The organism is Bradyrhizobium sp. AZCC 2289 (assembly GCF_036924615.1).
Taxonomy (GTDB): domain Bacteria; phylum Pseudomonadota; class Alphaproteobacteria; order Rhizobiales; family Xanthobacteraceae; genus Bradyrhizobium.
This window is the reverse complement of sequence record NZ_JAZHRY010000001.1, coordinates 8791919-9022604: the sequence shown is the minus strand read 5'-3', so window position 1 is coordinate 9022604 and position 230686 is coordinate 8791919. Positions and strand designations below refer to the sequence as shown.

At 61.6% G+C, this 230686-nt stretch carries 195 protein-coding genes, 1 tRNA gene and 11 pseudogenes (1 of these 207 only partly in view); 86 read left to right on the top strand and 121 right to left on the bottom strand.

Annotation, left to right across the window (positions count from 1 at the left end):
* On the top strand, nucleotides 1-1001 hold the 3' portion of the coding sequence (locus V1289_RS42195) for a hypothetical protein (protein ID WP_334405313.1). The gene continues 160 nt to the left of window position 1, outside the view; 1001 of the gene's 1161 nt are visible here — the last part of the coding sequence; the start codon falls outside the window, past its left edge; it ends in the stop codon at nucleotides 999-1001.
* Between the two features lie 34 nt (nucleotides 1002-1035).
* Here the strand turns inward: V1289_RS42195 and V1289_RS42190 are convergent, their stop codons facing one another.
* Entirely contained in the window at nucleotides 1036-3378 is a 2343-nt protein-coding gene (locus V1289_RS42190) for a Tex family protein (RefSeq protein WP_334405310.1), read from the bottom strand.
* A gap of 239 nt (nucleotides 3379-3617) precedes the next feature.
* On the opposite strand from V1289_RS42190, the gene V1289_RS42185 reads away from it, so the two are divergent.
* Nucleotides 3618-4874, top strand: coding sequence for an Hsp70 family protein (locus V1289_RS42185; RefSeq protein ID WP_334405308.1), 1257 nt, complete (start codon nucleotides 3618-3620; stop codon nucleotides 4872-4874).
* Between the two features lie 36 nt (nucleotides 4875-4910).
* On the opposite strand, the gene V1289_RS42180 is transcribed toward V1289_RS42185, so the two are convergent.
* The 14 genes from V1289_RS42180 to V1289_RS42115 form a co-directional block, all read right to left on the bottom strand.
* Nucleotides 4911-5438: a carboxymuconolactone decarboxylase family protein gene (locus V1289_RS42180; protein WP_309184296.1), complete on the bottom strand. Its 528-nt coding sequence runs from the start codon at nucleotides 5436-5438 to the stop codon at nucleotides 4911-4913.
* Between the two features lie 479 nt (nucleotides 5439-5917).
* On the bottom strand, nucleotides 5918-6277 hold the full coding sequence (locus tag V1289_RS42175) for a Zn-ribbon domain-containing OB-fold protein (RefSeq protein WP_334405306.1): 360 nt from the start codon (nucleotides 6275-6277) through the stop codon (nucleotides 5918-5920).
* Complete coding sequence (locus tag V1289_RS42170) at nucleotides 6274-7410, bottom strand: thiolase family protein (RefSeq protein ID WP_334405304.1); 1137 nt, start codon at nucleotides 7408-7410, stop codon at nucleotides 6274-6276. The genes V1289_RS42175 and V1289_RS42170 overlap by 4 nt, the downstream gene beginning before the upstream one ends.
* Before the next feature lie 117 nt (nucleotides 7411-7527).
* Nucleotides 7528-8694 carry an acyl-CoA dehydrogenase family protein gene (locus V1289_RS42165; protein ID WP_334405302.1) on the bottom strand — a complete coding sequence of 389 codons (1167 nt, stop codon included), beginning with the start codon at nucleotides 8692-8694 and terminating at the stop codon, nucleotides 7528-7530.
* Nucleotides 8695-8719: 25 nt separating this feature from the next.
* Nucleotides 8720-9922, bottom strand: a complete 1203-nt coding sequence (locus V1289_RS42160) for a CaiB/BaiF CoA transferase family protein (protein ID WP_334405300.1) — start codon at nucleotides 9920-9922, stop codon at nucleotides 8720-8722.
* Between the two features lie 172 nt (nucleotides 9923-10094).
* A complete protein-coding gene (locus tag V1289_RS42155) occupies nucleotides 10095-10295 on the bottom strand; it encodes a hypothetical protein (RefSeq protein ID WP_334405298.1) in 201 nt (66 codons plus the stop codon).
* Between the two features lie 42 nt (nucleotides 10296-10337).
* Nucleotides 10338-11507, bottom strand: coding sequence for an acetyl-CoA acetyltransferase (locus V1289_RS42150; RefSeq protein WP_334405296.1), 1170 nt, complete (start codon nucleotides 11505-11507; stop codon nucleotides 10338-10340).
* Between the two features lie 38 nt (nucleotides 11508-11545).
* A complete protein-coding gene (gene eda, locus V1289_RS42145; RefSeq protein ID WP_334405294.1) occupies nucleotides 11546-12202 on the bottom strand; it encodes a bifunctional 4-hydroxy-2-oxoglutarate aldolase/2-dehydro-3-deoxy-phosphogluconate aldolase in 657 nt (218 codons plus the stop codon).
* Nucleotides 12199-13143, bottom strand: a complete 945-nt coding sequence (locus V1289_RS42140; RefSeq protein WP_334405292.1) for a sugar kinase — start codon at nucleotides 13141-13143, stop codon at nucleotides 12199-12201. The genes eda and V1289_RS42140 overlap by 4 nt, the downstream gene beginning before the upstream one ends.
* A gap of 34 nt (nucleotides 13144-13177) precedes the next feature.
* A complete protein-coding gene (gene denD / locus V1289_RS42135; RefSeq protein WP_334405290.1) occupies nucleotides 13178-14164 on the bottom strand; it encodes a D-erythronate dehydrogenase in 987 nt (328 codons plus the stop codon).
* Between the two features lie 47 nt (nucleotides 14165-14211).
* A complete protein-coding gene (locus V1289_RS42130; RefSeq protein WP_309184289.1) occupies nucleotides 14212-15147 on the bottom strand; it encodes a carbohydrate ABC transporter permease in 936 nt (311 codons plus the stop codon).
* A complete protein-coding gene (locus V1289_RS42125; protein WP_334405287.1) occupies nucleotides 15140-16099 on the bottom strand; it encodes a carbohydrate ABC transporter permease in 960 nt (319 codons plus the stop codon). Before V1289_RS42125 ends, V1289_RS42130 begins: the two co-directional genes overlap by 8 nt.
* 123 nt (nucleotides 16100-16222) lie before the next feature.
* Entirely contained in the window at nucleotides 16223-17542 is a 1320-nt protein-coding gene (locus V1289_RS42120) for an ABC transporter substrate-binding protein (RefSeq protein WP_334405285.1), read from the bottom strand.
* Nucleotides 17543-17577: 35 nt separating this feature from the next.
* Nucleotides 17578-18645, bottom strand: a complete 1068-nt coding sequence (locus tag V1289_RS42115) for an ABC transporter ATP-binding protein (RefSeq protein WP_309184286.1) — start codon at nucleotides 18643-18645, stop codon at nucleotides 17578-17580.
* Between the two features lie 209 nt (nucleotides 18646-18854).
* Between V1289_RS42115 and V1289_RS42110 the strand changes: the two genes are divergently transcribed.
* From V1289_RS42110 to V1289_RS42045, 14 genes and pseudogenes are all read left to right on the top strand, one after another.
* Complete coding sequence (locus V1289_RS42110; RefSeq protein ID WP_334405282.1) at nucleotides 18855-19883, top strand: LacI family DNA-binding transcriptional regulator; 1029 nt, start codon at nucleotides 18855-18857, stop codon at nucleotides 19881-19883.
* Between the two features lie 196 nt (nucleotides 19884-20079).
* Nucleotides 20080-21909, top strand: coding sequence for an IlvD/Edd family dehydratase (locus V1289_RS42105; protein ID WP_334405280.1), 1830 nt, complete (start codon nucleotides 20080-20082; stop codon nucleotides 21907-21909).
* A gap of 152 nt (nucleotides 21910-22061) precedes the next feature.
* Nucleotides 22062-22796 (top strand): SDR family oxidoreductase, encoded by a 735-nt coding sequence (locus tag V1289_RS42100; protein ID WP_309184283.1) that lies wholly within the window; start codon nucleotides 22062-22064, stop codon nucleotides 22794-22796.
* 127 nt (nucleotides 22797-22923) lie between these two features.
* The gene (locus tag V1289_RS42095; protein ID WP_334405276.1) at nucleotides 22924-23670 is read left to right on the top strand and encodes an SDR family NAD(P)-dependent oxidoreductase; all 747 of its coding nucleotides are present in this window, start codon (nucleotides 22924-22926) and stop codon (nucleotides 23668-23670) included.
* Between the two features lie 159 nt (nucleotides 23671-23829).
* Entirely contained in the window at nucleotides 23830-24222 is a 393-nt protein-coding gene (locus V1289_RS42090) for a GFA family protein (RefSeq protein WP_334405274.1), read from the top strand.
* A gap of 49 nt (nucleotides 24223-24271) precedes the next feature.
* The gene (locus V1289_RS42085; protein WP_334405273.1) at nucleotides 24272-24952 is read left to right on the top strand and encodes a site-2 protease family protein; all 681 of its coding nucleotides are present in this window, start codon (nucleotides 24272-24274) and stop codon (nucleotides 24950-24952) included.
* Nucleotides 24953-25003: 51 nt separating this feature from the next.
* On the top strand, nucleotides 25004-25441 hold the full coding sequence (locus V1289_RS42080) for a hypothetical protein (RefSeq protein WP_334405271.1): 438 nt from the start codon (nucleotides 25004-25006) through the stop codon (nucleotides 25439-25441).
* A 211-nt stretch (nucleotides 25442-25652) separates the two neighbouring features.
* The gene (locus tag V1289_RS42075; RefSeq protein ID WP_334405269.1) at nucleotides 25653-26873 is read left to right on the top strand and encodes an ABC transporter substrate-binding protein; all 1221 of its coding nucleotides are present in this window, start codon (nucleotides 25653-25655) and stop codon (nucleotides 26871-26873) included.
* Nucleotides 26874-27229: 356 nt separating this feature from the next.
* Nucleotides 27230-28698: pseudogene (locus tag V1289_RS42070) on the top strand (catalase).
* Nucleotides 28699-28712: 14 nt separating this feature from the next.
* A complete protein-coding gene (locus V1289_RS42065) occupies nucleotides 28713-29558 on the top strand; it encodes an MIP/aquaporin family protein (RefSeq protein WP_334405268.1) in 846 nt (281 codons plus the stop codon).
* Nucleotides 29559-29732: 174 nt separating this feature from the next.
* Nucleotides 29733-30692, top strand: a complete 960-nt coding sequence (locus V1289_RS42060; protein ID WP_334405267.1) for an AraC family transcriptional regulator — start codon at nucleotides 29733-29735, stop codon at nucleotides 30690-30692.
* A gap of 12 nt (nucleotides 30693-30704) precedes the next feature.
* Nucleotides 30705-31193 (top strand): GlcG/HbpS family heme-binding protein, encoded by a 489-nt coding sequence (locus V1289_RS42055; RefSeq protein WP_334405265.1) that lies wholly within the window; start codon nucleotides 30705-30707, stop codon nucleotides 31191-31193.
* Nucleotides 31194-31218: 25 nt separating this feature from the next.
* Nucleotides 31219-32202: a rhodanese-like domain-containing protein gene (locus V1289_RS42050; protein ID WP_334405263.1), complete on the top strand. Its 984-nt coding sequence runs from the start codon at nucleotides 31219-31221 to the stop codon at nucleotides 32200-32202.
* Between the two features lie 97 nt (nucleotides 32203-32299).
* Nucleotides 32300-32464 (top strand): annotated as a pseudogene (locus tag V1289_RS42045) (cupin domain-containing protein); the annotation flags it as partial.
* A gap of 82 nt (nucleotides 32465-32546) precedes the next feature.
* Here V1289_RS42045 and V1289_RS42040 read toward each other — a convergent pair.
* On the bottom strand, nucleotides 32547-34247 hold the full coding sequence (locus tag V1289_RS42040; protein WP_334407889.1) for an adenylate/guanylate cyclase domain-containing protein: 1701 nt from the start codon (nucleotides 34245-34247) through the stop codon (nucleotides 32547-32549).
* Between the two features lie 547 nt (nucleotides 34248-34794).
* Here V1289_RS42040 and V1289_RS42035 point away from each other — a divergent pair.
* The gene (locus V1289_RS42035; RefSeq protein ID WP_334405261.1) at nucleotides 34795-35229 is read left to right on the top strand and encodes a hypothetical protein; all 435 of its coding nucleotides are present in this window, start codon (nucleotides 34795-34797) and stop codon (nucleotides 35227-35229) included.
* 54 nt (nucleotides 35230-35283) lie between these two features.
* Here the strand turns inward: V1289_RS42035 and V1289_RS42030 are convergent, their stop codons facing one another.
* From V1289_RS42030 to V1289_RS41985, 10 genes are all read right to left on the bottom strand, one after another.
* Complete coding sequence (locus V1289_RS42030) at nucleotides 35284-36264, bottom strand: ABC transporter substrate-binding protein (protein WP_334405260.1); 981 nt, start codon at nucleotides 36262-36264, stop codon at nucleotides 35284-35286.
* Nucleotides 36265-36379: 115 nt separating this feature from the next.
* Nucleotides 36380-36811 carry a hypothetical protein gene (locus V1289_RS42025; RefSeq protein ID WP_334405259.1) on the bottom strand — a complete coding sequence of 144 codons (432 nt, stop codon included), beginning with the start codon at nucleotides 36809-36811 and terminating at the stop codon, nucleotides 36380-36382.
* Nucleotides 36812-37264: 453 nt separating this feature from the next.
* Nucleotides 37265-38059 (bottom strand): TonB family protein, encoded by a 795-nt coding sequence (locus V1289_RS42020; RefSeq protein ID WP_334405257.1) that lies wholly within the window; start codon nucleotides 38057-38059, stop codon nucleotides 37265-37267.
* A 17-nt stretch (nucleotides 38060-38076) separates the two neighbouring features.
* Nucleotides 38077-38553 (bottom strand): TonB system transport protein ExbD, encoded by a 477-nt coding sequence (gene exbD, locus V1289_RS42015; RefSeq protein WP_334405255.1) that lies wholly within the window; start codon nucleotides 38551-38553, stop codon nucleotides 38077-38079.
* A 3-nt stretch (nucleotides 38554-38556) separates the two neighbouring features.
* On the bottom strand, nucleotides 38557-39528 hold the full coding sequence (gene exbB, locus V1289_RS42010) for a tonB-system energizer ExbB (RefSeq protein WP_334405253.1): 972 nt from the start codon (nucleotides 39526-39528) through the stop codon (nucleotides 38557-38559).
* A 125-nt stretch (nucleotides 39529-39653) separates the two neighbouring features.
* Nucleotides 39654-40166, bottom strand: a complete 513-nt coding sequence (locus V1289_RS42005) for a DUF2946 family protein (protein ID WP_334405252.1) — start codon at nucleotides 40164-40166, stop codon at nucleotides 39654-39656.
* On the bottom strand, nucleotides 40163-40852 hold the full coding sequence (locus V1289_RS42000; protein WP_334405250.1) for a Fe2+-dependent dioxygenase: 690 nt from the start codon (nucleotides 40850-40852) through the stop codon (nucleotides 40163-40165). Before V1289_RS42000 ends, V1289_RS42005 begins: the two co-directional genes overlap by 4 nt.
* Nucleotides 40853-40874: 22 nt before the next feature.
* Entirely contained in the window at nucleotides 40875-43424 is a 2550-nt protein-coding gene (locus V1289_RS41995; protein WP_334405248.1) for a TonB-dependent receptor, read from the bottom strand.
* A 256-nt stretch (nucleotides 43425-43680) separates the two neighbouring features.
* On the bottom strand, nucleotides 43681-43920 hold the full coding sequence (locus tag V1289_RS41990; protein WP_334405246.1) for a hypothetical protein: 240 nt from the start codon (nucleotides 43918-43920) through the stop codon (nucleotides 43681-43683).
* Between the two features lie 129 nt (nucleotides 43921-44049).
* On the bottom strand, nucleotides 44050-44508 hold the full coding sequence (locus V1289_RS41985) for a MarR family winged helix-turn-helix transcriptional regulator (RefSeq protein WP_334405244.1): 459 nt from the start codon (nucleotides 44506-44508) through the stop codon (nucleotides 44050-44052).
* Between the two features lie 261 nt (nucleotides 44509-44769).
* Here V1289_RS41985 and V1289_RS41980 point away from each other — a divergent pair, with 261 nt between their 5' ends.
* The 3 genes from V1289_RS41980 to V1289_RS41970 are packed head-to-tail and all read left to right on the top strand — an operon-like array spanning nucleotide 44770 to nucleotide 49724.
* Complete coding sequence (locus V1289_RS41980) at nucleotides 44770-45942, top strand: efflux RND transporter periplasmic adaptor subunit (RefSeq protein WP_334405242.1); 1173 nt, start codon at nucleotides 44770-44772, stop codon at nucleotides 45940-45942.
* Nucleotides 45939-49085: a multidrug efflux RND transporter permease subunit gene (locus V1289_RS41975; RefSeq protein ID WP_334405240.1), complete on the top strand. Its 3147-nt coding sequence runs from the start codon at nucleotides 45939-45941 to the stop codon at nucleotides 49083-49085. Before V1289_RS41980 ends, V1289_RS41975 begins: the two co-directional genes overlap by 4 nt.
* A gap of 57 nt (nucleotides 49086-49142) precedes the next feature.
* Nucleotides 49143-49724, top strand: coding sequence for an invasion associated locus B family protein (locus V1289_RS41970; protein WP_334405238.1), 582 nt, complete (start codon nucleotides 49143-49145; stop codon nucleotides 49722-49724).
* Between the two features lie 101 nt (nucleotides 49725-49825).
* Here the strand turns inward: V1289_RS41970 and V1289_RS41965 are convergent, their stop codons facing one another.
* Nucleotides 49826-52114, bottom strand: a complete 2289-nt coding sequence (locus V1289_RS41965; RefSeq protein WP_334405236.1) for an arylsulfatase — start codon at nucleotides 52112-52114, stop codon at nucleotides 49826-49828.
* Between the two features lie 119 nt (nucleotides 52115-52233).
* On the opposite strand from V1289_RS41965, the gene V1289_RS41960 reads away from it, so the two are divergent.
* Nucleotides 52234-52899, top strand: coding sequence for a TetR/AcrR family transcriptional regulator (locus V1289_RS41960; protein ID WP_334405234.1), 666 nt, complete (start codon nucleotides 52234-52236; stop codon nucleotides 52897-52899).
* Between the two features lie 248 nt (nucleotides 52900-53147).
* On the top strand, nucleotides 53148-53585 hold the full coding sequence (locus V1289_RS41955; RefSeq protein ID WP_309184255.1) for a VOC family protein: 438 nt from the start codon (nucleotides 53148-53150) through the stop codon (nucleotides 53583-53585).
* Between the two features lie 74 nt (nucleotides 53586-53659).
* Here the strand turns inward: V1289_RS41955 and V1289_RS41950 are convergent, their stop codons facing one another.
* Together V1289_RS41950 and V1289_RS41945 are read right to left on the bottom strand one after the other, a co-directional pair.
* A complete protein-coding gene (locus V1289_RS41950; RefSeq protein WP_334405232.1) occupies nucleotides 53660-54424 on the bottom strand; it encodes a spermidine synthase in 765 nt (254 codons plus the stop codon).
* On the bottom strand, nucleotides 54421-54567 hold the full coding sequence (locus tag V1289_RS41945; RefSeq protein ID WP_334405230.1) for a hypothetical protein: 147 nt from the start codon (nucleotides 54565-54567) through the stop codon (nucleotides 54421-54423). Before V1289_RS41945 ends, V1289_RS41950 begins: the two co-directional genes overlap by 4 nt.
* A gap of 63 nt (nucleotides 54568-54630) precedes the next feature.
* On the opposite strand from V1289_RS41945, the gene V1289_RS41940 reads away from it, so the two are divergent.
* The 3 genes from V1289_RS41940 (at nucleotide 54631) to V1289_RS41930 (ending at nucleotide 55865) form a co-directional block, all read left to right on the top strand.
* A tRNA-Gln gene (locus V1289_RS41940) sits at nucleotides 54631-54704 on the top strand.
* Between the two features lie 692 nt (nucleotides 54705-55396).
* Entirely contained in the window at nucleotides 55397-55552 is a 156-nt protein-coding gene (locus V1289_RS41935; protein WP_334405228.1) for a hypothetical protein, read from the top strand.
* Nucleotides 55530-55865, top strand: coding sequence for a helix-turn-helix domain-containing protein (locus V1289_RS41930; protein ID WP_334405226.1), 336 nt, complete (start codon nucleotides 55530-55532; stop codon nucleotides 55863-55865). Before V1289_RS41935 ends, V1289_RS41930 begins: the two co-directional genes overlap by 23 nt.
* Nucleotides 55866-56200: 335 nt before the next feature.
* Here V1289_RS41930 and V1289_RS41925 read toward each other — a convergent pair whose 3' ends face one another.
* Nucleotides 56201-56569: a VOC family protein gene (locus tag V1289_RS41925; protein ID WP_334405224.1), complete on the bottom strand. Its 369-nt coding sequence runs from the start codon at nucleotides 56567-56569 to the stop codon at nucleotides 56201-56203.
* Nucleotides 56570-56833: 264 nt separating this feature from the next.
* Here V1289_RS41925 and bfr point away from each other — a divergent pair, with 264 nt between their 5' ends.
* Entirely contained in the window at nucleotides 56834-57316 is a 483-nt protein-coding gene (bfr, locus tag V1289_RS41920; RefSeq protein WP_334405222.1) for a bacterioferritin, read from the top strand.
* Between the two features lie 183 nt (nucleotides 57317-57499).
* Here the strand turns inward: bfr and V1289_RS41915 are convergent, their stop codons facing one another.
* From V1289_RS41915 to V1289_RS41900, 4 genes are all read right to left on the bottom strand, one after another.
* Nucleotides 57500-58450 carry an oxygenase MpaB family protein gene (locus V1289_RS41915; protein ID WP_334405220.1) on the bottom strand — a complete coding sequence of 317 codons (951 nt, stop codon included), beginning with the start codon at nucleotides 58448-58450 and terminating at the stop codon, nucleotides 57500-57502.
* A 142-nt stretch (nucleotides 58451-58592) separates the two neighbouring features.
* The gene (locus V1289_RS41910) at nucleotides 58593-59420 is read right to left on the bottom strand and encodes an aldo/keto reductase (protein WP_334405218.1); all 828 of its coding nucleotides are present in this window, start codon (nucleotides 59418-59420) and stop codon (nucleotides 58593-58595) included.
* 94 nt (nucleotides 59421-59514) lie between these two features.
* Nucleotides 59515-60396: an NmrA family NAD(P)-binding protein gene (locus tag V1289_RS41905; protein ID WP_334405216.1), complete on the bottom strand. Its 882-nt coding sequence runs from the start codon at nucleotides 60394-60396 to the stop codon at nucleotides 59515-59517.
* A 38-nt stretch (nucleotides 60397-60434) separates the two neighbouring features.
* The gene (locus V1289_RS41900; RefSeq protein WP_334405214.1) at nucleotides 60435-61715 is read right to left on the bottom strand and encodes a serine hydrolase domain-containing protein; all 1281 of its coding nucleotides are present in this window, start codon (nucleotides 61713-61715) and stop codon (nucleotides 60435-60437) included.
* A 199-nt stretch (nucleotides 61716-61914) separates the two neighbouring features.
* Here V1289_RS41900 and V1289_RS41895 point away from each other — a divergent pair, with 199 nt between their 5' ends.
* Entirely contained in the window at nucleotides 61915-62817 is a 903-nt protein-coding gene (locus V1289_RS41895) for a LysR family transcriptional regulator (protein ID WP_334405212.1), read from the top strand.
* Nucleotides 62818-63089: 272 nt separating this feature from the next.
* Here the strand turns inward: V1289_RS41895 and V1289_RS41890 are convergent, their stop codons facing one another.
* Nucleotides 63090-64571, bottom strand: coding sequence for an FAD-dependent monooxygenase (locus V1289_RS41890; RefSeq protein WP_334405210.1), 1482 nt, complete (start codon nucleotides 64569-64571; stop codon nucleotides 63090-63092).
* 63 nt (nucleotides 64572-64634) lie between these two features.
* On the opposite strand from V1289_RS41890, the gene V1289_RS41885 reads away from it, so the two are divergent.
* On the top strand, nucleotides 64635-65288 hold the full coding sequence (locus V1289_RS41885; RefSeq protein WP_334405208.1) for a TetR/AcrR family transcriptional regulator C-terminal domain-containing protein: 654 nt from the start codon (nucleotides 64635-64637) through the stop codon (nucleotides 65286-65288).
* A 226-nt stretch (nucleotides 65289-65514) separates the two neighbouring features.
* On the opposite strand, the gene V1289_RS41880 is transcribed toward V1289_RS41885, so the two are convergent.
* Nucleotides 65515-65688 (bottom strand): hypothetical protein, encoded by a 174-nt coding sequence (locus V1289_RS41880; protein WP_334405206.1) that lies wholly within the window; start codon nucleotides 65686-65688, stop codon nucleotides 65515-65517.
* 58 nt (nucleotides 65689-65746) lie between these two features.
* On the opposite strand from V1289_RS41880, the gene V1289_RS41875 reads away from it, so the two are divergent.
* Nucleotides 65747-67045 carry an acyltransferase family protein gene (locus V1289_RS41875; protein ID WP_334405204.1) on the top strand — a complete coding sequence of 433 codons (1299 nt, stop codon included), beginning with the start codon at nucleotides 65747-65749 and terminating at the stop codon, nucleotides 67043-67045.
* 36 nt (nucleotides 67046-67081) lie between these two features.
* Here the strand turns inward: V1289_RS41875 and V1289_RS41870 are convergent, their stop codons facing one another.
* From V1289_RS41870 to V1289_RS41810, 13 genes and pseudogenes are all read right to left on the bottom strand, one after another.
* Nucleotides 67082-68572, bottom strand: a complete 1491-nt coding sequence (locus tag V1289_RS41870; RefSeq protein ID WP_334405202.1) for an amino acid permease — start codon at nucleotides 68570-68572, stop codon at nucleotides 67082-67084.
* A gap of 101 nt (nucleotides 68573-68673) precedes the next feature.
* A complete protein-coding gene (locus V1289_RS41865) occupies nucleotides 68674-70332 on the bottom strand; it encodes a tyrosinase family protein (protein WP_334405200.1) in 1659 nt (552 codons plus the stop codon).
* 194 nt (nucleotides 70333-70526) lie between these two features.
* Nucleotides 70527-70625 (bottom strand): annotated as a pseudogene (locus V1289_RS41860) (catechol 2,3-dioxygenase); the annotation flags it as partial.
* 742 nt (nucleotides 70626-71367) lie between these two features.
* Entirely contained in the window at nucleotides 71368-72351 is a 984-nt protein-coding gene (locus V1289_RS41855; protein WP_334405199.1) for a S1 family peptidase, read from the bottom strand.
* A gap of 646 nt (nucleotides 72352-72997) precedes the next feature.
* Nucleotides 72998-74215 (bottom strand): IS256 family transposase, encoded by a 1218-nt coding sequence (locus tag V1289_RS41850; RefSeq protein WP_334407198.1) that lies wholly within the window; start codon nucleotides 74213-74215, stop codon nucleotides 72998-73000.
* A 285-nt stretch (nucleotides 74216-74500) separates the two neighbouring features.
* Nucleotides 74501-75235, bottom strand: coding sequence for a hypothetical protein (locus V1289_RS41845; RefSeq protein WP_334405197.1), 735 nt, complete (start codon nucleotides 75233-75235; stop codon nucleotides 74501-74503).
* Nucleotides 75236-75293: 58 nt separating this feature from the next.
* The gene (locus V1289_RS41840) at nucleotides 75294-76025 is read right to left on the bottom strand and encodes a metallophosphoesterase family protein (protein ID WP_334405196.1); all 732 of its coding nucleotides are present in this window, start codon (nucleotides 76023-76025) and stop codon (nucleotides 75294-75296) included.
* A gap of 216 nt (nucleotides 76026-76241) precedes the next feature.
* The gene (locus tag V1289_RS41835) at nucleotides 76242-77192 is read right to left on the bottom strand and encodes a catechol 2,3-dioxygenase (RefSeq protein ID WP_334405195.1); all 951 of its coding nucleotides are present in this window, start codon (nucleotides 77190-77192) and stop codon (nucleotides 76242-76244) included.
* 12 nt (nucleotides 77193-77204) lie between these two features.
* The gene (locus tag V1289_RS41830; protein ID WP_334407888.1) at nucleotides 77205-78050 is read right to left on the bottom strand and encodes an ABC transporter substrate-binding protein; all 846 of its coding nucleotides are present in this window, start codon (nucleotides 78048-78050) and stop codon (nucleotides 77205-77207) included.
* Between the two features lie 7 nt (nucleotides 78051-78057).
* Nucleotides 78058-78750 carry a 4-carboxy-4-hydroxy-2-oxoadipate aldolase/oxaloacetate decarboxylase gene (locus V1289_RS41825; RefSeq protein WP_334405194.1) on the bottom strand — a complete coding sequence of 231 codons (693 nt, stop codon included), beginning with the start codon at nucleotides 78748-78750 and terminating at the stop codon, nucleotides 78058-78060.
* Nucleotides 78747-79461: pseudogene (locus V1289_RS41820) on the bottom strand (PIG-L deacetylase family protein). The gene V1289_RS41825 and the pseudogene V1289_RS41820 overlap by 4 nt, the downstream one beginning before the upstream one ends.
* A 77-nt stretch (nucleotides 79462-79538) precedes the next feature.
* Nucleotides 79539-80414, bottom strand: coding sequence for an amidohydrolase family protein (locus V1289_RS41815; RefSeq protein ID WP_334405193.1), 876 nt, complete (start codon nucleotides 80412-80414; stop codon nucleotides 79539-79541).
* Nucleotides 80415-80450: 36 nt separating this feature from the next.
* Nucleotides 80451-81176, bottom strand: a complete 726-nt coding sequence (locus V1289_RS41810) for a TetR/AcrR family transcriptional regulator (protein ID WP_334407886.1) — start codon at nucleotides 81174-81176, stop codon at nucleotides 80451-80453.
* Nucleotides 81177-81332: 156 nt separating this feature from the next.
* On the opposite strand from V1289_RS41810, the gene V1289_RS41805 reads away from it, so the two are divergent.
* Together V1289_RS41805 and V1289_RS41800 are read left to right on the top strand one after the other, a co-directional pair.
* Nucleotides 81333-82307 carry a tripartite tricarboxylate transporter substrate binding protein gene (locus tag V1289_RS41805; RefSeq protein ID WP_334405191.1) on the top strand — a complete coding sequence of 325 codons (975 nt, stop codon included), beginning with the start codon at nucleotides 81333-81335 and terminating at the stop codon, nucleotides 82305-82307.
* 28 nt (nucleotides 82308-82335) lie between these two features.
* Entirely contained in the window at nucleotides 82336-83178 is an 843-nt protein-coding gene (locus V1289_RS41800; RefSeq protein WP_334405189.1) for a transporter substrate-binding domain-containing protein, read from the top strand.
* A 25-nt stretch (nucleotides 83179-83203) separates the two neighbouring features.
* On the opposite strand, the gene V1289_RS41795 is transcribed toward V1289_RS41800, so the two are convergent.
* Nucleotides 83204-84568 carry an MFS transporter gene (locus V1289_RS41795; protein WP_334405187.1) on the bottom strand — a complete coding sequence of 455 codons (1365 nt, stop codon included), beginning with the start codon at nucleotides 84566-84568 and terminating at the stop codon, nucleotides 83204-83206.
* 37 nt (nucleotides 84569-84605) lie between these two features.
* Entirely contained in the window at nucleotides 84606-85367 is a 762-nt protein-coding gene (locus V1289_RS41790; protein ID WP_334405185.1) for a GntR family transcriptional regulator, read from the bottom strand.
* 197 nt (nucleotides 85368-85564) lie between these two features.
* Here V1289_RS41790 and V1289_RS41785 point away from each other — a divergent pair, with 197 nt between their 5' ends.
* From V1289_RS41785 to V1289_RS41775, 3 genes are read left to right on the top strand one after another with little or no spacing between them, the layout of a single operon-like run.
* A complete protein-coding gene (locus tag V1289_RS41785) occupies nucleotides 85565-86764 on the top strand; it encodes a mandelate racemase/muconate lactonizing enzyme family protein (protein ID WP_334405183.1) in 1200 nt (399 codons plus the stop codon).
* A gap of 9 nt (nucleotides 86765-86773) precedes the next feature.
* Nucleotides 86774-87541, top strand: a complete 768-nt coding sequence (locus tag V1289_RS41780) for an SDR family oxidoreductase (protein ID WP_334405181.1) — start codon at nucleotides 86774-86776, stop codon at nucleotides 87539-87541.
* Between the two features lie 35 nt (nucleotides 87542-87576).
* On the top strand, nucleotides 87577-88608 hold the full coding sequence (locus tag V1289_RS41775; protein WP_334405180.1) for an L-idonate 5-dehydrogenase: 1032 nt from the start codon (nucleotides 87577-87579) through the stop codon (nucleotides 88606-88608).
* Nucleotides 88609-88637: 29 nt separating this feature from the next.
* Here the strand turns inward: V1289_RS41775 and V1289_RS41770 are convergent, their stop codons facing one another.
* A complete protein-coding gene (locus tag V1289_RS41770) occupies nucleotides 88638-88889 on the bottom strand; it encodes a hypothetical protein (protein WP_334405178.1) in 252 nt (83 codons plus the stop codon).
* Nucleotides 88890-89138: 249 nt separating this feature from the next.
* Here V1289_RS41770 and V1289_RS41765 point away from each other — a divergent pair, with 249 nt between their 5' ends.
* Nucleotides 89139-89387, top strand: a complete 249-nt coding sequence (locus tag V1289_RS41765) for a PilZ domain-containing protein (protein ID WP_334405176.1) — start codon at nucleotides 89139-89141, stop codon at nucleotides 89385-89387.
* Between the two features lie 27 nt (nucleotides 89388-89414).
* Here the strand turns inward: V1289_RS41765 and V1289_RS41760 are convergent.
* Nucleotides 89415-91166 (bottom strand): annotated as a pseudogene (locus tag V1289_RS41760) (putative bifunctional diguanylate cyclase/phosphodiesterase); the annotation flags it as partial.
* 556 nt (nucleotides 91167-91722) lie between these two features.
* Between V1289_RS41760 and V1289_RS41755 the strand changes: the two are divergent.
* Together V1289_RS41755 and V1289_RS41750 are read left to right on the top strand one after the other, a co-directional pair.
* Complete coding sequence (locus V1289_RS41755) at nucleotides 91723-93462, top strand: ATP-binding protein (RefSeq protein WP_334405175.1); 1740 nt, start codon at nucleotides 91723-91725, stop codon at nucleotides 93460-93462.
* A 97-nt stretch (nucleotides 93463-93559) separates the two neighbouring features.
* Nucleotides 93560-94138, top strand: coding sequence for a peroxidase-related enzyme (locus V1289_RS41750; protein WP_334405173.1), 579 nt, complete (start codon nucleotides 93560-93562; stop codon nucleotides 94136-94138).
* Nucleotides 94139-94156: 18 nt separating this feature from the next.
* Here the strand turns inward: V1289_RS41750 and V1289_RS41745 are convergent, their stop codons facing one another.
* Complete coding sequence (locus V1289_RS41745; protein WP_334405171.1) at nucleotides 94157-94783, bottom strand: ParB-like protein; 627 nt, start codon at nucleotides 94781-94783, stop codon at nucleotides 94157-94159.
* A 116-nt stretch (nucleotides 94784-94899) separates the two neighbouring features.
* On the opposite strand from V1289_RS41745, the gene V1289_RS41740 reads away from it, so the two are divergent.
* The 7 genes from V1289_RS41740 to V1289_RS41710 all read left to right on the top strand — a co-directional run bounded on the left by V1289_RS41740 (nucleotide 94900) and on the right by V1289_RS41710 (nucleotide 100717).
* Nucleotides 94900-95784: an ion channel gene (locus V1289_RS41740; RefSeq protein WP_334405170.1), complete on the top strand. Its 885-nt coding sequence runs from the start codon at nucleotides 94900-94902 to the stop codon at nucleotides 95782-95784.
* A gap of 85 nt (nucleotides 95785-95869) precedes the next feature.
* Nucleotides 95870-96211: a hypothetical protein gene (locus V1289_RS41735; protein WP_309184222.1), complete on the top strand. Its 342-nt coding sequence runs from the start codon at nucleotides 95870-95872 to the stop codon at nucleotides 96209-96211.
* 192 nt (nucleotides 96212-96403) lie between these two features.
* Complete coding sequence (locus V1289_RS41730) at nucleotides 96404-96697, top strand: acyl carrier protein (protein ID WP_334407884.1); 294 nt, start codon at nucleotides 96404-96406, stop codon at nucleotides 96695-96697.
* A 9-nt stretch (nucleotides 96698-96706) separates the two neighbouring features.
* A complete protein-coding gene (locus tag V1289_RS41725; protein WP_334405169.1) occupies nucleotides 96707-97180 on the top strand; it encodes a 3-hydroxyacyl-ACP dehydratase FabZ family protein in 474 nt (157 codons plus the stop codon).
* Complete coding sequence (locus V1289_RS41720; RefSeq protein WP_334405167.1) at nucleotides 97173-98375, top strand: beta-ketoacyl-ACP synthase; 1203 nt, start codon at nucleotides 97173-97175, stop codon at nucleotides 98373-98375. The genes V1289_RS41725 and V1289_RS41720 overlap by 8 nt, the downstream gene beginning before the upstream one ends.
* A gap of 108 nt (nucleotides 98376-98483) precedes the next feature.
* Entirely contained in the window at nucleotides 98484-99761 is a 1278-nt protein-coding gene (locus V1289_RS41715; RefSeq protein WP_334405165.1) for a beta-ketoacyl-ACP synthase, read from the top strand.
* A gap of 20 nt (nucleotides 99762-99781) precedes the next feature.
* Nucleotides 99782-100717: a lipid A biosynthesis lauroyl acyltransferase gene (locus tag V1289_RS41710; RefSeq protein WP_334405164.1), complete on the top strand. Its 936-nt coding sequence runs from the start codon at nucleotides 99782-99784 to the stop codon at nucleotides 100715-100717.
* Nucleotides 100718-100864: 147 nt separating this feature from the next.
* Here V1289_RS41710 and V1289_RS41705 read toward each other — a convergent pair whose 3' ends face one another.
* From V1289_RS41705 to V1289_RS41640, 14 genes are all read right to left on the bottom strand, one after another.
* A complete protein-coding gene (locus V1289_RS41705) occupies nucleotides 100865-101974 on the bottom strand; it encodes a polyamine ABC transporter substrate-binding protein (RefSeq protein WP_334405163.1) in 1110 nt (369 codons plus the stop codon).
* A gap of 6 nt (nucleotides 101975-101980) precedes the next feature.
* Complete coding sequence (locus V1289_RS41700) at nucleotides 101981-103150, bottom strand: aminotransferase (protein ID WP_334405162.1); 1170 nt, start codon at nucleotides 103148-103150, stop codon at nucleotides 101981-101983.
* Nucleotides 103151-103158: 8 nt separating this feature from the next.
* Nucleotides 103159-103437, bottom strand: coding sequence for a rhodanese-like domain-containing protein (locus tag V1289_RS41695; protein ID WP_309184973.1), 279 nt, complete (start codon nucleotides 103435-103437; stop codon nucleotides 103159-103161).
* Between the two features lie 163 nt (nucleotides 103438-103600).
* A complete protein-coding gene (locus tag V1289_RS41690; protein ID WP_334405159.1) occupies nucleotides 103601-105526 on the bottom strand; it encodes a potassium transporter Kup in 1926 nt (641 codons plus the stop codon).
* 146 nt (nucleotides 105527-105672) lie between these two features.
* Nucleotides 105673-107571 (bottom strand): potassium transporter Kup, encoded by a 1899-nt coding sequence (locus V1289_RS41685; protein WP_334405157.1) that lies wholly within the window; start codon nucleotides 107569-107571, stop codon nucleotides 105673-105675.
* 158 nt (nucleotides 107572-107729) lie between these two features.
* Nucleotides 107730-108554 carry an OmpA/MotB family protein gene (locus V1289_RS41680; protein ID WP_334405155.1) on the bottom strand — a complete coding sequence of 275 codons (825 nt, stop codon included), beginning with the start codon at nucleotides 108552-108554 and terminating at the stop codon, nucleotides 107730-107732.
* Between the two features lie 32 nt (nucleotides 108555-108586).
* A complete protein-coding gene (locus tag V1289_RS41675; protein ID WP_074281133.1) occupies nucleotides 108587-109360 on the bottom strand; it encodes a motility protein A in 774 nt (257 codons plus the stop codon).
* A gap of 214 nt (nucleotides 109361-109574) precedes the next feature.
* Nucleotides 109575-110468 carry a CbbX protein gene (cbbX, locus tag V1289_RS41670; protein ID WP_334405152.1) on the bottom strand — a complete coding sequence of 298 codons (894 nt, stop codon included), beginning with the start codon at nucleotides 110466-110468 and terminating at the stop codon, nucleotides 109575-109577.
* 158 nt (nucleotides 110469-110626) lie between these two features.
* Nucleotides 110627-111046: a ribulose bisphosphate carboxylase small subunit gene (locus V1289_RS41665; protein WP_334405150.1), complete on the bottom strand. Its 420-nt coding sequence runs from the start codon at nucleotides 111044-111046 to the stop codon at nucleotides 110627-110629.
* Between the two features lie 11 nt (nucleotides 111047-111057).
* Nucleotides 111058-112518 (bottom strand): form I ribulose bisphosphate carboxylase large subunit, encoded by a 1461-nt coding sequence (locus V1289_RS41660; RefSeq protein ID WP_334405148.1) that lies wholly within the window; start codon nucleotides 112516-112518, stop codon nucleotides 111058-111060.
* A gap of 50 nt (nucleotides 112519-112568) precedes the next feature.
* On the bottom strand, nucleotides 112569-113654 hold the full coding sequence (gene fba, locus V1289_RS41655; RefSeq protein WP_334405146.1) for a class II fructose-bisphosphate aldolase: 1086 nt from the start codon (nucleotides 113652-113654) through the stop codon (nucleotides 112569-112571).
* A gap of 34 nt (nucleotides 113655-113688) precedes the next feature.
* Complete coding sequence (tkt, locus tag V1289_RS41650; protein ID WP_334405144.1) at nucleotides 113689-115722, bottom strand: transketolase; 2034 nt, start codon at nucleotides 115720-115722, stop codon at nucleotides 113689-113691.
* Entirely contained in the window at nucleotides 115719-116594 is an 876-nt protein-coding gene (locus V1289_RS41645; protein WP_334405142.1) for a phosphoribulokinase, read from the bottom strand. The genes tkt and V1289_RS41645 overlap by 4 nt, the downstream gene beginning before the upstream one ends.
* Nucleotides 116595-116609: 15 nt before the next feature.
* The gene (locus tag V1289_RS41640; RefSeq protein ID WP_334405140.1) at nucleotides 116610-117644 is read right to left on the bottom strand and encodes a class 1 fructose-bisphosphatase; all 1035 of its coding nucleotides are present in this window, start codon (nucleotides 117642-117644) and stop codon (nucleotides 116610-116612) included.
* Between the two features lie 151 nt (nucleotides 117645-117795).
* Between V1289_RS41640 and V1289_RS41635 the strand changes: the two genes are divergently transcribed.
* Both V1289_RS41635 and hemC read left to right on the top strand, forming a co-directional pair.
* Nucleotides 117796-118767, top strand: a complete 972-nt coding sequence (locus tag V1289_RS41635) for a LysR family transcriptional regulator (protein ID WP_334405138.1) — start codon at nucleotides 117796-117798, stop codon at nucleotides 118765-118767.
* A gap of 98 nt (nucleotides 118768-118865) precedes the next feature.
* Nucleotides 118866-119840 (top strand): hydroxymethylbilane synthase, encoded by a 975-nt coding sequence (hemC, locus tag V1289_RS41630; protein ID WP_442896228.1) that lies wholly within the window; start codon nucleotides 118866-118868, stop codon nucleotides 119838-119840.
* 9 nt (nucleotides 119841-119849) lie between these two features.
* Here the strand turns inward: hemC and hemE are convergent, their stop codons facing one another.
* From hemE to V1289_RS41600, 6 genes and pseudogenes are all read right to left on the bottom strand, one after another.
* Complete coding sequence (hemE, locus tag V1289_RS41625; RefSeq protein ID WP_334405134.1) at nucleotides 119850-120896, bottom strand: uroporphyrinogen decarboxylase; 1047 nt, start codon at nucleotides 120894-120896, stop codon at nucleotides 119850-119852.
* A gap of 133 nt (nucleotides 120897-121029) precedes the next feature.
* Entirely contained in the window at nucleotides 121030-121857 is an 828-nt protein-coding gene (locus V1289_RS41620; protein ID WP_334405132.1) for an SDR family NAD(P)-dependent oxidoreductase, read from the bottom strand.
* Nucleotides 121858-121866: 9 nt separating this feature from the next.
* A complete protein-coding gene (locus V1289_RS41615) occupies nucleotides 121867-122538 on the bottom strand; it encodes an RraA family protein (RefSeq protein WP_442896227.1) in 672 nt (223 codons plus the stop codon).
* A gap of 192 nt (nucleotides 122539-122730) precedes the next feature.
* Nucleotides 122731-123619 (bottom strand): annotated as a pseudogene (gene pssA / locus V1289_RS41610) (CDP-diacylglycerol--serine O-phosphatidyltransferase).
* A gap of 142 nt (nucleotides 123620-123761) precedes the next feature.
* Entirely contained in the window at nucleotides 123762-124460 is a 699-nt protein-coding gene (locus tag V1289_RS41605; RefSeq protein WP_334405129.1) for a phosphatidylserine decarboxylase, read from the bottom strand.
* A gap of 55 nt (nucleotides 124461-124515) precedes the next feature.
* Nucleotides 124516-126516: an ABCB family ABC transporter ATP-binding protein/permease gene (locus tag V1289_RS41600; protein WP_334405127.1), complete on the bottom strand. Its 2001-nt coding sequence runs from the start codon at nucleotides 126514-126516 to the stop codon at nucleotides 124516-124518.
* Nucleotides 126517-126728: 212 nt separating this feature from the next.
* Here V1289_RS41600 and V1289_RS41595 point away from each other — a divergent pair, with 212 nt between their 5' ends.
* Nucleotides 126729-127334 carry a TIGR00730 family Rossman fold protein gene (locus V1289_RS41595; RefSeq protein WP_309184200.1) on the top strand — a complete coding sequence of 202 codons (606 nt, stop codon included), beginning with the start codon at nucleotides 126729-126731 and terminating at the stop codon, nucleotides 127332-127334.
* Nucleotides 127335-127347: 13 nt separating this feature from the next.
* Here the strand turns inward: V1289_RS41595 and V1289_RS41590 are convergent, their stop codons facing one another.
* From V1289_RS41590 to cysS, 4 genes are all read right to left on the bottom strand, one after another.
* Nucleotides 127348-127725 carry a VOC family protein gene (locus tag V1289_RS41590; RefSeq protein WP_334405123.1) on the bottom strand — a complete coding sequence of 126 codons (378 nt, stop codon included), beginning with the start codon at nucleotides 127723-127725 and terminating at the stop codon, nucleotides 127348-127350.
* 113 nt (nucleotides 127726-127838) lie between these two features.
* Nucleotides 127839-129437: a citramalate synthase gene (cimA, locus tag V1289_RS41585; RefSeq protein WP_334405121.1), complete on the bottom strand. Its 1599-nt coding sequence runs from the start codon at nucleotides 129435-129437 to the stop codon at nucleotides 127839-127841.
* The gene (locus tag V1289_RS41580) at nucleotides 129434-129946 is read right to left on the bottom strand and encodes a GNAT family N-acetyltransferase (protein ID WP_334405119.1); all 513 of its coding nucleotides are present in this window, start codon (nucleotides 129944-129946) and stop codon (nucleotides 129434-129436) included. The genes cimA and V1289_RS41580 overlap by 4 nt, the downstream gene beginning before the upstream one ends.
* 114 nt (nucleotides 129947-130060) lie before the next feature.
* A complete protein-coding gene (cysS, locus tag V1289_RS41575) occupies nucleotides 130061-131455 on the bottom strand; it encodes a cysteine--tRNA ligase (protein WP_334405117.1) in 1395 nt (464 codons plus the stop codon).
* A 287-nt stretch (nucleotides 131456-131742) separates the two neighbouring features.
* Here cysS and V1289_RS41570 point away from each other — a divergent pair, with 287 nt between their 5' ends.
* Together V1289_RS41570 and V1289_RS41565 are read left to right on the top strand one after the other, a co-directional pair.
* A complete protein-coding gene (locus V1289_RS41570; RefSeq protein ID WP_334405115.1) occupies nucleotides 131743-132051 on the top strand; it encodes a hypothetical protein in 309 nt (102 codons plus the stop codon).
* A gap of 190 nt (nucleotides 132052-132241) precedes the next feature.
* Nucleotides 132242-133414, top strand: a complete 1173-nt coding sequence (locus tag V1289_RS41565) for a DUF2865 domain-containing protein (RefSeq protein ID WP_334405113.1) — start codon at nucleotides 132242-132244, stop codon at nucleotides 133412-133414.
* A gap of 2 nt (nucleotides 133415-133416) precedes the next feature.
* Here the strand turns inward: V1289_RS41565 and V1289_RS41560 are convergent, their stop codons facing one another.
* From V1289_RS41560 to V1289_RS41550, 3 genes are read right to left on the bottom strand one after another with little or no spacing between them, the layout of a single operon-like run.
* A complete protein-coding gene (locus V1289_RS41560) occupies nucleotides 133417-135168 on the bottom strand; it encodes an NAD+ synthase (protein ID WP_334407882.1) in 1752 nt (583 codons plus the stop codon).
* 45 nt (nucleotides 135169-135213) lie between these two features.
* Nucleotides 135214-135567: a diacylglycerol kinase gene (locus tag V1289_RS41555; RefSeq protein WP_074281115.1), complete on the bottom strand. Its 354-nt coding sequence runs from the start codon at nucleotides 135565-135567 to the stop codon at nucleotides 135214-135216.
* Between the two features lies 1 nt (nucleotide 135568).
* Nucleotides 135569-136957, bottom strand: a complete 1389-nt coding sequence (locus V1289_RS41550) for a class II 3-deoxy-7-phosphoheptulonate synthase (RefSeq protein ID WP_334405110.1) — start codon at nucleotides 136955-136957, stop codon at nucleotides 135569-135571.
* Nucleotides 136958-137129: 172 nt separating this feature from the next.
* On the opposite strand from V1289_RS41550, the pseudogene V1289_RS41545 reads away from it, so the two are divergent.
* Nucleotides 137130-138039: pseudogene (locus V1289_RS41545) on the top strand (alpha/beta hydrolase family protein).
* 1073 nt (nucleotides 138040-139112) lie between these two features.
* Here V1289_RS41545 and V1289_RS41540 read toward each other — a convergent pair.
* Entirely contained in the window at nucleotides 139113-139388 is a 276-nt protein-coding gene (locus V1289_RS41540) for a PilZ domain-containing protein (RefSeq protein ID WP_334405108.1), read from the bottom strand.
* A gap of 236 nt (nucleotides 139389-139624) precedes the next feature.
* Here V1289_RS41540 and V1289_RS41535 point away from each other — a divergent pair, with 236 nt between their 5' ends.
* Complete coding sequence (locus V1289_RS41535) at nucleotides 139625-139939, top strand: hypothetical protein (RefSeq protein ID WP_334405107.1); 315 nt, start codon at nucleotides 139625-139627, stop codon at nucleotides 139937-139939.
* A gap of 1002 nt (nucleotides 139940-140941) precedes the next feature.
* Here V1289_RS41535 and V1289_RS41530 read toward each other — a convergent pair.
* Nucleotides 140942-141886, bottom strand: coding sequence for a nucleotidyl transferase AbiEii/AbiGii toxin family protein (locus tag V1289_RS41530; protein WP_334405106.1), 945 nt, complete (start codon nucleotides 141884-141886; stop codon nucleotides 140942-140944).
* Nucleotides 141876-142472, bottom strand: coding sequence for a hypothetical protein (locus tag V1289_RS41525; RefSeq protein ID WP_334405105.1), 597 nt, complete (start codon nucleotides 142470-142472; stop codon nucleotides 141876-141878). The genes V1289_RS41530 and V1289_RS41525 overlap by 11 nt, the downstream gene beginning before the upstream one ends.
* A gap of 242 nt (nucleotides 142473-142714) precedes the next feature.
* Between V1289_RS41525 and V1289_RS41520 the strand changes: the two genes are divergently transcribed.
* Entirely contained in the window at nucleotides 142715-144475 is a 1761-nt protein-coding gene (locus tag V1289_RS41520) for an IS1634 family transposase (RefSeq protein WP_334395305.1), read from the top strand.
* Between the two features lie 174 nt (nucleotides 144476-144649).
* Here V1289_RS41520 and V1289_RS41515 read toward each other — a convergent pair whose 3' ends face one another.
* Nucleotides 144650-145312 carry an SOS response-associated peptidase gene (locus tag V1289_RS41515; protein ID WP_334405104.1) on the bottom strand — a complete coding sequence of 221 codons (663 nt, stop codon included), beginning with the start codon at nucleotides 145310-145312 and terminating at the stop codon, nucleotides 144650-144652.
* A 176-nt stretch (nucleotides 145313-145488) separates the two neighbouring features.
* Between V1289_RS41515 and V1289_RS41510 the strand changes: the two genes are divergently transcribed.
* A complete protein-coding gene (locus V1289_RS41510) occupies nucleotides 145489-145914 on the top strand; it encodes a hypothetical protein (RefSeq protein ID WP_334405102.1) in 426 nt (141 codons plus the stop codon).
* 180 nt (nucleotides 145915-146094) lie between these two features.
* Here V1289_RS41510 and V1289_RS41505 read toward each other — a convergent pair.
* Nucleotides 146095-147272 (bottom strand): IS3 family transposase gene (locus V1289_RS41505; RefSeq protein WP_442896133.1). Its coding sequence is split into 2 segments (ribosomal slippage): nucleotides 146095-146981 and nucleotides 146981-147272, totalling 1179 coding nucleotides; the frame shifts between segments, so codons are not numbered across the junction.
* 178 nt (nucleotides 147273-147450) lie between these two features.
* On the opposite strand from V1289_RS41505, the gene V1289_RS41500 reads away from it, so the two are divergent.
* The 3 genes from V1289_RS41500 to V1289_RS41490 all read left to right on the top strand — a co-directional run bounded on the left by V1289_RS41500 (nucleotide 147451) and on the right by V1289_RS41490 (nucleotide 151081).
* Nucleotides 147451-148527: a hypothetical protein gene (locus tag V1289_RS41500; protein ID WP_334405098.1), complete on the top strand. Its 1077-nt coding sequence runs from the start codon at nucleotides 147451-147453 to the stop codon at nucleotides 148525-148527.
* A 109-nt stretch (nucleotides 148528-148636) separates the two neighbouring features.
* Nucleotides 148637-149701 (top strand): IS630 family transposase, encoded by a 1065-nt coding sequence (locus V1289_RS41495; protein ID WP_334397520.1) that lies wholly within the window; start codon nucleotides 148637-148639, stop codon nucleotides 149699-149701.
* A 202-nt stretch (nucleotides 149702-149903) separates the two neighbouring features.
* A protein-coding gene (locus V1289_RS41490) for an IS3 family transposase (protein WP_442896122.1) occupies nucleotides 149904-151081 on the top strand; the annotation gives its coding sequence in 2 pieces (ribosomal slippage) (nucleotides 149904-150195 and nucleotides 150195-151081; 1179 coding nt in all).
* A 25-nt stretch (nucleotides 151082-151106) separates the two neighbouring features.
* On the opposite strand, the gene V1289_RS41485 is transcribed toward V1289_RS41490, so the two are convergent.
* Both V1289_RS41485 and V1289_RS41480 read right to left on the bottom strand, forming a co-directional pair.
* Nucleotides 151107-152363 (bottom strand): hypothetical protein, encoded by a 1257-nt coding sequence (locus V1289_RS41485; protein ID WP_334405096.1) that lies wholly within the window; start codon nucleotides 152361-152363, stop codon nucleotides 151107-151109.
* A gap of 193 nt (nucleotides 152364-152556) precedes the next feature.
* Nucleotides 152557-152914, bottom strand: a pseudogene (locus V1289_RS41480) (glutathione-disulfide reductase); the annotation flags it as partial.
* Nucleotides 152915-153046: 132 nt separating this feature from the next.
* Between V1289_RS41480 and V1289_RS41475 the strand changes: the two are divergent.
* Nucleotides 153047-153286 carry a PilZ domain-containing protein gene (locus V1289_RS41475; protein WP_334405094.1) on the top strand — a complete coding sequence of 80 codons (240 nt, stop codon included), beginning with the start codon at nucleotides 153047-153049 and terminating at the stop codon, nucleotides 153284-153286.
* Nucleotides 153287-153295: 9 nt separating this feature from the next.
* Here V1289_RS41475 and gor read toward each other — a convergent pair whose 3' ends face one another.
* From gor to V1289_RS41455, 4 genes are all read right to left on the bottom strand, one after another.
* Nucleotides 153296-154684, bottom strand: coding sequence for a glutathione-disulfide reductase (gene gor, locus V1289_RS41470; protein ID WP_334405092.1), 1389 nt, complete (start codon nucleotides 154682-154684; stop codon nucleotides 153296-153298).
* Nucleotides 154685-154718: 34 nt separating this feature from the next.
* Nucleotides 154719-155261 (bottom strand): DUF2059 domain-containing protein, encoded by a 543-nt coding sequence (locus V1289_RS41465; RefSeq protein WP_334405090.1) that lies wholly within the window; start codon nucleotides 155259-155261, stop codon nucleotides 154719-154721.
* Between the two features lie 24 nt (nucleotides 155262-155285).
* On the bottom strand, nucleotides 155286-155984 hold the full coding sequence (gene rpiA, locus V1289_RS41460; RefSeq protein WP_334407880.1) for a ribose-5-phosphate isomerase RpiA: 699 nt from the start codon (nucleotides 155982-155984) through the stop codon (nucleotides 155286-155288).
* A 101-nt stretch (nucleotides 155985-156085) separates the two neighbouring features.
* The gene (locus V1289_RS41455) at nucleotides 156086-156922 is read right to left on the bottom strand and encodes an SDR family NAD(P)-dependent oxidoreductase (RefSeq protein ID WP_334405088.1); all 837 of its coding nucleotides are present in this window, start codon (nucleotides 156920-156922) and stop codon (nucleotides 156086-156088) included.
* A gap of 81 nt (nucleotides 156923-157003) precedes the next feature.
* On the opposite strand from V1289_RS41455, the gene V1289_RS41450 reads away from it, so the two are divergent.
* The 5 genes from V1289_RS41450 to V1289_RS41430 all read left to right on the top strand — a co-directional run bounded on the left by V1289_RS41450 (nucleotide 157004) and on the right by V1289_RS41430 (nucleotide 161930).
* Entirely contained in the window at nucleotides 157004-157690 is a 687-nt protein-coding gene (locus tag V1289_RS41450; protein ID WP_334407878.1) for an HAD-IA family hydrolase, read from the top strand.
* 150 nt (nucleotides 157691-157840) lie between these two features.
* Nucleotides 157841-158323, top strand: coding sequence for a hypothetical protein (locus tag V1289_RS41445; RefSeq protein WP_334405087.1), 483 nt, complete (start codon nucleotides 157841-157843; stop codon nucleotides 158321-158323).
* Nucleotides 158324-158440: 117 nt separating this feature from the next.
* Nucleotides 158441-159472 (top strand): GTP 3',8-cyclase MoaA, encoded by a 1032-nt coding sequence (gene moaA, locus V1289_RS41440; protein WP_334405085.1) that lies wholly within the window; start codon nucleotides 158441-158443, stop codon nucleotides 159470-159472.
* Nucleotides 159473-159789: 317 nt separating this feature from the next.
* Entirely contained in the window at nucleotides 159790-160329 is a 540-nt protein-coding gene (locus V1289_RS41435) for a TRAP transporter small permease subunit (RefSeq protein ID WP_074281513.1), read from the top strand.
* Nucleotides 160326-161930: a TRAP transporter large permease gene (locus V1289_RS41430; protein ID WP_334405080.1), complete on the top strand. Its 1605-nt coding sequence runs from the start codon at nucleotides 160326-160328 to the stop codon at nucleotides 161928-161930. The genes V1289_RS41435 and V1289_RS41430 overlap by 4 nt, the downstream gene beginning before the upstream one ends.
* 9 nt (nucleotides 161931-161939) lie before the next feature.
* Here V1289_RS41430 and V1289_RS41425 read toward each other — a convergent pair whose 3' ends face one another.
* Nucleotides 161940-162872: a LysR family transcriptional regulator gene (locus V1289_RS41425; RefSeq protein WP_334405078.1), complete on the bottom strand. Its 933-nt coding sequence runs from the start codon at nucleotides 162870-162872 to the stop codon at nucleotides 161940-161942.
* A gap of 84 nt (nucleotides 162873-162956) precedes the next feature.
* Between V1289_RS41425 and V1289_RS41420 the strand changes: the two genes are divergently transcribed.
* Complete coding sequence (locus tag V1289_RS41420) at nucleotides 162957-163760, top strand: NAD(P)H-dependent oxidoreductase (protein ID WP_334405076.1); 804 nt, start codon at nucleotides 162957-162959, stop codon at nucleotides 163758-163760.
* Nucleotides 163761-163882: 122 nt separating this feature from the next.
* Here V1289_RS41420 and V1289_RS41415 read toward each other — a convergent pair whose 3' ends face one another.
* From V1289_RS41415 to V1289_RS41400, 4 genes are all read right to left on the bottom strand, one after another.
* Nucleotides 163883-164971 carry a TRAP transporter substrate-binding protein gene (locus V1289_RS41415; RefSeq protein WP_334405074.1) on the bottom strand — a complete coding sequence of 363 codons (1089 nt, stop codon included), beginning with the start codon at nucleotides 164969-164971 and terminating at the stop codon, nucleotides 163883-163885.
* 165 nt (nucleotides 164972-165136) lie between these two features.
* Nucleotides 165137-166225, bottom strand: coding sequence for a TRAP transporter substrate-binding protein (locus tag V1289_RS41410; RefSeq protein WP_334405072.1), 1089 nt, complete (start codon nucleotides 166223-166225; stop codon nucleotides 165137-165139).
* A 183-nt stretch (nucleotides 166226-166408) separates the two neighbouring features.
* Nucleotides 166409-167542, bottom strand: a complete 1134-nt coding sequence (locus tag V1289_RS41405) for an Mrp/NBP35 family ATP-binding protein (protein WP_334405070.1) — start codon at nucleotides 167540-167542, stop codon at nucleotides 166409-166411.
* 56 nt (nucleotides 167543-167598) lie between these two features.
* Nucleotides 167599-168036, bottom strand: a complete 438-nt coding sequence (locus tag V1289_RS41400; RefSeq protein WP_309184163.1) for a VOC family protein — start codon at nucleotides 168034-168036, stop codon at nucleotides 167599-167601.
* Between the two features lie 208 nt (nucleotides 168037-168244).
* On the opposite strand from V1289_RS41400, the gene V1289_RS41395 reads away from it, so the two are divergent.
* The 4 genes from V1289_RS41395 (at nucleotide 168245) to V1289_RS41380 (ending at nucleotide 171812) form a co-directional block, all read left to right on the top strand.
* Nucleotides 168245-169114, top strand: a complete 870-nt coding sequence (locus V1289_RS41395; protein ID WP_334405065.1) for an NAD(P)-dependent oxidoreductase — start codon at nucleotides 168245-168247, stop codon at nucleotides 169112-169114.
* A gap of 264 nt (nucleotides 169115-169378) precedes the next feature.
* On the top strand, nucleotides 169379-170980 hold the full coding sequence (locus tag V1289_RS41390; RefSeq protein ID WP_334405063.1) for a sensor histidine kinase: 1602 nt from the start codon (nucleotides 169379-169381) through the stop codon (nucleotides 170978-170980).
* 45 nt (nucleotides 170981-171025) lie between these two features.
* A complete protein-coding gene (locus V1289_RS41385) occupies nucleotides 171026-171229 on the top strand; it encodes a DUF1289 domain-containing protein (protein ID WP_334405061.1) in 204 nt (67 codons plus the stop codon).
* A gap of 28 nt (nucleotides 171230-171257) precedes the next feature.
* Nucleotides 171258-171812, top strand: coding sequence for a TIGR02281 family clan AA aspartic protease (locus V1289_RS41380; protein ID WP_334405059.1), 555 nt, complete (start codon nucleotides 171258-171260; stop codon nucleotides 171810-171812).
* Here V1289_RS41380 and dusA read toward each other — a convergent pair.
* Both dusA and V1289_RS41370 read right to left on the bottom strand, forming a co-directional pair.
* Nucleotides 171774-172733, bottom strand: coding sequence for a tRNA dihydrouridine(20/20a) synthase DusA (gene dusA, locus V1289_RS41375; protein WP_334407876.1), 960 nt, complete (start codon nucleotides 172731-172733; stop codon nucleotides 171774-171776). The two genes, V1289_RS41380 and dusA, sit on opposite strands and share 39 nt — an antisense overlap.
* Before the next feature lie 328 nt (nucleotides 172734-173061).
* Complete coding sequence (locus V1289_RS41370; RefSeq protein ID WP_334405057.1) at nucleotides 173062-175170, bottom strand: TOTE conflict system archaeo-eukaryotic primase domain-containing protein; 2109 nt, start codon at nucleotides 175168-175170, stop codon at nucleotides 173062-173064.
* A 124-nt stretch (nucleotides 175171-175294) separates the two neighbouring features.
* On the opposite strand from V1289_RS41370, the pseudogene V1289_RS41365 reads away from it, so the two are divergent.
* From V1289_RS41365 to V1289_RS41355, 3 genes and pseudogenes are all read left to right on the top strand, one after another.
* A pseudogene (locus V1289_RS41365) lies at nucleotides 175295-175623 on the top strand (type II toxin-antitoxin system RelE/ParE family toxin).
* Nucleotides 175620-175901 (top strand): helix-turn-helix domain-containing protein, encoded by a 282-nt coding sequence (locus V1289_RS41360; protein WP_334405055.1) that lies wholly within the window; start codon nucleotides 175620-175622, stop codon nucleotides 175899-175901. Before V1289_RS41365 ends, V1289_RS41360 begins: the two are co-directional and overlap by 4 nt.
* Nucleotides 175902-176147: 246 nt before the next feature.
* Complete coding sequence (locus tag V1289_RS41355) at nucleotides 176148-176435, top strand: hypothetical protein (protein ID WP_334405053.1); 288 nt, start codon at nucleotides 176148-176150, stop codon at nucleotides 176433-176435.
* A 14-nt stretch (nucleotides 176436-176449) separates the two neighbouring features.
* On the opposite strand, the gene V1289_RS41350 is transcribed toward V1289_RS41355, so the two are convergent.
* Nucleotides 176450-176623, bottom strand: a complete 174-nt coding sequence (locus V1289_RS41350) for a hypothetical protein (RefSeq protein WP_334405052.1) — start codon at nucleotides 176621-176623, stop codon at nucleotides 176450-176452.
* Between the two features lie 111 nt (nucleotides 176624-176734).
* Between V1289_RS41350 and V1289_RS41345 the strand changes: the two genes are divergently transcribed.
* Nucleotides 176735-176926: a hypothetical protein gene (locus tag V1289_RS41345; RefSeq protein ID WP_334405051.1), complete on the top strand. Its 192-nt coding sequence runs from the start codon at nucleotides 176735-176737 to the stop codon at nucleotides 176924-176926.
* A gap of 359 nt (nucleotides 176927-177285) precedes the next feature.
* Here V1289_RS41345 and V1289_RS41340 read toward each other — a convergent pair whose 3' ends face one another.
* Nucleotides 177286-177465 (bottom strand): hypothetical protein, encoded by a 180-nt coding sequence (locus V1289_RS41340; protein ID WP_334405049.1) that lies wholly within the window; start codon nucleotides 177463-177465, stop codon nucleotides 177286-177288.
* Between the two features lie 328 nt (nucleotides 177466-177793).
* Entirely contained in the window at nucleotides 177794-178117 is a 324-nt protein-coding gene (locus V1289_RS41335) for a helix-turn-helix domain-containing protein (protein WP_334405047.1), read from the bottom strand.
* A gap of 452 nt (nucleotides 178118-178569) precedes the next feature.
* Between V1289_RS41335 and V1289_RS41330 the strand changes: the two genes are divergently transcribed.
* Together V1289_RS41330 and V1289_RS41325 are read left to right on the top strand one after the other, a co-directional pair.
* Nucleotides 178570-178764: a hypothetical protein gene (locus V1289_RS41330; RefSeq protein ID WP_334405045.1), complete on the top strand. Its 195-nt coding sequence runs from the start codon at nucleotides 178570-178572 to the stop codon at nucleotides 178762-178764.
* A 521-nt stretch (nucleotides 178765-179285) separates the two neighbouring features.
* Nucleotides 179286-180365, top strand: coding sequence for an IS630 family transposase (locus V1289_RS41325; RefSeq protein ID WP_074278633.1), 1080 nt, complete (start codon nucleotides 179286-179288; stop codon nucleotides 180363-180365).
* A 1165-nt stretch (nucleotides 180366-181530) separates the two neighbouring features.
* On the opposite strand, the gene V1289_RS41320 is transcribed toward V1289_RS41325, so the two are convergent.
* On the bottom strand, nucleotides 181531-181686 hold the full coding sequence (locus V1289_RS41320) for a hypothetical protein (RefSeq protein WP_334405041.1): 156 nt from the start codon (nucleotides 181684-181686) through the stop codon (nucleotides 181531-181533).
* 120 nt (nucleotides 181687-181806) lie between these two features.
* Here V1289_RS41320 and V1289_RS41315 point away from each other — a divergent pair, with 120 nt between their 5' ends.
* Complete coding sequence (locus V1289_RS41315; RefSeq protein ID WP_334405039.1) at nucleotides 181807-181935, top strand: hypothetical protein; 129 nt, start codon at nucleotides 181807-181809, stop codon at nucleotides 181933-181935.
* A gap of 877 nt (nucleotides 181936-182812) precedes the next feature.
* On the opposite strand, the gene V1289_RS41310 is transcribed toward V1289_RS41315, so the two are convergent.
* From V1289_RS41310 to V1289_RS41300, 3 genes are all read right to left on the bottom strand, one after another.
* Nucleotides 182813-183178 carry a hypothetical protein gene (locus V1289_RS41310; protein WP_334405037.1) on the bottom strand — a complete coding sequence of 122 codons (366 nt, stop codon included), beginning with the start codon at nucleotides 183176-183178 and terminating at the stop codon, nucleotides 182813-182815.
* Nucleotides 183179-183320: 142 nt separating this feature from the next.
* The gene (locus tag V1289_RS41305) at nucleotides 183321-183554 is read right to left on the bottom strand and encodes a hypothetical protein (protein WP_334405035.1); all 234 of its coding nucleotides are present in this window, start codon (nucleotides 183552-183554) and stop codon (nucleotides 183321-183323) included.
* A 128-nt stretch (nucleotides 183555-183682) separates the two neighbouring features.
* Complete coding sequence (locus V1289_RS41300) at nucleotides 183683-183925, bottom strand: helix-turn-helix domain-containing protein (protein WP_334405033.1); 243 nt, start codon at nucleotides 183923-183925, stop codon at nucleotides 183683-183685.
* Between the two features lie 221 nt (nucleotides 183926-184146).
* Here V1289_RS41300 and V1289_RS41295 point away from each other — a divergent pair, with 221 nt between their 5' ends.
* A complete protein-coding gene (locus V1289_RS41295; RefSeq protein WP_334405031.1) occupies nucleotides 184147-184293 on the top strand; it encodes a hypothetical protein in 147 nt (48 codons plus the stop codon).
* A 485-nt stretch (nucleotides 184294-184778) separates the two neighbouring features.
* Nucleotides 184779-185045 carry a hypothetical protein gene (locus tag V1289_RS41290; protein ID WP_334405029.1) on the top strand — a complete coding sequence of 89 codons (267 nt, stop codon included), beginning with the start codon at nucleotides 184779-184781 and terminating at the stop codon, nucleotides 185043-185045.
* A 976-nt stretch (nucleotides 185046-186021) separates the two neighbouring features.
* On the opposite strand, the gene V1289_RS41285 is transcribed toward V1289_RS41290, so the two are convergent.
* Nucleotides 186022-187119: a hypothetical protein gene (locus V1289_RS41285; RefSeq protein WP_334405027.1), complete on the bottom strand. Its 1098-nt coding sequence runs from the start codon at nucleotides 187117-187119 to the stop codon at nucleotides 186022-186024.
* Between the two features lie 153 nt (nucleotides 187120-187272).
* Between V1289_RS41285 and V1289_RS41280 the strand changes: the two genes are divergently transcribed.
* The 5 genes from V1289_RS41280 to V1289_RS41260 all read left to right on the top strand — a co-directional run bounded on the left by V1289_RS41280 (nucleotide 187273) and on the right by V1289_RS41260 (nucleotide 194781).
* Nucleotides 187273-187602 carry a DNA-binding protein gene (locus V1289_RS41280; RefSeq protein ID WP_334405025.1) on the top strand — a complete coding sequence of 110 codons (330 nt, stop codon included), beginning with the start codon at nucleotides 187273-187275 and terminating at the stop codon, nucleotides 187600-187602.
* 482 nt (nucleotides 187603-188084) lie between these two features.
* On the top strand, nucleotides 188085-189797 hold the full coding sequence (locus tag V1289_RS41275) for a TolC family outer membrane protein (RefSeq protein ID WP_334405023.1): 1713 nt from the start codon (nucleotides 188085-188087) through the stop codon (nucleotides 189795-189797).
* 250 nt (nucleotides 189798-190047) lie between these two features.
* Nucleotides 190048-192258 carry a type I secretion system permease/ATPase gene (locus V1289_RS41270; protein ID WP_334405021.1) on the top strand — a complete coding sequence of 737 codons (2211 nt, stop codon included), beginning with the start codon at nucleotides 190048-190050 and terminating at the stop codon, nucleotides 192256-192258.
* A gap of 25 nt (nucleotides 192259-192283) precedes the next feature.
* On the top strand, nucleotides 192284-193531 hold the full coding sequence (locus tag V1289_RS41265) for an HlyD family type I secretion periplasmic adaptor subunit (protein WP_334405020.1): 1248 nt from the start codon (nucleotides 192284-192286) through the stop codon (nucleotides 193529-193531).
* A 221-nt stretch (nucleotides 193532-193752) separates the two neighbouring features.
* Nucleotides 193753-194781, top strand: coding sequence for a transglutaminase-like cysteine peptidase (locus V1289_RS41260; protein WP_334405019.1), 1029 nt, complete (start codon nucleotides 193753-193755; stop codon nucleotides 194779-194781).
* Nucleotides 194782-194944: 163 nt separating this feature from the next.
* On the opposite strand, the gene V1289_RS41255 is transcribed toward V1289_RS41260, so the two are convergent.
* Nucleotides 194945-206014, bottom strand: a complete 11070-nt coding sequence (locus V1289_RS41255) for a DUF5801 repeats-in-toxin domain-containing protein (protein ID WP_334405018.1) — start codon at nucleotides 206012-206014, stop codon at nucleotides 194945-194947.
* A 280-nt stretch (nucleotides 206015-206294) separates the two neighbouring features.
* On the opposite strand from V1289_RS41255, the gene V1289_RS41250 reads away from it, so the two are divergent.
* Nucleotides 206295-206717: a hypothetical protein gene (locus V1289_RS41250; protein WP_334405017.1), complete on the top strand. Its 423-nt coding sequence runs from the start codon at nucleotides 206295-206297 to the stop codon at nucleotides 206715-206717.
* Between the two features lie 78 nt (nucleotides 206718-206795).
* Here V1289_RS41250 and V1289_RS41245 read toward each other — a convergent pair whose 3' ends face one another.
* From V1289_RS41245 to V1289_RS41235, 3 genes are all read right to left on the bottom strand, one after another.
* Nucleotides 206796-207374 carry a DUF3617 domain-containing protein gene (locus V1289_RS41245; protein ID WP_334405015.1) on the bottom strand — a complete coding sequence of 193 codons (579 nt, stop codon included), beginning with the start codon at nucleotides 207372-207374 and terminating at the stop codon, nucleotides 206796-206798.
* Between the two features lie 250 nt (nucleotides 207375-207624).
* On the bottom strand, nucleotides 207625-208140 hold the full coding sequence (locus tag V1289_RS41240) for a DUF3617 domain-containing protein (RefSeq protein WP_334405013.1): 516 nt from the start codon (nucleotides 208138-208140) through the stop codon (nucleotides 207625-207627).
* A 350-nt stretch (nucleotides 208141-208490) separates the two neighbouring features.
* Nucleotides 208491-218234 (bottom strand): hypothetical protein, encoded by a 9744-nt coding sequence (locus V1289_RS41235; protein WP_334405011.1) that lies wholly within the window; start codon nucleotides 218232-218234, stop codon nucleotides 208491-208493.
* Nucleotides 218235-219012: 778 nt separating this feature from the next.
* Here V1289_RS41235 and V1289_RS41230 point away from each other — a divergent pair.
* Nucleotides 219013-219438, top strand: coding sequence for a hypothetical protein (locus tag V1289_RS41230; protein ID WP_334405009.1), 426 nt, complete (start codon nucleotides 219013-219015; stop codon nucleotides 219436-219438).
* Nucleotides 219439-219509: 71 nt separating this feature from the next.
* Here the strand turns inward: V1289_RS41230 and V1289_RS41225 are convergent, their stop codons facing one another.
* A complete protein-coding gene (locus V1289_RS41225; RefSeq protein WP_334405007.1) occupies nucleotides 219510-219767 on the bottom strand; it encodes a hypothetical protein in 258 nt (85 codons plus the stop codon).
* A 198-nt stretch (nucleotides 219768-219965) separates the two neighbouring features.
* Here V1289_RS41225 and V1289_RS41220 point away from each other — a divergent pair, with 198 nt between their 5' ends.
* Nucleotides 219966-221204, top strand: a complete 1239-nt coding sequence (locus V1289_RS41220) for a hypothetical protein (protein ID WP_334405005.1) — start codon at nucleotides 219966-219968, stop codon at nucleotides 221202-221204.
* Here the strand turns inward: V1289_RS41220 and V1289_RS41215 are convergent.
* From V1289_RS41215 to V1289_RS41185, 7 genes and pseudogenes are all read right to left on the bottom strand, one after another.
* Entirely contained in the window at nucleotides 221158-221595 is a 438-nt protein-coding gene (locus V1289_RS41215; protein ID WP_334405003.1) for a hypothetical protein, read from the bottom strand. The two genes, V1289_RS41220 and V1289_RS41215, sit on opposite strands and share 47 nt — an antisense overlap.
* 567 nt (nucleotides 221596-222162) lie before the next feature.
* The gene (locus tag V1289_RS41210; protein ID WP_334405001.1) at nucleotides 222163-222555 is read right to left on the bottom strand and encodes a TadE/TadG family type IV pilus assembly protein; all 393 of its coding nucleotides are present in this window, start codon (nucleotides 222553-222555) and stop codon (nucleotides 222163-222165) included.
* The gene (locus tag V1289_RS41205) at nucleotides 222552-223055 is read right to left on the bottom strand and encodes a TadE/TadG family type IV pilus assembly protein (protein ID WP_334404999.1); all 504 of its coding nucleotides are present in this window, start codon (nucleotides 223053-223055) and stop codon (nucleotides 222552-222554) included. Before V1289_RS41205 ends, V1289_RS41210 begins: the two co-directional genes overlap by 4 nt.
* Before the next feature lie 15 nt (nucleotides 223056-223070).
* On the bottom strand, nucleotides 223071-224327 hold the full coding sequence (locus V1289_RS41200; protein ID WP_334404997.1) for a TadE/TadG family type IV pilus assembly protein: 1257 nt from the start codon (nucleotides 224325-224327) through the stop codon (nucleotides 223071-223073).
* Between the two features lie 256 nt (nucleotides 224328-224583).
* The gene (locus V1289_RS41195; RefSeq protein ID WP_334404995.1) at nucleotides 224584-225228 is read right to left on the bottom strand and encodes a site-2 protease family protein; all 645 of its coding nucleotides are present in this window, start codon (nucleotides 225226-225228) and stop codon (nucleotides 224584-224586) included.
* A 651-nt stretch (nucleotides 225229-225879) separates the two neighbouring features.
* A pseudogene (locus V1289_RS41190) lies at nucleotides 225880-226477 on the bottom strand (IS5 family transposase); the annotation flags it as partial.
* A 291-nt stretch (nucleotides 226478-226768) separates the two neighbouring features.
* Nucleotides 226769-226933 (bottom strand): Flp family type IVb pilin, encoded by a 165-nt coding sequence (locus V1289_RS41185; protein WP_334404993.1) that lies wholly within the window; start codon nucleotides 226931-226933, stop codon nucleotides 226769-226771.
* Nucleotides 226934-227513: 580 nt separating this feature from the next.
* On the opposite strand from V1289_RS41185, the pseudogene V1289_RS41180 reads away from it, so the two are divergent.
* Nucleotides 227514-228281, top strand: a pseudogene (locus V1289_RS41180) (IS256 family transposase); the annotation flags it as partial.
* A 424-nt stretch (nucleotides 228282-228705) separates the two neighbouring features.
* Here the strand turns inward: V1289_RS41180 and V1289_RS41175 are convergent.
* Complete coding sequence (locus V1289_RS41175) at nucleotides 228706-228858, bottom strand: hypothetical protein (RefSeq protein WP_334404991.1); 153 nt, start codon at nucleotides 228856-228858, stop codon at nucleotides 228706-228708.
* A 197-nt stretch (nucleotides 228859-229055) separates the two neighbouring features.
* Between V1289_RS41175 and V1289_RS41170 the strand changes: the two genes are divergently transcribed.
* Nucleotides 229056-229256, top strand: a complete 201-nt coding sequence (locus V1289_RS41170; protein WP_334404990.1) for a hypothetical protein — start codon at nucleotides 229056-229058, stop codon at nucleotides 229254-229256.
* Between the two features lie 630 nt (nucleotides 229257-229886).
* Here V1289_RS41170 and V1289_RS41165 read toward each other — a convergent pair.
* The gene (locus V1289_RS41165) at nucleotides 229887-230546 is read right to left on the bottom strand and encodes a hypothetical protein (RefSeq protein ID WP_334404989.1); all 660 of its coding nucleotides are present in this window, start codon (nucleotides 230544-230546) and stop codon (nucleotides 229887-229889) included.
* Nucleotides 230547-230686 lie beyond the last annotated feature (140 nt).

The following is a 230686-nucleotide window of genomic DNA, read 5'->3' as shown; positions in this document are numbered from 1 at the left end:
GATCGACAGAAGGTAGCGCCAGTCCGTCCAGTTACTTTTTCGCGCCATTGGGGCCCCTGCTCGTCGACGGCGCGCCCGAGCATGACAATTCGGGGAGAATTGCGCGCGGCTCGCTGGCCTCGATCTGGGAATGGATCGGCCGCGACCTGCTGCCGATCATGGCGCGCGACTACAATGATAAAATGAAAGGCTTGATCGCTTCCGATAAACATAAGGAAGCGCAGCTGGCCGCCGTGACTTTCCAGACCAAGGTGACAAAAGCGGTTGAGGGATTCCTGAAGACGCCCGAGGGCTGCGAGCGGGCGCGCGCCAAACTCGCGGCTTACACGGCATCGCGTTCGGCCTTTGGCGACCTGATCAAGATCATGGCCGTGCTGCGCGCGCGCGAGGCGATTGCAAAGTTCAACGAAACATTGCCGGCAAGGATTTCGAAATTCGACGACGCGCAGGTCAACAAGATAATCGCGCAGCTCGCGGCGTTCCGGAAGACCGATGCCGACGCGCTGCCCTTTGCGCTGGCGCTGGTCGCAACACGCCTCAAGACGCCCTGGCAGTTGATCCGCCTCGCCACCAAAGCTTCGCGCAGCAAGAGCGTCGCCGATGTCGCTGCCACGCCCAACGCGATCGCTGTGTCGATGGTGCTGGACCAGATGGACGACAAACGTCAGGCGTTGCGTATGGCGCTGAAAAACAACCGCGTCATCGTCGCGCGCGATATTCTGGTCGATGTCTACAACACCGAATATGCACTGCGGGTTCGTATCCGCGAACTCGAGGAATCGGAATGGGGCAAGCGGCTACGCCAGATCATGGACGAGATCGCCGCCCTGGTGGATGCCGAGGCAAGCCGGTTTCCCGACGAGGTCGGCCATGTCCTGACGTCGCGCAGCTTGCGAAGGCATGATCTGTTCGCCGGCCGCCTGACCCATCTGGCCTGGAAAGCTCGCGATGCGGTTGGCGACAGCGCGGCCTTTTGCAAAAAGCTGATCGGCCAGACCTGAAAATGGCCCGTAAACCCGCGCGGCTGACGCTGGGCTAGGCGCCGTTCTTGCCGCGCCCTGACTTCTCGCTGGCGCGGCGCAGAGCTTCGGCGAGCGCGCCGCCACCCGAGGCTTCCTGCGGCTTGCGCGGCGCCTGCGACGTCATCTGCGCCCGGGAAATATCGCGCGGCTTGCCTTCCGTCAGCTTGGGGCCCTTGGCGCCCACCTCGTCATCGAGACGCAAGGTCAGCGCGATGCGCTTGCGGGCGACCTCGACCTCCAGCACCTTCACCTTGACGATGTCGCCGGACTTCACCACCTCGCGCGGATCCTTGATGAAGGTCTTCGACATCGCCGAGATGTGCACCAGTCCGTCCTGGTGCACGCCGATATCGACGAAGGCGCCGAACGCGGCGACATTGGTAACCGTGCCTTCGAGAATCATGCCGCGCTTGAGGTGCTTGATCTCCTCGACGCCCTCCTTGAACACCGCGGCCTTGAAGGCCGGACGCGGATCGCGCCCGGGCTTTTCCAGTTCGCGCAAAATGTCGGTCACCGTGGGCAGACCAAAAGTGTCGTCGACGAAAGCCTGCGGCTTCAACTGGCGCACGATCTCGGCATTGCCGATCAGCGCCTTGATGTCGCTCTTGGTGGCGCCGAGAATCCGCCTGATCACCGGATAGGCTTCCGGATGCACGCCGGAAGCATCGAGCGGATCCTCGCCGTCATTGATGCGCAGGAACCCGGCGCATTGCTCGAACGCTTTCGGCCCGAGCCGCGGCACTTCCTTCAGCGCCTTGCGCGATTTGAACGGACCGTTGGCGTCGCGGTGCTGCACGATGCTTTGCGCCAGCCCGGAGCCGATGCCCGAGACCCGCGCCAGCAGCGGCGCGGAAGCGGTGTTGGCATCGACGCCGACCGCGTTGACGCAGTCTTCGACCACGGCATCGAGCGAACGCGCGAGCTTGGTCTCGCCAAGGTCATGCTGATACTGGCCGACACCGATCGCCTTCGGATCGATCTTGACCAGTTCGGCCAAGGGATCCTGCAGCCGCCGCGCAATCGACACCGCGCCGCGCAAGGTGACGTCGAGTTCGGGCAACTCCTCGGAGGCAAAGGCCGAGGCCGAATAGACCGACGCGCCGGCCTCGGAGACCACGATCTTCGACATTTTCAGGTCCGGCAGCAGCTTGACGAGATCCATCGCCAGTCTGTCGGTCTCGCGCGACGCCGTGCCATTGCCGATCGCGATCAGGTCGACGCGGTGCGCCACCGCCAGCTTTCCGAGCGTCGCCAGCGCCGCATCCCATTGCCGCTGCGGCTCATGCGGATAGACCGCCGTGGTCGCCACCACCTTGCCGGTGGCGTCGACGATGGCGACCTTGACGCCGGAGCGGAAACCGGGATCGAGGCCCATGGTAACGCGCGCGCCGGCCGGTGCTGCCAGCAGCAGGTCGCGCAAATTGGATGCGAACACGCGCACGGCTTCGGTTTCGGCCAGCGTCCACAGCCGCATCCGCAGGTCGATGTTGAGATGCACCTGGATCTTGGTGCGCCACGCCCACCGCACCGTCTCCACCAGCCAGCGGTCGCCCGGGCGGCCCTGGTCGGAAATCGCAAAACGCCGCATGATCTTCAGCTCATACGAACTGGGCATCGTCGTGGCCGGCGGCTGCGCATCCGGAAGGATCTGCAATTCGAGAATCTCTTCCTTCTCGCCGCGGAACATCGCCAGGATGCGGTGCGACGGCAGCTTGTTCAGCGATTGACTGAAGTCGAAATAGTCCTTGAATTTTTCGCCCTCGGTTTTCTTGCCTTTGCGCACCGTGGAGGCCATCAGGCCGCTTGACCACATTTGCTCGCGCAAGCTTCCGATCAAATCGGCGTCCTCGGCGAACCGCTCCACCAGGATCGCGCGCGCGCCGTCGAGCGCCGCAGCCACATCGGCCACCTGCTTGTCGGCATCGACGAAACCTGCGGCGACCACCTGTGGATCGTTTTGCGGCTGCGTCAGCAACAATTCCGAGAGCGGCTCGAGACCCGCCTCCTTGGCGATCTCGGCCTTGGTCCGGCGCTTCGGCTTGAACGGCAGATAGATGTCCTCCAGCCGTCCCTTGCTGTCGGCGGCGAGGATCGCCGCTTCCAGCGCGGCATCGAGCTTGCCCTGTTCGCGGACCGAATTGAGGATGGCGGTGCGGCGCTCTTCAAGTTCGCGCAGATAATTCAGGCGCTCCTCCAGCGTACGCAATTGCGTATCGTCGAGCCCGCCGGTGATTTCCTTGCGGTACCTTGCGACAAAGGGGACGGTGGCACCGCCGTCGAGCAGGGTCACGGTCGCCTCGACCTGCTGCTCGCGGACACCGAGTTCCTGCGCAATCTGCCGATGAATGTTTGCCACGAAGGTTCTTTCCAAACAGGTCGCGGCGGCCGGGTCGCTTGCCGCGGGGACGCCGCTTATGGACCATGACAGATCGATTTATCAACCCGGCGCAAGAAAGAAATTGATCTGTGGATCAAGGCCATTCGGTGGCCGGGGTCGTCCAGCCTGTCCAAAGCTGCGCGTTGTTGTTGCACAGCAAGATAAGGGTGGATCGATCGCACCGTAGTGTGTAGACGGACGCTTCCTCTGGAGCGCCCATGTCAATCTGCGGACTCGATTTCGGAACGTCGAATACGACGCTCGGCACCATCGAAGGCCATGCGCCGGTTTTGGCGGCAATGGAGGCCGAATACACCACGATTCCCAGCGCGATCTTCTACGAGGTGGACGGCGCCGTGCTGATCGGCCGCAGGGCGGTCGAGGCCTATGTCGACGGCGCCCCCGGCCGGCTGATGCGCAGCCTCAAATCGGTGCTCGGCACCTCGCTTATCGACGAGACCACAAGGCTCGGACGCGAGCGGACCAGCTTTCGCGACGTGATCGCCTATTATCTCGGCGCGGTGAAACGGCGCGCCGAACAGGCCATCGATCGCGAGTTGCGCGACGTCGTGCACGGCCGCCCCGTGCATTTCGTCGACAACGCGCCGGACGCCGATCGCAAGGCGGAGCAGACGCTGCGGCAGATCGCGCGCGAGATCGGATTCGACGACATCACCTTCCAGTTCGAGCCGATCGCCGCGGCGCTCGAATATGAACGCCAGATCACGTCCGAGGAAGTCGCCTTGATCGCCGATATCGGCGGCGGCACCTCGGATTTCTCGATCGTGCGGCTTGGGCCCGAGCGTCACGGCAAGGCCGACCGCTCGGCCGATATCCTCGCCAATGACGGCGTGCGCATCGGCGGCACCGATTTCGACCGCCAGCTCAGCCTCGGCGTCGTGATGCCGCTGTTCGGCTTCGGCAGCGCGATGAAGCGCGCCGGGCTCGATGTGCCCTCGAGCTATTTCCACGACCTCGCCACCTGGTCGAGCATCAACCGCATGTATGAGCCGCGGGTGATCGCGGATATCCGTCAGGTGCGGCAGGAAGCCAGCGAGCCGGCCCTGATCGACCGGCTGGTGCGCGTGGTCGACGAACAGCGCGGCCATACGCTGGCGATGGAGGTCGAGGACGCCAAGATCGCGCTGTCCGACCAGCGCCGCGCCGACATCCCGCTGGAATGGGTCGCGCCCGGCCTCAGCGCCGCGATCGGCCGCCCCGATCTCGTCAGCCACACCCGGCAATTGGCCGAGCGCATCGCGGCCCGCATCAAGAACTGCCTCACCCAGGCGCGACTGACCGCCGATGATATCGACGCCGTGTTCCTGACCGGAGGCTCGGTGCGGCTCGCCCATGTCCGCAACGCAATCAAAAAGGCGGTGCCGTTGGCCCGCATCGTCGATGGCGATAGCTTTGGCGCCGTCGGCAAGGGACTGACGCTGGAGGCGCTGCGGCGATACGGTCCGCGGGACTGATCGACACAGCGGCGCGGCTCTAGCACTGCCGCCAGGTCAGCTCACCACATCCGTCACCGGCTGCATGTCGATCGCAAAGGTTTCCAGAAACTTCGACGTCATGATGTAGAAGCCGACCGAGAGCTGCAGTTCGACCAGTGCGGCCGGCGTCAGCTTGGACGCGATGGCGTTGAAGGTCGCATCCGTCGGCTTGTGCAGCTTGACGATTTCATCGGCGAAGGCGAGCGCGGCGCGCTGCACCTCGTTGAAGCATTTGGCCGACTGCCAGTTCTCCAGCGCCTCGTTCTGCTCATCGGTGACGCCGACGTTCTTGCCGATGCGCTTGTGAGCGACGATCTCATACGGCGCCTCGCACAGGATTCCGGTGCGGGTGATGGCGAGTTCGCGCACCACCGGATCGAGTTCACCCTTGTGCCGGATCGCGCCACCCAGCCGGCAATATTGTTCGAAATAGCTCGGCGAATGCGCCATCATCCGGAAAATATTTGCATTGCGGTTCTTGCCGAGGATTTCGCGGGTGCGGTCGCTGGCTTTCGCGGGATCGCTGTAGTCGATACGGGCCATTTCTCACCTGGGTTTCGATTATCGTTGTCGGACGGTTTCCAAAACCCTATCCGGCGTTTGACGCGAGAGCAACACGGCTGAGTCAAAATGCCGCCGCATTGCTGTTCGACCTTGGCACGGTCGATATTCGCTGAGTGGGGACTCATCAAAGCGAATACTCGTCGCGGGGTGTTCCGAGTAAAAATGATGACCGTCGAAAGCGCTTCGCGCAACGATGAGTCACGCCCAAGTCTAGGGAGACAGGTATGAAGGAAGCCACCAAGAGGGCGGCCTCGGAGGCGCTTGCGCAAATGCTGGCGGTGACGGCGATGCTCGTCATCGCCGGTATTATCTTCTACTGGCGGTGAAAGCCGCCACTGTGTTTGTACGCGTAGTATCGGCGTCAGTGGGAAGAGCGTAAGCGACGAAGCAATCCGGATTGACAGTATCGCGTAGGTCTGGATTGCTTCGTGAGGCTTCGTTGCAACGACGCCGCAAGTTCACTTCGCTTTCGCAAGGTATGGAACCAGCCGCCCAGCGAACTGCTGATAGCGCGCGATGACCTTGTCGCCGATCGCGAGATCGTTGTCGCCATGGGCCATCATCCGAAAACCTTCCGCGGTATCGACCAGAACGATGTTGTAGGGAACATGCGCGCGGGTCTCCGGCGTCGCGGCGCGGCACACCAGCGACGTGGCGTAGACCGTCCCTGCCCCGCCGGCGCATTTCTCCACCGGGTCCGGCGCCCCACAGGCCGTGCAAAACCCGCGGCGGAAATATTGCACTTTTCCGCAAGCGCCGCAGGATTGATAGACGATCGCCGCCTCGCCCTTGGTCCAATCCCTGAGTCTTTCACTCATCGCACCCGCTCCAGGAACATGCTGACATGCGACGACAGCACGCCGCCGTCACCATGCAGCAGCGCGATCGAGGCGTCGCGGACCTGCCGGTTGCCGGCACGTCCCGTCATCTGCAAATGAGCCTCGACCAGATGCGCCATCGCGCCACCGACGCCGCAATGCCCGTAGCTGAGCAGCCCGCCATGGGTATTGAGCGGCATGTCGCCGTCGCGGCCGAAATGACCGGCTCGCACCCGCGCCGCCGCCTCGCCGCGCTTGGCCAGGCCCAGATCTTCCAGCAGCATCGCCAGCGTGATCGTAAAGCTGTCGTAGACCGCGGCGTATCGCACGTCCGATATCGCAACGCCCGACGCGGCCTTGGCCTTGGCGATCGCAATCTCGGCGCCGAGTTCGCTCAGAGCCGGTGCTGCCGTCACGTGCTGGTGGGTATGCGCCTGCGCGCAGCCGCGGATGCGCACGCCGGCCTCGGAGGTAGCCTCGCGGCTGACCACGAACGCCGCGCCGCCGTCGGACACCGGACAGCAATCCAGCAGCTTTAGCGGCATCGCCACCGGTTTTGAGGCCATCACATCAGCGACCGTGATCGGATCGTGGAACTGGGCGCCGGGATGAGTCAGCGCATGCTTGCGCATCAGCACCGCGAACTCCGCAAGGTCCTCCTCCGTCACGCCATATTCGTGCATGTAGCGCGACGCGACCAGGCCGTAGTAAGCGGGAATGGTCGGCCCGAGCGGCACTTCGTAATCGGGGTGACCGACCTGGGCCAGCGCCTGGATCGAGGCGTCGCGGCTCTGCCCGGTGAGACGGTTTTCGCCGCCGACCACCAGCACATGCTTGGCGACGGCGGCATCGACCAGATGATGCGCCAGCATGGTCATCGCGAGCCCGGTGGCGCCGCCGACCTGCACCGCGTGGGCATAGGAAGGTCGGATGCCGAAATGCTCGGCGAACACGGTCGCGAGCATGATGTGCGGCGAGACCGTCGAGTAGCCGCAGACAATGCCGTCGATGTCGGCTCGTTTCAGCCCGGCGTCGGCAAGCGCAAGCCCGGCCGCCTTGCTCATGAGGTCGAGCGAGGACGAGCCTTCGTGCTTGCCGTAGGACGTGAGGCCGACGCCGGTGATGAAGCTCATGGCGATGAATACTCCGTCGTTCCGGGGCGATGCGAAGCATCGAACCCGCAACCTCGAGATTCCGGGTTCGCGCCTTCGACGCGCCCCGGAATGATGGTCTGAGAGTGTACCCTCATCTTAATACGACTTCGGCAGCCCCAGCACCTTCTCGGCAATAAAACTGAGAATGAGCTGCGGGCTGATCGGGGCGATGCGCGGGATCAGCGATTCCCGCAAATAGCGCTCGACGTGATATTCCTTGGCATAGCCAAAGCCGCCGTGGGTCATCACCGCCTGCTCGCAGGCGTGGAAGCCGGCTTCGGCCGCGAGATATTTCGCGGCGTTGGCCGCCGGTCCGCACGGCATGCCCTGGTCGTATTGCCAGCCGGCGGAGAGCACCATCAGCCAAGCGGCTTCCAGCTCCATCCAGTTCTTCGCCAGCGGATGCTGGATGCCCTGGTTCATGCCGATCGGACGATTGAACACGATGCGGCCTTTGGCATAGGCCGAAGCGCGCGACAGCGCGATCTGGCCGAGCCCGACCGCTTCGGCTGCGATCAGGATACGCTCGGGATTCATGCCGTGCAGGATGTATTCGAAGCCGCGGCCCTCCTCGCCGAGGCGATCCTCGACCGGGATTTCGAAATTCTCGAAGAACAATTCGTTGGAATCGACGGGCTTGCGGCCCATCTTCTCGATCTCGTGCACGGCCACGCGCTTCTTGTCGAAATCGGTGTAGAACAGGCTCAAGCCCTGCGTCGGCGTCTTCACTTCCTCCAGCGGCGTGGTGCGCGCCAGCAGCAGGACCTTGTTGGCGACCTGGGCCGTCGAAATCCAGACTTTCTGGCCGTTGACGATATATCTGTCGCCCTTGCGCACGGCGCGGGTCTTCAACTGGGTGGTGTTGAGCCCGGTATTGGGTTCGGTCACCGCAAAGCAGGATTTGTCGCGGCCATCGATGATCGGCGGCAGCATGCGCGTGCACTGCTCCTTGGTGCCGAACACGACGACCGGATTGAGCCCGAAAACGTTCATGTGCACGGCGGAGGCACCGGACATGCCGGCGCCGGATTCCGAGATCGTCCGCATCATGATCGCGGCGTCGGTGATGCCCAGGCCCGAACCGCCATACTCCTCGGGGATGCAGATACCGAGCCAGCCGGCATCCGCCAGCGCGCGGTGGAAGTCGGCGGGATAGCCGCCCTCCTTGTCCTTTTTCAGCCAATAGTGCTCGTCGAAATGCGAACAGATTTTTGCCACGGCATCGCGGATCGACTCCTGGTTGGCTGACAGCGCGAAATCCATGATCTAATCCTGTAAGTTCCCGGTCCTATGTGTTGGGCGCGGCCTTGGTGACGCTGTCGCGTAGCATGGCGGCGATCTCGTCCGCGGAGAAGCCTGCTTCGTGCAAAATATCCGCAGAGTGCTCGCCAAGGCGCGGCGCCAGCCGCGTCGTCTCGACCGGCGTCTCCGACCATCGCGCCGAGACCTTCATGTTGCGAATGCGTCCCTCGGTCGGGTGATCAATGACGGGGAAGAAATCGGTCGCGACGATGTGCGGGTCCGTCAGCAGGCTCTCGAGGTCGTGCATCGGCATCACCGGCACGTCGGCCTTCTCCAGGATATCGCTCCACTCGGCGGTGCTTTTGGTTCCGAGAATGCGCGCCAGTTCCGCGTAGACCGTATCGATGTTGACGGCGCGGCCGGCGAAGGTTGCGAATTTCGGATTGCTGCGGAGATCGTCGCGGCCGGTCGCTTTGAAGAAATTCTCCCACTGCTTGTCGTTGTATACGATCACGCAGATATAGCCGTCGGAGGTCTTGTAGGGCCGCCGGTCCGGCGACAGATGCCGGGCATAGCCGCCCTTGTCGAGCGGCGGCTCGTAAGTCAGACCACCCATGTGGTCGCCCATGACAAAACCGGCCATGGTCTCGAACATCGGGATATCGACGCGCTGGCCGCGCCCGGTGCGGTCGCGATCGACCAGGCTGGCGCAGATCGCACCGACCGCGGTGAGGCCCACGATGCGGTCGACCAGCGCATTGGGCACGTAACGGGGAACACCGTCAGAGGTCTGCGCCATCAGCGCCGGCAGCGCGGTCGCGCCCTGGATCAGATCGTCATAGGCAGGCTTTGCGGCGTAAGGTCCGTCCTGGCCGAAACCGAATACGCCGGCATAGATCAGACGCGGATTGACGGCCGAGACGACGTCGTAACCGAGCAGCAGCCGCGCCATCGCCTGCGGGCGTACATTGTAGACCAGCACGTCGGCGGATTTGATCAGCCGCAGCACCGCGTCGCGCCCGGCCGGCTTTTTCAAATCGAGACAGATCGAACGCTTGCTGCGATTGGTGTTGAGAAAGACCGGCCCCATCCCGGGATGGCGCGTCGGCCCGATCTGCCGCGTCACGTCGCCATCGAGCGATTCCACCTTGATGATATCGGCGCCGTAATCGCCGAGCATCTGGGTGGCATAGGGCCCCATCAGCACGGTCGTCATGTCCACGACCTTGATGCCTTGCAATGGTCCCATGGTTGCTCCCAGACAAGCGGACAATTTCGGCCGCGTTATTGCTTCTGGGCCTAGTAACGGCAGCGCTTCGCCAAGAGCAAGGGCGCCAGGCGTATGGGCGTATGCGCCAAGCCACCCGCGGGGCGGCGACTACGCGGCTGGCGTCGACAAATGCGGCGCCGGCGTGCGGCGGCTACTTCTTCGAGCGGGCGTCCCGTTCCCTGGTCAGTTTTTCGAGCTCTTCATTCTGCTGATGGATGCGGTTCGCGATGCGCTCTTCGTTCTGTTCACCCGAAGCGCCGGCCGCCTGTTCGACCAACTGCCGGATGTTAGCCTGAAGGATCGCGATCCGATCGTTGAGTTCGGATAGTGATAACGAGCTCTCGTTGCTCATGACGCCCCCTTTGGCGGTAACGGATCGTGGACTTTACAACTTCTACTTCACGGGCTCCAGCAGCGAGACGTAATTCGCCACCGCCGCTCCACCCATGTTGAAGATGCCGGCGAGTTTTGCGTTCTTGAGCTGCATGCCCTCGGGCGCCTGGCCCACGAGCTGCATCGCGCTCATCACATGCATGGAGACGCCGGTGGCGCCGATCGGATGGCCCTTGGCCTTCAGGCCGCCGGACGGATTGATCGGCAGCTTGCCGTCCTTCTGCGTCCAGCCCTCCTTGATGGCGCGGGCGCCCTGCCCGCGCGGCGTCAGGCCCATCGCTTCATATTCGATCAGTTCGGCGACGGTGAAACAGTCATGGGTTTCGACAAAGGAGAGATCGGACAAGGTCACGCCGCCCTTCTCCAGTGCGCGCTGCCAGGCAACGGTGCAACCTTCGAACTGCAAAATGTCGCGCTTGGACATCGGCAGGAAATCCTGCGCGTGCGCGGTGGCACGGAAATTCACCGCCTTGCCCATGGTCTTGGCGGTCTCCGAATCCGTCAGCACCAACGCGGCCGCACCGTCCGACACCAGCGAGCAGTCGGTGCGCTTCAGGGGGCCTGCGACATACGGATTCTTCTCGCTCTCGGAGCGGCAGAATTCGAAGCCAAAATCCTTGCGCATCTGCGCGTAGGGATTGGCGACCCCGTTCTTGTGGTTCTTGGCGGCGATCATCGCCAGCGCATCGGACTGGTCGCCATATTTCTGGAAATAGCCCTGCGCGATCTTGCCGAACACGCCGGCGAAACCGCCGACCGTGTCGCCGTCTTCCGGCAGATAGGATGCCTTCAACAAATTGCGGCCGATTTCCGGGCCCGGCGTCCGCGTCATCTGTTCGACGCCGACCACCAGCACGATCTTCGCAGCACCGGCCTCGATCGCCCGGATGCCCTGATGCACCGCCGCTGACCCGGTCGCGCAGGCGTTCTCGACCCGTGTCGCCGGCTTGAAGCGCAATTCCGGATCGGCCTGCAGCACCAGCGAGGCGGTAAAATCCTGCGCCGAGAAGCCGCCGTTGAAATGCCCGAGCACGATTTCGTCGACATCGGCGGCCGAGATACCGGCGTCCGCCATCGCGTCGGTTGCGACCTTGACCACGAGGCTTTCAACCGTCTCGGCGTCGAACTTGCCGAAAGGCGTATGCGCCCATCCGACGATGCTGGCTGTCATGGTCGTTCTCCCTGTTCCTGTTCGGCCCGTTATGTAACCTATCTTGACGCCGGTTTCAGCGATTTCATCGCCCGCTCGCACATGGCGGTTATGCCGGCCCAGTTGCCGTTCCTGATGTCGGCGGCCGGGCAAAGCCAGGAACCGCCCACCGCCAGCACATTCGGCTCCGCCAGCCAGGACGCCGCATTGGCCTCGCCGATGCCGCCGGTCGGGCATATCAGTATGTTCGGAAACGGCCCTGCCAACGCGCGCAGTGCCTTGATACCACCGGACTGCTCGGCCGGGAAGAATTTGACGAGATCGAAGCCGTGCGCCAGCGCCTGCATCAGTTCGGATGCGGTGGCGATGCCGGGCGCGAACGGCAAGCGGCTTGCGGCGGCGGCCTTCAGGAGTTCCGGCGTCGCGCCCGGGCTGATGCCGAATTTGGCGCCGAGCGCCTCCGTGCGGGCCAGATCGTTCGCGTTGAGGATGGTGCCGATGCCGACGATGGCGTCCGGCACCTCTGATATCATCGCCTTAGCGGCCTCGATCGCAACCGGCGTGCGCAGCGTGACTTCCAAAGTGCGCACACCGCCGGCGACGAGGGCTTTTGCGAGCGGGACTGCGTCTTCCAGCCGTTCGATGGTGAGAACGGGAATCACGGTCGCCTGCCTGAACAGATCAGCGAGTTGTTCCTGTTTCGATGTCGCGTTCATTGAGATGCCTTGCGGGAGGGAGCGGGTCTGGGTGATTTCCTGGGCGGCATCGCGTAGCGCGGGATGATCGCGCCGGGATAACCAACCACGACGCCAGCAAGGCGATGGCCGGCGCGCGCGGCTTTGATCGGGTCGGCGCCGCCAAGCCGTGCAGCGATATAGGCCGCCGCGAAACTGTCGCCGGCCGCCGTGGTATCGACCACGGGTTTTGTCAGCGGCTCGGCCTTCACCTCGTGCGAGCCTCCCGCGAAACGCAAGACACAATTGGGCTCCGCGAGCTTCAACACCAATTCCGGACTGGAAATGCGCGCCATCAGCGCCGTATTGCTTTCTCCGGGATAGAGCGGCAACAGATCCTCCGTCGAGGCCAGCACGATATCGGCGGCCTCAAAGGCCTCGCCGAAAACCCGGCGCGCGATGTCGAGATCGGGCCAGCCGCGGGCCCGAAAATTGGTGTCGAAGGCAAAGCGGGTTCCGAGCAGCCGCGACCGCTTCAGCGCCGCCATCAGGCGCCCGCGTCCGTCCTCGCCCAGAATCGACAGCGTGATCGCGGACAGATAAACGACATCGTAGCTCGCGAACGAATTCAGGATGTCGTCCGTCTCCGGCAAATCCATCAGGCTGCGTGCGGCTGCGCTTTCGCGCCAGTGAAAGAACCGCCTTTCGCCCCTGTCGTCGGTCTGGATAACATAGAGGCCCGGCAATTTACCCGCCAACCGGGCGACACGCTTGGTGCCGATGCCCTCGGCCGTCCAGGCTGTAACCATCTCATCGCTGAGGGGATCGTCCCCCAGCGCCGTGACGTAATCGACGTCGACACCCAGACGGGCGAGATAGACGGCGGTGTTCAGCGTATCGCCGCCATAGCCACGCGAATACAGGCCGCCCTGAGCCTGTTTCAACTCGATCATGCATTCGCCGATTGACGCTACTCGAGTCATGACCGCACCCCGCGCGGGTTGGCCTGAAGTCATCTCAGGCTGCGAACTTGCCGCCGAGTTCATCCTCGATGTGAATCCGGATGATATCGTCAAACGTCTTTTCCGCCGTGGTAAAACCGAGCTTGAGCGCGCGGTCGGTGACGAAATCGCGCGGCCAGCCGCTGACGATGCCGATGATGGTGGGATCGGCCGCCCGCTTGATGCGCGCGGTGACGTTCTTGCCGGCCACGCGGTCCAATGCTGCGATCTGCTCACCGACGGTCGCCGACAGTCCGGGCATGCTGAGATTGCGCCGCGCGCCCATCGCCGAGAGGTCCATGGTGCCGGCGTGGACCAGAAAACCCACGGCCGATTTCGGCGAGGCGTGCCAGTGCCGCACGTCTTCGGAAACCGGCAATACGGCCTCCTCGCCCGCCAGCGGCTCGCGGATGATATTGGAGAAGAAGCCGGAGGCGGCCTTGTTCGGCTTGCCCGGCCGCACGCAGATCGTCGGCAGGCGGATGCTGATGCCGTCGAGCAGGCCTTTGCGGGTATAGTCGTTGATCAGGAGTTCGCAGATCGACTTCTGCGTACCGTAGCTGGTCAGCGGCGTGTGGAAGAATTCGTCGCCGATCTTGTCCGGGAACGGCGCGCCGAACACCGCGATCGAGGACGTGAACACCAGCCGCGGTCTGTAGCCACCGCCGATGGCGCGGATGGCATCGATCAAATGCCGCGTGCCGTCGAGATTGATGCGATAACCCTTGTCAAATTCGGCCTCCGCCTCGCCCGATACGATCGCGGCGAGATGGAAGATGACCTCGGGCTGGTGCGCCACCAGCGGCGCGGCGGTATTGGGATCGGCAAAATCGCTGGTGACGATGCTGATCGGAATAGTCGCGTTGGCGGGCTTTGTCGGCGCGACCACGTCCTGCAGCGTCATGCGCGTGATCTCGCGCTGGCCCAGATGTCCGTCGCGCTGCAGCCGCTCGGTCAGTTTGCGGCCGACCATGCCGGCGGCGCCCAGAATCAGAATGTGCAAGACCCGTCTCCTTGTTGTTCTTGAATATCAGGCCCGGGCCTGCGCGCTCACTCTTTCACAGCTCCCGTCATGGCCGACACATAATGCTCGACGAAGAAGGCGTAAAGGATAACCAGCGGCAACGAACCCGCCAGCGCGCCCGCCATCAGCGATCCCCAGCGATAGACGTCGCCATCGACGAACTCGTTGACGATCGCGACCGGCACCGTCTTGTTCTGGGTCGATTGCAGGAAGGTCAGCGCGTAGATGAACTCGTTCCAGCACAGCGTAAAGCAGAAGATGAAGGCCGAGATCAGGCCGGGGATCGCCAGCGGCAGCACGATCTTGATCAGTATCTGCCACCGGCTCGCGCCGTCGATCAGCGCACATTCCTCCAGCTCGAACGGGATGGTCTTGAAGTAGCCCATCAACAGCCAGGTCGAGAACGGGATCAGGATGGTCGGATAGGTCAGGATCAGCGCCAGCGGCGAGTCGAACAGGCCGTACTGGAACACGACGGTGGCGAGCGGAATGAACAGGATCGAGGGCGGCACCAGATAGGACAGGAAGATCAGGCCGCCGACCCAATGCGCGCCCTTGTAGCGCAGCCGCACGATGGCGTAGGCGGCCAGCACGCTGGCGAAAATCGACAGGATGGTGGCGCAGACCGCGACATACATCGTGTTCCACAGCCAGTGCGGATAGTAGCTCTCGAACAGCAGCTTGTGAATGTGCTTGAAGGTCGGATTCCAGGTCCAGAACGGATTGAACTTGTCGAGGTCGATCAGTTGCTCGTCCGGTTTGATCGCCGTCAAGCCCATCCAGTAGAACGGAAACAACAGGATGAAGACGATGATCGACAGCGGCAGATAAAGCGTCACCAGCCGGCGCGGCAGCGACTGCAGATAGCTCATGCCTTCGCTGTGGTCGTCCTTCGCGACCGTCGGCGAAGAGCCCGACAGCACCGCTTTGAGATCAATGGACCTGGTGGGTAGATCAGTCATTGCTCTCTCCCTGCTGCCACTTGCGCCGCTGCAGTCCGAACCACGACACCATGATCGCGGCGAGCAGGAACGGGATCATTGCGCTCGATATTGCAGCGCCCTCACCGAGCTGACCCGCAATGATCGCCCGCTGGTACGACAAGGTCGCCATCAGATGTGTGGCATTGACGGGACCACCCCGCGTCATCGCCCAGATCAACTGGAAATCGGTAAAGGTGAACAGCACCGAGAACGTCATCACGACCGCAATGATCGGGGTGAGCAAGGGATAGGTGATAAAACGGAACATCTCCCACTTGCTTGCGCCATCGAGCGTCGCTGCTTCGTAGAGCGACGGTTGAACGGTCTGCAAACCGGCGAGCAGCGTGATCGCGACAAAGGGAACACCGCGCCAGATATTGGCGAAGATCACGCATATCCGCGCCCAGGTCGAATCACCGAGGAAGTTGATATTCTGGGTGATCAGCCCAAGGTGCTTGAGCGACCATGAGATGATCGAGAATTGCGCATCGAAGATCCACCAGAACGCCAGCGCCGACAACACGGTCGGCACGATGAAGGGAATTAGCACCAGCGCCCGCAGCATTGCTTTGAACGGCATATTCTCGTTCAACAGCAGCGCCAGATAGAGGCCGACTGCAAACTTGATCGCACTCGCGATGAAAGTGTAGAGCAGCGTATTGAAGACCGAGAGCCAGAAGATCGAATCATCCCGTAGCCATTCGTAATTCTCGATTCCGATAAATGCGCCGGGACGGCCGATCTTGGCGTCCGTGAACGAAATCCAGATGCCCAGGCCGAGCGGATAGGCCAGGAAGAAGATCAGGAACCCCATCGCAGGCATCATAAACCAGAAACCGAGCCAGTTCTTGTTCGTCCTGATCAGATCCCACGTCGTGGCCTCGCGTATCTGCGGCTTGGCCACCCGAGGTTGCAGCGCGATGTCAGCCATTGGCGATGTTCCGATGTCGATTTCGTTTGAGCATGATCTTTTCAAAAACCGGTAGCCGCTTTTCCGGATCCCGCTCGGGGGTGTTGGAGCGGGCGGCGGTCGCCGCCGCCCGCTCCAGTTCGATCAGCGATAGATTCGCTTCAACTGCCGTTCGGCTTCTGCCATGGCGGTCTTGGTATCCTTCGCGCCGGTGCAATAGTTGGCGAACATGTCGACCACGATGAAGTCGGCGATCGCACTCGCCGCCTTTTCACCGGGCGTGCCAATGCCCGATGCCGGGAGCGCGCGCTTGCTGGCCTGGCTGAACACCTGGTTCTTCGGATCGGCGGTCCACACCGGAGCCGAGTCGTAGGCGTTGAGCGTGTGGGTGAGATATCCGCGCGCACCCGAAAGCCACTTCTCGAAATTCTCCTTCTCCAGCATGAAGGCGATGAACGCCTTCGCCGCATTCGGATACTTGGTGAAGTTGAACGCCAGGATCGGAACCGCGAGTTGCAGTTCGGTCGGCTTGCCGATCGGACCGACCGGCCAAAGCGCGTGATAGGTGTCTTCAGCAAGATCCTTCATCTTTGGATCGTCTTTTTCGGCAACGTAGATCGAGATGCCGTTGGCGGTGCAGTATAGTTCGCCCGACAGGAAGGCCTTGTTGTTCGATCCATCGTTCCAGGACGCAACGCCGGGAATGAATGTGTCGGAAAGCGCCTTGCAATATTCCAGCGCTTTCGCGGTCTCCGGCGAATTGATGATGACCTTGTCATCCTTATCGACGGTCCAGGCGTTGTGGCCCCACAGCAACCAGTGCAGCCAACCGTTGGCGTCGCCGGTGGCATGGCCAAGCGCGAAACCCGCCGGCGTATTGTTCGCCTTCATCGCCTTGCACATTTCAAGGAAGCCCGGAAAATCCTTGGGGAAGTCCTTGAAGCCGGCCTTGTCGGTCGCCGACTTGCGGTAGGTCATGTAGCCGCCGATGGTGGCGACGGGGATGCCGAGCCAGTCGTTGCCCTGCTTGCAGGTCTTCGCGGCGGCATCGGTCCAGCCGCCGTACTTCTTGCCGAGATAGTCGGCGACGTCGTTCATCTTCAGGACTTTGGTCGGGAACAACTGCGGCAACGTATGCAGGCCCCAGGCGAGATCGAGGCCCGAGCCGGTGTTGGCGGCAACCGACGCCTTCGGCTGCACGTCCTCGAAGGATTCAGAGAACACATTCATGTCGGTGCCGGTCGCGGTCTTGAAGGCCGCAACCATGGCGTTGAACGCATCGTCTTCCGCCGGCACAAAGCGCTTCCAGCGCATCACGGTCAGCTTGGCGCCAGGCTCCGCCTTCCACGGCGCCGTTTGCGCCCAGGCCTTGGCGAAATCGAACAAAGCAGGCCCTGTCAGCGCGCCGGCCGCGGCCAGTGCGGTACCGCCCTGAAGAAGAGAGCGGCGAGTAAAGTCGTACATAGTCCATCCTCCCTTGATTATTTTCTGGTTATTGCTCAGCCATTCAGTCGCTTGCCAGTCGTCTCGTCGAATAGATGCACGAGCGACGGATCCGGCTTGAGCCGGATCTTGTCGCCCGGACTGAATTCATGGCGCTCGCGGAACACGGCGACGACCTGCTCGCCGCCGATCTTGGCAAACACCTGGGTTTCCGAACCGGTCGGCTCGACCACGATGATCTCGGCCTCGGCGCCGTCGTCGGCGATGGTGAAATGCTCGGGCCGCACGCCATAGACGGCCGGCTGGCCTTCGGAATTGGCGGGCGCCGATTGCAGCGGCAGTTTGACGCCGTTCGGTCCTTCGAAGCTGGCGCTGCCGTTCGACTTCACCTTGCCTTTGAGGAAATTCATCGCCGGCGAACCGATGAAGCCCGCGACGAACTGGTTGGCCGGACGGTCGTAGAGTTCGAGCGGCGTACCCATCTGCTCGACGATGCCGTCATGCATGACGACGATCTTGTCGGCCATGGTCATGGCTTCGATCTGGTCGTGGGTGACGTAGACCGTCGTGGTCCGCAACCGCTGATGCAGTTCCTTGATCTCGGTGCGCATCGCAACCCGCAGCTTGGCGTCGAGGTTGGAGAGCGGTTCGTCGAACAGGAACACCTGGGGATCGCGCACGATGGCACGGCCCATCGCCACGCGCTGGCGCTGTCCGCCGGACAATTGCCGGGGATAACGGTCGAGCAGCGGGGTCAACGCGAGAATTTCCGCGGCGCGGTTGACGCCGCTCGAGATTTCCTCCGCCTTCGCGCCGCGCAGCTTGAGCGAGAAGCCCATATTGTCGGCGACCGTCATGTGCGGATAGAGCGCATAGTTCTGGAACACCATCGCAATGTCGCGCTCTTTCGGCTGGACATTGTTGACGACTTTGTCGCCGATCGAAATCGTGCCGGAGGTGATGTTTTCCAACCCCGCGAGCATCCGCAGCAACGTCGACTTGCCGCAGCCGGAGGGGCCGACCAGAACGACGAACTCGCCATCCTCGATCGGGATCGACACGCCGTGCAGAACTTCGAAATTACCGAACGACTTTCGCACGTCGCGAATCTGTACGGACGACATCCACTTCCCTCCCGTGTATTTCCGGCGGCGTACGACCGAACGCCGCCACCGCACTGTTATTTTTGTTCCGACTTCATGTTGGTACGAAGTCTGGTCGGACCGATATTGTCCGCAGTTTATACGGTTTTGGCAATTGTTCGATTAGCAATCAGTTGGTAGCGCTGTCAATATGAGTTTGTTTGACGCAGTGCCTGTGATATGAGCGCCGGATGGGACGAAAGCGCACGAAGCCCGACAAGATCCGGCTGACCGAAGTCGCCAAGCTTGCCGGCGTGAGCCCAATTACCGCATCGCGCTTCTTCAGGAATCCGGCCGCACTATCCGTCGGCAAACGCGTGCGGGTCGAGAGCGCGGCGAAAGAACTCGGATATGTGCCGAACCTTGCCGCGCGTGCGCTCGCCTCGCAGCGGACCGAAGTTGTCGGTGTTCTGATCCCGTCATTGACCAACAACGTATTCTCGGACGTTTTGCGCGGCATCTACGATACCCTCGACGGCAGCCGCTACAGCATCCAGCTGGCCAATACGCGTTACAGTATCTTCCAGGAGGAAAAACTGCTGCGCCTGTTCCTGGCGCAAAAGCCGGCCGGCCTGATCGTGACCGGAATTAATCAGACCGCCGAATCCCGCGCGATCCTGGAATCGGTGGATTGCCCGATCGTCCAGATCATGGAAATCGGCCCTGCTCCGGTCGACATGATGATCGGCTTCTCGCATTTTGACGCCGCCCGCGCGGGCATTTCCCATCTTCTCGAGCAGGGATACCGGCGGATCGGTTTCCTCGGCGCGCGCATGGATCCGCGGGTGCAGCGGCGGTTCGAAGGTTATCAGGCCGCCATGAATGACGCCGCGCTGTTCGACCCGCGACGTGTTGTCACAACGTCGACACCAACCTCGGTCACGCTGGGCGGTACGCTGTTTGCCGATCTCGTTGCCAAGGCGCCGGATATCGAGGCGGTGTTCTGCGTCAATGACGACCTCGCATTGGGCGCGCTGTTCGAATGCCAGCGCCGGCACATTTCGGTTCCCGAGCAGATGGCGATCATGGGATTCAATGATCTCGAATTCATGGCATCCGCGGTCCCTACGCTAACCAGCGTGCGCACCAACCGGTACGAAATGGGCAGGGACGCTGCCACGATGGTGATCGAGGCCATCGAGGGCCGGCGGCCGGCGCAACCGGTTGTTGATCTCGGATTCAGTGTCATGAAACGGCAAAGCTCGGCGCCGCGGAACTGACGCGGTGCCCGCGCGCGCAACGGGTCAGTCCGGAGAAAGACAAAATGATAGCGCAACCAAAGTTCTTGAACTAAGGTCGCATTCCCAAGGTGACGATGCGCAGCGGCCACCGGGTTTGTAATGCGTGCAATTTTGCGCATGGTAGAAGTCAAAGCCCCGAACGGGCCCCAAAAATTTGCACTGCGGGAGAAAACCAATGAAAAAAAACCTCACCAACGGGCACGATGCCGCCGGCAATGGCAAAGGTCGCAAACTCCGATCGCTGGAGTGGTTCAACAACCCGCATAATCCGGGGATGACCGCGCTCTATCTCGAGCGCTACCTGAATTACGGCCTGACCCGGCATGAGCTGCAGTCCGGCAAGCCGATCATCGGCATCGCCCAGACCGGCAACGACCTGTCGCCGTGCAACCGGCATCATCTCGAATTGGCACACCGGGTCCGCGAGGGCATCCGCGCCGCCGGCGGCATCGCGATGGAATTTCCGATGCATCCGATCCAGGAGACCGGAAAGCGCCCGACCGCGGCGCTGGACCGCAACCTCGCCTATCTCGGCCTGGTCGAAATCCTGTTCGGCTATCCCCTTGACGGCGTGGTCCTCACCACCGGCTGCGACAAGACCACGCCGGCCTGCCTGATGGCGGCGGCGACCGTCAATCTGCCGGCCATCGTGCTGTCGGGCGGCCCGATGCTGAACGGCTGGCACCAGGGCCAGCGCACGGGCTCGGGAACGGTGGTCTGGAAAGCGCGCGAGCAACTGGCCGCGGGCGACATCGACTACGAGGAATTTATGAACATCGTGGCCTCCTCGGCCCCCTCGGTCGGCCACTGCAACACCATGGGCACCGCCTCCACCATGAATTCGCTCGCGGAAGCGCTCGGCATGTCGCTGCCGGGGTGTGCGGCGATCCCCGCGCCCTATCGCGAGCGCGGCCAGATCGCCTATGAGACCGGGCTGCGCATCGTCGATATGGTCTGGGAGGACTTAAAACCCTCCGACATCCTCACCCGCAAGGCGTTCGAGAATTGCATCGTGGTGAATTCGGCGATCGGCGGCTCGACCAATGCGCCGATCCATATCAACGCGCTGGCCCGCCATATCGGCGTGGATCTGTCGATCGACGATTGGCAGAAGCTCGGCCACGACGTCCCACTGCTGGTCAACATGCAGCCGGCCGGCTTCTATCTCGGCGAGGAATTTCACCGCGCCGGCGGCGTGCCCGCAGTGGTGCGCGAACTGATGGCGCACAAGCGCATCCATGAAGACGCCATCACCGTCAACGGCCGCACCATGGGCGACAATTGCCGCGAGGCGCCAAAACCCGACGCCGACGTGATCTGGAGCTACGACAAGCCGCTGGTGAAGGACGCGGGCTTCCTGGTGCTGCGCGGCAATCTCTTCGATTCCGCGATCATGAAGACCAGCGTGATTTCGAAGGAATTCCGCGACCGCTATCTGAGCAATCCGAAAGACCTCAATGCATTCGAAGGCCGCGCCATCGTGTTCGAAGGCCCGGAGGACTATCACCACCGGATCGACGATCCGTCGTTGAACATCGACGAGCACTGCGTGCTGTTCGTGCGCGGCACCGGGCCGATTGGTTATCCCGGCGGCGCCGAGGTCGTGAACATGCAGCCGCCGACCGCGCTGATCAAACGCGGCATCCTGTCGCTGCCCTGCATCGGCGATGGCCGGCAATCCGGCACCTCGGGCTCGCCGTCGATCCTCAACGCCACGCCGGAAGCCGCCGCCAACGGCGGGCTGGCGATCCTTCAGACCGGTGACAAGGTTCGCATCGACCTCAACAAGGGCAGCGCGAACATTCTGATCCCGGACGAGGAGCTCAAGAAGCGGCACGCCAAACTCAAAGCCGATGGCGGCTTCAAATATCCGGCCAACCAGACACCGTGGCAGGAATTGTATCGCTCGACCGTCGGCCAGCAGGCCACCGGCGCCTGTATGGAGCTCGCCACGCGCTATCACGACATCGCCGGCACGGTCGGCGTCGCGCGGGATAATCATTAGCACCCCCCCGTCATTGCGAGCCACCGGGTCGCGCGTATGCGCGCCCGATGATAAACTCCGCGAAGCAATCCATCTATCCCTCTGCGGAAACATGGATTGCTTCGTCGCTCCGCTCCTCGCAATGACGAAAGAAAAATGAACAGGAGACAATCATGTCAGACCGCCTGAAAGGCAAACGTGCATTCGTGACCGCGGCTGCGGTGGGTATCGGCCGCGCCTGTGCGGTGGCCTTTGCGCGCGAGGGCGCCACCGTGTTCGCGACCGATATCGACGAGAGCAAGCTTGCGGACCTCAAGAAAGAGGGCATCGCGGAAATCGCAAAACTCGACGCACGCGATAGTGCGGCCGTCGCCGCCATGGCCAAGCGCGCCGGCAAGACCGACATCCTGCTCAACGCCGCGGGCTTCGTGCATCACGGCACGGTGCTCGATTGCTCCGATGAGGACTGGGATTTCTCGTTCGACCTCAACGTCAAGTCGATGCACCGCACGATCCGCTCGTTCCTGCCGGGCATGCTGGAAGCCGGCGGCGGCTCGATCGTGAACATCTCGTCGGCGGCCGGCGTGTTCAAGGCCGCACCCAATCGCTACGTCTATGGCGCGACCAAGGCTGCGGTCGCAGCACTGACCCGCGCCGTCGCCGCCGACTTCATCACCAAAGGCGTACGCTGCAATTGCATTTGCCCCGGCACCATCGAGACGCCCTCGATGCTGGAGCGCGCTGCCGCCGCAGGCCCCAACGGGCGCGAGATGTTCGTGTCTCGGCAACCGATGGGCCGGCTCGGCACGGCGGAAGAAATCGCACTGCTTGCGGTCTACCTCGCGAGCAACGAAAGCGCATTCACAACCGGCGTCGCCCACATCATCGACGGCGGCTGGACGCTGTAGACGAAACCCTCATCCTGAGGAGCCGCGCTTTGCGCGGCGTCTCGAAGGATGGGCCACGGGCCCTATGGTTCGAGACGCGCAAGGGCGCTCCTCACCATGAGGAACATCAAGTGAAAGGAATTCCCCTATGAACAAGATCGATCTGAACGGCCGCTGCGCCGTCGTCACCGGCGGCGCGCAGGGCTTTGGGCGCGCGATTACCGAGCGCTTCGTTGCGTCCGGCGCAAAAGTCGCGATCTGGGATCACGACCTGCCCTTTGCCGAAAAGACCGCCAAGGAAATCGGCCCAGCCGTCAGCGCCTTCAAGGTCGACGTTTCCGATCTCGCCGCAGTCGAAAAGACGCGCGACGATACGCTGAAAGCGTTCGGCAAGATCGACATCCTCGTCAACAATGCCGGGATTGCCGGGGTCAACAAGACGGTGTGGGAAACCGACCTCGACGAATGGCGCAAGGTGTTGCGCATCAATCTCGATGGTCCCTTCATCTGCTGCAAGGCGATCGCGCCGGCGATGATCAGCCAAGGCTACGGCCGCATCGTCAACATCGCCTCGATCGCCGGCAAGGAAGGCAATCCGAACGCCGCACATTACTCGGCCTCCAAGGCCGGCCTGATCGCGCTGACGAAGTCGCTCGGCAAGGAACTGGCGCAGCACGACATCCTCGTCAACGCCGTCACTCCGGCGGCTGCGAAAACCGCGATCTTCGACCAGCTGACGCAGCAGCACATCGACTTCATGCTGTCGAAAATTCCGAAGGGGCGGTTCGTGCTGGTCGAAGAACTCGCCGCGATGGTGGCGTGGCTGGCCTCGGAGGACTGCGCCTTCTCCACTGGCGCCGTGTTCGATATTTCCGGCGGCCGGGCAACTTACTGAGAACGATCTGGTTGGGTCCGCATGGTGAGGAGGCGCTCTTGCGCCGTCTCGAACCATTAGGCGACGATGGGGCTTCATCCTTCGAGACGCGGCGAAGACGCCGCTCCTCCAGCGATAACGGCGAAGCCGTTACGCGGGGATGAGGACAACGAGGATGCCATGATACGCGAAGGCGGATGCCTGTGCGGCGCGGTCAGGTTCAAGGCCGAGGGCGAGCCGCTGAACGTCCGGATCTGCCATTGCCGCACCTGCCAGAAGGCGATGGGATCGCCGTTCTTCGCCCGCGCGCTGTTCGACCACCGTGCTTTGACGGTGGAAGGCGAAACCGCGCGCTATCCCTCGTCGGACGCGCTCGACCGGGTGTTCTGCAAGACCTGCGGTACCCGGCTGTTTTCCCGCCGCACGAATGGCACGGTGGTCGGCATCGCGCTGGCCGCCTTCGACGATCGCAACGCCTTTGCCCCGACCGAGCACATCTGGGTCTCCGAGAAGATGGACTGGGTGCGGCTCGACGACGGCCTGCCGCAATATCAGGGGACGGTTCCCCGGTGACGCGGGCGTGCTAGGCTGTCGCATCAGCACGCCAACCGGGGCACATCGATTGAACATCTCACTGTACGACATCTCCGTCTGGGTGCTGCCGCTCATCATCGCCATCACCTTCCATGAGGCCGCGCACGGCTTTGTCGCGCACCGGCTTGGCGACAACACCGCTTGGCAGCTCGGCCGGGTCAGTTTCAACCCCCTGAAGCATATCGACCCGCTCGGTACCCTGATCCTGCCGGGGATATTGCTGCTGTCGCATTCGCCGTTCCTGTTCGGCTACGCCAAGCCGGTGCCGGTGAACTTTCGCAATTTGAACCACCCCCGGCTCGACATGGTCTGGGTGGCGCTGGCAGGCCCCGCCACCAACATCATCCTGGCGCTGGCGGCCGCATTCGCCTTCCATGCCCTGCCCTGGGCACCCGCAAACGCTGCACAATGGATCGCGGACAACCTTAAAAACGCATTCCTGATCAATATCGTACTGGCGGTCTTCAACATGCTGCCGATCCCGCCGCTGGACGGCGGCCGGGTCGCAGTGGGATTGCTGCCGAAGGGGCTGGCCATGCCGCTCGCCCGGCTGGAACCTTATGGCATGCTGATCCTGATCAGCCTTTTGATCCTGCTGCCGGTGCTGGGCGCGCAGCTCGGCCTAAATCTTGATGTTATTTCGGTGATACTGCGGACACTGACCGGCTATGTGATCCGCGCGCTTCTCTTCGTCACCGGCAACGCTTAAGCCTAGACTGAGGAAGGACGAACGGGACAGGGAAGAAATCGGCTAGGGGCCATGGCAATCAAAGCTGCCGACATGTTGATCGCTCGACGCGCCGACACCCGCGCGCGGGCCGACTTTGCGACCTGGAAAATGCTGGCCAAGCTCAACGGCGCCTCCGCACTGCCCGCCGAGGCCCAGAACTTCCTCGTCGCCTACCGGAAGCTGCTCGAGAAGATGACGGAGGCTGACGCCTCCGAGGCCACCATCCAGCTGATGTACAAAAGCTATTATGCCGAGATGGGCGGCGCCGGGACGCCGCCTGAGGTGCCTGCGCGCGCCAGCGAGCCCGTGACCGACACCGGCAACGTCACCGCCTTCCGCCGGCCTCCTCCCGCCAAGGCGAAGAAGCCCGCGGTGTCCGGGCCGAACGCAAAACCGCGGCTTCCGGTGGCGCTGATCTTTGCCTGTCTTGTCGTTGTCTATGTCGGCATCCGTTATTACTGGCGGTAGCTGACTTTACCGATTCCGCTTCATCGAGTTGCACATCGTAACGGCCCTCGATCCAAGGCGCCGGCTTAAGGCATGCGCGCGCCCGGTAAATTCCCCGCAAGATGGAATATTCGACCTTCGGACCAACCGTCGCCACGGCTAGGCGGCCGGTCGAATGCCGGGCATAATAACTGCTTAATTTATCCAAAAATTCAAAATCCTTGGAGGGGAAATGAAACGAATTATTGCAGCGTTGGCGATCACCACGAGCCTGGTATTTGCCGGCAGCGCGTTGGCGCAAACGCTCGACAAGGTCGTCAAGGTCGGAAGCCTCGGCGACCAGTCGGGGCTCTATGCCGATATCGGCGGTCCCGGCTCCAGCGTCGCCGCGCAGATGGCGATCGAGGATTCCGGGCTCTTGGCCAAGGGCTGGAAGATCGACCTGATCTCGGCCGATCACCAGAACAAGCCCGACGTCGGCGTCAACATCGGCAAGCAGTGGATCGACGTCGAAAAGGTCGACGTGTTCGTCGACCTCGCCAGTTCCGGCGTCGGGCTCGCGATCGCCAACCTCGCCAAGGAAAAGAACGTCGTCAACCTGAACTCCGGCTCGGCGTCGTCCGATCTCACCGGCGCGCAATGCTCGCCCAACACCGTGCATTGGGTCTACGACACCTGGATGCTCGCCAACGGCACCGGCAAGGCGCTGGTCAAATCCGGCGGCGACACCTGGTTCTTCCTGACCGCGGACTACGCGTTCGGTCAGGCGCTGGAGCGCGACACCGCAGCGGTGGTCACCGTCAACGGCGGCAAGGTGCTCGGCGGCGTCAAGCACCCGCTGAACAATGCCGACTTCTCCTCCTTCCTGCTGCAGGCGCAAAGCTCGAAGGCGAAGATCATCGGATTGGCCAATGCCGGCGGCGACACCACCAACGCGATCAAGCAGGCGGCCGAATTCGGCATCGTGTCCGGCGGGCAGAAGCTCGCGGGCATGCTGCTGTTCATCACCGACGTGCATTCGCTCGGGCTCAAGGTCGCGCAAGGCCTGAACTTCACCGAGACGTTCTACTGGGACATGAACGACCAGACCCGCGCCTTCACCAAGCGCTTCAACGAGAGGTTCAAGAAGCAGCCTCCGACCATGGTCCAGGCTGGCGTTTATTCGTCGCTGATCCATTACTTCAAGGCGCTGGAAGCGCTGGGCGGCAATCCGCATGACGGCCGCGCGGTGGTCGCCAAGATGAAGGAAATGCCGACCGACGATCCCTTGTTCGGCAAGGGCTCGATCCGCGCCGACGGCCGCAAGATCCACCCGGCCTATCTGTTCGAGGTGAAGAACCCGTCGGAATCGAAATATCCGTGGGATTATTACAAGGTGATCGCCACCATTCCGGCGGATGAAGCCTTCATCCCGCTGGAAAAGAGCGTTTGCTCGCTGGTGAAGAAGAGCTGAGGCAGGCACATCGTCTAGCAGGAAATGCCGGCGAGCGAATCGCCGGCATTTTTGTTGGTGCGGAGATATTCTGATTCAATTTTCAAAGAGCTAAGACGTCATTGCGAGCCAATGGGTCGCGCGAAGGCGCGCCCGATGACAGGCTCCGCGAAGCAATCCATCTGCGTGGTGAACCTCCTCACACCTTTTGAAGCAAGAATTAAAAACTGACAGCAACCCCACCAAAGTGATCTGCCAGCCGGAAGCATACATCAGCGTTCTCGTCCCGGACTTTGCGTCCGCCATCGAGAGGACGTACCTGTTCCATGTGCGGTCGCATGGTCGGGAGCTCTTTACTCATGCACTGGAAAGACCTTATGGCAAAATCTCCCAAACTTACGACGAATAGCGGCGCGCCGGTCGCCGACAACCAGAACTCGCTGACCGCGGGACCGTTCGGCCCGGTGCTGATCCAGGACTTCCATTTGTTGGAAACGCTAGCGCATCAGAACCGCGAACGGATTCCGGAGCGCACCGTGCACGCCAAGGGTTCGGGCGCCTACGGGACGCTGACCGTCACCAACGACATCACGAAGTATACGCGTGCCGCTGCGCTCTCGAAGGTAGGCAAGAAGACGGAAGCTTTCCTGCGCTTCTCCACCGTCGCCGGCGAGCGTGGAGCGGCGGATGCCGAGCGCGATGTGCGCGGTTTTGCGCTGCGCTTCTACACCGAGGAAGGCAACTGGGACGTCGTCGGCAACAACACCCCGGTGTTCTTCGTGCGCGATCCCCTGAAATTCCCGGACTTCATCCATACCCAGAAGCGTCATCCGAAGACCAACCTGCGCTCGCCGACCGCGATGTGGGATTTCTGGTCGCTGTCGCCGGAAAGCCTGCACCAGGTCACCATCCTGATGTCCGATCGCGGGCTGCCGCAGAGCTATCGCAACGTCGACGGTTTTGGCTCGCACACCTATTCCTTCATCAACGCGAGCGGCGAACGGCACTGGGTGAAGTTTCACTTCAAGACCATGCAGGGCATCAAGAACTGGACCAATGCAGAGGCCGGCGGGAAGATCGCAGGTGACCGCGAGACGCATCAGCGCGACCTCTATGACGCGATCGCCCGCGGCGAGTTTCCGAAATGGAAATTCTGCGTGCAGGTGATGCCGGAAAGCGACGTCGGCAAGCACTGGTACAACCCGTTCGACCTGACAAAAATCTGGCCGCACAAGGACTATCCGCTGATCGAGGTCGGCATCAACTCAACCGCAACCCGGACAATTACTTTGCCGAGGTCGAGCAGGCCGCCCTGACGCCGGCCAATGTCGTGCCGGGTGTCGGTCACTCGCCGGACAAAATGCTGCAGGCGCGCATCTTCTCCTATGCGGATGCGCAACGCTATCGCGTCGGCGTCAATGCCGAACAGCTGTCGGTCAACAAGCCGCGCTGCCCGGTGCGCACCTATCACGCCGACGGCACAATGCGGCTCGCCGGCAACCCCAACCCGGACGCCTATTACGAGCCGAATTCCTTTGGCGGGCCGGCGCAGGACAACAGCGTGAAGGAGCCGCCGCTGAAGATTTCCGGCAATGCCGATCGCTACAATCACCGCGACGGCAATGACGATTACCGCCAGGCCGGCGACCTGTTTCGCCTGATGGGCGCGAGCCAGAAGGAACAGCTGTTCGACAACATCAAGGCCGCGATGGACGGCGTACCGATGGAGATCGTCAAGCGCCAGGTCGCGCATTTCTATCGCGCCGACCGGGACTATGGCATCGGCGTCGCGACCCGCATGGGTATCTCAGCGAAGGATCTGGCCGCGGCGCAGGCCGCGGAATAGGCGCGCTCGCTTCCATGGCCGGCGATGCTCTGGCGTGCCACCGGCTGTCTCTCAACCAACGTGGTTTCACTTGGCGCAACCCTGAGCGCGCCGAGCGATCAATCCCATACCTGGAGTCAACAATGTCCAACCAGACTGCGACGAAGCTCATGGCTGAATTCATAGGCACGTTCTCATTCGTGTTCATCGGCGCCGGCACCGCGGCCGTGATTGGCGATGGTGTCGGCCTGCCCGGCATAGCTGCGATTGCTCTGGCCCATGGCCTGGCCATCATGGCCTTCGCGTTTGCATACGGTTCTGTGTCGGGCGGGCACATGAACCCGGCGGTCACAGTCGGCGTGCTCACCGCTGGCGCCATGGATCCGATCGACGCCATTGGCTATATTGCAAGCCAGCTCGCTGGAGGCATCGCTGCTGCGCTCTTGCTGCGAACCTTGCTCGGCGGCGTCGCCACCGGCCTCGGCACACCAACGCTCGCACACGACCTCGCTCTTGGCGGCGTGTCGCTCACAATCACGCCGGTTGCCGGCTTCATCATTGAGGCCGTGCTCGCGTTCTTCCTGGTCACGGTCGTACTCAGCACAGCCGTTGCCGGGCGAGCGGGCAATCTCGCGCCGCTCGCGATCGGAATGACGCTGACCTTCAACATTCTGATGGGAGGTGCGCTCACGGGCGCAGCTTTTAACCCGGCGCGTGCACTTGGCCCGATGGTTGCGACTGGCAAATTCGACGATGCCTGGCTGTACATGGCAGCTCCAATCGTCGGCGCCATCATCGCGGCTCTCCTGCACACGGGCCTTCGTTGGCTCTCCCAGGAGGGAATGGCGCCGGGAAGGATGGCCGAGACGCCCGCCGAATGACCGTACCGGAACCCCACGCGATGTGAGTCACAGGCCTGGCTGCGATAAGCCAGGCCTGTGTTTCAAGACATCGTGACCTTCGCGCTTCAACTCAGCGTGAGAGCAGCAAGTGCACCGTCTTGACCGCGGTCGTGACAGGTCTACTTCATCTCTCGGTGGGCCAAAGATCGTGCCTTGATAGCTGAGCGCACGATCATCGTGGCCAATTCCGTTGAACGAAGGGTACAGATGCTTTCATCGCGAGCTGACGCGCAAGCTGAGACGGGCTCGGTCATTGCTTATTCGCCAACCGAGATCGTCAGACGCCATTTCGAGACGTGGCCTGGCCTCAAAGTCGAGACGGTCCAGGTGAAGCGGCGCACGTCTTTCGAATATCGCTTCAGAGCTCCCTGCCATCTCCTCATTGCGGCAGAGCTTTCGGAGCGAGAGCACGGAGAAACTCTGCTCGAGGGGCTGCCCCGGTCGAACCAACGCATCCTTACACATAAACTCACCTTCGTCCCCGCAGGACATGACTTTTACGGATCGCAGAAACCGCGTACGTTGGCCCGTACAATAAACATTTACATCGATCCGCAGGGCCCTCTTACCGATCCAGAGCTGCGGTTCGGCGAGATTGAATTCAAGCCACGGCTGTTCTTCTATGACCGGAATCTGTGGGAGACGGCTCTCAACCTCAAGGTCCAGGTGGAAAATCGCAACTTGATGCATCGGCAGTATGGGGAGGCATTGGGAGTTTTGTTGGCGCACGATCTCGTTCGCATCAATGGCAATGCCGATCCACTGAGCACATCGGCGGATCGAGGCGGTTTGGCAGGCTGGCAGCAAAGGCGACTAGCCGAATACATTGAGGAACACGTTTCTGATGACATTCCGCTCGCGGCCCTTGCGCAGTTGGTGCAGCTGAGCCCGTACCATCTCTGCAGATCTTTCAAGCGGTCCTTCGGCATGCCGCCGCGCAAATATCATGCAACGCGCCGCATCGAACGAGCGAAGCAACTGTTGGCAGAGCGCGAACTGCCGATCACCACGATAGCGCTCGCGGTCGGATTCGGAGAAACCAGTTCATTTACGGCAGCCTTTCATCGGCTGACGGGACAAGCGCCGAGCCGATACCGCCGTGACCTCGATTGAAGCCAGGTTGCCATGATCAAATTTGCCAGGAACATTGCACTGTTGGCCGCTGTGTTCTCATTCTCAGCGAGCGCACAGACTGTCCAGGTCAGGACCCTCGACCAGGCCGGAGCCGAGAGCGTCCTGCAAGCCGCGAAGGAGAACGCGCGAAAGCGCAATGCGCCTTCGGCGATTGCAGTCGTCGATTTCGCCGGAGACTTGCTGGCTTTCGAGCGTATGGACGGTGTGCGGTCCGCGAGCGCGGAGCTCGCAATCGAGAAGGGACGAACGGCTGCGCGGCTGCAGCGCCCGACGCAGGAGGTCGAGGACAGCATCAATCACGGCCGGACGGCCTTCGTCACCGCAGGCATCATGTCGCTACGCGGCGGCGTGCCGATCTTTGTCAACGGAAAGGTGGTGGGCGCCGTCGGTGTCGCAGGCAGGAACAAGGAGACCGACGCCGGCATCGCGAAAGAAGCGGCGGACGTCGTTAGCTCTGCAGCGGTAGCCAACGAACCGTAATTTTTCGCAGGCCGGCGTACCAGAGATGAGCGAATTGCGGGTCCTGATCGAACAATATGGACTGCTCGTCGTATTTGCGGCGGCCTTTCTGAGCCGCATGGGATTGCCGGTCCCGGCGTTTCCCGTCCTGCTCACCGCCGCGGCGATGACCGCGGGCAGTGCCCGTGCGGTGGGTGGTCTGGCGCTGGCCGGAGTCGCGGGCGGGCTTATCGCGGATATCGGATGGTTTGCCGCAAGCCGGCGATACGGCCGCTCCTTGTTGAGATTTCTGTGCAAGATTTCCGTTTCGCCGGATTCCTGCGTCCGCCAGACCGAGAGCGTATATGCGAGACTTGGCGGCCTATCGCTCGTCGTGGGCAAGATCATGCCGGGCATCGGACTCATATCGACCGCGCTCGCCGGCATTGCAGACATGTCGATCGTCAGATTCGTCGCGCTGAACTGCATCGGCGAGTCTCTCTTCATCGGCCTGACCGTTCTCCTGGGCGTTCTGTTCAACTCGGCGATCCTCACGTTCATTGAGACGCTTGCCCATCTCGGCGCCATGGGCATCGCCTTGATCCTCGGCGCGCTTGCGATATACGTGGTCGGACGTTGGTGGAAGCGCCGGCTCTTCATCCGTGAGCTCCGGATGGCCAGGATCACGGCCACTGAGCTTGCGGAGATGATCGACCGGGGTGAAACGCCTGTTATCATCGACGTCAGGCCGGTCGATCTCCGCCGAGAAGATGGCGTGATCCCCGGGGCCGTGTTCGCTCATCCCGCGGACGGGACGACATCGCTTGCGGGCTTTTCGGGCGACCTGGAAGTGATCGTCTACTGCGATTGTCCGAAGGAAGCCTCGGCAGTCGCTGCGGTTCGGCATCTGCGTCAGGCGGGTTTCCACAGGATCAGGCCGCTTCTCGGCGGTATGGATGCCTGGATCGCGGCGGGGCGAGCGATCGCCCGGCCGGAGATACTGCCCAAATCCGCAGGAGAGGCAGTGCTGCGCGAACGCCGTGCGTCGTGACGGATTGTTGAAGCGGTCAATCGCCCCTTGAATCCCGTACTTTTTGCATAAGGGACAAAGCCGAAGAGACCCATGAGCGACCGGATCGATTTGTCAGAGAAATCGAACGGGACGCTGGGGCCGGGGCAAAATGTACATCGTGCCGAAGGGCGTCGAGCATCGCCCCGTCGCGAAAGATGAGGTGCACTTGTTGCTGATCGAGCCAACCGGGACACCCAACACCGGCAATGTCGAAACCGCTGCGCCGCGCAAGACGGCGTGAGCGACGATGCCCGGAAATCTGCTAAACGAACAGGCGGGTTTGCTTCGCCGATCGGGCGGCGGCGACGGACTTCAACGCGGCCTCAATCCTTCCAGCCGGCCTTGCGCAAACCCTCGACGAGATGAGCGTGGTCCTCCGGACGAAACCACGGAGCTCTCTTGCGGACATACATGTCGAATGCCCCCGGTGCGCGCGAGACGGCCTTCTCCAACGCATCCATCGCTTCCGTTGTGCGCCCAAGTTGGCCCAGCGCCGCCGCGGGCCAGCGGTAGATCATCGGAAAATCGGGAAACGACCGGATCAGGCGTTTTGCGGCTTCGACAGAAGCCTCGTATTCGCTGCAGAAATATAGTCCGCACGCAACGTGCAACAAACGTACGGCCAGATACGGATCGCGGGGATCGAGCCTGATACATGTTTCGAGAGCCATGAGCCCTTCCCTTGGCCGTCCCGCGAAGATCAGCGTCGCGCCTCTGTGGCCATGCGCGATGGCCAGATTTGGACTCATCGAGAGAGCTCGCTCGATCTCCGCCAACGCACCGTCGGCGTCGCCGCGCGCTTGCAAGGCCCAGCCGAGGCACGACCGGGATTCTGCATCGGCGCCATCGAGTGCGACCGCCCGGCGGGCCAAGGCTTCCGCCGAGCGTTGCGCGCTTGGCAGATCCAGCTTCTGATAGAGCGCGGCCGCTTGCAGCTGAAACAAGGCGAGCCCGCTGTAGCCGCCGGCAAAGGTCGGGTCGAGATCGATTGCCTGCTTGAAAAACTGCTCTGCCGTCGCGTCGTCGTCTGGGGTAGCTTTGCTCAGATGCCACAGACCGCGCTGATAGGCCGCCCAGGCATCAAGGCTCTCCGGCGGCTTGCGCATAGCGCGTCGAAGCTCGGCGTCGGCAATGGCGGGGGCCAGGGCGGTCGTCAGCGCTTCGGTAAGCTCGTCCTGCACAGCGAAAATATCGGCGAGATCGCGGTCGTAGCGCTCGGCCCACACATGGTTGCTGGTTACCGCCTCTATCAACTGTGCAGTGACGCGAATGCGATTGCCGGCCTTGCGCACGCTACCTTCAAGCACATAGCGCACGCCGAGCTCCCGCCCGACCTGCTTCACGTCGACCGCCCGGCCCTTGTAAGTGAAGCTCGAATTACGTGCGATGACGAACAGCGAGGGATAGTGCGATAGCGCCGTGATCACATCCTCGGCGATCCCGTCGGAGACGAACTCTTGCTCGGGGTCGCCGCTCATATTGGTGAATGGCAGCACGGCGACGGACGGTTTGTCGGGCAACGCGAGCGCCGGAACCTCAGGTTTGGGTGTCGCAGACCGCTGGATGGGATCGATGATGATACGGTAGACGTGGACAGGCCGGGCGATATTCTTCAGAGTTTGCTCGCCCGCGTCCTCGACGTCGAAAGGCACCTTATCGCGCGCGTGATTGAAGACCGTACGAGAGATACATATGCCGCTGGGTTCGGCGAACGCCTCCAGTCGCGCCGCGATGTTCACGCCGTCGCCATAGAGGTCGCGGCCCTCGATCATCACGTCCCCAAGGTTGACCCCGACGCGAAACTCAATTCGCTTCTCCTGCGGCACGTCGGCATTGCGTTCGACCATGCTCCGTTGAACCTCGATCGCGCAGCGGACTGCATCCACGACGCTTGGAAACTCGATTAGAATTCCGTCACCGGTCGTTTTCACGATGCGACCGTGATGTTGCTTGTTCTTTGGATCGATCAGTTCGCTGCGAAGCAGCTTGAGGCGTGCGAGCGTGCCCTCCTCGTCCGCGCCCATCAACCGGCTATAGCCGGCGATATCGGCGGCAAGAATAGCGGCGAGCTTGCGTTTGGTCTGATCTGAGGCCATTGGGGTCCGCTCCCCCGGTTCCCTGTCTCCATACTATCACCGGAATGCCCTTGAGGTAATTCACACGGATGGCGCGCTGACGTTCGACCGAGCTGCTCCAACGCCGGAGCCTTGGCACGCCGAAGCATTAAGGGATGGGGGCCGGGCTCAGCGATCGGGCGCTTCCAGGCATGCACCGCAAGACGGCGTGAGCGACGATGCCCGGAAATCTCGCCAAACGAACAGGCTCGATTGCTTCGTCGCGGAGTTTATCATCTGTCCCGCGGCTTGAAATATCCGTGGGACTACTACTATCCCGTCGCCACGATTCCGACGGACGAAGCCTTCCTTCCGCTGCAATCCGCGCTCCTCTCTGGTCGAACGGGACGAGGTACCTCTTATTTGCCCTCGCCTGGGCCAGCCCTTCGGCGGGAACACCTTTCGCGCCGTGGAAGACTGGCCTAGCGTGATGTCAGCAATCCGTGGGGCGACCACGATGCGGTCCAGCGTCAGAAAATTTGCCCACGTTCTGGAACGCTTCGGGCTTGCAATGGCGGGAGCTGCAAGCGGCTTGTTTGTCGCCGCGCATGTGGGGTCGATCATCTCGGCGCTGACGTCTCAGGCTTTCATTCTGATCATGATGATTAGTGGCGCGGTCGGCTTTTACCAGGGAATCGATACGCCTCCGCTGGCTTTTCATGGACCCGACCATCAGCCTTCAGGAGACGGCTCGATCGCGAAGATCGACTCCGCGGAATTTCTCAGTGCCGTGGGCACGTTTCTCGCCGCGTTGGCAGCTTTCGTGTCGGTTGGCGTGATTGTGCTTCGGGAAGACCTGCATATCTTTTGGACGACAGCGATCTTGCTGGCATGGCTGGTTGGCGTGACCATGCAAATCATCGCGGGTGCGATTGCACGCGCCCGGAGTTGAGGCGTGATCGGTCCGGCTTCGAAGCCTGCGTCTGCGGAATTACGGTGACGGTGCTCATTCGATCACCTCGTCCGCGCGGCCGAGCAGAGACAGCGGGAACGTGAGGCCGAGCGCCTTGGCGGTCTTCAGGTTGACGACCAGTTCGACCTTCACCGACTGCTGGACTGGGAGATCGGCCGGCTTTTCGCCCTTGAGAATCCGGCTCGCGTAGACGCCCACTTCGCGATAGGCATCCGACAAACTGGTTCCGTAGCTCATAAGGCCGCCCGCGGCAGCGTAATCGCGGAATGCATAGGCCGTAGGGATCGAATGGTGCGCAGCTAACGCAACGAGTTGCTCGCGTCGGCCATTGAAGAACGTATCGCCCTGTACGCAAAGTCCGTCAGCCCGAATTTGGACCAGGGTTGCGAAAGCCGGCTCGAAGTCGTGTTCGCTGCTGGCGTGCAGGATATGGACTCGGTGCCCAATCGTGCGCTCCGCCACCCGAACTTGTCGGGAAAGTGAGTCCGAAGTCGCATTTTTCGGATTTACGAGGTAGCCGATGATGGCGGCTTTCGGAGCGACCTCATGGAGCAACTCCAGTAGCTTCGGCCCCAGGTCGTCGTTTAATGGGGTTACGCCCGTGACGCTGCCGCCCGGCCGGCTCAGACTGGCGACGAGGCCCAGGGCGATTGGGTCGCCACCTACGAGGAAGACGATGGGGATGGTCGTAGTCGTCGCCTTGGCAACGAGTGCGGCAGCGGTGCCGAACGCAGCAATGACACTCACCCGACGGTCGACCAGGTCGGCTGCGAGTGCTGGTAACCGATCGTATCTGCCCTCAGCCCAGCGGTATTCGACCGCTACGTCCCGGCCCTCAACGTAGCTGCTCTCGCTCAGGCCGCGATGAAATGCGGCAACTTCAGCGCGCCGTGCTTCAGGCGATGTGCCATGGAGGAACCCGATCACCGGCATCGCTTCCTGCTGGGAGCGCGCGGCGAGTGGCCAGGTAACCGTCGCACCGACAAGAAGACTGATGAAATTGCGACGTCTCATGCGGCCCTCCAGGGAGGCCCCGGGTCTGGGCTAAATCTCCAGTCTAAATCCAGGCCGAAGCAGCAGCGGATAGACGTTGGCATGCAGCGCACTGAAACGCTCCTCATTGACCCGGCTATTCCGCTCCGCGGGCGAATGCGTCTCCAGTGCAGACTGCGTCCTGCGCGTTCGGCTCAATATTGACCGAATATACGTTACCGTCTCGACATCTGATGCTCCAGTTATCGACCCCGGATTCAGTGCCGCCTTGATACGTGGTCCGAACAACGGCATCACAAGCCAGCTTTTTATTTTTCAGAACCAGGTTCCAGAAAGCGAGATGCTTCGCCCGATCCATTGCAAGTATCCTCGTCGTCTCTTGATTGGGGGCGCGGACCGTTTTGAAAGGTTCGGAAGCTGCGGCCGTGGATGGCACGGTGGTTGACGAAGCCGTGGCATACGCCTTGTTCAAATGCAGATCAGCATCCAGAACAAGCCAGACAGCTGATGCGACGACGAAGCTAGCGATAATCGCCAAAAAAACCATAAGTGACCGCTTCTTCAACATGTCTCCCTCCCCGGGATAGAGACACAGGCGGCTCTTGCGGCGTCGCGAGGCCGCAGAGACCTGAAAAATCAATGTCCTTCGCAAACAGCACCGACAGCTGCAGTCGCTGCGGGCTGGGCCGGAACTTCGATCAGTAGCCGATCGAGATGTCGCACCGGCGGTAAGCGGATTCGGGCAGCGGCGCTGACGTGTCGCGAAAAAAATATCAAGATGGGGCTGACAATACCCTTTGGAACCGTGCCAGCTCGGCTCAGACCGTTGCGTGCCGTCGCGGCGAGTAGCCGTAGCGCGGAGTTGTTAAACCTGACATCCGCCAACAGAATCTCACGTTCGGTCACACGCAACCTGATCGAAGTGCGGCACGATGATACGACCAGCGGCAAATTCAACTCACAAATTATGAACGCGTGGAGGTTTAACACAACCGCCGCGGCTCAACTAGTCAACGCGCCGCTATTTCCCTTCGGCGTTGAATGCGACGGGCACGAAGCGCTTCAATCCGAGGTCGGCGACCAACGGCGGCGGTGCGGGTACGGGATCGGATCGTCGGACCATCTTGAGAGCGGCTTCGTCGAAAGCCGGTTGGCCGGACCCCTCGGCAATGCTTGCTGAAACAACGTGGCCGATGCGGTCAAACTCGACATCCAGTATGACCCGGACCTTTGCGTCCTTGGCCTTCACCCCCTGCGGATAAATCAGGTGCTTCTTGAAGTGGGCCATCAGCTTCTTTTCCCACGACACTTTTGCGAGCTGAGTACTGTTTCCGATTCCCTGTTTTGGAGCGGTCGATTTGTCGTCGAGACGGCCGTCAAGCCTCGGCGTTGCCGTTGCTTCCTGCGCCGCGGACTCCGTTGAAGCCTGTGTCTGCACCGCCGCGACCTTTGGATCGTCTTCCCTGGGCTTTTTTGACTCGTTCTGCGTCACCGCCCGGTCCGGATCCTCGGCGTCGGTTGGCGTGTCCTTTGGCAGGTCGGCTTCCTTGACCTCCGCCTTCTGATCGGCAAGCTGTGGCGAAGCAACGGACGCGTCGACATCCGGCCCCGGCGGCAGATCGATCGGCTCGGCACGCGTCGATGTCAATTCAAGTCCGACTTCGATCGCAGGCGCGCCAAGCGAATCCTCGTCGTCTCCGGTCTGCAGATGCGCGATCGCCAGCGCGCCGAATCCCAGATGAAGCGCAAGCGCGCCCGCCGCTGCCAGAATCCACAGCCGCCGCGATGGCTTTTGTTCGGTCTCGAAGTCGGGCATCTCGACGCCGTCCCGGCTCAGGGTTTTGCACGATCGGCGGCGGCAGGTGGCACCGCGCCGCTATCCGGCACTCCCTCCAGCGCCACCAGCTTGATCTTGGAATAACCGCCGGCGTGCAGGATTTCCAGCACGTCCATCAATTCGCCATAGGGAACCGCGCGGTCGGCCCGCAGGAAGATCGGGTGATCCTTGCTGACGTCCGCCATAGCGTCGAGCGAGCGGACCAGATCGATCCGCCTTACCGGATTTTCGCCGATCGCGACCGCAAGGTCCGGCTTGATGCTGACATAGGTCGGCTTGTCCGGCTTCTTCTGCGGGGTCGCGGATGACGTCGGCAGATCGACCGGCAGGTCGACGGTCGACAGCGGCGCCGCCACCATGAAGATGATCAGGAGAACGAGAATGACGTCGATGAACGGCGTGACGTTGATCTCATGCGATTCCGCGAAATCGCTGTCGTCGTCGACGTCACTCTCTGCGAGAGAAATAGCCATCGCCTACTCCGCCGCCGCGCGCGAATGTGTACCAACATGGGTACGATCGAGATCGCGTGACAATAGCCGTCCCGCGGCACCCGAGGCCCGGCTGACCAGTTCGAGGTAGCCTTTGGTCACGCGCGTGAAGTGATTGTAGATGATGACGGCCGGGATCGCAGCGACGAGGCCGATCGCGGTCGCGAGCAGCGCTTCGGCGATGCCGGGCGCGACCACGGCGAGATTGGTGGTCTGCGATTTCGAAATGCCGATGAAGCTGTTCATGATGCCCCAGACCGTGCCGAACAATCCGACGAAGGGCGACGTCGCGCCGATGGTCGCGAGCAGCCCCATGCCTAATCTGATCCGGCGCGCCTCGGCGCGCACGATCTCGGCAAAGCTCGAGGCCGCGCGCTCCTTGATGCCGCTGTCGCTGGAAATGCCCGCCGACAACCGCGCCTCGCGCATTGCCGCCGCGAGCAAGGACGACAACACGCTGGCTTTTGCGCCCAGCGCGAATTGCGCATCTGCCAGCGACCTGGCGTCGCCGATCCTGGCGAGCGCCGCGCGCAGTTTGCGCTGAATGACCGAGAGTTCGATCATCTTGGCGATGAAGACCGTCCATGTCACCAACGACGCGAAGGCGAGACCGACCATCACTGCTTTCACGATGATGTCCGCCGACATGAACATCGACCACGGCGACAGCTCACGCAACGCGACCGTGGTCGATTTCAACGACCTGCTGCCGTTATCGGCGGGAGTTGCAGTCGCATCGGACGCCAGGGCTGCTGGAGCGGATGGAACGACCGCTGACGGCACTGGAGCCTGCACCGTCGGCGCGGCTTGTGCCGGGATCGCCGGTGGTTGCGGTTGCGCCAGCGCGGGGGCCTGCTGCGGCGCAGGAGCCGCTTGCTGTTGCGCCGATGAGGGCGCCGCCAGCGACAACATCGCCAGTGCGAATATCAAGGTCGCTCGAAAAGGTGACATATTCATGCTTCGGCCCGGTCGTTGATCGTTCGAATTGTGAGGCCTGCATCCGGTCAGTTGCAGCTATTGCAAACTACCGAGATAAAAGCCGCGAGGCGGCCGATCGGGCGCGAACGCGTCGATGGCCGATCTCAGGAGACGGGCGGTGCGCGAGGCTGAAAGGCGGTGCCAGCAGAATTCAGATCGACCCGCGCGGCGTTGGCGATTAAATGCGAGAACAAAACAGCTTGGGGTGCCGGCAGGCACGGCGGCGTCACGACCATCATGGCGCCGGCCAGCGCCAGCACGGCGCAGATGGCGCAGTCATCGGTCAGCCGGCCATCGGGGGTATCATCGGAGGAGGTCTTCAAGGGAGCTGCGCGAGATGCGTCGGCGCGCAAAGTCCAGTTCGCTGCATGCGTCGCCGCACCGCTAGCGGCGGCGTGCAGCACCAATTGGCTCGCGAGTGCCGACGCCGCCTGCGCGCTGCTGGCGTGGAAATGTCCGAACGACAGCAGAAACTGGACCGCGAGCGCAAAAAGCGCGAGCCGCGAGCCTCGTCTGATGTTTGATCGGAACCATTTCATGTCGGCATGCGCCTCGGCCGGAGACCACTCGATGTAATAGTATAACATCTCGGAGACCGCGCCTAGTGAAGTATTCATACTTCGGCCCAGGTGCGGATCAGGTTGTGATAGATACCGGTCAATTTGACCGTTTCGGGGTCATCTCGCCCAAGCCGCTCGACCAAGGCCTGGATCGCGGTATCGAGATCGAAGATCAGGCTGCGGGCGTGGGCATCCCGCACCATGCTCTGCAGCCAGAAAAATGACGCAACCCGCGTACCGCGGGTGACCGGCGTCACCAGATGCAGACTGGACGCAGGATAAAGCACGAGGTCACCGGCCGACAGCTTGATTTCATGGGAGCCATAGAGGTCCTCGACCACCAGTTCGCCGCCATCATATTCCTCCGGCTCCGACAGGAACAGCGTGACCGACAAATCGGTGCGGATCCGCAGGCCGGTGAGAGGGTCTCCCCTCACCGCATTGTCGACATGGATGCCGAAATGGTGATCGTCGGCGGCGGCATAGCGGTTGAACAGTGGCGGAAATATCTGCAGCGGGATCGCGGCCGAGATGAACCGGGGACTGGCTGATAGCGCGGACAGCACGCGATGGCCGAGCTTGCGCGCGACCTCGCTATCCGCAGACAATTGCTCGTTGCGCTTCCCCAGCGCCGACTGCGCGCCGGCAGTGGAACGGCCGTCTTCCCACGCGCAGCCGTCCATGACGCGGCGGAAATCCGCCACGTCGGCCTTGCTTAGGACTTCGGGAACACAGATCAGCATGACGTCGACATCACTCCCTCGGTCAGAATCTGGCCGAGAGGACCATCGACACGGTGCGGCCGGGCGCCTCCAGCACGAACGGCGCAGCACTCTGATACAGCGCGTCGTAATAGAGCTTGCTGAAGATGTTGTTGACGAACAGCTTTGCGGTCCAGTTGGCGTTGACCTTGGCTTCCGCGAAGGCATCGAAGCGCCAGTAGCTCGGCAGCTGCGTGCCCTGGTTGGCGGCGAGGAAGGTGCCGCCAAAGATCTTCGAGCGGTAGACCGCCTGCCCGCCGAGTTCCCAGACATCCGTGAGCTGGTATTTGGTCAATAGGCTGAACGACCGGTGCGCGACGTTGGACAGCGGCAGGCCGACATTGGTCGTGTACAGCGTCGTATTGGCGGGCGGCACCAGCGACTTCGTCACCTCCGACTGCATCAGCACGAGGCCGCCGATGACGCTCCATTTATCGGTGATCTTGCCGCCGGCGCTGAGATCGATGCCGCGGATGCGGTAGGCCGCGCCGGCCGAGATGCAGGAAACCGTGCCTGATGTCGCCGCATAGGGGCAACTCGGCGTCGCGGTCGCCGCGGTGATGTTGCGCGATTCCCGCGCGTTGTCCTTTTCGGTCTGGAACAAGGCCGCGGTCAGCAATAGATGCCGGTCGAACAACTCCCATTTGGTGCCAACTTCGATCGCCCTGTTCTTTTCGGGCCCCAGGATCTGGTTGGGATTGCCGTTGAGCGAGGGAGCCAATCCGCCATATTGGGCGCTGGTGCCGTCGAATTCGGCGCCGACGGGATTCGACGACGTCGCATAGGCTGCATACACACTCGCGATCGGCAACGGCTTGATCACAGCGCCGACGTTGAAGTTCGGCATGTCGTATTGCTGCGCCTGTGAGCCGAAAACGTTCGCGACACTGTTCACGGTGCCGTAGCCGCTCGCCTTGATATTGTAGTCGTCGAGGCGGACGCCGCCGTTCAGGATGACGAAGTCGTTATAATTGGCGCTGTCGAGCAGGTAGACGCTCTTGGTGTCGATGCCGACCTTGGTGGCGAGACCGCTGAGCGTCGGCGTGCCCGGGAACACCGCATAGGTCTGGCTCGGATTGAATACGCTGATCCCGCTCACCGAACCGGAGCCCGCGCTCCCGCCGGGCAAGGCTTCCGAACTCAAGCCGACATATTTGTCGTTGCTGGCGCGCTCCTGCGAGATTTCGACGCCGGCTAAGGCGGTGTGTTTCCAGCCGGCGAGATTGAATTTGTAGGTCGCTTCGGTCTGGTTGGCGAGCACGTCGGTGACCTGGTAGCGGCTCTGCGGGTTGGCGGTGAGCGTCGACGCCGAAAGCGGATTGGCGAGCGACGGCGATTCCGGAAGCGTCCCGATGTAGTCGAGTAGCGAGCGCTGGACCCTGAACTTGTTGCTGACGGTTAAGTCCGGCGTGATCGCGACCTCGCCATTGAGCGTGCCGATGTCCTGCTTGACGTGATAGAAATCGCGATTGACGAAGCCGTAGAAATTGTTGCGGTTGGCGCCGAAATCCGGGAACGGGCCGCCCGCGGTGCTGGCCGTGCTCGGCCGGTAATACGGCACGCCGAAATCCGGCAGGCCGTGCAAATTGGTGTGGATGTAGCTCGCGCTCAGTTTCACGGTGTCGAGCGGCATCCATTTCGCCGTGACGAAACCGCCGTCGCGATCGTCCTTGACATAGTCGCGCCCGGCGACACCGGCGTCCTGGAACAGGCCACCAGCGCGAATGGCCAGCGTCGGGCTGATCACCTGGTTGACGTCGAGCACGACGCGCTTGCTGTGGTCGGTGCCGAACGTGGTGTCCATGTTGTAGAAGCTCTTCTCGGTGGACGCCTGCCTGGTCACGATGTTGATCGCGCCGCCGGTGGTGCCGCGGCCGGCAAAGGACGAGCCCGGCCCGCGCAGGATCTCGACCTGCTCGGTGAAGAAATTCTCGCGAACGCTGACCCCGGCATCGCGTACGCCGTCGAGGAAGACGTCGTTGCGGGCGTCGAAACCGCGGATGAAGAAACGGTCGCCGAAGGCGTTGCCGCCCTCGCCGGTCCCGAGCGTCACGCCGGCGGTGCTCAGCACCGCTTGCCGCAGCGTGGTCGCGTTCTTGTCTTCCAGCACCTCCTTGCTGAGAACCGTGACCGTCTTCGGCGTGTTCAACAGCGGCTCGGGGAATTTGCCCGACGCCTGCAGGTGGTCGACCTTGTAGGGCGCCGCCGCATCCGCATAGGGATTGCGGTCGGCGCGCAGGCCGCCGGCATTGGGAAACGGCACGGCGGCCGCCTGGGCTGGTTGCGCGCCGCGCGCGGCACGGCGCAACGCGGTGCGGGCGCGGAGCTGATCCGGTGAAGGTTTTGATGCAACAGGACGCAGGCGCGCGACCGGGGCATCGACCGTCACCGGCGGCAGGCTCGTCTGCTGCGCTTCGGCGCCGGAGAACGACGCGACCGCAATCAGACCTGCGACCGCCGAAACCTTCTTGCCGGAATGATTATCGAACTTGTCGTCGACCAAGTTGATTGCGGTGAACGAACGCAACGATCTCGGTGCTATTGCTTGGCCCATAGTCCCACGCGCCCCTTACTTGATTTCAGATTCAGTCGCGCAGCGTCGTTGCGATGCGCGATGGGCCGTTGGTATCGAGTGGAAAATTTGGGGTCAACGCGACCCGGGCGCAGATGAGCTTGAATAGGTCCAGATCAAAGCGATTCTAATCGCAAGATTGAAATCGTTCTAAAACCGCGTTTGTAAGCGCTCTAAGGAGTCGCGAGAAACGCCGTAAAATCCGGCATTACTTGCATCGATCGATTTTCGGGAACGATCACTCGCTGCTCGGCGGCTTCATCAGCGAAAACAATTCATCGACCGTCATTTGCGCGATCTGTCGCACGCGATCGGTATTGTCCATGCCGGCGATATTGACGCCCTTCACCACCGCCTTGATCTCGTCGCGGAAGTCGGTAAGGAAGCGCAAGGGATCGGGCGAGCTGTTGGCGACGCGCGCGATCAATCCCGTGACCAGGATCTGGCAGGCCATCATGCGTCCGTTCAGCTCATCCATCATGCACTTCCGGTTTCTCGACTTGGGTTGCGCGCGATATGGACGCCATCGCCTCGCGTTTCAACCAATTCGAAATGTGCAGGTGCGATGCACTGACGCAGCGGGCATCGTTCGCGTCAAGCGAGCCGGTTACTTGATGGCGATATCCGGAGACTCGCCCAGGCTCTTGAGGCGTTCCTTGACCTCGACCAGCGTATCGAGGCTGGTCTGCAGCGCACCGGCTGGAATGTCGCGCAACACGTCGGTTGCAATCGCGTCGCGCAAGCTGTCGAGATCGTCGACGAGCTGGCGGCCGCTTTGGGTCAGGAACAGCCGGTTGGCCCGGCGGTCCCTGGGATCGGGCCGGCGCTCGAGCAATCCGTGTTCGACCAGGCGGTCGAGCAGCCGCACCAGCGAGATCGGTTGCAGCTCGAGCACGTCGGCGAGATCGACCTGCGACAGCCCCTCCTGCTGCCGGAGCCGAAACAGCACGATCCATTGCGCGCGGGTTGTGCCGCGTTCTTTGGCGCGGTGGTCGATGTAGTTGCGCAGCAGCCGCGAACTCTCGACAAGTTGCGCAATCACCCGTCGTTTCAGGTCGAGCGACATGGATCCAATGGCTTTTCTGTCCGTTTCCTGCGTTTTTTTCTTTGTTAGCTTCCGGGTAGTTTTTCGGGTAGTTTCCTGGATAGCTTCTTAGGTAGTCTTCTTGGGTAGTTTTCCCGAGCCGTGACGTCCCAAAGCTTTCCAAATGTTTAGGATTATTCAAGCTATAGTGTGTGTACACATTAAGTGCACGCATATTATATCTATGAACCTTGGGAACGGTTTTGGCCACCCATTACTTGTTTTCTGAACCCATGAGTCCGCATGTCGAAGTCACGAACATTTGGTTGGGTTTTGCTGGTCGCCGCGGTCGGCGCGGCGGGCTATTTGGGCTGGCAACGCCTGCACGGCGAGGATCGCGCCGCGCAGGCTGATGCCCAAAAGCGCGGCCCTGCCCGCCCCGCCGTTCAGGTCAAGATCGCTCCGGTCGAAAAGGCCGACTTCCCGGTCTACCTGACCGGCCTCGGCACCGTTCAAGGCTTCAATACGGTCCTGGTCCGCAGCCGGGTCGATGGCCAGATCAACCGGATCGCGTTCCAGGAAGGCCAATTCGTCAAGGAAGGCGACACCCTGGTCGAGATCGATCCGCGGCCGTTCCAGGCCGTGCTCGACCAGGCCAAGGCCAAGAAAGCCCAGGACGAAGCCAATCTGGCCAACGCCAATCTCGACCTGCAGCGCTTTACCAAGCTCGGCGAATTTGCGACCAGGCAGCAAACCGATACCCAGCGTTCCACCGTTGCGCAGCTGACGGCACAGATCGCGGCCGATACGGCGGCGATCGAAAATGCCCAGACCCAGGTCGATTACGCCACCGTCAAGGCCCCGATCTCCGGCGTTGCTGGCCTGCGCCAGGTCGACGTCGGCAATATCGTCAATGCCGCAACCCAGAGCGGCATCGTGACCATCGCCCAGATCGAGCCGATTGCGGTGATCTTCACAGCGCCCGAGGAGCAGCTGCCCGATATCAAGGCGGCGCTCGCGGTGGCGCCGCCAAAGACCATTGCGCTGTCCACCGACGGCAAGCGTGTGCTATCCACGGGAACGCTGGCGCTGATCAACAACCAGGTCGACACCACGAGCGGGACTATTCGGCTCAAGGCGGTGTTCGACAACAAGGACCATGCGCTGTGGCCGGGCCAGTCGGTTTCTACCCGGCTCCTGGTGGCGACGCTGAAGGATGCCACCGTGGCTCCCGACGACGCCGTCCAGCACGGAACCGATGGTCTCTACGCCTTCACGGTCAATCAGGAGAACAAGGCCGAACTCCGCAAGATCACGGTAACAAAGTCGATCGACGGTCGTTCGGTGGTCGACGAGGGGTTATCGCCGGGTGAGCAGGTGATCACGGCCGGACAATACAAGGTTTCGCCGGGCACGCTGGTCACGACGGCGGTCGCAAGCTCGGATCCGGCCCAAGCCAAGGTCAAGCAGGAATGAGCGACGGAATTTCCGCGCCCTTTATTCGCTACCCCATCGGCACCTCGCTGATGATGGCCGGCATTCTCTTTGTCGGCCTCGTCGCCTACCCGCTGTTGCCGGTCGCGCCCTTGCCGCAGGTCGACTTCCCGACCATTCAGGTCGCCGCCAGCCTGCCCGGCGGCAGCCCGGAAACCATGGCCTCGTCGGTGGCGCAGCCGCTGGAGCGCCAATTGGCGCAGATCCCGGGCGTCGCGCAGATGACCTCGACCAGCTATCTCGGCACGGCGGCGGTCACGATCCAGTTCGACCTCAATCGCTCGATCGACGGCGCCGCCAACGACGTGCAGGCCGCGATCAACGCCGCCGGCGGCCAGTTGCCGAAAAACCTCCCCTCGCCGCCGACCTACCGCAAGGTCAATCCGGCGGATTCGCCGATCCTGCTGTTGTCGGCGACCTCGGACACGCTGCCCCTGACCACCGTCAGCGACGCCGTCGACGCCCAGCTCGCGCAACAGATCAGCCAGATTTCCGGCGTCGCCCAGGTCATCATCGGCGGCCAGCAGAAACCGGCGATCCGCATCCAGATCGACCCGGCCAAGCTCGTCGCCAAGGGCCTGTCGCTGGAGGACGTGCGCAGCCAGATCGCGATCACGACCGTCGACAGCCCGAAGGGCAATATCGACGGCGACACCCGCGCCTACACCATTTACGCCAACGACCAGTTGCTGGATTCCAAGGACTGGAACGACGTCATCATCGCCTACCGCAACGGCGGTCCGTTGCGGGTCCGCGATATCGGTCAGGCCGTCACCGGTCCGGAGGACGCCAAGCAGGCGGCCTGGGCCAACGGCAAGCGCGGCGTGTTCCTGGTCGTGTTCAAGCAGCCGGGCGCCAACGTCATCGATACCGTGGACAAGATCAAGGCGACGCTGCCGCGGCTGGTCGCCGCGATCCCGCCGGCGATCAAGATCGAGCTCATCAGCGACCGTACCCAGACCATCCGCGCCGCGGTCGAAGACGTGCAGTTCACCCTGCTCTTGACCATCGCACTGGTCGTGATGGTGATCTTCGTCTTCCTGCGCAGTTTCTGGGCGACCGTGATCCCGACCGTGACGGTGCCGCTGGCCTTGCTCGGCGCCTGCGCGCTGATGTGGGTATTCGGCTACACGCTCGACAACCTGTCCCTGATGGCGCTGACCATTGCCGTCGGCTTCGTGGTCGACGACGCCATCGTGATGCTGGAAAACATCACGCGCTATATCGAGGAAGGCGAAAAGCCGATGGCCGCCGCCTTCAAGGGCGCCAGCGAAATCGGCTTCACCATCGTGTCGATCAGCGTTTCGCTGGTCGCCGTGCTGATCCCGCTGCTGTTGATGGGCGGCATCATCGGGCGGCTGTTCCGCGAATTCGCGGTGACGCTGGCGATGACGATCTTCGTGTCGATGATCGTGTCGCTGACGCTGACGCCGATGATGGCTTCGCGCTTCCTGCGCGCCCATCATGAAACCAGGCACGGCCGCTTCTACCAATGGAGCGAACGCGCCTTCGACGCGATGCTGCGCGGCTACGAGCGCGGTCTCGACCTGGCGCTGCGCTGGAAATTCACCACGCTGATGATCTTCTTCGCCACATTGGGATTGTCGGTCTATCTGTTCGTCATCATTCCCAAGGGCTTCTTCCCGCAGCAGGACAACGGCCTGATCACCGCGACGTCGGAAGCCAATCAGGATATTTCCTTTGTCGACATGAAGCGGCACCAGGAGGAACTCGGCAAAATCGTGATGGCCGACCCCGACGTCGCCTCCGTCGCGATGGCGATCGGCGGCAGCGGCCGGGCCGGCAATAACGGCAATCTGTTCATCACGCTGAAACCGCGCAATGAGCGCAAGGCGAACGCCCAGCAGATCATCGCGCGGCTGCGCCCCAAGCTCGACAAGGTCGAGGGCGCGCGGCTGTACATGCAGGCGGCGCAGGACGTGCGGCTCGGCGGCCGGCCGACCCGAACCCAGTTCGAGTTCACGCTGCAGGACGCCGACCTCGGCGAACTGAACCAATGGGCGCCAAAGATCCTGGCGAAGATGCAGACCCTGCCCGGGTTGCGCGACGTCGCGACCGACCAGCAGACCAATGGCACCACGCTCGAATTGAAGATCAACCGCGACACCGCCTCGCGCTACGGCATCCAGCCGCAACTGATCGACGACACGCTGTACGACGCGTTTGGCCAGCGCCAGGTGACGCAATATTTCACGCAGCTCAACAGCTATCACGTCATTCTTGAGGTGCTGCCGGAATTGCAGGGCAGTCTCGACACCCTGAACAAGATCTACATCAAGTCGCCGACGACCGGCGACCAGGTGCCGCTCTCGACCTTTGCGACCTGGACCAGCGTGCCGGTGCGGCCGCTTTCGATCAGCCACCAGGGCCAGTTCCCGGCGATCACCATCAGCTTCAACCTCGCCCAGGGCGTCGCACTCGGCCAGGCGACCAACGCGATTCAGCAGGCGATGGCCGATCTCGGCGCGCCGACGACGCTCAATTCCAGCTTCCAGGGCACGGCGCAGGCGTTCCAGCAGTCGCTCGGCACCGTGCCGCTGTTGATCCTCGCCGCCCTCGTGGTCGTGTATTTGATTCTCGGCATTCTCTACGAAAGTTACATCCACCCGATCACGATCCTGTCCACGCTGCCTTCCGCCGGCGTCGGCGCGCTGGCGATCCTGATGCTGTTCGGGTTCGACTTCAGCCTGATCGCGTTGATCGGCATCGTTCTTCTGATCGGCATCGTGAAGAAGAACGGCATCATGATGGTCGACTTCGCCATCTCGGCCGAGCGCGACGAACATCTGGAGCCCGAGGCCGCGATTCGCAAGGCGGCGTTGCTGCGGTTCCGCCCGATCATGATGACGACGATGGCGGCGCTGCTCGGCGGCGTGCCGCTGATGCTCGGCACCGGCACCGGCTCGGAAATCCGCCAGCCGCTCGGTTATGCGATGGTCGGCGGCCTGATCGTCAGCCAGGCGCTGACATTGTTCACGACGCCGGTGGTGTATCTCTATCTCGACCGGCTCTCCAACGCCTTTGCGGGCTGGGGACGATCGGACAAGAGCGATGACGAAGCGCACCCGGACGAGCGGAGCTCGGTCAAACAAGCCGCCGAGTGACTTGACTTTGAACGCATACCGGCACATCCGAAGGATGTACGCTTCGGAGTGAAATCGGTGAAATTCCCGGTACAATTTGTAGTCGTCGCAGCCGTGGCGTTCGGATCGCTTGGCCTGAGCCTGGCCCAGCAGGCCCCCAAGGAAACCGCCAAGGCCAAGACCCCGCCGCGCGCGGCGCAGGCAGCGCAGCCGGCGCCCCAGGCCGAGGCCGCCCCCGCAAACGCTCCCGCCGCTCCCGGCTGGGTCGCGCGGTGCACCAGCGCCAGCCGCGACGCGCCGCTGGAATGCGCGATCGAGCAAAGCGCCGTTCTGAGCAAGACCGGGCAATTGATCGTGCTGATCAACATTCGCGTGCCCAGCGACACCCACACGCCGATTGCCGGCATTCAATTGCCGCTCGGACTTAACCTGCCGGTGGGCGCCAAGCTCCAGGTCGATGACGGCAAGACATCCGATCTGCAGATCCAGACCTGCGAGGCGCGCGGCTGCTATACCAACGTCCCGATTTCGCCGGAACTGCTGGCTGCGATGAAATCCGGCAAGCTGCTGAAAGTGTCGTTCCAGAACATGGGCAAGGAAACGATTACGATCCCGATGCCGCTGGCCGACTTTCCGGCGGCCTACGACAAGATCAAGTAGCAGGCCCATCGTCATTGCGAGCGAAGCGAAGCAATCCATCTCGCCGCGCAAAGAAAGAATGGATTGCTTCGTCGCTCCGCTCCTCGCAATGACGGTAGTAATCACTGCCGCGCCATCTCCGTATTGCCGACCGCCTCGCCGTCGAGCTTCTGGTCGTCATGCATGTCCACCGTCACCCGCAGCAACCGCCCGGTGAACTCGAACGGCGCCTCGTAATGCGATACCGGGCTGGAGCGGTCGCGCCCGATGTCGAGACCGGACCATGAAATCAGGGTGTGGAATCCAAGCTGGGTCTGCAGCGCGCCGGCGGGCTCGCCGTCGATCAGGAGCGTATATTCGCTGACCCCGGTGCGCGCGCCTTTGGCCGGCGGTTCCTTCCGCACCAGACGCTCGACATGAACGCCGAGCCGGCGCGCGCCGGCCGGAATCCTGCGGTTCGATTTCACGATCTCATGGCCGCCGCCGATATTGAGATCGTGAACCAGTAGGCCGTCCTTGACGTAGAGGCTGTAGCCCGAGGTCGCGTCGCCATGCGCGATCAGCACACCCTCCGCACCGCCCTCGCCGATCTCGACATGGGCTTCGATGGTGTAACTGCGGCTGCGCACGTCGGGCGCGATGTCGGTCGACACATGCCCCATGCCGGCGTGAAAGGTGAATTTGTTGCGCGCGCCGTGGAATCGCGTGGCGTTTTCGCCAAAGCGGGGACCGAAGCGGTCGTCGAGCGGCAGCACATTGTGCTTTTCGGCCTCGCGCCACCACAGTTTTATCATTTCAGCCAGGCGCTCGGGCTCCTTTTCGGCGAGATCGTCGACCTCGGAAAAATCCTTGTCGAGATGAAACAGCTCCCATTTGTCGTTCTCGAACGGCGTTCCCGAGGGATGGAAGGCGACGGCCTTCCAGCCGTTCTGCCAGACCCCGCGATGGCCGAACATTTCGAAATATTGCGGCGAGGTTTTCGACGGCGCCGCAGGATCCGCGATCGAGCGGGCAAAGCTCTCGCCCTCGATCGGCATCTGGGCAACGCCCGCAATCTCGCCGGGCGCGCTGACACCGACCAATTCGAGCAAGGTCGGCGCCAGGTCGCTGGCATGGACGAACTGGTGGCGCAGCTCGCCCTTGGCTGCGATCCGCTTCGGCCATGACATCACGAAGGGATCGCGGATGCCGCCGCCATGAGTGTTCTGCTTGTAGCGGCGCAGCGGCGTGTTCGACGCCATCGCCCAGCCGTGCGGAAAATTGGTGTGCGAATCCGGACCGCCGATATCGTCGATCCGCCGCAGCTTTTCCGCCATCGGTTCGGGACGGAAATTGTACGGCCCCATCGCGTTGACGAAGCCGAGCGGGCCGCCTTCCTGGCTGGCGCCATTGTCCGACAGCACGAGGATCAGCGTGTTGTCGCGGATGCCGGCCTTGTCGAGGAACGATACCAGCCGCGCCAGATGCCGGTCGGCGTGGTCGAGCATGCCGGCAAACGCAGCCTGCAGCCGCGTGAATACGCGCTTCTCGTCGGCAGAGTGCTCGTCCCACGCCTTCACGCCGTCGTTGCGGGGCGGCATCCTGGTGTCCGGCGGCACGATGCCCATCGCCTTCTGCCGCGCCATGCGCGCCTCGCGCTCGGCGTCCCAGCCATGCGCGAACATCCCGTCATAGTGCCTGATAATGTCGGCCGGCGCCTGATGCGGCGCATGACAGGCGCCGAGCGCGACCCAGGTCAGCCAGGGGATGTCGGGCCGGTCGGCGGTGTGATCGGCGATGAAGCGGATCGATTGATCGATCAGGTCGGCCGTGAGGTGATAGCCGCTCGCGTAATTGCCGGGCGGATCGATATGGGTGTTGTCGGAAACCAGTTCCGGCGCGTACTGGTCGGTTTCGGCGTCGAGGAAGCCGTAGAAGCGGTCAAAACCGCGGCCGAGCGGCCAGCCATCGAACGGGCCGGTGGCGCCGCTTTCGGTCAGCGGGGTGACGTGCCATTTGCCGACCATGTAGTTGCGGTAGCCGTGCGGCCGCAGCATTTCTGCCAGCGTCCCCGCCTCGCGCGCGATCTTGCCGCGATAGCCGGGGTAACCGCTATCGAAATTGGCGAGGCAGCCGACGCCGACCGAATGATGGTTGCGCCCGGTCAATAGCGCCGCGCGCGTGGTCGAGCACATCGCGGTGGTGTGGAATCCCGAGTAGCGCAGGCCCTCGGCGGCCAGTCTGTCGATGGTCGGCGTCCTGATCGCCGAGCCATAGCAGCCGAAATCGGAAAAGCCGACGTCGTCGAACAACACGACGAGGATATTGGGCGCGCCCTGCGGCGGCCGGGCGGTCTGCGGCCACCAGGGTTTGGAGCCGGCAATGGTCTTGTCGATGGTGCCGCCGAATGGCGTGCTGCCGCCTGCGCGCATGCTTGCCTCCCTGTTTCGCCGCGACCGCGGTTGTCCGCGCGGTTCGCGTTTCGATTTCCGGCATTGCCAAAGATGATAATCCGAATTATGATTAGGATTATTGGGAGACGCAAGCCCGGATGCCGCCGCCACGCCAACAATTCGACCTGCCCGGCGTGACGCCGTCGCGGCAGAAGCGCAGCCGCGAAACCACGCTTGCGCTGCTGCAGGCGGGCGCCGAGCTGCTCAGGACGCGCAGCCTTGGCGAGTTGTCGATCGAAGCACTGTGCAGCAATGTCGGCGCAACCGTCGGCGCGTTCTACAGCCGGTTCGACAGCAAGGAGGCTTACTTCAACGCGCTGATGGAGCTGGCGGCGCGCGACGGCGCGCGCCGGCTGTCGGAACTGCCCGCCGAGGCGCGCCTGAAGGAGGCCGATCTCGCCAACCGCTGCCGGGTGCTGGTGAGCGGGGTCATCGGCTGGATCCGCGCCCATGAAGGCGTGCTGCGCGCCGCCCTCCAGCACGACGATACCAGGCCGGACCAATGGACCAGCTTCAAGGCGCTTGCACGCGCCACCACTGCGCGTGCAACCCCTCTCCTGCTCCCGGCCATGGGCAAGGGCCGCCCCGCCGCCAAAACCCGCGGTATCGCCTTCGGCTTTCAGGTGGTGCTGGGGACGCTCGTCAACGCCATCCTCAACGACCCCGGACCGCTGTCGCTGCACGACAAGGAAATGGAGGTGCGGCTTTCCAATTGCCTGTTGCTGCTGCTGGAAGCCGAGATGCCGGCCGGGCCGATCCGCTGATCGGGCACACAGCCGGCGGCATAGCGGCCAGACGGGCTCCGACGGGGCCGGATTGGGTATTACGAAATCAAGCCAAAAAATTCAGAATCCATTGTCGGACTCCCGTGCCCCCGTTCGTCCTCCGGACGAGCCCACCCAAACGGAGTTCATGATGGCCAACGATCTTCGTTAATCTGCCCTCCGCCCAATCCCGCCCGCCACAGCCTTCGCGACAAGGCACGAAAACCCAACCAACAAGGACATCCGTCATGACTTCCATCACGCCATTCCTCTGGTTCGACAACAACGTCCCCGAGGCCGTCGCCTTCTACAAATCGGTGTTTCCCAATGCCAAGGTCGAAGCCGTCAATGACTTCATGGCGAGCTTCGAACTCGAGGGGCAGAAGTTCAACGCCCTCAATGGCGGCCCCAAATACAGGTTCAACGAGGCGATCTCCTTCTTCATCAGCGTCGAGACCCAGGAACAGGTGGACTACTTCTGGAACAAACTGACCGCCGACGGCGGCGAGGAATCGAAATGCGGATGGCTCAAGGACAAGTTCGGCCTGTCCTGGCAGGTTGTGCCCACCGCGCTTGGCCGTTACCTCAGCGATCCCGATCGCAACAAGGCCAACCGCGCCATGCAGGCCATGATGAAAATGCAAAAAATCATCATCGCCGACCTCGACAAGGCCTATGCCGGCTGATCCCGGAAGCTTTCGGAGCGATGGGCGTCGCGCACCAGATCGATCGCGAGCTTCACTTCCGTCGCCGCGCACGATCAATCGGTCGTTGGCGCCGCGTCGACGGTTGCCCTCGCGCCGGGCAAATCGGCTTTCACGGCCACATAGACCGTGTTGCTTGCATCGGGATCTCCTCGCAAATTGTTGAAGGTCACGACATGGGCCCTCGCGGTTGCAAAGGCGCCGGCGAGGTCGCGCTCGAACGCATCATCCGGCGGATCGTTCGACCACAGCGCGAACACGCCGCCCGGATGCAGATGAGCGGCGAGCCGCGCCAGTCCCTCCGGCTGGTACAGCGCGGCATGGCGCGGATGCAGGAGGTTGCGCGGCGAATGATCGATGTCGACCAGCACCGCATCGAAGCGGCGAGCAGGTGCTGCCGAATCAAAACCTGCGGCGGAATCCGACATCGCAAAGAAGTCGCCATGAACGAGACGGCAGCGCGGATCGCCGGTCAGCTCCTTGCCGAGCGGCAGCAATCCCTGCGCGTGCCACTCGATGACTTCCGCCAGTGCATCGACCACGATCAACGATCGCACACGAGCGTTTTCGAGCACCGCGCGCGCGGTGTAGCCGAGCCCGAGACCGCCAACCACGACGTCGAGATCGCCGCGACCCCGCGCCGCCAGTCCGAGCCGCGCCAGCTCGATCTCGGCTGCGGTGAACTGGCTCGACATCAAAAACTCGTCGCCGAGTTTGATTTCGTAGATGTCGATATCGGACGATGGCGGCCGCCGCCGCCTTAGGGTGAGCAGGCCCATCGGCGTCGGGCGAAAATCCAGCTCTTCGAAAGAAAAGCTCATGCGCCAACCGCCCTGACCGCGGCGCGAACCGCGCCGCCAAAGGCCGCGGATTTGCCGGGGCCCCCGTGCACCAAGCCCATCGCCACGCGCTTGCCAAGGGCAGCGGCTAGCGAGTAGAAGGGCGCCAGATCGCGGGATTCCATGAATCCGATCGCGAGCAATTGCCCAATCGACCGCCTAACCTGTTGATGTCGTTGAGCAATTCTTGGGGAATGGTGTAACGGTAGCACAACAGACTCTGACTCTGTTTGTCTAGGTTCGAATCCTAGTTCCCCAGCCACGATTTTCCCCTTGCAATACAACGACTTAACTCCACCCGAATGGCCGACCAGCTGGTTTCGATCAAGGTGGACCTCTCCGGAGAGCGCATAAACGCGTGTGCTTCATTGAGGACATAACCTCGCGGTCTCGCGGCGCGACGCGCCCGAGTCTTGACAGGGTTCACCCTCGAAAACGGGAGGGCGCAGGGAATGCCGGGTGCGCGCTGCACCCGCGGTCTCGTGTGCAAGATGCACAAGGAAATGCGCACACGAGCATACAGGTTCAGCGGAGGCATCCGGCATCCCCTGCGTGATGGCTTTACGGCTTATGCCGTGCTCTCCTCGGCGACGAATTCGTCTTGTCACCGTCGTCGGCGGATTCAAGCGGCTCCTCAAACCCGGTCGGGATCGAGTTTGCCACCGCCGACTTGGCACCAGCAACGGGTGTCAGGACCACACGGTTTTGCCGTACGCTCAAACGTCGTTCGTCCTGCGCGCCTGCAACTCGCTCACGAGGTTCAACCCGCCCTGCGACCGCATTTGCGCGCCGACGCTCTCGCGTCCACCACATCCCATCCCGCGTTCGTGACGACGCGCGACCGCCCCTCTTGTCGGAACGGGATGGCCGGAGATAGGCCACTGATTTGGGGTTTCGGCGAAGCGGAATTTTGCCCGTCGTGCCAATTTGTCGCAAGGCGACGGGCAATCGGGTGTGACAACGATCTTCGCGCGCTCGGGCCTCGCTGTTCTTGCCGACGCTCGCGGTTTCCGCGTCGGCGACGTTTTGGCGGACGAAAAGGCTCTGGCGAAGGCGCTTTCAGAAGGCGTTATTGAGGACGTAGACCATGGCGAAGAAGAAAAAAGTTAGCCCGCTGGCGAAGGCTTTGCTGGAAACGGCGGGCGACATGCGGAAGGCCGGGCTGATGGACAAGGCCACCGACGAGAAGATCACCCTGCGGCATTTGGGAGCGACAGGCGCGCCCAAGGCCACCCCGAATACGGGGCCGCAAATCCGGGCCATCCGCGAACGGGCTCAATTGAGCCAGGCGGTGTTCGCCCGCTATCTCAATCTGACCGTGGGTTACGTCTCGCAGCTGGAGCGCGGCGCGAAACAGCCGACCGGCGCGGCACTGGCCTCGCTCAACGTGATCAAGCGAAAAGGGATCGAAGCTATTCTTTAGTGGCTGCGATCCATCCGAGACGTCGAATAGCTCTGCCTCGAAATACTGAATTGCGGTGACGGCGCTCAATCGACCAGCCGCGCCTTCGCGGGATCATATCGCAAGCTACGCAAGCGCGGGTTGACGCCGTTCGAACCGGAAAGCCGTTGGTCGAATTTAAAATTGAGTGCACCGTAATTCCGGTGACGATGCGATCGTTCGTTGCCGTCCTTTGATCTTCGCTCGAGAGACAGCAGCATAACCCCAGCCGAAGCTGATGTCAGGGTGATGGCCGTCCATCTCGGCAAGTTCGCCAACTTCCCGATCAAAGTCGAGCGCTTTGCCGCTTCGATCCGCTATTGGACGGAAGCCGGAAGCAAAGGCCGAGCGAAACTGAGTTCGTGGCCGTCGGGGTCAACCAGGTGGAAGAAGCGCTCACCCCATTCGGCATCGCGGGGCACGGTCGCCGGCTGGTATCCCGCTGCGAACGCGCGTTCGTAAAGTACGTCAACATCGGTGACGTAGAAGATAACCCGACCCCACCAGGACCAGCGGCGTTCGGCAGGTTGGACGATGAGGTTGAGGTAACTTGTCCCTGCTCGAAAGCTGGTGAATGATGACCCTTCGCCGCCATGCAGGACCTCAAACCCGAGCGCTCGGTAGAATCGGACAGCTCGTGGCATTTCATGGGTGCCCAGTGTGACCGCGCTGATCCCCTCGATCATGACCAAAATTCCCCCGATCTATTTCCCTGCGCGTCTTGAAGTCGCAGCGCACAGATTAACCTCCGCCTCACGTGTGTCGAAAGTGAGCAAGTCAACGGCAAGCGCCCCTTTCCTTGCGTCGCCGCTCCCGGCGAGCGTTAGATGCCCCAAACTGCTCGAACCGAAAGCGCTGACGCTCTAAACTCTCCATCGTGTTGGCCAAGCATCAAGTTCCAGGCGCCCACTCGACAAAACGATTCGAATACCCGCGAAAAGGAGCAGAGCATGAAGGGCGATAAAGACGTTATCGAATACCTCAATAAAGCGCTGCGACACGAACTCACCGCGGTGAACCAGTACTGGCTGCATTACCGCCTGCTCGACAATTGGGGCTACAAAGTACTGGCCAAGACGTGGCGCAAGCAATCGATTGAAGAGATGCAACACGCAGACAAGCTCATCGAACGCATCATCTTCCTCGATGGATCTCCCAATATGCAGACGCTGGAATCCCTTCATATCGGGAAGACCGTGAAGGCCGTACTCGATAACGACTTGCAAGCCGAAGTATCGGCGCACTCCCTCTACGCTGAAGCTGCGACCCATTGCCATTCGGTCAGGGACTACGTGACACGAGATTTGTTTGAGCAACTGATGCACGATGAGGAAGAGCACATTGATTTTCTGGAAACCCAGATCGATCTCGTCGCGAGGATCGGCCTCGAGCTATACGCCCAGCGTCATATCGGAGAGCTCGACGAGGACTGAAGTGTTCACGACTTCGTCTGGCACAGAGCTGAACAGCGCAGTCATCGTCAGACAGTCGGCTATCAGGGGTCTACCGGACTAACCGTGCACCGATCTCGACTGCCGCTTCTGGACCCTCGGCGAAGCCGCCGCTTTGCGCTGCTACACCGCGAGATGTGCCTGCAGACAGCGTTTAGGAGAGCTTCACCTGTTCCAGCGATCATCCAATTGGGGCCGTCCGATCCACGCCCTGTTAAGACATCGGGTTGCCCAGCCGAGCTGCCGCCTTCCTTGTAGTCGCGCTTGAGCTTCCTGGTAAGGACCGACGTACCGAAGGCGGGTCGGTATTTTGGGATACACGCGTCGTATCCATGCAAGCGCACGTTCTGCGGCTTTCCGGTCACGTTCGTCAAAGGCAAATCCGAAGCCCATGCGCAATCGCTCTGGCATCAACTGGGCACTCAGGGCCTGGTACCATCGCGGCGGCCGCAACCATGGTCGTCCGCCGGCGAAGATCTGTCCGGCCACCTCGCGTGCCGCGGCGCTGACGGACAACGTATCCGATTGCATCATGGCCGCGTTGTAGGCGGCGAATGATTCCCAATCCGCCGGCAAGTCGGCCGGCGTCAGCCCGAACAATGCCCCGAACAGCCGGCTTTCGGCCCAATACCGCTCGCGCTCTTCGACCGAGAGCGGAGGCAAAATCAGGTCGTGCACGATGAGAGCGGTCTCGACGAGGGTAGCGTGAACCCAGCGCAATGCTGCGACCTCGTTGGCGCGGTAGGATGAGCCACTCGCGAAGGGACCGACTGCTTCGGGCAAGCGGCCGACGATCATGGTATGGCGGTGGTGCAGGCGCCGGGCAGCCGCGAGGGCCCTGTCGCGCGAGCCGAACACCATCGTGAACACAACGTCAAAGGTTCGTTGGAAGCGACCGATCGGATCCGCAAAGGTCCGAGAGTGCTCGGCGACGGCGGCCGCGACCCAGGGATGCGCCAACTGAAGGAGCAAGGCACGACCGGCACCCAAGAAGATGATGGCTTCCCTGTCGATCCTCCAGGTTATCGAGGCTGGACCAAAAATGCCCTCGACCGATCCGGCGGCCCGAGCCCGGACGAAATCAAGGGCAGCCTCCAGGTCGCTTTCGGAAACCAAATGCGCACCTTTCGAAACGGACGGGGATAGATTTATTCCACCCCTCTGTGCAGTCTATCGCAATTCAGCAAGCCAAAGCCCTCTAAACGTTTCACACTTGGCGCACGTTCTATCCCCGCCAAGGCCGCTGCGCCGATGAATTTCATCCGAGAGCGTCCCACTCTGGCGCGAAGGGCGGCCGGACGAAGCGCTGGTCTTTCGGCAGAGCGGCGATAGCGGCGCGATCCTCGTCATCGAGCTGGGTGCCGAGTGCATCAAGATTGGCCTTCTGGCTTTCGGGACGGGCGGCTTTCGGAATCACGATGACGCCCTCCTGATCGAGGAGCCAGGCGACCGCCATCTGAGCGGCACTGCAACCGTGCTTGTGGCCGAGGAAGGCGAGCGTGGGATCACTTGCCGCCCGCCCTTGCGCGAGGGGCGCATAGGCTGTCAGCGGAATCCCCTTGCCGCGCAGATAGGCGAGCATCGCCGCCTGCGACAGGAACGGGTGGTATTCGACCTGGAGGCTGGCAATCGGCGCGCCGATCTCCTCCACCGCGCGACGGATCATCGGCAGGTTGAAGTTGCACACGCCGATCGCGCGCGTCAGGCCGCGCTCCCGCAGCGACATCAACGCTTCCAGCGTCGCTGCCATGTCCATGTCTCGTGACGGCCAATGGATCATATAGAGGTCGACATGGTCGAGCCCCAGTTTCCGCAGACTGGTGTCGAAGGCGCGGTAGAGCGCATCCGGCGCAAGCTGATCATGCCAGACCTTCGTGGTGACGAAGAGCTCGTTCCGGTTCACGCCGGACGCCGCGATGGCCGCGCCGACGGCGGTTTCGTTGTCGTACATCGCGGCGGTGTCGATATGTCGGTAGCCGAGCGCGATCGCACTCTCGACGACCGGCTGGGCGTCGGCTCCCGGCATCCGGAAGGTGCCGAAGCCGAGGCGAGGCATCGCAACACCCTGTGTCATGATCGTCTCCATGATGTTTTCCTTTCTCGGATTTCCTGCCGGCGGGTCGGTGCGGTCACCCTTTTGCGCTGCCGGCAGGCGGCAAGCCATCACAAGGGCGGCGGCGTCAGACGGATGCTTTGGTCTGGCTCGCCCTGACGAGTTCGGCGATGACGCTTTCGAGTGCCGTAGTGCCCTTCATCGCCGACCGGCCGTGCTCGCTGAAGTCGATCCAGCCCTCATTGAAGCCGTCGAGCATCCGGATCCGAGGCAATGGATTTCGCGTTCCCTGAGAGCGGAAAATCTGCTCCCAGCTCTCGCGCGGCACCGTCTCGACCCGGACGGGGCTCTTCAGCACCGTGGCGAAGGCCCGGGCGAGATCGTTCGGCGATATGCGTGCGGGCCCCTCCAGTTCGACGACCCGCGTCCCGCTCCAGTCCTCGCGGAGAAGCGCGGCGGCCAGGCGCCCGACATCCTGCGTCGCGACCGTCGGGAACAGCTTGTCGGCCGGCTGCAGGAAGCTGCGCAGCACGCCTTCGTCGCGCGCCGAGGGAATGTCCCAGAGCGCATTCTCCATGAACCAGCCGGGCCTCAGGAAGGTGACCGGAAGGCCGATCTCCTGCAGCGACTGTTCCATCAGCGTGCGCTGGGTCAGCAGGTTCTCGTGCGGCGCATCCGCGCCGATGGTCGACAAGCAGACCACCTTGCCGGGACGAGCCTCAACCAAAGCCGACGTTACGGCGGCGATGACGTGCCTGGCCTCGGGAAAGCCGGGCTCCGGATCGAACTCGGAGGGCGGCAGGATGAATACGCCCGCGGCACCCCTGAAGGCTGAAGTCAGGCTTGCCGCGTCGTCCATCTCGGCCAGGGCGACGTCGCAGCCCCGAGTTCTCCACTCCGCCGCCTTGACCTCGTCGCGCAGAACGGCGCGGACGGGCAGTCTTTCGGCGAGAAGGGCGCGCGCAAGCGCGCCGCCGACATTGCCAGTGATTCCGGTGATTGCGTACATGATGGTTCTCCAGAAGGTTGATGTCGATCGCGCAGGGCTCAGGCGAGCCCGGCATAGAGGCCGCGCTCGAACTCGCCGTAGAGCGCGACGACCCGCTCGTCGAAGAAGGGCAGGATCTGGGTGAAGAGCGCGCCGGTGACGTGCTTCACCGGGTCGAGCCAGAAGTAGCAGTTGAGCAGGCCCGCCCAGGAGATGCTGCCGGCGGAGCGCCCGTTTGGTCCCGGCTGCATGTTGATGTCGAAGGACAGGCCCCATTTATGCGGCTGTCCCGGGAACTGGTCGAAGCTGCGGGAATAGGGCGGCTGCGCCGAGCGCATCTCCTGGACGTTTAGCTCGCCGATCTGGTTCTGCATCATCATGGCAACCGTCTCCGGACGCAGGATTCGGACGCCATGCAGCGCGCCGCCGTTCAGCAGCGCCTGCAGGAACGCCATGTAGTCCCGCGGCGTGCTGAAGGCGCCGCCGCCGCCCATGAAGAACTCCGGCCGTTGCGGCATCTCGAAGGGCGCCGGATCCAGCCCGCCATCGGCGCGGCGGTTGTGGAAAGTGGCTACGCGCCGCTTCTGCTCGGTCCCGATCAGAAACCCCGAATCCTTCATGCCGAGCGGCGCGAAGATGTTCTCGCGGAAGTAGATCTCGAGCGACTGGTCGGACACCGCCTCGACCAGCTTGCCGACCCAGTCCATGCTGATGCCGTATTCCCACCGCTCGCCAGGCTCGAACTCGAGCGGAGCCGTGAAGGCGGCGTTCTTGCAGGTCGCGATGTCGGGCATGCCCGTCACCTTCTCGTAGCGGGTCAGAGCCTCGCTCCAGATCGAGTAGGTGTAGCCGGAGGTATGCGTCAGCAGATGGCGCACCTTGATCGCGCCCTTGGCCGGCCGCAGTCGCGGCGTTCCATCCTCGCCGAATCCTTCGAGGACCTGCGGCGAGGCCAGCTCAGGCAGGTACTTCGCCGCGTCGTCGTCCAGATGCAGGCGGCCCTGCTCGATCAGTTGCATGCAGGCTGTTGCCGTGAAGGCTTTGGTCATCGACAGGAGCCAGAACACCGTGTCCACTGTCATCGGCGCGCCGGTCGCAACATTCGCCTTGCCGAAGGCGCCCTCGTAGACAACGCCCTTCGGCGTGGCCGCCATGGCGACGACACCGGCAACGTCGTTCTTTGAGACGCCTCCCCGCAAGGCGGCGTCGATCGCCTTGAATCTTACTGACGAGGCGGCCGGCGTTGTCCCGGCCAGGGTGGGGCTGACCGCATCGAGAGCCAGAATGGCCCCCAGCATTCCCCCGCGCTGAAGCATCGTTCTGCGTGTGAGGTGGTTCATGGCTAACTCCTTTCCGGATCGGAGGAAATCCGATTTGCTCGGCCGCTCACCCCCGATGTTGCTAAGACGTCACCCTTGTAAGCCGTGCCATGACGTGATTCACGCTCATTAGAATCAATGCTACAGTGACTCAGATTCACTGCTTATCCGCCTCGGAGTGAGGCTCCGGCGGAGACCTGCAGAGGCGAAGGGAGATCGAATGGTTTTCGACACGCGGCTTCTGACCGGCGTCGGTGTCCTGACAGCGGTTACGGAGGCTGGGAATTTCGCCCGCGCCGCGGAGATGCTCGGCCTGACGCCGTCAGCGGTGAGCCGCGCCGTCGCGCGTCTGGAGGCGCGGGTCGGCGTGCGGCTTTTCGATCGCAATCCACGCGAAGTCAGCCTCACCGAGGAAGGCCGGCGCTTCCATGCGCAGGTGATGCCGCTTCTCGCTGGCCTGGATGAGGCGGCCGCCGAGGTCGCGGGGGCGGCGGCGGTCGTGCGCGGCCGGCTGCGCGTATCGGTGGACCCGTGGTTCGCGCGTACGGTGCTTGCGTCGAAGCTCCAGCAGTTTCTGGTCCGCTATCCTCTGCTGTCGGTCGATTTCTCCACCAGCAACTATCGCCAGGAGATGATGACCGGCGTCGACGTGGCGGTGCGCTTCGGTCCCCCCGATGAGTCATCCCTCATCGTGCGCAAGCTGCTGGAGACCCGCATCCTGACGGTCGCCGCTCCGGCCTATCTCGAAAAACACGGCGAGCCGCGATCACCGCACGACCTCGTCCATCACGAGGCGCTTCTCTTCCGTGATCCTCAGACTGGCCTTCCTTTTCCATGGGAGTTTCACCGAGGCGGGGAGATCGTCGAGGTCAAGGTCTCCAGTCGCCTGGTGCTGGATGATCCTTCCGTCGCGGTAACAGCCTGCGTGGCGGGTCAAGGCATTTTCCAGAGCCTCGCGATCGGTTTGGCGCCTTTACTATCGCGAGGCGAGCTTGTTCAGATCCTGCCGGAATGGTCGGAAGAACTCTATCCGCTCTATGCCTATCATCCCTCGCGCCACCTCCCGCCGGCAAAGGTCCGAGCGCTTCTGGATTTCATCCAGGAGATTGCTGTCTGCGCGTAATTGATACTCGAATTGTGCGGTATCCGCACCATTTCGCAGAACTTTTTGGCGCTCAAGCCAACATTTACCATCGATTACGGCGACAGTGCTGCACTGCACCCCATAAGTGAGACACGACAATTTCTGTGACCGGACGTTGATCATGGTTGTGTCAGGTGTTGCGTCGGTGGTCATGCTGATCTCCGGGGCAGGAACGACCGTTCTCAACGATAAGGCGGGTGAGGCAAGATTGATGTGAGAACGAGCTGATGGTCCGCGTACAGGGTCGGCAATCAGGCGGCGAACTCGGTGTGGCCTGCGTCGTCTACGGGGCACACGTGGGCGAGGTAGCCGTCGGGACGGACAAGCATTGAAGCGAATTTGCCGAGCAAACCGTCGTTGGCGCCGGGTGCCAGGCTGACGATGTTGATTGCGTCCCTGACCGGCGTTGCGTTGCTCTCCGCAGCGACTTGCAACAGGACCCAGCGGCCTTCTTGGAGATAGGGGTAGAGGGTCGTGCGCGAGCCGTCCCTCAACACGAGATCCCCGTCTGAAAGACGATGCCCGCTCACACCTTTCCGATGTTCCCAATTGTGCTCCGCCTGAAACAGCGGCTCCGGATAGGCGACCCCGAAGCCGGAGAGCTGGTCCGAGAGCTGGCGGTTGACCTCCGGCACGCGAAGAAAGCCGCTGAGCATGCGCCGCAGAGCCAATGCCGGAGGATCAAATGCGGAGAACAGCGCGAACTGCGCAAGCGTGTCATGTTGGAGCGCCTCGCCGACCGGTCTACGCTCTGACTGATAGCTATCGAGTATCTCGTCAGACGCGGTACCGTGTATAACACTCGCCAGTTTCCAGCCGAGATTCATGGCGTCCTGGATGCCGACGTTCATGCCCTGACCGCCCATCGGCGGGTTAATGTGAGCGGCATCGCCAGCCAGGAAAATCCGCTCTTTCCGGTAGCACTCGGCGAGGCGCGATTCATCTGTGAAGCGCGATATCCAAACAGGATCGCGCGGACGGAGATCCCTGCCGAAAATGCGGGCCGCGGAAGCCGCAACCTCGGCGAGCGATACCGGCTCGGAGGGGGCTAAATAGGGTGACGATGCATCAATGACGCCAATTCTGTGATGAACACCATCGCCACGTGGCGCGAGAACCAAACCACCAGCCTCGTTGACGAGGGTGAGGACCGGTCTCTCTGGTGGCGCATCAAGCACAACGTCTGCCAATGTCATTGTATGCCGTGCCGGATGACCGACAAAATCGATGGCTAAGGCATGCCTTACGATGCTGCGAGCGCCATCGGCCCCAGCGGCGTAGCGAGCAGCAAAGCCGAATGGCGTCTCGCCGTTCCGGCCCCGTATGATGACGCTGTCGGCATTCTGCTCAACCTCTTCCACAAGGTGGCCACGCCTGATGTCCACGCCCAATTCCAGTGCACGCTCCTCGATGAGCCTTTCGGTCGTCGCCTGTGGCAGGAACAGCGTGAAAGGAAAGCGCGAGCCCAATGTCGAGAAGTCAAGCAGTGTGTCCAGCCCCCCGAAGAAGAACCCAGGGATCGGACGACCTTGTGAGAGGAAGCGCTCCGCGATCCCGCGCAGGGCGAACACCTCCAGGGTTCGACCGTGGATCGTCAATGCGCGGGATTGGGTGACGCGTTCGGCGCGCCGTTCCAGCACGAGGACTTTGACTTTTGCCAGCGCCAACTCACAGGCAAGCCATAGTCCCACCGGTCCGCCGCCAACGACGATGACGTCGAATTCATTGCTCATGATCATCTCTCCACGTATCTTACGGTGTAAGACTTAGTCTAACGGTGTTAGTGAGATCAAGCGGTGGCAGCCAGTGTGGGCATTCAACAAGAGTTGATCGTACGGGCGGCGCTGACCTTGCTCGATGAGGTTGGGCTGGAGGGCCTCACGATGCGGCGGGTCGCCACCGCCTTGAAGATTCAGGCGCCATCGCTTTATTGGCATTTTCCCAACAAGCAGGCATTGCTGGACGGCATGGCGGATGCCATTTTTGGCGCCGTGTCACTGCCGCGGAATCGCAAGGGCAAAGCCTGGGACGAGCGGCTGAAGGCTGTTATCCGTGCCATCCGGCGGGCTTTTCTCGCCCACCGGGACGGCGCTCGCGTCTTCGCCGGCACGTATGTCCCTACCGACAACGTGCTTCGAGTCGTCGAAGCCATGATGGCGCTAATGCAGGAAGCGGGCGCTTCGCCAGAGCTGTCATCCGACGGAGCCTTCAGTCTCGTCTATTACGTGCTGGGTTTCACGATGGAGGAACAGGGACTGGATCCGCGAACAGGCGGCCCGCTCGATCTCGCGAACCGACAAGCGAAGTTCGCGAACCTTGCGGCAATAAAGTACCCAAGCATCCACGCGGCTTTGCACCGTATGTTCGACAACGATCTCGACGATCGCTTCGAAGCAGGACTCGACCTGCTGATCAGCGGGCTAAAGACCCGGATCGATACCCGATCGTAGTTCGCTTCTCGCGGACCAGCCGACGTCGCTAACGCGGCAACGGCAGATTGTCCAAAGCGATCGGGGCCGAGTTGATCGACTAGACAAAGTGGAAATCACACCATTAGCCAAGTAAAGTCATCGTTGATGCCGAGTTGGTCGTTCTCCGCTGTCACGGCGCGTCATCGCTGAAAGCCCACCCGCGTTGCTACACGTTGGTAATGAAGAAGTCCTTCGCCGGTCTCATTCAGACGATGGTTGGCAAAAGCGCGGTTTTGAAATCCGCCGCAATCGGCATGGCGACAATCTGCGCAAATGTCGCGGTGGGAAACTCCCGGCCGGCTCGTCCTCGTTCACGAACGCTCTGCTCATGCAGAAAATATAGGCCCCGGGTGAAGCAGAGCCCCGCCTTGCCCGGCACCTGGCCCCCCTCTTGCTCAAGGGAGTGCAACGCAACCACCATATAAGAGAGATGTACCATGCCGGCACAGACATCTTCGGTTGCGGTTCGATTTGAGGCACTTGATGCGCTGCGCGGCGTCTGCGCGCTGCTGGTCGTGCTGTTCCATATCCCGATTTACCATGCGCTGAAGGACGTCGGCGCGTTCGCCAATCTGCAATTCTGCGTCGACATGTTCTTCGCCCTGTCCGGCTTCGTGCTCTGTCACGCCTATGGCCAGCGCCTCAACGACGGCGTTGACGGCGTCCGCTTCATGGCGATGCGGTTTGCCCGGCTCTGGCCGCTGCACATCGTGATGCTGGCGCTGTTCGTGATGCTCGAATTGACCAAGTTCGTGTTTACCCGCGCCGATGGCTCGATGGCGCTGGATTCGCAGCCCTTCGCGCCGGGACATTCGCTCTGGGAGATCGTCACCAATGTCCTGTTTCTGCAGTCCTTCGGCTTGCATCCGGCGCTGAGCTGGAACGGACCGGCCTGGAGTGCGGCGCTCGAATTCTACGTCTCGATCCTGTTCGCCGCCGTTGTCCTGCTGTTCCCCCGCCGGCGCTACGACATGTTCTTTGGCCTCTGCCTGCTGGCCGGGCTGCTGCTCTACATGGTTTCGCCGCACACGCTGTTCGTCTCCGCCGATTCGGGCGTCCTGCGGACCATCTTCAGCTTCTTCGCAGGCTGCCTGGTGTATGACTGGCGCGTGCGTTCCAGCGGTCACCTCGTGGCGCCGAACGTGCTGGAGGCCTGCTGCGTGGTATTGGCCGTTGCCTTCGCGGCGACCACGCCGCCGGGCGGAACGCAATATGCCTTTCCGATCCTCGCCGCGATCGTGATCTACGTGTTTTCGTTCGACCAGGGCGCGGTCTCGGCCGTGCTGCGGTCGTCGGCGCTGCAGAAACTCGGGCTGTGGTCCTACTCGATCTACATGATCCACACCTTCGTGTTTCAGCTGATCAAGATGATCGCCTCCTTTGTCGGCCACAAAACCCACATCGAGCTGGTGGGCTGGCACAACAATGAGAAGCCGATGCTGCTGGGAACGCCGGGACAGGCGCTGTTGCCGTCACTGACCCTTTTTGTCGTCCTCGTCGTACCGGTCGCCGCCCTGACCTATCGCTGGATCGAGAAGCCCGCGATGGATGCGGCCCGGCTGCGCATCGCCAGCCCGGTAACCTGGCTGGGTGCAGTCTCGGCGACGTCTGGCGCCGTCGCGATCCTGCGCTCGCACGTGAAATCGCTGGTGCTTTCAACCGGCCGCTCGCTCGCGCATGGCCTCGACGCCGCCGCTGCCATTTCCAGGCGCGGCGGTGACGGCATTCGGACTTGATGAAATCTTGCTGTCGCCAGACTACGGAAGCAATTTTCACATCTGCGAACGGCGGTTCGCCTTCATGCTGTGCCTTGCGCCATACGCGAAATAAATGACCAGCCCGACGGCGAGCCAGACCGCCAATCTGATCCAGGTATCCAGCGGCAGGCTGACCATCAAAAAAATGGAGATGGCGGCGCCGGCCGGCGCCACCAACCAGATCGCGGGAGATCGAAACGGACGGATGAGCTCCGGCTCGATCAACCGCAGCACCAGCGTGCCGATCGAAACCACGGCGAATGCAAACAGCGTTCCGATGCTGACGAGCTCGCCGACGAGGCCGATCGGCAGCAAGCCTGCGAGAACCGCGACGACAATTCCGCAGCCGATGGTGGATACATAAGGCGTCCGGAACCGGGGGTGAATTTTCGCGGCAATCGGCGGCAGCAATCCGTCATGCGCCATGGCGCGAAAAATCCGCGGCTGCGGCAACAGGCTGACCAGAATAACCGACGTCAGCCCGAACAGGATGCCGAGCTTGATGAGCGGCGATAGCCATCCGACCCCTGCGGCATCGACGCCAACCGCAATCGGATCGGGAACGTTCAAGCGGTCGAACGGTACGATCCCGGTCAGCACAAAACCAACGGCGACGTAGAGGACGGTACAGATGACAAGCGAGCCCAGAATTCCGATCGGCATATCGCGCTGCGGTGTCCGCGCTTCCTGCGCCGTGGCCGAAACCGCGTCGAAACCGATATAGGCAAAGAACACCACGGCCGCGCCGCGGATCACGCCGGACCAGCCATAGGTGCCCGGGCCGGCGTTCGGCGGGATGAATGCCCCGTCGGGATTGCTTGACGTAACCCAGTTCGCTGACGTGACCGAGGAAGCCGTACAAATAATGAAGAGCGCGATGACCGTCAGCTTGACCGCGACGACAAAGCCGTTGAAGCGCGCCGACTCGCGGATGCCCACGACCAGCAGCGCCGTCACGAGAACGATGATGAGCATCGCCGGGACGTTGAAAATCGCACCGGTCGACGACCAGGCGTGCGTCTTGTCGTCAAAGCTCAGGGGGGACGAAACCAGCCGCGACGGCAAATCGAGACCAAAATCCTTGGCGAAGCTGACGACATAGCCCGACCATCCGATCGCGACCGTCACGGCGCCGACCGCGTATTCGAGGATGAGGTCCCAGCCGATGATCCACGCCATCAGTTCGCCAAGCGTCGCATAGGCATAGGTATAGGCACTGCCGCTGATCGGAACGGTCGACGCCATCTCGGCGTAGCACAGCCCGGCGAATGCACAGGCGACCGCACCGAGGAGAAACGACAGCGTGACCGCTGGCCCGGCGTTCGCCGCGGCGGCATGCCCGGTCAGGACGAAGATGCCCGCACCGATAATTCCGCCGATGCCGATCGCGACGAGGTTGAGCGCGGACAATGATCGCTTCAGCGGATGCACCTCCGCGTCGCTGTCCCCAAGCGCGGCCTCCTGCAGCAGTTCCGCCGCGGACTTCCGGGCCCAAAGGTTTGCCAACAGCCGTTCCCTCCCCCAACCGCGCCCGCGATAACCAACATGGCTACCACGTTTTTGGCGCGGTTTGGGACCCGGCAACAGCTGCCGCTCGGTGTCCGGCGCTACTGCCGGGACGACAGATAGACCTGCCGGTAGCGCAGGACTTCCGGTGGCTTGTTGTCGCCGGTGACCGGCACGAGCGTCACGGAAAGACTTTCCTTGCCCGACAGGCCGGCGGCCTGCTCCGCCGACAATGGGAAGCCGAAATTGCGCGTGATCGTCGGGTGCAAACCCAGCATGCGTTTTCCGGTCGACGGCACGATGATGATACTGCCGAGATAGCCGGGTTCAGGCCCCCTGGCCGGGGCCGTGACGTCGGGCCGGTTGAGGAAGACCTGAACCACCGCGCCGCGATCGGCGGGAATTTCCACGCCATCGATGCGCAGCACCAAGGTCGCCGCGCTCGCCCCGGTCGCCAGCGCGGTAATGCGCGGCCTGACCTCCTGCGGCAGCGCAATCTGCAGCGTCGTCGGCTGCGAGGCGAGCGCGCGCGGTTCTGCGCCGGTATTGATTGCAGCCAGGGGCGTACTGAGCGGAGCCACCTGCGCGACCCGGATCGGCTCGGGCGCACCGGGTGCGGCCGCGGCAACCGCGGCACCGGGCGGCCATTGTGGCGGCTGGTAGCGGTATCCGAGCGATTTCTCGGAATCGATCACCTGACTGATCACGATTCCGGTCCATATCTGGGCCTGATCGTAAAAGTAAAACGGCTGCTGATTGAGCCAACGATCGTTGGACGGGTTGGCGTGTCCGGCCATCGCGACCCATTTGCTCCAGAGACGGTCGATATTGGCGTGGTGCGCGAAGAACACCGGATCGAACGCTGCCGCGGCGAGCATCCCCATATCGGCAAGGCCGGAGAAGTTTTTTGGATCGGTGGTCCACAGATGAACCATGCCGTGCGGGCCTGCCTCGAGCGTGCCCGCTTGTTGGGGCGCATTGGCGGTCTGGGCGAACACCGGCAGTTCCTCGTTGCCGCTGCCGCCGAAATCCGAAAACGACTTTGCGCCAAGGATCGCGTTCATCGCGGTCGGGCCGACGACGGAGGTCGGAATCCTGTCGTCCTTTCCCACGGCGCGCGTGGTGTCGAACAGCGGATTTGGATTGAGGTCGGTCGGAAAGCCGTAGACCTCGCCGGGGAAACGGTTGCGCCCGGTCATATCGTTCGGATCGTCCTTGCAGGAATCCCAATCCCAATAGGGAAGCGCGAACGAGGGATCGCCGATCAGCTTGCCGAGGATGGTTTCGTGGAAATAAAGGTAGGCGCGGTGCCAGGCGAAGAACCACCAGCCGCCGTGGATCTCCATGCCGTTCAGGCTGTCGCCCGCGCCGCTGCAGTACCAGCAATGCACCGCACCCTGCCGGTACCATCCGCGCGGGTCGTCGTTTTTCGTGATCTTGAACAGCTCGGTATAGGCGGCCTTGAGACGGTCGACTTCGCTGGCGTTGAGTTCGAACACGCTCTTGCGAATTCGTACCGGGCCCGCCCCCGGCGAACCATAGGCGACCGCCTGCCCAAACGGCACCGGCGGCACGCACTCGATCGGAATCGTCGGCACCGGCGTGGGCGCCTGTGCCGCTTGCGACCAGGCCTTCCAGGCCGTGGTGGCGCCGGCGGCGAGCCCGGCGCCCACCGTCAGCGACCCCGTGACAAAATCGCGGCGACGCAGCTTTTTCGATGGGTTACGGACAGGTTTCTGCGAATTTTGATGGTCGGTCATTTCTGATCTCCTCCCACGATGCGAGGGGAACGCGCCGACTGTTAAGCCGGCCGTGCTGCCGAAAGACGCCTGCGCCCGCGCCCAATTTATCACTCTTCCTGAGATTGCTCCATGTGAAATAGACTACATTTGGTTGCTATTTTCCAGCGCGCCGTCATTCGGCGCTGCAGCTTAGTCAGTGGCCGGGACAGCCTTCGGAGCGTCGGCCCCTGCCCCATGTCGCCATCGATCCAGCCGATGTCGAAGCCGGAACCCTTGAGCGCGGCGACGCAGCGCTCGAGCGCCTGCCGGCGGTCCGCTCCCCCACACACGCGGTGCTTCATAAAGGACATACCTCCACAGTCTCGCGGCGCGATGCGCCCGAGTCTTGAAAGAGTTCACCCTCGAAAACGAGAGGGCGCAGGGAATGCCGGGTGCGCGCTGCACCCGCGGTCTCGTGTGCAAGATGCACAAGGAAATGCGCACACGAGCATACAGGTTCAGCGGAGGCATCCGGCATCCCCTGCGTGATGGCTTTACGGCTTATGCCGTGCTCTCCTCGGCGACGAATTCGTCTTGTCACCGTCGTCGGCGGATTCAAGCGGCTCCTCAAACCCGGTCGGGATCGAGTTTGCCACCGCCGACTTGGCACCAGCAACGGGTGTCAGGACCACACGGTTTTGCCGTACGCTAAAACGTCGTTCGTCCTGCGCGCCTGCCAATCGCTCACGAGGTTCAACCCGCCCTGCGACCCGCATGTGCGCGCCGACGCTCTCGCGTCCACCACATCCCATCCCGCGTTCGTGACGACGCGCGACCGCCCCTCTTCTTGGAACGGGATGGCCGGAGATAGGCCGCTGATTTGGGGTTTCAGTGAAGGGGAATTTTGCCCGTCGTGCCAATTTGTCGCAAGGCGACGGGCAGTCGCTTGCCGCTCGGACACAGCGGTATGCGCGGCCTCGATGAGCGCATAGGATCATCGGCAATCATCGCAAGAACGTATCGCGCGCCGTGCAAATTGTTTATCTCGATCAGAACAAATGGATCGACCTTTGATCACTTTGCTGGCGCAGCTTCGGGAATGGGAGCGGTTTCGGGAGGTTTCATCTTAAGTTGCTCAACCTTCCAAACTGCTTCCGAGCGTTCCTTGACCATCTCATTGATGTAGTCGACGGGAAACACCACCGCCAATCCCGAATTTTCTTCAAACGCAATTCTCTGATGCTTTGTCTGCAAACTGATAGCGACATCAGTATATGGCTGGTATCCTTGCACGACGCCAATGAGGGCTGCTTTTCCGTTAGATTTAGTTCCGGTGATGGATGTTATTTCTGGCTTCAAAACCACTGGACCACCGCTATTACCGGGAAATACGAAAGAATCGACCAGAAACCACTTGGACGCGCCGTCGAGATATTCAGATATCCGAGCAATCGCGCCCTGTCGCACGATCGCATAGTTTCGTGATTGCCCGGACAACCCCATCGGGAATCCAAGTATGAAGATGCCGTCACCCGCAGATACGCCAGCTTCGACCATTTGATTTTTAGTGAAAGCGTGTTGATCGTTGGCAAAAAATCCCGTCTCTAACTTCAAAGTCTTCAGCAATTCAATGGGCATCGGAACGGCAGCCAGATCGACATCGGGGCTCGGATGAAAAAACCAGTCAGCAATTGGTATTTCAAAATCTTGCGCTTTTGCTGTCGTTTCGGTCGCATCAACTCTAATGCCTATAGTGCCGCTTGCGTTCGCTGGGTGACTCTTCACAACATGACCAGCGGTTATCAAGAATACCGCGTATTTTTTCTTCGTAGAGTCCGGATCATCTTGAACCAAGTATCCGTAAAAGAAGCCGGTCCCCTCTGTGACCCATTTGGTAGTGGCCGGCTTGCCCAACTCCAAAACGGGCTGCATACCTCCTAGCGTGACTACTGAACTAAAGAAGTAAGGCGGGACTAATGCCGCCTCCGATCGGCCAAAGCCTAACGTGCACAACGCAATCAATGTCGTTGCAAAACCGAAGCGTTGCAGCATTAACATTCGAAACCCTCTGTTCAATTTACAATCCGCTCAAATCATCGTGCACGACACCAAATTTTCTTGTCACCTGGACGTCAAAAAATCGCCCTTCGGAATTACGGTGACAGTCCACTTAACTTCTAGGAGATTTAGTGCACTGTCACCGTAATTCCGTAATTCCCCTGCCAAAAAACTTTGCTCTGCATCTTGACGACCGGCCGGCTAATGGGTGTCACCGTAACTCCGGCGTTGGCGACCTCGTGATTTGATTTCATCTAACAAACAGGACTTAATACCTATGACTACCTAGAATTCATCGTTTTGAGAAAGCGCTCAACAATCCCACGAACTTGAGATTCCAGTTCAGGCGTCGTGAACTTCGAGACTTCAGAGACACCCGGCAGCCCTCTTAGTAGTCGAACGGCTCCCGATGACCCATCCACTATGCACTGGGGCTTGCGGACACTCGATGCGATGGTTGCTTCAACCGGCCCCGATTGGTCTGCATCCACCAAGACGGTGATGACGCCGTCGCAGGACTTTATCATTTCGAATACCGCCTTAAAGAAGTCAGGCGGAGATAGCTTATCTATATCGCGCGAGGTGCCGTCGGAGAAGTGGTTGGAATTGGGCGTGGCGCATTCTCCGGGAACATGAGGGTATCGTTTCAGGCTGCGAGGTCAATCGGCTGATTGCCAGGCTTTACGGCGAGCGTCTGCCATCCATCGACCTTGCGCATGTTGATCTGTCCAGAGGCGAGCAGCGCCCAGAACAACATGGCTGCGGTGTCTGCTGACGGCAGCACGGTTTGCGTCTTGATTCTTCGCTTGAACTCTTCGTGCAGCCGCTCGATTGCATTGGTGGTGCGCACGCTGCGCCATTGGCTCGGCGGCAGGCGCGTGAAGGTGAACAAGCGTTCTCCTGCCTCCTCCAGGCTGTCGGCGACGGCGCGATGCTTGAGCCTCCATTTGCGGATGAAGGCTTTGCGGCGCGCTTCGATCTCCTCAGGCGTCGTCGCGTAGATCATGTCGTTGTAATCAGCGGTGATCTCGTCATGCAGCCGCTCTGGGGCATGTGCGAACAGGTTCCTGTGCTTGTGGACCGTGCAGCGCTGGACCGGCACGCCGTCCCAGACGGAGGCGATGGCCTTGTCGAGCCCCGGCGCGCCATCGACGATGAGGAATTCCGGACGCCGCAGCCCGCGATTGATGAGGTCAGCAAGGACAGTGCGCCAGGCCTCGGCGCTCTCGCCGCCCATGCTCTTGATCGCGAGCAGCACCTTCTGGCCGTCCTCGCGCACGCCGAGAACGACCAGCAGCGAGATGGAGGTCGCCTTGCGGTCGAGCCGCACGCGCACCACGGTGCCGTCGAGGATCAGGCGCACGATCGGCTCTCCAGTCAGCGAGCGGGTGTGCCAGGCGTCCCAGTCGCTCTTCACCTTGCGCCAGGTCCGGCTCACCGTGTCCTTGCCGACCGTCCCGCCGAACAAGGCCGCGAGCGCGCGACGCACCCGCCGCGTGTTGGTGCCAGCGAGATACGTGCTCGCGATCAGCGCGTCGGCGGCCAGTGTGCGCCGCTGATAGGCCCGCAGCGTCTGGCTCTTCCATTCGGTCGTCTTGCCATCGGCAGTGGTCAGACGGGCGCGCGGCACCGCGATCTCGATCGGTCCGAACGTGCCGGTCAGCGATCGCGTCCGGCTGCCGTGGCGGTGGCCCGCAACGCTCGCTCTTCCTTCGTTGCCGGACATCGGGATGCGCCCGTAACGTGGCCGCGAAAGTGCCGCCTCGAGCTCGCCGCGGAGCAGTTCTTCGATGAACTCACGCGATCGAGCCCGCACTTCGGCCTCAAGCGGATCAAACCAATTGTCGAAAAGATCGCCGGCCATATCGGCCGCAGGCTGCAAAGAATCAGGCTTCGTGGTAGTGCTCGTCATGGCGTGGTCTCCAGTCCGACGCTTCAACGCCGGATGATTCGAGGTTGATCACCCCGGAGACTACGCCACACTCAATTCCTACCAACCCCGCGACGGCACCTCGCGCGACCGAAGCGGCAATTCTACAGTGTGCCCTTTTAGTGCACTCTCGATCACAAGATAAATCCTACCAAGTGTTTCCTTCTCACTTAGCTGCTCCACAACTGGCCCAGATACGTAGAATTTCATAATCTTTCCTCATCCCAGATCAATAGGAGGATGATCCGGTCTGCGATAAACGGTCGGCATCCGGACATAGACGTAACCATAAGCAACGTCCCCATCTGAAAAACTGAGCTTGGCCTGAACGAGCATCGGGCCATAGTAGTGAAAGGTGGCACAGAAACGGTGGTCTTTGTCACCTTGGACGGTGATCACTGCATTACTTTCTCCAGCACTCCAAGTGACCGCTAATGGTCGATCTTTTTTCTTGTCTCGTGTTGACTCATGAAACTCGATCCACACTCTCGCTTCATTATGCTGCCCGGATATAAGCGAGGGCATAACTTCGCAGACGGGGAGATTGTATCTCAGTTGATTGTAGAGCTTTCTCCGGCGATGTTCATCTTGCTTGTCTGTGGCGGTTTCAAATTCGCGCAGTTCCGTTGCAATAGATTGCGGGAATGACGGGCCACCAAGATACGGACGATCGTCGATTAAACGAGTCATCCATCTCCAATCGCTAGACAGCAGACGCTCACCTTTTTTACTTACGATGAGCCGGCTGGTCCAAAGCATTATCCGTCCCTGCTTAGCTTCCGGATTCCACTTAACCCGAATGCTATTATAACAATTGAATCCATCTTCTGGCAGTTCTGTACTACTGGCCGATCCACCTGCAACGATCAAAATAGGAGGCCGCTGCATTTCATGAAACGCTGTGTAACTGTTTTCAGAAAAATGATATGGATTGTGCTTGTGACCATGCAGCACCAGATGAAATCCAAAATTCCTCAGCATATTTAGTAGTAGACCCGAATTTTCTACCGCATCATATCCTCGACCCGGCTCCGCCGAGGCCTGGAATAAGCACCGGGTGATGATGAATGAGGGCGATGCGGATTGCAGACTCAAGTCGCTTCGATTCTATGCCCTCCAGAAACGACTTGAGCTGATTCAGCTGATCCTCATCCACCAACCCACGTTTTTCCTCCGGTGTATCTTTTTGAACGTATTCCGATGAGTTTAGGCAAACAATGATCGCCCCGAGATCATCTACGCGATCATGAAAGGAGATTCGGCTTTTATGATCACGGGTCGAATATGGGGTCCCGAATGTGTCCGCACAAAACTTTGCCCAAGGTGCCCACCGATCCTCGGATTCTTTGGCGCCGAACGCTAAATCGTGATTGCCCGGGACAACAAAAATATTTTTCAAGCCTCGGGAGCTGCCGTATATCTTTCCAACACCTAGCTGCTTTATGAATGCTTCAGCTTCCCGAAATTCGTCGGCAGTGGCTTTTTCCGCGAAATCTCCCGTCAGACATACAATGACCGGACAAGCTGGATCTGGTCTTTCGGCTAAATCGCGCAACAAGGATTTAATCAAACTGGCCCGTCCGGCTTCGGGAATTTTGCCGTCGCCGGTTGCCAGTGCCGGTCCAAATCGGTGGTTTTTACCGAAATGAATATCTGACAGGTGAACAATCGCAATTTGCCGCGTAGGAGGAACACGGCGCGCGTCGGGAAAACTCTTTTTTCGCGGATGCGATTCTTTCGCCACGAAAATATCCCCCCATAGATCACTATGCTCGCGGAACTTTTCTTCTATCTTAGGGCGAGTTTCAGGGATAATGTCGCCTACCAAGGCCTTATGCAATAGTTAAGGTATTGATTTCTGCATGATTGGTCGGTGCTGGAAAGCCCGCGCAACAAGTCTGGACATGAGGCCACGACGCTGGTCGACGATTGTGCGAGACACGTCAGGCAGTCCTACTCCTCACACCGGCGGCGTGCCGTGGGTGTGGAACGACTCGATCGTCTTCAGGCCCCAGGCCTGGCCCTTCTTGCGCTCTTCCTCGGTCCACACGATCGGCTTCCAGTCTGGTGCGAGGATCAGGCGGGCGCCGGCATTGGCGACTTCGACGCGGTTGCCGCCGGGCTCGTAGACGTAGAGGAAGAAGGTCTGCTGGATCGCGTGCTTGTGCGGGCCGGTCTCGATATAGACGCCGTTCTCCAGAAAGATATCGGCGGCGCGCAAAATTTCCTCGCGGCTGTCGAGCGCGTAGGTGACGTGGTGGAAACGTCCCGGCACATTCGAACGGTCGTGCGAATAGGCAAAATCGTAGCTCTTGTTCGACATCGTCATCCACATCGCCGCTTCGGTGCCGTCGTTGAGCACGATCTGCTCGGTCAGCCGGCAGCCCAGATATTTTTCGAAGAAGATCCGGTTGGCCTTGATGTCGACCGCGAGGCAATTGAGGTGATCGAGCCGCCGGACATTGACGCCGCGCGCCGGAAAGCGCTGCGCCTGGTTCTTCAGCGCGGGTTTTAGCTCGGGCGGCGCCTGATACCATTCGGTCTCGTAATAGAGTTCGACGATATGGCCGTCCGGATCCCGGCAGCGGAATGCCGGTCCCTGCCCCATGTCGCCATCGATCCAGCCGATATCGAAGCCGGAACCCTTGAGCGCGGCAACCCGACGCTCCAGCGCCTGCGGGCTGCGGGCCCGCAGCGCCATGTGCTCCATGCCCGAGGTCTTCGATGCCGTGAGCTTGAGCGAATAGCGCTCGTAATCGTCCCAGCCGCGCAGATAGGCCGACTCGCCCTGCCGGCCACTGATGGTCATGCCCATGACGTCGACGAAGAATTTCAGGTTCTCGTCCGGCTTCGGCGTCAGCATTTCCATGTGGCCGAGATGGGCGAGATCGAAGATCGGCTCCGGGTTCATTGGAGGCTCTCCTTAATGTAACGCCCGTGTCACGTCGTCGAACAACTCATCGACGGTGAACGCGCGCGGGATCAGTCCCTGCTGCGCGGTGTAGCCGATGATCATTTCAAGCGAGCTCCGCATCTCATCCGCGCTGAATTGCGGCGCGGCGGCCGCGCCCTCGGTGGACTCTGACAGCAGCCGATGCACTTCCCGCACGGCGTCAGGGTGTCTCTCGGACAGATCCTGCTTCACCACCACCATATGGTTGATCGGCACGACGCCGTGTTTGGCGAACCAGGCTTTCTCTTCCGCAACGACATCGGAAAACAGCGGCTTCAGGTCCGGATGATCGGATTTCTCGCCGAGCACCGCATCGAGTTCGCCGTCGACCAGCATCTGGATGATTGGCTTGCCCGCCGGCGCCCGCTTGGTCGTATCCCTGAATTCGGCGACGTGGGCATCCTCGAAGGTGACCCAGTCGATCGAACCAAGATCGACGCCGTAATCATTGGCCAAAATGCCGCGCAGCCAGGCGCCCGTGGTGGTGGTGAAGGAGCGGATGCCGACGCGCTTGCCGTTCAGGTCGGCCGGCTTCAGCGTTCCCCGCTTGGCGTTATACAGCGCGTGGCCATGCTGAAACCGCGCCACCACCACATCAGGCAGCAGCACCATCGGCTTGCCAACACTTTTCGCCATCAGGTAGGTCACGATCGCCATCTCCGAGACGTCGAACGCCGCTTCGCGGACCATCGGCTTGAAGCCCTTGTTGGTCGGCGAATAGTCGACAAAGTCGAATTCGACCAAATCGGATTTGATCGAACCGCTCTTCAGCGCCGAGGTGCCGGGATGGTCGCCGAGCAGCGTGCGCAGGCGCATCGCCACCTCAGTCCTCCTCCGGCTCGTCGATATAGACGAGGCCCGCCTTCGCAAGCGGCTCGCGCATATTGTACATGTCGAGCCCGAGCACGCCGGCCGCGAGTTGCTTGCGTTTGCCCTCCTCGTCGGCATGGCGCTTTTCGCCCTTCGCCACCACGTCGGCCGCATCCCTTCGCCTGACCACCACGACGCCGTCGTCATCGGCGACCACGGCATCGCCCGGCATGACGTTGATCCCGGCGCAGACCACGGGCACGTTGACGGCGCCCAGCGTCGCTTTCACGGTGCCCTTGGCGGAAATCGCCTTCGACCAGACCGGAAAGCCCATTTCGCGCAGCGACTTTGCATCGCGCGCGCCGGCATCGATGACGAGGCCGGTGACGCCGCGCGCCATCAGCGAGGTCGCCAGCAGATCGCCGAACATGCCGTCGGTATTATCGGCGCTGCATCCGACCACCAGGATGTCGCCGGGCTTGCACTGTTCGACCGCAACATGGATCATCCAGTTGTCGCCGGGATGCGCCAGCACGGTGACCGCGGTACCCGCGGCCTCGCCGCCGGTCCATACCGGGCGCAGATAGGGCTTCATCAGGCCAAAGCGGCCATAGGCCTCGTGCACCGTGGCGGTGCCGAGCGCGCCGAGCCGTTTGACCAGGTCGGCATCGGTTCGCTTGATGTTGCGGACAACGACGGTCTTCATGCCAGTTCCTCCAAGGCCATCGGGAACAGCCGCTGATAGGCCTCGCCATAGGTCATGGCCTTGCCCCGAGTTGCGGCCGCCCTGCATGCCGCGCTGCAGCGCGACGCGCTCATAGTAAGCCCACAGGTGCTTTTGTGCCGCGAGAATTTCAAACGTCTTGCGCTTGATGTCCCAGACCTCGTCGATGTTGAGGATCACCTGCGGCTTGAAATTGCACATCTCCGGCTGATGCGGTTCGAACAGGAACACCGGCGGGGCGTTGTAACTGTACTCGGCCTGCGGCTTGTGCCCCATCGCCTGTGCCACGATCCGCGCCTCCTGCGCATAGGCCGTGGCTGCCGGGTGATCGACGTTGTAGGGATCTTCCAGCGAATGCGTGAGAACAAAACTCGGGTTGGTTTCGCGGTAGATGTCGATCAGCCGCTCCATATGGGCGTCCGTCAGCCGCAGCGGATAATCGCCGGCATCGAAGAACTCGATCTCGGCGCCGAGCGCGGCTGCTGCGCGCTCCGCCTCGTCCTTGCGGCCGGCCTTGACCTTGTCGAGCGTCATGCCCGGCTGCTTCCAGGCGAACTGGGATTCGCCGCGCTCGCCGAATGCCAGGCACACGATCTTGACGCGATAGCCCTTCTTGACGTGAAGCGCGATGGCGCCGCCGGCGCGCCAAACGAAATCTCCGGGATGGGCTGACACAACAAGTCCGGTCTTCATGGGATGCAAACTCCCCCTTTGGTTGGAATTTTCGGGAACTGGTTTCTTGCGATGCGGCGAGCCGCTTGAATTTTGCCCTAGCTGTCGAATTCGAAAAGCCGGGCGGGATTGGTGACCAGCAGCTTGTGCTGAAACTCCGGCTCCGGCGCAAACAAGGGAATGAGGTCTATCAGATCGCCGTCATTCGGCATCACCTTGACGTTGGGGTGCGGCCAATCGGTGCCCCAGATGACGCGGTCCGGCGCCGTCTCGACGATGCGCCGCGCGAACGGCACCGCGTCGACGAAGGGCGGACCGGCGGAGGATACACGCTCGCTGCCGCAAACCTTGACCCAGCATTTTTCATCGCGCTGCATCAGGTCGATCAATGTCTTGAACGGAAGCTGATCGAGGCCGTCCGATGCCTTCACCCGTCCCATATGATCGATGGTGTACCGCACCGGAAGCCGCGCCAGCATTTCGGCATATTCAGGGAGATCGATGGCGTCGAAGTGCAGATCGACGTGCCAGCCAAAAGGCGCGATCATTTGCACCACCCGGTCAAATACCCGCATGTCGGGAACACCGCCGAGGTGGCGAACGAAGTTGAACCGGCAGCCGCTGAAGCCTCCGTCATGAAGCGCACGCAATTCGCGTTCGGTGATTTTGTCGTCAATATTGGCGACGGCGCGATAGGCCCCATTGCTGGCGGCGATCGCATCGAGCGCAACCCGATTGTCGGTCCCATGCACGCTGGCATTGACGATGACGGCGCGGCCGACGCCGAGCTTGGCGTGCAACGCCCGAAAGTCCTCCAAGCCCGCATCGGGAGGCGTATAGGGCCTGTCCGGCGCGTACGGGTATTTCGAGCCGGGCCCGAAGATATGGCAATGCGCGTCGCATGCCAGGGCAGGCAGCCTGAACTTCGGGCTTTTCGTGTCCGGATCGGGCCCGGGAATCGTCGGCGTGAACATCGCTGGCCTGGCTGCACCTGAACAATCGGACGGATTTTAGATTTTGTCTTGTGCCGGAGTTCGTCGCCGCGCGGGCGCCGGCTGATCGAGCGCGGGCGCCTGGAATGAGGCGACTGTCGCCCGCACCAGCTGCTCGATCGCATTTCCCGCATCGCCGCCGTCGGCGCTGCCGCGCGACAGGCGCGAGACGCGTTCGGGCGTCACCAGCGTGTAATAGAGCGCGCCGAGCAGGAAATGGCTGCGCCACACGATCTCGGTACGCGGGACATGCGGCAGGCTTTCGTGGATCGCGTCGATGAAGGCGTGGCTGGTGTCGTCAAAGGTCTGCGCGATAATCTTGCGCGCAACTTCGTTGCCCTCGGCCGACATGACCGCGCGCAGCCGTGTGAACCGCGCTCCCCCACCCGCGAGATCGCTGCCTGAAGAGAAGGCGGGTAGCACAAAGGCGCGGACGATCGCCTCCAGCCTGTCCTGCAGATCGCGAACCCGTCTGGCGGCCGCCAGCAATTCGGAGCGTCTGCGGTTCATCGGCCCGCAATGACGCCGGTAGATCTCCAGCAGCAGACCGTCCTTGGTCTTGAAGTGATAGGTCACGCTGCCGGGATTGGCGCCGGCGGCCTGCGCAATGTCGCGAACCGACACCGCGTTAAAGCCGTTGGTCGAGAACAACTCCTCCGCGGCCACGAGGATCGCCTCCCGCAAATTCGGTTTGCGGGTTGCGGCGGCCTTATCGGTGGCCTTGCTGGTCGGCTTGCGGATCATGGTATTTGTACGTATGTACAAAGGATAAGGTCCGGTCAACAGGAATAATGGGCACTAGTACTGGACCAGGCTACGGCGGCCGCCACGGCTCTGCAGCCGATCCTGTCCGGTCGGGCGGCGAGCCGCAAAAAAGCAAATCAAGAGGAGCGCATTTGTATGTCGGGCTTGATCAAGAAATTCGGCTGTCTTGCCGCAGGGGCTGCGCTGCTGGTCAGCGCCGGCGCGAACGCCGAGAATTTTCCGAGCAAGCCGGTCCACATTCTGGTGCCCTATGCGGCGGGTGGCGCGGTCGATGTGCTCGCGCGCACGCTCGGCCAGTCGCTGGCAAAAACCTGGGGCCAGCAGCCCGTGATCGACAACCGTCCCGGCGCCGGCGGGATCATCGCATCGCAAGCCCTCGCGCAGTCGCCACCGGATGGTTACACGTTGATCCTGGTCGCGAGCGGCCATCCGCTCAATCAGTTCATCTATCAGAGCCTGCCCTACGACACTTCTAGGGACTTTACGGCGATCAGCGAAATCGCGTCTTCGCCGCTCGCGGTCCTCGTCGCCAAGACAAGTCCCTATGCGAATCTCGGAGACCTCCTCGCCGCGGCACGAAAGGACCCGGACGCGCTGTCCTACGGCATGTCCGGCAATGGCACCTCCGCACATCTCGCGGGCGAGTTGCTGAAGTACATGGCCGGGGTGAAGATCGTCGCCGTTCCCTACAAGGGCGGCGCGCCGGCGCTGACGGCCGTGATGGCCGGCGATATTCCGATCAGCTTCAATCCGCTTGCGGAAGTGGTGGGCCAGCTTGACGGGGGACAATTGCGCGCGGTTGCCGTGACTTCCGCGCAGCGTTCGAAAACCCTGCCCGAGGTTGCGACCGTCGCGGAGTCCGGAGTTCCCGGTTACGATGTTTCGGTCTGGTGGGGATTTCTAGGGCCCGCCCACATGGCGCCCGAGATCGTGGCGAAGCTCGAGACCGACCTGAAAGCAGCGTTGCAGGATCCGAACGTCCTGACGACGCTGGAGAAGATCGGCGCGACGCCGGTCGGCAGCGGAGCAAAGGAATTTGAGGCGTTCATGCATGCGGAGGCCACCAAATGGGAGCCGGTGCTGAAAGCGGCGAACATCCGGGCGCAGTGAGAGCAACCCACGACAAGGACACATCAAGATGATTCGATCCAAACTGTTACGCTCGCTACCGCGCGCGATTACGAGAGCTTCCCGCCTCGCTCGAAGCGCCCTGCTCGCCTGCATCGCGCTTGCCGCGATGAGCGCGGTTTCGGCCAATGCCGGCGACGAGAAGGAATTGCTCGCCCCAAAAGGCAGTTTGCGCGTCGGCGTCTATCCGGGCAGTCCGACCTCGATGGTGACAGACCCCGCCACCAAGCAAACCCACGGCCTGGCCTACGATCTCGGAGCGGAGTTCGCCAGGCGGCTGCAAGTGCCGGTCGACTACGTCACGTTCCAGCGTGTCGCTGACGTCGTCAGCGCCATCAAGAACGGCGAGGTCGATTTCACGGTCACCAATGCCACGCCGGCGCGGGCGAACGACGTCAGCTTCAGCCCGCCCGTGATATCGGTCGAGCTCGGCTATCTCGTCCCCGCCAATTCCCCGATCAGCCGCGCCGACGACCTGGACCGGCCGGGCGTTCGAATAGGGGTCACCAAGGGCAGTACATCGGAACGCACCCTCCCCGCCAGGTTCAGGAACGCAAAGATCGTTCCGGCTGAAAGCGTCAAGCTGGCGGTCGGGATGCTCGACCGCGGCGAGCTCGACACCTATGCGACCAACAAGCCCACGCTGTTCGAAATGTCGGATTCGATACCCGGTGCACGGGTGCTCAATGGCAATTGGGGACTGGAGCATATGGCCATAGCTATCCCCAAAGGCCGCGAGCAAGGCCTGGCTTTCGTTGCGGCTTTTGTGAAGGAAGTTCAATCCAACGGACTGCTGGAGCGGATCCAGCAGCAGGCCGGATTAAGGGGCGCGGTCAACGCTGAGCCCAAATAGGATTCGACCTGCGCCCCCTCTCCTGTCAGTCGTGCTCGTAACCGTAGACCTCCGGCAGGATGAAGATCGCGGCTAACAGCCCGATCAACGGGAAGATCGCGACGAACAGCGTCGCGTTGGCCTGCCCGATCGCCGCGAACAGCGACGGGAACAGGAAGATCGCCAGGAACGACGGCAGCTTGACGAACATGTAGGCAAAGCCGCTCGCGGTTCCCCGGTATTCCGGCTTCGCCACCATGGTCGGGATCGTCATGCAGTTTGAGGCGTCCCAATAGTGTCCCCACAGCATGCCTGCCGCGGCGAAGGGCAGGACGTATTTGTGGTCGGTATAGAGTGCCGCCGCGGCAATGAGCAGCGAAACCAGCACGATCGAAAATCCGGCGATGCCGATGCCGCGATGGCCGATCTTCGGCGTCAGCAGCGGTCCGACCCAGCCGGACACCGCTGCGAACGCGAACAGCGCCATGGTGACGAGATTGTTGCCGAGGATGGTGGAGACGCCGACCATCGCGAACATGACAGGCAGATAGAACGCGAAGGTCGAGAACTCGCTCGCCTGCGCAAAGCAGGCGATCCAGCCATACAACGTCGCGCGCCAGCGGATCGGATCCTTGCGCAGATCGGCCAGGAAGGCCGCCGGGCGCGCCTTCGGCACCACGATGTCCTCATTGGGCAGCATGTCCAGCGGATCATTATACATCTCGCGCGCGACCTGCTTGGCCTCGCGGAAACGGCCTTTCTGCACCAGCCACACCGCCGTTTCCGGTATGTCGTGACGCATGACGAGAATGACGAACGCAGGCAGTGCGCCTAATCCCAGCGTCACCCGCCAGACCGTCTCGTGGTCGAGGTTGAGGATGAGGAAGATCGCGATCACGCCCAAGGTCAGGACTTCACCGATAGCGAACATGAACTGCCAGCGGTTGCCCATCACCTCGCGCTCGCCCTTGGCCATGGATTCCATGATGTAGGTGTAGCCGGTCGAGATATCGCTGCCGAGCGGAACGCCGAGCAGAAAGCGAATGACGATGAGTTCCCCGATGTTGGTGACGAATGCCTGCGCCAGCGCCAGAATGATGAACAGGATCATCGTCACGAGGAACATGATGCGCCGGCCGATTTTGTCGGACAGCCATCCGCCGATCAGGGCGCCAATCAGCGCGCCGCCTTGCGTGCCGGCGGCCGCGAGACCCAGCAGCAACGGATCCGGCTGATATTGTTCGCGGATGAAGATCAGAACGAACGCGATGGAATAGAGATCCCAGGCTTCGACCAGGATCGAGGCCATCATCAGCCATCCGACCTTGTTGCCCTTGGGGCTGTATTTGGTGATGAGGTAGCGGACGGCGCTATCCATCGCCGCGCGCTGTGGAAGAACTGCCGTCGTCATGTTCGTTACTCCCTGTGTTTTTGTAAAATCGCGATTGCTAGAGGTCGGGCAGCGGCTCGATGCTGCAATCGAGCAGGGCCGGATCGATGCCGGATTCCATTCCGTCGAACATGCCGTCCATGAAATCGATCAGCACATCGACCGCCGCTTCGGCGCGATCGACCCGCCGGTTGGCGACAGCACTCAGGATCGCAAGATGGCTGTCGATGGTACCTGAAAGGTCGGCGTGGCCCGGCATATACCGGTGATGGATGAAGCCGATGCGGCGATAGATCGTGTGCAGCGGTTTTAGCGTATGGGCGAGGAACGGCTCGCCGGCCGCGGCGAGGATCAGCGTATCGATGCGGCGATCGAGGCTGTTGAATTCGGCCAGCGTCAGCGTGTCGTGCTTTTCCTTCAGCACGCGCTCGATCCGAAGCGCCTGATTGCGGTGCGAGAGGCTGGCGCGCTCGGCCGCGAGCTTGACGACGAAACGCTCGATGTCGCGCCTGAGCTTCAGCAGCAGCCGCTCGCGCGCCAGATCAATCGGCGCGATCTGCAGGCCGTGACGGGGCCGGATGATGATCAGCGTATCGGCCGCGAATTGGTTCACCGCGTTGTGCACCGGCGTCCGTCCGAATCCGGTGACGGTCTGCAGTTCCTGCACTGTCAGGAAACGTCCGGGCTTCAGCTCACAATTGACCAGCAGGTCTTCGATGCGCTGGTAGGCGAGCTCGAAGAAGTTGATGCGGTTGCGCCGGCTCGGGGCGCCGCTCGCGTCCGGACGCACCAGTTCCAACGCGCTCTTGCGCCGTGCCATCCCTGTTTCCTCCGCCCGCATTCTCGCCGGGTCGCTATTCCCTGGCGTCAACCATAAAACATATTGTGATATATTACAAGCAGCGCTAATCTCCCGCGCAATCGCGGCCCGAAATGCGGCCGCCGCAACCAACAAGAGCCCTCCTGCCCCGGACCGTCGGTCGCGCGAGGGCCATGCCCCATGGGAGGACGCCCGCCGTGAAGATCATTTCGATCGAAACCCTGCGCACCGAAGAATTCGCCAACGTGCTGTGGGTCCGCGTGCACACCGACGCCGGAATCATCGGCCTCGGCGAAACCTTTTACGGCGCGGGTGCCGTCGAGGCCCAGATCCACGATACCTTTGCCGGACGGCTGCTCGGCCGCGATCCGCTGCACATCGAGGCAATCCATCGCGACATGCTCAACCTGCCGATGGCGCAGTCCTCGACCGGGGTCGAGTATCGCGCCGCTTCCGCCATCGACATCTCGCTGTGGGACCTGTTCGGCAAGGTCTGCCATCAGCCGGTCCATCAGATGCTGGGCGGTCTCTGCCGCGACAAGCAGCGCATCTACAATACCTGCGCGGGCTACCAATATGTCCGCTCCACCAACATCAAGCCGGTATCCAACTGGAACCTCGGTGCATCCGACGGCCCCTATGAAGACCTCGACGGCTTTATGCACCGTGCCGACGCGGTGGCCGAAAGTCTGCTTGAGAGCGGAATTAGCGCGATGAAGATCTGGCCGTTCGATCCGGCGGCGCAAGAGAACCAGGGTCTGTTCATCAGCGCGGAACAGATGAAGAAGGCCGTCGAGCCCTTTGAAAAAATCCGTAAAGCCGTCGGCGACAGAATGGAGATCATGGTCGAATTCCACTCGCTGTGGAATCTGCCGACCGCCAAGAAGATCGCCAAGGTGCTCGAAGCGTACAGTCCGACCTGGTACGAAGACCCGATCCGCATGAATTCGCCGCAGGCGCTGGCGGAATATGCCCGATCGACCGACGTCTGGGTCTGCGCCAGCGAGACGCTCGGTTCACGCTATCCCTACAAGGACATGCTCGACCGCGACGCGATGCACGTTGTGATGGCCGATCTGTGCTGGACCGGCGGGCTCACCGAGGGCCGCAAGATCGCCGCCATGGCCGAGACCTATCACCGTCCCTTCGCGCCGCACGATTGTATCGGCCCGGTCGGCTTCGCCGCCGCCGTGCATATGTCGTTCAGCCAGCCGAATACGCTGATCCAGGAATCCGTACGCGCCTTCTACAGGGGCTGGTACAATGAACTCGTCACCAACATGCCTGACATCAGGGATGGCTACGTTTATCCGATGGAAGGCGAAGGTCTCTGCATCGACCTTCTGCCCGCGGTCTATGATCGTTCCGATCTGACCGTGCGCCGCAGCAACATCTAAGGATTTGAAATGTCGCACGCCTTGTTCGATCTCTCCGGCCACACCGCCCTGGTGACCGGTTCCTCGCGCGGGCTTGGCCGCGCCATTGCCGAGGGGTTGGCGAAAGCCGGCGCGCGGTTGATCATCAACGGCGTCGACCCGGGGCGCGTCGAGGCTGCGGTGGCCGACATGCGCGGCGCCGGACACGCCGCGGAAGGTTCAGCCTTCGATGTCACCGATGAGGAGGCAATCGTTGCAGCCTTTAATCGCTTCGACGCTGCCGGTATCGAGATCGACATCCTCGTCAACAATGCCGGCATTCAAGTTCGAAAACCGCTGGTCGAATTCTCTTCCGCCGAATGGCGCAAGGTGATCGAGACCAACCTCACCAGCGCCTTCGTGATCGGTCGCGAAGCGGCCAAACGGATGATCCCGCGCAAGCGCGGCAAGATCGTCAACATCGGATCGCTGGCGAGCGAACTGGCGCGGCCGACGGTCGGGCCCTACACCGCGGCCAAAGGCGGCATCAAGAACCTGACGCGTTCGATGGCGGTCGAATGGGCGGCGAGCGGTATTCAGGCCAACGCCATCGGCCCCGGCTACATGCTGACCGACATGAACGAGGCCTTGGTGAACAACCCTGATTTCAACGGCTGGCTGATGTCCCGCATCCCCTCGAAGCGCTGGGGACGTCCCGACGAACTCGTTGGTGCTGCGGTATTCCTCGCCTCAGCCGCATCCGACTACGTCAACGGCCAGATCATCTACGTCGATGGCGGCATGCTGGCGGCGATGTAAGCCCGCCCGCCACGACCAAACGCCAGGAGAACATCATGCAAGCCGTCGTCATCCACGCTCCGAAAGATCTGCGGATCGACAGCTTTCCAGATCCGGCGCCGGGTGCCGGCGAAGTCCGCGTCAGGATCGCGGCCGGCGGCATCTGCGGTTCGGACTTGCACTATTATCATCACGGTGGCTTCGGCACGGTCCGGATCCAGCAGCCGATGGCGCTCGGGCACGAAATATCGGGCGTGATCGCCGCTGTCGGCGGCGACATGCCGCATCTCAAATCCGGGATGCGGGTGGCCGTCAATCCGAGCAGGCCCTGCAACGTCTGCGTCCATTGCCGCGAGGGAATGCGCAATCAATGCCTCGACATGCGCTTCATGGGCAGCGCGATGCGCATGCCGCATGTGCAGGGAGGCTTTCGCGAGAACGTGACGGTCGAGGCATCGCAGGCTATTCCGATCGCCGATTCCCTCTCGCTCGGCGAAGCCGCCATGGCCGAGCCGCTCGCGGTCTGCCTCCACGCCGGAAAGCAGGCAGGCCCCCTGCTGGGAAAACGCGTTCTGGTGACCGGCTGCGGCCCGATCGGCGCGCTGATGGTTGTCGTGGCGCGCTACGGCGGTGCTGCGGAAGTGGTCGTGACCGATATCGCCGACGCGCCGCTGGCCGTTGCACGAACACTCGGCGCGAGCCTTACCGTCAACAGCGCGACGGAAGCATCCAGGCTCGATCCCTATCGCGCCGGCAAGGGTGTGTTCGACGTCCTGTTCGAAGCCTCAGGCAATCAGGCGGCGTTGCGCGCCGCGCTCGACCTGATGCGCCCTGGCGGAATCATTGTGCAACTCGGGCTCGGCGGCAAAATGACGCTTCCGATCAACAGCATCGTCACCAAGGAATTGCAGTTGCGCGGCACGTTCCGGTTCGATTCCGAATTCGAACTCGCACTGCGTCTGATGGGCGAAGGCCTGATCGACGTGAAACCGCTGATCACCGCGTCGCTGCCGTTCAACAGGGCGGTCGATGCTTTCGAGTTGGCCAGCGACCGGTCGAAATCGATGAAGGTGCAGCTTACGTTTTGAGCGCGGCATCCAGACGGACGTCCGAAGTCTCACCTCGCATTGGCCGCCGCATGCACGTGCCATAGATCGGCGCGCCAGTGCAGAACGACCGCCGTCATCAGCGCCAGTCGGCCCGCCGCGTACAGCGTTCCGGTCGCGGCAAAGCCGATCTCCTCGATCAGGCTGCCGGCCGTCAGAAGACCGAGCGGCAGGCCGTCGATCACCATTATCCGCACGCCCATCACCCGGCCGCGAAAATGCTCGCTCGAGGTCCGCATCAGGATCACCGCGATCGAGATCATGGCAAGGCTCTGCGAGCCCGACGCAAATCAATGCCACACCCCCCGCGAGCGACCGCCAGAGATGCCTCCGGCCAGGCGCGCGACGATTGCGAGTCATCCGCGGTTCCGGTAAAGGAAGAGCGTGTCACGCAGGTCTTGATGTGGCGTCGCCGCTCGGTTCGCCCGCCCTTCAGGTCGTTGACCACAGTGGAACGGCTCACGCGGACCGATAGGGACGCTACTCCGTCGTCACATGCGGAGGGTGTGCTGATGGAAGAACACAGAGCGGAACAGCGCCGGCGTGTCCTCAAGGCAGGTACGATTTCCTTCGGCGGCGGAGGTGCGATCAGCTGCACGATCCGCAATCTATCCGAGACCGGTGCGGCACCCGAAGTGGAATCCCCGGTCGGCATTCCCGATCAGTTGACCCTGTTGGTCGAAGCGGAGCACAGCAGCCGGCATTGCCAGGTTGTTTGGCGGAAAGAGAAGCGGATCGGCGTCCGCTTCGCACCGGGTTAGCCGCCGTGGCCGACTGCGCCCGGCGCTTCAGGCCGCCGATACCGCGCGGCTCCGGTGCGAGCGCAACAACTGGCGTATCTCGACCGCGGGGATCGCGGGGCTGAACAGATATCCCTGCATCTCGGTACAGCCGAGCACGCGCAGCAATTCTCGTTGCTGCTCGGTCTCCACGCCTTCCGCCGTCGTCGTCATGTTGCTCGCGGCCGCGATGTTCACGACGGCCTCGACGATGGAGGATGAGGCAACCGCGCTGGCGATATCCCTGACGAAGGAGCGATCGATCTTGATCTTGTCGAACGGAAACCGCTGCAGATAGCTGAGCGAGGAATAGCCGGTGCCGAAATCGTCCAGCGCGATGCGCACGCCGAGCGCCCGCAACTGATGCAGCACCTCCAGCGCCATTTCGTCGTCGCGAATCAGCACCGCCTCGGTGATCTCGAGCTCGAGCCTGGAGGCGGCAAGGCCGGAAGCAGCAAGTGCTGCGGCCACGTTGAGCGCCAGCGTCTGGCTCTTGAACTGAACCGGCGAGACATTGACCGCGACGCGGATGTCATCCGGCCAGTTCACAGCCTCGGCGCACGCGGTGTGGAGCACCCAATGACCGAGCTGGTTGATCAGGCCGGTCTCCTCCGCGATCGGAATGAATTCCGCCGGCGAAATCATCCCGCGTTCGGGGTGGCGCCATCGCAGCAGCGCCTCGCAACAGCTGACCTTGCCGTGATCGAGCGTGACCACCGGCTGGTAATAGGCCTCCAGGCTGCCATCATTGATCGCCTGACGCAGTTCGAACTCGAGGCTTCGCCGCGCCTTGGCCCGTGCATCCATGCCCGCCTCGAAGAACCGGTAGGTCCGGCGTCCGTCGCCCTTGGCCCCATGCAGGGCCAGGTCGGCATTTTTCAGCAATTGGTCCAGATCCAGCCCGTCGCCGGGCGCGAGCGCGATACCGATGCTGGCATCGGTGGTGATCAGGTGACCGGTGCACTCGAACGGCTCTCTGATCGCGGCATAGATGCATTCGACGACGTGGGAGGTCTCCGACTGGCTTTTGATGGCGGTCTGAATCACCGCGAATTCGTCACCCCCCAGACGCGCCGCCACATCGGTGTCCTTGAGGCAGCCGCGCAGGCGGTCGGCGACGCCTTTCAACAGCTCATCGCCGATCGCGTGGCCGAGCGCATCGTTGATGCTCTTGAATTCGTCGATGTCGATATACATCACGGCCAGCCGTTCGCGCGGCCTGATCGCCTGCAGGGCCTGTTCGAGACGCTCGCGAAACAACACCCGGTTGGGCAGGTCGGTGAGCGCGTCGTAATGCGCCATATGCGCGATCTTCTCGTCGGCGCGGGTGCGTTGGGTGATGTCTTCGATGGTGGCAACCCACCCGCCCCCTTTCAGCGGCTGGTTGACGATCTCGATCGCCCGGCCGCCCGGAGCCTCCGTGAGCTGGCGCGTGCTTTTTCCGAGCGATACGTTTCGTATGATCGCATTGCAGAATTCGTCGACATCGCCGTCAAAGGATCCGGTTTCCTTCCGATGCGCGATCAGCCGCTGCATCGTGCAGCCCTGTTTGGCCACTTCCGGCGACAGGCCGAACATCTCGATGTAACGCTGGTTGCAGATGATGATCCGCGCCGACGCGTCGTAGAGAACGAGGCCTTGCGGAATATTGTTCACGGCGATGCTGAGGTGCCGCCGCTCCAACGTGAGCCGCCGGCCCGACAACCGGTGACGCTTCAGCAACAGGCAGACGACGACGGCGAGGACGGCGGCAACGGCAAGCAATACGCGTTCGCGCAAGCTCCAGGCGGTCATTCCCGCGCCAAACAGGATCGCCGCCGACAGTCCGGCGCAAAACGCCAGCCATCCGACCCTCCCGGCCATTTCGGCGGGACTCGCAGAACCGCCGGGCGACTGATGGCCGCTATCGATACTCACCTGGTGCCCTCCCAGCGCATCAAAGTTACGCATGACAGATGGAAGGCGCGTTACAACTTGCAGTTAGCAATCGGTTATCGCGACCCAATGGCTGACCCAATCTTTGGTCCGGGGATCGCAGGGTAGCGTCACGCGACCGCCGCGCCGGGCTCTCTCCGTCGAAATGGTAAACGAAGGATTAAGCGCCAGCGCGCGCGGTGCGCGCGAACCGAAGCGAAGAAACGCTGATTTTCCAGCATAACGAGCGCTGAAGCGACAGCCGGGGTGCCGTGGCAAAACAAATCCTGACCAAGATGCGGCAGATTTAGCCAATCCTGAACCCGGCGAATTTAACCGTTTCGGTAACCCGCATCGGCATAATGCAGCCGACCCAATTTCATGACATGCCAGGTTTAACACTGTGACATCCTTCGGACGCGTGATTTCGGTGCGGGGCTCCCTCGCCCGGGTCGGACTTCTGGCGGTGAACAAGATGGGCCTCTCCGAGGTGCGGGCTACCGTCGGCCGCTTCGTCAGCATCCGCTGCGCAAATTCCACCATCGTCGCCATGATCACGGAAGTATCCTGCGAGGACCTGCCGACATCCGATAATTACATCGCCAGCGCCTCGGTCGACCTGCTCGGTGAAATCCTCGGCGGGCCCGAACGTCCCAAATTCCAGCGCGGCGTCACCAACTATCCGACCATCGGCGATGCCGTCGAGCTGATCAGCAATGCGGAGCTGCGCACGGTCTATGCGCCGAGCGGATCGGATCAGATCAATATCGGCACCCTGCAGCAGGATCCCTCGGTCATCGCCTATGTCGATATCGAGGAAATGCTCTCCAAGCATTTCGCGGTGCTCGGCTCCACGGGCGTCGGTAAATCGACCGGCGTGTCGCTGCTGCTGAACGAAATTCTCAAGTCGCGGCCGAATTTGCGGATCTTCCTGCTCGACGTCCATAACGAATACGGCCGCTGCTTCGGCGATCGCTCGCTGGTGCTCAACCCGCGCAACCTGAAACTGCCGTTCTGGCTGTTCAATTTCGAAGAGATCGTCGACGTGCTGTTCGCCGGCCGCCCCGGCGTGCCGGAGGAACTCGACATCCTCGCCGAAGTCATTCCGATGGCGAAGGGTATCTATACGCAATACCAGAACACCGATCGGCTCGGGCTGAAGCGCGCCGATCCCAAGGCGATCGGCTACACCGTCGATACCCCGGTGCCCTACCGTCTGGTAGACCTGATTTCGCTGATCGACGAGCGCATGGGCAAGCTGGAAAACCGCTCGTCGCGCATCATCTACCACAAGCTGATTTCGCGCATCGAGACCGTGCGCAACGATCCGCGCTACGCCTTCATGTTCGACAACGCCAATGTCGGCGGCGACACCATGGCGGAGGTCATCAGCCATCTGTTCCGGCTGCCGGCCAACGGCCGTCCGATGACCGTGATGCAGTTGGCCGGCTTCCCTGCCGAAGTCATCGATTCCGTGGTGTCGGTGCTGTGCCGCATGGCGTTCGACTTCGGGCTGTGGAGCGACGGCGTCTCGCCGCTGCTGTTCGTCTGCGAAGAGGCGCATCGCTACGCTTCCGCCGACCGCAACATCGGGTTTGGGCCGACCCGCAAGGCCGTCTCGCGGATCGCCAAGGAAGGCCGCAAATACGGCGTCTATCTCGGGCTGGTGACGCAGCGTCCGGCCGAACTCGACGCCACCATCATCTCCCAGTGCAACACGCTATTCACGATGCGCCTTGCCAACGACCGCGACCAGGCGCTGCTGCGTTCCGCGGTCTCCGACGCCGCCGCCAATTTGCTGTCGTTCGTGCCCTCGCTCGGCACCCGCGAAGTGCTCGCGTTCGGTGAAGGCGTCGCGCTTCCGACCCGGCTGCGCTTCAAGGAAGTGCCGTTGCATCAACTGCCGCGCAGCGAAGCAACCATCTCGACCGTGCCGTCGGTCGCCGCCGGCCACGACATGCATTTCGTCTCGGCCGTGCTGGAGCGCTGGCGTGGCGCCACCTCGCATCGCGATGTACCGAACGATCCCACCATCAACGACCGGCCCGCCGCGCGCACGGTGTCGTTGGAAGCGCCGATGCTGCAGCCCTCGATGGGGCTCGATCCCGATCGCTTCTCGCTCTTGAAGAAGCCGCTGCGCTAAAGCGCATTCCAGCAAACCACTCCTGCGCTTTGCGCCGAAGCCGCCATCGACTATGGTTTCGCCATAACCGCACCACGCGGCATGCCGGAACCTTTTCATGACACAGCCGATCGCAAGACGATTCCCGACGCCGTCCCTCGACAAACTGCCCGACGATATCCGCACCCGCATCCTGGCGGTGCAGGAGAAGTCCGGTTTCGTTCCCAACGTCTTCCTGACGCTGGCCTATCGTCCCGACGAGTTTCGCGCCTTCTTTGCCTATCACGACGCGCTGATGGACAAGGAGGGCGGCCTGACCAAGGCCGAGCGCGAGATGATCGTGGTGGCGACCAGCAGCGCCAACCAGTGCCATTACTGCGTGATCGCGCACGGCGCCATCCTGCGCATCCGGGCCAAGAATCCGCAGATCGCCGACCAGATCGCGGTCAACTACCGCAAGGCCGACATCACGCCGCGGCAGCGCGCCATGCTCGACTTTGCGATGAAGGTGAGCGCGGAGGCGAACCGGATTTCGGAGGAGGACTTCACAGCCGTCGCCAGCCACGGCTTCAGCGACGACGACATCTGGGACATCGCCGCGATCTCGGCATTCTTTGCGCTGTCGAACCGGATCGCCAATGTCACCGCGATGCGCCCGAACGACGAGTTCTACATGATGGGGCGGCTGCCGAAATAGATACGGGCGCGCCGGACGCTAGCCGTCCGACGCGGGCCCACACCAGCCGGGCAGATAGACCGCGTCCTTGCTTTTGGCGAAAGCCAGCGCTTTCTCCATCGACCTGGAGAAATTTGCTTCCACGCTCTTGCGCGACATTTTCCGGCGCAGAAAATCCGCCCACAGGAATTCGCTGAACGGCGTGGTGTCCTTGGCAAAGCCGCCGGCGCGGCGCAATTCGCCGGCGAGGCTGCGGAACGGGTCGTCCTTGAGGGCGGCTACCGATTTCGGGATATCCTTGAATTGCCGGCGTTCGCCCCTGGCGTCGTACGGATAGACCCATCGCTTGTTGTCCATCACGCCCCAGAACGCTTCGCGCTGGACCATGGTGAGATCGCCGATCACGGTCACCAGGATATCGTTGACGCCTTCGTCGTGCAGCGCACGCGCCAGATGATGATGATCGACCACGTAGTAGTTCTGGTCCGGCCCGAAAACCACGGGAATCATGTGCTTGCCCAGCAATTCGGCGCGCTTCTTCGCCGACTTGTGCTCCCGCCAGCGCTTGCGCTTTTCCTTCACTTCCCGCATCCCAACCGTCATCTGGGTTGGACGCAGCGAGAGGATCGGGACCGGCTTGACGTATGGTTCACGCGTGTTGGCCATAACTAACCCCGTATTTGACTGGCGAAACCTGCTCGAAGCCGGTTCCACTATGCCATGATGGCACGGGCGATCAAATGCCCCTGCCACCTCACAGAGATTTGCGAGATTTGAAAACCATGGCGAAGAGCCCGAACGATCGAACGTCGAAGGCCCGGATCGTGCGCTTTGGCGGCCGCGAAGTGATCACCGAAGGCCTGCACCTCAGTTTCTGGGCCGATATCAGCCATCGCTGCATGACGGCGTCATGGCCGGCCTTTATCGGCGGCGCGGTGCTGGTGTTCATTGCCTTCAACGCGGTTTTCGCGGTGTTCTACTGGATCGGGGACCAGCCGATCTCCAGCGTGCCAAGCGGCGGCTATACCGACTATCTCTATTTCAGCATCGAGACGCTTTCCACGGCCGGCTATGGCGACATGCACCCGCAGACCCATTACGGGCATTTCATCGCCGCCGTCGAACTGTTCACGGGCATCTTTTCGATGTCGTTGATGACCGGGCTGATCTTTGCTCGCTTCTCGCGTCCGAGCGCGCGGCTACTGTTCGCCGACAATCCCGTCATTTCAGACCATGAGGGCGAACAGACGCTGATGATCCGGCTCGCCAACGAACGCCACAACATCATCAGCAATGCCACCGCCAGATTATGGCTGTTCAAGAATATCGTCAGCAAGGAAGGCCAGCCGTTCCGGCGGTTCTACGAGCTGCCGCTGCTGCGAAACGAGAGTCCGGCGCTGGCGCTGAGCTGGACGCTGTTTCACGTCATCGACGCCGGCAGTCCGCTTTACGGACTGACCGCCGATGACCTCGAAGCCATCGAGGTTTCCCTCGTGGTGGTGGTGTCCGGATACGACGTCGTCGCAGCGCAAACGGTGCATGCGCGAAAGTCCTACGAATATCCCGAGATCCGCTTTGGGGAGCGCTACGCTGAAATCCTCGGCACCGCGGAAGACGGCCGGCTCAGGATCGATTACGGCCGGTTCCATGACACCGTGCAGGGGTAGACCTGCATTCACGCGCACCAAGATTTTATGTGAGCCGCCGGGCGAGCGTGTTAAACTGGACTGCAACGCCTCCGGACCGACAGCAGTGAAAACCCAGCGGCCTATTACCAGGGATGACGAGCACGTCGTGCTCAAATTCCGGCCGCGCACGTCTGCCCATCCGCCGGGCCGGCAGGACGCGCCGGCGGAGCCGGCAAATATCCGGCACGTTGCAAACGATCTGTCCCGCTACGAACGGCCCCGTGACGAGCCGGACGACTTCCGTCATCGCATGCTGGCGAACATTGCGGCCTTCGCGTTCACCGTGGCGTTGACGGCGATCGGGATTTGGCTTGCCATGAGCATTGCCGACCTCCGCAAAACCCAGGATTGCGTGCTGATGGGCCGCCATGACTGCGCCCGGATTTCAATGGTGCCGCACGGCTAGATTGTGGAACCGGCCAGCCGTTTGCCCATAAATCCGTCCCCGCAGGGGGAGCCAACCTCCATTGAACTCAGGGCCCCGCTCCGATATACGGGCACTCAACTCCGGCCGGAGGGCATCGGGCATTCCGGGGCCGCCGCACCCGCCCCGTCCAAGCCGCTCCAGAAATATCTCCAATATATCAAAGGCTTAATGATGTCCTCTACATTCGATCAGATCGCCAACATTATCGCTGAGACCTGCGACATTCCACGCGACACGATCAAGCAGGAGAGCCACGCCATCGACGATCTCGGGATCGACAGTCTGGACTTCCTGGACATCGCCTTTGCCATCGACAAAGCGTTCGGAATCAAGATGCCGCTCGAAAAATGGACCCAGGAGGTCAACGACGGCAAGGCCACGACCGAGCAGTACTTCGTGCTGAAAAACCTCGCCGATCGTATCGACGAACTGGTCGCAGCCAAGAACACAGGCACGGGTGCGTAATCGCCCGTCATGAACCTCGATTACTTCCAGCTGATCGACCGCATCGTCGACCTCGACATCGCCAAGCAGACGATTGTCGTCGAGGCGCAGGTTCCGCAGCAGCACACCATCTTCGAGGGGCATTTCCCGGGCTTTCCAATCATGCCCGGCGTCCTCCTGACCGAAGCGATGGCACAGAGTTCCGGCTGGCTGCTGCTCGGCGTGTTGAAGTTCGAGCGCATGCCGTTCCTGGCAATCGTGAAGGAAGCCAAGATGCGAGGTTTCGTCAGTCCCGGTCAGTTGCTGACGATCGATGCGAAGGTCGAGCACGAAGGTTCCGGCTTTGCGGTCACGAAGGCCAAGGGCTACGTGGGCAAGGACTTGAAGTGCAGCGCTGAAATAACCTTCGGGCTTGCCCCCTTCCCCGACCCTGCTTTTCGCGTCCACATGGACGCGATGGCCCACAAGATCGGCTTCCCGCTGCAGGCGATGCCCCATGACTGAGCCGAAATCACCGGGTGCGAAGGAAGTCTGGATCACCGGCATCGGCATCGTGTCCTCGCTCGGTGAAGGGCTGGACGCGCATTGGGACGCCCTCAACGCCAGGCGGATCAATTTCGACGACAAGCGTTTCGCGCCCTACATCGTTCATCCGCTGGCCCCGGTCGTCTTCGACGCCCAGATCCCGAAAAAGGGCGATCAGCGCCAGATGGAGGCGTGGCAACGCATCGGCACCTATGCCGCCGGGCTGGCGCTCGATTCCGCTGGCGTCAAAGGCAATCAGGAAATCCTTTCCCGGATGGATATGGTGATCGCGGCCGGCGGTGGCGAACGCGACATCGCGGTTGACATGGCGATCCTGAACGCCGACGCGCAGGGCAATTCGAGCCCCGGCTTTCTCAACGAACGGCTGATGAATGACCTGCGGCCGACCCTGTTTCTGGCCCAGCTCTCCAACCTGCTCGCCGGCAACATCGCCATCGTTCATGGCGTCTGCGGCACGTCGCGCACCTTCATGGGCGAGGAAGCCGCAAGCATCGATGCCGCGCGGATTGCGCTCGCGCGCATCGAGGCCGGTCAAAGCGACATCGCCCTGATCGGCGGCGCCCATAATGGCGAACGTCCCGACCTCATGATCCTCTATGAATTCGGCGATTTCAACCTGACCGAAAAATTCTCGGGCGTCTGGGCCCGCGAGAACAACAGCGGCTTCGCCATGGGCTCCGCCGGCGCTTTCCTGGTGATGGAATCGCGGGAACACGCAGAGGCGCGCGGCGCAAAGCCCTACGCAAAGCTGACCCGGGTGGTGGCCGACCTTGCGCAGCGCAAACAGCCGGGCGCGGTGACGAAATCGCTGGAAGCGCTGTGGACGAAGCTCGGCGTTCCCGGCGACAGCGGCAACCTCATCACCGGCGCGACCGGCGTCGAGCCCGTGACGGCGGAAGAGAAAGCCTTCCTGCGCCAGCACCCCGGCTTCGCGGTGCGCGCAACCGGCACTACATTCGGCCACACGCTGGAGACCCAGTTTCCGCTCGGGCTGGCGCTCGCCGCACTTTCGATCTCGCGCGGCGCGCTGTTTCCGCCCAACGATCCGACCGGGTTCGAGGTTGAAAAGTCCGAACCGCCGACCCAGATTGTCGTGGTGGGCGCCGGTCACTGGCAGGGCGAAGGCATGGCCCTGGTCGAGGCGGTCAAGTAGAGCATGATCCGGAAGGGCGGGCCGCTTTTCCGGCAAGATCATGCTTGAGCAGCAGAAGTAGAGCGCGATAGCGCTGCACGGGTACGGCGCAGCATCGACGGGGGAATCATGGCAGCACCACGCGATAAATTCGGCAGGCCGATTGTCGTCGTTACCGGCATGGGCATTGTCACCTCGCTCGGCACCGGCAAGAAAGACAACTGGGCGAAGCTGACCGCGGGCGAATCCGGCATCAAGACGGTCACGCGCTTCCCCGTCGAGGGACTGAAGTCGACGATGGCCGGGACGATCGATTTCGTCACTGTCGAGCCGTTCTCGTCGACCAGCCTCTCCGAGCGTCTCGCCGAGATGGCTACCGAAGAAGCGCTGCAGCAGTCCGGAATCGGCAGCAAGGGCAATTTTCCGGGGCCGCTGTTCCTGGCGGTCGCGCCGGTCGAGACCGAATGGCCGCAGCGGCTGGAAGTCGGCCGCACCGTCGGAAAAAAAGAATTCGACTATTTCGATGTTCTGCGTGCCAGCGGTGGCGGAAAGTTCGCCGAATATCACCATCGTTTCATGTTCGGCTCGGTCGCCGGTCACCTCGCCGAAACCTTCGGAACCAAGGGATCGCCGATCTCATTGTCGACCGCTTGCGCCTCCGGCGCGACCTCGATCCAGCTCGGCGTGGAAGCGATCCGCCGCGGCGAAGCCGATGCGGCGCTGTGTGTCGCGACCGAAGGCACGGTCAATCCGGAAGCGATGGTCCGCTTCTCCCTGCTCTCGGCACTTTCGACGCAGAACGATCCGCCGCAGGCCGCGTCAAAGCCGTTCTCGAAGAACCGCGACGGTTTCGTCATGGCCGAAGGCGCCGGCGCCCTGGTGCTGGAAAGCTATGAAGCGGCGATGGCGCGCGGCGCCCCGATCATTGGCGTCGTGGCCGGCTGCGGTGAACTGACCGACTCGTTCCACCGCACCCGGTCGAGCCCCGACGGCAAGCCGATCATCGGCTGCATGCGCAAGACGCTGGCCGATGCCGGCATGACGCCCGAACAGATCGATCACATCAACGCGCACGGCACCGCGACGCCGGAAAACGACAAGATGGAGTATCTCACCACCGCGGCCGTGTTCGGCGAACGCGCCAATCACATTCCGGTATCGTCCAACAAATCGATGGTCGGCCACACCATCTCCGCGGCCGGCGCGGTCGAGGCCATCTTCTCGCTGCTGACGCTCGAACATCAGCGGATTCCGCCGACCATCAACTACGACATGCCCGATCCGGCGATCCCGTTCGACGTGGTGGCGAACAAGGCGCGCGACGCCCGCGTCACGGCCGTGATGTCCAACTCGTTCGGTTTCGGCGGGCAGAATGCCTCGCTGATCCTGACGCGTGAACCGGTCTAGCGGGCCGCGCGTTCGCAGCGATGAACCGCCTGCTCCTTCGCACCAAGGCGCGCCTTCGCGACGCCGCCAAGCCGACGACCGAGGCCGCCGTCGGCGCGCTGACGGTCGGCATGTTGCGCACCACGCGCTATTTCGATCCGGTCAAGACCGCCAATCTGTTCGGCCGCGTCACCCGCTTCATCGGCCGAAGGTTGCGCGAGAACCGGATCGGCCGCGAGAACCTCACGGCTGCGTTTCCGGAAAAATCACCGGAAGAGATCGAGGCCATTCTCGCCGGCGTGTGGGATAATCTCGGGCGCGTCGGCGCCGAGTTCGCGCATCTCGACCATATCTGGGACTACGATCCCGATCATCCCGAAAAGCCAAGTCGCGTCGAATTCTCGCCGCGGACCAAGGAATTGTTCGATCTGCTCAGGGATGACGGAAAGCCGGCTTTGTTCTTCGCCTGCCATCTTGGCAACTGGGAGCTGCCGGCGCTCGCCGCGGTCGCGCACGGGCTCGATGCCGCGATCCTGTTCCGGCGACCGAACATCGAATCCGCCGACCGCGCCATTGAACGGATCCGCGCCGTCAAGATGGGGACGCTGATTCCGGCCGGCCGCGAGGCGCCGCTGAAGCTCGCGGATGCCCTGCAGAACGGCCAGCACGTCGCGATGCTGGTCGATCAATATCTCACCAACGGCGTCGAGGTCACGTTCTTCGGCCGCAAGACCAAGGCCAATCCGATGCTTGCCCGCCTGCTGCGGCAGGTCGATTGCCCGATCCACGGCACGCGTATTATTCGCCTGCCCGGCAATCGTTTCCGCGCCGAGCTGTCCGAAGAGGTCAAGCCGGTGCGCGACGCGTCCGGCCAGATCGACGTTCAGGGCACGATGCAGGCGATCACCGACGTCGTCGAAGGCTGGGTCCGGGAATATCCGGAACAGTGGCTGTGGCTGCATCGAAGGTGGCGGTGAGCGGCTCTCTCGAAATGCGTCATTGCGAGCCAACGGGTCGCGCGAATGCGCGCCCGATGACAGGCTCCGCGAAGCAATCCATCGCTCCACAACAAGAAAGAATGGATTGCTTCGTCGCTCCGCTCCTCGCAATGACGGAGGAGAGAGCTAGCGCCCCGTCTTCACCTTGGTCCAGAGACGGTTGATGACGCGCTGGGTGGCCGGATCGCGCGCGGTGATCACGAACAGCTTCTTCTGTGTCGCCTCGTCAGGGTAGATGTTCTTGTCGTTGAGGATTTTCGGATCGACCAGTTTCTGACTGGCGAGATTGCCGTTGGCGTAGGACAGGAAATTCGAATTCCTGGCCGCGACATCGGGCCGGTACAGGTAGTTGATCAGCTCATAGGCCTCCGCGACATTCCTGGCGTCGGCGGGTATCGCGAGATTGTCGAAGAACATCTGCGCGCCCTCCTTCGGGATGGTGTAGCCGATCTCGATATCGGATTTGGCCTCGGCCGCGCGGCTGCGCGCCTGCATCACGTCGCCGGACCAGCCCACCACGAAGCAGATTTCGCCGGAGGCCAGCGCGCTCAGATATTCGGAGGAGTGAAACTTGCGGATATAGGCCCTGATCTTGATGACGAGATCGGCGGCCTTCTCCAGATCGGCCTGCCTGGTGGAATTCGGATCGATGCCGAGATACCCCAGCGCGGCGGGAAGGATATCGTCGGCGGAATCCAGCATGTGGATGCCGCAATCCTTGAATTTCGCGAGATTCTCGGGCTTGAACACCATGTCCCAGCTGTCGATCCTGGCATCGGGCCCGAGTATTTTCTGCGCCATCTTGACGTTGTAGCCGATCCCGGTGGTGCCCCACATGTAGTTGGCGCCGTAATTGTTGCCGGGATCGTAGGTGGCGAGTTGATTGGTCACCACCGGCCAGGCATTGGCGAGGTTCGGCAATTTTGACTTGTCGAGCTTCAGGAAGACTTTCGCCGTGATCTGGCGCTGCAGGAAATAGCCGGTGGGCACGACGACGTCGTAACCCGATTTGCCCGCGAGCAGCCGCGTCTCCAGCGTCTCGTTGGCGTCGAAGGTGTCGTAGACCACCTTGATGCCGGTTTCCCTGGTGAAATCCTCCAGCACCCCCGGCGCCATGTAGTTCGACCAATTGTAGAAGTTGACGGTGCGCTCCTCGGCCACGGCGGGAAGCGAAAGCAACAGAACCGCTGCAACCGCACCAAAGAAACGGATTGGATGACGGTTCTGGTCGCACATCTTTCTCTACCTCTTTCGGCCGTGAACCGCGTCCGACAAGCGCTCCAGCGCCGTGTCGAGCGTTGAATCCTTCTTGGCAAAGCAGAAACGCACGACCGAGGTCACGGCGTCCTGCTCGTAAAAGGCCGACACCGGAATGGCCGCCACCTTGTAGTCGGTCACGATGCGCTTGCAGAACGCCTCATCGGTCTCGTTCAGCCCCAGCGGCGACAGATCGACGGTGAGGAAGTAGGTGCCCTGCGATTTGAGCACGGGAAAGCCGATGCTCTCCAGCCCCCTGGTGAGACGGTCCCGGCTCCGCGCCAGATCTTTGCGCATGTCGTGGAAATATTCGGCTGGCTTGCCGAGGCCATAGGCGACCGCGGCCTGCAGATTGGGTGCCGTCGTGAAGGTCAGAAACTGGTGCACCTTGGCGGCGACACGCAATAGCGGCGGCGCGGCGCAGACAAAGCCGATCTTCCATCCCGTCAGCGAAAAGATCTTGCCGGCGGAGCCGACCTTGATGGTGCGGTCGCGCATGCCCGGGATCGTGATCAGCGGGATATGCTCGCGGCCGTCGAAGATCACATGCTCCCAGACCTCGTCGCAGATCGCGATGGTGTCGAACTGCTGGCAGAACCGCGCCAGCAGCTCGAGATCCTCGCGCGGATAGACCACGGCGGCGGGATTGAGCGGATTGTTGAACAAGACCGCCTTGGTCTTGTGGTTGAAGACGCTGGCCAGCATCTCCTCGGTCAGCCGCCAGTCCGGCGGCTCGAGGCGCAACAGGCGCGGAATGCCGCCGGCCTGGCGGATGATCGGAAGATAGCTGTCATAGACCGGCTGGAACACGACGACTTCGTCACCGGGCTCGACCACGGCGAGAATGGCCGATGTCAGCGCTTCGGTGCCGCCCGAGGTCACCATCACTTCGGTCATCGGATCGAGGCTGAGCTTGTGCCAGCGTCCGTAATGATCCGCGATCGCCTGCCGCAGTTCCGGGATGCCCATCATCGACGGATACTGGTTGTAGCCGTTGATCGACGCGTCCGCCGCGGCGCGCCTGATGTCCTCGGGGCCGGGATCGTCGGGAAAGCCCTGACCGAGATTGATGGCGTCGTTGTCGCGCGCGAGCTGCGACATCGCCTCGAAGATGGTGACGGGAAGGTCGGCGAAGACCTTGTTCATGGAAGTCATGGCAAGGGTCAGCCGCCGGCCCTGGTCGGCATTCCCGCAGCCTTCCAGCCCAATATGCCTCCGGCGAGGTGCTTGTCGTAGGGCAGGCCCGCAGCCTGCGCGGCCAGCGAGGCCGTCACCGACCGCTTGCCGGAACGGCAGGCGAAGACGACCTGCTTGCCCTTGGGGTCGGGAATGGCCGTCGGGTCGAATGTCGAAAGCGGAACCACGACGCCGCCGGGATAGGCCTCGACGGCAACCTCATTGGGCTCGCGGACGTCGACGAGCAGATAGCGTCCGTCCGCCATCCCCTTCGACACCTCTTCCGGCGTCAAGTCGTGCACCTGATGATCCGCCACGCATATCCTCCCGACAATCGATTAGCTAACCCGCCCCGTCATTGCGGGCGCAAAGTCGCCTCTCGCGCGGGGAAAATCAAGCGCTGTAAACGGCTTAAAGCGGTCGCTAAAGCTAGATTGTGACTTGCGTGCCGACCTCGACCACCCGCCCGGTCGGAATCTGGAAATAGTCGGTGGCGTCGTTGGCGGAGCGGCTCAGCCGGATGAAAAGCAGGTCCTGCCAGCGCGGCATTCCCGAATGCGCGGCCGGCTTGAGCGACCGCCGGGACAGGAAGAACGACGTCGACATGATGTCGAACTGCCAGCCGAGCTTGCGGGCGATCGCCAGCGTCTTCGGCACGTTGGGCGATTCCATGAAGCCGAACCGCAGCGTCACCCGGGAGAAGGTCGCGCTGAGCTGTTCCATCCGCACCCGCTCGGCCGGATCGATCCGCGGCGTCGGCGCGGTCTCGATGGTGAGAATGACGTTCTTCTCATGCAGCACCTTGTAGTGCTTCAGGCTGTGCATCAGCGCGGTCGGCGCGCTCTGGGGGTCGCTGGTCAGGAACACGGCGGTGCCGGAGACCCGCTGCGGCGGCCGTTTTTCCAGCATCGCCACCAGGTCGGCCAGCGGGAATTCCAGCTTGCGCGATTTCTCGAACAACAGCCGGCTGCCGCGCCGCCAGGTGTACATCAGGAGCATCACCATGCCGCCCAGCGCCAGCGGCACCCAGCCGCCCTCGAGCACCTTCAACAGGTTGGCCGCGAGGAAGGTGAGATCGAGAAACAAAAACGGCGCGATCAGCGCGGCGGCCGCGAACGGCGACCATCTCCAGACCCGCCAGATCACGACAAAGCCCATCATCGCCGTCACCACCATGGTGCCGGTGACGGAGATGCCATAGGCCGACGCCAGCGCGCTCGAGGAGCGGAACAGCAGCACCAGCAGCATCACCGCGATCAGCAGCAGCAAATTGATGCGCGGGATGTAGATCTGGCCGGAATGCGCTTCCGAGGTATGGCGGATTTCGAAGCGCGGCAACAATCCGAGCTGGATGGCCTGGCGCGTCAGCGAATAGGCGCCGGTGATCACGGCCTGGCTTGCAATCACGGTCGCCGCCGTTGCCAGCGCCACCATCGGGATCAGCGCCCAATCCGGGAACATCAGGAAGAACGGATTCTCTATCCCCTTGGGATCGCCGATGATCAGCGCGCCCTGCCCCATATAGTTCAGCGCCAGCGACGGCAGCACGATGAACAGCCAGGCGGTCTGGATCGGCTTTTTGCCGAAATGGCCGAGGTCGGCGTAGAGCGCCTCGGCGCCGGTCACGGCGAGGAATACCGCGCCCAGCGTCACGAAACCGATGACGCCGTGATGGATCATGAATGAAACCGCGTAGAGCGGATTGAGCGCAAGCAAGACTTCCGGATGCTGGATGATCGGGTGCAAGGCCGCGACCGCAATGACCGCGAACCAGATGCACATCACCGGCCCGAAAAAGGCCGCGACCCGCGCGGTGCCGCGCGATTGAACCGCAAACAGCACCAGCAGAATGAGCACGGTCAGCGGCACGACATAGGGATCGAAGGCGGCGGTGACGAGCTTGATGCCTTCGATCGCCGACAGCACCGACAGCGCCGGCGTAATCACGGCGTCGCCGTAAAACAGCGCGCCGCTGATGATCCCGAGCAGAACGATGGCGCCGGCGCCCTTGCTGACCGCCCGCTGCGCCAGCGCCATCAAAGCCAGCGTGCCGCCCTCGCCATGGTTATCGGCGCGCAGCAGGATCACCACATATTTCAGCGTGACGACGACGATCAGCGCCCACAGGATCAGCGAGAGAACGCCGAGCACCGCCAGCGTGGTGACGCCGCCTTCGGTCGCGCTTGCGGCGACAATGGCTTCGCGCAGCGCGTAGAGCGGGCTGGTGCCGATGTCGCCATAGACGACACCGATGCTGCCGAGCATCAGGGCCTTAAAGCCCGCCGTCGAATGCGCTTCCCCATGTCCGTTGGCCGCGGGCGTTTCCGCCGCGGTGATCGTACTCTCGGACAACATGGGAAGGGCCTCTATTGTTCACTGCACAATGCAGGATGGACGCCTATACCCCCGGCGCGAATGCATAGGTTAGGCTGAATTTAGGCCTCCGATATGCGTAAGACGCATAGGTCAGTGGGTCAAGAGGGCCGAATCCGTATTAAATATCAAATAGTTACCTGCGTTCCGACCTCGACGACCCGGCCCGTGGGGATTTGGAAGTAGTCGGTGGCGTCGTTGGCGGAGCGGCTCATCGCAATAAACAGGTGATCCTGCCATTGCGGCATTCCCGACTGCGCGGACGGCTTCAGCGAGCGCCGCGAGACGAAGAACGACGTCGCCATGATATCGAATTGCCAGCCGAGCTTGCGCGCGATCACCAGCGCCTTGGGCACGTTCGGCGATTCCATGAAACCGAACCGCAGCCGCACGGTGGAAAACTTGTCGCTGACCTTATCCATGCGCACGCGCTCGGACGGATCGACGCGCGGCGTCTGCGCGGTTTCGATGGTCAGGATCACATTGTGCTCGTGAAGCACCTTGTTGTGCTTGAGGTTATGCAGCAGCGCCGTCGGCACGAAATTCGGATCGCTGGTCAGGAACACCGCGGTGCCCTTGACGATATGCGGCGGGCGCTTTTCGAGGCTCTTGATCAGGTCGGCCAGCGGCACCTCGATGCGGCGGGTTTTTGCGATCAGGATCGCCGCACCTCGGCGCCAGGTCCAGATCATCACCGCCATCGTCACGCCGAACAGCAGCGGCACCCACGCGCCTTCGAGCAGCTTCAGCAGGTTTGCGCTGAAGAAGGTCATGTCGACAACGACGAACGGCAGGATGACCGCAGCCGCGGTCGCGACCCGCCAATTCCACAATTTCCAGATCACGACAAATCCCATGATCCCGTCGGCGACCATGGTCGTGGAAACGGCGATGCCGTAGGCCGAAGCCAGTCCGCTCGACGTGCGGAACAACAGCACCAGCAGCAGCACGCCGATCAGAAGCAGCCGGTTGACCCGCGGCAGATAAATCTGTCCGGCATGGGTCTCCGAGGTGTAGCGAACCTCGAAGCGCGGCAATAGCCCGAGCTGCACCGCCTGCCGGGTCAGCGAATAGGCGCCCGTGATCACCGCCTGGCTGGCGATGACGGTCGCTGCGGTCGCCAGCGCCACCAGCGGCAACAGCAGGATTTCCGGCACCATGCGGTAGAACGAATTTTCAATCGCCGCCGGATCGGACAGCACCAGCGCGCCCTGCCCGAAATAATTGATCAGCAGCGCCGGCAGCACGAAATACAGCCAGCCGGCCTGAATCGGCTTGCGTCCGAAGTGGCCGAGATCCGCATAGAGCGCTTCGCCGCCGGTCACGGCGAGAAATACCGCACCCAGCGTCACCAATCCGATAGTGCCGTGGGAAAGCAGGAACTGGACCCCATACCAGGGATTGATCGCCGCCAGCACCGACGGATCGTCGCTGATGTGCACGAAACCCATCGCCGCCAGCGCAGCAAACCACACCACCATCACCGGACCGAACGCCGAGGCGACGCGGGCGGTGCCGCTGCGCTGCACCGAGAACAGCACGACCAGGATGAAGATCGTCAGCGGCACCACATAATGTTCGAGCGCAGGTGCCGCGAGCTTGAGGCCTTCGACCGCCGACAACACCGAAATCGCCGGCGTGATCATGGAGTCGCCGATGAACATCGAGGCGCCGATGACGCCGAGCGCCAGCAGCGGCCAGCTTCTTCGGCCAAGCGCCCGCTGACCCAACGCCATCAGCGAGAGCGTGCCGCCCTCGCCGTTATTGTCGGCGCGCAGCAGCAGCAGCACATATTTTGCGGTGACGACGATGAAGAGCGACCACAGGATCAGGCTGAGCACGCCGAGCACGATGACGCGCGTGACCGGCTGGCCCTGGGCCGCGCCGGCCACGGCCTCACGGAATGCATACAGCGGCGAGGTTCCGATATCGCCGAAAACCACGCCGATGCTCCCCAGCGTCAGCGCCCAAAAGCCTGAGGTGGCCGGCGCCTCATGGGCCTCGGTGGATGTGACGCTGACAGCCATGACGGAGGAAAAACGCTCTCACGGTTGATTTGATCCGGGCGGCTATCGACGCTTCCGCGTTGCCTGTCAATCGGGCAACCATAGCACCGCTGGCGGTGCGGGACCGCCTGCAAAGCAGGCCCCCACCAGAATTCCGAGATGGTAATATAGTAGTCGCGCTAGGGCTTCAGGCCCGGCGGAAGCGGTGGATTTTCACGCATCAACATGATGGTCACGCGACGGTTTGCCGGCAGCGTCGGATCGTCGGGAAACAGCGGCTGGCTGTCGGCCTTGCCGGAGACCGCGAAGATGTGGGACGGCGGCAGCCCTTCGCGCTCGAGGATCTGGCGCACCGCGTTGGCGCGGTCTGCCGAAAGATCGAACGCGCCGTAGTCGCTTCGCGCCGGCACGAAGCCGGCCGCGGTGTGGCCGACGATGGAAACCCTGAGCGGTGTCGCCTTGAGCGGGGCCGCAAGTTTCTGGATCAGCCGGCGCGTACGCTCGTACGGCTCCTTTGAGCCATCGGCGAACATCGACCGGCCGTCCTGGTCGACGATTTCGAGGTTGAGACCTTGGCTGGTCTCCTCGAACATGATGTGCTTGGACACCTCCGTCAGTTCCGGCATGTCTTGCAATGCCTGCCGCAACGAGGCCGAGGCGAGCGCGAATTCACGGTCGACTATGTTACGGGTGCCGTCGGTCTGGCTCTTTTCATCGGGGGTCGGCGTCGCCGACGATTCCTCCGGCGTGACATGATCGGTGTTTTTCAGCTTCGGTCGCGTCGGCAAGCCGTCGGATTCGACGATGCCGGAATAGCGCACCTGGGTCTGCACGCCGAACGCGTCGCGCATCGAACCCGCGACGATCTTGAGCTTGTTGTTGTCCATGGTGGAAAAGGCGACGAGCATCACGAAGAAGCTCATCATCAGACCCATGAGGTCGGCGAAGGTCACGAACCAGCCGTGCCCTCCGCCATGTGCATCGCCGCGCTTCTTCTTGGCCATTGCTTAGCTCCGAACCGCCGTCGCCCGCGAGGTCAGGCGGGAACCGGTTCGCCCTCTTCGTGGCGATGCTTCTCCGGCAAGTAGGCCAGCAGCATTTCCCGAACCAGCGCCGGGCTCTTGGAGTCGCGGATCATCAGAATGCCGTCGATGATGAGCGTGCGATTGGTTTCCTCATCCAGAAGCTTGCCGTGCAGCTTGTCGGCGATCGGAAGGCAGAACAGGTTCGCGACCAGCGCGCCATACAGCGTCGCCAGCAGCGCGGTCGCCATGAACGGGCCGAGCTTGGAGGGGTCGGTCATGTTGGCGAACATCTGCACCATGCCGATCAGGGTTCCGATCATGCCGAACGCCGGAGCGCAGTCGCCGATGGCGCGGTAGATCTTGCTGCCTTCATCGAGGTGCATCAGGAAGTTGTCGCGGTCGCGCTCCATATTGTCGCGAATGAATTCGAGATCGTAGCCGTCGGCGACGTAGCGGATGCCCTTGGCCAGGAACGGTTCATCGGTTTCGACTTTTTCCAGCCCGACCGGTCCCTGCTTGCGGGCGATTTCGGCGATACGGGCGAGCTCGTCGACCAGATCGCGCGCGGACAGCCGGCTCATCGTGAAGGCGAACTTCGCGCCGAGCGGCAGCCCGTGCAGCATCACGCCCAGCGGAAAACGGATCATGGTGGCGGCGATCGATCCGCCGAAAATGATGATGATCGCATGTTCGGAGATGAACATGTGGATGTCGCCACCCAGGAGCATCATCGTGGAAATGACAATAATGCCAGCCACGAGCCCAACGCCCGTCATGATATCCATGGGAGACTCCAACGCGTACGCAACACCCGGCCGTTCTGAACGGGGCGCGGCCCGAACCGGACCACGTGCACGAACCCTACGTCGGCGCCATTAAAGACGCGTAAAGGTTAAGCTGCGGCTCTTCGGTACAATTCCGAATAAGGGCGGATTGGACGGGATTGGCGGCAAGGCTGGGAAAGCCGGGTCCATGCCGCGGCACGATTTCAATGCTTTGCTAACCATGATTCGCGGGGCTGCTGCCGTTTGCGAAAACCCTGGAGGCGAGGACATCCGAGGCCTCCAGCGACATGATGTCCTCGGCGCTCAGGACGCGGTCGAGATCGGCGACGAGCCGGCTGGCCTGGCGCAGCCGCATGCGGTCGAGCGCGTTGCGGATCGATCGCGCATTGGAAAACAAGGGTTGGGCCTTGCGCAGCGTGATGTAACGCACGAACGCTTCCCTCGCCGCAGGACTGAACCTGTAATTCATATCTCCTAGCATCAGCTCGGCGATCGCGAGCAATTCGTCGTCGGCATAATCGGGAAAGTCGATGTGGTGGGCGATGCGCGAGCGAAAACCGGGATTGCTGCCGAAGAACTTGTCCATGCGGTCGCCATAGCCGGCCAGGATCACCACCAGATCCTCGCGCTGCGATTCCATCACCTGCAGCAGGATCTCGATCGCTTCCTGGCCGTAGTCGCGCTCGTTGTCCGGCCGGTGCAGGTAATAGGCCTCATCGATGAACAGCACGCCGCCCATCGCCTTCTTCAATATCTCCTTGGTCTTGGGTGCGGTGTGGCCGATATATTGTCCGACCAGTTCGTCGCGCGTGACCGATACCACCTGGCCGCGGCGCACGAAACCGAGCCTGTGCAGGATGCTGGCGATCCGCAGCGCCACGGTGGTCTTGCCGGTGCCGGGATTTCCGGTGAACGACATATGCAGCGTCGGGACTTCCGACGTCAGTCCCATGCGCTTGCGGATGCGCTCGATCAGCAGCAGCGACGCGATTTCGCGAATCCGGGTCTTGACCGGTTTCAACCCGATCAGCTCGCGGTCGAGCTGCGTGAGGATCTCCTCGATGCCGACGGCCTCGAGTTCCTCACGGAGGTTGACCTTGCCTGTCATCGCTGCGACATCCAGATCCATCTGCGAAACCTTTGGCGCGCCGGCGCGCCCCTTTTCCCGGAAATAAAAACTCCGCCGCCGCTTTCACAGCGACGGAGCAGTGCATCCGGCAGGGAACGATGAGGGGGCAATCGTCACCGCTGGCCGGATGGAGGAACCTAGCGGTAGCGTTGACCCTCGGGACGATCGACGGCGTAGGATGTCGTGGTGTAGCGGATGTTGCGGCCATCGACCTCGTGCCGCTCCAGCCGGAAGCCGGGCTCGTCCTTCGGCCGGTTGACGATGAACGACAGCCGCAGCGACTCCCAGCCATGGCTGGAATCGAACGCCGACATCCGGATGTAGCGGTCGCCGTAAACCTTGCGGCATTCATTGAGCCCCATCATCACGCCGGCGGCGTCGCGGAGATCGAACATCGGCAGTCCCCACATCTCCCAGAAATTATTGCGGGGGTGCGGATCGTCGGTGAACTCGATGTTCACCGCCCAGCCCTTGCCGAGGCAATACTGCACCTGTCGGGAAATCTGCTCGTCGGTGAGATCGGGCAGGAACGAGAAAGCGCCTTGCGTTATTCGCATGATACTGCTCCTTACATCGAGACGCTGGCGGTGGGGGCATAGTCGGGCATGTCGGTCGACTCGTAATTGAAGGTGACGTCCTTCCAGACCTCGAGGGCTGCCTTGAGCGGCGTACAGGTTGCCGCCGCCTTGGCAAGAATTTCCGGCCCTTCGTGCAGATAATCGCGGCCTTCGTTGCGCGCGAGGATCATCGCTTCCAGCGCGACGCGGTTGGCGGTGGCGCCGGCCTGGATGCCCATCGGGTGGCCGATGGTGCCGCCGCCGAATTGCAGCACCACGTCTTCTCCCAAATGATCGAGCAGCTGATGCATCTGGCCGGCGTGAATGCCGCCGGACGCCACCGGCATCATCTTGTTGAGGCTCGCCCAGTTTTGGTCGAAGAACACACCGTGTTCGAGTTTTGCCGGATTGAAGTCCTCGCGGCAGATGTCGTAATAGCCGCGCGTGGTGGCTGGATCGCCTTCGAGCTTGCCGACCACCGTGCCGGCATGGATGTGATCGACGCCGGCGAGCCGCATCCATTTTGCGATCACGCGAAACGAGACGCCGTGGTTGCGCTGCCGCGTATAGGTGGAGTGCCCTGCCCGGTGCAGATGCAGGATCATGTCGTTGCGCCGCGCCCATTTCGCCATCGACTGGATCGCGGTGTAGCCGATCACGAGATCGATCATGATGATGACCGAGCCGAGTTGCTTGGCGAATTCGGCGCGCTCGTACATGTCCTCCATCGTGCCGGCGGTGACGTTGAGATAGGTGCCCTTGATCTCGCCGGACGCGGCCTGCGCCTTGTTGACCGCCTCCATGCAGTAGAGGAACCGCTCGCGCCAGTGCATGAACGGTTGCGAGTTGATGTTCTCGTCGTCCTTGGTGAAATCGAGCCCGCCTTTCAGCGCCTCATGGACCACGCGGCCGTAGTTGCGCCCGGACAGGCCGAGCTTCGGCTTCACGGTGGCGCCAAGCAGCGGACGGCCGAACTTGTCCATGCGTTCGCGTTCGACCACGATGCCGGTAGCCGGGCCCTGGAACGTCTTCACATAAGCGACCGGCAGCCGCATGTCTTCGAGCCGCAATGCCTTCAAAGGCTTGAAGCCGAACACATTGCCGATGATGGAGGCCGAGAGGTTGGCGATCGATCCGTTCTCGAACAGATCGAGATCGTAGGCGATGTAGGCAAAATACTGTCCCGGCGAATTCGGCACGGGATCGACGCGGTAGCATTTCGCACGGTATTTCTCCGCCGCCGTCAGCCGGTCGGTCCAGACCACCGTCCACGTCGCGGTCGAGGATTCACCGGCCACCGCCGCCGACGCCTCGATCGGATCGACGCCGTCCTGCGGCGTCACCCGGAACAGGGCGATGATGTCGGTGTCCTTGGGCTCGTAGTCGGGCTCCCAGTAACCCATCTTCTTGTATTCCATCACGCCGGATTTGTAGCGATCCTTGCCGCGGACGGTCATCGATAGGTCATTCATGGCTGTTCTCCTTCAAGTTCTGGCAGCGAAGACGATTCAAAATGCATTGGTCACTCGGCCGCCTCGACCATGCCGCCGATACGTGGGTCGAGCGATCCTGAGCGATAGCGCCTGGCCATCTCCGACAGCGGAATCACCTTGATCCTGGCGGCGTGGCCGGCGGTACCGAATTGTTCGAAACGCTCGCGGCAGAGGTCGCGCATCGCATCCATCGCCGGTTTGAGGAATTTGCGCGGATCGAACTCGCTTTTGCTTTGCGTTGCGACCTTGCGGAACGCCGCGGTCATCGCCAGCCGGCAGTCGGTGTCGATATTGACCTTGCGCACGCCATGCCTGATACCGCGGGCGATCTCCTCGACCGGCACGCCCCAGGTCTGCGGCATCTCGCCGCCGAACTGGTTGAAGATGTCCTGCAGCGGTTGCGGCACCGAGGACGAGCCGTGCATCACCAGATGTGTATTGGGCAGCCGGCGATGGATTTCCTCGGCCACCCGCATGGCAAGGATGTCGCCGTCCGGTTTGCGCGAGAACTTGTAGGCGCCGTGGGAAGTTCCCATCGCAATCGCCAGCGCATCCACCTTGGTGGCGCGAACGAAATCGACCGCCTGGTCCGGGTCCGTCAGCAATTGATCGTGGCTGACCTTGCCTTCGACGCCGTGGCCGTCTTCCTGCTCCCCGCCGCCGTGCTCGAGCGAACCCAATACGCCGAGTTCGCCTTCCACCGAGGCGCCGATCCAGTGCGCCATTTCGACGACGCGCCGGGTGATATCGACATTGTAGTCGTAGTCCGCTGCGGTCTTGGCATCCGCCTTCAGCGAACCGTCCATCATGACGGAGGTGAAGCCGTGCTTGATCGCGGTGGCGCAAGTCGACTCCTCGTTGCCGTGATCCTGATGCAGGCAGAGCGGGATCTGCGGATACATCTCTTCCAGCGCGTCGATCATCCTCGACAGCATGATGTCGTTGGCATAGGAACGCGCGCCGCGCGAGGCTTGGATGATGACGGGTGCATCGACGGCTGCCGCCGCATCCATGATCGCGAGCCCCTGCTCCATATTGTTGATATTGAAGGCCGGCACGCCGTAGCCATGCTCGGCGGCGTGATCCAGTAATTGTCTCAACGTAATTCGCGCCATGGAAACTCCTTTCAATTTCCTGCCGGTGTCATGATCAAGCCGCCGCCATCTTTGATCGCGCGATGCAGCGCAGCGCCGCTTTTGCAACCGCATCCGCGGTAATGCCGAATTCGCGATAGAGCACCTCCGCCGGCGCGGATGCACCGAAACCGGTCATGCCGACAAATTCGCCGCTATCGCCGAGCCAGCGCGCCCAGTCGCCCTCCACCGCGGCTTCGATACCGACCCTCGGCACGTCTCCAAGGACTTCCGCGCGGTATTCGCGCGGTTGCTCGCGAAACAGATCGAAACAGGGCGCAGAAACGACGGCGGCGCGGATGCTGACGCTCTCCAGCAGTTCCGCCGCGTGCAGCGCGATCGACACTTCCGAGCCCGTTGCGATCAGGGTGACATCGCGGCCGCCTTCGGGTTCGACGACCACATAGGCGCCGAGCGCGACCCGATTGGCGTCGCCGCCGGCTTGCCTAAACGTCGGCAGCCCCTGCCGCGACAGGCACAGCACCGACGGGCTCGTCTGTGACCGCAACGCGCAATCCCAGGCCTCCGCGGTTTCGACGGCGTCCGCGGGCCGAAACACCAGCAGGTTGGGAATGGCCCGCAGCGATGCCAGATGCTCGACCGGCTGATGGGTCGGACCGTCTTCGCCCAATCCGATCGAATCGTGCGTCATCACATGGATGACGCGTATTCCCATCAGCGCCGCCAGCCTGATCGCCGGACGGCTGTAGTCGGCGAAGGTGAGAAACGTGCCGCCATAGGGGATGAATCCGCCATGCAGCGCGATGCCGTTCATCGCCGCCGCCATGGCGTGCTCACGAACGCCATAGTGAATGTAGCTCCCTTCAAACTGACCGGGCCGCACCGGCTGCTGGGTCTTGGCCCGCGTCAAATTGGAGTGGGTCAGATCGGCGGAGCCGCCGAGAAAATTCGGCAGGGCTTCGGCGATGGCGTCAATCACAAGCTGCGACGCTTGCCGGCTTGCAATATTTGGCCGCTCTGTCGCGAAGCGATCGCGGATCTGCGCAATCGCCTGGGTATAGCCGCACGGCAGATTTCGATTGAGCGCATCGTGAAACGGCGAGCGTGGGCTAACGTTGAGGCGCCTGGTCCGCTCGATCCAGTTCCGCCGGGCGGCATGGCCGCGCGCGCCGATCCCGCGCCATTGCTCGAGCACGGTTTCCGGAATCTCGAATGGCCCGTGCGGCCAGTCCAGCGCAGCGCGGGTCCTGGCGATCTCCTTGGTGCCGAGCGGCGCGCCATGGGCTTTTTCGGTGCCCTGGCGGTTCGGCGCACCGAAGCCGATCACCGTGCGGCAGGCGATCAGCGACGGGCGATCGCTGTTGCGGGTGCGTTCTAGTGCCGCTGCGATCGCCTCCGGATCGTGGCCGTCGACGCGGCTGGCCAACCAGCCCGAGGCCTTGAACTGTGCAAGCTGGTCGTCCGAACAGGACAGCGCGGTCGCGCCGTCGATCGAGATTTCATTGTCGTCGAACAATACGATCAGCCGGCCGAGCCCGAGATGCCCGGCGAGCGAGATCGCCTCGTGGCTGAGGCCCTCCATCAGACAGCCGTCACCGGCGATCACGTAGGTATAGTGATCGACGAAATCGTCACCGAAGCGTGCATTCATCAAGCGCTCGGCCAGCGCCATCCCGACCGCGGTGGCGATGCCCTGCCCCAACGGCCCCGTGGTGGTTTCGACGCCCGGCGTGTGCCCGTATTCCGGATGGCCCGGGGTCTTCGATCCCCACTGCCGAAAGGCCCGCAATTGGTCCGATGTGACGCCCTCGTAACCTGTCAGGTGCAGCAGCGCATACAACAGCATCGAGCCGTGACCGGCCGACAGCACAAATCGGTCGCGGTCTGGCCACGCCGGATCGGCGGGATCGAATTTGAGGAAGCGCGAAAACAACACGGTGGCGACGTCGGCCATGCCCATCGGCATGCCCGGATGACCCGACTTTGCCTGTTCGACGGCGTCGATCGCCAGAAAGCGGATCGCGTTGGCCATTTCCGCGTGCGTGGCATCGGGACGGCTTTCTATGCAGGCGAGAGCTGGAGCGGTCATACCGTGCGCCTCTTTCGTTCCATCAGTTGCAGGATCAGCGGGGTGAGAATGAGCTGCATCGCCAGATCGAGCTTCGACCCGTGAATCACGATCGAGTTGGCGCGCGACATGAAGCTGTTCGGGATCATCGACAGCAGATAGGGAAAATCGATCCCGCGCGGATTTTTCAGCCGGATCACCACCATCGATTCGTCCGGCGTCGGTATCCAGCGCGCGATGAACGGATTCGAGGTATCGACCGTCGGCACGCGCTGGAAGTTGATGTCGGTCTCGGCGAATTGCGGGCAGATGTAGTTCACGTAATCCGGCATCCGCCGCAGGATGGTGTCGGTCACGGCCTCCGCGGTGTAGCCGCGGTCGCTGCGGTCGCGGTGCAGCTTCTGGATCCACTCCAGATTGATGACGGGCACGACACCGATCTTGAGATCGGCATGCTGCGCGATATTGACCTTGTCGGTCACCACGGCGCCATGCAGCCCTTCATAAAACAACAGATCCGACTTTTCCGGCAGCGTGCCCCATTCGGTGAAGGTGCCGGGCTCCGCGCCATACAGCTTGGCTTCCTCGTCATCGTGGACGTAATGCCGCGTCATGCCGGTGCCGGACTCGCCGTAATCGCGGAAGACTTTCTCCAGCTCCTCGAACAGATTGGTTTCCGGGCTGAAATGGCTGAAGTGCTTGTTGCCGCACTCGGCCTGCTCCGCCATCTTGGTGCGCATCTCGAAGCGGTTGTAGCGATGGAAGGCGTCACCTTCGATGTAGGCGGCCGCGACCTTTTCGCGACGAAAAATGTTCTCAAACGTCTTCTTCACCGACGTCGTACCGGCGCCCGATGAACCCGTGATCGATATGATGGGATAGCTGCGCGACATCTGATTGATCCGGATTCAGCGAAACAGGCCGCGCCGCGCGAACAGCGGCGCGTCGCTATGGTCGAACATCGGTTCAATGCCCTCGTGAATGACGGCGACGTCGCGAACGCCGCGCACCGAGCCCATGATCAGCGGCACCCGCTGGTGCGGCGTTTTCGCCGCAAGCTCGAGAATTCGCCGGCGGCCGGTGGTCGCAGCGCCTCCCGCCCATTCCATCACCAGCGCCATCGGATGCGCTTCGTACAGCAGCCGCAACCGCCCCTCGCGATAGCCGGGACGCGCGTCCGCCGGATAAAGGAACACACCGCCGCGAACCAGGATGCGGAGCGACTCGGCCACCAGCGAGCCGATCCAGCGCATGTTGAAATCCGCGCCGCCCCCGTTGCTGCCGGCAAGGCATTCGTCGATATAGGCGCGGACCGGTCCGTGCCAGTGCCGGTGGTTCGACGCGTTGATTGCGAATTCGGGCGTATTGGGCGCAATCTTCACGCCCTGCGCGATGAGCAGGAACTCGCGGGCCAGCCGGTCGAGAATGAAGATATCGACGCTCTGGTTCATCGCCAGAACCAGGATGGTTTGAGGGCCATACACCACGAACCCCGCGGCGCACTGCGCCGTGCCGGGCTCGAAGAAGGTGGAGAGCACGTCGTTGCCGCGCGGACGGATCGAGAAAATCGTTCCGATCGAGATATTGTTTTCAAGATTGGCCGATCCATCGAGCGGGTCGATCGCGACGCAAAGCGGCGCCTCGGCATCGAGCATTTCAGGCAGTTCCGATTCCTCGGACAGAATGGCGGCGACCGGCGCCATGCGCAGTGCCCGGCGCATCATCTCGTCGGCGGCGACGTCGATATCCTTCTGCAGATCGCCGTCGGGATTGATCCCGCTATGCCGCCCGGTGATGCCCGCCAGCGGCCCGTCGGCGATGAGGACGGCAAGACGGATGGAAGCGGCGGCGACCGCCTCGATCACGGCGGCGACCGCAGGCGCGTTCGGCGCGTCCTGCACCGCTTGGTCGAGATGCGAACGCAAGGTTACGCGCTCGTCCATGGCCGTTCCCCTGTCACCGCCCTCTGCGGGGCCATTTGCGAAGCGCCATGCCGGTCGGCAGTGCGCCCGGTAACAACACCCCAGTTTGCAAAATTAGTGAAATTTTCTTATCTTTGGTTTGGGCAAAGTTTTCCTTATGGAGGTGACGCCGATGGCCAGCCGGTTTCTGCGGGAATTGACCATTCGCCAGCTCCGCGCGCTGGCCGCTGTCCATCGCGATCGCTCGGTGACCGCGGCAGCCAAACAGCTTCATCTCACGCAGCCGGCCGTCACTCTGCAGATTCGCAATCTGCAGGCGCTCGCGGGACTGCCGCTGATCCAGCGCACTCCCGACGGCATGCTGTTGACCGATGCCGGGCGCGAAGTGCTCGCGCTTTCCGAGCGCATAGAGGCCGCGATCGCCGATTGTGAAACCACGCTGGAGATGATGGCGGGAAAAACCGCGGGCCGCATTTCGATCGGCGCCGTCAGCACTGCGAAATATTTTGTGCCGTTCATGATCTCCGGCTTTTCGAAGCTGCATCCGAACATCGACGTCACGCTGTCGATCGGAAACCGGCAGGAGATCGGCACCGCGCTACACGGCTATGATCTCGACTTCGTCATCATGGGCCGCCCCCCGGCCGACATCGACATGGACGTTCACCTGATCGGCGATCACCCCCATGTCATCATCGCGCCGACGGCGCATCGCCTGGCGCGAAAGCCCCGTTTCGCGCCGAGCGAGCTCGCCGGCGAAACCTTCCTGACGCGCGAGCCCGGATCGGGAACACGCGGCCTGATGGAGCAATTGTTCGAAACATCCGGCATCCGTCCAAAGATCGGCCTCGTGATGAGCAGCAACGAGACCATCAAGCAGGCCGTGATCGCAGGTCTTGGAATAGCGTTCATCTCGGCGCATACGGTGGCCACCGAACTCGACGAACGGCGGCTGGTGACGCTCGACGTCGTCGGCCTTCCCATCGTCCGGCAATGGTTCGCGCTTTCGCGCAAGGACAAGGTCCTGCTGCCGCCGGCCCGTGCGATGCTGGAATTTCTGAGCGCGCGCGGTGCGCAGTTTTTGCCGCGAACCCATGGCCGGATCAGGCTCACCCGCACCACCGCACGCGGCAAGCGCCGATGAGGCTCCGTTTGCATTCCGCGGCTGGCTGGTCTTAATCTCCGCACGCGCCGCGATCCCTTGCGCGGTTGCCGAATGGAGCGTCGGTGGTGGCAGTTACAATGCGGATAGGCACGCGCAAGAGCACGATGGCGCTGGCCCAGACTGAGGATATCGCGCGGCGCCTGTCGATCGCCGCACCCGAGCTGAACGTCGAAATCGTCAAGTTCGAGACCACAGGCGATACCGACCAGACCAGCAAGCTGCTGGTCCATGGCGGCAAGGGCGGCGCGTTCGTCGCTGAAATCCGCACCGCCGTTGTATCTGGCCGGCTTCACGCCGCCATGCATTCGCTGAAAGACATGCCCGGCAATGAGGATACGCCGGGGCTCGTGATCGGCGCGACGCTGGCGCGCGATCCGCCGACCGACGCGCTGGTGCTGCGGCCGGGCGTTACGATCCAGGATATCAGGCGCTCGCGCGGCAGGGGTTTCAAGATCGGAACCAACGCGGTGCGGCGCGCGGCCTATGCGCGGCGGCTGTTTCCGGAGATCGAGGTGATCCATTTTCGCGGCGCGGCCGACACACGCGTCCGCAAGCTCGACGGCCGGGAAATGCAGCGCCTGCCCGGTGGCGGCGAGGTCGGACCCGCCGACGCGCTGATCATGGCGCGGGCCGGCCTGGAGCGCGTCGGTTTCGCAGACCGCATCGCCTGCGAACTATCGCCCAGGGAAATGTTGCCCGCGGTGGGACAGGGCATCGTCGCCGTGGAGTGCGCGGTACAGGACTGGCAAACCCGGCGTTATCTCGCGCTGATCGACGATCCGGCCGCGCATCTGAGCTGCGACGCCGAGCGCGAAGTATTGTGGGTGCTCAACGGTCACTGCAATTCGCCGATTGCAGGCTATTCCACCATCGAAGGCGCGCAGATGACGCTCACCGCCTCGGTGCTGGACGAAGCCCGGGACGGGAAATTCATCGAGGTCACGCGCTCAGGTCCCGCCAACCGCCCGCGCGAACTCGGCCGCGCGGTCGGGCTCGAACTGCTGCATAAGGGTGCGGCCGATATCATCGCGCGCACGCGCCCGGAACCGTAAGACGGCGGATCAGCCCCGGTAGGCCCGCACCCGCTTCACCATCTGCTCGACATGCGCGATCGGGGTTTCCGGCTGGATGCCGTGGCCGAGGTTGAAGATCAGCCGGCCGGCGGCGTAGTTCGACAGCACGTCATCGACCGCGCGATCGAGCGCATCGCCGCCGGCGATCAGGACCAGCGGATCGAGATTGCCTTGCACCGCAACGCGGCTCTGCACCTTGTTGCGGATCAATGACGGCTCGGCGGCCCAGTCGATGCTGACCGCATCCACTTTGGTTGCCTCGACATAGGACGGCAGCAGCGCGCCGGCGCCGCGCGGAAAACCGATGATCTTCGCATCGGGCACTATTTTGCGCACGCCCTCGACAATCCGCTTGGTCGGCTCGACCGACCAGCGCTGGAATTCGCGCGGCGGCAGCACCCCGGCCCAGGTGTCGAAGATCTGCAGCACGTCGGCGCCGGCCTTGAGCTGTCCGAGCAGATACAGGATCGAATTCTCGACGATGGCGTCGATGATTTTCGCAAACGCTTCGGGGTGGCGATAGGCCATCATCCGCGCCGGCGCCTGGTCCGGCGTGCCCTGTCCGGCCACCATGTAGGTCGCCACCGTCCACGGCGCGCCGCAAAATCCGATCAGCGCGATCTTCGGGTCGAGCTCGCGCCGCACCCGGCGCAACGCTTCGAACACCGGTTCAAGCCTGCTGAAGTCGCCCGTCGATGACAGCGCGCCGACCTTGTCAGGCGTATCCAGCGGATCGAGCCGCGGACCTTCGCCAACCTCGAACCGGACATCGCGCCCGAGCGCATAGGGAATGACGAGAATATCCGAAAAAATGATCGCAGCGTCGAAGGCAAAGCGGCGGATCGGTTGCAGCGTCACCTCGACGGCGAATTCGGGCGTGAAGCACAGGTCGAGAAAGCCGCCGGCCTTGGCGCGGACTTCGCGGTATTCCGGCAGATAGCGCCCGGCCTGCCGCATCATCCACAGCGGTGGAACCGGCTGGCGGCGGCCGGAAAGCACCTCGACAAAGGGTTTTGTGGTCGGAGACTGGGTCAAGCGGTGCTTCCGGTGTTGATCGACAGGCTGTTTGTCCGTTCCGATACACTGCCGATGCGGTCTTGGCCACGGCGAGATGCGGTCCGGCAGGAAAAAGGCAGGCTGGAGATGGGCGAAACCCGGCGCGTTCGCGTCAGGCCCCAGGCGCGCCGGTCAGCTCGAGGCTGAGCGCCCGCAGACGCCTGCGCGCGGTCGCATCATAGGCCTGCGGGTTGGCCTTCGCCTCGTTCATGCCGTTGAAGAACAGGCCGCTCTTGCTCTCGACGTCATCGCCGGTCACCAGATGCAGGATCGCATCGCCACCTTGCTCGACCGTCGACATCGGCGTGATGCCGCCGGCGCGCACCATCGTGGTGTTCATGTAGGTCGCGGGGTGCAGCGAATTCGCGGTCACGCCCGATCCCTTCAGTTCCTCGGCGAGATCGATGGTGAACATGATCTGCGACAGCTTGCTCTGCGCGTAGGCGCGGCTGCCGCTGTAGTTCTTGGTGATCATCACATCGTCGAAATCGATCGGGTGCTGGCCGAGCGAGGCGACATTGACGATCCGCGATGGCGCGCTCGCCTTCAACAGCGGCAGCAACAGACGCGCCAGCAGGAAGCCGGAGAGATAATTCACCGAAAAGCGCAGTTCGTATCCATCCTTGCTGGTCTGCCGCGCGGGCCCCTCGTTCTGCGATCCGATCCCGGCATTGCTGACGAACACGTCGAGCCGCCTGTGATCGGCCAGCACCGCATCCGCCAGCTTTCGCGCTTCCGCCAGCGACGACAGATCGGCCTGATAGAAGGTCGGCTTAAAGCCCCCTGCCCGGCTGATCTCATCGGACAGGGTTTTGGCCCGCGTCTTGTCGCGGCCGTGGATCAGCACCTTCGCGCCGGCGACGGCAAGTTTCGCCGCGACATAGCGGCCGACGCCGTCGGTCGAGCCCGTGATCAATACGGTCTTGCCGTCCATTTTCATGGTGAGGCGTCAGTGAATCTCGGCCGACTTCTTCAGCGCGGCTTTCAGCTTCTCCAGCGAAAAGTCCTTGCTGCGGGCGATCTCCAGGATCGGCGTCTCGCGGCGGCCGCAGAGTTCGGCGGCTTCGGGAATTTTCGCGGCGATGTCGACCGGGATCACGATCGCGCCATGCTGGTCGGCATGGATCAGATCGTCGGAGCGCACCGTCATCCCGGCGACGCGCACTTCGCCGCCAAAATTCTCGGCATGGACCCAGGCGTGCGACGGACCGATCGATCCGGCGAGCGCCTGGAAGCCTGGCGCCCATTGCGGGATGTCGCGAATCGAGCCGTCGGTGATGACGCCGAGGCAGCCGAGCGCCTTGTGCACGTTGCTCTGCACCTCGCCCCAGAACGCGCCATAGCCGACATCGGCGCCGTCGATATCCTGGATCACCGTGATGCGCGGGCCGAAGCCGGTGCCGACATATTCGTAATATTCGATGCGGCGCTTGGCCTGCTCGTCGGCCGGAAGGCCGGACTTGAGCACCGAACGGATCGTCACGGTGCGGGCATAGCCGACCATCGGCGGTAGATCCGGAAACGGGCATACCAGCGGCTTGGTGGTGTAGCCGATCAGGCGGCGCTCCGGCGCCACGATTTCCATCGCATTGCAGATCGTCGGTGTGTCGTAGCTGGCCAACGCTTCGAGGACGGAAGCAGGCAGTGGAGCGGAAGTGTGCTTGTTCACGGCGTTTCTCCTGATGTTGCACCGGCCATTTTGAAAGCCGTGGTTCATCAAGCCCTATAGCCGAGATTGGGGTCGAACCCAACTCGGCGATAGCTCATGGCAGATATCTCGGCAGATATTTCGGATTGAAACCGTGCAAGCCGTTCAGTTCAGCCGGGCCGGCCGTTCCTGTTCGGCATCGGTCGCGGGCGGCGCGAAGGCGGCCGGCGCCGGGCTTGGCGGCGCGGCGGCACCCGTGGCCGCAACCGCCTGCGCGGCCGCGGCGTTGCGCTCGTGGTCGCGATAATTCTTCCATCCCAGCGGCAGGCTCATCAGATAAAGCACCGAGCCGAACGACAGGATGTGCCAGGGATAGCCGATCAACAGCGCGACGAAGAACACCACCGAGACGAAAACCGGCAGCACCATCTCCGGCGGCACACGCATGCGCACCGTCTTGCCGGAAAACACCGGCAGGCGCGACACCATCAGGAAGCCGATCAAAAGCGTATAGAGCGCGGTCAGCGTGGCCGGCGGCTTCGGTGTGCCCAAAAACGCCAGATAGATCGGCAGCAGCACGGTAATCGCACCTGCCGGCGCCGGTACGCCGGTGAAGAAATTCGCGGCGAACGGCGGCTTGTTCGGATCGTCGATGGAGGCGTTAAAACGGGCGAGCCTCAAGCCCCCGGAGATCGCAAACACCATCGCCGCGATCCAGCCGCCATTGTTCAGTTCATGCAACTGCCAGAAAATACAGGATCAGGCCGGGTGCCACGCCGAAATTGACGAAGTCCGCGAGGCTGTCGAGTTCGGCGCCGAATTTGGACTGGCCCTTGATCATGCGCGCAACACGGCCGTCCAGGCCATCGAGCACGGCGGCGAATACGATGGCGCCCACCGCGAGTTCCATCCGTCCTTCGGTCGACAGCCGGATCGCCGTCAGCCCGGCGCAGATCGCCAGCAACGTGATGAAATTCGGCACCAGCATCCGCACCGGGATCGGACGAAACCGGCGGCGGCGTATCTCCGGAGATTGGGGGTCTGATGGCAACATGGCTGGGTAGTATATAGCAGGCGCCACGCCCCTCCGCCATCGCGGTGGGGAACCATCTGATTCCCCGCGCTCTAATTCTTTGTTTTGACGCGTTTTCTTGACGCGAACCGGTGCCCACTTCGCTCGAAAACGCTACGGATAGTTAATCCGCCCGGTAGGTTCGCGCGGCGTCGGCGGACCTGAAATCGGCCAAAATGGTCTCGCCTGCGACCGCGGTCTGGCCCTCGGAAACCAGCGATTTGGTGCCTTCGGGCAGATAGACGTCAAGGCGCGACCCAAAACGGATCAGGCCGAACCGCTCGCCGGCGCCGATCGACTGCCCCTCGCGCACGAACGAGACGATTCGCCGCGCCACCAGGCCCGCGATCTGGACCACCCCGATGCGCCCGTTCGCCGTCGAGATCACCAGCGAGTTACGCTCATTGTCCTCGCTGGCCTTGTCGAGTTCGGCGTTAATGAAAGTGCCCGGCCGGTACGCGATCCGGTCGATCCGGCCCGCCACCGGACTGCGGTTCACGTGACAATTGAACACGCTCATGAAGACCGAAATCCGCGTCAACGGCTTGTCGCCGAGACCGAGTTCAGCCGGCGGCAACACCTGCGCGATCATCGAGACCCGTCCGTCGGCCGGCGACACCACGATGCCCTCGCGTACCGGCGTCACGCGCACCGGATCGCGGAAGAACAGCGCGCACCAGATCGTCAGGACCGTTCCGATCCAGCCCAGCGGCGTCCAGAGCAGGAACAGGACCAGACTTGCAAGCGCAAAGCCGCCGATGAAGGGATAGCCCTCGGGATGGATCGGCGGGATTTGCGCGCGGATGGAATTGGCGATGGACATGGGGGCTCGCTGTCATCTTCCCACTCCCATGGTGGGAGATGGAGCTTCGTTTCGGTTATTCTGCAGCGGTCGCCAAGGAATCTTTGCCCGGACCGCTGACCGGATCTTTGCCTGGATCCTGAACGGGATCCTCGACCGGCGGCGGTACGCGGTTCGGCGCCTCGTGCTCGTCGTCGATCTGCGCGAGTTTTTCCCGCGCCTCCTCGGCCTCGCGCTGCCTGTTCCACATACTGGCATAAAGTCCGCCGGAAGCCAAAAGCTGCGCATGGGTTCCGCGTTCGGCGATGCGGCCCTGATCCAGCACGATGATTTCATCGGCGCCGACGATGGTCGAGAGCCGATGCGCGATCACCAGCGATGTGCGATTGCGCGAGACCCGCTCGAGCGACTCCTGGATTTCGTGTTCGGTGTGGCTGTCGAGCGCCGAGGTCGCCTCATCGAGCACCAGGATCGGCGGCGCCTTGAGCACGGTGCGCGCGATTGCCACGCGCTGCTTCTCGCCGCCGGACAATTTCAGCCCGCGCTCGCCGACCTGGGTTTCGTACCCCTTTGGCGACATCTTGATGAAGGTGTCGATCTGCGCCAGCTGCGCCGCCTTTTCCACCTCGGCATCGCTGGCGTCCCAGCGGCCGTAGCGGATGTTGTAACGGATGGTGTCGTTGAACAGCACGGTATCCTGCGGCACCATGCCGATCGAGGCGCGCAACGAGGCCTGCGTGACATTCCTGATATCCTGGCCGTCGATCAGGATCTTGCCGCTGGAGACGTCATAGAGCCGGAACAGCAGCCGGGAAATCGTCGATTTGCCGGCGCCGGACGGACCGACGATCGCGACCGTCTTGCCGGCCGGCACCTCGAAGCTGAGGCCTTTCAGGATCGGACGCTCGGGATCGTAGGCAAACCGCACGTCGTCGAAACGCAAATTGCCGGTGCTCACGATCAACGGCGTCGCGCCGGGAATATCCCTGATCTCGGGATTGCGCGACAGCACGTTGAACATCGTCTCGATGTCGATCACCGCCTGCTTGATCTCGCGATAGACCATGCCCATGAAGTTCAGCGGCTGGTAGAGCTGGATCATCATGGCATTCACCAGCACAAAATCGCCGACCGTTTTGCTGCCGTCACGGACGCCGAGCGCGCACATCAGCATGATCGCGGTCAAACCGGCCGTGAAGATGACCGCCTGTCCGGTATTGAGAACCGCCAGCGAGGTATAGGTCTTCACGCTGTTGTGCTCGTAGCGCTCCATCGAGCGATCATAGCGTTCGGCTTCGCGCTGCTCGGCGCTGAAATACTTCACTGTCTCGTAGTTCAACAGCGAGTCGATCGCCTTGGTGTTCGCTTCGGTGTCGGAATCGTTCATCTTGCGGCGGATTTCGATCCGCCATTCGGTCGCGAGATAGGTGTAGTACATGTAGACCACGACCGTGATCGCGGTGACGAGCACATAGCGCCAGTCGAACTGCCAGAGCAGCACGCCCATCAGCAGCGACACCTCGACGATGGTCGGGATCAGCTGCAGGATCACCATCCGCACGATCACTTCGATGCCGGTGCGGCCACGCTCCAGCACGCGGGTCAACCCGCCGGTCTTGCGCTCCAGATGGAAGCGCAGCGACAGCTCGTGCATGTGAACGAAGGTGATGTAGGCGAGCTTTCGCACCGCATGCATGGCGACGCGGGCAAAGATGCCGTCGCGCCATTGCGTCAGCACCGCCATCAATACCCGCACCGCACCGTAGCTTGCGGTCATCAAGAGCGGCGAAGCGATCAGCCACATCGTCCAGTTCGATGACTGCACCGGCGCGCTCGGCGTGCCGTTGAGCGCGTCGATTGCCCATTTGAAGGTGAACGGCACCGACAGCGTCGCGAGCTTCGCGATCAGCAGCAGCACCATCGACCAGACCACGCGCATCTTCAGATCGACGCGGTCGCCTGGCCAAATGTAGGGCCACAGATGCACCAGCGTCCCGATCAGGGTCGCCTTTTCGGGTGACGTGCTGGCGGCGGATGACGCGTCGCCGGCGCGCGGGTGCGAATCGGTGTGGGCCATTAGCAGGGCGCCTCAGGCAGGGCTGCGCACCGGCTCGCTGACACGTGATTTCCAATGATCTGCATTCTGCCCGTCATATAGAGCGTTTAGACGCCGGGTACAGCCTCGGGGAGCAATTCTTTAGCATTTTGCCCGCATTTACGGCCTGATTCGGCCCCGACAGGGGATACACCGGACTTGACGCATTTTACGTTGCAGTGCCACATAACCACATGAGTCAAATCAAAACCGTCTGTGTCTATTGCGGCTCCGGCCCTGGCACCAACCCCCGCTTTGTCGAAGCCGCCATCGCCCTGGGCAAGGTCTTCGCCGAAAACGATATCCGCCTCGTCTATGGCGGCGGCTCGATCGGCCTGATGGGCGCGGTCGCCAAATCCACCCTGGATCATGGCGGCTCCGTCACCGGGATCATTCCGGATTTTCTGAGAGCCCGGGAAAACGCGCTGACGCGTGTCCAGGAGATGATCGTCACGCCCGACATGCACGAACGCAAGCGGCTGATGTTTGAACGCTCCGACGCGTTCATCGCCCTCCCCGGCGGCATCGGCACGCTGGAGGAACTGGTCGAGCAATTGACCTGGCAGCAGCTCGGCCGTCACAACAAACCGATTCTGCTCGCCAACATCGATAATTTCTGGGAGCCCCTGCTCTCGCTGCTCGCCCATATGCGCATGACCGAGTTCATCCGCGCGACGCTGCCGCTCGATGTTCTCACGGCCGACCGGGTCGAGGATATCCTGCCGCGCTTGCGCACCGCCGCCGCTCGCGCACCGAAAGGCAGCGAGGAAATGGTGCCGGAAGTGGCGCGACGGCTTTAGGGATTCAGTCGCATCACTCGCTCGGAAACGTCACCGCCTCGATACGGTTGCCGTCGGGATCGACGACGAAGGCCGCATAGTATTTCACCCGATCGTGCGGGCGCAGCCCCGGCGCACCGTCGGAACGGCCGCCGGCGTTGAGTGCAGCGGCGTGGAATGCATCGACATCACCTGATGATTTCGCGCGAAGACAGATGTGGCTGCCGCTCTCCGGCGCGACCGGCGCCATGCCAGCGCGCAGATTGATCCATAACTCCGGATAGTTCTTGCCGAAGCCGACCGTCGTCGGCCGCGTCACCAGCCGCGAAAGCCCGAGCGTCGCCAGCGTCATTTCGTAGAAGCGCGCGGCGCGTTCGAGGTCAGCGACGCCGACGGAGATGTGGTCGATCATTGAAAGCCCCCCGCTTTTTTCACCGTCATTGCGAGCGAAGCGAAGCAATCCATAGACCTACAAAGAAAGAATGGATTGCTTCGTCGCTACGCTCCTCGCAATGACGGTGTTCCTCAAGCCGGCGCGCCTGATTTCACGAGCTTGTAGATCACCGAATCCATCAACGCCTGGAACGAAGCGTCGATGATGTTGGGCGACACCCCGATCGTGGTCCAGCTTTCGCCCGCCTCGTCCTCGCTCTCGATCAGCACCCGCGTCACCGCTTCGGTGCCGCCATTGAGGATACGCACGCGATAGTCGATCAGCTTCAGGCCCTCGATGTATTTCTGATATTTGCCGAGGTCCTTGCGCAGCGCGACGTCGAGCGCATTGACCGGTCCGTTGCCTTCCGCCGCCGAGATCAGCCGCTCGCCGGCGACGTCGACCTTCACCACCGCCAGCGCCACCGTGACGCGCTGGCCGTTGGCGTTGTAACGCTGCTCGACATTGACGTCGAACTGCTCGACCCGGAAATATTCCGGCACTTTTCCGAGCGTGCGCCGCGCCAGCAAGTCGAATGAGGCGTTGGCGGACTCGTAGGCATAGCCGGCAGCTTCGCGCTCCTTCAATTCGTCGACCAGCCGCGCCAGTTTCGGATCGCTTTTCTCGTACGCAATGCCCGCGCGATCGAGCTCGGCCATGACGTTGGACCGGCCGGCCTGATCCGACACCAGCACCTTGCGGTGATTGCCGACCAATTCAGGCAACACGTGCTCGTAGGTGTGCGGGTCCTTCATGACCGCGGAGGCGTGAATGCCGGTCTTGGTCACGAACGCGCTTTCGCCGACATAGGCCGCGTGGCGGTTCGGCGCGCGGTTGAGCATGTCATCGAGCGCCCGCGACACCTTCATCAGGGTCGCCATCTTCTCAGGCGTGACGGCGATCTCGAAAGCGTCGGAGAATTCGTCCTTCAGCCGCAGGGTCGGGATCAGCGAACACAAATTGGCGTTGCCGCAGCGCTCGCCGAGCCCGTTCAGCGTACCCTGGATCTGCCGCGCGCCCGCGCGCACCGCGGCCAGCGAATTGGCCACGGCCTGCTCGGTGTCGTTATGGGCGTGGATGCCGACGTGACCACCGGGGATGTGCTTGATCACGTTGCCGACGATGGTTTCGACCTCATGCGGCATGGTGCCGCCATTGGTATCGCACAGCACCACCCAGCGCGCACCGGATTCATAGGCCGCTCTCGCGCACGCAAGTGCGAAGTCGGCGTTCTCCTTGTAGCCGTCGAAGAAATGCTCGCAATCGACCATCACCTCGCGGCCCGCGGCTTTCGCCGCGCCGACGCTATCGCGGATCGAGGCGAGATTTTCCTCATTGGTGGTCTCGAGCGCGACGCGCACCTGATAGGCCGAGGCCTTCGCGACGAAACAGATCGCGTCGGCCTTGGCTTCCAGCAACCCCGCGAGCCCGGGATCGTTCGAGGCCGAGCGGCCGGGCCGCCGCGTCATGCCGAACGCCGTGAACTTCGCATGCTCTAACTTTGGCTTTTCGGCAAAGAACTCGGTGTCGGTCGGATTGGCGCCGGGATAACCGCCCTCGACATAATCGATGCCGAGTTCGTCGAGCATCCCTGCTATGATCTGCTTGTCATGCAGGGTGAAATCGACGCCGTTGGTCTGCGCGCCGTCGCGCAGCGTGGTGTCGAACAGATAGAGGCGTTCGCGGCTCATGTTTGGCCTCCCGGCGCAGCACCGTCGGCCAGCGTCTTCTGCATCGTGGTATTGGCAAGCCACTCGCCATTGACGGTGACGGTATTGCGCTGCATGCCGACATAGCCGCGCTTTGAGAAAAATTCCGCCGCGTTGTCGCTGGCGTCGACCGTCAGGCTTTTCGCGCCGCGCGCGCCCGCGAGTTTTTCCAGCGCCTCGCACAGCATTGACGCAACACCCTGCCCGGCCACACCGGGATGAACATAGAGCAAGTCGATATGGTCAGCCCCCTTCAGCGACGCGAACCCGACCGGCGAGTTCTGCAGCGTCGCGATCAGCGTGAGCTGGCCGGCGAGACGCTTGCCGAATTGCTCTTCGTCCTCGGCGGCGCTGGCCCAGGCTTCCTGCTGCGCTTCGCTGTAGTCGTCGCCGGTCAACTCCTCGATGGCGGCAACAAAGATCGCCGCCAGCACGGGCGTATCCGCCGCCAGGAACGGCCGCAGCGCAGGTTGGGGCAATGCCTGTCCCATCGCGTCAAAATACTCCGAACAGTCTTAGCGCAAGCACGATCGCGGCGATGATGACCGCCCACTTGATGAAGATGTAGTAGCGCCAGTGTTTTGGGAAAGGCGTATCGGGCTTGCTCATCGCGCCATCTCCCAGGTGGTGCCGTCCTTGGAATCCTTGATGACGACGCCCATCGCGGCGAGTTCATCGCGGATGCGGTCGGATTCCTTGAAGTCTTTTCGGGCGCGCGCGGCCGTACGGTCGGAGATCAGACCGTCGATCTGCTTGGGGTCGATGCCGCTCGCTTGCTGCTTGCGTGCCTTCCAGTCCGCAGCACTCTCCGACAGGAAACCGAGCAGCCGCAAGGAGGCAGCAAACTGGCTGCGATCCTGATCGTTTCCGGAAGCCGCGTTATTCCGCAAGCCGTGCAGCGACGCGACCATCAGCGGCGTGTTCAGGTCGTCCGACAGCGCCGCGATGACGGCGTCGGAAGGCCGCCCGCCCTTGATGTCGGCGGCGACCCAATACCAGTCGTCGAGCGTCTTGGCGCTTTCTTCCAATCCCTTCAACGTCCAGTCCATTGGAGAGCGATAATGCGCCTTCAACATATTGAGGCGCAGCACTTCGCCCGGCCAATCGGCCAGCAGTTCCCGGATCGTGACGAAGTTGCCGAGCGACTTCGACATCTTGGTGTCTTCGATCTGCACGAATTCATTGTGCATCCAGTAGTTCGCCATCGCAGGCGTGCCGTGCGCGCAGCGCGACTGCGCGATTTCGTTTTCGTGATGCGGGAAGATCAAATCCAGGCCACCGCCGTGGATATCGAACACTTCACCGAGATACGCAGCACTCATGGCCGAGCATTCGATGTGCCACCCCGGGCGGCCCCTGCCCCATGGGCTTTCCCATCCCGGCTCATCGCCGGACGATTGCTTCCACAGCACGAAATCGCCCGGATTTTTCTTGTGTGCATCGACAGCGACGCGCGCGCCCGGTCGCTGCTCGTCCAGCTTGCGGCCTGAAAGCGCGCCATAATCCGGCATCGTCGCCGTATCGAACAGAACTTCGCCGCCCGCCTCATAAGCATGACCGCGCGCGATCAATTGCCTGATGAGCGTCACCATATCCGTCTTGCCGTCAGCGCGCGGCAGCACGAAATCAGTCGCGCGGGGTTCGAACGTCGGCGGAAGTGAACCCAATGCCGCGGCGTCGGCGTAAAACTGGTTAGCCGTCACTTCCGTGACCTTGCGGATCGCCTCATTCAGCGGCAGCCCGGGAAAGTCCCGCACGGCCCGCGCGTTGATCTTGTCATCGACGTCGGTGATGTTGCGGACATAGGTGACGTGATCAGCGCCGTAGAGGTGCCGCAGCAGCCGGAACAGCACGTCGAACACGATGACCGGGCGCGCGTTGCCGATATGGGCGAAGTCGTAGACCGTCGGCCCGCAAACATACATGCGCACATTCGAGGGATCGAGTGGCGTGAACGGCCGCTTCTCCTTGGTCAACGTATCGTAGAGGCGCAATTGCATGGATATCCCGTCCGTTGCGGCCGGGCGTCGAGTGATCTCGGTTGAGAAAAGACGGCCTCAGCCAGCGAATCGCTAGCTAATAATCTCGCGGCAAATGCTGCAGATGGCGAGGAGACCGTTCATGGTTCCCACCATGTCCCAGCCCGGGGGACGCCGTCAAGGGCTTGCTTAGCCCGGATTTGAGCCCGATTTGGGCCGCCCGCCCCGGCTGGCGACGCCATGGTTAATCATTCTTAACGCTTTGGGTCTATCTGATAAAGGGCGGTCCCCTCCTTCCCCGGTGCACCATGCGACCTTTGTCAGCATCCATTGCCTGCGCATTCCTTCTCGCCGCTTCCGCCGCCTCGGCCGACAGCCGCGTCTTCATCATTGCCAACCAGGCCGACGGCTACGGCGTCGACCAGTGCCTCGCCAAGGGCGATAAATGCGGCGCCCATGCCGCTCGCTCCTATTGCCAGTCACGGGATTTTGCGCAGGCCACCGCCTACCGGCGCGTCGATCCCGACGAGATTACCGGCGCGGTTCCCAAGGCCGGGAACGAGAAATGCACGGGTAATGGCTGCGAGGAATACGTCGCCATCACCTGCCAGCGCTGAACCGGGCCGGCACGACGTACTCTGAGGGGGCGCTTTGCCACACCCGTGCCCCGGAAACGACGTGACGCTGCCCCGAGAAGCAGCTATGTCAGGCGGCCTTGGCGATGGAAGCGGCTTTGGCCGCACCTTGCCGCCTTGGCCGCGCCTTTCGGTTTCCATAACCGCGCGGATTCGCTCTCGATGGCCGGATATGCCTGAAACCCTTACCTCCTTCTGGTCCCGCTGGATTTTGACCTGTGCCATGCTGATCGGCATCACGCTGCCGTGCACGGGCGCGTTCGCGCAGATGAACCCCGGCGCCTCGCCGCCGCCGCAACAACAGCCACAACAGCAGGGCGCGCAGGGCAATCCGATCTGCATCCGGCTTGAGGGGCAACTGGCGACGATCGACCACGGCGCCGGTAGCGGCGATCCCGCCAAGGACGACCAGATCCGTCGCTACCAGGATGCCGCCACCAAGCAGCAATCCGAGCTCGATCGCGTCACGCTGCAGGCCAAGCGAATGGGCTGCGACAGTTCCGGCTTCTTCTCGCTGTTCAACGGCCAGTCGGCGCAATGCGGGCCGGTCAACAACCAGATCTCGCAGATGCGCGGCAATCTCGATCAGATCACGACCAGCCTCGAGCGGCTGCGCAGCGGCGGGATCGGCGGCGCCGACCGCGAGAACCAGCGTCGCTCGGTCTTGACCGCGCTGGCGCAGAACAATTGCGGCCCGCAATACGCCAACGCGGCGCGGGGCCCGGGCAGTTTCATCGACAATCTGTTCGGCAACAATAACAACAACAGTCCGGGGGCGCCCGGCGTCGATATGGGTCCGCAATCCGGAACGTTCAAAACGGTCTGCGTGCGCACCTGCGACGGCGCCTATTTCCCGGTCTCCTTTGCCACCGTGCAGGCGCGCTTTGCCGACGACGAGAGGACGTGCAAGGCGCTGTGCCCGGCGACGGAAGCGAGCCTGTTCGCCTACCGCAACCCCGGCGAAGACATCAACCAGGCGGTCTCGATCACCGGCCAGCCCTACACCGCGCTACCCAATGCATTCAAATTCCGCACCGAGTTCAACCCGTCCTGTGCCTGCAAGGCCGCCGGCCAGACATGGTCGGATGCGCTGAAATCGGTCGACGACAAGGCTGCCGTCGAGCAGCAAGGCGACATCATCGTCACCGAAGAGAGCGCAAAGAAAATGCAGCAGCGCGCCCAGCCGCAGCCGGCGAAAGGCGCGCCCGCCAAGAAGGGCGCAGGCACCACGGCGACCGCGCCGCCGGCCGCGGCATCGGCCGCGCCTGCCACCGATGCCACGGCTCCCGCCGGCGACAGGCCGATCCGCACCGTCGGCCCGACCTTCATTCCGCCGAAGCAATAATCTCAGCCCTCAAACGCATCCACCGAGGCACGGCCCGCGCGTGACAGCAGCGTGGCATCGGGTTCGGGCAACGGCTTGCCCGGATCGCGAAAGCGGTTGGTGATGGGATAGCGGCGATCCCGGCCAAAGTTCTTTTGCGTCACCTTGACGCCGGGAGCGGCCTGCCGGCGCTTGTATTCGGCGATGTTGAGCAGGCGATCGATCCGCGTCACCACTTCGGGCGGAAAACCCGCCGATATGATCGAGGCCAAAGGCTCCTCGCGCTCGACCAGGCGCTCCAGGATCGCATCGAGCATGTCGTAGGGCGGCAGCGAATCCTGGTCGGTCTGGTTCTCGCGCAATTCGGCGGTCGGCGGCCGCGTGATGATGTTGACCGGTATCACCTCGCCCGACGGGCCGAGTGCGCCTTCCGGCTTCCATTCATTGCGCAGGCTCGAGAGCCGGAACACTTCGGTCTTGTAGATATCCTTGATCGGATTGAAGCCGCCGTTCATGTCGCCGTACAGCGTGGCGTAGCCGACCGACATTTCCGACTTGTTGCCGGTCGTGACCACCATCGCGCCGGTCTTGTTGGAAATCGCCATCAGCAGCGTGCCGCGGGCGCGCGCCTGCAGATTCTCTTCGGTGATGTCGCGCGGCAGCCCTGCGAACGTCCCCGACAAAATCTTCTCAAAGCCGTTCACGGCGTCCGCGATCGGCAGCACCTCGTAGCGGATACCGAGCGCGGTTGCGAGCTTGGCGGCATCGTCGAGCGACACCTGCGCGGTAAATCGAAATGGCAGCATCACACCGCGGACCTTGTCAGCACCGAGCGCATCGACCGCCATCGCCGCGCACAGCGCCGAATCGATGCCGCCGGAAACGCCGAGCAGCACGCCGGGAAAACCGTTCTTGCGGACATAGTCGCGCAAGCCGAGCACGCAGGCCGCGTAATCGGCCTTGTCGCCCTCGAGCAGCGGCGTGATTGGGCCCGAGCAGCGCCAGCCGTCACTGGTCTTCGACCAGTGCAAGGTCGTGATGTTCTCCTCGAACGCCGGTAACTGCACCGCCACCGAAAGATCCGCGTTCAGCGCAAAGGAGGCGCCGTCGAAGATCAATTCGTCCTGCCCGCCGACCTCGTTCAGGTAAATCAGCGGCAAACCGCTCTCGGTGACACGGGCCACGGCGATCGACAGCCGCAGATCGTTCTTGTCGCGCGCATAAGGCGAGCCGTTCGGCACCACCAGGATCTCGGCGCCGGTCTCGGCCAGACATTCGACGACGTTTTCGTATTCCTCGGACTCTTCGAGCCAGATGTCCTCGCAGATCGGCACGCCGATCCGCACCCCGCTTACGGTCACCGGTCCCGACGCCGGCCCGCGCGCGAACAGCCGCTTCTCGTCGAACACGCCGTAATTCGGCAAATTGGCCTTGAAGCGCAGCGCCGCGATGCGACCCTCGTCAAGCAAGGCCACGGCGTTATAGAGCTTGTCGTCCTCAACCCAGGGCGTGCCGATCAGGACAGCCGGGCCGCCGCCGGCGGTCTCGCGCGCCAGTTCCTCGACGGCGGCGCGGCAGGCCGCCTGGAACGCCGGCTTCAGGATCAAATCTTCCGGCGGGTAGCCGGCGATGAACAGCTCGGAAAAAACCACGAGATCGGCGCCATCGGCCCGCGCCTTCTCGCGCGCCGCGCGCGCTTTCGCGGCGTTGCCGGCGACGTCGCCGACGGTCGGGTTCAACTGGGCCAGTGTGATCCTGAATTCGACTTCGCTCATGGTGCCAATGGTGCCCTGCACAAGCCCAAACTGCAATCGCCTGCTTCAGATCGCGCCCATGCGTTCGGCGATGGCGAACAGCCAGAACAGGCCGCCCATCACCAGCGCGACGCCGACCGCGGCCGATCCCATATCCTTGACCCGCCCGATCTGCGGATCGTGGTCGGTGGTGAGGCGGTCGGCGAGCTTTTCGATCGCGGTGTTGAGCAGTTCCACCACCAGCACCAGGACCACGGCCGCGACCAGTTCGACGCGGCGCATCGCCGTGACGCCGATCAGCCACGCCAGCGGCAGCGAAATCGCCAGCGCCGCAATTTCCTCACGGACGGCCTGCTCCGACCGGATCGCAAAGGCGAGACCGTTTCGGGTATTGATCGTGGCCCGCCAGAATCTCAGCAAATCAAAGACCCGCTGCGGCCGGCATCGGCTGGACCTTGCCGGCGCGTTCCTGCTTCAACAGTTCCGCAATCAGGAAAGCCATGTCGATCGACTGTTCCGCGTTCAAACGGGGATCGCAGACCGTGTGATAGCGGTCGTTGAGATCCTCATCGGTGATGGCGCGCGCGCCGCCGATGCATTCGGTGACATCCTGCCCGGTCATCTCCAGATGCACGCCGCCGGCATGGGTGCCCTCGGCCTGATGGATCGCGAAGAACGATTTCACCTCCGACAACACCCGGTCGAACGGACGGGTCTTGTAACCCGACGTCGAGGTGATGGTGTTGCCGTGCATCGGATCGCACGACCAGACCACGACCCGCCCTTCCCGCTTCACGGCGCGGATCAGCGGCGCCAGGTGATCGCCGACCTTGTCGGCGCCGAACCGGTTGATCAGCGTCAGCCGTCCCGGCTCGTTGTCGGGATTGAGCACGTCGATCAGCTTCAGCAGTTCATCGGCTTTAAGCGATGGCCCACATTTCAGGCCGATCGGGTTCTTGATGCCGCGGAAATATTCGACATGGCCGTGGTCGAGTTGGCGGGTGCGATCGCCGATCCAGATCATGTGGCCCGAGGTCGCGTACCAGTCACCGGTGGTGGAATCGACGCGAGTAAAAGCCTGTTCGTAGCCCAGCAGCAGCGCCTCATGGCTGGTGTAGAAGTCGGTGGCGCGCAGTTCCGGATGGCTCTCGAGATCGAGGCCGCAGGCGCGCATGAAATTCAGCGCATCCGAAATGCGATCCGCCAATTCCTTGTAACGGCGCGACTGCGGCGAGTCCTTGAGGAAGCCGAGCATCCACTGATGCACGCTGCCGAGATTGGCAAAACCGCCGGTCGCGAACGCGCGCAGCAGATTCAGCGTCGCCGCCGACTGCCGGTAGGCCATTAACTGGCGCTGCGGATCGGGGACGCGCGCTTCCCTGGTAAACGCGATATCGTTGATGATGTCGCCGCGATAGCTCGGCAACTCGACGCCGTTGATCGTCTCGGTGTTGGACGAGCGCGGTTTCGCGAACTGGCCGGCGATGCGGCCGACCTTCACCACCGGCAGCGCGCCGGCGTAGGTGAGCACGACAGCCATCTGCAGCAGCACGCGGAAGAAGTCGCGAATGTTGTTGGCGCCGTGTTCGGCAAAGCTCTCGGCGCAGTCGCCGCCCTGCAGCAGGAAGGCTTCGCCGGCGGCGACGCGCGCAAGCGCCTTTTTCAGGTTGCGGGCCTCGCCGGCAAACACCAGCGGCGGAAACGTCGCGAGCTGCGCCTCGACATCGGCCAATGCCTTGGCGTCGGGATAATCGGGCATTTGCAGCACCGGCTTGGCGCGCCAGCTATCGGGTGTCCACCGCTCGGACATGGCGTTAACTCCTGAGCAAAAACCGCTACTTATGGCAGGTAGCGGAGTTCCGGCTTATACACAGGCAAAAGGCCGGCCGCCAGTTGGATTTCCGCTTCTCCGCACAAGCCCTTGCGGCAAAAGCCGAATTCGCATTTGCTGTGGCGCTCGCAAACCTAAGGAGGAGATCGCGGTGGCCGGGCCGGGCTTGGACGACGTATTTGCCGACGACATCACCGTGCCTGCGGCGGATGGCTATCCGCTGGCCGCGACGCTGTTTTTGCCGCGCGGCGCCAAGCGCCATGCCGTGCTGATCAATTCGGCGACCGCCGTGCCGCGCAAGCTCTACCGCGGCTTTGCCGGCTATCTCTCTCGCCAAGCGCGGCTGCGCGGTCTTGACCTACGATTACCGCGGCACCGGCGACTCCAGGCAGAAGGCGATGGCCGGATACAACCAGCCGAAATCGCTGGTCGGCTTCAAGGCCTCGATGGCGGATTGGGCGGCGCAGGACGTTACCTCCGCGGTGTCGTGGATGCGCGAGCGCTACAAGGCGCTGCCGTTCGCCTATGTCGGCCATTCCTTCGGCGGCCAGGCGCTGGGGCTGCTGCCGAACAATGCCGAGATTTCGCGCGCGCTTTTGATCGCCGCCCAGGCCGGCTACTGGAAGCTGATGGCCTCGCCCGAGCGCTTTCGCGTCTACGCGATGCTGAATTTCGTCGGCGCGCCGCTGACCCGCGCGCTCGGCTACATGCCGGGCTGGGCCGGCCTCGGTGAGGATCTGCCGAAGGATGTCTTCCTGCAATGGGTCGGCTGGGTGATGAACCCGCGCTATCTGCTCGGCGATCCCACGCTCGCGGCGTTGCAGAACTTTCCGAAATACAAGGGCGCGCTGCGCGCGCTGTGCCTGTCCGACGACCCCTGGGCGACGCGGCCCGCGGTCGAATTGCTGTGTTCGGGATTTACCGCGACCAAGCCCGAGATCATCACGGTGACGCCGGCGGATACCAGCGCAGCCAAAATCGGCCATCTCGGTTTCTTCCGCCCCGAGCATCGCGACACGCTGTGGCGAGGGGCGGCGGAATGGATTGAGGCGGCGGAGTGATTGAGTTTTCAAACAGCTGGAGACGTTTCGACCGCAGAGCCGTCATTGCGAGGAGCGTAAGCGACGAAGCAATCCATTCTTTCTTTGCGTGGCAACATAGATTGCTTCGCGGAGCCTGTCATCGGGCGCGCATTCGCGCGACCCGTTGGCTCGCAATGACGGGGGGCCAGATACGCTTTCGCGCCCTCGCGGCGCGCTGCGCCCGAGCTGTGAAAAATCCTTCTCCCATCGAGGGAGTGGGGAATGCCGGGTGCCCGATGCACCCGCAGCCCCTGTGCATTGGTAGTAAGCACAGGGTAGTCACCACGGTCGCACCGGAATCACCCGGCATTCCCGCACGCGGCTGGTTTTAACTGCTTATGCCGTGCTCTCCCCGGCGACGAATTCGTCTTGTCACCGTCGTCAGCGGATTAGCGGTTTTGCCGAACCCGGTTGGGCCTGCGAAAACCTCCGCCGACTTGACACCAGCAACGGGTGCCAGGACCACACGGTTTTGTCGTCCGCTGCAACATCGTTCGTCTGCGCGCTTTGATCGCTCACGGCGAACCGCCCTGCGATCTGCTTGCGCGCCCGACGCTGCTGCGTCCACCGCATCTCATCCCAACGTATTTGACGATCCGGATACGCCCCTCGTTGAGGGATGAGACGGCGGGATTTCTAATGCTGATTTGGGGGAAATGGGAAGAGGAATATTTTCTCCGGAAGGTCTGGACAGGGCAAATCACGCTGAAAGCGCTCGGCAATTTTCTTTCTGCGCGCATATCGAATGTGCCCGTCTTTTCGGCTGCCGGCGGAATTGCTCCAAATCACGAACGTCTCAAATCGGGAAACCGTGGGACACCCGGCCACGGGATGCAGAACGGCACCAGCTCAACACCCCGGAAAACAACAACGCCGCTCGAGCGGAATATGATCGCTCGGCGGCGTTGGTCAGTCACCGGGGCCCCTGAAATCCTCCCCGGCAGATTTATGTGTGCACAGGTCGTGCCAAGGTTCATGTAGCGAATTGCGACAGGAATGAACCACTTCCGGGCTCGACCGGAGAAATCGGTGGATGTGGGCCTGTGGCGGTATCAGAGCACGAATTTGATGCCGAACATCCGGCCCCTGCGCCAGACCACTTCGCATGGCTGGCGCTTCGGATGATCCGGCACCAGCGCCAGTTTGAACCGGTCGGCGACGTCGATCTCGGCGTCGGTCACGATCCTGGCGCCGCCCGGCGACACGTCCATGACGACGCATTCGGTCTTCGTCATCTCATCGTCGACCGTAAGCCAGGCCACGTGCTTTTGCAGTTGCCGTCGCGGTTCACGCTGCACCTTTGCCCTGAGCGCATCAACAGTCGTCATGATGACCATCCGTCATAGGATTAGCTGGTCATCCGATTTAGGGGGTATCCCGTGAAGGTCTTGTTAGGACATTGGATTGGAATTTATCGGTTTTCACAGCGGATGCCGTGCGCAGTCGATCAGCGGTTTACACTTTGCTAACGCGCCTGCGGGCCGATTTCTTCCGATATTGATTTTGGCCGCTAACCCTGCGGCATAGGTTCGACATCCGGCGCGTGAGGGCTTGGGTCGGGCGCATGCTCCACCCGCGCCTTGAGATCGGCGGCCTTTTCGACCAGCGCTGCTGCCACTTTCGGATCCGATGTTGTCTGGGCGAATTTGAGAAGGATGGTTGCCTGACGCTTTACGTATTGCCTGCCGACCACTTTTCTTATCCCCGGTTGCCAACCCCGCATGGATATGCGGAAGGCCGGGGAATCGTTCCGGGGCAGCGTTACAAAGTGAACATTATTTTTTGCTCCAGCGCAGATGCCGCTTTTTTCAGCGGTGATCCCGCGCCGGAATTGGAACCCGGCGAGGGCTCGGACGTCGAATCCTTCGCTTCCGGCTGAATGCCCCCCAAAGACCCGGCCGGAAGAAAACCTCCCACAGGTTGGCGGTCCCGGTACGGTCCTATCCCCCGCGCCGGGGCCGTTTGTGCGGCTGACGCCGGGTACAAAAGAAAACGGCTCCAGCGGGGAACTGGGGCCGTAAGTTTGAGTGCACCGGAGCGCCCCGATGCACTTCTCTCAACGGGCCCGCTTGCGGGCCGTTCCTAAATCGCTTCAGCAAATGCGCCGAACGAAAAGCCCCGCTGTCACGCCGGGCGATCGCAAGTATCCGTTTCAAGTGATGCAATGCTTGAGACTATTCGGAAGAAAACGCGGCGTCTGTGCGCAACCTAACATAGCGACTTCCGGCGGAGCGAAATCGAATTTGCACCGGCTTCCAAATACGGCATGCCGCGGCGCAAGGAACAAGCGCGGTCGATCCGACTTGAACGATGGGCCAACCAAAGTGTCAGGCCTGCACGGTCCCACACCGATAGCCCCCCACCCCTGTGGGACCGTGCTTTCCTGCCGTCGAAAAGGTCGGCAATTCCGCCGCCGCAGTCAGGAAAGAACCCGCACTTCCCGGCACCACAGCGTGGAGAGGCCCCAGCCCTTGGGGAAGGAGCTGAGGCCTCTGCCGATTTGGGGGCTTAACGCCGGACCTGTAGTGGGCAAGTCCGGCGATTGAAATGATGCCGCCACGTCAGGGTTCTCGCAACAACGATTGCGAGAACGCCGCTGCCTCTTTGGGGGTAGTCCAAATTTTTTCACCGGTTCGCCCTTGTCAGAGCAGCCAAGTAGGATGCCTCGGATACGCTCCAGTAAGACTACGGATAACCAAACCCGCGTATTTGGTGCAGATTAGTTGTTGCTGGGGATTTAAGGGGCCAGCACCTGAGCCAAAGCCGAGCAAGCGAACATACTCCGCTTGCTCGGCCTGGCGGCTCCGAAGCGGCTTTTTCGATCCAGGGCGAACCGCGCTGGACAACGGGCTTTATCGTCCGCGCACGGTGGCCCTGCGGGCTATAGCCTGTCGATCGAGGCGCTGATCTCGTTGAGAACCTGCTCGAAGGTCGGCCGGTCACCATAGTAAAGAGCGCTGCCGATCGCGTAGGCTTTCGCGTAAGCCGCTCGCGTTTTCGCGTCGCTCAACAGGAACGCTTCATTTGCAGCGATGTCTTGATTGTCAGCCCTTGGGAAATGATTTCGCTTGTGCGCCCTATAGGCCTCCGTTCCGATAATCGCCTGAATTTCCGGCCGCTTGAGCAGGCTATGAACGTCGTAATAGTGACGCATGAAATCCGACGGCAGTTCGCCGGTCTCCTGCTGCTTGCGGAATTTCGTTGAGATCGTTTGCAGTTTCTCTACCAGGGTATAACCCGGATCGTAGCAGGCGACGGCTTTGGCCCGATTGCCGATGATGTCTACTCTATCGACGGCGTAATCATAGGCCCACGAACTGATGTCCTTCGCAGCATTTGGCGTCACCTTGGCAAATCCCACTTCCAACAGGACACCATCTCGAAGATCTTCGATCGGTTCGGCAATGCTTTTATAGTGAAGCCTGATGCCCGCGCTGAAGAGGTCCTTGTTGTCAAATTCCGTGTCACGCTCAACCATGGTTATGCCGTTGATCTTGATCGTCCTGGCGAGCCAATCGTAGAAATCCTTGCGACCTCTGATGTGCACCTCTTTCAAATGATTGCGCCCAGTCTTTATCTCCCGATTTTCCGGAGGTTCTATACGAATGTCGATATCTTCCGAAAACCGATCGATAATCTGGTAGCCCTTGGATAGCGAAGTCCCACCCTTCAGTTCGAACTGAAGGCCCAATCGCTGCAGCCCTGAGAGGCAATGCATGATCCAGTAGTCTTTTTCGACCAGCGCGGGATCGATAATTTTTTCTTCCGCCACGATCCGAATGAGATCGGCGAACTGGGGATGGTTGTGAAGATATTCACGCGGCACGATTCAGCTCATCCGGCTTTAGCGCGTGTTCAAAGAACTTCTTCGTCCGTACGCTTCCATAGTCGCGCACGGCACGTTGCAAGCGCCGGACATCGAACGATGCCGCGCGTTTTCCTACCCTTTCGAGCACCTCGTGCTTTGCTTCGGCCAGCTGATCCAGATTGTTGACCATGTCGACCAGCAGAAATTCCTTTGTCAACGTCTGCGGAAAGTCCGCCTTGACGCGAAACGCGAATTTGCGCCCGCCGAGCTGGAAATCGCCGTGCCGCTTGCGATTGTAGACGACGGTCTTGTCGTAGAGTTGCGTCGTGCCGACCCCGAGGCTGTTGTAGGCATTCGGTGACACCAGAAGAAAGCGGCGGTCCTTCAGGAAAACCTCGACCAACCTGCCATCCTCCGCCGGGGCTTTCCCAAAGACGGTTTGTTTCGGATACGCATAAAGGCCTCCCGCAAGCCTGGTGAGCGTTCCCTCGCTCACAAGCTGCTTGAGATGCCGATCAACGGCCTTCGACCAACGCGCCAGGTCCGCGCGCCGGTAGACCTGCCCCGGCTTCAAATGCGCTTTGAGCTCCTGCAGTTTCGTCATGTTGGAGACGGTAGCTGAAAGGCGCGCGAGTTGCAATATTTTTCATTGAAAAATCATGCATATTAATTTGTAACAACTTGATATTACTTGGTCTTTTTCATCATTAGGCGCACTAGACCGAAGTTTGCTCGTGTCGTCAGGAGAGACTTGAGTCAGTGCAGTGGGTTAGGGTGGGAATGATCCTGTGATTGTGTCCATGTAAGGGGATTCCCAAATCGGCGAGGATATGATTCGATTCGGGCATGTTCATCGAGATGGTGCCCAATCGAGACTCTCCGCCTGCGGTGTTGCTGCGGGAGAGTTATCGCGACGAGCAAGGCCGTTCGCAGAAGCGGACGTTGGCCAATCTCAGCAAGCTGCCGCGTGATATGATCGATACGTTGAAGGCGGTGCTGAAGGGCGGAACGGTCATCGGCACTGGTCCGCAGGAACTGGAAGTCGAGCGCTCATTGCCGCACGGCCATGTTGCGGCGGCGCTTGGAATGATCCGCAAGATTGGCCTCGACCGGTTGATTCTGGGTGCGGCGAAGGATCCGGCCTCGCGACGCTGCTGCGATCTCGTTGTCGCCATGGTGGTTGATCGGTTGATTGCGCCACGATCGAAGCTGGGCTTTGTCCGCGCGATCGATGAGGAGACGGCGGTATCGAGTCTGGGCGCGGTCTTGCACCTTGGCCGGGTCAAGGAGCGGGAGGCCTATGAGGCGCTGGATTGGCTGCTCGAACGTCAGGGCCGCGTCGAAAATGGCTTGGCGCGGCGGCATCTCGAAGACGGCGTGCTGGTCCTCTATGACGTCAGCTCATCTTACTTCGAGGGCCGCTGCTGCCCGCTGGCGCGCTATGGCCACAGCCGGGATCACCGCAAGGACCGGCCGCAAATTGTCTATGGGCTGCTCTGCACACGCGAGGGACTGCCGATCGCCGTGGAGGTGTTCGACGGCAACACCGCGGATCCCTCAACCTTGAGCGCGCAGATCGAGAAGGTGAAGGATCGCTTCAGGATCAGTCGTCTGGTGCTGGTCGGAGATCGCGGCATGATCACCTCGGCCCGCATTCGCGACGAACTTAGGCCCGCGAATCTCGATTGGATCACCTGCCTGCGTGCACCGGCGGTGCAGGCGCTGGCCGCGGAAAATGGGCCGTTACAGCTGTCGTTGTTCGATGATCGCGATCTCGCCGAAATCAGCGCGCCGGACATGTTCCCAGGCGAACGGCTGATCGCGTGCCGCAATCACGACCTCGCCGCCGAACGGGCGCGCAAGCGTGAGGACTTGTTAGCAGTGACTGAACGCGAACTGGCCCGGATCGAAGCCAAGGTCCGGCGCAGGAACGCTCCCTTGCGTGACGCTGCCGAAATAGGTCTGGCGGTCGGCGCGGTTCTTAACAAAAGAAAGATGGCCAAGCACTTCGTCGTTACGATCCGCGATGGTCATCTCTCCTGGCATAGACGGCTCGATCAGATCGAGGCAGAGGCGCGCCTCGACGGCATCTATGTGATCCGAACCAGCATGCCTGCCGAGCATCTGAATGCCGCAGAAGCAGTTCAGGCCTACAAGGATCTCTCGCACGTCGAACGGGCATTCCGATCCCTGAAGAGCGTCGATCTGGAAATCCGGCCGATCCGTCATTGGACCGCGGACAGGGTGCGGGCTCATGTCTTCCTGTGCATGCTCGCCTACCATGTCGAGTGGCTCCTACGGGAGGCCCTAGCGCCGCTGTTGTTCCACGACACCGATCTGGCAGCAGCCAAAGCGGAGCGAACTTCTCCAGTTGCGGCCACCGCACCGTCAGACGTCGTCAAGGTCAAGAAGACAACCAGGCGATCGGCAGACGGTCAGCGCGTCATGAGCTTCGGTGACCTCATTGCGCATCTCGGAACACTCGCTCGCAACACCATGCACGTGCCCGCGCGCCCCAAGCACCGCTTTACCCTTCACTCCAAACCAACCGCCCTCCAGGAGGCGGCCTTCGATCTGCTCGGGCTCAATCCCGTTCGTGTCCAGTAACCGAGTAGCCTCGCGGACGAATGATCAAACCGCATCAGATACTTATGCGATTCATGGGTGAAAACTTCGGACTAGACGAAAGCGTATCGTCGATGAACGGCGGATTATGCCTTCGTCTCAATCCTCCCTACGAGCTTTTGGACCTGTCAAAGCAAGAAACCACTTGGGCGATGGCTAAGCCGCGGCTTGATCTTCCTTGTCCGCCCCGCGCGCGACGATCTTCAGCGCATCATCCGGCAACGGCCGCTGCAGCGCCTTCGCTTCGTCCCACGGTGCGCGCAGCCAGACGTCGCGCTCTTCGTCCGTCGTCAGGATCACCGGCATCGCCTTGGGATGAATCGGCTCGACGATCGCATTCGGCGTTGTCGTCAGAAAACCGTAGACCAGATGCGGACCGGGAATTGGTTTTGATTTCGTTCCGCGATCGCCCTTGAACTCGGTCCACAGCCCAGCGAACGCACACAACGGACGGTCGTCGTCCAGCGCGAACCAGACCACGTCTTTCTTCTTCGTCTCCGGGTTCGGCACCGGCGAATATTCCGCAAAGCTGTTAAGCGGCACGAGGCAACGATGTTCCGGCCTGGTCCATCCGCGCCAGTGCGGCGACGAGGTGTTGCGGATGTTGGTCACGGGCGGACCGCCGGTCCGCGGCGGCGGCGGCATGCCCCAGCGCATCAACACCATCTCGCGCTCGTCGCCGGCGTTGCGCACGACCGGCGCCGGATAATCCGGAAATACGCCGGGCATCGGCGGCAGATTGCCGACGTAGCGGTTGATGATCCGGAACAGCCGCTGGATCGCCTCCTGATTCGTGGTGATCGAATACAAATTGCACATCGGCGAGCCTTGGTGGGGCGGACGCGTCCCGAGCCTCTAATCCTAGTGCATTCCCGGTTCTGATTGCATCAGAACCGGGCTCTTTTGTTTTGACGCTTTTTCTTCACGCGAACCGGTTCCCACTTCGCTTGAAAACGCTATTGCCTCACGCCGCAAGGCTCGCTGTAATTCAGGCCATGAGCACCAAGTCGCGCGAGGTCATCTGGGGCGGCCGCGTCAGGGGCGCGAAGATGCGCGCCGAAGGCGCGCGCGAGGAAGCCAGAAAGGCCGTGCGCGCGGCCGACCGCGCCGAGGCGGAAGCCTGGTCGGTCCGGATGGAAGGTTTTGGCGGGCCGGCGCAGCCCTCGCCCACCATCGGCCAATGCCTCAACGGCGGCCTCGGCTGGCTGGAAGTCGAATGCAACCGCTGCAACACCCGCGCAAGCCTGCCGCTCGACGCCATCCGCCGCCCGCGCGACACGCCGCTGTGGAAACTGGAAGCCTCGCTGAAATGCCGCTCCTGCCGCAAGGGCCGCTATGCGCCGCCGGTGCACATGATCAAGCTGACGGAGAGGCGGGAAATCACGCCGTATAAGTGGGTGCATCCGGAGGAGGAAAGGTGAGTTAGCGTAGAGCCAAGCTACCAAGCCCTTATCGTCGCCGAGTACATCCTGGGTACGCAAACGACGCTTGCTGTTCGTGCGATTCGGAGAACACCTTGACTGAACCGGAAACTAACGATTTTGACTTCGTCGCTGAGTTTGCGTCGTTCGCCTGATCTTCCCCCGAAAAAATGGACAGGGTTAAGCTGCTTTTAGCTCCATCTCGATCGGGCTGAGATAGCCGATGGCGGAGTGACGACGCGTTCGATTGTAGAAGCCCTCGACATAGGCAAAGATATCACGTGTGGCTTCTTGCCGTGTTGCATAATGCCGGTGATGGACGAGCTCGGTCTTGAGAGTGTGGAAGAAGCTTTCCATCGGGGCATTGTCGTAGCAGTTGGCCTTGCGGCTCATTGAGGCCCGCAAGCCGGCAGACTGCATCATTTTGCGATACTCCGCCGAAGCATATTGAACGCCCCGATCGGAATGGTGGATCAGGCCGGCACCAGGCCGCTGTGCTGCAATGGCCATCCGCAAAGCCGCCAATGGCAGGTCGGCGCGCAAGTGATCCGCCATCGCCCAGCCGACGATCTTGCGGCTGTACAGGTCCATGACGGTGGCCAGATAGAGCCAGCCCTGATCAGTCTCGACGTAGGTGATGTCGGCGAGCCAGATCCGGTTCGGCGCGGCGGCGGTGAAGTTCTGCTCGAGCAGATTCGGGGCAATCGGGAAGTCGTGACGGCTGTCGGTGGTGCGCACCCGGCGTGGCCGCGCCATGATGGCCCTGATCCCGTGACGGCGCATCAGTCGCTCGATGCGACCGCGGCTCGCCCCGCGGCCCTGGGCCTTCAGCTCGGCATGGATGCGCGGGCTGCCATAGCGTCCGCAGGCCTCGCGGTGGACCCGTTCGATGTCGTCGACGAGCGCACGATTGGCGGCGGATCGCCGGCTCTCCGGGCGCGCTCGCCAGGCATAGTAGCCGGCCGGCGAGACACCGAGCACGTCGCACATCAGTGACACCGGGTAGTCAGCGCGGCGATCTTCAATGAAACGGAATCTCATGTCCGCGTCCCAGCAAAGATCGCGATCGACTTTTTTAAAATGTCGCGCTCCATGCGCAGCCGTTCGTTCTCTCGCTGCAAACGAGCGATCTCCGCCGCGTGGTCCGCCGACGGCACCGTCGCCTGCGTTGTGGGGCGCCGCGCCGGTGCCGTCGGCTCCCGCCCAGCCCCACGCTGCTCCACCCAGCGCCGCAATACGGAATCGCGCAGGCCAAGTTCCTTGGCCACCGATCCGATCGAGCGACCGCTCGAAGCCACCAGATCGACTGCTTGCCGCTTGTAATCGTTCGTAAACGACCGACGTTGACGTGCTTCCATCCGACACCTCCTGGCTCCTCGAGCCTACTACAGGTGTCCATCAATTCGGAGGAGGTTCGCCCGATATGTGGGGGAGCAAGACCTTCAAAAGGCAACGCGCAAAGTGATGCACAAGCTATCGATGCTTGACCCGGCCCCACGGCGGCTCTTCGGAACTAGATACTTCTTCCATGAGCAGATGGAGCAGTTCACGGACGGGCCACAGCCATTTCACCTCGATACTACCGTGCAAAGAGCGGTTCGCGCCGCCACGTTCATTGCAGGCGTAAATCGTGCCCGGATTGCAATGTCGGATTTGGCTGCAGTTCGGCTTCGTAAGATGATCCTCGATAATCTAAAACCCGACAGAGACATGCGCCAAATCGAACACGAATTTCGGGGCTACATTCATCTTAGGCAGAAGTTCGGTGACGTAAGATTTGCGGACTTAGAGGGCGTTGGGAAATTCGACCTACTATGCGTGTCCGGCGACACTGAGGTGGAGGTCGAGTGCAAAACTTTGTCGGAAGACACAGGTAACCCGATCAAGAATGAACTGGTTGTTAATCTCAGCCAAACGTTCCTGAACCTTGTGCATAAGCGTCTTCCCGTCGATGAATCAGGGATCTTTAGCTTACAATTCAAAGATGATCCGGGGGCCTCGAAAGCGATCTTGCAAGAATTCAAGACGGAACTGAGTTCTCAGTTCGCGGGGCACGCCGATTGCGCGGATGCCACCATTGATTTCTTGCCCCGACCATCTTGGACGCAGGCTGCGGACACGATGACCTCCAGCGCGCTGCAAGACTTGCTCCTCGATGATCCAGACGTAGGCGCATCCCATTGCTTCACTAAAGTTTCAGGGAAGATAGTCGCTCTCGCGCTTAAGACTAGCAAAGAAAATACGCTCGCTCAGCGCGTGGTTCGTGTTTTGAAAGACGCCGCAGACCAATTATCAGGCGCAAGGCACTCACTAGTATGGTTGCATTTTGTAGGATTTGCCGAGCAAGAGCTACGCACCCTCGCTGAATTTTCGATGAATGGGGCGGGGGGAGGCCTCAATGCATTAGTAGCTGGTGCGATAAGCCCAAGTGCGTCTCCAAAGGATAGGTCCCACGTAAATCGTGTGCGGTTCACTGGGGAGCCCGCCGGACTCGAACGGCGCTCGACCACTACTGAGACTTCGCTAATCCAAATAACTTCACTGGGGGGCTTTGCTTACGATGTGCCTAACCCTCTCGCTAAGAGAACGCTTCCCTTAGCTGTAGAATTTTAGATCGATTGGCTCCCCTCGAATGCTCATGTCGAGGAGATTCGTCTGGAGAGAACCCTCCTATACCTAGTACCCACTTTTCTTGGATCGTGAGTCGTGATTCAAGATATGGATGATACCCGAAGCAAGAGAAGTCCACCTTTCGAAGAAAGATCGCAAGGTGCTTGAGGCCTGTTGCCGCTCACCGGTGACATTGCAGCGCGATTTGAAGCGGGCTCGGATCGTTCTGTTGGCGGCGGCCGGGCGCAGCACCCGGTCGATTGCCAAGGAGGTTGGGGTCCAGCCGCGGATTGTCAGCCTTTGGCGGCATCGCTACGCCGACCTTGGCCTTGAAGGGCTGCAGGACAAGCCGCGGCCAGGCAAGCAGCCGATCTATACGAAGGCCACCGACAAGCGGATTCTGCGGCTGTTGGACAAGCCACCACCGGAAGGGTTTGCGCGCTGGACCGGGCCCCTGCTGGCCGAGGCGTTGGGTGATGTTGACGTCCAATATGTCTGGCGGTTCCTGCGCAGCCACAAGATCGACCTCGTGGCTCGCAAGTCCTGGTGTGAGAGCACCGACCCGAACTTCACGGCCAAAGCCGCCGATGTTGTCGGCCTCTACGTCGCCCCGCCGGAGAAGGCCATTGTGCTATGCGTGGACGAAAAGCCTTCGATCCAGGCTTTGGAGCGAGCGCAGGGCTATCTGAAGTTGCCCAATGGTCGCGCCTTGACCGGTCAGAGCCACGACTACAAACGGCATGGCACAACAACGCTGTTTGCGGCGCTCGAGGTTGCGACCGGAAAGATCATCGCGACGCATTCAAAACGGCGGCGCCGTGTCGAGTTCCTCGACTTCATGGACAGCGTCACCTCGGCTTTTCCGGACCGCCAGCTTCACGTCATCCTCGACAATCTCAACACCCATAAGAAGAACGAGCACTGGCTAAAGGCCCATCCCAATGTGAAATTTCATTTCACGCCGACAAGCGCGTCCTGGCTCAATCAGGTCGAGGTTTGGTTCTCCATCCTGCAGGGGCAGTCGCTCAACGGCGCTTCCTTCACAAGCCTTAAGCAGCTCCAGCAGCATATCGATGCCTACATCAACGCATACAACGAAAAGGCTGAGCCCTTCGTCTGGACCAAGAAAAAAGTCCGTCAACGCCGTTTCAAAGGCCGCCGTATCACTCAGCTCTGATTCCGGGTACTAGACATAGGCGACTCCAGCGACTCCCCTACCACCGCGTAATAGGTGGGACCGCCTTGAGCTGCAAAGAGCCGCACCGTTGCGACCACGTAATCTTTGCCGTTCGCTCGGCGGTAACCAAGGCCAATTTCGTGTGAACCTCCTCCGAATTGATGGACACCTGTAGTAGGCTCGAGGAGCCAGGAGGTGTCGGATGGAAGCACGTCAACGTCGGTCGTTTACGAACGATTACAAGCGGCAAGCAGTCGATCTGGTGGCTTCGAGCGGTCGCTCGATCGGATCGGTGGCCAAGGAACTTGGCCTGCGCGATTCCGTATTGCGGCGCTGGGTGGAGCAGCGTGGGGCTGGGCGGGAGCCGACGGCACCGGCGCGGCGCCCCACAACGCAGGCGACGGTGCCGTCGGCGGACCACGCGGCGGAGATCGCTCGTTTGCAGCGAGAGAACGAACGGCTGCGCATGGAGCGCGACATTTTAAAAAAGTCGATCGCGATCTTTGCTGGGACGCGGACATGAGATTCCGTTTCATTGAAGATCGCCGCGCTGACTACCCGGTGTCACTGATGTGCGACGTGCTCGGTGTCTCGCCGGCCGGCTACTATGCCTGGCGAGCGCGCCCGGAGAGCCGGCGATCCGCCGCCAATCGTGCGCTCGTCGACGACATCGAACGGGTCCACCGCGAGGCCTGCGGACGCTATGGCAGCCCGCGCATCCATGCCGAGCTGAAGGCCCAGGGCCGCGGGGCGAGCCGCGGTCGCATCGAGCGACTGATGCGCCGTCACGGGATCAGGGCCATCATGGCGCGGCCACGCCGGGTGCGCACCACCGACAGCCGTCACGACTTCCCGATTGCCCCGAATCTGCTCGAGCAGAACTTCACCGCCGCCGCGCCGAACCGGATCTGGCTCGCCGACATCACCTACGTCGAGACTGATCAGGGCTGGCTCTATCTGGCCACCGTCATGGACCTGTACAGCCGCAAGATCGTCGGCTGGGCGATGGCGGATCACTTGCGCGCCGACCTGCCATTGGCGGCTTTGCGGATGGCCATTGCAGCACAGCGGCCTGGTGCCGGCCTGATCCACCATTCCGATCGGGGCGTTCAATATGCTTCGGCGGAGTATCGCAATATGATGCAGTCTGCCGGCTTGCGGGCCTCAATGAGCCGCAAGGCCAACTGCTACGACAATGCCCCGATGGAAAGCTTCTTCCACACTCTCAAGACCGAGCTCGTCCATCACCGGCATTATGCAACACGGCAAGAAGCCACACGTGATATCTTTGCCTATGTCGAGGGCTTCTACAATCGAACGCGTCGTCACTCCGCCATCGGCTATCTCAGCCCGATCGAGATGGAGCTAAAAGCAGCTTAACCCTGTCCATTTTTTCGGGGGAAGATCAGTGCAGAGCTTTTGAGGCGGGCTTCAAGTTTGGTTCACCCCCAATTAGGCGAATCGAATCTCGATCTTGCTCAAGGATCAAGCCAATCAATAGGGGCTTGAAAGCGGCTTCGCCAATTTCAGCAATCGCAAACGCGTGTCCTATCTTTGCAATCATGCTGGACAACATCACTGTGTCCCAACGCGCCGTAGAAAACGCCGTAACCCCATACTGTTTTCGCAGCTTCTTTTCGTCATAGTTGAGCTGAACCATCGTCATACCTGTGATCGGCGGCAACGTAGCCTCCAGATTCCCAAAAATCGGGGGCGCGTCGCAAATAGGCATGACAAAAATTACCGGATAATCTGCCGTAGGAATATCCTGGACCGTGTCCCTTCCATTAACTTGAACTGTAAGAGGCAAGGTTTTAGGCACAGGCCGGGTTCGTTTTCCTCGGATTTTCAGGTGCGCGCGCAACGCCTTCAAAGTCTGCCCTAGAACGTCGCCTTCCACCGTGGCCCCGGTAACTTCTTCGCAGCTTTGGCAACTCGCCTTCGCGAGTTCTAGTTTGCCACCTAAGCCTTCTGCAATAATGTGCTCGTCACCCAGTGGATATTGGCGAATACCAGGCTTGTTGGAATAGACTTTATCGCCACAGTAGATGCATTTGTTCGCTGCGGCATATGTCGGTAACGTTGCATCAGGGCCAAGTGAAATGAAACGAAACATTCTCAGCGACTTGCCCGAGACCTTGGACCAGAATGACGTTGCAAAACGCCGCAACGATGTATTAAGGCGAGCGTAGAATACGCCGCCCCATCCGCGGAAATCGATAAGAAAATCTTTGAGTAAGGATAGAAGGAGCGACGTAAGGCTCGATGGCGATTGAACCTTCCAAGAGCTAGCGGTCAGTACTCTTCCTAGTCCTCTCATTCGGTAATTTTGGACCGCAAGGCCGACAACGACATCTCCAATTTGTAGAGCAATTGCGTTCTGTCCTTGAACGTTGGTACGTCCAATATTCCATTGTGTTATCGGTACAATGCCAGGAAGATTTATCTTGCCTAGATTTTCATCCGGCGTTTTCTCTGCGAGAACAAATGCGCCGTGCGCAGCATTAAGAACGCCGATAACAAATTCATTTAGCTGTTGTGGCGTACAAGTCAGGACGGCAATTTCTTTGCTACCGTCCGATAACTTGACTTCAATATTTCCGTTCTCCAGCGGCCTAGTTTGAATATTACCAGTGGGTGGAGAAGATGCATCACCTGTCATTGATCCCGTCCGTTCTATGGAATGGATCATATCACCGCATACGGGCGAGAAACCGACTTACTTGGGATCGAGTACCGGGCAGCTAGCCCTCCCCCTCCCGGCAGCGCCAACACCTTCCGCGGTGACACCGGCAGTTCCGAGCGACCGGCCCGCGACAGTCGAGAGGCCGGGGTTATCGACCTTGCCCCGCCCCCTACTCCGCCGCCGCTTCCCTCACATGCCGCGCCGTCGGCGTCCGCATCGTTACCAGTTCTTCCGCGGCCATCGGATGCAGCGCCACCGTCGCGTAGAAATGTCGCCTTCATCTTGACGGCGATGCCGACGGCTTGCGTGATCTCGGCGGTGCTGTCGCCGACGATGTGGCAGCCGAGCACGCGATCGGTGGTGCCGTCGACCACCAGCTTCATCAGCACGCGGGTGTCGCAGCCGGACATCGTCGCCTTGATGGGCTTAAAATCGGCCTTGTAGATGTCGACGCGGGAGAATTGCGCGCGGGCCTCAGCTTCCGTCAATCCGACGGTACCGATCTCGGGCTGCGAAAACACCGCCGTCGCACTCAGTCCGCCGTCGGTGACGTGGTCCACCCCCCAGCGGGTAAAAAGTCGGGGGCGTTAAGAACATTTAAATTTTACCTGTCATATTACCCAACACGCAGGTTTTCGTCTCATTAAGGAGCCTGTCCGATGGTTGAGACCCGTATTGCACCGCGCCACCGCGTCATGAAGCCCGCAAAGATCGAGTACGGCGGCGTTAAAATTGCCTGCACGGTTCGCGATATATCGATTACTGGCGCGGCCCTTGAGGTAACCGATCAATTCGGAATCCCCGCGCAGTTCACACTGAGTATGCCGGAGGACGGGTTGAAACTGCCATGCCATATCGTCTGGCGACGGGAATTTCGGATGGGCGTCGCATTCGATTAGGCCGCCCCCCTACTCCGCCGCCGCTTCCCTCACATGCCGCGCCGTCGGCGTCCGCATCGTCACCAGTTCTTCCGCGGCGGTCGGATGCAGCGCGACTGTCGCATCGAAGTCGGCCTTGGTCGCTTTCATCTTGACGGCGATGCCGACGGCCTGGGTGATCTCGGCGGCACCGTCGCCGACGATGTGGCAGCCGAGGACGCGGTCCGTGGTCGCATCGACCACCAGCTTCATCAGCACGCGGGTGTCGCGGCCGGACATCGTCGCCTTGATGGGCTTAAAATCGGCCTTGTAGATGTCGACGCGGGAGAATTGCGCGCGCGCCTCGGCTTCCGTCAGGCCGACAGTGCCGACTTCGGGCTGCGAGAACACGGCCGTGGGAATGGTGGCGTGATCGACCGCGACCGGGCGCTTGCCGAATACGGTGTCGGCGAAGGCGTGGCCTTCGCGGATCGCGACCGGCGTCAGATTGGTGCGGTGGGTGACGTCGCCGATGGCGTAGATGTTCGGCGCCGACGTCTTCGACCAGCCGTCGACCGCGATGCCGCCGTTCTTCGGGTTGAGCGCGACGCCGGCCTTCTCCAGCCCCAGTCCCCCGACGTTCGGATGCCGGCCGATCGCGAACATCACCTTGTCGGAGGCGATGCTGGAGCCGCTCGACAGATGGGTGGTGAAGTCCTTGCCGTGCTTGTCGATCCTGTTGACGGTGCAGCCGGTCAGGATGGTGATGCCCTGCTTCTCCATCTCGGCGCGCAAATGCTTTCGGACATCCTCGTCGAAACCGCGCAGAATGTTGTCACCACGATAGATCACGGTGACGTCGGCGCCGTAGCCGGCAAAAATGCCGGCGAATTCCAGCGCGATGTAGCCGCCGCCCTGGATCACGATACGCTTCGGCAATTCGGTCAGGTGAAAGGCTTCGTTCGAGGAAATCACGTGTTCGATGCCGGGAATCGCCGGGCCGTGATTGGGCGCGCCGCCGGTGGCGATCAGGATGGTTTTTGCCGTGACGGCTTCGCCGGTGGCGAGCCGCAGCGTATGGGCGTCTTCCAGCACGGCGCGGGTTTTCACGATGCGCGCGCCGGTCTTCTCGACATTGGCGGCGTAGATGCCCTCCAGCCGCGCGATCTCCTTGTCCTTGTTGGCGACCAGCGTCGGCCAGTCGAAGGTCGCTTCCGGAATGGTCCAGCCGAAGCCCGCGGCATCGTCGATCTCGTGACGGACGTGGCTGCCCATCACGAACAGCTTTTTCGGCACGCAGCCGCGGATCACGCAGGTGCCGCCCATGCGGTATTCTTCGGCGACCATGACCTTTGCGCCGTAGCCGGCGGCGATGCGGGCGGCGCGAACCCCGCCAGAACCGCCCCCGATGACGAACAGATCGACGTCGAACTCTGCCATGGCAACCCCGCCCGCGATCAATCGATGAGTAAGCTCAGATTTCCTTGCCGCGCTTTTTCATCTCGCCCCGGAACGCGGCGTTGACGGTTTCGGCAAAGACCTGCGCCCACTGGTTCATATAGGACATCGAGAACTGGATGGCGCGCGGCTCGGTCGAGAGCAGCTTCTGGCCGAGCGGCGATTTGTAGAACGTCACCAGATCCTTCAATTCCTGCTCGGTGAACTCGTTGGCGTAAATCTTCGCCATGCCTTCGCCGATTTCCTTTTCGCGGCCCGCCATGTTCTTGGCGACGATGACGGCCACCTCGTTGAGGTCTTTTTGATAGTTGAGGTTGGCCTGCAGCAGCGCGTTCTTGGTCTGCTCGACGATGTTGGGAACGGCGCTGGCGTACATCGCGCTCGCGTTCTTCATACCAAGGATTTCCTTGGCGGCGGCAATGGCGGCCGGCGTCGCTTCCTTGAGCGGCGCAGCGGCCGGCGCGGCCTGCTTTGGGGCCTGCGCCATGGTGGGGCCGGCCAACAGCGCCAAGCCCAGCATCAGACCAGCGGCCGACAAACTTCCCGAAAAACGCTTCATTCCAATTCTCCTCAAGGTTCGGCGCTAGCGCCGTTCAATTACACGAATTCCCTGCGCGCCCGCCAGAACGGCGATGCTGGCAAGGCCGATAAACAGGCCGTGTTCGACGACGCCCGGGATCAGGCTCAGCAAGCCCGCCAGCCGCGGCGCATCATTGATCCGCACCAGATGGGCATCGATGATCCAGTGGCCGCCATCGGTGACAAAAACGTGGCCGTCCCTGCCCTTTCGGACCCCCATTTGCCCGGAAACACCACTTTCCGCAAATGCCGCGGCCATGGCGCGCCCCGTCGCCGCCAGGCCGAACGGGATCACTTCCACAGGTAGGGGGAAACGGCCGAGAACATCGACCCATTTGGTGTCGTCGGCGATCACGATCATGCGATCCGAGGCCGCCGCCACGATCTTTTCCCTTAAGAGCGCACCGCCGCCGCCCTTGATCAGATTGAGCGCGGGATCCATCTCGTCGGCGCCATCGACGGTGAGATCGAGCCGGTCGATGTCGTCGAGCGTGGTCAGGGGAATCCCGCATGCTTCCGCCTGCGCGCGGGTCGCTTCCGATGTCGGCACGCCCACGATTTTCATGCCGGCGCGGACCTTCTCGCCGAGCAGGTCGACGAAATGCCTGGCGGTCGAGCCGGTGCCGAGCCCGAGTTTCATGCCGTCCTGCACATGCTCGAGCGCGCGCGCTGCGGCCTGCCGTTTCAATGCGTCCATGTCCACGTGACGACGATGCCCCTTAAGTTGCGGGCGCATATCTAGCGTCGTTTTCAGCCAAGGAACAGCGCTATAAGCGGCTGGCGCCGCCTGAAACGCGACCTGGATCAGGGCGCCGGCACCTTGTCCATCGCCGCCAGTATCGCGGCAAACCGCCCCTCCACCTCGGCGCGCATGCCGGGGTGGGTGAAGACGTAGAACTCGTCTTCGCGGATGGCGGCAAGCACGCGGGCTGCGACGAAATCAGGCGCGAGCCCGGTGTCTATCAACCTTTTGATCTCGGCGACCATGGCCGCCGCCGGGCTGGCCGGATCGGGCACGCGCGCCGGGCCGTAGCGCTCGGGCCGGTTGCGTGCGCTCTCGCCGATGCCCGTGCGCACGAAACTCGGGCACAGCACGCTGACGCCGATACCGTGCGGCTTCAGCTGCACGGCGAGGCCCTCGGACATCGCGACCACGGCGAATTTGCTCGCCGCGTAGGGGCTGAAGCCGAGGCCGCCATTCATGCCGGCCATCGACGCGGTGTTGACGATATGGCCGCCTTCGCCGTGCCTGCGCATATGCGGCAGAAAACTGCGGACGCCGTGCAGCACGCCCATCAGGTTGACGTCGAGCACCCAGCGCCAGTTGTCGAGCGAGATCAGGTCGATGCCGCCGCCGGCGGCGACACCGGCATTGTTGCAGACGATATGGACCTTGCCGAACGCGTCGAACGTGGCTTGCGCGGCGCGCTCGACGCTTACGGGATCGGCGACGTCGCACATGGTGCCGCGGACATCAGGCCCGATCTCCTTGAGGCTCCTGACTGCGGCCTGCAGCGATTCGGCCTCGATATCGGCGAGCATCACCTTCATGCCGCTTTGCGCAAACGCGCGGCCGAGCGCAAGGCCAATACCGCTGGCGCCACCGGTCACGAAGGCTGTTTTGCCGGCCAGTTCGCGCATGATTGTTCCCCTCCGGTATTTTTGATGATCACCGATCATCTCTACTTGCATGATCGCGTGGCGATCGATAGCGAATTCAGGATGAACCCTCCCCGCATGCTCGTATTCGATCTCGACGGCACCCTGGTCGACACCGCGCCGGACCTGATCAGCGCGCTCAATTACGTGCTCGATCGCGAAGGCATGGCGCCGGTCCCGCTGGATTCGGCCCGCAACATGATCGGCGCCGGCGCGCGCAAGCTGCTCGAACGAGGCCTCGAGGTCGATGGCCGCGTCATGAGCGTCGGCGACATCGATCGTCTGACCCGCGATTTCATCGATTACTACGCCGACCACATCGCCGACGCCTCGCGTCCGTTCGATGGACTGGAAAGCGCGCTCGACGATCTCGCAGGCCAGGGTTTTCGCTTCGCGGTCTGCACCAACAAGCTGGAGTGGCTGTCGAAACGCCTGCTCGACCAGCTCGGACTGAGCGCACGGTTTGCCGCGATCTGCGGCGCCGACACCTTTGGCGTCGCAAAGCCGGATCCGGCGATCCTGCGCGAGACCGTGGCGCGGGCCGGCGGGCAGATCGCCGCAACCATCATGGTCGGCGATGCCGGCCCCGATGTCGGGGTGGCCCGGCGCGCCGGCGTTCCCGTGATCGGGGTGGAATTCGGCTACACTGATGTTCCCATCGCGGAACTGAAGCCGGACCGGCTGATCGGGCATATGCGCGACCTGCCGGCGGCCGTGGATAGCCTCGTCCGGGCCAATGGAGCTTTCTAAGATATTGATTTAACTAAAATATCCAAAAGTAGTCGATTCCGGCATTAACCATCCTTTTACGATTGCGCCTGCCCCGGTTGACCTCTATTCCCACGCTCATATGGTCGGGCCGGGGATTGTGGCTGTTCGCCGCAGTAGAGTGGATTAATCATGCGTCGTGTCTTCGTGATTGCCGTCGCCGGGCTGAGCCTGGCCGGATGTTCCTCGTTCTCGCTGGATTCCCTCAAACCCACGCCGCCGCCAATCCAGGTCCAGCTCGAATCGACGCCGCCGGGCGCCGATGCGGTGACCTCGCTCGGACCGGGCTGCAAGACGCCCTGCCAGGTCTCGGTGCCCGCGCCCGACGCCGGCTTCTCCGTCACCTTCAACCTGCCGAAATTCGAGCCGGCGACCGTGGCGGTGCGGGTGATCCGCAACCCCGGCGACTTCTCCACCCCCGCCTCCACCACCGTCGATCCCAGTCCGGTGTTCGCGGAACTCAAGCCCGCAGGCCCGCCGCCGAAGGTCCACAAGGCGATGCGGCCGAAAAAGCCGAAAAAGCCCAAGGCAGCGCCCGCCGCCGCCGAGGGCTCGCCGTTCCCGGAGCCGAACGCTGCCCCGCCTGCAGCAGCGCCGCCGCCGGCGACCCGCTGATCGCTTGCGCTGCAAATACGGACTTGCGCATTGTGAGCCGGTGGCAACGTGCCTAGATTGTGCTAGCGGGACAGGCGGATGTCGTGGCTGCCCCGCGGGACAAGGCACTTTCCAGAAATGAGCGGACCCTCGTTGAGCACTCCGGAACTGTTGGCGCCGATGACCGACCCGTTCGGCCGGACCATCCGCTATTTGCGCGTGTCGGTCACCGACCGCTGCGACCTGCGCTGCTTCTACTGCATGTCCGAGGACATGACGTTTCTGCCGAAAGCAGACCTGCTGACGCTGGAAGAGCTCGACCGGCTGTGCTCGGCCTTCATCGCCAAGGGCGTGCGCAAGATCCGCCTCACCGGCGGCGAGCCTTTGGTCCGCCGCAACGTGATGTCGCTGGTGCGTTCGCTGTCGCGGCATCTCGGCACCGGCGCGCTCGATGAACTGACGCTGACCACCAACGGCTCGCAACTTCAGCGCTTCGCCGGCGAATTGCGCGACTGCGGCGTGCGCCGCGTCAACGTCTCGCTGGATACGCTGGATGCCGCAAAATTCCGCGCCATCACCCGCTGGGGCGATATCGACAAGGTATTGGCGGGGATCGAGGCCGCGCGCGAAGCCGGTCTCGCCGTCAAGATCAACGCGGTGGCGCTCAAGAACATGAACGAGGAAGAGATCCCCGCGCTGATGGAATGGGCGCACGGCAAGGGCATGGCGCTGACGCTGATCGAGGTGATGCCGATGGGCGATATCGGCGAAGGCCGTATCGACCAGTATGTGCCGCTGTCGCTGGTGCGTGCCCGGCTCGCGAAGTCATATACCCTCACCGATCTCACCGACGACACCGGCGGCCCTGCCCGCTACGTGCGGATCAGCGAAACCGGCGGCAAGCTCGGCTTCATCACGCCGATGACCCATAATTTCTGCGAGTCCTGCAACCGGGTCCGGATCACCTGCACCGGCACGCTGCACACCTGCCTCGGCCACGAGGATGCCTCCGATTTGCGCAAGCCGCTGCGGGCCTCCGCCGACAACAACCTGCTCGCCGCCGCGATCGATCGCGCCATCGGGCTGAAGCCGAAGGGTCACGACTTCATCATCGACCGCCGGCACAACCGCCCGAGCGTCAGCCGCCACATGAGCGTGACGGGCGGCTAAGACTGCCGCCGCCGCGGCCGAACCCCGGCAGTTGGGGCAAATTCCCGTTCAACATCAACAAACTTCCAATTGACGACGGCGCTGCCCGCTGGTTTGGTGCGGCTGCTTCATGCTAGCCCGGCTAGATAAGCCGACGCGTCCGACGGGTGCAGACAAGACGGCAGAGGCGCAATTGGGGGAGGACTATCGTTGCAATCGCTCCTGCGAATGAGCCATGTCTTCACGCGAATCGGCGCTGCGCCTTTTTCGCGCGATGGCGGCGCGATGTCAGTTGAAACGTTCGGCGCGCTTTGATGGCGAGCGCCCAGGAGACCACGATGCGCCCATTACTGGCACTGAGCACGGCGATCGACCTGCTCAATGAAAAAATCGGCTACGTCTGCAACTGGCTGGTCCTGTTCGCCTGTGTCGTCAGCGCCGCCAACGCCATGATCCGCTACGCCTTCGGCTACTCTTCGAACGGCTGGCTCGAACTGCAGTGGTATAGTTTTGCGATCCTGGTGATGTTCGGCGCCTCCTACACCTTCAAGCGCAACGAGCATGTCCGGGTCGAAATCTTCTATCTGTTCCTGACCGAGCGCGGCCAGCTCTGGCTCGACATGATCGGCACGCTGTTCTTCCTGATCCCGTCTTGCTTGCTGCTCAGCTACCTGTCCTGGCCGTTCTTCCACCAGGCCTACGAGGTCGGTGAAATGTCCGGCAATGCCGGCGGCCTGATCCGCTGGCCGATCAAATTCGTGATTCCTGCTGGCTTCGTGATGCTGGCGTTGCAAGGCGTCTCAGAGGTGATCAAGCGGATCGCCGCGCTGCAGGGCTATGTGACGATCGATGCGAAGTACGAGAGGCCGACCCAATGATTACGCTTCAGATGATGCCGCCGCTGATGTTCGGCGGTCTGGTTCTGGCGATGCTGATCGGCTTCCCGGTGGCGTTCACGCTGGCCGCGGTCGGGCTCTGTTTCGGCTTCCTGTCGATCCATCTCGGCTTCTTCGACATGAACTTCCTGCAGGCGATCCCGGGCCGCGTGTTCGGCAGCGTGCTGTCGAATGAACTGCTGCTGGCGATCCCCTTCTTCACCTTCATGGGCGCGATCCTGGAACGCTGCGGGCTGGCCGAAGACATGCTGGATTCGATGGGCCAGCTGTTCGGCCCGATCCGCGGCGGCCTCGGCTATTCCGTCATCATCGTCGGCTTCATCCTCGGCGCGATCACCGGCACGGTGGCGGCGCAAGTCATCGCCATGGCGCTGATCTCGATGCCGGTGATGATCCGCTACGGCTACAACATGCGCTACATCACCGGCGTGCTGGCGGCCTCGGGCACCATCACGCAGCTGGTGCCGCCGTCGCTGGTGCTGATCGTGCTGGCCGACCAGCTCGGCAAGTCGGTCGGCGACATGTATCTCGGCGCCTGGGGCCCATCGATCTTCCAGATCATGCTGTTCGCGGGCTACACCTTCATCCTCGGCCTCGTCAAACCTGATCACGTGCCGGCGGTGCCCAAGACCGCGTTGACGCTGACCGGATGGCCGCTCTGGAAAAAATGCCTGATGGGCATCATCCCGTCGGCGGTGCTGATCTTCGTCGTGCTCGGCACCATGATGATGGGCCTGGCGACGCCGACCGAAGCCGGTGCCATGGGCGCGATCGGCGCGATCGTGCTCGCTGCGATCCATCACAAGGATTTCAGCACGGCCGGCAGCAAGATCCTGATCATCGGCATCATCGGCGCCGGTGTCGGCACCATCGTCGGGATGTTCTTCACCGAAAACCTGCTGTTCAAGCTCGCCTTCGCCGTCACCTATCTCGCCGTGGTCTGGATCTGCCTCGAGGCCGTCCGCATTCCGGAGCTGCGCGACCTGATCAAGCAGGGCTACGAGACCACCATGCGCATCACCACCATGGTCACCTTCATCCTGATCGGCTCGACCTGCTTCTCGGTGGTGTTCCTCGGCGTCTCCGGCGGCGTCTGGCTCGAAAACATGCTGACGTCGCTGCCCGGCGGCGTCTGGGGCTTCCTGATCTTCATCAATCTCTTCATCTTCTTCCTGGCGTTCTTCCTCGACTTCTTCGAGATCGCCTTCATCATCCTGCCGATGATCGCGCCGATCGCGCAGAAGGTGCTGGCGCCGGTGGTCGGTCCCGATGCCGCGCTGATCTGGTTCGGCGTCATGCTCTGCGTCAACATGCAGACCTCGTTCCTGCATCCCCCCTTCGGCTTTGCGCTGTTCTATCTGCGCGGCGTCGCGCCGAAGGAGGTCAAGAGCTCCGATATCTACTGGGGCGCCATGCCCTGGATCGGGCTGCAGGCGATCATGGTCGTGCTGGTGATCGCGTTCCCGATCACGGTGACCGGCCTGCTCGACAAGCCGCTCAACGTCGACCTGAACAAGGTCAAGATCGAAGTGCCGCAGATCGACCTGCCGCCGCTGGATTTCGGTCCCCCACCGAAGCAATAGCCGGCGGAATCAGCGCGACGGAGGCGATCGCCCTGCCACCTGCGATACCGCCGCGACGACTTGCGCGCGCAGCCATGCGTGCGCGGGATCGACGTGCACGCGCTCGTGCCAGCTCATGGCCATCTCAAAGCCGGGCGGCTGGATCGGCGCGTCGCGCAGCTGCAGGCCATGGCTGCGTCCCTCGAGCACACGTGCCGGCAGCATGGCGACCATGTCCGAGCGGCGCACTATTTCGGGTGCCGAAAGGAAATGTGGCAAGGACAGAACCACGCGGCGCTTATGGCGGCGCGCTTCCAGCAGCACGTCCGTGGCCCCCTTGAAGCCGCCGCCCTCCGGCGACACCAGCACATGGTCGAGCGCACAGAATTGCGCGGATGTGATCGGGCCCTTCCCCAGCAGCGGGTGGCGCTTGCGCGCGACGAACTGGTAGCGCTCGGCGAACAGGATCGTGCTGCGCAGGTTTTCCGGCACGATATCGGCGGTGATAAATGCCACATCGATATCGCCGCGCTCGGCCATGCGCGCGATCTCGGCGGGCACCGGGGCGTATACGGCCACGCGCACCCCCGGCGCATGGCGGCGCAGATGCGCGAGCACGGGCATCAGAATCGCATGTTGCGCATAGTCCGAGGCGGCGACGCGCCAGGTCAGTTCGGTCCTGGCCGGATCGAACGGCGTCTCCGCGCTGAGCATGCGCTCGACGCCGCTCAGGGCTTCGCGCAACGGCGCGAGCAATTCGAGGCCGCGCGTGGTCGGCCGCATGCCGCGCGCGCCGGGCGTCAGCAGCGGATCGGCAAACAGTCGCCGCAGCTTGCCGAGGCGCACGCTCACGGTCGGCTGGCTCAGATGGAGCTGTCGCGCCACATGCGTGACATTGCATGCGGTGAGCAGCGCTTCGAGGGTCACCAGCAGCTCGATATCGATGCCGCGGATATTACGCATGGCTATGCCTGCTATTTATTCTATTCATTTTGACTATGCCATGCGCGGTCGTAATTTGGTAGCGTCAACAAAGGAGCTGTCGTCGTGAATGTCTTGCTGGTATACGCCCACCCCGAACCGCGGTCGCTGAACGGATCGATGCGCGATTTCATGGTCGATCGATTTGTCCGCGCAAGGCATGCGGTCGAAGTCAGCGACCTCTACGCCATGGGCTGGAAGGCCAATCTCGACGCCGATGATTTTCCGCGGCGCGACGCTACGCAGCCCTTCAGCCCGATCGCGGACTCCAAGCGCGCTTTCGCGGAGGGCGGCCAGAGCCCGGACGTCGCGGCCGAGCAGCATAAGTTGCGTTGGGCGGATCTGGTGATCTTCCAGTTTCCACTTTGGTGGTTTTCGATGCCGGCGATCATGAAGGGCTGGTTCGAGCGCGTTTATGCCTACGGCTTCGCCTATGGCGTCGGTGAACATTCGGAGACGCGCTGGGGCGAGCGCTATGGCGAAGGCGTGTTCGAGGGCAAGCGGGCCATGCTGGTGGTGACCACCGGCGGCTGGGCCGAGCATTACAGCGAACGCGGCATCAACGGGCCGATCGACGATCTGTTGTTTCCGATCCAGCACGGTATTTTGTTCTACCCGGGTTTCGACGTGTTGCCGCCATTCGTCGTGTTCAAAAGCAGCGCGATGGACACAACGCGGCACAACGAAACCCTGAGCGCGCTCGGCGCACGGCTGGACAACGCGATGCAGGCCGCGCCCGTTGCTTACCGCAGCCAGAACCGCGGCGATTATCTGGTTCCGGCCCTGACCTTGAAGCCCGAATTGGGCGCAAACCGGATCGGCTTCGCGCTGCATCGTCAGGATGAAAGAGCATCCGATCTTGCCGGCTGAGATCTGTATTGCGTGGGCGCCGGTCGACCAGATGCGCCAGCATCGCCGCCAAAAGCCATACTCGCAAACGAAACCCCGGAGTTTTGCTCCGGGGTTTTTCCGACCTGAACGTCCGCGCGCAATCAGCTCTGCGAGTGGCGCGCCATGAAGCTGTCGTAACCGACTTCGGCGACCTGGAACCAGGAGTAGCCGTTGTTCGCGTAGTTGGTCAGCGACTCATAAACCTTCTTGAAATTCGCATTGGTGGCGGAGACTTCGTTGTGCAGCTCCTTCGCGGCCTTGAAGGAAGCCTCCATGATCGGTGGCGAGAAGGCGTGCAGCTTGGTGCCGGCGGCGAGCAATTTGCGCAGCGCCATCGGATTGACCGTATCGTACTTCGCCATCATCCAGTTGTTGGCGTAATGACCGGCCTGTTCGAGCACGCTTTGGTAGTATTTGGGCAGCGCGTTCCACTTGTCCAGGTTGATCAGGGCGAGCAGCATCGGGCCGCCTTCCCACCATCCAGGATAATAGTAATGCGGCGCGACCTTGTGGAGGCCGAGTTTTTCGTCATCGTAGGGACCGACCCATTCGGCAGCATCGATCGTGCCTTTTTCCAGCGCCGGATAGATGTCGCCGCCGGCCAGCTGCTGCGGCACGCAACCGAGCTTCTGCATCACGCGTCCGGCAAAGCCGCCGATGCGGAATTTGAGGCCCTTGAGATCCTCGACGGTGTTGATCTCCTTGCGGAAGAATCCGCCCATCTGGCAACCGGTGTTGCCCGCGAGCAGCGAGGTGACGTTGTAGCCCTTGAAGAAATCGTTCAGCAGTTCCTTGCCGCCGCCCAGCGTGTACCAGGCCTGGTTGATGCGCGAGTTCGGCCCGAACGGCACCGCGCAGCCAAACGTAAAGGTCGGGTCCTTGCCGAAATAATAATATGTGGCGGTATGGCCCATTTCGACGGTGGCGCTCTGTACGGCGTCGAGCACTTGCAGACCCGGAACGATTTCACCGGCGGCAAACGTCTGGATCTGGAATTTGTTGTCGGTCGCTTCACCAACGGCTTTCGCCATCATCTCGGCGCCGCCATGCAGCGTGTCGAGCGATTTCGGCCAGCTCGTGGTCATGCGCCACTTGATCTCCGGCATCGACTGCGCGATCGCCGGTGCGGCCATCGCGGTTGCGCCAGCCGCGCCTAAACCGGTGACCTTGAGAAAATCTCTTCGCTTCATTGGAGTCCATCCCTTGTGGTTGTGTCAGACAGCCTTCGTGTCGAGGCCTGTAGCCAGCATGGAACATCCCTTTGCCGATTTCCATCCCGAACTGGCCGGTATGACACAAAAAGCCCGGCCTCCTTGCGGAGACCGGGCCTCTTTACTTGCTACTAAAGGTGTAGATCAGCCGCGCGTGCGCGAGCGGATCATGAAGCTGTCAAACGTGTATTCGGCGACCTGCCACCACAGATACTGATCGGAGCGATAGGCCTGCATCGCGTCGATCGATTTCTTGAAATCGGCGTTCTTGGCCGAGATCTCGCCCCACAATTCGTTGGTCGCCTTCAGGCAGGCTTCCAGCACTTCGGTGGTGAAGGGACGCAGCTGCGTGCCGCCGGCGACCAGACGCTTCAGCGCCGACGGGTTCTGCATGTCGTAGCGCGCGGCCATCCAGCTATTGGCGTTCGCCATCGCGTTGGTGAGGATCGCCTGATAGCTCTTCGGCAGCGAATTCCACTTCTCGAGATTGGTGAAGGCGTGGACGGTCGGGCCGCCTTCCCAGAAGCCGGGATAATAGTAGTACTTCGCGACCTTCTGGAAGCCGAGCTTCTCGTCGTCATACGGACCGACCCACTCGGCCGCATCGATGGTGCCCTTTTCCAGCGCCGGATAGATGTCGCCGCCGGCGAGCTGCTGCGGCACCACGCCGACCTTCTGCAGAACCTGTCCGGCGATGCCGCCGATGCGGAATTTGAGGCCGGAGAGATCGGCGACGGTCTTGATCTCCTTGCGGAACCAGCCGCCCATCTGCGTGCCGGTATTGCCGCAGGGAGCGCCGATCACGCCGAACTTCTTGAAGAACTCATTGCCAAGCTCCATGCCGCCGCCCTGATACCACCAGGAGTTCTGCTGGCGCGCGTTGAGGCCGAACGGGACCGAGGCGTAGATCGCAAAGGTCGGATCCTTGCCGACATAATAGTAGGAGACGGTGTGGCACATCTCGACGGTGCCGTTGGAGGTCGCATCCAGCGCCTGCAGACCTGGAACGATTTCGCCCGCCGCGAACACCTGGATCTGAAACTTGTTGTCGGTCATTTCGGCGACGTATTTCGACACCTCGACCGCGCCGCCATAGATGGTGTCGAGCGACTTCGGGAAGCTCGATGTCATGCGCCATTTGATCTCAGGGGACGATTGCGCGATCGCCGGCGAGGCAACGGCTGTCGCGGCAGCACCGGCCGCCGAAACCTTCAAAAAATCACGACGCTTCATTCAGACATCTCCTTAAGACGGGGCGTTTCCCATATTTCCTCGAGCATTCCTCCGGCGGGGCGAATTCCACGTCATCCGGGGCGCTCTGGCCGGGCGGCTTTAACACGGAAGTTGCCGCGCGAAAACGCGACAATGGCATGACTGCACTGATTAAACGAAAGTCGAATGAGGCGAAAAAAGCCCTCAGGCCGCAGCGATGACGCCCTGCAGCTGGTCGCGCACCTTGGTACCGATCGCGCGGTAAATCGCCGCGTGCGGGCCATCCGGTTCGCTGGCCACCACCGGGTTGCCAGAATCCGACGTGGTGCGAATCGACATGTGCAGGGGTATCTCGCCCAAAAACGGCACGCCCAGCCGCTCCGCCTCATGGCGCGCACCACCGTGACCAAAGATGTCCGACCGGGTGCCGCAATGCGGGCACTGGAAATAGCTCATATTCTCGACAATGCCGAGCACGGGCACGTTGACCTTCTTGAACATCGCGAGGCCCCGCCGCGCGTCGATCAGGGACAGATCCTGCGGTGTCGAGACAATGACCGCGCCCTTCAGCGGCACGTTCTGCGCCAGCGTCAATTGCGCGTCGCCGGTGCCGGGCGGCATATCGACCACGAGAACGTCGAGCGTGCCCCACGTGACGTCGCGCAGCATTTGCGTGATCGCCGACATCACCATCGGCCCGCGCCAGATCATCGCCGTGTCTTCCTCGACCAGGAATCCGATCGACATGATGGCGAGGCCGAAACGGGGAATCGGAATCATTTTTCTGTTGTGGTCGAGCTGCGGCTTCTCGTGAATGCCGGTCAGCCGCGGCACCGACGGCCCGTAAATATCGGCGTCGAGCAGGCCGACACGCAGGCCGAGATCGCGCAAGCCCAGCGCCAGATTGAGCGCGGTGGTCGATTTGCCGACGCCGCCCTTGCCCGACGCCACCGCGATGACGGCGGCGACGCCCGGAATCTCCGACTGCTTGGACATTGGCGAACTCGGGCTCTGCGGCGGCTTATGCGCTGACACCGGCTGCACGCCGGGCGCATGGCGATGCGGTTGCGGCGGCGGTGCCGCAGCGCCAGCCTTGCGCTCGGCCGTCAGCGCGATCATGGCCACCGTCACGCCGGGAATGGCGCGCACGGCGGCTTCGGCCTGCGCGCGCACGCTTTCCCACGCGCGGGCCTCGGCGGCATCGACATTGATCGAAAAGAACACCTTGCCGTCGGTGATCGTGATCGCCGACAGCACATTGGCGTTGGTCAGAGCGACGCCGCGCGGCGACGCCACCTTGGCCAAGGCATCCTGAACCTGTTGCTGGGTTACGCTCACGGCGCATCTCCTGGATAAACTAGGATGCGACCCTTAAAGCGTTACAGCGCGAAAGGCTATATCGCTCGCATATCATCCGCCCGTTCGGCGGGCGCCATGTCGCCGCTTTCCTTGGCGGCCTCGTAGTTCAGTTCGATCATGACGCCATTGGGGTCATTGACGAAGATCTGCCAGAGATCGCCGCCGGGAACCTGGCGCGAGTCGTATTTGAACCCGCCGGACTGCAGCCGCTGCATCATGCCGGCAAAACCCCGGCTGATGAAGGCGACATGATGGACCACGCCGGAATCCGGCTTTTGCGGCTCATCGGTCCGGGAAATATCGACCAGATGCACCACCGGCTTGCCCTCCGAGTACATCCAGGCGCCGGGGAAGGCAAAGTTCGGCCGGGGGCCCTTCTCCAGGCCCAGGACGTCCTCATAGAACCGGACGGTGTCGTCGAGTTTCCGGGTCCGGATGTTGAAATGATCGAGCACGCCAACGCTCACGCCCATGCGATACACTCCCTTTTTTGTGAAGCTTGTTTTCGGCGCCCGATCCTAGCACAAAACGCGCCCCGCGCGCCAAACGAAGGCGGTTGCCCTTCGCGGAGCAGGGGTTATGGTGCGGCCTCCCTCCTCCAGGAAGACGCCCGGCCCGCTCCATTCTGCCGGCAAAACCCCTAGGTAATGGCCCGGAAGGGCAAACGATAAGGTAGCACATATGGCTAAAGTCGCTTTTCTCGGTCTCGGCGTGATGGGTTTCCCGATGGCAGGACACCTCGCGAAAAAGGGTGGCCACGAGGTGACCGTGTACAACCGCACCGCGGCGAAGGCGAAGGAATGGGCCGACAAGTTCGGTGGACGCGCAGCACCAACGCCGAAGGCCGCCGCCGACGGCCAGGATTTCGTGATGTGCTGCGTCGGCAACGACAATGATTTGCGCGCGGTGACACTGGGTGCCGACGGCGCCTTTGCCGGCATGAAGAAGGCCGCGACCTTCGTCGATCACACCACCGCTTCCGCCGAGGTCGCGCGCGAGCTCGATGCCGCCGCCACCAAGGCCGGCTTCAAGTTCATCGATGCGCCGGTTTCCGGCGGCCAGGCGGGTGCCGAAAACGGCGTGCTGACGGTCATGTGCGGCGGCAACCAAGATGCCTATGCCGGCGCCGAGCCCGTGATCGCGGCTTACGCCCGGATGTGCAAGCTGCTGGGGCCGGCCGGTTCCGGGCAGCTGACCAAAATGGTCAACCAGATCTGCATCGCCGGCCTGGTTCAGGGGCTTTCGGAGGGCATTCATTTCGCCAAGAAGTCGGGCCTCGACGTCCATGCCGTGGTCGAGACCATCTCGAAGGGCGCCGCCCAATCCTGGCAGATGGAGAACCGCTACAAGACCATGAATGACGGCAAGTTCGATTTCGGCTTCGCAGTCGAGTGGATGCGCAAGGATCTGTCGATCTGCATCGCCGAATCCCGCCGCAACGGGGCGAACCTGCCGGTGACCGCGCTGGTCGATCAGTTCTACTCCGAAGTGGAGAAGATGGGCGGCAAGCGCTGGGATACGTCGAGCCTGCTGGCGCGGCTGGAGCGCTGAGGAACATCGGCGGCGCAATCCGCCACTGTCATTGCGAGCGCAAGCGAAGCAATCCATCGTGCGGAAGGCGGAAAGCATGGATTGCTTCGTCGCTATCGCTCCTCGCAATGACGACAAGGCTTCCGGCCGACCGGAACCAGAGGTTAATTTAACCCCGCGTTAACGGGATTTTTTAGCTATTTAAGGCATCGCTTAAGGATTTAGGCCCAGAGATAGACAATGCAAAAAGCCCGCGCTCTTCGCGGGCAGGACTTGTGTTGTTTAATGAGTAAACCCGCAGAAAAGCCTGAAGTTGTCCAGCTTCCGGCCGAGCCTCAGGTCGCCGCGCCGGTTAACACCCGCCGCGCCGCAGCCCAGCGGGTGCGTGAGGCCCGCGATCGGTTAACGTCGACCAGCGGAACCCGCCCGGCCTTCGATACCGAACTGCTCCGGCAATATGCCCAGACCCGCATATCGGCATCCTATGTCGTCATGCTGCTGGTGATTGCAACCGGCGTGATGTTCGGCGTCTGGATGCAGCCGGTGCCGGCCGCGGCCTGGACCATCGGCGTGCTCTGCGTCCACGCCGCCATCATTCGCAATTGCCGCAGGTTCCTCGCCGAGCCCCCTTCGCTCGCCGCCACGCGCAAATGGCGCACGCAATTCGTGCTGCTCGACCTGCTCTACGGCCTGTGCTGGACCGCGGTCCTGATGCATCCGGCGGGATTGGACATCGTCTCCAACACGCTGATGATGTTCCTGATGCTGCTGGTAATCGCAGTATCGAGCATGCTCGCGGCCTCGCTCCCGATCGCAGCGCTTGCGGCAACCGCGCCAGTGACAGCCGCGATTGCGCTGAATTTCGTGCTCAGCGGCACGTTCGACAATTACGTGCTCGCTTTGCTCGCGATCGCCGCCGAAGGCTATTTTGCGCTGCTCGCCCATCGCCTGCATTCGACGACGCTGGCGACGCTGGAGGCGCGCGCCGAAAAGGACGCGCTGATTGGCGAACTCGAACAGGCCAAGGCGATTTCCGACGAGGCGCGACACCGCGCCGAATCCGCCAACGTCGCCAAGTCGCGTTTTCTGGCGCAGATGAGCCACGAATTGCGCACGCCGCTGAACGCGATCCTCGGCTTCTCCGAGGTGATGAAGAGCGAGATTTTTGGCCCGCACACCGTGCCGGTCTACAAGGAATATTCCGCCGACATCCACAATTCCGGCGTCCACCTGCTCAATCTGATCAATGAAATCCTCGACCTGTCGCGGATCGAGGCCGGGCGCTACGAGCTCAACGAAGAGGCCGTCTCGCTGGTGCACGTCGTCGCCGACTGCCATCATCTGCTAAAGCTGCGCGCCACCAGCCGCGGCATCACCATCCATGAGGTGTTCGAGCAGGGCATGCCGCGGATCTGGGGCGACGAACGCGCCACGCGCCAGATCGTGCTCAACCTGTTGTCCAACTCGATCAAGTTCACCCCGCAGGGCGGAGAGATCTGGCTGAAGGTCGGCTGGACCGCGTCCGGCGGACAATATCTCAGCGTGAAGGATACCGGCTCCGGCATCGCGGAAGACGAAATCCCGATCGTGCTGGCCTCGTTCGGCCAGGGCTCCAATTCGATCAAGTCGGCGGAGCAAGGCGCCGGTCTCGGCCTGCCGATCGCCAAAAGCCTGATCGACATGCATGGCGGCACGTTCACGCTCAAATCCAAGCTGCGGATCGGCACCGAAGTCATCGTCACCTTCCCGCCGGAGCGCGTGATGTCGGCGTTGGCGCCGATGGCGGAAGAAGCCCCGCCGCTGCAACCGGAAACTGTAACCGTTCCCGCCGACGACAAGCGGCGGGCGCGCAACAAACCGATCATGAGCGCGGGGACCGGGTTGTAACTGGAGCGCTTGCGCAAGCAGGTAAAACCGTTTCACACTTCCAAGATGAGCAAAGAAACGCCGTGTATCGCAGTCTGCATGATGGACCCCAAATCGAAACTCTGCTTCGGGTGCGGACGCACGCTTCCGGAGATCGCGCGCTGGCACCGGATGGAGCGCGCGGAACGGCTCGCGGTGATGGAAATGTTGCCGGCACGGATGGCGGACGCCGGGCTGGAGCCGATGGCGGCCGGTTCAACGCCCAACTGACCGGCAGCCGGAGCAACGGAGGCAGGCCATGAGCCGCATCCTGCTCGTCATCCTCCTGCTCGCCGGCACCGCCGGCGCCGTCGTCGCCTATGGCGACCCGGAACAGATCGCGCGCGCCAGCCAGCAGGTCTCGCAGATGCTGCGCCAGCGCAGCACCGCGTCCGCACCCGCGGTGCAGGTCTCGCGCGGACAGGGCGGCGAATTCGCGCTGCGCGCCAAGATCAACGGCGTCACCGCACCGATGGTGATCGATACCGGCGCGACCTCGGTGGTGCTGACCTGGGAGACCGCGAAGGCCATCGGGCTGCCGCTCGAAATGCTCGAATATGATGTCGATGTCGAAACCGCCGGCGGCCACACCAAGGCGGCACGGCTGACGCTCGACCGGCTCGCCGTCGGTCAACTGGTCGAGAAATCTGTGCCGGCGCTGGTGGTGCCGCGCGGGAAGATGAAGACCAACCTGCTCGGCATGAGTTTTCTGGACCGGCTGGAAAGCTGGGGCGTTCGCGCCGACAAGCTGATGCTGCATGGCTACCCTGACGTTTCAGGCCGCCATCGGCGCGACCGCGCGGCCTTCGACTAGCGCAATCGCATCGCGCAGCACATTGACGCCGGCGCCAGCGCGGACGCCGTTCTCGGCAAAGTGGCGGCGGAATGCGCGGGCGCCGGGCACGCCGTGGAATGCACCGACGAAATGCCGCGTCATCGAATGCAGCCGCGTGCCCCGCGCCAGCTGATCCTCGATGTAGGGCATCATGGCCTCGAAGACGTCCTTCATCGTCGTATGCGGGGCCGCTTCGCCGAACACTTCCGGATCGACGTTGAGCAAACGCCACGGCTCCTGATAGGCCGCCCGCCCCAGCATCACGCCATCGACATAAGCGAGGTGCCGCTTCGCCTCGCCGAGGCTTGCGATGCCGCCATTGATGATGACGGGCACGCCGGGCATGGCGGCCTTCAGCCGATACACCCTGTCGTAATCGAGCGGCGGGATGTCGCGGTTTTCCTTCGGCGACAATCCGTTGAGCCAGGCCTTTCGGGCGTGCACGATCAGCGCATCGGCGCCAGCCGCGACCACGCCGCGCGCCAGCACGTCCAGCGCCAGTTCCGGATCCTGATCGTCGATCCCGATCCGGCATTTGACCGTGACCGGAATTTTCACCGCGCGCTTCATCGCGGCGACGCCCTCGGCAACCAGCGCGGGCTCCGCCATCAGGCAGGCGCCAAAGCGGCCGTCCTTCACCCGGTCCGACGGACAGCCGACATTGAGGTTGATCTCGTCGCAGCCGAAATCTTCGCCGATTTTGGCGGCGGTTGCGAGATCGCGCGCTTCGGAGCCGCCGAGCTGCAACGCGAGGGGATGCTCGCTCGGATCGAAGCCGAGCAGCCGACTGCGATCGCCGTGAATGATGGCGCCGGTCGTCAGCATCTCCGTGTAGAGCCGCGCCCGCCGCGTCATCAGACGGTGGAACACCCGGCAGTGCCGGTCGGTCCAGTCCATCATTGGGGCCACGGAAAATCTGGCTTCTAACATATTGTTTTCATTCAATTTAATTATCTTTGTCGGTCCAATCGATTTTGGTTCGACGGACAATCCGAAGCGTTAGAGCTAAGGCATTTTCCTTTCTTTTCAAAGGTTTGATCCGATCACGCGACGATTTTCACTTATTTTCACCCTGCGCGGTACTGCATGGCAGTACCAAATTGCCTGTGCAGTACCACGCCTCGGCGCAATGTTTGGCTGCGTCCAACTACGCAAGTTCGGCGAATTTGAACTGGTAACGGCACTGGTGCGACGCTGACGCCTGATCGATGAGCAATCGGCGCGTCGCTTATGCGGGTTGGTTCGGTGCGACCGCCCGACCAGAAAACAAATCTTGAGTACCCAATACCTTGTAACCTATCGCTTGATAGCCAATACGACGTTTCGCAGCCATCCGGGCCAGAACCGGCACTCTCATGTCGGCATAATCGTATATGATCACCTCGCGCTTGGCGTCGTTGAGACGATGCAAGCGGCCAGCATACTGAGCAAGCGTACCTTTCCGTGCAATCGGCATGGTAAGAAAAAGGGTATCGAGGCGAGAATCATCGAAACAGTCTACGCGATGGCGGACGGGACCACATTGCATAACGATGATCGGGTGATGCCCGTCTTTTCGCGTAACTGTTGCTGATAGGCCGAGGATGTAGCGGGCCTTGCTACGGCGCGCGACCAGCTCAAAGCTTACCGCCGACAGATGATGGCATTCGTCGACCACGAGATGCCCATAATTGCCGACGATATCATCGACTTCTCCCCTGCGAACCAGGCTCTGGATTAGTGCGACGTCAACCTGACTTTTCGGTTTGCGACGGCCGCCGCCGATTATGCCGATCGCGTCACGCGGCATATTCGAGAACGCTGTGAGCCTCTCGATCCATTGATCCATGAGCTGACGGCGGTGAACGAGGACCAATGTATTCCGTCCGCGTTCGGCCATCATCCGGATGGCCAGGATCGTCTTACCGAACGCCGTCGTTGCCGCGAGCACGCCGGTATCGTGCGGCAACAGGGCTTTGATGGCAGTTTCCTGATCGGGGCGAAGTGCACCGGTGAAGGCGAGTGGGATCGCCGCACCCACAAAACGGCGATCCTCAATCGTTACTGCAATTCCAAGTGGCGTAAGCAGATCGAGGACGGCGTCGAAGCACCCTCGAGGCAGCGCAACGTGATGGCTGGTCAGCTCCGCGCAAGAAATGATCCGGGGCTTGTCATGGGTCGACCTGCGCATCGCTTGTGCCGCGTAAAATTCGGGATTCTGGAACGCCGCCAGGCGAATGAGGCGCGCGACCAACGACGGTGGCAGCCCGTGACGCGGCAGGTAGATTTGGTCCGCCTGTACGACAGTGATCACGCCTGGCAATGGCTCGCGGATTGCTGGCGGCGTCTGTCGCCGCGACGGCAGGGCAAGCCACGGTTCTTCGTCTTCGTCGACGAGAGGAATACGCACGCCGATAATTCTTCCAGATGCACTTGCTTGCTCGACCAGATGTTCCACCTTCGCTCGCGGCATAGGTGCAATCGCGGACAGGAAGGCCCACTGATCCGGATACGGCGAACAAGACTCGTCGATGAACTCGCTGTTGCCAGAACTTCGCGCGAGTCCCTGAAGAGGCAAGGCAATCAGGTTGCCGAAACCACCCGCTAGCATTGAATCCTGACTCGGAAAAAATCGATCGTAAGATCCGAATCCAATATCGGGGACGTGTTCCATCGTGTCGGTAATCAGGAAGGCTCCGAGACGGCGTGCCAATGCCGCAGGAATCGGCTCCTCGAAAAAGATCCAGGCATGAGCACCGTTTCCGGATCGGGACCGCTCAATGGCAACGGGTATTCCATGACGCTCGCAAGAGTCCCTAAAAGCGAAGGCATCTCTTCGCCATTCCCCTTCGTCGAAATCTGCAGCCAGGAACGAACAGGTATTGTCGGCAAGCATCGGATAGACGCCCATCACAAACGGGGTGCCATTCGCGTCAATTCCGCGTAGATGACGTTCGATCGACACGTCATCTACGGTCAGGAATGCCTGATTGGGGCACGCCGAACATTTGACTTTCGGTTTTTCGCAAATCCCGCGCAGCCATTCATTTGCACAGGCAGGCGCGTAGCCGCTGCGCCCCGTCGTGCGATTCTCCCAACGGATGGGAAATACATCTGAGCGGCCGCGGAAAAGTCGACGAAACAGACCAATCTTCTGCGTGATCGAAGAGTTCCGGTCGACAGGATTTCCGGCTTTTGCCGAAGGGGCGACCTTGATAGCCACCGTCCCCTCACTCTCCATCGAGTGTAGGGTGTTGATCTCGGCCACGATCTCCGCGCGCTCGCGCTCCAGCTCCCTGAGCCGCGCCACGAGTTTGGAAATTCTGGCACCCATTTGCATCATCGAGAAGATTGGCATGCATCAGAACGACAATCCTGAATGTAGCGGTTCAACTCACAGATCGCCAATCGCCGTTGGCTAGGCGCGAAGGTGGAAAGGAGTTGCCAAGCCATACAAAATTTTGTATATTAAGCCGTAATGGATGAAATCCAAGCCCGTCGAGTTCCGAGGCAATGCGCTTGAGGATTTGCGCGCGTTTCCGGAGGCGGCCCGGCGTGAGGCGGGATATCAGCTCGACCAAATCCAGCGCGGGCGCGAGCCAGACGACTGGAAGCCATGAATACGGTCGGCCGCGGGGTACGCGAAATTCGGATTCGCGACGCCGCGGGAGCAGTGGTGTATGTGGCGAAGTTCGACGACGCTGTCTACGTGCTGCACTGCTTCCAGAAAAAGACGCAGAAGACGAGCCAAACGGCTATGAACCTGGCCGCTCGGCGTTACCGGGATTTGTTAAAGGAGCTTGGTCGATGAGCAAGAAGCGCTTCGCCAGTGTGTGGGATGCAATTGAGGATACGCCAGCGCAGGCTGAGAACATGAAGCTCCGTTCCGCGCTGATGATGGCTTTGAAGGATCACATCGCCCGGACAGGGCTAAGCCAATCGGAGGCCGCCAAGCTGCTTGGTGTTACCCAGCCGCGTATCTCTGATCTAATGCGTGGCAAAATCGAGTTGTTTGGCCTCGACACCTTGGTCAATCTGATCGGAGCTGCTGGCTTGCATGTTGAAATGCGCATCTCGGACGCGGCCTGATCAAAAGGCTGGAATCGATTGTGCGCCGAGTCGAGGAAGTTTAGGCGCAGCGCACCGCGACGATAATCGGCAGCCGCCGAACAACCACGACACCGAAATTCATTCGCAGAAGATAGCTCGCCGACAGCGTGGTACAGCATTTGGTACTGCGCGGCTGACTGCGACCCCGCTTAAGTGTTGATCGTACTTTGCTTTTCCCGCTCAGTCGCTCCAATCCATCATGGGTGCCACGGAAAAGCGATAGCCGTGGCGACCTTCACACAATTGGCATCCGGAAACTGGCGCGTCCAGGTCCGCCGCGAGACCCGGTATGTGGCCGAAACGTTCCGACGGCGCAAGGACGAAGAACAATGGGCGCTTGAAATGGAGCGCAACATCGACCGCAACGGATCGTCCAAGCCGTGCGCGGCGCGCAACGTTCGCACATTTGGCGATCTAATCGACCTGCACGCCGAAGACATGCACGAAGTTGGAAAGCCCCCTCGACGAGCCGATCGTGTTGCCGGACGGCCGGCAGCTCGTCAGCCTGCGTGACGCCGCGACCTACGTTACCGGGCTGCCGAAAGAGGAATCGGCGCTGCCGGAATGGCAAGCCCGCGATCGAGGCGCTGATACTGGTGGTCGAGCACAACGGGCCGCAGATGTTTGCGCGAGTTGGCGTCATGCGAGCGGTAAACCACGGGCACGTTCGCGAATTCAATCCCGATCGCAAAGACCATCACTGGGGGCGGAGAACGCTCAAGAGCGACGGACTGTGATCTAGTTCACATCTTGGACCCCAAGAAAAATGCTATCTTAAGGCTGATGGTGTAGATCAAACAACGAGGTTGATCATGCCCACCATATTCGACTTCCTCTACCGCGAATATTGCCGTGCCCGCCTCGCCGAAATGCGGAAGCAGCTTTTGATCTCGCCTGAGAGGCACGAGGTGCCAGAAGCTTTTTGCGATGCCAGGGATGTTGTCGGCACCAGTCCGGCAGGCGGTAGTGAGACAGTCAGGCAGCACGAACTGATGTCCGGCTAGGCCGATCTATTCTGCTTTACGCCGGCAACCGATACTTCTCCGGGCTCCACCGCGCTGGCCAGGCCTCGACGATCTGGACGACCTCCCCCTCATGGTTCTTGAGGCTGCCCGGACGACGTGATCGATCGTGACCGAATGGGCGCAGCAGTAATTGCGTCGAGTACGCCTTACTACCTTCTGAGCCCGCTGCTGCCCTTGCCCTTAACAGACACGGGTGAAGGCGGGATCGTAAGACGCCGGGCTTAAAATCTTCGTGTTCGGCCTCTTGTTAGCATTCCCGCTGGTGTTCAAGGCCACTACATCAGAAAGCGGCTTTGCTTTTGAAGAGGCGTTCACAAATGAACATCTTTCGCGCACCGTTAATTGCTGCACTGACGATGGTTTCGTGGGCCGCCTTCGCCCAGCAAGGGACCGTTAGGGTCATTACCGGTGACATTGAGCACATCTACGGTACTGGCGGGCAGATTCTCGACGATGATGCGCTCCGGGCTCGAAACGAGCACGCCGAGCGAATGCGGCAGATCGAACGAGATCGCCAAGACGCCAAAAGACGCCAAGAGGAACTTGACACCGCTGCGGCGCGTGCGGATGCCGCCCCGGCTTATGACGATCCATATTGGGGGGGTGGGTCATCTTACGTTGGAACGTTCGGCGGCCGGCATTTTAGTCGACATGTTAACTAGCGGCGGTCTGGCACCACGGGCGCCGTCGCGGGCATCTCGTCGCACCACAAATAGCAAAAACCCTGGGAGACCCTCTGGCGGCCCTTTGAGCGCGATACGCAGCAGAGATCAGATTATCGTGGGCGCGCTTCGCTTTCCTGGGCGCGCGCACGGTGCCGCGCGACGTGCGCACCGCGAAACGATCCTACAGACGCTTCTCTCGAGATCTCACCTCAACGCTGAACCCCTTGGCCTCGATCGCTCGAATAAGCTGTTCAAGGCTGAGTTCACTGGTAGATGGTAAATTTCCTGTTGCACCGCCTTCGAGGGTGGCGAGACTTACGCCCAAGGCATCCGCAACGGCCTGAAGCCTGTCGCCCTTTGGCGTTCTCCCTCGATGTTCCCAATGCCAAATGGCGGGCGGTGTGACCTTGACCCGTTTGGCGAGATCTACGGCAGTCATTGACCGATCTCGTCTTAATTGTCTCAGCCGCGAACCGAAGTCCGCGCTTAGGTGATGTCGGGTCATGGCTTGAGCCCTCCTCAACCCAAATTTTTGCGACGGCACGGATTTTAAATCTAGTTCACCACCTCGGCTCGGGAAAGCTTGGCAATTAAGGGCTACTACGATTGATACACGACGGCCGCTGGAGTCTGGTCTCCCGACAGCCTTTTGCCCTGATGCCCCAGCCTCAAGAACCAGACCATGCGCGTTTCGCGAGGGAGCGCCTGCGCGGTGGAAACTGAAAGAGGCCGCCAACTGAGGCGGCCTCTTTGCTCACTCCACATCGTCGCGGGAGTTCTCGAAGCGCGCGACATGGCCTCGGTTGCGCCACGAAGAAGGCGGCGAGGCTCGGCAAGCCCGGCCGCTGATGGGCTGGTCCCGCGAGTTCGACGACCCCGTACCGGGTACCAAGACGCTCAGGGACGCCGCAAACTACGAAGGCTGAACAATGAAGCTGAGAGTGCGTCTCATCAAGATTGTTGCGCTACACTGAACAAGCTAAACCACACTGGCAATCCGCGGCCGAGGCCGTGCTGATGGCGGCGGAAGATCGAGGACCGCTATTGCACGCGCGCGTCGGAATGCTGAGTGAGGGCACTGAACCACGGAAAGAAGATCCGGCGATCAAGCAGCCTCAAAAGCGCGCCGAGGCCTACAAGATACTCAAATGAACAGCTGGGTTGCCGTGCTGGCAATGAAGCGCGGCAAGTCGGTGGACTTCACGGGCTATTGGCAGCGGCATATTGCCGACTGAGACCCTGCCTGCCGGATCGGCGCCGGAAGTTTGTAGTAATCGAGGGCGGCAAGACCCAATCAGGCGGGCGAATAGGCCCGCAGCCCAAGGAGATCGCAACGGCGGCGCGCTGCATCCTCGCCGCCAAGGCGACCTAACACCTCAACAGCGCCATGCTTACTATCAATTTCCGACACGTAGAGGTAGTATCCAAGTCCGTTGAGAGCGCTTGCGGCCAAATCGCCTCACTCTGGCCCGGAATCTCCAAATAGCAGTGGCCCTATTTTGAATCTGCGAGTGGCCAAAAGAATCGGCCCCAGTACGCAGGGGCGTGCGCGCTGGGGCCTTTGAACCTGAAATGGACGCATACAGAGCAACAAACCAAACCTAGTGGATCAAATCTGACATTTGAATCCCCTGGGGGATTCCCGAGCAGCCGATTGCATGCGAATCTGGCGCATGCGAACCGGTATTTCGATCATTGTTACTCCGTCCGACCGTTTCCGTTTGGAGGCGCTCGTGCGGGATCGCAACGTGCCGCAGAAGCAGGTGTGGCGGGCTGAGATCGTCTTGTTGAGTGCAGACGGGCTCGGCACCAATGAGATCATGCACCAGACCGGCAAGTCCAAGACCTGCGTCTGGCGCTGGCAGGAACGCTTTATGCAAGAGGGCTTCGAGGGTCTGCTGCGCGACAAGACACGCCCCGCGCGCATTCCGCCACTCGGAGCGGACGTTGCAGCACGCGTGGTGGCACTCACACAGACCGATCCGCCAGGAGAGGCCACGCACTGGACCGCAACCATGATGGCGAAGGAGGCCGGCATCAGCGCCAGCTCGGTTCAGCGTATCTGGCGAGCGCACGGGCTGCAGCCGCATCGCGTCCGGCAATTCAAGCTCTCGAACGACCCCAACTTCGTCGAGAAGCTGCATGACGTGGTGGGGCTTTACGTCAATCCACCCGAGCATGCCATCGTGCTCTCGGTCGACGAGAAGAGCCAAATCCAGGCGCTCGATCGCACCCAACCGGGCCTGCCCCTCAAGAAGGGGCGCGCCGCCACTATGACACACGACTACAAACGCAACGGCACCACTACCCTGTTTGCCGCCTTCGACGTGCTCGAAGGCAAGGTCATCGGACGCTGCATGCAGAAGCATCGGCATCAGGAGTTCATCCGCTTTCTCAACCAGATCGAGGCTCAAGTCCCAGCCAAAAAAGCGGTCCATGTCATCCTCGACAACTATGCGACCCATAAACACCCGAAGGTGCGCAAATGGCTCGATCGCCATCCGCGGTTCACCTTCCATTTCACGCCCACCTCGTCATCGTGGCTCAATGCCGTCGAAGGCTTCTTTGCCAAACTCTCCAAACGGCGCCTCAAACGCGGCGTATTCCGGTCGGTCCGTGAACTCAAGGCCGCCATCAACCGCTTCCTCGACCAAACCAACAATGATCCCAAGCCCTTCACTTGGACCGCAGATCCAGACAAAATCGTCGCCGCCGTCAAACGAGGGCATCAACTGTTGGATTCGATCCACTAGAACTTGGCTATCCACACGGGTGCGGTCTGGATTAACCCGTTCGGATTAGGGCAGTGGCCTGTTTTATCCTCAATGGTCTATGCCAGTGGGCTAGTTCAGTTTAAGTGCGCAACTGGGGGCATGGCGAATGGAGATATTCAGGGCTGAGAAAATTGGAGAGATTGAAGGCAATTCAAGGCGGGAATGCCGCATTTGCGGTGCCACGCTGAAGTTAATCAGGACCGTGCACTTCCCGGACAGACAGGCGGTCATTCGAGCGTTCGAATGCGATTGCGGAGAGCGTGTTTGGGACGAGTAAGGCCGCCTCAATTGGCGGCCTCTTTCAACCGCCGCCGTGCTGGCGCGGGTCGTGTCCCCAGTGGTGGTGTAGCTCGGTAGAGCAAAGTCGCCCGTACGCGCGCCCTCAAATAGCGCCGTAGCGGACGGGCGGCTTTGCGGTGGTCACCGGCGATTCGCCGGTAGGATCGGGTTGCGACACGGCAACGCCGCCTAGCGATCATACTCCGCTTGAGCGGCGTTGTGCGTTGTGCGTCGCAGCGGTTGAATTTGCTGTTCCGTCAGAGGGCGCGCTGTTACGCTTTGGCTTAGCGCTCGCGCCTGCTGCCCGGAGAGAGCGCCATTTGGTTAGAGACCTTTTTAGCTCTACCCATTCCCCGTCCGGACCAGCCCCTCCGGACGGGGATTTTCGTTTGTACCGATCCGGATGAAGGTCGCCCTTACCCGACCTTTCGACGGGGCCTTTTTTGCATCGTTGTCATTAGCCGCGCCAACCGGGTCACGCGGCGAAGACTATCCGCAAAACGAGCGCCGGGAGATTGGTGTCGAATGTTGAAGACAAGTTTCCGAAGGCGTCCGAGCAAAATATCCCTCCGTTATGAAATCAGTATTCAGAAACACGGCATATTCTAATCGGCGCGGGACACCGGTCAATGTACGAATCAATCGCTGGGGGCGCCGACAATCTGGACGCCCTTCCCTCATGGTTCTTGAGGCTGTGCTGGATGCCCCCGTGCAGATGCCTGCACGGCACCAGGCAAAAGAAAAACCCGCCGGCGTGAACCAGCGGGCTTCTATTCGTCATGCCGGTTCGCGAACCAGGGTCAGCAACGCGCGGCTGGGACGCGGTTCGCGGCTCGCGATAGCTGCTTCAACGCGCTTCTGAAGATTAATAGAGACTGAAGCTCAACAAGTTTGCGTCAATCGCGCGCATCTGAAAAATCTCTTTATCTTCATCAGCCCCCCACGTTTCGGCTGACCGGATCGCTAGCTCGATCATCATCTGGATGTCGAAAAGTACCGAGTGCATCTGATTTTCGCCCATCAACCCATGCTCCCCTGTTGCCAATCCTGCGTTCCGACTTGCTCATGCAAGCCGTCTGCATCGCCGATGCCGGATTCGGCGGGGTCTTGCTCCAAGTCGCGTCGATCGCCTGCCGCGCGGTTGGTCGCCCTTCCCGTCAAGGCTGCCCGTCGACGGCTCGGCGTCGCCGCCGTCTTCGCCATCGGCACCGTCCTCGTCATGCTCCGGCTCGGCTTCAAGGTCGTCGATGCCCTGATCGTTGCCATATGATCGCGCCACAGCAATCGTCCAGCCGAGCGACGGTTCTAGATCCGGGTCGATATCGGTGGCGTCTAGGAATTCAAGTAAGCGGTCGATCTCGTTGCGTGCCCTCTCCCTCAGTCTGCGGAGCCGCTTGAGCGCTCTCTCGCGGGCCCGCTGTTGGGCCGCCAGTCCCGGGGAAATCGATTCCTCAGTTTTGGACGTGTCTGTGGGTGCCCATAAAGCGACGAAACAGTTTGGTGCGGCGGGCGAAGCCATTTTCCCCGACCCACGAAAACACCCAGAAACAGATTAGTCGCACGCTTCAACTTATGACTTAACAACGGAGTTCGGTCATGTGGGCACTTCTGAATATTCTCTACCGCGAATATTGCCGGGCGCGTTTAGCCGAGATCCGCAAATTTGGTCCTGCTGTCTGACGCATCGGAGGCAACCGCCATGCAAAACGAAAACGAACACCTTCATTTTGATGAATTAGCAGAGGTCTTAGAAGGTGCCCAACTTCGGCGGTCCGCTGATTTTGGCGAGGTGGTTAAGGGAGTTCTTTCACGAGCGACGCGAGGAAGGAATGGCCCGCACTGCACGGCACACAAAATGGCCTCCGGAATCAAAGCGAAGCCTGGCGACACAACTTATCCAGAGCATATCCACAGGCTAGAAACAGAAAGTCCTGCTGGGACGCCAACGACTTGCTGCGCACGAACTCACTGGCAAGAAAACCTGCCGTCGTGAACCGGCGGGCTATTGCCTGTGCTAACTGGGCGCTCAACCTGCCACGATTTTTGTCGACAACACCTTGTGAGCCGTTCAAAGCCCTGGCCCTAGACAAGCCAAAGCAGTGAGGCCGCCTCAGTTGGCGGCCTTCTTCCTTTCGAGGGTGCGCGGATCACCAGTACGGATTCACACGATATGGGCGCGGCAACTCGCCCCGATAGTAGACAACTCCCGGTCCAACGACCCGCCGGTGTCGAAAGCGATAGTTGGACACATCGACAGAGATCGCCGTGACGTCGCCGCCAGTGTAGGCGGGATACTCGTAAGCAAAAGCGTAGCTGTCGTATGCCGGCGGACCATATTCACCGTAATAAACCGGACCATTATCGTAAAAGCCGTACCCGAGTGGGTATGCCGGGGTAGCAAGCCCTCCAGTTCCAGTCCGTGCTTCGCCGGCCAGCGCCGGTCCCGATACTGCGACAGCACTGAGCCCGAGTGCGGCGGCCGTTGCCACAGCAAGCGCAGTCTTTTTCATCATGCTTACTCCTCCTAAGGTGTGACTGCCCGGGCGATCAAACCTTGATCGCCCCCAATATGTTATCCACTCTTTGGTCACGCGGTAACTAGAATCCCTGTAAGAGAAGACGCGCCGGGGCGAACCGGCGGGCTTCTTCATAGGCTCAGCCGTTACGCCTGCGAGGTGGCGCGCTGCAGCGTTTCCAACAGGGCGCGATGGAGGAAGTAGAACCAAACCCACGATCTGTCTGCCCCTCCTCGGCTTCCATGCGATCCGGCCAGAGATAGCCGGCATCGACGTGTTCGATCGCATAGGCGAGCAGCGCCGCCGCCCCAGGCAAAGAAAGGTTGTCGGTAGACACCAACTCGCCGACAATTTCGTCCGTCTTCTGGATCATATCGACCCACCGCTTGGTGAAGTCGATCCACCGCGGTCATCGGTCTCAACGATCTTCAGATCAAATCCCCAAGAGGTGCTCTTCCTCTTTTCGTCCGGGATGATGTCCACCAAGCGTTCCTCTGGGCCTCAATGGGCGTCCAGGTCCTTGGCGGCCTGCTTATGCGCCTCGATCAGCGCGAAGACTGGATCAGTGCCAGCGCCTGCCAAAGGCCAGGCAAGCCCGGCCACTGCCGCCCGCTTGAGATTGTCCTGGATCGTGCTACGCGCCACCCCGAGCGTGCGTCCGATCTCCCGGGCGCTCACCCCGTCACGGGCAAGCCGGAACATTTGTCGTATCTGTCGGATGGTCAGTTCTCTCTTGGCCGGCATCCGATTTCCCCCGTTGATCAACGAGGGACTTGATGCCTGAGGGACTGACCCAAACGAAAACGCCGACCTTCTCAGAAACCTGGCCGGAAATTGATCGGAATGCCGGCCGGCTTCATTTCGGAATGGTGGCCGGCTTCAAATCGGAACGGTGGCCGGCTTCACGTCGGAATACTCGGCCGGAATAAATCGGAATCCGCATCTATGGCGATCGGCCGGAGCTGGTGGCGAAGCTATCCCGGGATGCCCTATTCACGCTGTCCGCGCTGTCGCTGCCGGCAAGCACCCGGCCGGAGGTCGAGCGCAGGCTGGAAGCCGGCGAGCGGGTTACGGCTGGCGCAATATTGAAGCTGCGGGCCGCGGCAGTTTGAGCATTCCCACCAGCCAACTCACATACACAGCCTCGGTGCGCATTCCAGGGAGGCCGAGTGCGCGCAAGCGATCGACGGTGGGGTGAATGAGCATGCTGATCTCTCCTGATCAATTGATCAATTGTAATAGTTGCGGCCACGGATGTTGGTGTGGAAGAGGATGGGCGCCTCCTCGGCGGGAGGAGTAGCTTTGTCAGTGCCGTTCCTGAGGATGGCGGCGACCGATTTGTACGAACGGGCGTTGAGCAGGAGGGCCCGGGCACAAGCGGCATCGACGCGTTCCTGGCCGTACGCTTGACCAGCCCGAGAATGCCGATGGCTGAGCGGAAGCCCTGTTCCGGATGTGGCCGCGATCGCTGGATGACGTCGATTAGCGTCTGGGCATCGGGATCGACCTTGGCGGCTTCCGAACGAATGCGCTCAAGGGTCCAGTCGCGATAGCGGCGATGTGAGCTCGGCATATGCTCGGGAATCGTGGTCGGGCGATGCGGCAAGGTGCTGCGCAGATGCGACGCCACCCGCTTGCCGCGGAGAAATATCTCGACGGTCTTTTGGGTGATGCGGGCCTCAGCCCCGCGCAGGGCTTCGCCATTGCCGCGGCCGACACGATTGCCGGGGATATCGGACCGACGGGACTTTTCTTGACCGCAGCCTTTGGCTGGCCAGCGGACTTCAAAGCGGCGATCTCATCATCATCGAGCGTGTCCTGTCGGAGGCTGGTGGAAAGCCGTCGGCCGAGCTCACCGCTTTGATCTTACCGGCGATCGATCGAGCTCTGAGCTCGGAGCGCTACAAGGATCCGAAGAGCCAGGCCCGTCTGCGGGGGACGTGCTTCGATGCGGTGGGCGACCTTGGAAAAGCCGCACCGGCATATGAGGAAGCGCTCGCCCGCGATGCCAAGGTCGGCGTGAAGAGGCGCCTGGATCAGATTCGAAAAGCCGGCGTCCGATAGGGCGCGATCCCCGGGGCAAGGGTGTTTGCCACTCGGGGCAGCTTAGGAACGTAGCACCCCGCTATGACGAATTCCGATCTTATTGCATTCCGACGTTGCCCGCGCGGGCAGACGGAGATTGTATACACTGGTGAAGTGATCGTCTCCGGCAGCCATCGCCAAGACAAATACGAATTTCTCCAAGAGCAATGGGACCAGTTTATGCAGCGGTCCGACTGGCGTGGCGAGGCCAGTTTTCGGACCACTGGATCCTGCGTGTCAGAAAAACAATGATCCCTGCTGCTTGGCGAATATGTGATGCGTTGTAATCCGCTCAAGAAACTGCTCGGGCAGAATGCGTTCGACCACTGCCAGAAACGCTTCGATCATGACTCGCATATGACCGACCATGCGCCGGGGCAATGCTTGTACCACTTGTCATTGCCGCAGAAAAATGGCGCGTTGCGCGTTATTGTGGGGACTTTAAACGTCTGAGCCGGTCTCCCTGAGACGTCCCGTACAGGATAGCGTTCGGCTGAAGCGTATCGACAATTCGCCGCCGCCACCAAATCCACGTAGGTAGACAACGTTTGTTAGAAATCTATCCTGTCGCAGACTGATAAGCATTTGCTCGAAACCTATTCAGTTCGCAAAGTCGGGTGCCGCCGGTCCATTCTGGCGTTTCTTGGGAGTCCAGCCATACGCACGAATAGCTGGCTGGGGCGGGAGATTTTGAATGGCGGAATTACCGCCATTCAGACAGTTCGTCGCTCAAACTTCAGGCTGTCGCACCGCCATCAGCTAATTTGAAAGCATTGCTGGTTACTATCGATCTCTGCTTCGAAAGCATTTTCAGGGGTAGTCTCAATTTCAGGCTTTTTCGACAGCGCCGAGCTCCTATCAAATTTGCGAGCCTTGGTACGCACGAGCGGCAGCCGTGCTTGGTCAAAACGCAGCATCTTCTTTGCCCGCCGGAATCCGTGGCGACGCCTGCCGTAGTGTTCGCCCGCCGTGCGATCACTGGCGTGATTAACGATCACGGCAATCTCCGCGCAGGAAAATCCGCTGGCCTTCAGGCACGAAATCGCAAAATGTCTGAAAGTATACGTGCAAACTCTTTTTATTTTGCAGTCCTTGCAGGCCCTCGCAAGGCGGGCGTTGATATTATTGTGGAGCTTTGGCAATCCACCGTAGTACGCTTCCCACCTTTGGATATCACCAATCCATTTATCGAGTTTGGAAATCAGGGACACGCTCTTGATAAGCCCCGACTTCTCGAAGTAGGCACTAAGATCAATTTCGCAGTTATCCTTCAGGCCGCGGCCGTTGGTATGCTTTTCAGCGCCGGCGCGGATAAAATAATCCTCGCGCTGCACCATAAGCATTTCGCCCGGACGCCATCCAATACGCGTGGCAAGAATTATATATCCAACGATCCAGAGCGAGAATTCATCGCCCCTGGAGCGGAAATAGCGGATGAGCTTGCGGAGTTCGGACACGGGGATCGATTTACGAGGTTTGTTCCTCTTTTTCTTCTTGACCGCCAATTTCTGTTGGTGGGCGATCAGTTTAGCTTTTTCAGACTTCTTGGGATTGACGAAGGGGCTCGGCCTGTCTTTTTTCAGCCGTCTGACGAGCAACGCTTCCTCGCTGTCGGGATCGAAGCAGTCATACTCCAACATCTGTCCCATCTCCTGCTCGAGCGCGTTGGCATAGAGCCGGATGGTGTTGCGAGCCCACCGAGCGTGCCCATTCAGAAACCAGTGCACGGTCTGGACGAGTGGCACCTGCGGCCCGTCGCTAGGGTTCTCGCACTGGCACTGGGCGACAAGCCTTCCAGTCTCGCGTTCGTAGGCAGCAATCGTTTCGGGGCTTCTTTGAGCGCTTGCTGGCATGCTCTGTATCCTCCCGTTAGTCGATGCGCCAACTAACGACGGCCAACGGTAAGAGGGAAGCAGCTTGTGTGAGAGCGGTTGACGCTTTCCGGATTGCGGCGATCATGAGGAGGCGGGCACCTCAGCCCGTGTCAGATGCGAAAGGAGACCAAGATGTCCCAGATCCAGGGCTATGATGCGACGGTAGAGGCTGCAAAACGGGCACTCGAAGCAGCGCAGAATGCGCTGTCGCGGGACGTCGGGCAGGCAATTGGGACTGCCGGCTGGAGCTTCCTGCGGGACAAATGCGATGTGATCGCGCTTGTCGACGTGGTGCGCGAGCTCGCCAACCAGCCGGACTTTGTCTGCAAGTTACACGCTGCTGCCGACAAGGTCCGCGTCCAACAGCCGCAGCGTGGCCGTCCGCCGAAGTCGAACGGCGCCACGACCGACTCGGAAAAAGTCGCACAGCCGAACGGTGGCGCCCGCGCCACCGAGACCTAGCGTTTCCGATCTGCGTAAGCGATCCGATCGACCTTAACGGCCATTGCTGAGGGTTTTACTCACATTTAACATTGATACATCCCTCGATGCGTAACAGTGATCGGTCAAGACTAGGAATCACAAGGATTTACCGGGAATGTGGTAGCGAGAGACTCGAACCCCCGACTCCAGGATTATGATTCCCGCGCTTTGGGGATTCTGGCTACGGCCTCTTGAAAAGATCGAAACGTTCGAACGAATTCTGCTTAAATATCTAGAACGGTTTAAGGATTGCTAGAGATATCAATGGGTTTCAGCAAAACATCCTAACTGCCATAATACCTATCTCCAGACGCCAACGCTCCACATTCACAACTTGAAAAGGACGCTAAAGGTTTAGCGGACGGGTGTGACTAAAATGTCATAGGTGAATCCCCTGCTGTTTGTTAGGTTCCCGTACAACCTGGGGTCTATTTCAAATTTTTTGATGGTGGGGCGCGCTTATGAAGTTTGCTTATTTGGCAACGGCAAGCCTGCTCTTGCTGGCAAGCCCAGCCAGAGCCGAGCTGTTTTCGATTAACGATGCCCTGCGACAGACTATGCTGACTAATCCGGGCGTCGGCGAGGCCTCGGCGAATCGCCGGGCGACCGAAAGCGAACTTCGACAGACCCAGAGCACGTTGCTGCCCCAGGTGCGTATTGATGCCAGCTACGGACCGGAAAAGTTCGACCAATCGCCGGGGGTGATTAGCCCGTCGTTGCAGGTACCGACTTTGGGATCCGGACCGTGGCGGAATGGCAGTCAAGAATCGGTAGTTGTTCGACAATTGCTTTTTGACGGTTTCGCTTCGATCCACGATGTTTGGCGTCAAACGGCGCGGGTTGATGCTGCCGCTTCTCGCGTCAAAGAACGGACCGAACTGCTGGCGCTGGACGCCGCCGAAGCGTATGTCGATGTCGTCCGCTACATTCGACTCGTTGCTCTCGCACAGCAAAACGTTGCCAACCACGAGAAGATTTTCTCTAACGTGAATTCCCGCTTCTCGGGTGGTCGAGCGGGCGAGGGTGACTTGGAGCAATCGAGAGAGCGCGTGGAAAACGCTTACGCATCCCTCGCGGAATTCCAGCGAAGCCTCGATGACGCCCGGGCGAAGTACCGAAAGGTGGTTGGCCTGGAGCCGGTCAATCTTCGTTTCCCGGGTCCTCTCGGAGGGATGCCTGGCAGCCGCGACGAAGCTTTGGCGGTTACCTTGAGGTTCAATTCGACGATTGCGGCGGCTCAATCCGACGTCGATGCCGCCAAACATACGTTTCGGATGACGGATGGTTCGTTCGTCCCCAAGTTCTATCTTGAGGGACGAGCAACGCACTACGATAACGCCTTCCCCTATGTCACTACTCCCAGCAACCCCGCCGTTACCCATGAGGACTACAGCGGCAAAGTGGTGATGTCCTGGGACATCTTTCGTGGCGGCCAGGATGTCTGGAATCGCTCGGAGAAGGCCGAGCGATTTACCGAAGCGACGATGCGCCACGCCAGATTGCAGCGCGACGCGTATGAATCGATCGATAAGGCATGGAATGGCCGCACCATTACGGCGACGCGCATCGCGGCTCTAACCCGCCAGCTTGATGCCGACAAAAAGACCATTGCGGCCTTCCAGAAAGAGTATGAACTGGGCCAGCGTTCCCTGATCGATCTGTTGAACGCCCAAAATCAGTATTTCAACGCGGCAGTCTCGCTTACCTCGGCGCGGGCCGTTGTAGTCTTCGCGGACTACCAGTTGCTAGCCTCAATGGGTACCCTGATGGAATACCTGAAGGCACCTCCTCCGGTTGACGCGGCGCCGGTCGACACGCTTCAGTTCGGCCTTCCTGCATATAAGCTACCCACTGTTCGCGTTAAACTGCCGCAAACCGGTTCTGAGCCGCTTCGCGTGGACACTCCTGCCATCCAGGCGTCAGCCCGGCCGGCTGCGGCCTACGCTGCGCTCGAACCCACCGGGGCTGGTTTCAAGGATCGTTGGCCCAGTTCTTCGTCAACGGCCAGCGTGCCCGGAGCGTCTGAATGGATTGCACAGCAAAAAGGTGGCAACGCCGACCAGCCGACGGTGATCTATGGCAACACCACCGGCGCCGAAGCCAGCTCGTATGCCGCCACGGCACCGCAAGAGCCGCATTGGCTGTCATCGGTGTTCTCCGCCATCCAGAAATAGGGCTGGCGGACCGGAATATCGAGACTTTAGCGCGTACTCAAGACAAAGGGCCACTAAAACGGGGGCCCTTTTCGTTTTTAAATTAACTGTCCAACGAAAATTCGGGATTAAGCGAATGATTTCGTTCGCTTTTCATTGTATTCTGAGGCACTTGGCCTGCTAATTTTTTGTCACTTCCCTTTAATGATCAAGGACTTCCAAATTGTTATTTCGAACTCCCAGATCAGCTCCGGCAACCGGCCAACCGCCGATGGATGAGCTGGATTCCGAACCTGCCAAGCCCAACCGGATTAGGACTCTTGGCGATGACCCCCTGTCCGCTTCCCTGACATATCTGGCTGCCTATCATGGACGCGCCGTAAGTCGCGAAGCCTTGCTGGGAGGGCTCCCTATCCTCGACGGAAAGCTGTCGGTCGCGCTTTATGACCGGGCAGCCAGACGCGCCGGTCTCGAAACCGAGGCTGTCAAACGGAATATTGCCGATATCCCTGCGCTGGTCCTGCCTGCCGTCCTGATTATGAGAAATGGGACGGCCTTGATCCTTCTGGGGATCGACGACGCGGACAAGAGCGCCAAGGTCCTGGATCCGACCGTGACGCCAAGCGTTGCGCGGGTGGCTCCAATCGGGGCTATCACTGCCGACTATACGGGCTATGCATTTTTGGTTAGGGCCGCCGCCGAGGCCGATGCACGCGCGGTCGCCGCGGGGGATATTCCCCGAAACCATTGGTTCTGGTCGGTAGTTAAGGTGCACTGGCGCAGCTATGGGCATATTGCTCTTGCCGCCTTCCTGACCAACATGCTCGCTTTGGCTACCCCACTATTCACGATGAGTGTCTATGACCGGGTCGTTCCGAATGGCGCGATCCCATCACTGATTGCCCTCTCGATCGGAATGGGTCTCGCCATCGCGTTCGACTTTTTGTTCCGCATGGTGCGAAGCCGGATGATTGACGTCACCGGAAAGACGGTAGACGTGGTTCTTGCGGCCAATATCTTCGAGCATGTGATGGCCGTGAAAATGGCGCAGCGGCCGCCTTCGGTCGGCATCATCGCCAATCAACTGCGCGATTTCGATTCGGTGCGCGAGTTCTTCACCTCCGGCAGTGTGGTTTCGGCAACCGATTTGATCTTCGCGGTCCTGTTCATCGGGGTTCTCTTCACTATCGCAGGACCGTTGGCGTGGATTCCGCTCGTCATGTTGCCAATCATGATGCTGATCGGTTTTGTCCTGCAACGCCCGCTCGATCGCGCGATGAAGCGCCTGCAAGCCGAATCGGCAGCTCGTCACGGCGTTCTCGTCGAATCCCTGTCCGGCATCGAAACCGTTCGCGCAACCGGCGCTGAAGCCCGCATGCAGACGGCTTGGGAGCGTTCGGTCGCTGCTACCGCACGATCCGGTGAGGATGTGCATTTCTGGTCCTCGCTATCATTGACGAGCGCCAACGTCGCCCAACAGATTACCAGCCTCTCTCTGCTGGTAATCGGTGTCTTTCTCATCCTCGACGGCAAGCTCACGGTCGGGGCGCTGGTCGCGGCCAACATGCTGGCGGGCCGCGTCCTTGCGCCGATCGCGGGGATTGCCTCGGTGATCACCCGCGGAACTCAGACCTTAGCGTCGCTCAAATCGATTAATCGCATCATGTCGTTGGAGCGCGAGCGATCGCCGCAGCGGGCCTACGTTGCCAGAAAGATCGACGAAGGCCGGATCGCCTTCGAGAATGTCAGCTTTGCCTATCCGGGGGCCCCCGGCAACGCGCTGGAAAAGGTCTCATTCAAGATCGAGGGCGGTGAACGGGTCGGCATCATCGGACGGGTCGGATCGGGCAAGACCACCGTCGGGCGTCTGCTTCTTGGCTTCTACGAAGCTAAAGAGGGCCGCATTCTGGTCGATGGCGTTGATTCCAGGCAATACGATCCCGCTGATTTGCGCACCGGAATTGGCTTCGCAATGCAGGACACCGATCTCTTCTTCGGAAAACTGCGCGACAACATCGCACTCGGCAAACCCGAAGCGACCGACGAAGAGATTCTTAATGCGGCGCGCCTGTCAGGCGTCGAAAGCTTCATCGCCGGCCATCCGATGGGATACGACATGCCTATCTCCGAGGGCGGTCGCAGCCTGTCGGGCGGCCAGAAGCAGGCCATAGGTCTTGCCCGCGTGCTGATCAGGAAGCCCAAGGTGCTGTTCCTCGATGAACCGACTGCCCATTTTGATATCCGAAGCGAAGCCGAATTCCTCGAGCGATTGAAAGCCATTCGCGGCGAACAAATGACCATTATCATTTCGACGCATCGTCTCTCGCTCCTCAACATGGTCGACCGGCTGCTGCTGTTTGATAATGGCCGTCTGGTCGCTGACGGACCTCGCGACAAAGTATTGGCGATCTTGCAAGGCAAGCCCCTGGCAGCTGCCCCCGCTCCCTTGCAGGAGAATACGATACAACCGAAATCGGCATAGACGGCAACCAGGACGCGGAATCTCAATGGCCTCCTCTGACTTTGCCTTTGCGAACGACATCCGGGCGGCAGCGGCCCTGCGCACACCGCGCACCTCGCGCATGCTGCTGTTCTCGTTCCTCGCTCTTCTTACGGCGTTTCTTCTATGGGCGCATTTTGCGGTACTGGACGAAGTCAAGCGCGGCAATGGCCGTGTCGTGCCTTCACAACAGACCCAAGTAGTCCAGAGCCTTGAAGGCGGTATCGTCGGCACGATCCTGGTGCAGGAAGGCGCCATCGTTCAGCAGGGACAGTCCCTGATGCGGATCGACGACACGAAATTTGCCTCGGAATTCGGCGAAATCCGTGAACGACGCGCGGCGATGGCGGCGCGGGTAGCTCGGCTTGAAGCTGAAGCTCGGGGACGCAGCGACGTGGTGTTTCCGGATCAACTGGATCAGGTGGTGCCGGCCGCGGTCGCAACGGAAACCAGCGTCTTTAAGATGCGGTCGCAAAAAGTGGCCCAGGATATCGATGTGCTGAACCAGCAAGTCACGCGGCTCACCGGAACGCTCAAGCTGCTCGACCGCGAGTTGGCTCTAACCCGCAAGCTCTACGAACAGAAGGTGGTACCCGAAATAGAAATGTTGCGACTAGATCGGCAAGCCACGGAAATGAGGGGGCAACTCGCCGAGTCTCAATCCAAGATCGCTAATATCACCGCCTCTTTCCGTTCTCAGGCCGATGAAGACCTCGCAAAGTCGCGCGGGGACCTCGCTGTTCTCGACGAAAACATCAAGTCTGCGCAAGATCGGGTGCGACGGACTGATCTGAAATCGCCGGTACACGGCATTGTTAACAAATTAAACGTTACCACGGTCGGCGCGGTGGTGCAGCCGGGCGCCAATCTGATGGATATCATTCCGCTCGATGATTCATTGCTGGTGGAGGGAAAGATCCGTCCGCAGGACATCGCCTTTATCCGTCCCAGCCAGGACGCCGTCGTGAAGATCTCCGCCTACGATTCTTCGGTTTACGGTTCCCTAAAGGGCAAGGTCGAACGCATCAGCGCCGATACGATCGTCGACGACAAGGAAAAAACCGAGCGTCCGGAAACGTTTTACCGGGTCATGGTGCGGACCGAAAAAAACCATCTCGGCACTGAGGAAAAGCCATTGCCGATCATTCCGGGAATGGTTGCTACCGTCGAAGTCCTGACCGGCCACAAATCGGTTCTCGACTATCTCGTCAGGCCTGCGCGCACCCTGCGCGACGACGCCCTGCGCGAGCATTGAGCTCGCGGTTCGGTTTGCTTAACCGATCCTCAGACCCAGTCGTTCAATTTTGAACGATCAAGCAAACGGTCGATTGACCGACTTCTCGACATTCCCCTGAACCGCGGCGCGGTTTAACTCCGCCTAAGTGGTGGAGACCGCACTTTGCGTCCCGACAACAGCTGGGACGCAGATCGACGCATAGACGTTGACGGACGTTCCTGACATTGGGGACGTCTTCGATGACATCGCGTCGGGAATCGCTGAAGCTTGCCTCGTCGATACTTTTGACGGCATGCGCGCTTTCGATCAGCCTCTGCACTGCGCCTCACGCATTTGCAGCGGATCAAGCGGTCATCGCCGATGCCGGCGACGGGTTGATACCGGGTTCAGACCGAACATCGACGCGCCCGCCGGCGACGTTCTTCAGCATCAACGATGTTCTGGCGAAGCTCGATCGCCAGCGCGGGCGCGGCCCCAACGCGCTCCGCATGGCCGCGCTCTCGCCATCGAACTCGGCAACCGACGCGCAGCCCCAACAAAAGGAAGCGCCCCCCGTCGGCAAGGAGCCATTCGGACTGTTCACGTTCCGCGCACCAGAGGGCATATTGTGGCGTAAATGGCGCGGCATCGAAGGCGATATCGCGAAGGAACAGGTGATCCTAAATAATTGCCGGGCGAAAGCCGAGAGCTGTCCATCCTATGCCGCGCAGTTCCTGCGATTAATCAACGCCGTCAAGGCCCAGTCCGGCCGCGGCCAGTTGGATGAGGCCAATCGCGCCATCAACATGGCGATCCGTTACGTGAGTGACTTCGCGCAACATGGCGAAGCCGATCGGTGGAGCGCGCCGCTGGCCACCTTTGCGACGGGGAAAGGCGATTGCGAGGATTATGCGATCGCCAAATACGTCGCCCTCAGCGAAGCCGGCTTCCCGCGCGACGATCTGCAGCTCGTGCTGGTTCGCGACCGTGCCGTCCGGCAGGATCATGCCGTGCTGGCCGCGCGACTGGATGGCCACTGGCTTATTCTCGACAGCCGACGCGCGGAGCTGATGGACGATTCCGATGCAACGAGCTTCACACCTTTGTTCGCTATCGATCATCGCGGCGTTCAGCTGTTTGCGGCGCCTTATGCGAAGCGCCCGCTGTTGGTTGATGAGGTCGAGGCAGCGCCTGCTGCGACGAGCGATTCTGGTTTGGCAGAATGGACTGGACAGGACGCCCCCGGCGACAGCTTCGCTCAGTTGAACTCGCTGCCGCTATTGATGTGACTTCTCTCGGAGTCGCAGAGAGGCGAGAGCCTGCAGTTACTGCGGTGTCATCGGCGTCGGCGAGATTCACCCCAAGCCGAGAAAATGAATGCGAGGATTGACAGTCGCATGCGCAAAAAAATATTCCGCCAGCCTGAGGCTGGCGGGATAGGGTGAAACTTCTTCACAAGACGTGTATTTGCGCGGCCGCTGGAACGCCGGTGGCCATATGCGCCAAGTCAATCTTGTCGGCACCGGTACCGTTTGCCGAATACCACAGGTCATGCGTACCGCTGTCCAACATAAAGCTGTCCGCTTGCATATTCCAGCTGCTGTTGGTCGCCACGTTACTTTGGGTTTGGAACTGGCTCGCAGAGATACTGCTGGCAGTATTAATCGTCAGATTCCGGTCGCCGACATCTACGAATATTGCATCGGCCAGGTCAGTGAAGTCTTCTGTGATCAAATTCTTCCCATCAGCGCTTGCGCCGCTTGGCGTAAGAACAAACGAATCCGATCCGCCGCCGCCATTCATGGTCTCATTACCGTGATTGGCTATCAGCGTATCATTTCCTGTGCCGCCATTGAGGGTATCGTTTGGCCCGAATGCGACCAGCGTGCTCCCACTGTTGGCGGCAGTCAACGTATCCCCGCCGTGCGCCGAGCCGATCAGTCCCGTGATTCCGGAAAGCGTGTCCGTCCCGACCCAGGATCCCGTGGCGCTTCCGCTCGCCAGGCTCGCGACAACCGCAGTGGTCGTATCATTGCTAAAGTCAGCAGTATCGACTCCACCGCCACCAGTGATGATCATGGCGGTAGTGGCACTGGCGGCAATCACTTCCGATGCACTCGTTCCAGTTATGCTGGAGAACGTTCCGAGTAGCGATATGTCGAGATTACTCGCGCTAACAGCGGAGTCGCCATCGCCATCGGTTATACCGAGCGCGAAATTCAACTGAGTGCTGCCGATCACGGTCTGCTCATTGAAGGTCAGGCCTGTCAAGACAACGCTCTGGTCTTCATTCGCTCCAATGCCGACGTTGGTAATATCCACTTCGCCAAAATTCATGAATGCGCCGGTTGTCGTTCCGGTACCTCCGACGCCTCCTGTTCCCCAATGGGCGGCATCGACCTGAATAATCGTACCGTCCGGCAGAGTAACGTCCTCACTGACGCTGGTCGTATGGGTGGGATCCCAGATCGTAATATGGAAATGCTCGCTCGTTGTGGTCGCCTTCCCTACGCTCACGGTGATGGCACTTTGGGTGGTGCCATATTTGAACATGATCGTCTCGTTGGTCTCGAGATTTGAATTGTCGATACCGAGACCATTGTTGTCCTTGAACACCTTGTGATCGTTGGGATTGGTGTCGAGGTTGTTCCAACCATCGATGAGCAAATCGAATCCGCTCGATGGGTCGTTGCCGCTACCATATGCCGCCGTCGTCCCGTTGATCGTGACGAAGGATCCGTTACCGTTGTGAACCGCCGTCAGGAGATTAACGCTGGTGTTCGACAGCAGCGTATTTGTGTCCAAATGGAAGTCGTAGGTTCCATTTGCAGCAACGCCAAGCTCGAAGAATGGCGTTGAGAGGGCCGCATTCGTGAAGGCAAACATGTCTCCGGTGTGCGTAGCGGCATTATAGTCGCTGTATTCGTAGAACGTGTAGGACGATGTGCCATTCGAAACGAGGACGCTGAACACCTCGTCTCCATTATGGGCAGTCCCCGTGTCTGTGACAGTATAGGTCAACCCCGAGGGAGCCGTTCCCATCGCAATACTAATAGCAGCGGTGGCGCTCAGGCCATCCGCGCCAAATACTGGCTGCCAGGTGCCGTGGACGTCAGTGTTTGAGACGTTTGGCATGATGGCATCTTGGACTGCGCCGACGCTCGGGCCGTCGTCGTGGAAGATGATCTGGGCCGAGACATCGGTGTGGGCGCTCGCCTGATCGCTGTCGCCGTCGGTCACCGTCACATTGATGCCAAGCGAATTGGCATTGAGATGCACGGAGTCGTCCGGCGTGTTGCTCGCGCTGTCCTGGTGCAGCGACAGATACTGCTCGACCGTCGTCACGCCGGTGGCGCTGTCGATCGAGATCGCGAACGCCGCCTGGCCGCTGAAGGCGCCGCTGGCAACCACGCCAACCACCACGCCGTTCACCAGCTGCAGGTTGATCGCAGAGCCGTCGGTCAAAAACAGCCCCGACGTCGCATTGTCCACCGTCAGCGCATAGACCGTGTTGCCCGAGGCCGCCGGTCCGTCCGCGCCAAACGCAATCGTCGGCGTCACCAGCGAGCCCGTGCTCACCGCATGCGAGATATAGCCCGACCCCGCAACGTCCGGGTCGTTGCCCTGGACGATGCCGCCGAGGTTGATCGTCGCCGTCCCGCTCGGACCGCTCTCGTCCAGCACGTCCTGCACCGCGCTCGCCACCGCCGTGACGCTCGGGCCGTCGTCGTGGAAGATGATCTGGGCCGAGACATCGGTGTGGGCGCTCGCCTGATCGCTGTCGCCGTCGGTCACCGTCACATTGATGCCAAGCGAATTGGCATTGAGATGCACGGAGTCGTCCGGCGTGTTGCTCGCGCTGTCCTGGTGCAGCGACAGATACTGCTCGACCGTCGTCACGCCGGTGGCGCTGTCGATCGAGATCGCGAACGCCGCCTGGCCGCTGAAGGCGCCGCTGGCAACCACGCCAACCACCACGCCGTTCACCAGCTGCAGGTTGATCGCAGAGCCGTCGGTCAAAAACAGCCCCGACGTCGCATTGTCCACCGTCAGCGCATAGACCGTGTTGCCCGAGGCCGCCGGTCCGTCCGCGCCAAACGCAATCGTCGGCGTCACCAGCGAGCCCGTGCTCACCGCATGCGAGATATAGCCCGACCCCGCAACGTCCGGGTCGTTGCCCTGGACGATGCCGCCGAGGTTGATCGTCGCCGTCCCGCTCGGACCGCTCTCGTCCAGCACGTCCTGCACCGCGCTCGCCACCGCCGTGACGCTCGGGCCGTCGTCGTGGAAGATGATCTGGGCCGAGACATCGGTGTGGGCGCTCGCCTGATCGCTGTCGCCGTCGGTCACCGTCACATTGATGCCAAGCGAATTGGCATTGAGATGCACGGAGTCGTCCGGCGTGTTGCTCGCGCTGTCCTGGTGCAGCGACAGATACTGCTCGACCGTCGTCACGCCGGTGGCGCTGTCGATCGAGATCGCGAACGCCGCCTGGCCGCTGAAGGCGCCGCTGGCAACCACGCCAACCACCACGCCGTTCACCAGCTGCAGGTTGATCGCAGAGCCGTCGGTCAAAAACAGCCCCGACGTCGCATTGTCCACCGTCAGCGCATAGACCGTGTTGCCCGAGGCCGCCGGTCCGTCCGCGCCAAACGCAATCGTCGGCGTCACCAGCGAGCCCGTGCTCACCGCATGCGAGATATAGCCCGACCCCGCAACGTCCGGGTCGTTGCCCTGGACGATGCCGCCGAGGTTGATCGTCGCCGTCCCGCTCGGACCGCTCTCGTCCAGCACGTCCTGCACCGCGCTCGCCACCGCCGTGACGCTCGGGCCGTCGTCGTGGAAGATGATCTGGGCCGAGACATCGGTGTGGGCGCTCGCCTGATCGCTGTCGCCGTCGGTCACCGTCACATTGATGCCAAGCGAGCTGGCATTGAGATGCACGGAGTCGTCCGGCGTGTTGCTCGCGCTGTCCTGGTGCAGCGACAGATACTGCTCGACCGTCGTCACGCCGGTGGCGCTGTCGATCGAGATCGCGAACGCCGCCTGGCCGCTGAAGGCGCCGCTGGCAACCACGCCAACCACCACGCCGTTCACCAGCTGCAGGTTGATCGCAGAGCCGTCGGTCAAAAACAGCCCCGACGTCGCATTGTCCACCGTCAGCGCATAGACCGTGTTGCCCGAGGCCGCCGGTCCGTCCGCGCCAAACGCAATCGTCGGCGTCACCAGCGAGCCCGTGCTCACCGCATGCGAGATATAGCCCGACCCCGCAACGTCCGGGTCGTTGCCCTGGACGATGCCGCCGAGGTTGATCGTCGCCGTCCCGCTCGGACCGCTCTCGTCCAGCACGTCCTGCACCGCGCTCGCCACCGCCGTGACGCTCGGGCCGTCGTCGTGGAAGATGATCTGGGCCGAGACATCGGTGTGGGCGCTCGCCTGATCGCTGTCGCCGTCGGTCACCGTCACATTGATGCCAAGCGAATTGGCATTGAGATGCACGGAGTCGTCCGGCGTGTTGCTCGCGCTGTCCTGGTGCAGCGACAGATACTGCTCGACCGTCGTCACGCCGGTGGCGCTGTCGATCGAGATCGCGAACGCCGCCTGGCCGCTGAAGGCGCCGCTGGCAACCACGCCAACCACCACGCCGTTCACCAGCTGCAGGTTGATCGCAGAGCCGTCGGTCAAAAACAGCCCCGACGTCGCATTGTCCACCGTCAGCGCATAGACCGTGTTGCCCGAGGCCGCCGGTCCGTCCGCGCCAAACGCAATCGTCGGCGTCACCAGCGAGCCCGTGCTCACCGCATGCGAGATATAGCCCGACCCCGCAACGTCCGGGTCGTTGCCCTGGACGATGCCGCCGAGGTTGATCGTCGCCGTCCCGCTCGGACCGCTCTCGTCCAGCACGTCCTGCACCGCGCTCGCCACCGCCGTGACGCTCGGGCCGTCGTCGTGGAAGATGATCTGGGCCGAGACATCGGTGTGGGCGCTCGCCTGATCGCTGTCGCCGTCGGTCACCGTCACATTGATGCCAAGCGAGCTGGCATTGAGATGCACGGAGTCGTCCGGCGTGTTGCTCGCGCTGTCCTGGTGCAGCGACAGATACTGCTCGACCGTCGTCACGCCGGTGGCGCTGTCGATCGAGATCGCGAACGCCGCCTGGCCGCTGAAGGCGCCGCTGGCAACCACGCCAACCACCACGCCGTTCACCAGCTGCAGGTTGATCGCAGAGCCGTCGGTCAAAAACAGCCCCGACGTCGCATTGTCCACCGTCAGCGCATAGACCGTGTTGCCCGAGGCCGCCGGTCCGTCCGCGCCAAACGCAATCGTCGGCGTCACCAGCGAGCCCGTGCTCACCGCATGCGAGATATAGCCCGACCCCGCAACGTCCGGGTCGTTGCCCTGGACGATGCCGCCGAGGTTGATCGTCGCCGTCCCGCTCGGACCGCTCTCGTCCAGCACGTCCTGCACCGCGCTCGCCACCGCCGTGACGCTCGGGCCGTCGTCGTGGAAGATGATCTGGGCCGAGACATCGGTGTGGGCGCTCGCCTGATCGCTGTCGCCGTCGGTCACCGTCACATTGATGCCAAGCGAATTGGCATTGAGATGCACGGAGTCGTCCGGCGTGTTGCTCGCGCTGTCCTGGTGCAGCGACAGATACTGCTCGACCGTCGTCACGCCGGTGGCGCTGTCGATCGAGATCGCGAACGCCGCCTGGCCGCTGAAGGCGCCGCTGGCAACCACGCCAACCACCACGCCGTTCACCAGCTGCAGGTTGATCGCAGAGCCGTCGGTCAAAAACAGCCCCGACGTCGCATTGTCCACCGTCAGCGCATAGACCGTGTTGCCCGAGGCCGCCGGTCCGTCCGCGCCAAACGCAATCGTCGGCGTCACCAGCGAGCCCGTGCTCACCGCATGCGAGATATAGCCCGACCCCGCAACGTCCGGGTCGTTGCCCTGGACGATGCCGCCGAGGTTGATCGTCGCCGTCCCGCTCGGACCGCTCTCGTCCAGCACGTCCTGCACCGCGCTCGCCACCGCCGTGACGCTCGGGCCGTCGTCGTGGAAGATGATCTGGGCCGAGACATCGGTGTGGGCGCTCGCCTGATCGCTGTCGCCGTCGGTCACCGTCACATTGATGCCAAGCGAATTGGCATTGAGATGCACGGAGTCGTCCGGCGTGTTGCTCGCGCTGTCCTGGTGCAGCGACAGATACTGCTCGACCGTCGTCACGCCGGTGGCGCTGTCGATCGAGATCGCGAACGCCGCCTGGCCGCTGAAGGCGCCGCTGGCAACCACGCCAACCACCACGCCGTTCACCAGCTGCAGGTTGATCGCAGAGCCGTCGGTCAAAAACAGCCCCGACGTCGCATTGTCCACCGTCAGCGCATAGACCGTGTTGCCCGAGGCCGCCGGTCCGTCCGCGCCAAACGCAATCGTCGGCGTCACCAGCGAGCCCGTGCTCACCGCATGCGAGATATAGCCCGACCCCGCAACGTCCGGGTCGTTGCCCTGGACGATGCCGCCGAGGTTGATCGTCGCCGTCCCGCTCGGACCGCTCTCGTCCAGCACGTCCTGCACCGCGCTCGCCACCGCCGTGACGCTCGGGCCGTCGTCGTGGAAGATGATCTGGGCCGAGACATCGGTGTGGGCGCTCGCCTGATCGCTGTCGCCGTCGGTCACCGTCACATTGATGCCAAGCGAATTGGCATTGAGATGCACGGAGTCGTCCGGCGTGTTGCTCGCGCTGTCCTGGTGCAGCGACAGATACTGCTCGACCGTCGTCACGCCGGTGGCGCTGTCGATCGAGATCGCGAACGCCGCCTGGCCGCTGAAGGCGCCGCTGGCAACCACGCCAACCACCACGCCGTTCACCAGCTGCAGGTTGATCGCAGAGCCGTCGGTCAAAAACAGCCCCGACGTCGCATTGTCCACCGTCAGCGCATAGACCGTGTTGCCCGAGGCCGCCGGTCCGTCCGCGCCAAACGCAATCGTCGGCGTCACCAGCGAGCCCGTGCTCACCGCATGCGAGATATAGCCCGACCCCGCAACGTCCGGGTCGTTGCCCTGGACGATGCCGCCGAGGTTGATCGTCGCCGTCCCGCTCGGACCGCTCTCGTCCAGCACGTCCTGCACCGCGCTCGCCACCGCCGTGACGCTCGGGCCGTCGTCGTGGAAGATGATCTGGGCCGAGACATCGGTGTGGGCGCTCGCCTGATCGCTGTCGCCGTCGGTCACCGTCACATTGATGCCAAGCGAATTGGCATTGAGATGCACGGAGTCGTCCGGCGTGTTGCTCGCGCTGTCCTGGTGCAGCGACAGATACTGCTCGACCGTCGTCACGCCGGTGGCGCTGTCGATCGAGATCGCGAACGCCGCCTGGCCGCTGAAGGCGCCGCTGGCAACCACGCCAACCACCACGCCGTTCACCAGCTGCAGGTTGATCGCAGAGCCGTCGGTCAAAAACAGCCCCGACGTCGCATTGTCCACCGTCAGCGCATAGACCGTGTTGCCCGAGGCCGCCGGTCCGTCCGCGCCAAACGCAATCGTCGGCGTCACCAGCGAGCCCGTGCTCACCGCATGCGAGATATAGCCCGACCCCGCAACGTCCGGGTCGTTGCCCTGGACGATGCCGCCGAGGTTGATCGTCGCCGTCCCGCTCGGACCGCTCTCGTCCAGCACGTCCTGCACCGCGCTCGCCACCGCCGTGACGCTCGGGCCGTCGTCGTGGAAGATGATCTGGGCCGAGACATCGGTGTGGGCGCTCGCCTGATCGCTGTCGCCGTCGGTCACCGTCACATTGATGCCAAGCGAATTGGCATTGAGATGCACGGAGTCGTCCGGCGTGTTGCTCGCGCTGTCCTGGTGCAGCGACAGATACTGCTCGACCGTCGTCACGCCGGTGGCGCTGTCGATCGAGATCGCGAACGCCGCCTGGCCGCTGAAGGCGCCGCTGGCAACCACGCCAACCACCACGCCGTTCACCAGCTGCAGGTTGATCGCAGAGCCGTCGGTCAAAAACAGCCCCGACGTCGCATTGTCCACCGTCAGCGCATAGACCGTGTTGCCCGAGGCCGCCGGTCCGTCCGCGCCAAACGCAATCGTCGGCGTCACCAGCGAGCCCGTGCTCACCGCATGCGAGATATAGCCCGACCCCGCAACGTCCGGGTCGTTGCCCTGGACGATGCCGCCGAGGTTGATCGTCGCCGTCCCGCTCGGACCGCTCTCGTCCAGCACGTCCTGCACCGCGCTCGCCACCGCCGTGACGCTCGGGCCGTCGTCGTGGAAGATGATCTGGGCCGAGACATCGGTGTGGGCGCTCGCCTGATCGCTGTCGCCGTCGGTCACCGTCACATTGATGCCAAGCGAGCTGGCATTGAGATGCACGGAGTCGTCCGGCGTGTTGCTCGCGCTGTCCTGGTGCAGCGACAGATACTGCTCGACCGTCGTCACGCCGGTGGCGCTGTCGATCGAGATCGCGAACGCCGCCTGGCCGCTGAAGGCGCCGCTGGCAACCACGCCAACCACCACGCCGTTCACCAGCTGCAGGTTGATCGCAGAGCCGTCGGTCAAAAACAGCCCCGACGTCGCATTGTCCACCGTCAGCGCATAGACCGTGTTGCCCGAGGCCGCCGGTCCGTCCGCGCCAAACGCAATCGTCGGCGTCACCAGCGAGCCCGTGCTCACCGCATGCGAGATATAGCCCGACCCCGCAACGTCCGGGTCGTTGCCCTGGACGATGCCGCCGAGGTTGATCGTCGCCGTCCCGCTCGGACCGCTCTCGTCCAGCACGTCCTGCACCGCGCTCGCCACCGCCGTGACGCTCGGGCCGTCGTCGTGGAAGATGATCTGGGCCGAGACATCGGTGTGGGCGCTCGCCTGATCGCTGTCGCCGTCGGTCACCGTCACATTGATGCCAAGCGAATTGGCATTGAGATGCACGGAGTCGTCCGGCGTGTTGCTCGCGCTGTCCTGGTGCAGCGACAGATACTGCTCGACCGTCGTCACGCCGGTGGCGCTGTCGATCGAGATCGCGAACGCCGCCTGGCCGCTGAAGGCGCCGCTGGCAACCACGCCAACCACCACGCCGTTCACCAGCTGCAGGTTGATCGCAGAGCCGTCGGTCAAAAACAGCCCCGACGTCGCATTGTCCACCGTCAGCGCATAGACCGTGTTGCCCGAGGCCGCCGGTCCGTCCGCGCCAAACGCAATCGTCGGCGTCACCAGCGAGCCCGTGCTCACCGCATGCGAGATATAGCCCGACCCCGCAACGTCCGGGTCGTTGCCCTGGACGATGCCGCCGAGGTTGATCGTCGCCGTCCCGCTCGGACCGCTCTCGTCCAGCACGTCCTGCACCGCGCTCGCCACCGCCGTGACGCTCGGGCCGTCGTCGTGGAATGACAGCTGCTTGCCCAGGTCGATAGTGGCCGATTGGTGGTCGCCGTCCGCATCGGTAATCGTCGCCGTCAGCGTCACAAGATTGCCAACGCTGTTCAGGCTGATGCCTTCGCTGGTGTCGGGGCTTGAGGCGAAGGCCTCCATCACCGAACGGTCTTCCGTCAGCGTCACGATCCCCGTCGCCGGATCGACCGCGATGGTGAATGCGAGCGCGCCGCCGGTGGTGCCTACATGACCCTCGATCGTGTTGCCGTTCAGCACCAGCACGTCCGTCTGGCCGGTCTGAGAGTCCACCAGCCCGGACGAGGTGCCGTCGCCGCCGGTGATGCCAAGCGCATAGGCGAACGTGGCGCCGTCGGCGCCCGGCACAGAGGTGAACGCCGTCGAGAAGTCGCCGGTCGTATGGGTATTGGCAAGGTTCGGCGTCGAGCCATCGATGCCGTTGGTCGCCGCTGTCAGGAAACTCTCGTCGACGGCCAAGAACGGCAAATGCTGCTCTTCGCCCAAAACACGAACCTCAATGGTCGGGCCGTCGTCGTTGAACGTCACCTGCTTGCCGAGGTCGATGCTGGCAGTCGCCGTGTCGCCGTCCTTGTCCGTGATCGTCGCTGTCAGCGTCACCAGGTTGGCGATGCTGTTCAGGCTGACGCCCTCGCTGATGTCGCCGTTCTCGCCGACGCCCTCATGCACTGCGCGCAGGTCGGTCAGCGTCACCACACCCGTCGCAGGGTCAAGCGCGAGCGTGAAGGCAAGTGTCGCCGTCGCACCGACATGACCTTCCACCGTGTTGCCGTTCAGCACCAGGAAGATGTGATCACCGGTTGCCGAGTCGATCAGGCCGGAGTCCACGTTCGGAGAGCTCACGCCCAGCGAGTACGCAATGCTGGCGCCGTCGGCGCCCTGCACCGAGGTGAACGCACCACTGAAGTCGCCGGTCGTGTGGGTATTGGCCAGGTTCGGCGTGGTGCCGTCGATGCCGTTGGTTGCCGCCGTCAGGAAGCTCTCGTCAACGGCCAGCGCCGGCTCGCCCTGAACCACAATCGAGACGCTCGGACCGTCGTCCAGGATCGTCAGATGCGGACCAATATCAACACTCGCGCTCGCGCTCTGGTTGCTGTTGTCCGTCACCGTCGCCGTCAACGTCACCAGACCGGCAGGCAGGGACACGCCCTCGTTGACATCGCCGGTCTCACCGACGCCTTCATGCACCGAACGCAGATCCGCCAGCGTGATATGACCCGTCGCATCAACCGCGAGCGTGAAATCAGCCGGCCCTCCTGCCGCCGCGCCAGAGTTTGCTCCCTCGCGGCCGACCACCTGGCCGTTTTCCAGGAACAGGAACACGTGATTCCCGGTCTGCGAGTCAATCAACCCGGAATCGACGCCTGACCCGCTAATCGACAGCGCGAAGGTCAGCGATTGCTGACCGGCTGGCGCGTCGATTGTGAACGGTACCAATCCCGTCGCCACGGTAGATCCCACCGGGCCCTGGCCCGAGCCGGCAATACCGTTCGTCGCAACTGTCAGGAAGCTCTCATCGACCACCAGCCCTGGAACAAGTCCGGCAACGATCGTGGGAGCAACTGGAATCGGGGGCGTGGGCACGAAACCCGTCTGCGGCTCGGTCGTAAAAGTGGGCAAGTCCTCTTGTGGCGCCAGAGTATTGCTGGGCACGGGGGGCAGCGGATCAACCGCAGATGGGCTGAAGTTCGCACCGCTCGCCTGGGCGTTGGCATTGGAGGCGCCGCCGTTGTCGGCTGCGGGCAATACCGACGAATCCGTGGTGATCGGAAACAGGCTCGCAAATTCGCTTACGGAAACGTCGCGGCCAGGCGCCATTTCAATCGTTATGTTTTGCAGCGCGTCGTGCCGCGAATCGAAGAACGGCTCGACCGTCACGGTCGACTGGTTGTCGAACAGGATGATGAGTTTCTCGCCGACGTGGACGAGTGTGATTTTCTCGTTGGCGATCGCCGAGAAATCGACCTGGACTTTCTGATCGTATCCGAGATTGACGACGACCGCCTGATCGGTCAGCGGCTTCGTCAGTTTGTATATTCGTGGAGGGGCCGAACTGCTGGAATTCGCGGTGCCGGTAGCCTGAGCAACCTGAAATGGACCGTTCATATTCAAACTCCGATGAATTAAATCAATTTCCAGAAAAGTCAGCCGTACCGGCCTGCGTTGAATCAATTTCCAGAAATTTTATCGAAAAATCTTCGTTTAAGTTATTGTTAACTCCACTTGGGGTCAAGAAATGTGTTTGGTTAATCAATACTTTCAGTGGAGATGTGGTAAAGAGGGGACAGACTGGCCTGTCAGAACAAGAGGTTAGGAAGTATTAATCATTTGGCGGGCTGTTGCCCGCCTGCCCCTGTTCAGTTTTCCCTGCGATTTGGAGCCGTCGATGCGGGCAATCTACCAGGCGTGCGCTTTGGCAGTCCTTCTGGGGGCCATTGGCACGGCAACCGCGCAAGCTCCGACGGGGGTGGTCGAGCGTTCCGTGACGACGCTGCCAAACAGGGACACCCAAATCGGCATTTACCTGAACGTGCTGCCGGACTGCACGTCAGGCCCCCTGCCGACAATTCGATTGGTCAGTCCGCCGGCCGCCGGAAAGGTGGTCGTAAAGACCGCAAAGGCGAAGGCCACCAACTACAAGGCCTGCCTGGCGCTCGAGGTGCCTGCCTACGTCGCGTTTTACAAATCACCCCCCGAATTCCTGGGCGATGACGTTCTGACGATCGAGGTCAAGTACGCGGGGGGACGGACGGAAATTCAGAAAATCACCGTCAAGGTGAGCGGACCGGGGGCCCAGCAAAAGATTTAGGGCGTCGCCCGGATATTTGAAGTTCCAACGCCTGAGCCGTGGCGTCCGCCAGCCATCGCCCCGGATCGGTCCCAGATTTCAGTGTTCGATGGGAAGGTCCGACGGCTGACCAAGCGCAGCACTGTCCTCCCGGCAATCGCCAATTCTTCGCGCGATCACCAGATCCGTCCTCGGCAGCTGCCCGACAGTGAGTTGATTGACCTCGCTGTAAGCTTCATCGCTTTGCACGGTTATGACGGTGCTGACTGGCCCCATGTAATCGCAGCGGTTGGAGAAAATGTACCGGTTGTTGACCCTTTCCGGCTTGGCGGAATAACAATTTCCGACCGGGGCGGACGAAAATGTCGCCTTCATCGCCTGGGTTGGATCAACGCAGCGTGTCATCTCGCGCTCGAACAATTTATGCCGAACGTTTGAATGCGTGACGATCTCGAGGGTTCGCACAAATCGCCACATCCCTTTTCGGAAAGTGGGACCGCCAAATCCCTCGTCCGCATGAGCTTCGGGCAAGAGGATGAGTGCCGCAACGAACGATGCGATGATCACGAGGAGGCAGCGGGAGAAGATTTTTGACCCAGCCAAGTCACTACTCGCGGTCATTTTCGATTTCCCCGTTGTCTGATTGAACAGCCAGTCGCGCCCGCCGTAGACAATCATTCGAGGGACCTCGCCTTAAATCCAAGTTAACGAATCGCGCTTGGCGGGTGATCAGGCCCGGCCTGGTAAACAAGGCCGTAACCGGCATCGATGCCTGCCCCCCTCGCTCCATCGGAGCCGACGTGAGCACAGCTGTTCGGCGCAAACGTAATGAGGGCCGCGCTACGCCCGCGCGCAAATTCGCGGCGGTCAAGTGACTGCCTTGCGCCAAAGCCCATGTTCAAATTTTGACGGAGCTGCGATCAGGATCTCAGTGCTGTAAGGACGAAACAGAAGTCTTTGCCACGTCTTCCGCCTTGTCGTCGGTACAATCCCCAATTCTCTTTGCGGTGACCAGATCCGACTTCGGATGCTCACCGACGGTGACTTCGTTGAGTTCAGTGTAAGCTTCGTCACTGTGCACCGTTATGACGGTGCTGACCGCTCCCAGATAATCGCACCTGTGGCCGAACGTATATTTATTGCCGACTTTTTCCGGCTTGTCGGAAACGCAGCTTCCAACGGGCGATGATGAAAAGGTCGCCTTCATCGCTTGGGTTGGATCAACGCAGCGCGTCATCTCCCGGTCAACCAATCTGTACTTGACGTTCTTGTTCGCATTCCTGACGACATCAAGCGTTCGAACAAAACGCCAAAGGCCCTTGCGAAAGCTCGGGCCACTAAACACGCCATCCACTTTTGCCTCGGCGGCCGCTTGGGGTTGAGTGGATTGGGGTTGACGATCCTGAGCCTGAGACTGGATCGGGATGAATGACATGGTCGCCATCAAGGCAGCCGACCCATAGACGCGTAGAAATCTCGAGCCAGCAACGTGATTTCGGAAGCTCATCATCCCCCCAGTACCCCGGTCCGATCAATCATCCGGATCCGGCCGCATTAAAGAATCATTGCACTCACCAGTTGCAGGTAAATTGTGGCGAGTAAAGGTTAACTCCTGCGAGCAGGATGGCGTCTTGTTTCTCTTTCAATCGAGTGAGGTAAAATAGCAACACTGAGAGCAAATCTCGCTGCACCCTCCTTTGCAAGAAGAATCTCGCGAGACATGCGAAGGTGGTAAATTTAAGGGTGTCGAGAATGGCGGGGGTTCAAGTCCGTAGAATGATCCACCGGGGTCCGTTACACGATCAGATCGTGCGGCACATAGGTGATCGAGGTACCCTTTACATGGTCGGGAGCAATTCGGAAATTGTCAGCCGAGTAATCCCCAAGCAGAGAAAGCGCTACAACCTGCGTCCCCTCCGAAATGGTGAGCGTGCCGCCCGTCCCTGCGGCATTTTCGTGATAACTGATCGAAGCCGCGCCAAAATCAACGTTTGCCAGATCGATGACATCCGCGCCGTTGAATCCGGAGATCCTGCCATCGAAGTGGAATGCGTCGCCAAGCTTTAGAGTGCCGCCCCCCGAACCAAACATTACATTGACTGTTGCGGAGGCCTCGAGATCAAGCGTCGCAGTGCCATCGATCGCGGCGGTGCCGTTTCCGCTCACCTGGCCTTGAACCGTGAGGGTGGATCCGTTTGCCCACAGCACACCTGAATTCGCGATTGAACTTGCAACCGTTAACCCGCCGCTGCCCGACGCTTCCAGAACTCCTGAATTGAACACCCAATTCGAGCCGGTATCGATCGTTAGAGCATGAGTGCCGGTAGCATCGATGGTGCCGGCGTTTGTCAATGTCAGTTCACCGTTGCCAAGCTGGCCGGCTCCGGAAATCGTATTGTCTTCGTTGTTTAGCGTGACACCGGAGCTCGTTCCGGAAATGATGTTTGCGTCGCTGTCAGACAGCACGATCTGGCCGCCGCCCTGGAGCGTCAGGCCGTGCTCGATCAGCTGCAGGTCGGTTTCATCGCCGGTCGAGTTCAGCGCGATGGTGCCGGTATTGTGGATCGTGCCGCTCAGGGGCATCACGGCCCCATCGCCGATCGTCATTGTTCCAGCATTGTCGAGCGTCGGCATCTGATCGAAAACGAAGTTACTCTGCGTCAAAGCTGCCGCATGCACTCCCTGCAACTCGATCGACTGTCCGTCTTCCAGCGTGATCAACGCATTGCCGTTAGCGTCCTCGGTCAGATGCGCCTGGATATCGGCGAAGCTTGTGAAACCCGCGTAGCCGATCAAGTCAATCTGATCGTGACCAACATCGAAGCTGTAAACCGTGTCGTGACCGATCGCCTGCGCAAAGACGAAGAGATCATTCCCGCCAGCGCCGGTGAGCGTGTCGTTGCCTGATAGGGCAAAGATTGGCGAACCCGGCGCATAGGCTTCGACGTTGTCCGATACGACCGCAATTCCCGTGCTACCGTCCGCATTTGTCCAAGTCTCGGTCACGCTGAGCACCATGGCTCCGGTATAGGCGGCGGCCGTCGTGACCGTCAGCGCGCTGAGGTGGCTCGTCTCTACCGTCCAGGTGCCGTTGCCGAGATTGGTGCCTTCGTTGATGCTCCAATCCGACGGAACCCCTGTGAACGTCAGCTGGATTGGACCCGTTAGCTGGCCTCCTGATGGATCCGTCAGCGCCAAATTGATTGGGTCTCGGGCGATACCGGCGGGCGCAACGTTGAAGGAGGAGTTAGTTGTCAGCGTCACAAACTTTGACGCAGATAAGTTCGCGGCGTCATATGCAGTAATTTCGAGAATATCTCCGTTTTTGATTTCGGTCGTAATAGTTGTTGTAACCGTATAGATGCCGCCCGCATAGCTGACAGAAGATAATAAGCCAGAGACCGTCCATGTGCCCCCGTCAAACGTCGCAGAGCCAAGCAACGTCGTCCCGTTATCACTGGTATCGTAAAGGTCGAATTTTGTGATGCCCCCCTGGCCGATAACGTTCGCGTCGTCATCCGTCACCGCAGCCTGGAACGTCCACATGTTTCCTGGGGTCGTCTTGTGTCCCGTGAACGCATATTGGTTGTTGTCGATAATGTCTGAGAACACCGGGGGGGGTGCCAACTGTACCAAGCTGCCGCCGTAACTATCATTCGTGAATCGCCAGCCTTGGTTCGTATAGTCGCCGGAGAGCTGGATCTGGACAGAGATGTCGCCTGTTTGGTTGTGTTCGATGAAAGTTACCGTGCTGACGTTCGAACTGTAGGAAACCGTTGTGGACATATTGTTCAAATTGAACGGCAGATCCCTGAGGTCAATCTGATCATCCAGTGTCAGGAGCGTCCCGACCGAAGACCCGGTGATCAATCCCGAGAATTGCATTGAATGATCGAGGATCAGCTCGCTCTGGCTGCCCGAGAAGAAGACGGTATTCGTGGACGCGAACGAGCCACCGATCTCGAGTTCGGCCAGATTGGCGATATTGATTGCGCCGGTCCCGATGATATTCCCGAAAATATCAACCGTGGTGATGGCGTAGATTGTACCGTAGTTGGCGACGGTGCCACCGGTGATGGTTGCTGAGTTCAGCGTGAGCGACCCGCCCACGTCGACCATCACCGTGCCGCCACCATTGGCGATGGTAGAGCCCTGATCAACCAGCAGCGCGCCGCCGGACAAGATCTCCAGCATATGATTGGCTGTGACGGTTTCATGATGCAGTGCATTGCCGGTGCCGTTGACACTGATCTGACCGGAATTGCTCAGCGAGCCATTCGTAAATACCGCCAGGCCGTTCAGATTGATCGCGCCATTGGTATTGCCGATAACAAGGCCGTCGGTGATGGTCGAGGTGGCCAGCGTCAGCGTCGAGCCGGCGTCGACCATCACAGTGCCGCCGGCGTTGGTGACTGTCGTTCCCGTCAGCTTCAGCGTGCTGCTGGCTGTCACCTTCAGCGTATTGGTGTTGGTCAGCGTGTCGTTGGTAAGGTCGAGCTCGCCGCCATTGGCCTGCACCGTGCCGGAGTTATTGATGGTGCTGCCGCCGTCGATCGTCAGCAGCCCACCGGTCGATTCCAGTTTGCCCGTATTGCTGATGCCGACGTGATGCAGGCCGGTGCTGCCTTCGGCGTTGACTTCGCCGGCATTGTCCAGCGTGCCATCGCTGATGCTGGCGCCGTTGTCCAGGTCCAGCGTCGAACCGACGTCGATCGTTACCGTGCCGCCAACGTTGGCGACCGTGGTGTTGGTCAGCTCCAGGATACTGTTCAACCTCGCCTTCAGCGTTCCGGTATTGGTCAGCGTGTCGTTGGTGAGGTCGAGCTCGCCGCCATTGGCCTGCAGCGTCCCGGAATTGCCGATGGTGCTGCCGGCGTCGATCGTCAGCAGCCCACCGGTCGATTCCATTGTGCCCGAATTGGTGATGCCGATGTGATGCAGGCCGGTGCTGCCTTCGGCGTTGACCTCACCGGCATTGCCCAGCGTGCCATCGCTGATGCTGGCGCCGTTGTCCAGGTCCAGCGTCGAACCGACGTCGATCGTTACCGTGCCGCCAACGTTGGCGACCGTGGTGTTGGTCAGCTCCAGGATACTGTTCAACCTCGCCTTCAGCGTTCCGGTATTGGTCAGCGTGTCGTTGGTGAGGTCGAGCTCGCCGCCATTGGCCTGCAGCGTCCCGAAATTGCCGATGGTGCTGCCGGCGTCGATCGTCAGCAGCCCGCTAGTTGATTCCAGGGTGCCCGAATTGGTGATGCCGACGTGATGCAGGCCGGTGCTGCCTTCGGCATTGACCTCGCCGGCATTGCCCAGCGTGCCATCGCTGATGCTGGCGCCGTTGTCCAGGTCCAGCGTCGAGCCGCCCAACACCGTGATGGCGCCGCCAAGGTTGGCCACAATGGTGTTGGTCAGCTCCAGCGTGCTGTTGTTGATCGCCTTCAGCGTGTTGGTATTGGTCAGCGTGTCGTCGGTGAGGTCGAGTTCGCCGCCATTGGCCTGCAGCATGCCGGCATTGTTGATGGTGCTGCCGGCGTCGATCGTCAGCAGCCCACCGGTCGATTCCATTGTGCCCGAATTGGTGATGCCGATGTGATGCAGGCCGGTGCTGCCTTCGGCGTTGACCTCGCCGGCATTGCCGAGCGTGCCGCCAGTGATGCTGTCGCCGCCGTCCAGATCCAGCGTCGAGCCGGCATCGATCGTCACCACCCCACCGGTGTTGGCCACCGTGGTGTTGGTTAACTCCAGGATGCTGTTGTTGATCGCCCTTAGCTTATTGGTATTGGTCAGCGTGTCGTTGGTAAGGTCGAGCTCGCCGCCATTGGCCTGCAGCGTGCCGGTATTGTTGATGGTGCTGCCGGCGTCGATCGTCAGCAGCCCACCGGTCGATTCCATTGTGCCCGAATTGGTGATGCCGACGTGATGCAGGCCGGTGCTGCCTTCGGCATTGACCTCGCCGGCATTGCCCAGCGTGCCATCGGTGATGCTGGCGCCGTTGTCGAGGTCCAGCGTCGAGCCGGCATCGACCGTCACCGCCCCGCCGGTGTTGGTCACCGTGGTGTTGGTCAGCTCAACCGTGCTGTTCAGCGTGGCCTTCAGCGTGTTGGTATTGGTCAGTGTGTCGTTGGTGAGGACGAGATCGCCGCCATTGGCTTCCAGCAGCCCGGCATTGCTGATGATGCTGCCGGCGTCGATGGTCAGCACCCCGCCAGTCGATTCCAGCGTCGCTCCCGCGGCATTGGTGATCGCCATGCTGTGCAGCGCATTGGTCCCGGTCGCATCCACCGTCCCGGCATTGCCGAGCGTGCCGCCAGTGATGCTGTCGCCGCCGTCCAGATCCAGCGTCGAGCCGGCATCGACCGTCACCGCCCCGCCGGTGTTGGTCACCGTGGTGTTGGTCAGCTCAACCGTGCTGTTCAGCGTGGCCTTCAGCGTGTTGGTATTGGTCAGCGTGTCGCTGGTGAGGACGAGATCGCCACCATTGGCTTCCAGCAACCCGGCATTGCTGATGATGCTGCCGGCGTCGATGGTCAGCACCCCGCCAGTCGATTCCAGCGTCGCTCCCGCGGCATTGGTGATCGCCATGCTGTGCAGCGCATTGGTCCCGGTCGCATCCACCGTCCCGGCATTGCCGAGCGTGCCGCCAGTGATGCTGGCGCCGCCGTCCAGATCCAGCGTCGAGCCGGCATCGACCGTCACCACCCCACCGGTGTTGGTCACCGTGGTGCTGGTCAGCTCAACCGTGCTGTTCAGCGTGGCCTTCAGCGTGTTGGTATTGGTCAGCGTGTCGTTGGTGAGGACGAGATCGCCACCATTGGTTTCCAGCAGCCCGGCATTGCTGATGATGCTGCCGGCGTCGATGGTCAGCACCCCGCCAGCCGATTCCAGCGTCGCTCCCGCGGCATTGGTGATCGCCATGCTGTGCAGCGCATTGGTCCCGGTCGCATCCACCGTCCCGGCATTGCCGAGCGTGCCGCCAGTGATGCTGTCGCCGCCGTCCAGATCCAGCGTCGAGCCGGCATCGATCGTCACCACCCCACCGGTGTTGGCCACCGTGGTGTTGGTTAACTCCAGGATGCTGTTGTTGATCGCCCTTAGCTTATTGGTATTGGTCAGCGTGTCGTTGGTAAGGTCGAGCTCGCCGCCATTGGCCTGCAGCGTGCCGGCATTGTTGATGGTGCTGCCGGCGTCGATCGTCAGCAGCCCACCGGTCGATTCCATTGTGCCCGAATTGGTGATGCCGACGTGATGCAGGCCGGTGCTGCCTTCGGCATTGACCTCGCCGGCATTGCCCAGCGTGCCATCGGTGATGCTGGCGCCGTTGTCGAGGTCCAGCGTCGAGCCGGCATCGACCGTCACCACCCCACCGGTGTTGGTCACCGTGGTGTTGGTCAGCTCAACCGTGCTGTTCAGCGTGGCCTTCAGCGTGTTGGTATTGGTCAGCGTGTCGTTGGTGAGGACGAGATCGCCACCATTGGCTTCCAGCAGCCCGGCATTGCTGATGATGCTGCCGGCGTCGATGGTCAGCACCCCGCCAGTCGATTCCAGCGTCGCTCCCGCGGCATTGGTGATCGCCATGCTGTGCAGCGCATTGGTCCCGGTCGCATCCACCGTCCCGGCATTGCCGAGCGTGCCGCCAGTGATGCTGTCGCCGCCGTCCAGATCCAGCGTCGAGCCGGCATCGACCGTCACCGCCCCGCCGGTGTTGGTCACCGTGGTGTTGGTCAGCTCAACCGTGCTGTTCAGCGTGGCCTTCAGCGTGTTGGTATTGGTCAGCGTGTCGCTGGTGAGGACGAGATCGCCACCATTGGCTTCCAGCAACCCGGCATTGCTGATGATGCTGCCGGCGTCGATGGTCAGCACCCCGCCAGTCGATTCCAGCGTCGCTCCCGCGGCATTGGTGATCGCCATGCTGTGCAGCGCATTGGTCCCGGTCGCATCCACCGTCCCGGCATTGCCGAGCGTGCCGCCAGTGATGCTGTCGCCGCCGTCCAGATCCAGCGTCGAGCCGGCATCGACCGTCACCGCCCCGCCGGTGTTGGCCACCGTGGTGTCGGCCAGTTCAAGCGTACTGTTCAGCGTGGCCCTCAGCGTCCCGCTATTGGTCAGCGTGTCGTTAGTGATCGAACTGTCGCCGATAACGTCGATCAAGCCGAGATTGGCAATCGCCCCGCCGCTGACCGCCACCCCGCTCAGGTCCAGTGTTGAGAAAGCATCCACCTTCAGCGTGCCATTATCGGCAATCGCGGTCCCCGTCACCGTCACATCGTCCAGCGTCAGCTGCGCGAACGCATCGATCGTAACCTGACCGCCGTTCAGGTTGGCTTGGCCGTTAATCGTGCTGTCACCGGCGATTTCTATAGTGCCGTCGTCAGTGATGGTGCCGCCGATCACCGTGGTTTCGCTCAATGTCAGCGTTTTTCCGGCGTCGATCGTCAGCTGGTTGTTGTTCAGCACATCATTGCTGATTGAGCTGTCGCCGATGATTTCGAGGGTTCCAAGATTGTTGATCGTTCCGCCGCCTAGAGCCACGCCATCCAGGAACCGCATCTGGTTGACATCGATCTGGATTGCCCCATCGTCAACAATCACAGTGTTTGTCACCGTGGTGCCGTTCAGCGTCAGCGTGAAACCATCATCGACAATGATCTGGCCGCCAACGATCGCCGCATCGTTGATCGCACTGTCGCCGGTGACATGAATGATGCCGTTGTCGGTGACGGTGCCGCCGGTAATGATGGTCCCGTTCAACGTCAGCGTCCTGGTGCTGTCGATCGTCAGCAGGTTATTGCTCAGCGCGTCGCTGCTGATCGAACTGTCGCCGGTGATGTCAATATAGCCGAGATTGCTGATCGCTCCGCCGCTTAACAGTACTCCGCTCAGGTTCAGCGTGTTGCCGGCATCGACCTTCACTGTGCCATTGTCAGCGATGACAGCGCCGGTCACCGTGGTTCCGTCCAGCGTCAGGGTCTTGGTGGCGTCCACCGTGACGTGCCCGCCATTGACCGCCGCATCGTCGATCGCGCTGTTGCCGGTGACATGAATAGTCCCGTGGTCGTTGACGATGCCGCCGGTAATGACCGTGCCGAAAAGATTGAGCGCGGACCCAGCGTCCACCTGGACGACCCCGGAATTTCCGAGACTGACGCCATCGAGCGTCGCACCCAAGACGGTCGCAACTTCAAAGGTGCCGACGGGTCCAATCGTCAGCGTCCCGCCAGTGATAATGGTGCCATTATCGACAACCAGCGTGCTCGCAGTTGGCGAGAAGATGCTGTCGACTTGAATAATGCCAGTACCATTTTCAACGTCGACGCCATCGAGTGTCGCGCCTGACGCGGTTTCGATCTTAACGAGGCCGGAATTGGTGAGGTTGCCTCCGGTGATGACGGTGCCGAGGTCGAGTGTCAGCTCACCCGTGACGTCGATCATGCCAATGTTACTGACGGTCTCGCCATCCAGTGAATTGCCACTAGCGCTGACATTGAACTGCCCGAAATTGCCCAGCGAGCCATTCTTCAGTGCGGCCGCACCGACAAGATCAATGACGCCGTCGTTGGTTACGGTGCCGCCATCGATGGCAGCACCGCTCAGCGTCAGTATCGCATTCGGGTTGATCTGCAGCAGGCCGGCGTTGGCGACATCGACCAGCACATTGAGCGTCCCGCCCAACAGCTCCAGTGTCCCGGTTTCGTTATTCGAAACCGTGCTTTGACCCGCAAGATCGCCGCCTTCCAGAAGCTGGATCAGGCCGGAGTTCTTCATCGAGCTCTGGTTCAAGAGCTCAATCAGGTCGATACTCGCCGTACCCGAATTGTTCAGGACGCTGTCGTTTAGAAGGGTCAGCACATCCCCAATCGTCAAAGTGCTTTTATTGATCAGTTGCGCGCCGGTCGTGTTGTCGGCGTCAAGTATTACTGCGTTTGCTTCCGCCGGCGCCACAATTGTCACGGCGTAGTGGCCCGTGCCACCAACGATATCGGCGGCGGGAATGATCACATCATCAAGCGCCGTCGGAACCAAACCGGTTTTCCAGTTTGATCCAACGCTCCATAGACCGTCAGTTGGGTGGATCCATTCAACGACGTTCGGAGACGAGATCGTTATCGTAAACGGCTTGAGGACCACCGTATTATATGGGGGATAGTTCGTGTCGACTTCCGCGAGGTAGGTCAACTGCAACGTCTCGCCGAAGGAGAGGAAGTTGAAAGCCTTGTCCGCGACACTGTAAGTCCACGTCGCCGAACCAACATTGTTGTTGCCGGGACTGGGGACCAGGACGAGTCCGGCTTCTACCGCCGCTATTTCCGCCAACTGCTGAGCCGTCAGTGATGACGTGATGTCGTTGTGTTGAGCGTCCAGGACCTTGAACGAATCGAACTTCACTTTCACCGTTGGAGAATCGCCGCGGTTGACGTCAGAAAAGAAAATACCCCCCGAAACGGTATCGAATCCGGAGCGGTGCGCCGCGCTGGAACGCACGGTAAAGGCCGCCCCTGAAGCGGCAACCTCCGGCGGAACATCAAGGTGAACCAAGGGGTTGAATGGAATGCTTGGAGTTGAGGAAGACGATGTTCCTGTCGCGTTGGCGATCAGCATTGTCGGAATGATGATCTCCCCACTCGCCAGCTGGAGGTGCGGTATGCCATCAGAGATGATCGAATCCGTGAAATGGTTCAACGATTTTGGATTCGCATCCGTGAACTTCAGCGTGAACACGTCATCGATGAGCCTTTGCACCTCGGCCGGAAACGGGGACGCCGTCGAATAGCTCACGACGCCATGACTGAGGCTGACTTGCTGCCCGGGCCGGTCGACCGTTGCAAACGGATTGAGGGTAGTCCTGTCCAGGAGAAGGTACGAACCTGAGGTCCCATCTCGTTCGACCAGCACCTGGAAGTTCGCATCGGGCGTACCGCCTTGGCCCGGGACGAGAAAATCAATCTGGACCAGCACCGCGGTGCCTCGGATACCCATGGTCGCGACCGGGGTATCGACTTTCATGTCGCCGTGTTTCGCGGTTGCGCCTGCTACGAAGGTGATAGTCCCCGCCACCAGGCTCAGCAGCGATGAATTGTTTGACCCGTTCGGGTCGTAGATCATTTCGTTGAGGACCATTCGCGCATTCGACGCGAGGCCGAAAACGGTGCCGTCGATGAAGGTAAGGGCGAGCGTCGAATCCGAACCGGATTGAACGACGTCGCCCTTTTCGACATTATCGCCCAGGTTCAGGATGATCGAAACGCCGTTACGAATGGCGGTCGCGCTTCCCGCGACTTTGGTGACATGGCCGATAATCTTGCCGATGCTGGCGCCACCGTCAGCCTGCGCGAATTGGGTGTAGCCGGCCAGTGCGCTGACGACATCGCCCGTGAGGTAGGCGCCGTCCGGCGAATACAGCGGTTGGTGCTTTTCGCCCCTGAAATAATCCCGGATCGTGATCTGCTTCTGTGCATCTGACAGGATCAGATCGACGCCGGCGCGCTTGAAGTCGCCGGAAAACAATAGATGCGCGTCCGGGATCAGCACCCCGCCGGCGCGCATACCCTCCTCTGAAGCAGAGCCCGGTCGGAAGAATCCACCGGCACTCGATGACTGAGTCTCGGTATGAACGTCATCGTTGGAGCCGGCCAGCATGAAAACCCTAACACCAAATTTAATCAAAATTAAATATTCAATCAGGAACCTATACAGACATGGACGTGGCCGCGAAAGCGAAAACACCGAGAAATGAACCGTCGCCGCGTTTAAGATTAATCATGGGCGCGATCATGCGGATGGCGCAAGCACATGAATCTATTGAAGAAATCCGACATACCGTCTCAAGCTGGGCGGGTCCTTGCCTGCGCGTTTGCTAAACTCGACAGAGCTATCTCGATGAACGACCTAACACAGTCGAATCAAGGTTGATCCTCCAAAGGAGCCACCCACTCTCGATCACGGATGCAGAGAGCGCTCTGAAAATGCGAGTAAGGCGAGGATTTTCAAACGTAGTTTTGCGGTGAACTTCCCCGGTCGTTCATTTGCTATCGCCGGCGATCGCTCAGCGGGCTGGTATCAAAGAGGGGTTGGCAACCGATCGCTTCTACGATCTTGTCGCCGCGACTTAAACCGGTGACGCGACCCTTCAAGCCATGCGGCGGTTCCCAACCGGATGTGGTCCTGATGATGCAAATATTTCCGAGCCTGGAGCGACGCACATTTCGCGTGAGGCGATGGCCAATCTCTGGCGACTCGGCGGCTCAATCCTTCGTAGCCGAGCAAGGTCTTTGCCCAAAGGCTCGGAAAGGCATGGGGGAATAGGAACTAATTGACGTTTTAGGTGATTTTTGCTCTGTTGGCGCGAGTTTTCAGCTTCTTGGGGGCGACAATGCGCAATGGGACTGGCAAGTTTATTTCAGCCGCTGTTTTTCTTGGACTTTCGGTGTGTGCGGGACCGGCAGCAGCAGCGGACCTTGGTTTGATGACATCGGGCCCCAGTTCAGTCGGAAGCTGTTCCGAAATCGTCTTCACCTGCGAGAATGGTCGGCAGTATCCGCTTTGTCCGATTGCAGTGTCGGTTGTCGGAGAGGTCGTTACCGGTTCGCTTCATCTCGGCCATCATGGCGCCACGCACGTGCGAATGATTCCGATGGGCGTCGGCTATCGCTATGCCGGGCGCGGGATCTGGCTGGACGGCTTCCGGGAGAACGCGCTGCTGAACTTCGGAAAACATAGCCAGGTCGCCTGCACCATTCAGCGTTCTTGATCCGCCGAAACATTATCGACATTGCAGCGGCGGCGGGCCCTTGCGCGAACAAGGCCGTTCCTGAAGGACCTTTAGCCCTTGGTGCGCAGGACCGCGCGCGCAGAACGCGGATACATGTAAGCCTTGGGATGGACGTAAACCGCGCAGTAGTCGTTCCACTGATCTTGCTGCCAGTTCCACTTCCAGCAACCGGATTCAATTTGTGGGTAAGATCCCCAATTGAGCGTGTAGGGCGCGTCACCGAACGGATACGGCCCGCTAATGGCCCCACCGCTGGTCGCAATCAAAAAGGAAAACGCGGCGGCGATCGCAAGCAATGATTTTTGCATGGTAACCTCGATTGACGGAGGTGGTTCCGGTCGAGAGTGCCAAAGGGTAGATTACTTATCAAGGGTTTTGGCGCCACAGGCCGCTTTCAATTGACCGGATTTTGGGGCCGCGGCCAGTATAATTGCGCCGCGATCGCGGTATCCTGTGTCAGCCTGGCGCCCGAATCAGACAGTCTTGCTCCATCGCCGAGGGACAGTGTGCAATTCAAGCTGGCGATTCTAACTGTGCTAGCCACGCGACCCGACGGCCGCGCGACGCTCGACGAACTCAAAGGCGAAGTCGAGGCCCTTACTGCCGATGCGGATCAACATGAAGATAGCTCCGCACTCGACGACATCGACATCTTTCAATCCGGGCTGGTGATACCGGAGGGAAGCCGCTTCCGAATCACCGAGGCCGGCCGATCTGCGTTGAAGGCGATCAAAGTCCAAGGCGCACCCTCACTCGATCTTCCGCCCACATCCACCTCGCAATCGCTGGAAATGATCGACGACCTCATCGGCACCGAAGAGCGTCTGAAGATTTTCGATCTGGAATTGCGCGAAGAAGTCGACCCTAATCCCGAGGGAGCAGAAGCTCGGGATCCCGCCTCAACAGAAGCATTGCCAGTCGCCGATCAGGACACAGACCCGGAATTGCTCCCCGAAAGGATCGCGCAGCCCACTGCTCCGGAAACCAGCGATTTCGATCCGAGGAGCGGCGCGACAATCGCAACCTTGCCCGCAGAACCACTGGCCGCGGACGCGCCGGCCTTTCTAGCGCGAGATGGCTTTAGTTCAGGCATCAAGGCGCCCAAAGGTGCCCCGCCTTGGCGGGGCCGTCTCTTCAAGTTGATTGCTGCCAGACTTCAGGCGGCGCGCGTGGTCTGGCGACGTCATCTGGAGCGGGATCCGCCCAACATAAGAGGCGGAAAACGGACCGAAAACGTGAGCGGCGGAGCCATTGCGCTGCTCACCCTGCTCGTGCTCGTGATCTGCGCCGGAGCGGTGATCGCGCTCACCCAGATTAGATCGCTGAGTTCAGAAGTCGCCACGCTGCAGCGCGAACTCTCGCCCCTCAAGGAGCGCCTCGCCAAGGCGGAGGCGGACGAGCGGGCTAAGAGAGACAACGACCAACAGAAGGAAGCGCAGGCCAGGGCCGGCGCCGGCAAGGGCGGGGTCTCCGCGGACAACCGCGTCGAGCAAGCCCCGCTAGGTCTTTCGCGCGAAGAGGTGCAGCTCATAAGGGACTACATCAAACCCGCGCCGTTCTCGGCCCCTGCTGCCCCGCCAATCAACGTCGGCGATCCCGTCAGCGGCGGGACAATTCCGCTCCCCTCGCCACTCACCGACAAGATCCCCAAATTACTCGGCGCACGATTTGCCATTCGCAATGGCGCGATCATTATTGTCAGAAGAGACAGTCGCCAGGCCGATGCGGTTTTGGGCCCGAATTAGCGTTGTCGGACTGCATGTCGCCGGCCACATAATCATGGGATCGAGGGTTCGAATCCCTCCGCATGCCCGGGCGAAGCGCAGCGGCACCGGACCGGAACAGCCAGCGCACCCGGTCTTCGACGCCCACTGGCTGCAGGATTTCGAACACGGCGTCCAGAGGGACGAGGTCCACCTCGGCCATTGCCCATTGGGCGTCCTTGAAGCCCCGATGGTACTGGAGAAGCTTGCGCAGCTTGTCCCGCATGCTCTCGATTTCAGCGGGTTTGGTCAGCGTCTGGGCGAACGCCTCCAACTGCTTGACTGCCGCCACTCGCCATTGCGGTTCGAAATTAGCCCAAAGGTCAAGCAAGGCGCACCAGCGGTCGACGTCGTCGCCAACCTGCTCGAGCAACCGCGCTCCGATAGCAGTGGAGGCTTTCGCCACGCTGGCCCAAGTCACTGCCTCGGGTTCGTCCGACGTAAAGTATCGCGCCAGTTCGGCTTAGAAGGCTGAAACACGTCGTGGGACCGCGGCGCTAAGGCCAGAAGCAGCTTCCAGCCGACGGCAGAATGCTGGCGGACGAAGCGGTCGATGACCTTCAGACGCTGGGCTGGCGTCGCAGGTTTGCGGTGACCAGCTGACGAAGATCCGCCTCAGGGAGGCGGCAGGACGGTTGCCCCACCGTCCGCCGGGATCGACTTCGTCGAGGTGGGCCAACGGCAGCGCCGCGCGCATCAGGTACACTTGAGGAAGCCTGAAGCATGAACCGGCGCACCGGGCCCCAAGTTCGATGTACCGCCGTTCCGGCGCGTAGCCGGAGGCTCCAGGTTCCGTCAACAGACCCCGGGGCGCCCGTTTTGATTTCTTGTCCCGGAGCGACTGAGGAAGCTCCCCCCGAGGGAGCACTCCCGCCTACGTTCCTGCTGGCGTATCTTTCTCGAACAGCGCCGCCTCGACACGTGGCCTTCGTCTCGTCGATTAGGCCGGGAAACATGCCTGCGCTGTGAGCATCAGCGGGCTCAGGTTCAGTATATTTGGAAATACGACCGTGTAAGTTGCTCTGACCTGATTCCCGCAAGGCGGACGCGGAGTTGGGTATGTGAAGGTCGAGGCTGGCAAGCTCAAGCCGAACGCTTGCTGCCTCGCATAGTTGGTGATGGCAGTCGAATTGTCGTTGGGACAAAGTGTGGTGTTGATGCTGGCGCATCGAGCTGCCATTTCGGCACCATGCTGCAGACCTACCTGGGTCCAGCACAACAGGCCAAATGCGATAATCCCGAAGATGAGTAGGAAGAAAACCGGGGCGAGTATCGCAAATTCCAGCGCTGTCGCACCGCGCTCGTCCCGCCATATCTTATTAGCTACTTTCACTGCAGCCTCACAGTTGATTGCGAGCTGAGGTTATAGGTGCTTGGAAAAAAACCATAAGGCAGGATCGTGTTGTAGGTCATCTGCGCCGAAACAGTTGTATACGTTCCGGATAGAATTCCTCCCGAACATGTCGTGCCACAGGTCACCGTACTGATGCCTGAAACGCTCGCACAACCACAAAACTGCACGGGCGCGGGGGACACGCTGATCGCTGGCTCACTCACCGCGCTAGTCACGGCATTGGAGATCGCGTTGGCATCAAAGCCATTTTTGATGGCCCATGTGGCGCCAGCCTGGGCGGCATCTTCGACCTGCATCTTGAAGTAAAAGCCCTTACCAAGGTCGACAGTAGCGACCACCATCAGCACCAGTATAGGGACGATGATGCCGAATTCGACCGCAGCAACGCCGCTGGTGTCGCCTGCCGCGCGTGCTAAAACACGGCGGAACATGTTGCGGGCGCGTGAAGGACGATGCGCGGGGGCGTCGGTCGTTGTCATCTCGAAGCGCTCCATCTATTCGACAAGCTGGGCGGTTTGGACGCCGATCGACTTCGTGCCTACCCCTTGGCAATTGACTTGAACACTCGAGGCGCCGGTGAACTGGATCGTGTCCGCGATGATCTGCGTGCATGGCGTGCTGGTGCCGCTGCTGCCCGCGAACTTCAGGCTCGCGTTCGGCAAATCGATGGCGCCGGTGATGACCTGAGAGCCGCCGCCCTCCAGCGAAAAAGCCGTGCCGACCGCCATGTTGCGGTCGCCATAAAACACGATGCCTTTGGTCGGCCCGGAGTTCGGAGCCGTCAAATTAACATTGGCGCTGCTGGCGATCGTGGCGCTGGCCCAGCCGTCTTTGCTCGAGCCGGTAAAAACGAAGGTCACGCCTTGGCCACCAGTGCAGGTGCTACATATGACGGTTGCGCCGCCTTGAACCGACAGCCCGCCCTTGTTGCCGTACAGGTAGTAGATACCGGGAGTCAGGTCGAGCGTCGCTCCGCCATTGACCGTGATGGAACCGGCATAGCAGTCCCCCGGGCTGAGCGCGGGGTTTTTCCCGCTGGGGTTGAAGGTGTAATTCTTGCTGTCGCATGGGCTCGGCGTCGCAGGAGGAGGCCCATACGGATCTAGCACCGGCTGTATGCCGGTCCGAATGCCATTCGTTGCTGTGATGGTGCCGGAGATGGTGCCGACCGCCAGAGCCTGATTGACGGTAACCGTTGCGCTGCCACCAACGCTCAGCGAGGGAGAGGCGTTGGAGTCGCTAACGACATTGCAGCCGGCCAGATTGAGCGTATTGCTGCCGCTCATATTCACGGCCGAACTGGCCGTGCGGTTCAGGGCGAGCACGCAATCCGTTCCGGGATTGCTGAGCGCCACCGCCCGCGCCGTGATGGGAACATCACCAGTGCCGAACAGGGCCGACAGCAGGCGCGGTTGCGGCTGGCTGACGATGACCTCGACGGCCCCACTGTTCTTGGTAAAGTTGCCGATAGTCGGCGGCTGGTTGACAGTGACGGTGACGTTTTTCACCCCGTTCGCGTAGCCGTAGGACGCGGTCACCGAGTTGGCTTGGTTGGTCAGGTTGGTTCCGGCGGTTGCCGCGCTCACCGCCCCCGAATCCGCCGCGCTCTGCATGTTCTTGTGTTTGTAGAGCCACCAAACGGCCTCAGTGCCAAGACCGGCGCTCCCGAGGAGTACGGGCATCATCAAAGCGACGACGAGGACGTAGCTGCCTGACTGATCGTGTAGAAAGTGCTGGAGCAACCGGCGCACTCGACCGTCCACGGCAATGCGACCAGAGAATTGAGAGACGTTTCCCATCCGGGTGCGACAGTACTTCCAACCGCTCAACGTCATAGCTGCACCTAACTGCATTAGTTGAAGAGCGATAGTATCAGGCCAGCGCTTAAACCTTCCTTTAAACAGCGGGAGAAAATCGCACTAGCTAAGTAAACCCTCGTTATCCAAGACCTATCCGAGCATTTAAACCTTTTTGTGTTTCAGGCTGCTTCGAAAAAAGCTCGGGGTGTCATAAGCTCGCGATTTCTGCGAAGAGCAGAACAGACGTCACGATTGTGAGGACAGCAATCACCCAAGCCCCGGCTCTGATCAGCTGTTTTTCGTTGGAAACCGCCCGGCCCCGCAATTTTTCAAATGCAATAAGTACCAAATAACCACCATCCAAGGGTGGAATGGGTAGCAAATTGAAGAACGCTATAGCGCAGGAAAGCTGAAGAAGGAATGCCGGGAGGCCGAACACGGCCTCCTCCTCGGGCATAAACGGAAGGATGCTCGTGTGAAAGAAAATAATGAGCCAAATCAGGCCTGCAAAACACAAGTTAGATGCAGGTCCACAGACAAGCACTATCGCGCGATCCGCGAGCGATGCTTCGCGTAAGGTCCGCAATTTATTCTCTCTATCCCCTTTTCCGCGCGGTCGTTCTCGAAAGCTGCACGCGCCACCAACGGGCAGCGGCGCCAATTTCCAGCGAACTCCGTAACGATCAGTGAAACCAACTATTTCCGGTCCAAAGCCTACGCTGACACCCGACACTTCAATGCCCAAAAACCGGGCGGCTAAAAAATGTCCCAATTCGTGAACGGCAATCCCCGCGAACAGGCTGATAAGCCCATATAGGGTTGCGATAATTACGATGTAAGTATTAGGATCCATGTCCGTACAATTCGAACTTTAGCAGTATGATATCCAAAGAGCGTATCGTTCCGTGGTGAATAATTCGTCAATCGGAGACTCCACGGGCCTGCAGTTGCATTGGCTGAGCGCTGTTGGTAACTCTTGTGATAGCGATGCTTGCCAATTCCGTTCGTTAGGCAAGCTTGAACTGCTGCCTTCTTGGTGCACACCATTCTAAGCTAACTGCGCCAGTTTTCCGAACTCCATCGGGCTGAGATAGCCGATGGTGGAATGACGCCGCCGCGGATCGTACAACAACGTTTGAGAACGCCCACAGGACCGTTCTTCGCGAGGTTCTTTATCGGCATCATCCTTGGTTTGGTCGCCGAGTTTGCGTTCATGAGACCATCGAGAAGGCTGACGATGTCGTCTTTCGCTGCACGTTGGGTGGGTCCCAAGCAGAACGTTGGCTGGAAGTTCCGGCATGGATGTTCGACCGGACGGCATGCCCTGACGCCGATGCTCGCGCAGTTTGTAGATTTCCGGTAAAGCGTCCCGGATCGCTTTCGTCGTTCCTGTGGTTTCACGGTTTGACCGTGTCTTAGAGCGCTCGTCTGCAGTTTCGAAGCGTCGGCACGAAGGCGTTTGAGATCCAAGGTCATTCAGGAAACCTGGGCATGAAGGATCAAACTAGCAAGTGCTAGGTAGTGTGGACACTTGCCGCAGCCATAGGACGATAGCTGCGAGAGTGACGACGGCGCGATAATTTCGTGCCGTTTTTTCGAAGCGGGTTGCGATGCGTCGGAACTGCTTGAGCCTTGAGAAGCAGCATTCCACGAGATGGCGCTCGGCATATAGATGCTTGTCGAGCGGATATTTGAGTGCGCGTGACGGGTTGTTGGGAATGACGGCGAATGCCCCCTTGGCGGCGATGGCCTGGCGCAAGTGATCGGCGTCATAAGCCGTATCGGCCATGACGACCTCGGCGGGTAGCCCCTCGATCAAAGTGGCGGGTTGCAGTGCATCGCCCTTCTGGCCTGCCGTGATGGTAAACCGCACAGGGCATCCCAAGCCGCGGACAGCCATCTGTATCTCAGGCCGCCGCGCGAGCGGCCGAGCGCCTGATCTTCAGACCCCCTTTTTTCGCCCCGGCGGCGTGCTGATGCGCCCGGACGATGGTGGAATCGACGATCAGATATTCGAAGTCCGGATCATCGGACATCGCCTCGAAGATCCACCACCAGACACCCTTGATGCTCCATCGGCTGAAGCGCCGGAAAATGCCCGATGAGGCAAGCTGTCACCGTCTGGTGGGCTCTGGCTGGCGGGCCGGTTCCTCTGGCCGAGTAGGTAGTGGTGCGGGCCGCGATGGTGGCGCTTGTCGAGACGATTGGGTCATTTCACTTTGCCTTCTTTTTGGCTTCTAACAAGAAGCCGCCATCGACTGGAGGGACGGTGACGGCTTTCGACCTCGGGCCGTTCTTCAGCGACGCATTCGGCCGGTTTGGCGCCGGCCCTCATCATAAAAAAAGACCGGGCGACGCGCTGTCCGGTCCTGAGAAGGCCGCGGGTTGTTCGATTATTTCAGCGAGGTGCTGATCGTGGTGAAATTCGCGCTGAGTTGGGTGCCAACACCCTGCACGGCGGTGATGATGGCAATCGCAATACCGGCCGCAATCAGCCCGTATTCGATAGCGGTGGCGCCGGATTCTTCCTTAATAAATCTTAAGATAAGCGTCTTCATGTTCGGTCCTGCCCTCATTTTGATCCCTCGGAACAAAGGGTACTCAAAGTTCCGTCAATAAAATACGGAACAACATCTAAGGTTGTTTAAACGGACGACGCGTAACTTTTCCGGATATTCAAACGACAATACTCCTCAAGTTTGAACGAAACGGCGCCGGGAATAACCCAAATCACGGATTTCAAAGCCGAATTCCTCGTGGCGCGTCGAACTCCCAGCGGAAGCAGGGTTGTTGCGCGACCCCATTTCCCGGGTAATTACGTAAGTAAAGTGTGAAAATCAAACGGACGATTGCAGCTTCCTCGTCGTCGACGGGTTGTTTCTTTTCCTTTTCCGCAGGACGGCGACAACTTGAGTTTTGAATCCGAAGAGCGGCGACGACCCGTTGTGATATTGATCTTCCGCATTGGCGATCAACCAAACTGGGCTGCGGCCCCGTTGGTCACGCAATTCAGAAGGTACTTTCTGACACTGGGGGTAGCGTCGTTTGTAAGGACGCCGATTCCTGCGTCCATGCTTAGGGTTTCTTTGGCCGTATACGGAGAGTGGGCGATCACAGCCAGTCCCTTTGATCGGCGCTGTTCTCGACGAAGTACGGGAGTGGCAAACTCGTCCGCTCGACCCGGTCTATCCGGTGGTGTTTTTCGACGCCCTGCGGGTCAAGATTCGCGATGAGGGCATGGTCAAGAACAAGGCCGTCTATGTCGCGCTGGCGCTCAATCCGGACGGCGAGAAAGAGGTTCTGGGCCTGTGGATCGAGCAGACCGAAGGCGCCAAATTCTGGCTCAAGGTCATCACCGAACTGAAGACGCGCGGCGTCAACGACATCCTGATCGCGGTGGTCGATGGGCTGAAGGCTTTTCCCGAGGCGATCGCCTCGGTGTATCCGCAGACCTGCATCGTACACCTGATCCGCAACAGCCTGGCGTTCGTGTCCTGGAAGGATCGCAAGGCGATCCTGCCTGCCATCAAGGCGATCTACCGGGCCGAGAATGCCGACATGGCGCTGCTCCGGCTCGATGAGTTCGAAGACGAATGGGGCAATCGCTACCCGGCGATCGGCCAGGCCTGGCGCCGCGCCTGGGAGCACGTCGTTCCGTTCTTCGCATTCGCCCCCGGCGTCCGCAAGATGATCTACACCACCAACGCGGTCGAAGCTTTGCACCGCAGCTTGCGCAAGATCATCAAGACCCGTGGCAGCTTTCCAAACGACGATGCGGCGTTGAAGCTGCTTTACCTCGCCGTCAGGAATACCGGCTTGCGTTGGCGACGGGGTGTCGAGTGGACCGCCGCCATGGGCCAGTTCGCCATTCAGTTCGGCCCACGTTTTCCGGGATCGACGCGATGAACCGGCCGATGCAAACCCAGGCGAAAATCACCGAGCCAATGGTACCGATCCGCCGTCAAACCCGGCGGCGCCGAGTATGGCAATCGGATTGGAGGAGCTGCGCCACATCTACGCGTGCGCGGAGGAGTTGCACCTGTGTCGGCCGCGTCTCTTCAGGTCCCGGCCAGGACAATATCGCTAGCGCTTCAGCGTCTGTCATCCCTTCCTCCTCTGCTGCCTAATCGACGTAGTCGCCGACCGGCTCCGGTCGGCCGTCTGCGATCCAGGCCTGCACGTGCGGGATCAGGTCCGCTTTCGTGGCGCGGTGGAAGCACACAGATTCCTCATGGAGCACGGACGCAAATACCCTCTGCGGACGCGTGAGCGAACTTCCTGCCGGCGACGGTGAACGCGGCGATCTCATCGAAGACGTCGGCACGAACCTTCAATTCCGCCCAGCATCCGCGCGGCGCTGGAAGGCGGTGCGGTGCTGGCGAGCCTTCATACCGACCTCGGTCGGGATGTTGCCGGACGGCTCCGCCTGCTCCTTCGGCAAGCGGTCCTCATTGTTGGCGTAGAATGCCTGAACCTCCTGCATCAGCTCCCACTCCGCAGCCGCGCCAGCGAGCCCTTTCTCGCGAAGTAGCGCTGGGACTTCGTTGATCGATCTCGTGCTGACGCCGCCATCTCCTCTTCCTGCGTCGCCTCAGCGACCTCCAGGAGGCCCCACGCCTCCAACTGCTGGACCGCCTGATCGAAGCCGCGGGCGGTTTCCAGCGGCCCGGGATCTTGCGAATGCGACGGAGAGATCACGCCGTGAGCCCGATCGATCAGACCACCCAGCGCGTGCTCGAGCGCCTGCAGACCGGCTGGCGGCCTAGCCGGGAGGAGATCGAGCAGGTCGTCGGTTCACCAGTGGCGGTGGAGGAAGGCTCCGGCGCGTCGATCACCGACCCCGGCGTTCTGCGAAGGTCACATCCGAGCGGGCCGACATGACGTTCGGCGAGGAGATCCTGTGGGTCGCCGAGGACCAGAGCTTCGTGCTTACGGCCGACGGCTTTTGCCCGCTATCGGGTGAGCAATAAAGTCGTGACGCCATTTTGGAGGCGTGCAAATCAACGCCCAAGTGATCGTCCGCGAATCTGTAACTCCGAAACCTGGCGCGCTTGAGCGCCGATCTGCCGCAAGCTGCCCACATAAAGCCAGCCAGCTAACCCGCGAACATTAATCACTCAGGCGCTTGCCTAGTCGATGTCGGCATATTGCGACGACGAGGACAGGGCAGAACTGGAAACCGACGCGCAAATCAGGGAACGTCCCCACGCCGCTTTCGTAAGCGATTTGAAAACCGGACCCCCACTTTATAAGCGTTTTGAGACGGCCGTAAGTATTATGAGACGCAGGCGAATTCGTGATCGCACAGTAACATACCTGCATCCTACCTGCATCCAGCCGGCAAGATCAGATCGACCAGCCCTTCAGCTTCGCCGGGGCAGCCACCGGACGCACCGCCGCCCACTCGACCGGGTCCATCCGGCGCGGCGGCTTGAGCGCACGCCTAGTTAGCTAAGCCGCGAACTCACAGGCTTGTTGTCGTAACGGGGTGAGGCGTGTGAAGGAATCGCCCTAGCGCGCGGGCGGCGGCGGCCGCGACGCCGATGACAATTTTGGTTTTTCGGCCTTCGGCTGGGCTGCGGCCGGCGCCGACGAGACTGTCGACACCGGCTTACGCGCCGCTGGAACTGCTGGCCGTGGCGGAGGGGGTGGCAGCCGTGGCGGAGTCGCGGCTATTTTGGGCGACGCATTCTGCTCAGAAGCCTGGGAAATGACGCGGGCCAATTGATCCTGGATCCCCTTTATCTGCTCGGCCACGTTCGCATTGTCGCGCGCCACTTGTTCCTGGCTGGTCTTGAGTTGTTCGGAAAGCCGGGAAACGCCGCGGTTCAGTTGTTCCTGGCTCGCCTTGAGCTGCTCGCTGAGGTTCGCATTGTCGCGGCCCATTAGTTCACGACTGGCCTTGAGCTGTTCGATTTCCTTTCCCACGCTGGTGAGATCGCGCGAAATCGACTGGAGCAACGGCGTTAACTCGGGCGGCACGGCGGCGGTCGGCGCGATCTGGGCCAGAGGTGCGGGGTGCGAAGGAGCTGTCTTTGCGGCATCGCCGGACAACCCAAACCAAATGACGGCGGCTACCCCGATGCCCGCTGCCAGCAGGATGACGGCGAAGCCCCGTAACGTCCATCCGCCAAGTGGAATCCGGTTGCCCGAGTCCGCCGTGCGAAACATGTTTGTGCTCGTTGTATGCGGATCCGACTGGGGGCTTACGGTTTCGTGCGACAGCTTGGAAAGCCGTTGATTTCCCGCTTCCCTCTGAGGCGCAACAGGGATTTGATCCGCAAGTGCTTGACGAGCGATGTCAACGCTTT

Excerpts from the sequence above, each read along its gene's own strand:
- fba (WP_334405146.1), bottom strand. The coding sequence starts at position 113,654 with ATGGCGCGAATTACGTTGAGACAATTACTGGATCACGCCGCCGAGCAT.
- V1289_RS41980 (WP_334405242.1), top strand. The coding sequence starts at position 44,770 with ATGTCGAAGTCACGAACATTTGGTTGGGTTTTGCTGGTCGCCGCGGTC.
- V1289_RS42155 (WP_334405298.1), bottom strand. The coding sequence starts at position 10,295 with ATGAGCAACGAGAGCTCGTTATCACTATCCGAACTCAACGATCGGATC.
- V1289_RS41370 (WP_334405057.1), bottom strand. The coding sequence starts at position 175,170 with ATGCCAATCTTCTCGATGATGCAAATGGGTGCCAGAATTTCCAAACTC.
- V1289_RS41510 (WP_334405102.1), top strand. The coding sequence starts at position 145,489 with ATGAGCACCAAGTCGCGCGAGGTCATCTGGGGCGGCCGCGTCAGGGGC.
- V1289_RS41565 (WP_334405113.1), top strand. The coding sequence starts at position 132,242 with ATGCCTGAAACCCTTACCTCCTTCTGGTCCCGCTGGATTTTGACCTGT.
- V1289_RS41570 (WP_334405115.1), top strand. The coding sequence starts at position 131,743 with ATGCGACCTTTGTCAGCATCCATTGCCTGCGCATTCCTTCTCGCCGCT.
- V1289_RS41705 (WP_334405163.1), bottom strand. The coding sequence starts at position 101,974 with ATGTGCGACCAGAACCGTCATCCAATCCGTTTCTTTGGTGCGGTTGCA.
- V1289_RS41960 (WP_334405234.1), top strand. The coding sequence starts at position 52,234 with ATGCCGCCGCCACGCCAACAATTCGACCTGCCCGGCGTGACGCCGTCG.
- V1289_RS41335 (WP_334405047.1), bottom strand. The coding sequence starts at position 178,117 with ATGACCCGACATCACCTAAGCGCGGACTTCGGTTCGCGGCTGAGACAA.
- V1289_RS41665 (WP_334405150.1), bottom strand. The coding sequence starts at position 111,046 with ATGCGAATAACGCAAGGCGCTTTCTCGTTCCTGCCCGATCTCACCGAC.
- V1289_RS41945 (WP_334405230.1), bottom strand. The coding sequence starts at position 54,567 with ATGGAATCCCGCGATCTGGCGCCCTTCTACTCGCTAGCCGCTGCCCTT.
- V1289_RS41285 (WP_334405027.1), bottom strand. The coding sequence starts at position 187,119 with ATGCCAGCAAGCGCTCAAAGAAGCCCCGAAACGATTGCTGCCTACGAA.
- V1289_RS42005 (WP_334405252.1), bottom strand. The coding sequence starts at position 40,166 with ATGAATACTTCACTAGGCGCGGTCTCCGAGATGTTATACTATTACATC.
- V1289_RS41345 (WP_334405051.1), top strand. The coding sequence starts at position 176,735 with ATGCCCACCATATTCGACTTCCTCTACCGCGAATATTGCCGTGCCCGC.
- V1289_RS41540 (WP_334405108.1), bottom strand. The coding sequence starts at position 139,388 with ATGACGACTGTTGATGCGCTCAGGGCAAAGGTGCAGCGTGAACCGCGA.
- V1289_RS42080 (WP_334405271.1), top strand. The coding sequence starts at position 25,004 with ATGGCAATCAAAGCTGCCGACATGTTGATCGCTCGACGCGCCGACACC.
- V1289_RS41800 (WP_334405189.1), top strand. The coding sequence starts at position 82,336 with ATGATTCGATCCAAACTGTTACGCTCGCTACCGCGCGCGATTACGAGA.
- V1289_RS41835 (WP_334405195.1), bottom strand. The coding sequence starts at position 77,192 with ATGAACCCGGAGCCGATCTTCGATCTCGCCCATCTCGGCCACATGGAA.
- V1289_RS41965 (WP_334405236.1), bottom strand. The coding sequence starts at position 52,114 with ATGCGCGCAGGCGGCAGCACGCCATTCGGCGGCACCATCGACAAGACC.
- V1289_RS42180 (WP_309184296.1), bottom strand. The coding sequence starts at position 5,438 with ATGGCCCGTATCGACTACAGCGATCCCGCGAAAGCCAGCGACCGCACC.
- V1289_RS41710 (WP_334405164.1), top strand. The coding sequence starts at position 99,782 with ATGAACCGCCTGCTCCTTCGCACCAAGGCGCGCCTTCGCGACGCCGCC.
- V1289_RS41750 (WP_334405173.1), top strand. The coding sequence starts at position 93,560 with ATGACACAGCCGATCGCAAGACGATTCCCGACGCCGTCCCTCGACAAA.
- cysS (WP_334405117.1), bottom strand. The coding sequence starts at position 131,455 with ATGCAATTGCGCCTCTACGATACGTTGACCAAGGAGAAGCGGCCGTTC.
- V1289_RS41680 (WP_334405155.1), bottom strand. The coding sequence starts at position 108,554 with ATGGCCAAGAAGAAGCGCGGCGATGCACATGGCGGAGGGCACGGCTGG.
- gor (WP_334405092.1), bottom strand. The coding sequence starts at position 154,684 with ATGGCAGAGTTCGACGTCGATCTGTTCGTCATCGGGGGCGGTTCTGGC.
- V1289_RS41850 (WP_334407198.1), bottom strand. The coding sequence starts at position 74,215 with ATGGCCGGCGATCTTTTCGACAATTGGTTTGATCCGCTTGAGGCCGAA.
- V1289_RS41695 (WP_309184973.1), bottom strand. The coding sequence starts at position 103,437 with ATGGCGGACGGACGCTATCTGCTCGTCGACGTCCGCGAGCCCAATGAG.
- V1289_RS41810 (WP_334407886.1), bottom strand. The coding sequence starts at position 81,176 with ATGATCCGCAAGCCGACCAGCAAGGCCACCGATAAGGCCGCCGCAACC.
- V1289_RS42175 (WP_334405306.1), bottom strand. The coding sequence starts at position 6,277 with ATGAGTGAAAGACTCAGGGATTGGACCAAGGGCGAGGCGGCGATCGTC.
- V1289_RS41580 (WP_334405119.1), bottom strand. The coding sequence starts at position 129,946 with ATGGGACAGGCATTGCCCCAACCTGCGCTGCGGCCGTTCCTGGCGGCG.
- V1289_RS42025 (WP_334405259.1), bottom strand. The coding sequence starts at position 36,811 with ATGTTGAAGAAGCGGTCACTTATGGTTTTTTTGGCGATTATCGCTAGC.
- V1289_RS42020 (WP_334405257.1), bottom strand. The coding sequence starts at position 38,059 with ATGCCCGACTTCGAGACCGAACAAAAGCCATCGCGGCGGCTGTGGATT.
- V1289_RS41415 (WP_334405074.1), bottom strand. The coding sequence starts at position 164,971 with ATGAAGCGAAGAGATTTTCTCAAGGTCACCGGTTTAGGCGCGGCTGGC.
- V1289_RS41815 (WP_334405193.1), bottom strand. The coding sequence starts at position 80,414 with ATGTTCACGCCGACGATTCCCGGGCCCGATCCGGACACGAAAAGCCCG.
- V1289_RS42065 (WP_334405268.1), top strand. The coding sequence starts at position 28,713 with ATGGCCGGCGATGCTCTGGCGTGCCACCGGCTGTCTCTCAACCAACGT.
- V1289_RS41985 (WP_334405244.1), bottom strand. The coding sequence starts at position 44,508 with ATGTCGCTCGACCTGAAACGACGGGTGATTGCGCAACTTGTCGAGAGT.
- V1289_RS41955 (WP_309184255.1), top strand. The coding sequence starts at position 53,148 with ATGACTTCCATCACGCCATTCCTCTGGTTCGACAACAACGTCCCCGAG.
- V1289_RS42170 (WP_334405304.1), bottom strand. The coding sequence starts at position 7,410 with ATGAGCTTCATCACCGGCGTCGGCCTCACGTCCTACGGCAAGCACGAA.
- V1289_RS41560 (WP_334407882.1), bottom strand. The coding sequence starts at position 135,168 with ATGAGCGAAGTCGAATTCAGGATCACACTGGCCCAGTTGAACCCGACC.
- V1289_RS41790 (WP_334405185.1), bottom strand. The coding sequence starts at position 85,367 with ATGGCACGGCGCAAGAGCGCGTTGGAACTGGTGCGTCCGGACGCGAGC.
- V1289_RS41865 (WP_334405200.1), bottom strand. The coding sequence starts at position 70,332 with ATGACCGACCATCAAAATTCGCAGAAACCTGTCCGTAACCCATCGAAA.
- V1289_RS41325 (WP_074278633.1), top strand. The coding sequence starts at position 179,286 with ATGCGAACCGGTATTTCGATCATTGTTACTCCGTCCGACCGTTTCCGT.
- V1289_RS42165 (WP_334405302.1), bottom strand. The coding sequence starts at position 8,694 with ATGGATTTCGCGCTGTCAGCCAACCAGGAGTCGATCCGCGATGCCGTG.
- V1289_RS42130 (WP_309184289.1), bottom strand. The coding sequence starts at position 15,147 with ATGACTGATCTACCCACCAGGTCCATTGATCTCAAAGCGGTGCTGTCG.
- V1289_RS41780 (WP_334405181.1), top strand. The coding sequence starts at position 86,774 with ATGTCGCACGCCTTGTTCGATCTCTCCGGCCACACCGCCCTGGTGACC.
- V1289_RS41725 (WP_334405169.1), top strand. The coding sequence starts at position 96,707 with ATGAACCTCGATTACTTCCAGCTGATCGACCGCATCGTCGACCTCGAC.
- V1289_RS41525 (WP_334405105.1), bottom strand. The coding sequence starts at position 142,472 with ATGACGAAACTGCAGGAGCTCAAAGCGCATTTGAAGCCGGGGCAGGTC.
- V1289_RS41910 (WP_334405218.1), bottom strand. The coding sequence starts at position 59,420 with ATGGAGACGATCATGACACAGGGTGTTGCGATGCCTCGCCTCGGCTTC.
- V1289_RS41975 (WP_334405240.1), top strand. The coding sequence starts at position 45,939 with ATGAGCGACGGAATTTCCGCGCCCTTTATTCGCTACCCCATCGGCACC.
- V1289_RS41925 (WP_334405224.1), bottom strand. The coding sequence starts at position 56,569 with ATGATCGAGGGGATCAGCGCGGTCACACTGGGCACCCATGAAATGCCA.
- V1289_RS41395 (WP_334405065.1), top strand. The coding sequence starts at position 168,245 with ATGGCTAAAGTCGCTTTTCTCGGTCTCGGCGTGATGGGTTTCCCGATG.
- V1289_RS41385 (WP_334405061.1), top strand. The coding sequence starts at position 171,026 with ATGAGCAAAGAAACGCCGTGTATCGCAGTCTGCATGATGGACCCCAAA.
- V1289_RS42115 (WP_309184286.1), bottom strand. The coding sequence starts at position 18,645 with ATGTCGTCCGTACAGATTCGCGACGTGCGAAAGTCGTTCGGTAATTTC.
- exbD (WP_334405255.1), bottom strand. The coding sequence starts at position 38,553 with ATGGCTATTTCTCTCGCAGAGAGTGACGTCGACGACGACAGCGATTTC.
- V1289_RS41235 (WP_334405011.1), bottom strand. The coding sequence starts at position 218,234 with ATGCGCGCCGGCGGGGTGCTGATCCCGGACGCGCATCTATTGTTTTCC.
- V1289_RS41495 (WP_334397520.1), top strand. The coding sequence starts at position 148,637 with ATGATACCCGAAGCAAGAGAAGTCCACCTTTCGAAGAAAGATCGCAAG.
- V1289_RS41740 (WP_334405170.1), top strand. The coding sequence starts at position 94,900 with ATGGCGAAGAGCCCGAACGATCGAACGTCGAAGGCCCGGATCGTGCGC.
- V1289_RS41795 (WP_334405187.1), bottom strand. The coding sequence starts at position 84,568 with ATGACGACGGCAGTTCTTCCACAGCGCGCGGCGATGGATAGCGCCGTC.
- V1289_RS41455 (WP_334405088.1), bottom strand. The coding sequence starts at position 156,922 with ATGCGCGAACTGGCCGGCAAAACAGCCTTCGTGACCGGTGGCGCCAGC.
- V1289_RS41400 (WP_309184163.1), bottom strand. The coding sequence starts at position 168,036 with ATGGGCGTGAGCGTTGGCGTGCTCGATCATTTCAACATCCGGACCCGG.
- V1289_RS41590 (WP_334405123.1), bottom strand. The coding sequence starts at position 127,725 with ATGATCGACCACATCTCCGTCGGCGTCGCTGACCTCGAACGCGCCGCG.
- V1289_RS41410 (WP_334405072.1), bottom strand. The coding sequence starts at position 166,225 with ATGAAGCGTCGTGATTTTTTGAAGGTTTCGGCGGCCGGTGCTGCCGCG.
- V1289_RS41245 (WP_334405015.1), bottom strand. The coding sequence starts at position 207,374 with ATGATTGTCTACGGCGGGCGCGACTGGCTGTTCAATCAGACAACGGGG.
- V1289_RS42140 (WP_334405292.1), bottom strand. The coding sequence starts at position 13,143 with ATGACTCGAGTAGCGTCAATCGGCGAATGCATGATCGAGTTGAAACAG.
- V1289_RS41240 (WP_334405013.1), bottom strand. The coding sequence starts at position 208,140 with ATGGCGACCATGTCATTCATCCCGATCCAGTCTCAGGCTCAGGATCGT.
- V1289_RS41640 (WP_334405140.1), bottom strand. The coding sequence starts at position 117,644 with ATGGACGAGCGCGTAACCTTGCGTTCGCATCTCGACCAAGCGGTGCAG.
- V1289_RS41390 (WP_334405063.1), top strand. The coding sequence starts at position 169,379 with ATGAGTAAACCCGCAGAAAAGCCTGAAGTTGTCCAGCTTCCGGCCGAG.
- V1289_RS41550 (WP_334405110.1), bottom strand. The coding sequence starts at position 136,957 with ATGTCCGAGCGGTGGACACCCGATAGCTGGCGCGCCAAGCCGGTGCTG.
- V1289_RS41225 (WP_334405007.1), bottom strand. The coding sequence starts at position 219,767 with ATGCAAAAATCATTGCTTGCGATCGCCGCCGCGTTTTCCTTTTTGATT.
- V1289_RS41320 (WP_334405041.1), bottom strand. The coding sequence starts at position 181,686 with ATGGGCGAAAATCAGATGCACTCGGTACTTTTCGACATCCAGATGATG.
- V1289_RS41995 (WP_334405248.1), bottom strand. The coding sequence starts at position 43,424 with ATGGGCCAAGCAATAGCACCGAGATCGTTGCGTTCGTTCACCGCAATC.
- V1289_RS41360 (WP_334405055.1), top strand. The coding sequence starts at position 175,620 with ATGAGCAAGAAGCGCTTCGCCAGTGTGTGGGATGCAATTGAGGATACG.
- V1289_RS41645 (WP_334405142.1), bottom strand. The coding sequence starts at position 116,594 with ATGTCGCGCAGCTATCCCATCATATCGATCACGGGTTCATCGGGCGCC.
- V1289_RS41275 (WP_334405023.1), top strand. The coding sequence starts at position 188,085 with ATGAAGTTTGCTTATTTGGCAACGGCAAGCCTGCTCTTGCTGGCAAGC.
- V1289_RS41195 (WP_334404995.1), bottom strand. The coding sequence starts at position 225,228 with ATGGATCCTAATACTTACATCGTAATTATCGCAACCCTATATGGGCTT.
- V1289_RS41465 (WP_334405090.1), bottom strand. The coding sequence starts at position 155,261 with ATGAAGCGTTTTTCGGGAAGTTTGTCGGCCGCTGGTCTGATGCTGGGC.
- V1289_RS41255 (WP_334405018.1), bottom strand. The coding sequence starts at position 206,014 with ATGAACGGTCCATTTCAGGTTGCTCAGGCTACCGGCACCGCGAATTCC.
- V1289_RS41290 (WP_334405029.1), top strand. The coding sequence starts at position 184,779 with ATGCGGCAAGGTGCTGCGCAGATGCGACGCCACCCGCTTGCCGCGGAG.
- V1289_RS41715 (WP_334405165.1), top strand. The coding sequence starts at position 98,484 with ATGGCAGCACCACGCGATAAATTCGGCAGGCCGATTGTCGTCGTTACC.
- V1289_RS41500 (WP_334405098.1), top strand. The coding sequence starts at position 147,451 with ATGGAGCAGTTCACGGACGGGCCACAGCCATTTCACCTCGATACTACC.
- V1289_RS41485 (WP_334405096.1), bottom strand. The coding sequence starts at position 152,363 with ATGACAGGTGATGCATCTTCTCCACCCACTGGTAATATTCAAACTAGG.
- V1289_RS42050 (WP_334405263.1), top strand. The coding sequence starts at position 31,219 with ATGAGCGAATTGCGGGTCCTGATCGAACAATATGGACTGCTCGTCGTA.
- V1289_RS41765 (WP_334405176.1), top strand. The coding sequence starts at position 89,139 with ATGGAAGAACACAGAGCGGAACAGCGCCGGCGTGTCCTCAAGGCAGGT.
- V1289_RS41805 (WP_334405191.1), top strand. The coding sequence starts at position 81,333 with ATGTCGGGCTTGATCAAGAAATTCGGCTGTCTTGCCGCAGGGGCTGCG.
- V1289_RS41595 (WP_309184200.1), top strand. The coding sequence starts at position 126,729 with ATGAGTCAAATCAAAACCGTCTGTGTCTATTGCGGCTCCGGCCCTGGC.
- V1289_RS41635 (WP_334405138.1), top strand. The coding sequence starts at position 117,796 with ATGGCCAGCCGGTTTCTGCGGGAATTGACCATTCGCCAGCTCCGCGCG.
- V1289_RS41300 (WP_334405033.1), bottom strand. The coding sequence starts at position 183,925 with ATGCCGGCCAAGAGAGAACTGACCATCCGACAGATACGACAAATGTTC.
- V1289_RS41380 (WP_334405059.1), top strand. The coding sequence starts at position 171,258 with ATGAGCCGCATCCTGCTCGTCATCCTCCTGCTCGCCGGCACCGCCGGC.
- V1289_RS41280 (WP_334405025.1), top strand. The coding sequence starts at position 187,273 with ATGTCCCAGATCCAGGGCTATGATGCGACGGTAGAGGCTGCAAAACGG.
- V1289_RS41685 (WP_334405157.1), bottom strand. The coding sequence starts at position 107,571 with ATGGCTGTCAGCGTCACATCCACCGAGGCCCATGAGGCGCCGGCCACC.
- V1289_RS41675 (WP_074281133.1), bottom strand. The coding sequence starts at position 109,360 with ATGGATATCATGACGGGCGTTGGGCTCGTGGCTGGCATTATTGTCATT.
- V1289_RS41855 (WP_334405199.1), bottom strand. The coding sequence starts at position 72,351 with ATGTTAATGCTGCAACGCTTCGGTTTTGCAACGACATTGATTGCGTTG.
- V1289_RS41170 (WP_334404990.1), top strand. The coding sequence starts at position 229,056 with ATGCGACGGAGAGATCACGCCGTGAGCCCGATCGATCAGACCACCCAG.
- V1289_RS42125 (WP_334405287.1), bottom strand. The coding sequence starts at position 16,099 with ATGGCTGACATCGCGCTGCAACCTCGGGTGGCCAAGCCGCAGATACGC.
- V1289_RS42110 (WP_334405282.1), top strand. The coding sequence starts at position 18,855 with ATGGGACGAAAGCGCACGAAGCCCGACAAGATCCGGCTGACCGAAGTC.
- V1289_RS42095 (WP_334405276.1), top strand. The coding sequence starts at position 22,924 with ATGAACAAGATCGATCTGAACGGCCGCTGCGCCGTCGTCACCGGCGGC.
- V1289_RS42160 (WP_334405300.1), bottom strand. The coding sequence starts at position 9,922 with ATGGGACCATTGCAAGGCATCAAGGTCGTGGACATGACGACCGTGCTG.
- V1289_RS41475 (WP_334405094.1), top strand. The coding sequence starts at position 153,047 with ATGGTTGAGACCCGTATTGCACCGCGCCACCGCGTCATGAAGCCCGCA.
- V1289_RS41270 (WP_334405021.1), top strand. The coding sequence starts at position 190,048 with ATGGATGAGCTGGATTCCGAACCTGCCAAGCCCAACCGGATTAGGACT.
- eda (WP_334405294.1), bottom strand. The coding sequence starts at position 12,202 with ATGAACGCGACATCGAAACAGGAACAACTCGCTGATCTGTTCAGGCAG.
- V1289_RS41445 (WP_334405087.1), top strand. The coding sequence starts at position 157,841 with ATGCGTCGTGTCTTCGTGATTGCCGTCGCCGGGCTGAGCCTGGCCGGA.
- V1289_RS42090 (WP_334405274.1), top strand. The coding sequence starts at position 23,830 with ATGATACGCGAAGGCGGATGCCTGTGCGGCGCGGTCAGGTTCAAGGCC.
- moaA (WP_334405085.1), top strand. The coding sequence starts at position 158,441 with ATGAGCGGACCCTCGTTGAGCACTCCGGAACTGTTGGCGCCGATGACC.
- V1289_RS41450 (WP_334407878.1), top strand. The coding sequence starts at position 157,004 with ATGAACCCTCCCCGCATGCTCGTATTCGATCTCGACGGCACCCTGGTC.
- V1289_RS41990 (WP_334405246.1), bottom strand. The coding sequence starts at position 43,920 with ATGGATGAGCTGAACGGACGCATGATGGCCTGCCAGATCCTGGTCACG.
- V1289_RS41535 (WP_334405107.1), top strand. The coding sequence starts at position 139,625 with ATGCTCCACCCGCGCCTTGAGATCGGCGGCCTTTTCGACCAGCGCTGC.
- V1289_RS41600 (WP_334405127.1), bottom strand. The coding sequence starts at position 126,516 with ATGGCCCACACCGATTCGCACCCGCGCGCCGGCGACGCGTCATCCGCC.
- V1289_RS42040 (WP_334407889.1), bottom strand. The coding sequence starts at position 34,247 with ATGGGCGCGGACGAGGAGGGCACGCTCGCACGCCTCAAGCTGCTTCGC.
- V1289_RS41305 (WP_334405035.1), bottom strand. The coding sequence starts at position 183,554 with ATGATCCAGAAGACGGACGAAATTGTCGGCGAGTTGGTGTCTACCGAC.
- bfr (WP_334405222.1), top strand. The coding sequence starts at position 56,834 with ATGAAGGGCGATAAAGACGTTATCGAATACCTCAATAAAGCGCTGCGA.
- V1289_RS42105 (WP_334405280.1), top strand. The coding sequence starts at position 20,080 with ATGAAAAAAAACCTCACCAACGGGCACGATGCCGCCGGCAATGGCAAA.
- V1289_RS41520 (WP_334395305.1), top strand. The coding sequence starts at position 142,715 with ATGTTCATCGAGATGGTGCCCAATCGAGACTCTCCGCCTGCGGTGTTG.
- V1289_RS42030 (WP_334405260.1), bottom strand. The coding sequence starts at position 36,264 with ATGAGACGTCGCAATTTCATCAGTCTTCTTGTCGGTGCGACGGTTACC.
- V1289_RS42100 (WP_309184283.1), top strand. The coding sequence starts at position 22,062 with ATGTCAGACCGCCTGAAAGGCAAACGTGCATTCGTGACCGCGGCTGCG.
- V1289_RS41775 (WP_334405180.1), top strand. The coding sequence starts at position 87,577 with ATGCAAGCCGTCGTCATCCACGCTCCGAAAGATCTGCGGATCGACAGC.
- V1289_RS41770 (WP_334405178.1), bottom strand. The coding sequence starts at position 88,889 with ATGATCTCGATCGCGGTGATCCTGATGCGGACCTCGAGCGAGCATTTT.
- V1289_RS42075 (WP_334405269.1), top strand. The coding sequence starts at position 25,653 with ATGAAACGAATTATTGCAGCGTTGGCGATCACCACGAGCCTGGTATTT.
- V1289_RS41905 (WP_334405216.1), bottom strand. The coding sequence starts at position 60,396 with ATGTACGCAATCACCGGAATCACTGGCAATGTCGGCGGCGCGCTTGCG.
- cimA (WP_334405121.1), bottom strand. The coding sequence starts at position 129,437 with ATGAGCCGCGAACGCCTCTATCTGTTCGACACCACGCTGCGCGACGGC.
- V1289_RS41175 (WP_334404991.1), bottom strand. The coding sequence starts at position 228,858 with ATGCAGGAGGTTCAGGCATTCTACGCCAACAATGAGGACCGCTTGCCG.
- V1289_RS42055 (WP_334405265.1), top strand. The coding sequence starts at position 30,705 with ATGATCAAATTTGCCAGGAACATTGCACTGTTGGCCGCTGTGTTCTCA.
- V1289_RS41900 (WP_334405214.1), bottom strand. The coding sequence starts at position 61,715 with ATGAACCACCTCACACGCAGAACGATGCTTCAGCGCGGGGGAATGCTG.
- V1289_RS41745 (WP_334405171.1), bottom strand. The coding sequence starts at position 94,783 with ATGGCCAACACGCGTGAACCATACGTCAAGCCGGTCCCGATCCTCTCG.
- exbB (WP_334405253.1), bottom strand. The coding sequence starts at position 39,528 with ATGAATATGTCACCTTTTCGAGCGACCTTGATATTCGCACTGGCGATG.
- V1289_RS41310 (WP_334405037.1), bottom strand. The coding sequence starts at position 183,178 with ATGATGAAAAAGACTGCGCTTGCTGTGGCAACGGCCGCCGCACTCGGG.
- V1289_RS42150 (WP_334405296.1), bottom strand. The coding sequence starts at position 11,507 with ATGACAGCCAGCATCGTCGGATGGGCGCATACGCCTTTCGGCAAGTTC.
- V1289_RS41260 (WP_334405019.1), top strand. The coding sequence starts at position 193,753 with ATGACATCGCGTCGGGAATCGCTGAAGCTTGCCTCGTCGATACTTTTG.
- V1289_RS41430 (WP_334405080.1), top strand. The coding sequence starts at position 160,326 with ATGATTACGCTTCAGATGATGCCGCCGCTGATGTTCGGCGGTCTGGTT.
- V1289_RS42035 (WP_334405261.1), top strand. The coding sequence starts at position 34,795 with ATGCGGTCCAGCGTCAGAAAATTTGCCCACGTTCTGGAACGCTTCGGG.
- V1289_RS42185 (WP_334405308.1), top strand. The coding sequence starts at position 3,618 with ATGTCAATCTGCGGACTCGATTTCGGAACGTCGAATACGACGCTCGGC.
- tkt (WP_334405144.1), bottom strand. The coding sequence starts at position 115,722 with ATGACCGCTCCAGCTCTCGCCTGCATAGAAAGCCGTCCCGATGCCACG.
- V1289_RS41875 (WP_334405204.1), top strand. The coding sequence starts at position 65,747 with ATGCCGGCACAGACATCTTCGGTTGCGGTTCGATTTGAGGCACTTGAT.
- V1289_RS41660 (WP_334405148.1), bottom strand. The coding sequence starts at position 112,518 with ATGAATGACCTATCGATGACCGTCCGCGGCAAGGATCGCTACAAATCC.
- V1289_RS41890 (WP_334405210.1), bottom strand. The coding sequence starts at position 64,571 with ATGAGCAATGAATTCGACGTCATCGTCGTTGGCGGCGGACCGGTGGGA.
- V1289_RS41730 (WP_334407884.1), top strand. The coding sequence starts at position 96,404 with ATGTCCTCTACATTCGATCAGATCGCCAACATTATCGCTGAGACCTGC.
- V1289_RS42000 (WP_334405250.1), bottom strand. The coding sequence starts at position 40,852 with ATGCTGATCTGTGTTCCCGAAGTCCTAAGCAAGGCCGACGTGGCGGAT.
- V1289_RS41265 (WP_334405020.1), top strand. The coding sequence starts at position 192,284 with ATGGCCTCCTCTGACTTTGCCTTTGCGAACGACATCCGGGCGGCAGCG.
- cbbX (WP_334405152.1), bottom strand. The coding sequence starts at position 110,468 with ATGACAGGCAAGGTCAACCTCCGTGAGGAACTCGAGGCCGTCGGCATC.
- V1289_RS41435 (WP_074281513.1), top strand. The coding sequence starts at position 159,790 with ATGCGCCCATTACTGGCACTGAGCACGGCGATCGACCTGCTCAATGAA.
- V1289_RS41930 (WP_334405226.1), top strand. The coding sequence starts at position 55,530 with ATGGCGAAGAAGAAAAAAGTTAGCCCGCTGGCGAAGGCTTTGCTGGAA.
- V1289_RS41895 (WP_334405212.1), top strand. The coding sequence starts at position 61,915 with ATGGTTTTCGACACGCGGCTTCTGACCGGCGTCGGTGTCCTGACAGCG.
- dusA (WP_334407876.1), bottom strand. The coding sequence starts at position 172,733 with ATGATGGACTGGACCGACCGGCACTGCCGGGTGTTCCACCGTCTGATG.
- V1289_RS41620 (WP_334405132.1), bottom strand. The coding sequence starts at position 121,857 with ATGAAAATGGACGGCAAGACCGTATTGATCACGGGCTCGACCGACGGC.
- V1289_RS41425 (WP_334405078.1), bottom strand. The coding sequence starts at position 162,872 with ATGCGTAATATCCGCGGCATCGATATCGAGCTGCTGGTGACCCTCGAA.
- V1289_RS41700 (WP_334405162.1), bottom strand. The coding sequence starts at position 103,150 with ATGACTTCCATGAACAAGGTCTTCGCCGACCTTCCCGTCACCATCTTC.
- V1289_RS41185 (WP_334404993.1), bottom strand. The coding sequence starts at position 226,933 with ATGAAGACGCTTATCTTAAGATTTATTAAGGAAGAATCCGGCGCCACC.
- V1289_RS41205 (WP_334404999.1), bottom strand. The coding sequence starts at position 223,055 with ATGACAACGACCGACGCCCCCGCGCATCGTCCTTCACGCGCCCGCAAC.
- V1289_RS42120 (WP_334405285.1), bottom strand. The coding sequence starts at position 17,542 with ATGTACGACTTTACTCGCCGCTCTCTTCTTCAGGGCGGTACCGCACTG.
- V1289_RS41250 (WP_334405017.1), top strand. The coding sequence starts at position 206,295 with ATGCGGGCAATCTACCAGGCGTGCGCTTTGGCAGTCCTTCTGGGGGCC.
- V1289_RS41165 (WP_334404989.1), bottom strand. The coding sequence starts at position 230,546 with ATGTTTCGCACGGCGGACTCGGGCAACCGGATTCCACTTGGCGGATGG.
- hemC (WP_442896228.1), top strand. The coding sequence starts at position 118,866 with ATGCGGATAGGCACGCGCAAGAGCACGATGGCGCTGGCCCAGACTGAG.
- V1289_RS41830 (WP_334407888.1), bottom strand. The coding sequence starts at position 78,050 with ATGCGCCTGCGCACGCTGCTCGGCGACCATCCCGGCACCTCGGCGCTG.
- V1289_RS41605 (WP_334405129.1), bottom strand. The coding sequence starts at position 124,460 with ATGTCCATCGCCAATTCCATCCGCGCGCAAATCCCGCCGATCCATCCC.
- V1289_RS41515 (WP_334405104.1), bottom strand. The coding sequence starts at position 145,312 with ATGTGCAATTTGTATTCGATCACCACGAATCAGGAGGCGATCCAGCGG.
- V1289_RS41720 (WP_334405167.1), top strand. The coding sequence starts at position 97,173 with ATGACTGAGCCGAAATCACCGGGTGCGAAGGAAGTCTGGATCACCGGC.
- V1289_RS41825 (WP_334405194.1), bottom strand. The coding sequence starts at position 78,750 with ATGAAGACCGTCGTTGTCCGCAACATCAAGCGAACCGATGCCGACCTG.
- V1289_RS41950 (WP_334405232.1), bottom strand. The coding sequence starts at position 54,424 with ATGAGCTTTTCTTTCGAAGAGCTGGATTTTCGCCCGACGCCGATGGGC.
- V1289_RS41690 (WP_334405159.1), bottom strand. The coding sequence starts at position 105,526 with ATGTTGTCCGAGAGTACGATCACCGCGGCGGAAACGCCCGCGGCCAAC.